General features: G+C 46.3%; 173 protein-coding genes, 1 tRNA gene and 2 pseudogenes (2 of these 176 cut by a window edge). 117 read left to right on the top strand and 59 right to left on the bottom strand.

All coding sequences use genetic code 11. The features are described from left to right. Both R3D00_31375 and R3D00_31370 read left to right on the top strand, forming a co-directional pair. A protein-coding gene (locus R3D00_31375) for a phospho-sugar mutase (protein ID MEZ4777717.1) crosses the window boundary here: on the top strand, positions 1-1,297 show its 3' portion. Its footprint begins 443 nt before the window's first position; 1,297 of the gene's 1,740 nt are visible here — the last part of the coding sequence; its start codon lies off the left edge, out of view; it ends in the stop codon at positions 1,295-1,297. 105 nt (positions 1,298-1,402) lie between these two features. Next, positions 1,403-2,605: a putative DNA binding domain-containing protein gene (locus tag R3D00_31370; GenBank protein ID MEZ4777716.1), complete on the top strand. Its 1,203-nt coding sequence runs from the start codon at positions 1,403-1,405 to the stop codon at positions 2,603-2,605. A gap of 254 nt (positions 2,606-2,859) precedes the next feature. On the opposite strand, the gene R3D00_31365 is transcribed toward R3D00_31370, so the two are convergent. Genes R3D00_31365 through R3D00_31350 form a run of 4 tightly spaced genes read right to left on the bottom strand, consistent with a single transcriptional unit; the run spans position 2,860 to position 5,806 of the window. Continuing rightward, positions 2,860-3,543: a LytTR family DNA-binding domain-containing protein gene (locus tag R3D00_31365; protein ID MEZ4777715.1), complete on the bottom strand. Its 684-nt coding sequence runs from the start codon at positions 3,541-3,543 to the stop codon at positions 2,860-2,862. 7 nt (positions 3,544-3,550) lie between these two features. Beyond that, positions 3,551-4,588, bottom strand: coding sequence for a histidine kinase (locus R3D00_31360; GenBank protein MEZ4777714.1), 1,038 nt, complete (start codon positions 4,586-4,588; stop codon positions 3,551-3,553). Continuing rightward, entirely contained in the window at positions 4,566-5,027 is a 462-nt protein-coding gene (locus R3D00_31355; GenBank protein ID MEZ4777713.1) for a hypothetical protein, read from the bottom strand. Before R3D00_31355 ends, R3D00_31360 begins: the two co-directional genes overlap by 23 nt. An 8-nt stretch (positions 5,028-5,035) precedes the next feature. After that, positions 5,036-5,806, bottom strand: a complete 771-nt coding sequence (locus tag R3D00_31350) for a hypothetical protein (GenBank protein ID MEZ4777712.1) — start codon at positions 5,804-5,806, stop codon at positions 5,036-5,038. Positions 5,807-6,091: 285 nt separating this feature from the next. On the opposite strand from R3D00_31350, the gene R3D00_31345 reads away from it, so the two are divergent. From R3D00_31345 to R3D00_31330, 4 genes are all read left to right on the top strand, one after another. After that, entirely contained in the window at positions 6,092-6,724 is a 633-nt protein-coding gene (locus R3D00_31345) for an NAD(P)H-binding protein (protein ID MEZ4777711.1), read from the top strand. 17 nt (positions 6,725-6,741) lie between these two features. Next, positions 6,742-7,602 carry a CPBP family intramembrane glutamic endopeptidase gene (locus tag R3D00_31340; GenBank protein ID MEZ4777710.1) on the top strand — a complete coding sequence of 287 codons (861 nt, stop codon included), beginning with the start codon at positions 6,742-6,744 and terminating at the stop codon, positions 7,600-7,602. A gap of 76 nt (positions 7,603-7,678) precedes the next feature. Then, positions 7,679-9,310: a serine hydrolase domain-containing protein gene (locus R3D00_31335; protein ID MEZ4777709.1), complete on the top strand. Its 1,632-nt coding sequence runs from the start codon at positions 7,679-7,681 to the stop codon at positions 9,308-9,310. A gap of 152 nt (positions 9,311-9,462) precedes the next feature. Continuing rightward, positions 9,463-9,933 (top strand): DUF4265 domain-containing protein, encoded by a 471-nt coding sequence (locus R3D00_31330; protein ID MEZ4777708.1) that lies wholly within the window; start codon positions 9,463-9,465, stop codon positions 9,931-9,933. A 131-nt stretch (positions 9,934-10,064) separates the two neighbouring features. Here R3D00_31330 and R3D00_31325 read toward each other — a convergent pair whose 3' ends face one another. Beyond that, on the bottom strand, positions 10,065-12,227 hold the full coding sequence (locus tag R3D00_31325) for an alpha-glucuronidase family glycosyl hydrolase (protein MEZ4777707.1): 2,163 nt from the start codon (positions 12,225-12,227) through the stop codon (positions 10,065-10,067). 86 nt (positions 12,228-12,313) lie between these two features. On the opposite strand from R3D00_31325, the gene R3D00_31320 reads away from it, so the two are divergent. The 6 genes from R3D00_31320 (at position 12,314) to R3D00_31295 (ending at position 23,743) form a co-directional block, all read left to right on the top strand. Then, positions 12,314-13,858 (top strand): ATP-binding protein, encoded by a 1,545-nt coding sequence (locus tag R3D00_31320; GenBank protein ID MEZ4777706.1) that lies wholly within the window; start codon positions 12,314-12,316, stop codon positions 13,856-13,858. A gap of 93 nt (positions 13,859-13,951) precedes the next feature. Further along, entirely contained in the window at positions 13,952-17,035 is a 3,084-nt protein-coding gene (locus R3D00_31315; GenBank protein MEZ4777705.1) for a type I restriction endonuclease, read from the top strand. A 249-nt stretch (positions 17,036-17,284) separates the two neighbouring features. Beyond that, positions 17,285-18,910, top strand: a complete 1,626-nt coding sequence (locus R3D00_31310; GenBank protein ID MEZ4777704.1) for a class I SAM-dependent DNA methyltransferase — start codon at positions 17,285-17,287, stop codon at positions 18,908-18,910. Further along, complete coding sequence (locus R3D00_31305; protein MEZ4777703.1) at positions 18,903-20,225, top strand: restriction endonuclease subunit S; 1,323 nt, start codon at positions 18,903-18,905, stop codon at positions 20,223-20,225. The genes R3D00_31310 and R3D00_31305 overlap by 8 nt, the downstream gene beginning before the upstream one ends. 85 nt (positions 20,226-20,310) lie before the next feature. Next, positions 20,311-22,734, top strand: a complete 2,424-nt coding sequence (locus tag R3D00_31300; protein MEZ4777702.1) for a dynamin family protein — start codon at positions 20,311-20,313, stop codon at positions 22,732-22,734. A gap of 40 nt (positions 22,735-22,774) precedes the next feature. Continuing rightward, positions 22,775-23,743: an ATP-binding protein gene (locus R3D00_31295; protein MEZ4777701.1), complete on the top strand. Its 969-nt coding sequence runs from the start codon at positions 22,775-22,777 to the stop codon at positions 23,741-23,743. A 229-nt stretch (positions 23,744-23,972) separates the two neighbouring features. Here R3D00_31295 and R3D00_31290 read toward each other — a convergent pair whose 3' ends face one another. After that, the gene (locus R3D00_31290; protein ID MEZ4777700.1) at positions 23,973-24,641 is read right to left on the bottom strand and encodes a PDDEXK nuclease domain-containing protein; all 669 of its coding nucleotides are present in this window, start codon (positions 24,639-24,641) and stop codon (positions 23,973-23,975) included. 593 nt (positions 24,642-25,234) lie between these two features. On the opposite strand from R3D00_31290, the pseudogene R3D00_31285 reads away from it, so the two are divergent. Then, positions 25,235-25,492 (top strand): annotated as a pseudogene (locus R3D00_31285) (hypothetical protein). A gap of 32 nt (positions 25,493-25,524) precedes the next feature. On the opposite strand, the gene R3D00_31280 reads toward R3D00_31285, so the two are convergent. After that, complete coding sequence (locus R3D00_31280; protein MEZ4777699.1) at positions 25,525-26,697, bottom strand: MFS transporter; 1,173 nt, start codon at positions 26,695-26,697, stop codon at positions 25,525-25,527. Between the two features lie 201 nt (positions 26,698-26,898). Between R3D00_31280 and R3D00_31275 the strand changes: the two genes are divergently transcribed. Continuing rightward, on the top strand, positions 26,899-29,049 hold the full coding sequence (locus R3D00_31275) for a sulfatase-like hydrolase/transferase (GenBank protein MEZ4777698.1): 2,151 nt from the start codon (positions 26,899-26,901) through the stop codon (positions 29,047-29,049). On the opposite strand, the gene R3D00_31270 is transcribed toward R3D00_31275, so the two are convergent. The 7 genes from R3D00_31270 to R3D00_31240 all read right to left on the bottom strand — a co-directional run bounded on the left by R3D00_31270 (position 29,046) and on the right by R3D00_31240 (position 37,839). Further along, positions 29,046-30,206, bottom strand: a complete 1,161-nt coding sequence (locus R3D00_31270; protein ID MEZ4777697.1) for a patatin-like phospholipase family protein — start codon at positions 30,204-30,206, stop codon at positions 29,046-29,048. The two genes, R3D00_31275 and R3D00_31270, sit on opposite strands and share 4 nt — an antisense overlap. Positions 30,207-30,317: 111 nt before the next feature. Continuing rightward, complete coding sequence (locus tag R3D00_31265; protein MEZ4777696.1) at positions 30,318-30,971, bottom strand: carbonic anhydrase; 654 nt, start codon at positions 30,969-30,971, stop codon at positions 30,318-30,320. Positions 30,972-31,037: 66 nt separating this feature from the next. Then, on the bottom strand, positions 31,038-32,957 hold the full coding sequence (locus R3D00_31260; protein ID MEZ4777695.1) for a hypothetical protein: 1,920 nt from the start codon (positions 32,955-32,957) through the stop codon (positions 31,038-31,040). Positions 32,958-33,238: 281 nt separating this feature from the next. Further along, positions 33,239-35,266, bottom strand: coding sequence for a ferrous iron transport protein B (gene feoB, locus R3D00_31255; protein ID MEZ4777694.1), 2,028 nt, complete (start codon positions 35,264-35,266; stop codon positions 33,239-33,241). Positions 35,267-35,276: 10 nt separating this feature from the next. Then, positions 35,277-35,510 carry a FeoA family protein gene (locus R3D00_31250; protein ID MEZ4777693.1) on the bottom strand — a complete coding sequence of 78 codons (234 nt, stop codon included), beginning with the start codon at positions 35,508-35,510 and terminating at the stop codon, positions 35,277-35,279. A 176-nt stretch (positions 35,511-35,686) separates the two neighbouring features. Further along, a complete protein-coding gene (locus tag R3D00_31245; protein ID MEZ4777692.1) occupies positions 35,687-36,592 on the bottom strand; it encodes a sugar phosphate isomerase/epimerase in 906 nt (301 codons plus the stop codon). 101 nt (positions 36,593-36,693) lie between these two features. Then, positions 36,694-37,839, bottom strand: a complete 1,146-nt coding sequence (locus R3D00_31240) for a DUF2911 domain-containing protein (GenBank protein MEZ4777691.1) — start codon at positions 37,837-37,839, stop codon at positions 36,694-36,696. A gap of 148 nt (positions 37,840-37,987) precedes the next feature. On the opposite strand from R3D00_31240, the gene R3D00_31235 reads away from it, so the two are divergent. The 4 genes from R3D00_31235 (at position 37,988) to R3D00_31220 (ending at position 42,237) form a co-directional block, all read left to right on the top strand. Further along, entirely contained in the window at positions 37,988-39,274 is a 1,287-nt protein-coding gene (locus tag R3D00_31235; protein MEZ4777690.1) for an exo-alpha-sialidase, read from the top strand. A 60-nt stretch (positions 39,275-39,334) separates the two neighbouring features. Beyond that, on the top strand, positions 39,335-39,895 hold the full coding sequence (locus tag R3D00_31230; GenBank protein MEZ4777689.1) for a GNAT family protein: 561 nt from the start codon (positions 39,335-39,337) through the stop codon (positions 39,893-39,895). A gap of 63 nt (positions 39,896-39,958) precedes the next feature. Next, a complete protein-coding gene (locus R3D00_31225) occupies positions 39,959-40,402 on the top strand; it encodes a CBS domain-containing protein (protein ID MEZ4777688.1) in 444 nt (147 codons plus the stop codon). Between the two features lie 89 nt (positions 40,403-40,491). Further along, the gene (locus R3D00_31220; protein ID MEZ4777687.1) at positions 40,492-42,237 is read left to right on the top strand and encodes a T9SS type A sorting domain-containing protein; all 1,746 of its coding nucleotides are present in this window, start codon (positions 40,492-40,494) and stop codon (positions 42,235-42,237) included. Between the two features lie 8 nt (positions 42,238-42,245). Here the strand turns inward: R3D00_31220 and R3D00_31215 are convergent, their stop codons facing one another. Then, positions 42,246-42,476, bottom strand: a complete 231-nt coding sequence (locus R3D00_31215; GenBank protein ID MEZ4777686.1) for a hypothetical protein — start codon at positions 42,474-42,476, stop codon at positions 42,246-42,248. 164 nt (positions 42,477-42,640) lie between these two features. Here R3D00_31215 and R3D00_31210 point away from each other — a divergent pair, with 164 nt between their 5' ends. The 3 genes from R3D00_31210 to R3D00_31200 all read left to right on the top strand — a co-directional run bounded on the left by R3D00_31210 (position 42,641) and on the right by R3D00_31200 (position 47,617). After that, positions 42,641-43,990, top strand: coding sequence for a hypothetical protein (locus tag R3D00_31210; protein MEZ4777685.1), 1,350 nt, complete (start codon positions 42,641-42,643; stop codon positions 43,988-43,990). 268 nt (positions 43,991-44,258) lie between these two features. Continuing rightward, positions 44,259-46,229 carry a DUF1592 domain-containing protein gene (locus R3D00_31205; GenBank protein ID MEZ4777684.1) on the top strand — a complete coding sequence of 657 codons (1,971 nt, stop codon included), beginning with the start codon at positions 44,259-44,261 and terminating at the stop codon, positions 46,227-46,229. A 2-nt stretch (positions 46,230-46,231) separates the two neighbouring features. Continuing rightward, complete coding sequence (locus tag R3D00_31200; GenBank protein MEZ4777683.1) at positions 46,232-47,617, top strand: DUF1552 domain-containing protein; 1,386 nt, start codon at positions 46,232-46,234, stop codon at positions 47,615-47,617. A 61-nt stretch (positions 47,618-47,678) separates the two neighbouring features. Here R3D00_31200 and R3D00_31195 read toward each other — a convergent pair whose 3' ends face one another. After that, positions 47,679-48,188, bottom strand: a complete 510-nt coding sequence (locus R3D00_31195) for a hypothetical protein (GenBank protein MEZ4777682.1) — start codon at positions 48,186-48,188, stop codon at positions 47,679-47,681. A gap of 107 nt (positions 48,189-48,295) precedes the next feature. Further along, entirely contained in the window at positions 48,296-50,728 is a 2,433-nt protein-coding gene (locus R3D00_31190) for an outer membrane beta-barrel protein (protein ID MEZ4777681.1), read from the bottom strand. Positions 50,729-50,920: 192 nt separating this feature from the next. Here R3D00_31190 and R3D00_31185 point away from each other — a divergent pair, with 192 nt between their 5' ends. Both R3D00_31185 and R3D00_31180 read left to right on the top strand, forming a co-directional pair. Further along, positions 50,921-51,985 (top strand): histidine kinase, encoded by a 1,065-nt coding sequence (locus R3D00_31185; GenBank protein ID MEZ4777680.1) that lies wholly within the window; start codon positions 50,921-50,923, stop codon positions 51,983-51,985. Further along, the gene (locus R3D00_31180; protein MEZ4777679.1) at positions 51,982-52,707 is read left to right on the top strand and encodes a LytTR family DNA-binding domain-containing protein; all 726 of its coding nucleotides are present in this window, start codon (positions 51,982-51,984) and stop codon (positions 52,705-52,707) included. The genes R3D00_31185 and R3D00_31180 overlap by 4 nt, the downstream gene beginning before the upstream one ends. A gap of 19 nt (positions 52,708-52,726) precedes the next feature. Here the strand turns inward: R3D00_31180 and R3D00_31175 are convergent, their stop codons facing one another. Beyond that, a complete protein-coding gene (locus tag R3D00_31175; GenBank protein MEZ4777678.1) occupies positions 52,727-54,658 on the bottom strand; it encodes a hypothetical protein in 1,932 nt (643 codons plus the stop codon). Between the two features lie 320 nt (positions 54,659-54,978). On the opposite strand from R3D00_31175, the gene R3D00_31170 reads away from it, so the two are divergent. Then, positions 54,979-55,362, top strand: coding sequence for a DoxX family protein (locus tag R3D00_31170; protein MEZ4777677.1), 384 nt, complete (start codon positions 54,979-54,981; stop codon positions 55,360-55,362). Positions 55,363-55,436: 74 nt separating this feature from the next. On the opposite strand, the gene R3D00_31165 is transcribed toward R3D00_31170, so the two are convergent. The 3 genes from R3D00_31165 to R3D00_31155 all read right to left on the bottom strand — a co-directional run bounded on the left by R3D00_31165 (position 55,437) and on the right by R3D00_31155 (position 62,733). Then, on the bottom strand, positions 55,437-56,099 hold the full coding sequence (locus R3D00_31165) for an outer membrane beta-barrel protein (protein MEZ4777676.1): 663 nt from the start codon (positions 56,097-56,099) through the stop codon (positions 55,437-55,439). Positions 56,100-56,247: 148 nt separating this feature from the next. Continuing rightward, on the bottom strand, positions 56,248-59,484 hold the full coding sequence (locus R3D00_31160) for a CHAT domain-containing tetratricopeptide repeat protein (protein MEZ4777675.1): 3,237 nt from the start codon (positions 59,482-59,484) through the stop codon (positions 56,248-56,250). A 21-nt stretch (positions 59,485-59,505) separates the two neighbouring features. Next, entirely contained in the window at positions 59,506-62,733 is a 3,228-nt protein-coding gene (locus R3D00_31155) for a CHAT domain-containing tetratricopeptide repeat protein (GenBank protein ID MEZ4777674.1), read from the bottom strand. Between the two features lie 82 nt (positions 62,734-62,815). On the opposite strand from R3D00_31155, the gene R3D00_31150 reads away from it, so the two are divergent. The 3 genes from R3D00_31150 (at position 62,816) to R3D00_31140 (ending at position 67,314) form a co-directional block, all read left to right on the top strand. Further along, positions 62,816-63,961, top strand: a complete 1,146-nt coding sequence (locus tag R3D00_31150) for a hypothetical protein (protein MEZ4777673.1) — start codon at positions 62,816-62,818, stop codon at positions 63,959-63,961. A 32-nt stretch (positions 63,962-63,993) separates the two neighbouring features. Continuing rightward, positions 63,994-65,874, top strand: coding sequence for a serine hydrolase (locus R3D00_31145; GenBank protein ID MEZ4777672.1), 1,881 nt, complete (start codon positions 63,994-63,996; stop codon positions 65,872-65,874). 132 nt (positions 65,875-66,006) lie between these two features. Further along, positions 66,007-67,314: an Ig-like domain-containing protein gene (locus R3D00_31140; GenBank protein MEZ4777671.1), complete on the top strand. Its 1,308-nt coding sequence runs from the start codon at positions 66,007-66,009 to the stop codon at positions 67,312-67,314. A 30-nt stretch (positions 67,315-67,344) separates the two neighbouring features. On the opposite strand, the gene R3D00_31135 is transcribed toward R3D00_31140, so the two are convergent. Together R3D00_31135 and R3D00_31130 are read right to left on the bottom strand one after the other, a co-directional pair. Continuing rightward, positions 67,345-67,704: a hypothetical protein gene (locus tag R3D00_31135; GenBank protein ID MEZ4777670.1), complete on the bottom strand. Its 360-nt coding sequence runs from the start codon at positions 67,702-67,704 to the stop codon at positions 67,345-67,347. Between the two features lie 73 nt (positions 67,705-67,777). Beyond that, positions 67,778-68,935 carry a T9SS type A sorting domain-containing protein gene (locus R3D00_31130; GenBank protein ID MEZ4777669.1) on the bottom strand — a complete coding sequence of 386 codons (1,158 nt, stop codon included), beginning with the start codon at positions 68,933-68,935 and terminating at the stop codon, positions 67,778-67,780. Between the two features lie 488 nt (positions 68,936-69,423). Here R3D00_31130 and R3D00_31125 point away from each other — a divergent pair, with 488 nt between their 5' ends. The 6 genes from R3D00_31125 (at position 69,424) to R3D00_31100 (ending at position 76,329) form a co-directional block, all read left to right on the top strand. Continuing rightward, the gene (locus tag R3D00_31125) at positions 69,424-70,980 is read left to right on the top strand and encodes a T9SS type A sorting domain-containing protein (GenBank protein MEZ4777668.1); all 1,557 of its coding nucleotides are present in this window, start codon (positions 69,424-69,426) and stop codon (positions 70,978-70,980) included. A 232-nt stretch (positions 70,981-71,212) separates the two neighbouring features. Continuing rightward, complete coding sequence (locus tag R3D00_31120) at positions 71,213-73,099, top strand: S8 family peptidase (protein MEZ4777667.1); 1,887 nt, start codon at positions 71,213-71,215, stop codon at positions 73,097-73,099. A 6-nt stretch (positions 73,100-73,105) separates the two neighbouring features. After that, positions 73,106-74,176: a hypothetical protein gene (locus tag R3D00_31115; GenBank protein MEZ4777666.1), complete on the top strand. Its 1,071-nt coding sequence runs from the start codon at positions 73,106-73,108 to the stop codon at positions 74,174-74,176. A 35-nt stretch (positions 74,177-74,211) separates the two neighbouring features. Next, positions 74,212-74,925: a hypothetical protein gene (locus R3D00_31110; protein MEZ4777665.1), complete on the top strand. Its 714-nt coding sequence runs from the start codon at positions 74,212-74,214 to the stop codon at positions 74,923-74,925. Between the two features lie 104 nt (positions 74,926-75,029). Further along, on the top strand, positions 75,030-75,620 hold the full coding sequence (locus tag R3D00_31105) for a sigma-70 family RNA polymerase sigma factor (protein MEZ4777664.1): 591 nt from the start codon (positions 75,030-75,032) through the stop codon (positions 75,618-75,620). After that, positions 75,595-76,329, top strand: a complete 735-nt coding sequence (locus tag R3D00_31100; protein ID MEZ4777663.1) for a tetratricopeptide repeat protein — start codon at positions 75,595-75,597, stop codon at positions 76,327-76,329. The genes R3D00_31105 and R3D00_31100 overlap by 26 nt, the downstream gene beginning before the upstream one ends. 408 nt (positions 76,330-76,737) lie before the next feature. On the opposite strand, the gene R3D00_31095 is transcribed toward R3D00_31100, so the two are convergent. Then, positions 76,738-77,568, bottom strand: a complete 831-nt coding sequence (locus R3D00_31095; protein MEZ4777662.1) for a hypothetical protein — start codon at positions 77,566-77,568, stop codon at positions 76,738-76,740. A gap of 162 nt (positions 77,569-77,730) precedes the next feature. On the opposite strand from R3D00_31095, the gene R3D00_31090 reads away from it, so the two are divergent. Next, complete coding sequence (locus R3D00_31090; protein ID MEZ4777661.1) at positions 77,731-78,285, top strand: DUF2911 domain-containing protein; 555 nt, start codon at positions 77,731-77,733, stop codon at positions 78,283-78,285. Between the two features lie 7 nt (positions 78,286-78,292). Here the strand turns inward: R3D00_31090 and R3D00_31085 are convergent, their stop codons facing one another. From R3D00_31085 to R3D00_31075, 3 genes are read right to left on the bottom strand one after another with little or no spacing between them, the layout of a single operon-like run. Further along, positions 78,293-79,612 carry a polysaccharide deacetylase family protein gene (locus tag R3D00_31085; GenBank protein ID MEZ4777660.1) on the bottom strand — a complete coding sequence of 440 codons (1,320 nt, stop codon included), beginning with the start codon at positions 79,610-79,612 and terminating at the stop codon, positions 78,293-78,295. A 20-nt stretch (positions 79,613-79,632) separates the two neighbouring features. Beyond that, positions 79,633-80,712 carry a hypothetical protein gene (locus tag R3D00_31080; GenBank protein MEZ4777659.1) on the bottom strand — a complete coding sequence of 360 codons (1,080 nt, stop codon included), beginning with the start codon at positions 80,710-80,712 and terminating at the stop codon, positions 79,633-79,635. Continuing rightward, the gene (locus R3D00_31075) at positions 80,712-81,824 is read right to left on the bottom strand and encodes a hypothetical protein (GenBank protein MEZ4777658.1); all 1,113 of its coding nucleotides are present in this window, start codon (positions 81,822-81,824) and stop codon (positions 80,712-80,714) included. The genes R3D00_31080 and R3D00_31075 overlap by 1 nt, the downstream gene beginning before the upstream one ends. 132 nt (positions 81,825-81,956) lie before the next feature. On the opposite strand from R3D00_31075, the gene R3D00_31070 reads away from it, so the two are divergent. Genes R3D00_31070 through R3D00_31060 form a run of 3 tightly spaced genes read left to right on the top strand, consistent with a single transcriptional unit; the run spans position 81,957 to position 86,775 of the window. Beyond that, a complete protein-coding gene (locus R3D00_31070) occupies positions 81,957-83,102 on the top strand; it encodes a hypothetical protein (protein ID MEZ4777657.1) in 1,146 nt (381 codons plus the stop codon). Positions 83,103-83,113: 11 nt separating this feature from the next. Beyond that, the gene (locus tag R3D00_31065) at positions 83,114-84,001 is read left to right on the top strand and encodes a PIG-L family deacetylase (GenBank protein MEZ4777656.1); all 888 of its coding nucleotides are present in this window, start codon (positions 83,114-83,116) and stop codon (positions 83,999-84,001) included. 14 nt (positions 84,002-84,015) lie between these two features. After that, on the top strand, positions 84,016-86,775 hold the full coding sequence (locus tag R3D00_31060; GenBank protein MEZ4777655.1) for a LamG-like jellyroll fold domain-containing protein: 2,760 nt from the start codon (positions 84,016-84,018) through the stop codon (positions 86,773-86,775). A gap of 8 nt (positions 86,776-86,783) precedes the next feature. On the opposite strand, the gene dnaE is transcribed toward R3D00_31060, so the two are convergent. Beyond that, on the bottom strand, positions 86,784-89,762 hold the full coding sequence (gene dnaE, locus R3D00_31055; GenBank protein MEZ4777654.1) for a DNA polymerase III subunit alpha: 2,979 nt from the start codon (positions 89,760-89,762) through the stop codon (positions 86,784-86,786). A 116-nt stretch (positions 89,763-89,878) separates the two neighbouring features. Here dnaE and dinB point away from each other — a divergent pair, with 116 nt between their 5' ends. From dinB to R3D00_31020, 7 genes and pseudogenes are all read left to right on the top strand, one after another. Continuing rightward, positions 89,879-91,024, top strand: a complete 1,146-nt coding sequence (dinB, locus tag R3D00_31050; protein ID MEZ4777653.1) for a DNA polymerase IV — start codon at positions 89,879-89,881, stop codon at positions 91,022-91,024. Between the two features lie 107 nt (positions 91,025-91,131). Beyond that, positions 91,132-93,186 (top strand): MMPL family transporter, encoded by a 2,055-nt coding sequence (locus R3D00_31045; GenBank protein ID MEZ4777652.1) that lies wholly within the window; start codon positions 91,132-91,134, stop codon positions 93,184-93,186. Between the two features lie 77 nt (positions 93,187-93,263). Then, entirely contained in the window at positions 93,264-95,582 is a 2,319-nt protein-coding gene (locus R3D00_31040) for a GH92 family glycosyl hydrolase (protein MEZ4777651.1), read from the top strand. Positions 95,583-95,742: 160 nt separating this feature from the next. Next, positions 95,743-97,716, top strand: coding sequence for an alkaline phosphatase D family protein (locus tag R3D00_31035; GenBank protein ID MEZ4777650.1), 1,974 nt, complete (start codon positions 95,743-95,745; stop codon positions 97,714-97,716). Between the two features lie 6 nt (positions 97,717-97,722). Next, entirely contained in the window at positions 97,723-102,792 is a 5,070-nt protein-coding gene (locus R3D00_31030; protein ID MEZ4777649.1) for a glycosyl hydrolase, read from the top strand. A gap of 84 nt (positions 102,793-102,876) precedes the next feature. Continuing rightward, a complete protein-coding gene (locus R3D00_31025) occupies positions 102,877-104,244 on the top strand; it encodes a tetratricopeptide repeat protein (GenBank protein MEZ4777648.1) in 1,368 nt (455 codons plus the stop codon). Positions 104,245-105,471: 1,227 nt separating this feature from the next. After that, positions 105,472-105,687 (top strand): annotated as a pseudogene (locus tag R3D00_31020) (transposase). 12 nt (positions 105,688-105,699) lie between these two features. Here the strand turns inward: R3D00_31020 and R3D00_31015 are convergent. Beyond that, a complete protein-coding gene (locus tag R3D00_31015) occupies positions 105,700-107,241 on the bottom strand; it encodes a YifB family Mg chelatase-like AAA ATPase (protein ID MEZ4777647.1) in 1,542 nt (513 codons plus the stop codon). Positions 107,242-107,426: 185 nt separating this feature from the next. On the opposite strand from R3D00_31015, the gene R3D00_31010 reads away from it, so the two are divergent. The 8 genes from R3D00_31010 to R3D00_30975 all read left to right on the top strand — a co-directional run bounded on the left by R3D00_31010 (position 107,427) and on the right by R3D00_30975 (position 115,625). After that, on the top strand, positions 107,427-108,008 hold the full coding sequence (locus R3D00_31010) for a zinc-ribbon domain containing protein (protein MEZ4777646.1): 582 nt from the start codon (positions 107,427-107,429) through the stop codon (positions 108,006-108,008). Positions 108,009-108,214: 206 nt separating this feature from the next. Further along, complete coding sequence (locus tag R3D00_31005; protein ID MEZ4777645.1) at positions 108,215-109,717, top strand: alpha-L-arabinofuranosidase C-terminal domain-containing protein; 1,503 nt, start codon at positions 108,215-108,217, stop codon at positions 109,715-109,717. Between the two features lie 51 nt (positions 109,718-109,768). Then, positions 109,769-110,677, top strand: coding sequence for a sugar phosphate isomerase/epimerase (locus tag R3D00_31000; protein MEZ4777644.1), 909 nt, complete (start codon positions 109,769-109,771; stop codon positions 110,675-110,677). 148 nt (positions 110,678-110,825) lie between these two features. Beyond that, the gene (locus tag R3D00_30995; GenBank protein ID MEZ4777643.1) at positions 110,826-112,160 is read left to right on the top strand and encodes an ATP-binding protein; all 1,335 of its coding nucleotides are present in this window, start codon (positions 110,826-110,828) and stop codon (positions 112,158-112,160) included. After that, positions 112,135-112,839: an RloB family protein gene (locus tag R3D00_30990; GenBank protein ID MEZ4777642.1), complete on the top strand. Its 705-nt coding sequence runs from the start codon at positions 112,135-112,137 to the stop codon at positions 112,837-112,839. Before R3D00_30995 ends, R3D00_30990 begins: the two co-directional genes overlap by 26 nt. Positions 112,840-112,877: 38 nt before the next feature. After that, positions 112,878-113,405 carry a GNAT family N-acetyltransferase gene (locus R3D00_30985; GenBank protein MEZ4777641.1) on the top strand — a complete coding sequence of 176 codons (528 nt, stop codon included), beginning with the start codon at positions 112,878-112,880 and terminating at the stop codon, positions 113,403-113,405. A gap of 85 nt (positions 113,406-113,490) precedes the next feature. Next, on the top strand, positions 113,491-114,510 hold the full coding sequence (locus R3D00_30980; protein MEZ4777640.1) for a PDDEXK nuclease domain-containing protein: 1,020 nt from the start codon (positions 113,491-113,493) through the stop codon (positions 114,508-114,510). Further along, positions 114,507-115,625: a sialidase family protein gene (locus R3D00_30975; protein MEZ4777639.1), complete on the top strand. Its 1,119-nt coding sequence runs from the start codon at positions 114,507-114,509 to the stop codon at positions 115,623-115,625. The genes R3D00_30980 and R3D00_30975 overlap by 4 nt, the downstream gene beginning before the upstream one ends. Positions 115,626-115,754: 129 nt before the next feature. Here R3D00_30975 and R3D00_30970 read toward each other — a convergent pair whose 3' ends face one another. The 5 genes from R3D00_30970 to R3D00_30950 are packed head-to-tail and all read right to left on the bottom strand — an operon-like array spanning position 115,755 to position 122,044. Next, positions 115,755-117,512 carry a glycosyl hydrolase 53 family protein gene (locus R3D00_30970; protein ID MEZ4777638.1) on the bottom strand — a complete coding sequence of 586 codons (1,758 nt, stop codon included), beginning with the start codon at positions 117,510-117,512 and terminating at the stop codon, positions 115,755-115,757. A 22-nt stretch (positions 117,513-117,534) separates the two neighbouring features. After that, a complete protein-coding gene (locus R3D00_30965; GenBank protein ID MEZ4777637.1) occupies positions 117,535-119,601 on the bottom strand; it encodes a prolyl oligopeptidase family serine peptidase in 2,067 nt (688 codons plus the stop codon). Positions 119,602-119,613: 12 nt separating this feature from the next. Next, complete coding sequence (locus tag R3D00_30960) at positions 119,614-120,018, bottom strand: cupin domain-containing protein (GenBank protein MEZ4777636.1); 405 nt, start codon at positions 120,016-120,018, stop codon at positions 119,614-119,616. Beyond that, entirely contained in the window at positions 120,015-120,848 is an 834-nt protein-coding gene (locus R3D00_30955; GenBank protein MEZ4777635.1) for a phosphoenolpyruvate hydrolase family protein, read from the bottom strand. The genes R3D00_30960 and R3D00_30955 overlap by 4 nt, the downstream gene beginning before the upstream one ends. Beyond that, the gene (locus R3D00_30950; protein MEZ4777634.1) at positions 120,845-122,044 is read right to left on the bottom strand and encodes a Tm-1-like ATP-binding domain-containing protein; all 1,200 of its coding nucleotides are present in this window, start codon (positions 122,042-122,044) and stop codon (positions 120,845-120,847) included. The genes R3D00_30955 and R3D00_30950 overlap by 4 nt, the downstream gene beginning before the upstream one ends. Positions 122,045-122,139: 95 nt before the next feature. Between R3D00_30950 and R3D00_30945 the strand changes: the two genes are divergently transcribed. The 7 genes from R3D00_30945 to R3D00_30915 all read left to right on the top strand — a co-directional run bounded on the left by R3D00_30945 (position 122,140) and on the right by R3D00_30915 (position 128,931). Beyond that, positions 122,140-122,730 carry a hypothetical protein gene (locus R3D00_30945; protein MEZ4777633.1) on the top strand — a complete coding sequence of 197 codons (591 nt, stop codon included), beginning with the start codon at positions 122,140-122,142 and terminating at the stop codon, positions 122,728-122,730. A gap of 34 nt (positions 122,731-122,764) precedes the next feature. Then, on the top strand, positions 122,765-123,184 hold the full coding sequence (locus tag R3D00_30940; GenBank protein ID MEZ4777632.1) for a DUF1801 domain-containing protein: 420 nt from the start codon (positions 122,765-122,767) through the stop codon (positions 123,182-123,184). Positions 123,185-123,277: 93 nt separating this feature from the next. After that, positions 123,278-124,558, top strand: a complete 1,281-nt coding sequence (locus R3D00_30935; GenBank protein MEZ4777631.1) for an AAA family ATPase — start codon at positions 123,278-123,280, stop codon at positions 124,556-124,558. Further along, entirely contained in the window at positions 124,545-125,177 is a 633-nt protein-coding gene (locus R3D00_30930) for a hypothetical protein (GenBank protein ID MEZ4777630.1), read from the top strand. Before R3D00_30935 ends, R3D00_30930 begins: the two co-directional genes overlap by 14 nt. Positions 125,178-125,216: 39 nt before the next feature. Next, on the top strand, positions 125,217-126,317 hold the full coding sequence (locus R3D00_30925; GenBank protein MEZ4777629.1) for a family 10 glycosylhydrolase: 1,101 nt from the start codon (positions 125,217-125,219) through the stop codon (positions 126,315-126,317). Between the two features lie 3 nt (positions 126,318-126,320). Then, positions 126,321-127,802, top strand: a complete 1,482-nt coding sequence (locus R3D00_30920) for a hypothetical protein (GenBank protein MEZ4777628.1) — start codon at positions 126,321-126,323, stop codon at positions 127,800-127,802. A gap of 85 nt (positions 127,803-127,887) precedes the next feature. Further along, positions 127,888-128,931, top strand: a complete 1,044-nt coding sequence (locus R3D00_30915; protein MEZ4777627.1) for a T9SS type A sorting domain-containing protein — start codon at positions 127,888-127,890, stop codon at positions 128,929-128,931. 98 nt (positions 128,932-129,029) lie between these two features. On the opposite strand, the gene R3D00_30910 is transcribed toward R3D00_30915, so the two are convergent. From R3D00_30910 to R3D00_30895, 4 genes are all read right to left on the bottom strand, one after another. After that, positions 129,030-129,881 (bottom strand): hypothetical protein, encoded by an 852-nt coding sequence (locus R3D00_30910; protein MEZ4777626.1) that lies wholly within the window; start codon positions 129,879-129,881, stop codon positions 129,030-129,032. A 214-nt stretch (positions 129,882-130,095) separates the two neighbouring features. Further along, the gene (locus R3D00_30905) at positions 130,096-133,401 is read right to left on the bottom strand and encodes a Piwi domain-containing protein (protein ID MEZ4777625.1); all 3,306 of its coding nucleotides are present in this window, start codon (positions 133,399-133,401) and stop codon (positions 130,096-130,098) included. Positions 133,402-133,550: 149 nt separating this feature from the next. Continuing rightward, the gene (locus R3D00_30900) at positions 133,551-134,003 is read right to left on the bottom strand and encodes a GNAT family N-acetyltransferase (GenBank protein ID MEZ4777624.1); all 453 of its coding nucleotides are present in this window, start codon (positions 134,001-134,003) and stop codon (positions 133,551-133,553) included. Then, complete coding sequence (locus R3D00_30895) at positions 134,000-134,794, bottom strand: polysaccharide deacetylase family protein (GenBank protein MEZ4777623.1); 795 nt, start codon at positions 134,792-134,794, stop codon at positions 134,000-134,002. The genes R3D00_30900 and R3D00_30895 overlap by 4 nt, the downstream gene beginning before the upstream one ends. Before the next feature lie 107 nt (positions 134,795-134,901). On the opposite strand from R3D00_30895, the gene R3D00_30890 reads away from it, so the two are divergent. The 13 genes from R3D00_30890 to R3D00_30830 all read left to right on the top strand — a co-directional run bounded on the left by R3D00_30890 (position 134,902) and on the right by R3D00_30830 (position 149,494). Further along, positions 134,902-135,360: a hypothetical protein gene (locus R3D00_30890; protein ID MEZ4777622.1), complete on the top strand. Its 459-nt coding sequence runs from the start codon at positions 134,902-134,904 to the stop codon at positions 135,358-135,360. 147 nt (positions 135,361-135,507) lie between these two features. Next, positions 135,508-136,797 (top strand): ATP-binding protein, encoded by a 1,290-nt coding sequence (locus R3D00_30885; GenBank protein MEZ4777621.1) that lies wholly within the window; start codon positions 135,508-135,510, stop codon positions 136,795-136,797. Between the two features lie 60 nt (positions 136,798-136,857). Next, positions 136,858-137,409, top strand: a complete 552-nt coding sequence (locus tag R3D00_30880) for a hypothetical protein (protein ID MEZ4777620.1) — start codon at positions 136,858-136,860, stop codon at positions 137,407-137,409. A gap of 53 nt (positions 137,410-137,462) precedes the next feature. Beyond that, on the top strand, positions 137,463-137,699 hold the full coding sequence (locus R3D00_30875) for a hypothetical protein (protein ID MEZ4777619.1): 237 nt from the start codon (positions 137,463-137,465) through the stop codon (positions 137,697-137,699). Next, positions 137,675-138,079, top strand: coding sequence for a type II toxin-antitoxin system VapC family toxin (locus R3D00_30870; GenBank protein MEZ4777618.1), 405 nt, complete (start codon positions 137,675-137,677; stop codon positions 138,077-138,079). The genes R3D00_30875 and R3D00_30870 overlap by 25 nt, the downstream gene beginning before the upstream one ends. 121 nt (positions 138,080-138,200) lie before the next feature. Further along, on the top strand, positions 138,201-138,935 hold the full coding sequence (locus tag R3D00_30865) for an SDR family oxidoreductase (protein ID MEZ4777617.1): 735 nt from the start codon (positions 138,201-138,203) through the stop codon (positions 138,933-138,935). Positions 138,936-139,044: 109 nt separating this feature from the next. Next, positions 139,045-139,665 (top strand): sigma-70 family RNA polymerase sigma factor, encoded by a 621-nt coding sequence (locus R3D00_30860; GenBank protein ID MEZ4777616.1) that lies wholly within the window; start codon positions 139,045-139,047, stop codon positions 139,663-139,665. Continuing rightward, on the top strand, positions 139,662-140,498 hold the full coding sequence (locus tag R3D00_30855) for a tetratricopeptide repeat protein (GenBank protein ID MEZ4777615.1): 837 nt from the start codon (positions 139,662-139,664) through the stop codon (positions 140,496-140,498). Before R3D00_30860 ends, R3D00_30855 begins: the two co-directional genes overlap by 4 nt. A 27-nt stretch (positions 140,499-140,525) precedes the next feature. Beyond that, positions 140,526-141,746 (top strand): ankyrin repeat domain-containing protein, encoded by a 1,221-nt coding sequence (locus R3D00_30850; protein ID MEZ4777614.1) that lies wholly within the window; start codon positions 140,526-140,528, stop codon positions 141,744-141,746. Next, entirely contained in the window at positions 141,743-142,285 is a 543-nt protein-coding gene (locus R3D00_30845) for a hypothetical protein (GenBank protein MEZ4777613.1), read from the top strand. The genes R3D00_30850 and R3D00_30845 overlap by 4 nt, the downstream gene beginning before the upstream one ends. Before the next feature lie 212 nt (positions 142,286-142,497). Continuing rightward, a complete protein-coding gene (locus R3D00_30840; protein ID MEZ4777612.1) occupies positions 142,498-145,383 on the top strand; it encodes a TonB-dependent receptor in 2,886 nt (961 codons plus the stop codon). Positions 145,384-145,634: 251 nt separating this feature from the next. After that, the gene (locus tag R3D00_30835) at positions 145,635-148,715 is read left to right on the top strand and encodes a T9SS type A sorting domain-containing protein (GenBank protein ID MEZ4777611.1); all 3,081 of its coding nucleotides are present in this window, start codon (positions 145,635-145,637) and stop codon (positions 148,713-148,715) included. 83 nt (positions 148,716-148,798) lie between these two features. Continuing rightward, entirely contained in the window at positions 148,799-149,494 is a 696-nt protein-coding gene (locus tag R3D00_30830; GenBank protein ID MEZ4777610.1) for a hypothetical protein, read from the top strand. Here the strand turns inward: R3D00_30830 and R3D00_30825 are convergent. Next, positions 149,484-150,221, bottom strand: a complete 738-nt coding sequence (locus R3D00_30825; GenBank protein MEZ4777609.1) for a thioesterase — start codon at positions 150,219-150,221, stop codon at positions 149,484-149,486. The genes R3D00_30830 and R3D00_30825 overlap by 11 nt on opposite strands. Before the next feature lie 229 nt (positions 150,222-150,450). Here R3D00_30825 and R3D00_30820 point away from each other — a divergent pair, with 229 nt between their 5' ends. From R3D00_30820 to R3D00_30760, 13 genes are all read left to right on the top strand, one after another. Then, positions 150,451-151,695 (top strand): caspase family protein, encoded by a 1,245-nt coding sequence (locus R3D00_30820; GenBank protein ID MEZ4777608.1) that lies wholly within the window; start codon positions 150,451-150,453, stop codon positions 151,693-151,695. 75 nt (positions 151,696-151,770) lie between these two features. After that, positions 151,771-152,019 (top strand): UPF0175 family protein, encoded by a 249-nt coding sequence (locus R3D00_30815; protein MEZ4777607.1) that lies wholly within the window; start codon positions 151,771-151,773, stop codon positions 152,017-152,019. Beyond that, entirely contained in the window at positions 151,991-152,497 is a 507-nt protein-coding gene (locus R3D00_30810; GenBank protein MEZ4777606.1) for a DUF3368 domain-containing protein, read from the top strand. The genes R3D00_30815 and R3D00_30810 overlap by 29 nt, the downstream gene beginning before the upstream one ends. 132 nt (positions 152,498-152,629) lie before the next feature. Then, positions 152,630-152,956, top strand: coding sequence for a PadR family transcriptional regulator (locus tag R3D00_30805; protein MEZ4777605.1), 327 nt, complete (start codon positions 152,630-152,632; stop codon positions 152,954-152,956). Positions 152,957-152,963: 7 nt separating this feature from the next. Next, complete coding sequence (locus R3D00_30800) at positions 152,964-155,591, top strand: FtsX-like permease family protein (GenBank protein MEZ4777604.1); 2,628 nt, start codon at positions 152,964-152,966, stop codon at positions 155,589-155,591. 208 nt (positions 155,592-155,799) lie between these two features. Next, a complete protein-coding gene (locus R3D00_30795) occupies positions 155,800-156,699 on the top strand; it encodes a hypothetical protein (protein ID MEZ4777603.1) in 900 nt (299 codons plus the stop codon). A gap of 106 nt (positions 156,700-156,805) precedes the next feature. Then, positions 156,806-158,677: an Nramp family divalent metal transporter gene (locus R3D00_30790; protein MEZ4777602.1), complete on the top strand. Its 1,872-nt coding sequence runs from the start codon at positions 156,806-156,808 to the stop codon at positions 158,675-158,677. A gap of 242 nt (positions 158,678-158,919) precedes the next feature. Continuing rightward, positions 158,920-159,609, top strand: coding sequence for a DUF998 domain-containing protein (locus tag R3D00_30785; protein MEZ4777601.1), 690 nt, complete (start codon positions 158,920-158,922; stop codon positions 159,607-159,609). Between the two features lie 73 nt (positions 159,610-159,682). Next, complete coding sequence (locus R3D00_30780) at positions 159,683-162,268, top strand: phosphatidylglycerol lysyltransferase domain-containing protein (protein MEZ4777600.1); 2,586 nt, start codon at positions 159,683-159,685, stop codon at positions 162,266-162,268. Positions 162,269-162,415: 147 nt separating this feature from the next. After that, complete coding sequence (locus R3D00_30775; GenBank protein ID MEZ4777599.1) at positions 162,416-163,156, top strand: hypothetical protein; 741 nt, start codon at positions 162,416-162,418, stop codon at positions 163,154-163,156. After that, entirely contained in the window at positions 163,149-165,914 is a 2,766-nt protein-coding gene (locus R3D00_30770; protein MEZ4777598.1) for a TonB-dependent receptor, read from the top strand. Before R3D00_30775 ends, R3D00_30770 begins: the two co-directional genes overlap by 8 nt. Before the next feature lies 1 nt (position 165,915). Beyond that, the gene (locus R3D00_30765) at positions 165,916-167,076 is read left to right on the top strand and encodes a DUF4249 domain-containing protein (protein MEZ4777597.1); all 1,161 of its coding nucleotides are present in this window, start codon (positions 165,916-165,918) and stop codon (positions 167,074-167,076) included. An 11-nt stretch (positions 167,077-167,087) separates the two neighbouring features. Then, complete coding sequence (locus R3D00_30760; GenBank protein MEZ4777596.1) at positions 167,088-169,403, top strand: hypothetical protein; 2,316 nt, start codon at positions 167,088-167,090, stop codon at positions 169,401-169,403. Between the two features lie 13 nt (positions 169,404-169,416). Here R3D00_30760 and R3D00_30755 read toward each other — a convergent pair whose 3' ends face one another. The 4 genes from R3D00_30755 to R3D00_30740 form a co-directional block, all read right to left on the bottom strand. After that, positions 169,417-170,175, bottom strand: a complete 759-nt coding sequence (locus tag R3D00_30755; GenBank protein MEZ4777595.1) for a DUF2321 domain-containing protein — start codon at positions 170,173-170,175, stop codon at positions 169,417-169,419. 50 nt (positions 170,176-170,225) lie between these two features. Then, complete coding sequence (locus R3D00_30750) at positions 170,226-171,281, bottom strand: bifunctional methionine sulfoxide reductase B/A protein (protein MEZ4777594.1); 1,056 nt, start codon at positions 171,279-171,281, stop codon at positions 170,226-170,228. 117 nt (positions 171,282-171,398) lie between these two features. Continuing rightward, positions 171,399-172,205 carry a cyclase family protein gene (locus tag R3D00_30745; GenBank protein MEZ4777593.1) on the bottom strand — a complete coding sequence of 269 codons (807 nt, stop codon included), beginning with the start codon at positions 172,203-172,205 and terminating at the stop codon, positions 171,399-171,401. A 42-nt stretch (positions 172,206-172,247) separates the two neighbouring features. Continuing rightward, entirely contained in the window at positions 172,248-173,084 is an 837-nt protein-coding gene (locus R3D00_30740) for an aldo/keto reductase (protein ID MEZ4777592.1), read from the bottom strand. Between the two features lie 256 nt (positions 173,085-173,340). Here R3D00_30740 and R3D00_30735 point away from each other — a divergent pair, with 256 nt between their 5' ends. Together R3D00_30735 and R3D00_30730 are read left to right on the top strand one after the other, a co-directional pair. Then, positions 173,341-173,805, top strand: coding sequence for a DUF4440 domain-containing protein (locus tag R3D00_30735; protein ID MEZ4777591.1), 465 nt, complete (start codon positions 173,341-173,343; stop codon positions 173,803-173,805). An 81-nt stretch (positions 173,806-173,886) separates the two neighbouring features. Next, complete coding sequence (locus R3D00_30730) at positions 173,887-176,151, top strand: DUF5916 domain-containing protein (GenBank protein ID MEZ4777590.1); 2,265 nt, start codon at positions 173,887-173,889, stop codon at positions 176,149-176,151. A gap of 12 nt (positions 176,152-176,163) precedes the next feature. On the opposite strand, the gene R3D00_30725 is transcribed toward R3D00_30730, so the two are convergent. Further along, positions 176,164-177,165 carry an aldo/keto reductase gene (locus tag R3D00_30725; GenBank protein MEZ4777589.1) on the bottom strand — a complete coding sequence of 334 codons (1,002 nt, stop codon included), beginning with the start codon at positions 177,163-177,165 and terminating at the stop codon, positions 176,164-176,166. 51 nt (positions 177,166-177,216) lie between these two features. Continuing rightward, positions 177,217-180,861, bottom strand: coding sequence for a phosphoribosylformylglycinamidine synthase (purL, locus tag R3D00_30720; protein ID MEZ4777588.1), 3,645 nt, complete (start codon positions 180,859-180,861; stop codon positions 177,217-177,219). A 355-nt stretch (positions 180,862-181,216) separates the two neighbouring features. On the opposite strand from purL, the gene R3D00_30715 reads away from it, so the two are divergent. Together R3D00_30715 and R3D00_30710 are read left to right on the top strand one after the other, a co-directional pair. Further along, complete coding sequence (locus R3D00_30715; protein MEZ4777587.1) at positions 181,217-183,625, top strand: glycoside hydrolase family 3 C-terminal domain-containing protein; 2,409 nt, start codon at positions 181,217-181,219, stop codon at positions 183,623-183,625. Between the two features lie 179 nt (positions 183,626-183,804). After that, positions 183,805-187,680 carry a PKD domain-containing protein gene (locus R3D00_30710; protein MEZ4777586.1) on the top strand — a complete coding sequence of 1,292 codons (3,876 nt, stop codon included), beginning with the start codon at positions 183,805-183,807 and terminating at the stop codon, positions 187,678-187,680. 321 nt (positions 187,681-188,001) lie between these two features. On the opposite strand, the gene R3D00_30705 is transcribed toward R3D00_30710, so the two are convergent. Next, positions 188,002-188,073, bottom strand: a tRNA-Glu gene (locus R3D00_30705). Positions 188,074-188,264: 191 nt separating this feature from the next. On the opposite strand from R3D00_30705, the gene gap reads away from it, so the two are divergent. The 4 genes from gap (at position 188,265) to R3D00_30685 (ending at position 191,925) form a co-directional block, all read left to right on the top strand. Then, complete coding sequence (gap, locus tag R3D00_30700) at positions 188,265-189,260, top strand: type I glyceraldehyde-3-phosphate dehydrogenase (protein ID MEZ4777585.1); 996 nt, start codon at positions 188,265-188,267, stop codon at positions 189,258-189,260. 149 nt (positions 189,261-189,409) lie between these two features. Further along, positions 189,410-190,171 carry a phosphosulfolactate synthase gene (locus tag R3D00_30695; GenBank protein ID MEZ4777584.1) on the top strand — a complete coding sequence of 254 codons (762 nt, stop codon included), beginning with the start codon at positions 189,410-189,412 and terminating at the stop codon, positions 190,169-190,171. Between the two features lie 9 nt (positions 190,172-190,180). Further along, complete coding sequence (locus R3D00_30690) at positions 190,181-190,921, top strand: CDP-alcohol phosphatidyltransferase family protein (GenBank protein MEZ4777583.1); 741 nt, start codon at positions 190,181-190,183, stop codon at positions 190,919-190,921. A 764-nt stretch (positions 190,922-191,685) separates the two neighbouring features. Beyond that, positions 191,686-191,925 carry a hypothetical protein gene (locus tag R3D00_30685; GenBank protein ID MEZ4777582.1) on the top strand — a complete coding sequence of 80 codons (240 nt, stop codon included), beginning with the start codon at positions 191,686-191,688 and terminating at the stop codon, positions 191,923-191,925. A 222-nt stretch (positions 191,926-192,147) separates the two neighbouring features. On the opposite strand, the gene R3D00_30680 is transcribed toward R3D00_30685, so the two are convergent. After that, positions 192,148-192,387 carry a hypothetical protein gene (locus R3D00_30680; GenBank protein ID MEZ4777581.1) on the bottom strand — a complete coding sequence of 80 codons (240 nt, stop codon included), beginning with the start codon at positions 192,385-192,387 and terminating at the stop codon, positions 192,148-192,150. Between the two features lie 5 nt (positions 192,388-192,392). On the opposite strand from R3D00_30680, the gene R3D00_30675 reads away from it, so the two are divergent. The 4 genes from R3D00_30675 to R3D00_30660 all read left to right on the top strand — a co-directional run bounded on the left by R3D00_30675 (position 192,393) and on the right by R3D00_30660 (position 195,753). Then, positions 192,393-193,538, top strand: a complete 1,146-nt coding sequence (locus R3D00_30675) for a hypothetical protein (GenBank protein ID MEZ4777580.1) — start codon at positions 192,393-192,395, stop codon at positions 193,536-193,538. A 217-nt stretch (positions 193,539-193,755) separates the two neighbouring features. Then, entirely contained in the window at positions 193,756-193,989 is a 234-nt protein-coding gene (locus R3D00_30670; protein ID MEZ4777579.1) for a GNAT family N-acetyltransferase, read from the top strand. A 302-nt stretch (positions 193,990-194,291) separates the two neighbouring features. Further along, positions 194,292-194,648 carry a VOC family protein gene (locus tag R3D00_30665; GenBank protein ID MEZ4777578.1) on the top strand — a complete coding sequence of 119 codons (357 nt, stop codon included), beginning with the start codon at positions 194,292-194,294 and terminating at the stop codon, positions 194,646-194,648. A 187-nt stretch (positions 194,649-194,835) separates the two neighbouring features. Next, positions 194,836-195,753 (top strand): hypothetical protein, encoded by a 918-nt coding sequence (locus tag R3D00_30660; GenBank protein MEZ4777577.1) that lies wholly within the window; start codon positions 194,836-194,838, stop codon positions 195,751-195,753. 86 nt (positions 195,754-195,839) lie between these two features. Here the strand turns inward: R3D00_30660 and R3D00_30655 are convergent, their stop codons facing one another. From R3D00_30655 to R3D00_30640, 4 genes are all read right to left on the bottom strand, one after another. After that, entirely contained in the window at positions 195,840-196,961 is a 1,122-nt protein-coding gene (locus R3D00_30655; protein MEZ4777576.1) for an HD domain-containing protein, read from the bottom strand. Between the two features lie 9 nt (positions 196,962-196,970). Beyond that, on the bottom strand, positions 196,971-199,247 hold the full coding sequence (locus R3D00_30650) for an OmpA family protein (GenBank protein MEZ4777575.1): 2,277 nt from the start codon (positions 199,245-199,247) through the stop codon (positions 196,971-196,973). 97 nt (positions 199,248-199,344) lie between these two features. After that, positions 199,345-199,878, bottom strand: coding sequence for a class IV adenylate cyclase (locus tag R3D00_30645; GenBank protein ID MEZ4777574.1), 534 nt, complete (start codon positions 199,876-199,878; stop codon positions 199,345-199,347). 126 nt (positions 199,879-200,004) lie between these two features. Continuing rightward, the gene (locus R3D00_30640) at positions 200,005-200,628 is read right to left on the bottom strand and encodes a hypothetical protein (GenBank protein MEZ4777573.1); all 624 of its coding nucleotides are present in this window, start codon (positions 200,626-200,628) and stop codon (positions 200,005-200,007) included. A gap of 354 nt (positions 200,629-200,982) precedes the next feature. Between R3D00_30640 and R3D00_30635 the strand changes: the two genes are divergently transcribed. Next, on the top strand, positions 200,983-201,423 hold the full coding sequence (locus R3D00_30635) for a DUF5004 domain-containing protein (protein MEZ4777572.1): 441 nt from the start codon (positions 200,983-200,985) through the stop codon (positions 201,421-201,423). A 103-nt stretch (positions 201,424-201,526) separates the two neighbouring features. Continuing rightward, positions 201,527-202,516 (top strand): aldo/keto reductase, encoded by a 990-nt coding sequence (locus R3D00_30630; protein MEZ4777571.1) that lies wholly within the window; start codon positions 201,527-201,529, stop codon positions 202,514-202,516. A 10-nt stretch (positions 202,517-202,526) separates the two neighbouring features. On the opposite strand, the gene R3D00_30625 is transcribed toward R3D00_30630, so the two are convergent. Together R3D00_30625 and R3D00_30620 are read right to left on the bottom strand one after the other, a co-directional pair. Further along, on the bottom strand, positions 202,527-203,204 hold the full coding sequence (locus R3D00_30625; protein ID MEZ4777570.1) for an alpha/beta family hydrolase: 678 nt from the start codon (positions 203,202-203,204) through the stop codon (positions 202,527-202,529). A gap of 1 nt (position 203,205) precedes the next feature. Continuing rightward, positions 203,206-204,114 carry a methyltransferase domain-containing protein gene (locus R3D00_30620; GenBank protein ID MEZ4777569.1) on the bottom strand — a complete coding sequence of 303 codons (909 nt, stop codon included), beginning with the start codon at positions 204,112-204,114 and terminating at the stop codon, positions 203,206-203,208. 63 nt (positions 204,115-204,177) lie between these two features. Here R3D00_30620 and R3D00_30615 point away from each other — a divergent pair, with 63 nt between their 5' ends. From R3D00_30615 to R3D00_30580, 8 genes are all read left to right on the top strand, one after another. Then, entirely contained in the window at positions 204,178-205,173 is a 996-nt protein-coding gene (locus R3D00_30615; GenBank protein MEZ4777568.1) for an aldo/keto reductase, read from the top strand. A 72-nt stretch (positions 205,174-205,245) separates the two neighbouring features. After that, the gene (locus tag R3D00_30610; GenBank protein MEZ4777567.1) at positions 205,246-206,523 is read left to right on the top strand and encodes a DUF2851 family protein; all 1,278 of its coding nucleotides are present in this window, start codon (positions 205,246-205,248) and stop codon (positions 206,521-206,523) included. 72 nt (positions 206,524-206,595) lie between these two features. Further along, the gene (locus tag R3D00_30605; GenBank protein MEZ4777566.1) at positions 206,596-207,363 is read left to right on the top strand and encodes a hypothetical protein; all 768 of its coding nucleotides are present in this window, start codon (positions 206,596-206,598) and stop codon (positions 207,361-207,363) included. Positions 207,364-207,368: 5 nt separating this feature from the next. Next, on the top strand, positions 207,369-208,067 hold the full coding sequence (locus R3D00_30600; protein ID MEZ4777565.1) for a hypothetical protein: 699 nt from the start codon (positions 207,369-207,371) through the stop codon (positions 208,065-208,067). Positions 208,068-208,189: 122 nt separating this feature from the next. Further along, entirely contained in the window at positions 208,190-209,062 is an 873-nt protein-coding gene (locus R3D00_30595; protein ID MEZ4777564.1) for a putative DNA binding domain-containing protein, read from the top strand. A 125-nt stretch (positions 209,063-209,187) separates the two neighbouring features. Then, positions 209,188-210,933, top strand: a complete 1,746-nt coding sequence (locus tag R3D00_30590; GenBank protein MEZ4777563.1) for an amidohydrolase family protein — start codon at positions 209,188-209,190, stop codon at positions 210,931-210,933. A 14-nt stretch (positions 210,934-210,947) separates the two neighbouring features. Beyond that, positions 210,948-212,300 carry an amidohydrolase family protein gene (locus tag R3D00_30585; protein MEZ4777562.1) on the top strand — a complete coding sequence of 451 codons (1,353 nt, stop codon included), beginning with the start codon at positions 210,948-210,950 and terminating at the stop codon, positions 212,298-212,300. A gap of 19 nt (positions 212,301-212,319) precedes the next feature. Then, on the top strand, positions 212,320-213,612 hold the full coding sequence (locus R3D00_30580; GenBank protein ID MEZ4777561.1) for an amidohydrolase family protein: 1,293 nt from the start codon (positions 212,320-212,322) through the stop codon (positions 213,610-213,612). Here R3D00_30580 and R3D00_30575 read toward each other — a convergent pair whose 3' ends face one another. Genes R3D00_30575 through R3D00_30565 form a run of 3 tightly spaced genes read right to left on the bottom strand, consistent with a single transcriptional unit; the run spans position 213,613 to position 216,293 of the window. Beyond that, positions 213,613-214,371: a glycosyltransferase family 2 protein gene (locus tag R3D00_30575; protein ID MEZ4777560.1), complete on the bottom strand. Its 759-nt coding sequence runs from the start codon at positions 214,369-214,371 to the stop codon at positions 213,613-213,615. Positions 214,372-214,374: 3 nt separating this feature from the next. After that, a complete protein-coding gene (gene pyk / locus R3D00_30570) occupies positions 214,375-215,829 on the bottom strand; it encodes a pyruvate kinase (GenBank protein MEZ4777559.1) in 1,455 nt (484 codons plus the stop codon). After that, positions 215,826-216,293: a hypothetical protein gene (locus tag R3D00_30565; protein ID MEZ4777558.1), complete on the bottom strand. Its 468-nt coding sequence runs from the start codon at positions 216,291-216,293 to the stop codon at positions 215,826-215,828. The genes pyk and R3D00_30565 overlap by 4 nt, the downstream gene beginning before the upstream one ends. A 132-nt stretch (positions 216,294-216,425) precedes the next feature. On the opposite strand from R3D00_30565, the gene R3D00_30560 reads away from it, so the two are divergent. The 5 genes from R3D00_30560 (at position 216,426) to R3D00_30540 (ending at position 221,193) form a co-directional block, all read left to right on the top strand. Next, a complete protein-coding gene (locus R3D00_30560) occupies positions 216,426-216,668 on the top strand; it encodes an acyl carrier protein (protein MEZ4777557.1) in 243 nt (80 codons plus the stop codon). A 3-nt stretch (positions 216,669-216,671) separates the two neighbouring features. Next, positions 216,672-217,919 carry a beta-ketoacyl-ACP synthase II gene (gene fabF, locus R3D00_30555; GenBank protein ID MEZ4777556.1) on the top strand — a complete coding sequence of 416 codons (1,248 nt, stop codon included), beginning with the start codon at positions 216,672-216,674 and terminating at the stop codon, positions 217,917-217,919. A 151-nt stretch (positions 217,920-218,070) separates the two neighbouring features. Beyond that, a complete protein-coding gene (gene rnc / locus R3D00_30550; GenBank protein MEZ4777555.1) occupies positions 218,071-218,832 on the top strand; it encodes a ribonuclease III in 762 nt (253 codons plus the stop codon). Positions 218,833-218,862: 30 nt separating this feature from the next. Then, positions 218,863-219,465 carry a thymidine kinase gene (locus R3D00_30545; protein MEZ4777554.1) on the top strand — a complete coding sequence of 201 codons (603 nt, stop codon included), beginning with the start codon at positions 218,863-218,865 and terminating at the stop codon, positions 219,463-219,465. Between the two features lie 156 nt (positions 219,466-219,621). Further along, complete coding sequence (locus R3D00_30540; GenBank protein ID MEZ4777553.1) at positions 219,622-221,193, top strand: putative DNA binding domain-containing protein; 1,572 nt, start codon at positions 219,622-219,624, stop codon at positions 221,191-221,193. Positions 221,194-221,196: 3 nt separating this feature from the next. Here R3D00_30540 and R3D00_30535 read toward each other — a convergent pair whose 3' ends face one another. Next, positions 221,197-222,690: a glycosyltransferase family 2 protein gene (locus R3D00_30535; protein MEZ4777552.1), complete on the bottom strand. Its 1,494-nt coding sequence runs from the start codon at positions 222,688-222,690 to the stop codon at positions 221,197-221,199. Continuing rightward, complete coding sequence (locus tag R3D00_30530) at positions 222,690-223,406, bottom strand: glycosyltransferase family 2 protein (protein MEZ4777551.1); 717 nt, start codon at positions 223,404-223,406, stop codon at positions 222,690-222,692. The genes R3D00_30535 and R3D00_30530 overlap by 1 nt, the downstream gene beginning before the upstream one ends. Positions 223,407-223,541: 135 nt before the next feature. On the opposite strand from R3D00_30530, the gene R3D00_30525 reads away from it, so the two are divergent. Both R3D00_30525 and R3D00_30520 read left to right on the top strand, forming a co-directional pair. Beyond that, positions 223,542-224,075, top strand: a complete 534-nt coding sequence (locus R3D00_30525; protein ID MEZ4777550.1) for a hypothetical protein — start codon at positions 223,542-223,544, stop codon at positions 224,073-224,075. A 9-nt stretch (positions 224,076-224,084) separates the two neighbouring features. Further along, the gene (locus tag R3D00_30520) at positions 224,085-225,581 is read left to right on the top strand and encodes a sodium:solute symporter (GenBank protein MEZ4777549.1); all 1,497 of its coding nucleotides are present in this window, start codon (positions 224,085-224,087) and stop codon (positions 225,579-225,581) included. Positions 225,582-225,612: 31 nt separating this feature from the next. On the opposite strand, the gene R3D00_30515 is transcribed toward R3D00_30520, so the two are convergent. After that, on the bottom strand, positions 225,613-226,524 hold the full coding sequence (locus tag R3D00_30515; protein MEZ4777548.1) for an AraC family transcriptional regulator: 912 nt from the start codon (positions 226,522-226,524) through the stop codon (positions 225,613-225,615). A 183-nt stretch (positions 226,525-226,707) separates the two neighbouring features. Between R3D00_30515 and R3D00_30510 the strand changes: the two genes are divergently transcribed. From R3D00_30510 to R3D00_30500, 3 genes are all read left to right on the top strand, one after another. Next, complete coding sequence (locus R3D00_30510) at positions 226,708-227,958, top strand: T9SS type A sorting domain-containing protein (protein MEZ4777547.1); 1,251 nt, start codon at positions 226,708-226,710, stop codon at positions 227,956-227,958. A gap of 10 nt (positions 227,959-227,968) precedes the next feature. Then, positions 227,969-230,011: a TonB-dependent receptor gene (locus R3D00_30505; GenBank protein MEZ4777546.1), complete on the top strand. Its 2,043-nt coding sequence runs from the start codon at positions 227,969-227,971 to the stop codon at positions 230,009-230,011. Between the two features lie 284 nt (positions 230,012-230,295). Beyond that, positions 230,296-230,686, top strand: partial view of an HmuY family protein gene (locus tag R3D00_30500; GenBank protein MEZ4777545.1) — the 5' end (the start) only. The gene runs 635 nt beyond the window's last position; the window shows 391 of its 1,026 coding nt (coding positions 1-391); its start codon is at positions 230,296-230,298; the stop codon falls past the right edge of the window.

Below are 230,686 nucleotides of genomic sequence, written 5' to 3'. Positions count from 1 at the left end.
CTCTCACAATCCTAAAGAATACAATGGCTACAAAGCTTACTGGGACGATGGCGGACAGGTAGTAGCGCCTCATGACAAAAACATCATCGCCGAAGTCAATAAAATTGCTGGTCCCGATGAAGTGAATTTTCAGGCAAATGACAGCCTCATCACCCGTATCAGCGAAGACCTCGACAAAAAATATCTGGATGCCGTTGCCGGTAATGTTGTAACTCCGGAAGCAATCGCCAATCAGAAAGATCTTAAAATTGTCTATTCCTCCATCCACGGAACCGGCATCACGATGGTTCCACGCATCCTCGAAAAACTGGGCTTTACAGATGTGCATGTGGTAAAAGAACAGGCTACGCCTGACGGTAATTTTTCCACTGTCGTTTACCCCAACCCGGAAGAAACCGAGGCGATGAGCATCGCGCTCAAACAAGCCAAAGAACTTGACGCCGACCTCGTCATGGCTACCGACCCCGACGCCGACCGCGTAGGCATTGGCGTAAAAAACCCCCATGGCGAATGGCAACTGCTCAATGGCAACCAGACCGGTTCGCTCATCATCTACTATCTCCTCAAACAGTGGAAAGCCAAAGGAAAACTCGATGGCAATCAGTACGTGTGTAAAACCATTGTAACCACCGACCTGATTGACCGAATGGCTGACCGTTTTGGTGTGGATTGTATCAATACGCTGACAGGTTTCAAATGGATTGCAGAAGTATTGAGGGAAAATGAGGGCAAACGCCAGTTTATCGGTGGTGGTGAAGAGAGTTACGGTTACCTTATCGGAGACTTTGTCCGCGACAAGGACGCCATTTCCTCCTGCGCGATGATCGCAGAGCTTGTGGCCTATGCCAAAGACAATGGGCTGACGTTGTTTGACCTGTTGACAGAGATTTACCTCACCTTTGGCATGTATCTGGAAAGATTATTTTCCATCAAAAAAGGCGGCAAAAAAGGCCAGGAAGAAATCGCCGAACTCATGGCCCATATGCGTACCAATCCGCCAAAAGAAATCGAAGGTTCACCCGTGGTGACCATGCTCGACTACCAGCGGCAGATACGCACCGACCTCACCTCCGGTGAGGAACTGCCTATCGACATGCCCAAATCCAATGTGCTGCAGTTCCTGACAGCCGACGGCACCAAAGTCTCTGCCCGCCCGTCTGGTACGGAGCCCAAGATCAAGTTTTACATGAGCGTAAATACACCCATGGCGCGCAAGGACGATTTTGACGCTACCCTGGCCAAACTCAATCAGAAGATTGATGGCATTCAGGTGCTGATCGATGGATATACGCGGTAGGGAACAAGAGCTTTAAGGGCAGTTTTGTCTGGCTTTTCGATATTTTGAAGGCCAATGCTGTGTTGCAGACGAGGGATTTAGAAGAGAAGACTAAGCCGAAATAAAATGACAGAGGAACAATTACAAAAACTGATAATTGATCTTGAGTCTGACAGAATACAAAGAACTATCTCTTTCAGAGAAGACAAGCTTGGACCGGCAGTTTGTGCGATGTCAAATGACTTTGCCAATCATCGTCAGCCAGGCTATATTCTTTTAGGTGTAAATGATGATGGGACACTAGGTGGTTTAAGTATTGGTGATGAAGAACTCCAAAAAATTGGTAATATAAAGGCAAATGGTAATGTATTGCCACAGCCCTCAATGACAGTCAGTCAGGTTTTTCATCTTGATGGGGGAGACGTCGTGGTGGTGGAGGTGCATCCTTCATCATTTCCACCAGTGCGCTATGATGGAAGGTGTTGGATACGTGTTGGTCCAAGAAAAGCAAAGGCAAGCATAGAAGATGAAAAAATCCTTTCTGAGCGCAGGAGTAGTTTATCTAAGTCATTTGATACAAGCCCGTGTTTCAGCGCCACATTGGAAGATCTAAATACCGACCTGTTTAAAACATTTTTTTTACCCAAAGCCATTGACAGAGAAACTTTAGAGCAAAACAACCGACCCATTAAACATCAGCTTGCATCCTTGAGATTTTATGATTTGAGGTATGACTGCCCGACCAATGCCGGTGTGTTAATGTTTGGTCAGAATCCCACACACTTTATTCCTGGCGCCTATATTCAATATGTTAAAGTTCCTGGTAAGGAAATTACGCCTGGAATTGAATTTGAAAAAGAATTTAAAAAGTGCCTTTGTCTTGATTTGCTCAATCTCGATGAATTTATTCAATCCGTGATTATTCGAAAAAGCCTGATACAAAAGACAAATTCCATGCAGGAAGAAATCATTTACAATTATCCTCTTTGGGCAATTCGTGAATTGGTTTTTAATGCCGTTATTCATCGGAATTATGAATCCAACGCACCTATACTTGTTTATGAATTTTCTGACAGGGTAGAAATAAAAAACCCCGGCTTTCTGTTTGGTCAGGTTAATACTTCCAATTTCCCCAATGTGAGTGATTACCGAAACTTTGAAATTGCCGAAGCCCTAAAGATTTTAGGTTATGTTAATAAATTTAACTTCGGGATTCAGACAGCAAAAAAATATTTAGCAGATAACAACAATCCGGAAGCAGTTTTTGATCTTTCTCTGGGTACCGCCTTCAAGGTAACCGTATCAATAAGTAAAAGCTGGAGGCAATGATATGAGAAGCTCAAAACCCTTAAAGCATGTTAGGAAATGTAAGTGGGTGTCCATCAGGTGATTAGATTTAAAATAATGGAAATATTCGCCCAAATCAGCCAATATTTGGCCGATCGTAGGGTATGTTCATGGTTTTTAACAATCCTCCGGAAGAAATTCGTCCAGGCAATGGTGCGCTCCACTACCCACCGTTTGGCAATCGGCACTTTGCCCTCTTTTTAAAATCCTACATGCACTAAAGGAAGTCATTTGATTTATCCCAGTATTAATCGTTGTAAATCTTCTTTGTATCTACTTGCGAGGGGAATCTGTTCCTTGCCCACGGTCAATTGATGCCTTTCAATCTTTCTGATCGCATGAACGGCTACAATGTATGACTTATGTACCTGGACAAAAGTTCCTTTGGGCAACATATCGAGTGCTTTTGAGATCGTCATCCGTGTACTAACTACTTTTTCTGTCTGATGGAAAAACAATAGGTTGGTGTCAGAACGGATATACAAAACCTTGTCTAAATCTACCTTTACCCAATCATAGCCATCCTTGATGAAAAAGTTGGGCGGTTGATTCATTCGTATTTGCTGACCTTGCAAGGCTCGGTTGCAGGCCTCGAGGAATCGTGGCAAGGAGACTGGTTTGAGCAAATAATCTAAGGCCCGAAGTTGAAATCCTTGTACAGCATATTCCGGAAAAGCTGTGACAAAGATCAATTGCACATTCACATCCCTGAGCAAGTCTGCCAGTTCCGTACCCATCAAATCTGGCATTTGGACATCTAAGAATACCAAATCAACGGGATGGTTTTGGAGGTAGGCCAGCCCCTCAGTTGGATGAAGAAAGCTTGCCTTTAGGTTAAGAAAAGGAATTTTTTCGGCATGAGTTTGAAGAACCTTGAGGGCAGAAGGCTCATCGTCTATGGCTATTGCTTGCAAGATCATGATTATTTTATATTGAATGGACAGAAATACGGTCTAGTTCCAGCCGCATATGCACGTTGAATTGTCCGGACTTTTGTTCTATGGACAATTGGTGGCGGTCAGGATAGAGCAAGGCAAGGCGTCTTTTTACATGCTCAATGCCATTGCCGGTCCCTTTTTGCTTCGTTGAATAAATGGGATTGACGGTAGTAAAAGTTAACTCACCTTCTTCTATGTACAAGGCAAGGCTCACCTGTGTTTCTTTTTGAGGAGAAATGCCATATTTGAAAAGGTTTTCTACAAATGGCAGCAAGAGAAGGGGAGGAATTCGTGCTTCACGTTGGTCCCATTGGATATCAATATGTACACGTTCAGGTTCAGCCATTCGGGCTTGTTGCAGCCCAATGTACCTGTTCAAAAAGGTCAGTTCTTCCTCAATGCTTACAAACTCTTTTTGTGCTTGCTGCAGGGTAAATCGCAAAATACCAGAAAGTTCCTCTATACGCTCAGCGAGGCTTTCATCCTCCAGGGGAACGGCATGGCTATAGATGGTATTTAGGGCATTGAAGAGAAAATGCGGATTGAGTTGGGAACGAAGGGCTTGTAGTTCTGCGGCTGTTTGTTGTTGCAAGAGTTTCGTCTGCTGATTTTTACTCCTGATCAATCCCGCCACAAAGGTAAAGCCCATGACAAAGGCAAAGGCCAGTATGGCCACCATGGTATTTTCTTCCACCAGATCCACTTGTAAACCTGTAGCCCATTGCAGAAAGAGATAGAGAAAAAAGAACAACAACAAGGCCCAGCTTCGGTAGATCCACTTTGTTTGTGGATGGATGCCCCACCATTGATTAGGGCCCTTGAAATTTAGCCAGCTCACCAGAACCAATCCCAGGAGAATGACGACAAAACCCATCAGCCAGCGTAGGAAGCCTCCCAGTTGATCCCATTCCCCGGCATATTGGAGGGTGAGGCTTTTGTGAAGCCTTACCCCCCAGAAGATCGATATGCCAATAACAAGGATCGAAAATCCCCATGGAGACCATTTATTCAAGTTTTTGAATGACATTGTTTTCCTGTTTCAATCGTTTCATTTCTGTTTCAGCTCGACTTTTCTCCCGCAAGACCAAATGCATGGTACTGGTCAAAAACTCATAATCTAAAACAGCTTCCAGATAATATAGGTTTCCTGCTTCTGTCTTCAAAGAATATGTTTTTCCTACATAGGTAGGATAGCCAAATTCTGGAACTGTCTCCAGGGTCAATGTGGCTACGGGAACCTTTACGTCTACCCAAGACCTGCCTTTCAAGCGTTTGACCACCATCTGATCATTGATTTTTACCCCAAAGCCTGAGCTGAAGCCTGCATAATAGCCTTTGTTGTAAATTCTCAATGTAGCATGCTCTGTTTGCTCCAAGGGTGAGCTGGCTCCCATTAATACGATTGTTGTCATGATAAACAGTGTGCCACAACACAATGCGATAGTTGGTTTTATTAGTCGTTTCATATCCTATCCTATTTAGATTTTGAAGGGAAGCTTCTCCCTAAATGAAAACTGAAATTGAAATAAATTTGGCCCATTCGATCCATGGGAGCATTGAGCGTGCTAGCATCGGTGGCTTCCCAGGCTGTCTCATTTATGCCCCTCCTATATCCGATCCTAATTGCTTCCCCAAAGCTTGTATGACTTTTGGCTCTACCTACCCACCATTCTGCACTAATGTCCAAAAATGTATTTTCGTGATCAATGAGCGTGGAAGAATTGCCTCCCCCGGTAAGTAGATCTTCAAAGTCCACTGGACTTATATTTTGCAATGAGCGAATATCGTATGAAGATACTACCTGACCAATGCCCAAACGTAACAATAGGGCCGAATTCCTGTTTTGCCAAACGGAATAACCAAGGTCCACCCACCACATCGAGAATGTGGAATTAACGGAAAAACGATCATTTGAAAATGCGGGGATATTAGAATTGCCGAATTCTTTTGCGCCCCCTATTTCCGCATAGAATCTCTTATACCTCACGCCTATATCATAGACATTCATCTGGCGAATTTGGGGCATATCAAGCCCGCCACCCTGGAAAATTTGATGGATGTTTTGATAGCCGTTTTCAATAGTAAATGATCCTATTGGTAGACCAATTTTCATGTACACCTCAAAAGGATACTTATCGGGATCAGTAAGACCTTTAGGTTCTGTGCTGATTTCTTGAAGGACTTGTCCCATGAACAAGGTCGGGAGCATCAGTAAAAAGCAGAAAAGAAATGTTTTATGTTGCATCGTAAATTTGTTTAATTCCCCGCAAGTAAAAATCTGGTTTTCACTTCATCAACCAGATGTGGGGAAAGGCCAGGAGTTTGTGGGGAAAGGGCGGGACTATGTGATTTGGGGGTCAATCGTTTTGGAAACACGACACGCCCACCAACCGTTAGCGACCATGAATAGTAAACGGAAACAAGACAAAATTGTGTTCTGGGAAAAGTGAATTGACTGATCAGCTAAATGAGCGGTGTGGTTGTGTTTATATGGATTTTACCTATACTTACACAAACAACAAATATTAAAATGAACATATCCATCATCGGAGCCTCTGCCGGCCTTGGGCTCGAAACCTTAAAAAGGGCCTTACAGCGCAAGCATGAGGTAACGACACTTTCCCGTTCAGAAATTCAGCTTTCGGAGAAAACGTCTTTTCATTCGGTCATCGGGAGCGCATTGAATAAGTCTGATTTACTGAAAGCGATTCAAAATGCCGATGCGGTAATCGTCACATTGGGGGCGAGTAAAAATATGAAGGCAACCACACTGTTTTCCGATTTTGCAAAACTTCTGGTGGAAGTTCAAAAAGAAAATAAGATCGATGTCCCTTTTATTTTTGTGACGGGTTTTGGTGCTGGCGAAAGCCGTAATTATGTCTCGTGGTTTGTCGGGCTGTTTTTGAAGTACTTCCTGAAGGACGTGTATGCCGACAAAACCAAAATGGAAGAAATTATCTCCGGATCGGAAATGAAATGGATATTTGTGCGGCCCGGAAGATTATTGGATGAGCCATTAACCGAAAAGTATCGTATAGAAACCAGGCTGTATAAAGGCATCAAGATTGGGGGAACGAACAGAGCAGATGTGGCAGATTTTTTAGTGAAACAAGCCGAAACCCCTTCACATCTAAGAGCATTTACGGCGATATCTGGTACGTAGACATTGGGGAAAAAGTAATGAATGAAACGATCAGGCGTGTGTTGCATTTTCCGGTTATAAAAATTATTGCAGGAATCGGGATTTGTTTTTCGGCGTTAGTTGTCGTTCAGAATTTTGTACTGAAACCGTTTTTTTACAGCATCTTTCAGGATAAAGAGATCGCCGATCCATTGATCCATGGTATATCTATGATCGTTTTACTCGCTGGGTATTACTTTCTGTTTCGGGTTTATGACAAACGGGAAATTACAGAGCTATCCCTGAAATTTTTGCCTAAAGAACTGGCAGGAGGTTTTTCATTAGGATTTTTAACGATTTCCCTATCCGTTTTTATCTTATACTTATTGGGAAATTATCAGGTCATTGGCATAACGACCGACCACTATTCCCTCCGGTTATTTACGCTGTTGATGGTTGCCGCATTAATTGAAGACCTGTTTTTACGAGGATTAGTCGTCAGGGAATTTGAAAACTGGCTGGGCACTAACCCGACACTGATAATCGCTATGTTACTGGAAACCGCCCATGTGTTTAATGAAAACGCAAACCTGTTTAGCCTTTTTACGGATTTGGTCTGGGGATTTACGATGGCCATGTTATTTGTGTATACAAAAAGAATATGGCTGCCCTTTTTCTTTCATGTGGGATGGAATTTTGCCCAACCTTTTTACGGATCCAGCCTCACCGGACTGAATGATATGGGAACCCTTATTCAATCTGAATTTTACGGCCATGAGCTAATTACCGGAGGCGCCGTAGGGATTGAGGGTTCGGTATTTACGGTGATTTTTTTGCTAAGTATTGGGCTGACGCTCTATTATCTTACGAAGAGAGAAGGGAAGATGATAATCGGCAGGCAAGCACCACTTCATTTGTAGTATAGAAGCTTTCGGATTCAGGAAGTATAGGATCTTGGGTACCATACTAAATCGACACTACCTAAAAATTGAAAAAATGAGAATAGTATTAATAAGTATTTTGACAATTCTTTCCTGCTCAGCAGTTTTAGGACAGGTTCAATTATCAAAAAAGCAAATCATCCTTCTTGACAGCATTGCAACCCAGGACGTACCAAAAAATTCTCCAGGTATTGCAACTGCTATTATTCAAGACGGAAAAGTGATTTATGAAAAGTATGCAGGTTACGCAGACTTAACAGACAGCTCTCTTATTCAAAATTCAACACGTTTCAACATTGCTTCAAATGGGAAACAATTCACCGCACTGGCAATACTGACCTTGGTTGACAAAAAGAAACTTAAACTCTCTGACGATATTAGAAAATGGTTTCCAGACTTGTACCCCAATATCAGCGATAAGATCACTATTCAAAGTTTGTTGAATCATACAAGCGGTATCAGAGACTGTTATGATTTATGGTCATTACAAGGGTACACTTGGTGGGAGAAATCCTTTACCAATAATGATGTATTAGCTTTAATTGAGAAGCAGACTGATTTGAATTTTCAACCAGATACGAAATATTTATACAGCAACTCGAACTACATACTGTTGGCCCTGATTATAGAAAAAGTCTCAAAGAAAACCTTCGTGGAATACACTAATGAAATGTTCAGGCAATTGAATATGCCAAACACCTCTTTTGAGAGTGACTATGCTAAAATACGAGGACAAATTGCCAGGGCTTATTTCAATTTTGGCACCTGGACTACTTATGATTGGATTTGGAATGTAGTTGGTGATGGTAATATTTTTTCGACCCTGGAAGATCAAATTCAATGGGAAAAATTAGTGCAGGGGAAAGGAAAGACAACCTTAAACAGAGAAGTCATTTTGCAAAGCCAACAAGGAATTGACAATTCAAAATTTAATAATTATGGTTTCGGTCTTGAATTTGGTGAGTATAAAGGGGTAGAATATAAATTTCACGAAGGAGCGACCGGTGCCTGGAAGGCAACTGTAATTAGGTTTCCTCAAAAAAATATTTCGATGTTAACCCTGACTAATACAGGCAAATCCATTCCTTATAATCAAACAAGGCAAATGGCTGATGTCGTTTTTGGCTTAAAGTCGCCAGAAACGTATCTTATAACTAAGCCAACAAGTATAGGTAAATATGTAAGTGAAGATGAAATCTTAGGAACATACCTGACGGATAGTGATTTTGCATTCACATTTGAAAAGAATGACAATAAAATATTTTTAAAAAGAGTAGGCAGGAATGATGTTGAATTAGAACGTGAAGCAGATAATATATTTCGGCAAAAGTTTGATACAGACTTTAAGCAAGAATTTACTACCAACTCAAATGGAGAAATGCAGGTAACAGCATATTATGTAAATCATTCACCCTATTCACTGACCAAAGTAGGTAAACCCGGAAATGAATTTGACTTCAATAAAATTAATGGAGATTATTTTAATTCGGAGACAAATACAAACATAACATTAAAATATCTGGATGCTGTAAATTACGAAGTAACATTTCGGGCAGATTATGTGACAAAAGGGTTACTTGTATCTGATAATAAAGTGCTTGTTGACTTTTTTAGTTTAGAGTTCCGGGACGGAGACTTATTACTTAACGGAGAAAGAATAAAACAGGTGAAATATAAACGAAAATGAAAAGTACCGCACCAACAGCGGCTTTGCAAAAGTGGGGAGTTGTGATTCGGGTGACAGGTTTTTCGTATAATTGAAGTAGGGTTTCTGGAACGAACGGTATTTCTTAAAAATTCCGCCTTCGCAAAGCCCGAAAACGTTATGCTCAACAAACCATGAACGAAGAAGGATTGGAAAAAATACATATAGATTTGCCTAACCACTGGGCTATTGGAGGTGAAGCATTTTGGGCAACACCACTGGGAAATGATTTGTATAAAATTGAAAATGTACCTTTTTACGCCTACGGTTTAAACTTTCATGATATCGTTAGGGCAACTTCTGAGTCCGAAAATACAAAACCGGAAATAAAGGAATTGATAGAACAAAGTGGGCATCGAACATTCAGGGTGTTTTTTAAAAAAAGTGTGGATAGAGACAAACAAATTGAGATTCTTGATTCAATGAAAGAACTAACAATCTCTTATGAAAGAGCAACTGGCATATTTCTTTCATTAGATGTTCAACCCGAAGGCAACTATCAGGCCGTATTCGATAGATTGGATGAGTTAGAGCAAAAGAATATTTTAAACTTTGAGACCTGTGAAGCGAGAATCGAAGGTAGCTTTGATGATTTACCAGAGTAAAAAATGAGCAGAACATCAACTAAAAGCCATGTGCTGAGCAAACACATCCAGGAATTTATAAAATTGAACAACGAATAAATTGCCAGAACCCCCACGCAAAAACTTTCTTTTGCGGCGGAAATAATCCCCCCTCACCACCTCGGCCGTATCCCCGGCGCATAGGGAAACCGCAGGTTCTCATAATACTCCAGCGTATGCTCCGGTTTGGGCAAACTGGCGGGTATCGGCTTTTGCGAAAAGGTCTGGAAATACAACACACATGCATCCCGCCAGAGTTTCGCTTCCTTCTCCTGTATTTTCAAAAACATCGTTACATGGGCAAACCGCTCCGCATCCACTTTCCCTTCCAGCGATGCCCATTCGGTCTGCATTTGGCTGACTTCCTCTACGCCCTGATAATACCGGTGGCAGATCTCGTCCCACAACGTGCGACCTGAAGCAACTTTTTCGTCCCAGCCCACGTGGTGAAACCACAACAAAAATTCCTCCGGACAATCGGTCCTTGAGGCAAACATTTTCGCCACTTCGGGCGCGTACTGCGAGGTGGCATTGCTGCCCGACGGCGTGCGGTCAAACCCAACGCCGAGGCTGTCGGCCCGGTGATAATACACCGAAGTCCAGTCTGCCCTGCCCCCCGTTACCCAGGGGCCGGGACCGTAATGATGGTTGCGACCCATAATATGATGGAGGCCCAGCGGCGTCATATAGTTGACGACCGTTTCCCTCGATCCTAGCATCATGCGCTTGATAGGGCTGAGGATGGCCATATCGTTGGAAAAGGTCATTCTCCCCCACTCCTCTGCAATCTGTGTGGGCGTCAGGGTATGATCCCAGGCCAGTCGCCCAAACGCATACCAGTTGGCCTGTCCGAAATGATGGCCGCACCAGTTGCGGTCTGTACCAATATTGGCGACACCGGCCATACCGGAAAGAGAATGTCCATCCAGGCTTCCATCAATGACCTTTGCGACGGTCGAACCTTTGTCTTTGGCCCATGTGTCTGCGTCGAGAGTTTCTTTAAATAATTCGCCGAGATAAGCGAGGTGGGTGGCAAAACCGAGGTATTCCTGTGTGATCTGAAACTCCATCATCAGCGGCGTCTGAGGCATGGCGCCAAACAGCGGGTGAAAAGGTTCTCTCGGCTGGAAGTCTATGGCCCCATTTTTTACCTGAACGATTACATTTTTCCTGAAAGTCCCGTCCAGCGGCTCAAATTCGTTATTGGCTTGTTTGGCTCTGTCGTCGGGTTCTTTGTCGTCATAGACAAATGCGCGCCACATGACCACACCGCCGTGTGGTTCAAGGGCTTCTGCGAGCATATTGGCGCCGTCGGCGTGGTTGCGCCCGTAGTTTTGCGGGCCGGGCTGTCCTTCCGAATTGGCCTTGACCAGAAATCCGCCGAAGTCGGGGACATATTGGTAGATCTCATCTATTTTTTCTGTCCACCACTGGCGCACGCTATCATTGAGCGGATCGGCGGTTTTGAGTTTGCCGATTTCTATAGGCGCGCTGAATCGCGCGGTAAGGTAAAGCCTGATTCCCCAGGGTCTGAAAATATCTGCAAGTGCGGCGACTTTTTCGAGATAAGCGGGAGTGAGGATCAGCGCATTGGCGTTGACATTGGTGACCACCGTGCCGTTGATGCCGATAGAGGCATTGGCGCGGGCGTAGTCGGTGTAGCGCGGGTCGCGAAAGTCGGGGAGTTTATGCCAGTCCCAGAGCGAAAAACCCGCGTATCCCCGCTCGACCGTGCGGTCGAGATTGTCCCAGTGATTGAGCAGGCGGTGGGTGACTTTGGGAGAACTTTTGACCGAAAGATTGCTGATATCCTGATGGGTCTGAAGGAGCCGGAGGAAATGAAATACACCGTATAACACTCCTTTTTCGGTATTCCCGGTAATTACAATGACGGGCTTTTTTCCTGCGGTTACGCTCACAATGACAAATCCTTCCGGGCCTATATCTTTCAGCATATCGGCATCAACCAGCGATTTTACTGTCGGTGAGCCGGTGGGTGTACCCGCGATGACGATATTGCCTTTGGTATAGGAATGGACATCGGGAATGGTCGCACCCAGCAGCCCGTTTAACCCCCGCTGCAACTCTTCGCGGGAAGAGCTGAATACCGGGGAGGATTCATCCACCATCCAGCCTGTGATCGTTTTCCGGTAATTTGTCAGAACAGATTCATCAGAAATCTTGTCATACCGGAGCCAGAGGCGATAGCCATCTTCGGCCATCAGGATACTGGCAGCTTGCAGCAAAATCAGTAGAAGTAGTAGGTGTTTTTTCATTTTTGAGGGAATGGATGAAGACATTTTCCAATAAAAGTAAATTTCTCCGGCTATCAAAAATAGCGGCATAATTGTATATTTGAAATATGAAACGACTCCCGATCGGCATCCAGACTTTTAGTGAAATTGTAAATGGCGGTTATCTGTACATCGATAAAACCGAGGGAATCGCACAGTTGCTCAATTCAGGGAAATACTATTTCCTCTCCCGTCCGCGGCGTTTTGGCAAGTCGCTGCTGCTTTCAACAATAAAATCCATTGTGCAGGGAAGCCGGGACTTGTTTGAAGGGCTATGGATTTACGATCAATGGGACTGGTCGAAAAAACATCCGGTGATTCATCTCGGGTTTGCGAGTCTGGGTTATAAGGAGGGCGGACTTTCGGAGGCAATTGTACAGGAATTGGACAGAATCGCAACCGGATTTGAGGTAAATCTGGAACCTAACGAACCCGGGCAGATGTTGCGAGAGTTGATTGGAAAACTAAAGGAGACTCGTGGGAAAGTCGTCATCCTGATAGACGAATACGACAAACCGATTATTGACTATCTGGGCAAGGACACTGCCCAGGCAAAAAAACATCAGGGTATCATGCGGAGTTTTTATTCGGTGATCAAAGACGCCGATCCGTACCTTGAGTTTTTGCTCATCACGGGCATTTCGAAGTTTAGTAAAGTGAGTCTGTTTTCGGATTTGAATAATCTCTACGACCTGACCTTAGAAGAGAACTACAGCACTTTGCTGGGTTATACACAGGAAGAATTAGAGACATATTTTTCTGCCTATTTTCCGAAAGTGATGCAACGGCGGAATATCGGGTCTCGTGAGGAGTTTCTACAAAAGGTACGGCTGTGGTATAATGGTTATAGCTGGGACGGACGAAATTTTGTTTACAACCCTTTTTCGATTCTTTCTTTTTTCCAGAATGGAGACTTTTACAACTTCTGGTTTGAATCAGGCACGCCCAGTTTTCTGCTGGAACTGATGAAGTCGCAGAATTTCTACAAAATAGAAGGACTGGAAGTGGACGCACTGACCTTTGCAGGCTACGACATCGAGCACATTCAGTCGCTTCCGGTATTGTTTCAGACCGGTTATCTGACCATCAAAAGCCGGACAGATATGGGGTTGTATATACTCGATTACCCCAATAAAGAAGTCCGCGACGCGATGTATGGGAATATCCTGGGTGATTTGCGGTATGATCAGGCGGGGTTCAGCGCGGTGTTTATGGTCGAACTGCGCAAAGCCTTTTACGCCAACGACGTAGAAACGGCAATAGACGTGATCAAAAGCCTTTTTGCCCGCATTCCCTACGAAATATTCATCGCCAATCAGGAGGCGTATTACCATTCGCTGCTATACATCGCCTTTCAGTTTTTGGGGAGTTATACCGTCGAGACAGAAGTGAGTACCAACCGTGGGCGGATAGATGTGGTGGTACACACCCCGACCGACATTTACGTCATCGAATTCAAACTCGACGAACCGGCGGAGGCAGCTTTGGCCCAGATTCGCCAGAAAAAATACTACGAAAAATACACCCACACCGGCAAAACCATCCACCTGCTCGGTATCGGCTTCAGCAGCGCCGAGAAAAGCGTCGCCGACTGGAAGGAAGAGGTGGTGTGAAAGGGGGAGAGTTTTTTTTTACAGACATATCTGTCAAAATTAAGTGTCAAAATTACGATATTGACGGTCTGTAAAATGTTTAGCAACTAGAACATGTCTTTTAATGAAAATACAAGGGTGAAAATCCCTGCAATTCTCCATCTTTGCCGCCTTGGTTATCAATACCTTTCGCTTTCAAAGAAAACCTGGAATAAAGACACCAATATATTTCCAGATATTTTTGAGGAGAGTATGCAAAAGATAAACCCTGATTTAGACAAAGACGGAATCAAGCGAATCCTGGAAGATATCTCACTGGTGCTTGAAAATGAGGACCTTGGAGCGGCTTTTTATCAAATGCTGACCGCCACTTCCGGGACAAAACTGATTGATTTTAACAATCTTAATAATAATTCCTTTCATGTAGTTACTGAACTTACCTGTAAAAATGGTGAAGATGAATTCCGGCCTGACATCACCCTGCTGATCAACGGAATGCCGCTGGCTTTTGTTGAAGTCAAAAAACCCAATAACCACGAGGGCATTTTGCAGGAAAGAGATCGCATTAATGTTCGGTTTAAGAATAAAAAGTTCCGCAGGTTTGCCAATATCTCACAGATACTTGTGTTCTCCAACAACATGGATTACGATATTGAGTCGATAGAACCTGTTCAGGGGGCTTTCTACGCAACTACTTCTTACAACTCCGCTATTTTTCATTGTTTCAGGGAAGAAGAAATATTTGATCTGAATACCTTACTTAGCCCGGAGAATGAACAAACAGAAAACTTTGTCCTGAAAGACAATAACTTATCCGCGATCAAACATTCTCCCGAATTTCTCACCAACAAAAATCCTGAAACGCCTACCAATCGGATACTCACTTCCTTATTTAGCAAAAACCGGCTGGCACTCCTGCTGAAATACAGTATCGCTTATGTAAAAGAAGAAAAAGGCCTGGAAAAACATATCATGCGATACCCGCAGTTGTTTGCTACCCTTGCAATTGAAAAAAAACTTGAAGCAGGAATCAAAAAGGGAATCATCTGGCATACACAAGGCAGCGGGAAAACAGCACTTGCTTACTATAATGTCAAATACCTCACAGATTACTTTCAGCGGAAAGATATCGTTCCCAAATTTTATTTTATCGTAGATCGTATTGACCTGATGAACCAGGCAAAAAGCGAATTTTCCAGCAGAGATTTGACCGTACATACTGTCAACTCCAAAGAAGAATTGCTTCGCAACTTTAAAACCCGGCAGGCCATTCACAATCTCTCCGGAAACAGGGAAATAACGGTAGTAAATATCCAGAAATTCAAAGAGGATACTACAATTCTTGAGGATAAAGATTACGATATCCGCACACAAAGAATCTATTTTCTCGATGAAGTACACCGCAGTTATGACCCCAAAGGGAGTTTCCTCGCCAATCTGATAAACTCTGATAGAAATGCAGTAATCATCGGCCTGACAGGTACACCATTGATCGGCAATGACAGGACTTCCCGCGCAACTTTTGGCGACTATATCCACAAATACTATTATAATGCCTCTATTGCCGATGGCTATACCTTAAAGCTCATTCGTGAAGACATTGAAACTACCTACAAGCTGACCCTGAAGGCTGCTCTGAAGGAAGTGGAAATCCTGAAGGGAACGGTGAAAAAAGGGCTCATTTATGCGCATCCGCGATTTGTGGAGCCGATGCTCGATTATATTATCAAAGATTTTGTGGATACCCGCAATCGCATGGGGGATCATACAATTGGTGCTATGGTCGTTTGCGATAGTTCTGCCCAAGCCCAAAAACTCTTCGAGATTTTTATCAGCAAATACAATCCTACACAAAAAACAGTCGAACCGGTCGAACCCTATAAAATAGCTGCCGAACCTCCTCTTGAATATGGTTATTATGTAAAAAAACAATCAGCCAGACTTACCGCCTCCCTCATCCTGCACGATACCGGTTCCAAAGACGACCGCAAAGAAGAAGTGGCGCAGTTTAAAGATGGAAATATTGACATCCTTTTTGTCTATCAAATGTTGCTTACCGGTTTTGATGCCAAGCGGTTAAAAAAACTTTATCTGGCAAGAGTCGTTCGGGATCACAATCTCCTGCAAACGCTCACCCGCGTAAACCGGCCCTACAAAAAATTCCGATACGGTTATGTCGTGGACTTCGCCGACATATCTCAAGAATTTGACGCTACCAACAAAGCTTATTTCGATGAATTGCAAGCTGATCTCGGAGACGAAATAAAATTTTACTCCAACCTCTTCAAATCTAAAGAAGAAATTGAAGCAGAACTCGCAGACATACGGGAAAAACTGTTTCTTTTTGACCTGAAAAACGCAGAAATATTCTCCCAGCAAGTCAGCGAAATCGAAGATCGCAAACAAGTGCTCGAAATCAAAAAAGCACTCGAAAACGCCCGCAATCTCTACAATATTATCCGACTTGAAGGCCATTTTGACCTGCTGGAAAATACCGATTTCCAAAAACTGAACTATCTCTACCAGGAAACTGCGCGACACCTTGATCTGCTAAACGTAAAATCAAATCTCGAAAATGATGCCGATACTTCTCATCTGCTCAACGTGGCGCTGGAAGATGTGCTCTTTATGTTTCGAAAGATTTCGGAAGAGGAAATGGTCATCGCAGACCAACTGAAAGACACCCTGCGAAAAACCCGAGAGGCTTTGGCCAGTAATTTTGACCAAACTGATCCTCAGTTCGTAAATCTTTATGAAGAACTCAGACGCCTGTTCAAAAACAAAAACCTCGACGAAATATCCCAGGAGGAAATGAAAAAAAATATCGCCTCTCTGCAAAATATCTACGATAAAGTAACCGAACTCAACCGCAAAAACAACCTCCTGAAAACAAAATACAACTACGACACCAAGTATGCCCGTACCCACAAACGTATCATGGAAAAAGGCGCTGTTTCCCAACGGGAAAGTGAAATCTATGACGCGCTTACAAAAATCAAAACACTCACAGATGATAAATTGCTGAATAATGCTAAAATTCTTGACAATGAAGGGTATTTTCAGGGATTGCTCATTAAATTTGTGGTAGAGGGTTTTGGGAATAATAAAATCCCCATTGACCCTGATTCTGCAAGATATATCAATACTTGCCTGGCAAAAGAATATATAAACGAATATCATGGGAGCCGGAGTTTGTAATGCAAGGCGCGCCGCGGCGTGTATCGTGCAAAGACAAAAGAGGGGGCACATTATGTGCTATAATCCTGTCACCCCTTCGGGGTTGGGCCTACGGCCAGAAAAAACCGATCGCAGATCGGAACCCCGAAGGGGTGACAGGATTATAGCCAACGTGGCTATTCTCCCCCATTATTCCAAATAGCGCGTTATCACACGCTACAGGCTTTTAAACCCTATCAGATAAAAACTCAAAAGAAGAAAAAATAAAGCATGCTTACTCAAGACTTCACAGCAAAAACCAAAGAACTCATCGACAACCTCAAAGGCGTATGTGCCTCCTACGGCTTGGGAAACGATGGAAACGAATTTAAAATCATTACCCAGGTTTTTCTCTACAAATTTATGAACGATAAGTTTGGCTATGAGGTAAAATCGCTCGATCCCAAACTGGCCCAGGCACAAAGCTGGGAACAGGAAATCGCCTCTTACAATGACGCTCAATACGAAATGCTCCTCCTCCGGATGAGCCCCGACAGCGCCAAACTCAAAAAAGAACATTTCCTCTCCTATCTCTACAACAAACAAGACTCCGAAGAATTTGCCAAACTTTTTGACGATACCCTTCGCGATATCGCCATTTTCAACAATGAAATATTCTCAGTCAAAACTGGCTCCGGTGCCAAAATCACCCTTTTCGACGAACTGAGCAACTATATCACCGACAGCAGCCAGCGCGACAATTTCTGCAAGGCACTGGTCAACCAACTTGTGGATTTCAGCTTCGAAAAAATATTCAGCCAGAAATTTGACTTCTTCTCCACCATCTTTGAGTACCTCATCAAAGATTACAACAAAGACGGCGGCGGCAAATATGCCGAATATTACACCCCCCACGCCGTAGCCAAAATCATGGCCGCTATCCTCGTGGACGCACCCGTAAGCAATGTGACATGCTATGACCCGTCGGCGGGTTCGGGTACTTTGCTGATGAGCCTGGCCCATGCCATCGGCGAAGACCGCTGCACCATATATTCGCAAGACATTTCGCAGAAATCGAGCGGTATGTTGCGGCTAAACCTGATCCTCAACAACCTCGTCCACTCTATCCAGAATGTCATTCAGGGCAATACCCTGCTCAGCCCCTATCACAGAGCGGGTGATAAGCTGATGACTTTTGACTACATCGTTTCCAATCCTCCCTTCAAACTTGATTTCAGCGACTATGTAGCAGACCTGGACGCCAAACAAAACAAGGAGCGCTTTTTTGCAGGTTTTCCCAATGTGCCCAAAAAAGATAAGGACAAAATGGCCATTTATCCCTTGTTTATCCAGCATATCATGTATTCACTCTCGGCGAAGGGCCGGGCGGCGGTAGTGGTTCCCACCGGATTTCTCACGGCGCAGAGCGGCATCGAAAAGAAAATACGCGAGCGACTCGTAGGGCAAAAAATGCTGCGCGGCGTGGTGAGCATGCCCAGCAATATATTTGCCACCACCGGCACCAACGTGTCTATCCTCTTTCTGGACAAAGCCAATACCAAAGGGGACATCGTACTGATGGACGCCAGCAAACTCGGCACTACTGTCAAAGACGGTAAAAACCAGAAAACCGTACTTTCTGCCGAAGAAGAAACCCGCATCATCACCACCTTCAACCGGCACGAAGCCGTGGAGGACTTTTCGGTGGTAGTGAGCTACGAACAGATTCAGGAAAAAAACTACAGCTTCAGCGCGGGCCAGTACTTTGAAGTAAAAATCGAATACGTGGACATCACGGCGGAGGAATTTGCCGCAAAGATGAATGGCTTTCAGACACGGCTGGCGGAGATGTTTGCCGAATCGCGGAAGTTGGAGGAGGAGATAGAGAAACAGTTGGGAGGGTTGAGATATGAGTAATTGGAAGCAAATTGGAGATATACTGAATTCAGTATCAGTAACTCACACGTTTGACAAGAATGCACTTGTATTCTTAAATACCTCTGATGTTTATGACGGTAAAATTTTGACCAATGAATATATGGATGTGTCTATTCTAAAAGGTCAAGCAAAAAAAACTATTAAAAATGATGATATTTTATACAGTGAGATTCGACCTAAAAATAGGCGATTTGCTTATGTTGATGTTGAAAACCCTGAGGACTATGTTGTTTCAACCAAATTAATGGTTCTGAGAAATAAGACAAGTGATGTTCTTACGAAGTACATATATTACTTTTTGACCTACTCTGACACCTTGGACTATCTTCAAATGCGTGCAGAGAATAGGATTGGCTCTTTTCCTCAGATTACATTTGAGATCGTAAAAGAACTAAGAATAAATATTCCCGAGAAAAAAAATCAGCAAAAGATTGTAGATATCCTCTCCACCCTTGACGCCAAAATCGCCCTCAACCAGCGGATCAACAGCGAGTTGGAGGCGATGGCGAAGGCGGTGTACGACTATTGGTTTGTGCAGTTTGACTTTCCGTATGACTTTGCGGCGGGGCGACCCGACCCGGCAGGCAAGCCCTACAAAAGCAGCGGCGGGCGTATGGTGTGGAGCGAAGTGTTGAAGCGGGAAGTGCCGGAGGGTTGGGAGGTGGGGAAGCTTTCCAACTGGATTGCAATCAACAAAAGCGGAGACTGGGGAAAAGATGAAGAAGAAGGAAACTTCACCCAAAAAGTAATCTGTTTTAGAGGTGCAGACATAAACGGGTTAAATGGAAATGGCGAGTTAAAGCCACCCATTAGATATATTCTTGAGAAAAATCATTTTAAATTTTTAGAACCTCATGACATGATTATTGAAATATCCGGAGGAAGCCCAACTCAGTCTACAGGGCGTTTAGCATTTATTACAGAGGCAACCATTGAAAGATTTGAACACCCACTCATCTGCTCAAATTTTTGTAAGCCCATTTCCCTTGTAAACAAAAAATACCTCTACAACTTCGTTTATTACTGGAATAGCCTTTATGAGGGCAGTGTTTTCTTTGGATATGAAGGTAAAACTAGTGGAATCAAAAACTTACTTTTTGACTCCTTTGTCAGCTCACATTATGCCATTCGGCCAAACGAACCAGTTGCAGAAATGTTCTATGACTTTATGGAACCCATCCAAAAACAAAAGCAAACAAAACTAGCTGAGAACCAGCACCTCACCGCCCTCCGTGACTGGTTGCTACCTATGTTGATGAATGGGCAGGTGAGGGTGGGGGGAGAAGCTCACTAAAAATAAGCACCTAATGTTCTTCGTTGAGAACAATTAATGGATTGGAAATGATTTCCCCAATGAAGCACTTCTGACAAAACCTAAAATGAACCGAGATAACGACAAATACGTTCCTAGTCTGCTTGAGTTAATTCAAAGAGACGAAATAAGACAGACAACAACTATTCTTCTCAATGAGCGTGGGAAAATAGGAGGAACCAATAACGACTGGAAGAATCAAATAACATTATTGTCAGCTCGATATGAAACCTTGCGCAAAAATCAACAGAATGGAACTATTTCGAATGAAAATGAGAACGTTGAGTTAAATAAAATCAGAGATTCGCTTATTCAAGTTATTACGGAAAACGACTTGGATGACTGGGGAAGTCTTGATCGAATCCGGAAGCGAGAACTTGAATACCTTGCAAACTTAGGTGAAGATGAATTATTTAAAGAGATCGAGTCTCGTTTCCAGACTCTTTTTCGCCAAATTGAAGACTTAGAAAAACAGCTACACTCTCCTACTCCTCCATATCACTGGGCAGCAGAATTCTCGGTGAAAATGGACACCATTCGAACAAAATGGAATACCAGGCGCTTTCAGATTGCAGTTATGGCCCTCGTAAAAGCTGGCAAGTCCACCTTTCTCAATTCTTTGATTGGTAATGAATTCCTGCCTTCTGCCTCAGTGGCAGAAACTATGCGGTTAATCCGTATCCGGCATAAGCCGGAAAGGTTAACAGGTGTCCTGTTAGAGAATGGTAAGGAGGTTGCCAGAGGCGTAGACGACATTCGCAAATATATCCGCCTCGAAAATCAGCGATCACGGAACATTACGAGAGAGGAAAGAGAATCAGAGCTTTTATTAGAGACAAATCTGACTACACTCAAGGACCGAGAGCTAAGCAGATACGAGTTTGATATTTTGGATACTCCCGGTGTCAATGAAGCTGGTATCGCAAGTTTGCAGGCCAAAGTCGAACAAATTGCAAAAACCTCAGATGTAATTATCTATTTGCTTGATTATACCAAGCTCAAAACAAAAGACGAAGAAGGGATGCTTTCATCTCTCAAGGGTTGGCGGAAAGAGCTATTCAAGCATTTGAGGCTCCGATTATTTTTTGTAGTAAACAAGGTTGATGCGGCAAACCGACATGACCGGGAAAAAAATATGACGCCAGGCGAAGTAAAGTCTTATGTCGTGAGAATTATTAAAGAAGCTACAGATATATCGGTTGAGGAGGAGGATATTATTTTAATATCTGCTGAACGTGCACTTTTGAGCCACTTAGTACGCAGTAATTCCATGTCAAAAGAGCAACTACAGGATTTTGATCGCATTGCATTTGGAGAAATGGGGCCTGAGAAAGATAACCAAGCGCAGTATGAAAGAGCAGTCTCCAAACTATTGGATAATTCGGGCTTCACAGAATTAGAAGAGAAAGTACTACGGGTCATTCACCGTAAGAGGTCAGAAATTCTGTTAAGTAGCACATTAGATGATTTGAATAATGCCTTTGAGCAGACAGAACGGGATTTAACGGTTACTCGGGGAACTTTACTGACCGATATCGACACAGTAAAGAAACTTCAGAAACGCATAGAAGAAATACAGGCGGAGATTCAACGATTAGCCCAAGACACGACCGCATTCAAAAAAAAAGCTGATGCAGTCGTAGATGGTCGATTTAAAGAATTTAGAAAAGAAGTAACAAACCAGATTATCCAGGCTTTTCGAGGCTCGCAAAAAGCCAAGGCGACTACTTATTCGTGGTTTCGGCCTGTAACCGATTTCTGGGACAGAACCCAATATGAAATACGCTCCCAGAATCCTGCGGAAACAAGAAGATGGATAAATGAACTTAATCGAGGTGTGGTAGAAGTGTTGGAGCAAAGGCTTAATCTAGTCTGGAATAATATAAGTGAGGATCTGTTCCTTGCTTACAGAGATGTTTGCCAGAAAGTTGAGCGCCAAACTCAACCAATCATAAGGAGGATTGAAGAGGCCATCAATGAAGCCCTGGATGTAGATTTGAAACCTGCGAATTTATCCATAGAAGCACTGTCTCTGGATCAATTTTACTACCAAACTACTGACAAATTAAATGAAATAATCAAACGAGAAAACCATTCCAGTCTTAATTGGTTCGAGCGAATTTTGAATCCAATACTTGCACTATTTGGGTTAGAAAAAGAAGAAGTTAAATGGAATGAATACTCCGTCCGTTCTAAAGACTACGCCAACTTCCTTGAAAAAGCTACAAACGATTTAATTGAGGAAGCTCAAGAGTTGGCTTATAGTTCTCTTACTGAGAGTTACCTAAAACAAGTCGAATTCCTACTACAAAAGCTTCACTTGTATGGTCAACGGTATATTGAAATTACTCAGGTCGAATTAAAGCAGAGAGCGGAAGTTGCAAAAGATACTCCTAACCGCCTTGCCCTGATAGAAGATCACCTTGAAAATGTCAAGACGCTAGAATTACAGCTATCCGGACTGCGTGAAGTGGTGAATCTAATTGTATGACTGAACGGACAGTTGATCAATACCTAAAAAATCAAAAACCATGGATCGCGCTCAGGTAAAAGCAAGAGTAGAAACTTATATCCGGCGAGCTCAAAATGGAGGAACCGCCGAGGATCCCAACTTCGACTTTAAAAGAGAGTGGATGAATCTTACCGAAGAAAAGGGGCTATACGAGTTTTTGAAAGACACTGCCGCCTTGGTCAATACACTGGGCGATGATGGGATTATCGTCTTTGGGTTTGATGACAATACTAAAGAATTTAAGCGGGCTGTATTCAGTGATTGTGGTCTGAGAGACGAAACTGATCTGAATAATAAAATCAGCAGCATGGTGGACCGGCCATTCCCGGTATATCTGTATGACGAAGAGATAGACGGAAACCCCGTGAGTATTATTCATATTCCTTATTCTGCCGACAAACCCCATGTGGTCAAAAAGTATAAAAAAATCAAAGAGCAAAGCCCTAAATCCCCGGAACTGGAAAATGTGATTTTTGTCAGACGAGGAACCGCAAGCCGCATCGCCAACAAATTTGAGCTTGACCAGATGTTTTTTGACCGGATGCATCTGCTGCCAGATTATCGGGTGTTTGTGTCGAGGTTGACAATAAAATTTTGTTCAGAAAATCCTGAAGGAGTGAAATGTGAGATAAGGCTTTCTATTGAAAATGCAGGCGCACGAGTGATTGGAATAAAAGCACTAAAAGTAGATTTTTCCATCCCCGGAATACCTGACACTCAGTGGAATGCTAGATATGTTCATACTCATGACCTGGCGACCCCAGGCCGTCAACCTATCGCAACTGCTCGAATACGAATTATGCCAAATACAATTGCAGATGGATTATATTTACTATTTCTTGCCCCAGATAGTAAACTACCCATTGATAATTCATTTCCCCTAAAAGAGCTTATCAAAACTCTGAACTCAGCGGACGAATCCTCTATTAACATCAACTACCAAATCAAACTCACCTCCGGAGAAACGCTGAGGGGTACAGTCGGTTGAGGTGGGGTTTGCGCCCGGTTTGCCTGTTGGTAGAACTGAGATCAACTACATTTTATGGCACTTTCCGGCGAAGCCGGGACTCCGGAGGAGTCGAATGTTTGTAGCCTCAATGGCCACCCCCTCTGTCTTTCCCAAGGTTTTACGCCGAAGGGCGCACAGGGGCCAAACGCAGTATGTACCGTTTCGGTAAGGAAGGGTATTCACGCTTGCGACAATTTGGTTTGCGCCCCTATTTTCCCGCGTCTTCTTTATTAAGTTCGAGGAGTACCATGGCTTCCAGTTCTTTGGTGGGCAACAATAATTTGTATTCGGCAACTCCGATAGGTTTGTGGACATCCTGAAGGGCAATTTCCACGTCGAGGTGATCTTTGTCTGCGCAAAGGATAATGCCAATAGAAGGGTTTTCGTCGGGTTGTTTTTCCAGTTTGTCCAGCAAACCCAGATAAAAATTCATCTTGCCCACATATTCGGGTTTGAATGCGCCGATTTTTAGCTCCAGCGCAACGAGACTGCGCAGGCCTCTGTGATAGAGAAGGATGTCAACAAAATATTCTTTTTCATTGTATTCAAGGCGGTGCTGGTTGCTGATAAAAGTGAATCCTCTGCCTAATTCCAGCACAAACTGTTTGATTTTATCTATCAGGCGCTGTTCCAGCTCTTTCTCTTTTACCGGTTGTGTAAGACCCAGAAATTCCAGTTTTAAATCAACCGATAGCCTGTTGATCACACCCGCGCCGTGCCCCTTTTCAATTTTTTTTTCGGAAAGTAGTCTGCCCAGGTTCCAATATACGCTGATTGAAGCAGCGTTTACTTGTCTTGCAATATTTGCCCTGGCAGTTTTTATTTCGGCTACCGCGGCGTGAAGCATGTCGGAATATTCTTTTTCCATTTCTGACATACGGGAAATGTTTTCTGTATGCTAATATAATTAAAAACCGGGTAACGCTGGAAACAAGTTTCGGGCGCAAACCAAAATGTCGCACTTAGGGGTCACACGAGTCTGGCTATTGTCTGTTAGCTGTTGGCGCTTTTCGTGCTCATGCGCCCTTCGGCGCAACTATTGTGAAAAATGGGGGGAGTGGGCTCACATGGCTACAAATCGAAGATGCCTCACGTACATTCGACCTCTCCGAGCCAAAAGGCCACTGAGGTGGGTCTTGCCCGTCGGCAAAACCCCGTATAGCTAACGTTTTGGGCACTTTCCGGCGAAGCCGGGACTCCGGAGGAGTCGAATGTTTGTAGCATCCCGGCGCCCCCTTTTTATTTCTCCCCTCGTGGCGCGCCGTAGCGCGCATCCCTGCTTCTCCACTGGAGAATGGGGAAAGTAGCTAACATTTTTGTTAAAATTTTTAGCAAAATTTGCGGATTGAAAATTTCATTAGTGATTTACTTATGAAGTTAAGCGCAGTGAGTGTGCTTGCTATTAAAACAAAACCCCTTAGCCCCAACAACCATTAACGTTTCCTGCCGAATATGGAAAAGAATAACTAAATTAACGTATTTGAAGACAAACATATCCGAAGCGTCTGGGATTCGGAGCAGGAAAAATGGTATGTGTCCATTGTGGATGTAGTCGCTGTGCTTACGGAAAGTCCGAATCCAAGAAAGTATTGGAGTGTCTTAAAAACAAGGCTAAAAGCAGAAGGCAGTCAGTTTGCTACAAATTGTAGTCAACTGAAAATGTTATCCTCCGATGGCAAATTTTACAAAACCGACGTAGCCGACACTGAACAACTTTTCCGGTTGATCTAATCCATCCCCTCCCCCAAAGCTTTTCGCATTCAGCTTCCCTTTTGCAATACCTGGCTTTTCTTCATCATCTGCAATACCACTACCAGTACCCCCACCAACAATACAAGACACACCAGAATTGCCACAGGCAAAATATGCAGCCCAATCTCGTGTGAAAGAATTCCCATCAGGTAATTGACTACCATATTGCCGCCAAGGGCAATCACGAGCGTAATGCTAAAGGCTGTGCCTGAAAGCTCTGACCATAGCTCGCCGATTTTGCCCATGATGATCGGGAAAACGCCCGCAAACCCTCCGCCTAATAAGACCAATGCCACAATCACTATCGGAAATGTCGTCGCTTGTATGAAAATCATGGCTCCTGCCAGCACGATTCCCATACTCCACATCAAAACGGTAAATGAGTGATATCGACGCAGAATGGCTCCCAGTATCAGTCTCCCCGCAGTCAATGCGGCAACGTGAAGCGTAAGCCCCAAAAGCGCTTTCTCTGTATCAAAAAGCAGATTTTTTTGCAGGTAGATATTCGCCCAGTTGATAACCAGTCCTTCCTGCCCGCTTTCAAAAAATAGTACCAACCCCATCAATAAAAGCAAAGGGGTGCGCATTAACCTGAGGCTCTCTGAAACAGGAAATTTCTCAGACTGCTTGGATGGCGGAAACTGAATGGAAAGCATAAAAGCGACCACGCCCAGAATCAGAAATCCGACACCCGCAAGTATTGCTTCGTTGGATAAATATTTTGAAAGCAGCGCAAAAAGCAGGGGCATCCCCAGCGCGCCAAATCCATAAAACGAGCCCAAAAAACTGAGTTTTGCGCTTTTTTCGCCTGTACTGATATCTGCTACCAAACCGTTGGAAGCGCCATTGAGTGCGCCGCCGCCAAGGCCTATGAGAAAAGCGGATACAACAACCCATGACCACGAAGGTGCGAAAGCAATCCCTTCAAGTCCTGCCATGACGATCAGGGCACATACTACCAGCAGTTTTTTATGGCCGTAGCGGTCAGTCATGGGGCCAAATCCCAACGAACCGCCGAGCACGCCCAAAGGCAATATACTGAGCAGAAGACCCGCATCGACTTCATTGACCTGAAACTTTGCGATGATTTCAGGTAGTGTAGATCCTATGGTGAGCATCACAACCCCAAACAGCAACATCGAGACACACGCAACGGCAAAAACGAGCCTGTAGTTGTACATAGTTATTGGTTAAAGTTTTCTCTGTGCAGCGAGCAAAAGTAGTGATGATCCGTTTTGGATTTTCGGGCGCAAGTTAGGTTTATTCCACAGAATTGCCATCCTTGATTCAGGCAATATTTGCCGCCAAGAAATCTTTTTTCCCCTATTGTATATATCTGACAAAAGCGCGAATTTTCTGCTCTCTCCGCAATTAAGGAGAGGATGCCCGTGAAATTGTACGTAAAACTGACGGGTTGTCTGCTGGTGTGGATGACCCATTTTGTTTACCCGGTTTTTTCGCAGTGTTTGCCCGGTTCCCGGCCCAATTTTATCGTATTTATCTCCGACGACCAAAGCTGGATTCATACCTCAGCCAGCGGTGATCCCGTAGTTCAAACGCCCAATTTTGACCGCCTGGCCAGGGAAGGTGTATTATTTAACCAGGCTTTTTGTGCGGCGTCTTCCTGTACCCCTTCCCGCTCGGCTTTGCTTACGGGTAAAAATATTTACGAACTGGAAAACGGAGCGATTCTCAATTCTTTTCTTCCCAGCCATTTTATCACGTATCAGGATATACTGGAAGATGCGGGGTATCTGGTCGGGTGTATTGGCAAAGGTACCAAACCCGGGCTTCAGTCGCTGGGCGGGCGTACCCGCGACCCGGCAGGTTGGGAATACAACGGTGCTGCCATTCAGGGTGCACCGGCAGGCATAAATCCTGTGGATTTTGCGGCAAATCTCGAAGAGGGGTTAAATGCCCGCCAGCAGGGACAGCCATTTTCTTTCTGGATTGGATCATATGAGCCTCACCGCCCTTACGGCAATGGGGTCGGCAGGCTGTCGGGGATGGATACTTCCCGTATGGTTATTCCCTCGTTTCTGCCCAATGTTTCTGCTTTTGCGCGGGAGGAAGTCGCAGATTATCTGTTTGAAATCCAATGGTTTGACAAACAACTTGGGGAAATTATCAAAGTGCTGGAAAAAGCAGGAGAACTGGAAAATACCGTGATTGTTGTTACTTCAGACAATGGTATGCCTTTTCCCCGCGCAAAACTCGAACTCTACGAATACGGCGTTCACATTCCGCTGGCTATCCGCTGGCCAAAAGCTGTGCCTGCCGGAAAAATCATCGATGATTATGTCAGTCTCAAAGATATTGCCCCCACTTTTTTAGAGGCTGCCGGACTGGAAATCCCCAAAGAAATGACGGCTCAAAGTTTTCTCAATGTCCTCACTTCTGAAAAAAGCGGGCGTGTTGATCCTTCCCGGGATCATTGTTTTGTGGCGCATGAACGCCATGGCGTAGATGGGAAAAGACCCCGTCGGGGTGTGTATACAGATGATTTTGCGTATATCTACAATTATACTTGCTGCCTGAAGCGCACTTTCTCCGATGATTCACTCTGGGCGGCCACGCTTTTTGAGTCCAGCAAAGACTATATGCCTTACAGCTCGTTGCTTTGGAAATTTCGCACACATCCGCTCATCCGGCAGTATTGGGAGTGGTACAGAGGTGACCGGAAAGAACATGAACTATTTGACCGGAAAAACGACCCCTATCAGCTCCATAACCTGGCTTACGAACCTGCCTATCAGGGGGTGGTTGACTCGCTTTTCCGCAAGGTGATGGACTATGGAGGTAAAACCGGTGATCCGCGAACGATCGATCCTGAAACGGATATTTTTGATACCTATCAGGAATATGGAAATGAATGGTTGTCTCAAAATCCTTCAGCGGCAAGTACTGATCGCCAGATAATGCTTGATAATGGTACAGGCCGGAGAAAAGGAGCGCCTGTATTGCCGCCGGGAGCAGGGGCTACGGATGTTCGTTTGTTGAACCTGGCTATAAACGGGCCGATGACACTTTCAGGAAGTTTAAGCTGGGCTTTCGCACATCCGGGAAAGGACATTACCCGGTACAGGGTTTATTTTTTTGATGAGAACGGACTAAAAATTCCCGATGTGATTGCTGATGTATGTGCAGATACCCGGAACTGGGAGATGAAGTCTGTGAAAATCCCGAAGTCGGCTGCTTTTATTGGCGTGGCAAGTGTAAATGATGGGGGCGAATATTATTCTCCGGAGAGCCTGGTGGCTTTACCTGCATTTTATCCCGATGTCATATTTCCACAGCCGGTAACAAATATTTTTACGCTGCAATTTTTCTGGCAACCGCAGAGCGATCTGACCTGGGAAGTGGTAGATGTGCAGGGCAGGCAAATGGAGGCTGTACAGACAGAATACGAATGTGCGGGCCAGAGTTGCACCATTTCGGGCGATATGACCGGCTATGCTTCAGGCCTTTATTTCCTTATTATCAGATCAGGCGGACAACAACAGACGTATCGCCTGATGAAGATAAATGATTAGGATTGTTCGTATTTACGGCGAAGCAGATCGACGACGAGATCCAGTTTTCGACGATTTTCTTCATTTTGAATAATCCGTTCGCCATAAGCAGCGAGCCGCGAGGTATTTTCATCAGCCGGGTTATCCATTTCCTCCTCACCGGCATCGATTGTAATGTCGAGGCGGATATATCGGGGCGTTTTTTCTGGATTTGCATAGGGCGGAAGGAGTTGTTGCATCTGATAATCGACCGTTTCAGAAACGCCCTGCATCAGGATATCAATCAATGGTTTTACCCACTCGACCAGTCCCCAGTCTTTTACATTTTCGTAGAGATAAGGCAATGCGGTCTGACCTGTGCCAATGGAAACCAAAAGAATGGGTAACTCAGCATTGGTTGCCGATGCATTTGCGTTCATGCCACGTGTGCCTTCCGAATGGGCAGACGGCGCGATGCCGCTAAGATCCCATCCTTTTTCGCGCAGCGCCTGCCGGGCTTCGATATAGGCAAGCATGGAAGGATTGTTGGCAAAAACGCCCCCGTCAACCAGAGAGAGATGGTTTAACTGCTGCTTTTTGACTTCATAATCTTTATTGTACATCGGCTGAATGCCGCTGTAGCTTACCTTTTTCGGAGGAAAGTAGGTGGGCGCTGCGGAAGTCGATCGGGCAACTTCCCAAAGGAGAAAGTTTTCTTCCGTAGGGTTTTTTCTATAATCAGAAGACTTAAAGTAAAATGGTTTTTTTACTTCTGTATTGTAGGAGGTAATCAGAAGATCGGAAATGGCGTCGGAGAGGCGCATTTCGCCAAAGTAGCTTTTCAGCACTTCTTCTATATTATCTGCGGGAAATTTGCTCCTGAAGATGCTGGTTACCGCACCCAGCCAGTTAGATGAAAATATTTTATGTGCAGTCTCTCCCCGGTAAAGATTTAATAGTTCTTTTGCGCGATATTTGGGACGGCCGTTTTCGCCTTTAATATTTAACCCACAAGCTAAAAGCCCACCCGTAGAGGTACCTGCAATCAGGTCAAATACCTCTGCAATTCCGGGGCCGTCCTGTTTAACATCATCATATAGACGGGCTTCTATATATTCCAATACTTTTCCGGGAATGATTCCGCGAATGCCGCCTCCGTCTAGAGACAAAATCGTATAGGCCGGGATAGGGTGATCCATATTCAGATTTCTTGATATTATCTGCTAATCTAATCAAACATAAGCCATTAGCTACAAAAAACTCAGTTTTTGATGGCAATTTCCTGACTATAAACCGAAAATGTCAGGGGGCTACTTCGCTTTGTCTTTTTTGGGTGTATATCTGTACACTTCATCCAGATGTGCAGTGGAATTGGTGGAAATATGGAGATCCCGGAGAATACCATCTTCCAGGCGATATACCCAGCCGTGGATATAAGGAAATTCCCCATTATCCCATTCTTCCTGAATAAAGGATACCATAGCCAGATTGTTGACCTGCTCAATGATATTCAGCTCCACAAACCGGTTTTCTCTTTCCTGATCGTCATGGATGGAATCGAGTTCTTCCTTATGAAGCCTGTACACATCTTTGATATGAACGAGCCAGTTGTCGAGAAATCCATACTTCTTGTTGCTCATCGCTGCCTTAATGCCTCCGCAGCCATAATGGCCACATACGATAATGTGTTTGACCCGGAGCTCCTTTACGGCATAATTCACAACACTCAGCAGGTTTGAATCTGTGTGGACTACCATATTGGCGATGTTGCGTTGCACAAATATGGAGCCCGGAAGCGCATTGGTGATTTCTGTGGCAGGCACCCGGCTGTCGGCACAACCAATCCATAAAAATTGAGGTGATTGGCCATGTGAAAGGTTTTCAAAAAAGTCTGGCGCCAGCTTCAACGTGTTTTTTACCCATGATTGATTACCATGGAGTAATTGCTCATAACTGTGTGGCATAATGTTAATCTTTCTTTGGAAGTTCTTTGGAAATTTAAATTTAAGTTATTTTTCCCACAGGACGAGCTAAAACCATAAAAATCTTATACCAAACGGGGGCATCTCAATGGCGTTACCATTTACCGGCTCAGAATGATCTTCATAGGGTAACTTTTCCAGAATATGTAGTATTTCATAATTGCCCGAATCCATACACCAGGTTTGTGCCCCAGGCGTAAGTCCTTCTATCACAACCGTTTGCACTTTTTCAGAATAATTGGCCAGAGCCAATAGTTTTTTCCCTTTCCCGCTCACACAGATAGACGCGATCTTTAGGGGAGTATTGCTTTTGGTTTGGATTATCTGGCTGTTTTTGATCGATAAAAGTTGTCGAAACAGCATATACACTGGAGAAATCTGGCCTTCCGTCAATCCCGCAGTTTTTTCCATCTCACTTATACGACTTCCTGCTATAATCCCATATATACCTGCGGTTTCGTAGTAAGTGATTTTTTTTGTACCTGCTTCCGCAAGATATTTAATACTGCCAAGTGTCCATCCTGCCCCGAAAAGGGAAAATTGTCTGGTGTCATATCTTACAGGTAATTCTCCTTGAGCCGGGGGTTTTTGAGGGCCTGTAGCATTGGGGTTAAAACGTGGTTTGAGCGAAACCGGGCCTACGAAAATGGGTTTGCCATCGGAAAAATGTCTGGCACTTTCTACCGTGGTGCCCTGCGTAAAAAGGGATTCCACCATCGAAGCGTTGTCAAATGCGTGAACCTGGGGATTGAGTGAATAGGTCAGAAAATCGGCCCGGTGCATGGTCGGATGCTCACGGTTGATCTCAGTAAAATAGTTATTGGTCCCTACGCCGATATCTATTCCCGGAAACAGTTTTCGCAATGCGGTAAACACTTCCCGGATCAATTTTTTAGGAGTCGTTTTTGACTCTGCGGAAAGTACGGTGATTGTTTTTACACGGGAAATAAATCGTGAAATGACTTTCTCCAGCATCAGGACTTCCTCTTCCGGCGCGTTGCCAAAGAAAACCGCAAGAAAAAGCCGGCATCCCATACTATGCGCTTCTCCCGAAGTGGTTAATAGCTTTTGTTGCCAATCCGGGTCTGTAAACCGCACTTCTGTATGACAATATTGAAATCCCACATTGCGCAATGTGAGAATATCAGATACGGGCAACTTTGGGTAAACGGAAGAGCGACCAATACCCAGTTCTGGAAATGGAAGGGGAGGCTGATCGGCCATAATGGTTACTGTCGGTTGTATTTCCGCAGCTTCCAGCCGGGCAGTACGGTTCTCCACAGAGAGCGAAATCCGCTGAAATACGGTATCTCCCTGTTTCATTTCCGCCGGAAAGGGTATTGCCAGCGGGGTGGAGTAAGTTTTGTAGGAAGCATCCGTCCAGTTGCGCTGGTCTTCAGTTTCAAATATATCTCCTTCAAACTTTAGGGTAGCTTTTCCTTCTCCGCCCGGTCCCCATATCATGCTGCTTATATTTTTGAATGGCTGATGTGGACTGATGGTTGCAGGGAAATGACTGTCGGTAAATCCTCCATCCGGATGTTCGATCCGACATGGAAAACCTGCGCAGGTTTCGGGTGGATGTAAAAGGCAAAAACCTGCCCGATTTTTTCGGAATGTACTGCGTGCAAGGCCATTGATTTCGAAAACGATCTGGCCATCTTCATTTCCGTCAATACGGCATTTCCATGTAAAATCGATCCCATTTTCTTCACAGATACTGTCATAGGAAATGGAGAAATGATTCTCATAAATCTCAACCTGCTCATTTTCAATCCGGGTGGGCATCGTGTCCCACTTGTGATCGCGAATGGCATGATAGATCATGCGGATAATTTCTGTATTTCCCTGGCTGATATACCGGAGAAATCCATTTTCATAGATCATAGTAAGATTGCCGGCTCGCAATGAGATCCGGTGGGGCAAGGGGGTTTTGCTACCGTAGTAACTGATGGGGGAATCTTTCATATTTGTCAGGTTCGTGCAGGATTTAGTTCCTTCACTTCATCCTTATCAAATATCCCTTTCCTTTCTACAGGAAACAACAGGGGTTTGACAACTTTTGTGGTTTTTTATAGAATGGGCAATTTCCGCATGAGATTAATTACCCTGATTCGTAGGCTGATACATTTTGGCTACGGCGCAGCCTTCGCATGGGGTCTTTTTTGCAAAAAAGCTGCGATAACCGATTCGTCCCACATAAAAGCAGGCTGCCAGAAAGAGCGCGATTACCAATAGTGTCTGTATCATCACGATAAAAATTGATAAGCGATGAATGCGGCTATATATGCCAGAGCGGTCATAAATACCATTTGTATTAACGGCCATTTCCAGCTTTTGGTTTCCCGGTAGACAATCGCGATTGTGCTCATACACTGCATGGCAAATGCGTAAAACAACATCAGCGAAATACCTGAAGCCAAAGTGTAAACAGCCTGCCCTGTCCGGGGATTTTGCTCTGCCCGCATGCGCTGGATCAGCGATTCGTCTTCTTCAAAATCTTCTCCTACACTGTAGATCGTAGCCATTGAACCTACAAACACTTCCCTTGCGGCAAAAGAGGTAATCAGGGCAATACCGATTTTCCAGTCGTAACCCAGCGGCGCAATCACGGGTTCTATCCCCTTACCCAACATACCGATCCATGAGTTTTCGAGTTTAATGGTATTTACCTGGCGCTCGTAGGTCTCTACAGCGAGTGAATCGGTTATTTCGGGCTGTGGAATTGCCTCAACCGCAGCCTGGATACGTTTGGGCGGGCCGTAAGATGCTAGTACCCACAGGATAATGGAAATAGCCATAATTACTTTTCCCGCATCCCATACAAATAATCTGATCTTTTCCCACAGGGTAATCCATACATTGTTCCAGCGGGGCATTTTATAATGAGGCAACTCCAATACAAGGAAACTTTTTTGTTTGGATTTGATGATGTAGCGGAAAATAATGGCCGCAACCAGCGCTGCGACAACTCCCACGAGGTATAACCCCAACAATACCAGCCCTTTCAGGTTTATGATCCCACCGATTCGCTGGTCGGGAACCACGAGTGCAATCAGCAAGGTATATACAGGCAGTCGGGCAGAACAACTCATCAGCGGCGTAACCATAATGGTGATCAGCCGGTCTTTCCAGTTGTCGATGTTGCGGGTCGCCATGATGGCCGGAATCGCGCAGGCAACGCCGGAAATCAGCGGTACCACACTTTTCCCATTCAGACCAAATGGGCGCATCAGTCTGTCCATAATAAATACCACCCGGGACATATAACCAGTTTCTTCCAGCAGGACAATAAACAGAAACAAAAGGGTGATCTGAGGCACAAAAATAACCACACCGCCCAGCCCCGGTACAATTCCTTCGGCAAGCAGATCGGTGAAAATACCTGCGGGCAGCACTTCTTTACACCATTGGCTGAGGACGAGAAATACCTCGTCGATGAGGTTCATGGGTATTTCTGCCAGTGAGTAGATCGCCTGAAACATTACAAATAATATCCCAAGAAATATGGCATAACCGGCAATCGGGTGGACGACAATCTGGTCAAGCCTGGAAGTGATTTTGCGGTTGAGGCCAACTTTAGATTGCGTTTTTACAATGTGCTGAAGCAGATCCCTGATTTTCAGATATCGCTCTTTGGTTTCCGCTACCTGCGCGGCATCATCTGTTGAGATAAGTAAATGCGGCTCAATGGCAACAGGGTCAAGCGTAGTAGCAACGTGCGCTACCGACTGAAGTGTCACAAAAGGCTGGTGGGGCACCGGTTTTTTGAAATCCGAAAGATGTTTTTTCAGTGCATCGATCCCCTCTCCTTTTCGCGCATTTACCGGAATAACCAGTGTGTCGGAAAATGCCTGGCTGAGCTTTTTGTGATCGATGACAATTCCGTTTTTGGTGGCAATGTCGATCATATTCAGCACCAGCATACAAGGAATGTTGAGATCGTATATCTGGGTGAATAAGAGTAGATTGCGTTCCAGATTCGTAGAATCAATCACAACAATGACCAGATCTGGAAAGTCAGGACTGGCGGGATTGCTCAGAAGGTCAAATACTACCCGTTCATCTTCAGACCGGGGATATAAACTGTAGGTTCCCGGCAAATCCAGCACAGATATCTTTCTTCCATCCGGAAGCCTGAGTGTCCCCGATTTTTTGTCAACGGTAATACCCGGGTAGTTACCTACCTGTTGATTCATCCCGGTCAGCTGGTTAAAAACCGATGTTTTCCCGGAATTGGGGTTGCCTACGAGTGCAATTTTTTCAATTTTATCCACGTGGGTTCATTCATTCAACCGGTGTAACCTGTATCATAGCAGCTTCATCCAGTCGTAACGAAAGAATATAACCCTCTACATCGACGGCGATCGGATCTCCCAACGGAGCACGGAATAGTACCTTGATTTTCTTACCGGAGAATAAACCCATATCGGTAAGTTTTGCAGTCAGACTATTTTGCACTACGGTGCTGATCTCGGCCATCTGATTGATCCTGTATTTGTCCAAACGCTGCGTAATCATATGATTAGACCAGTTAAGTATAGGGGTACAAATTTAGAAAGATTCTAAATAAGAAAACAGATGAATAAAAAAGAAGGTAATATTTTTTCTGATTTACCTACAATTCCGCCCAAAGCAAGTGAATACTGACTATAAAACAGATGACTTTCATCAGTTACTTTGTTCTTTCTTTTATCTTACACCCAGGCTTTTTTCATAAAATCGAGACTCACACCTATGCTGTTGATCGGGTCAGGAGACTGATCCTGTTCTACCATACAATAATCCACCCCATATTTTTCGGCTGCTGTGAGCACACCCTTGATATCCACTTCGCCGTTGCCGAGTTCTTTGAATGCGTCTTTGGGTACCTGTGATTCGTCGTATTGTACCGGCGTGCCTGCAAGTTTGTCTTTCAGATGGATAAGGGAAAGCCTGCTTCCAAGTTTTTCCATCAGTCCTACCGGCTCTACGCCGCCGAGGCTGGACCAAAATATATCGAGCTCAAATTTGACGAGATCTTTGTCAAATTTTTCCACCAGAATATCAAATCCGGTGGAACCTTCCATCGGCTCAAACTCAAAAGCGTGGTTGTGATAGCAGAGTTGTATTCCGGCCTGGCGGCACAGTTCGCCTGCTGCGTTGAGTTTGTCTGAAACCGAGCGATAATCGTCAAGTTTTGTGCGTTCTCCTTTCATCATATACCCAAACACGATGTGCGAAATGCCGTGTGTATGGGCTTCTTCCACGACACTTTCAAAGGTGATGCCGGGATCTTCTACCCCGCGCAGATCCCATCGGCCGGTAATGATGGGGCCGTCAACAAAAGAACTTTTGACTACCAGCCCGAGGTCATCAGCCAGGGGCTTGATTTTTGCCAGTTGAGTATTGCTGGTTTCAACCTGGTAGTAGCCAAGGTCGCGAATGGCTTTGAGTGTACCGGCTGCATCGGCAGCCATTTGGTCTCTCACCGTGTACAGTTGCAGGCCGATATTTTTTCTGTATGGGCTTTCTGCGGGAATCATACACGAAGGCGCCAGCAACTGGAGGGAAATCCCTGCGCCTGCTGCGGCTGAAAGCTGAAGAAAGTTTCTGCGTATCATAGGCATAGTAGTAGTTAGGGATAAATATAAATTTTCCCCGAGAGGATAAAAAAAATCCTCCTGCTTTTATGAAAGTACGCAGCTAAAAACGGATCTCAGTTCTACTGATTCAATAGCTTGCCGTCCTCCAGCGTTTTGATCATCGCTTCCAGCGAACTTTTGTTTAAGTCATCAGGGGCCTGAGTCAGCGCAATTTTTGCGTGTTTTAAGGCTTTTTTTGCATCACCGATAGCCGAATATCCCCGCGCCATGCCTACATGTGTGGGCCAGGTGTCGCCGTTTTTCTTAAAATTTTGCTCAAAAACGGCAAAGGCTTCTTCGTATTTTTTCTGGGCGATCAACTGACGGCCATAAACGTGCAACTCAAGTACCGTGGCATTTGTCAGCGCAGCCTGCATGGCAGCATCGGCTTCACTGGTATTGCCTTTTTGGCGCAATAGCCCCGCTTTCGTCGAAAGTGCTGCAAAAGAAGTAACGCCGCCCAGGCTGGGATTTGTTGCACTATTGATCCAAACCAGCGCTTGATCCAGATTTACATTGTTGGAAAGGCACCATTGTGCTGCAGCCTGGAGGCTTGGAGGGTCAAAACCCAGCGCACCACTCATCTGCCGCTCGATGGAAGCCAGGGTCGTCGCTTTCAGATCAACTTCTACGGTAAATGGTATCCGCCAGTGTTCCCATTCCAATGCAATCACAACAGAATGATCTGTCTGGTCAGAGAAAGTATATTCCAGCCATTCTCTGTTTTGGGGAATATCTTTTTGCTGTTTTACCGAAACACGCATCACGTCTTGTTCGGGTTTGTAAAAATAGCTGCCCCAGCCGGCTGTGTTTGACGAGAAGATGAGAGTGGAAGAGTCAGGACCCAGGGCAATAAAAAATCCATATTTTCCGGCTGCCAGTTTTTTGCCTTCGATGGTCACGTCAGTGGAAAAGGAAATCGTGGTGCTTTCATTGGCACCGGCGCGCCAGGGCGACTCTCCGTCAGAGCCAAAACCCAGGACCGAAAAACCGTAATAAGCCACAGGGGTTCCCCATATTTTTCCTTCTCTTCCTTTTACGCCGGGCGCATTCCAGTGGACTTCTATATCGGTAACACCCACGCGCCTTCCTGCATGGCTTTTATGGTTGACCCCGCCGTCGGGCAACGAAAGTGCCTGGCCGAAAGTGTCAGACAGCGGTAGTACCAATAAGCTGATACTGAGTATCAAAGCGCGAAATACAAAGGCTTTTATTTGAGTTGTCATAGAAATGAATTGTTTAGGCAATAGCATGACTGGAATATAGGAATTCCCGGAGTGATGTTGACTTTTTAAAACGAAATCAGCAATATGCACCGGTTTCATTGGGGTGATTTTGACTTATAATTTTGGATTTTGCCTAATATCCTGTTGTATGAAAAAGTTGGTTCTGCTCTGGTTTACGTGTATACATTGTCTTCTTATTTTTTCTCAGAGCAATATTTTTCCTCTTCAGCCGCAACATGTTCACGGTTCTACTCTGGCCGAACTTCCCAACGGAGATATACTTGTAGCGTGGTTTCAGGGATCAGGAGAAAGACAGGCAGATGATGTGGTAATTATGGGTGCCCGCCTGGAAAAGAATACGGGTAAGTGGTCTCCACCTTTTCTTATGGCAGATGTGTCCGGTTTTCCCGATATCAATCCTGTACTTTTTCTCGATCCGGAGCAGAGGTTGTGGCTGGTATGGTACACTGTGCTGTCCAATCAGTGGGAAACTTCTCTGTTGAAATATCGCCAGAGTGACAATTATCTCAACCCTGGCGCGCCTGTTTGGAAATGGCAGGATGTAATTCACATGAAACCCGGCGGTGAAACCGAGCAGGGAATCGGTCCTGATGATCCCTTTGTCGTTGCGGTCAGAACTAAGTTTGAGGAGTATGCGCAGCTATTGGAAAAAGTAGATTTTTTTTCCAAAATGGGCGAAACCGATGCCCATACTGCGCGGCAACGATTTGAGGCGCGGATAGCAACAATTAATGACCTGGCCATGGGTAAAGACTGGATGGCCAGGGGAAAAGGAACCGATAGCCTGGGCAATGTCGTGTCCAAAGAAATGGGGTATCCCCGTTTTCGCAGGCTTGGATGGCAAACGCGCAATAAGCCGATTTTTCTGGCCAACGGGCGAATGATATTGCCGCTTTATTCTGATGGGTTTGATTTTTCATTGATGGCTATTACGGACGATGGTGGACAAAACTGGAAATTTAGCGAACCACTGGTGGGGCTTGGACCTGTACAACCTACATTGTTGCAGCGCAAAGACGGTACGATTGTCGCGCTTATGCGGGACAATGGCCCTCCCCCGCAGCGGCTGATGGAGAGTCATTCGACTGACGGAGGATTTCACTGGTCAGTCGTGGTCGATAGTAAAATTCCGAATCCTGGTTCTGCGGCAGATGCCTTACAACTCACAGACGGGCCCTGGCTTTTGGTGCACAACGACACTGAGGATGGGCGGCATTCGCTTGCGGTATCCATGTCAAATGACGAAGGTAAAACCTGGCAATTGCTGAAGCATTTGGAAACGGATTCTGGTGCAAGGTCTCATTATCCGGCAATTATACAGAGTCGTGATGGAAGGGTACATGTGGTGTACAGTTTTCACAAAAAAAACAGTGAGGGGGAAGAGTTAAAAACTATTAGATATGTGACCTGGTGAATGAATATCAGCTAATTTATCTACCTTAGGTCGTGCAAAAATCATCACGAGAAAATTTGTATGGATCTCCCTTTTTCCCCCTTTCCCATCCTCGAAACGCCCCGCATGTTCCTCCGGCAGATTGTCGATGCAGATGTGCAGGAAATGTTTTTTCTCCGGTCCGACAAACGGGTAATGAAGTACATTGACCGGCCGCTTTGCCATAGCCCGGAAGATGCGCTGGCTCTTATCAGAAGCATTGAGGAAAACAGGGTAAAAAGCGAGGGAATCGCCTGGGGTATGTGTCTTCGCGACGATCCGCGACTGATTGGTACGATCGGTTACTGGCGTATGAAAATCCATAACTTTCGCGCCGAAATTGGCTATATGCTCCATCCTGACTTTCACAGAATGGGCCTGACCTCAGAGGCAATGAAATTTGTCATGGGTTTTGGATTCGAAAAAATGAATCTTCATTCGATCGAAGCGCATATCAATCCCGGCAATCATGCTTCGGCGCAACTGCTGGAAAAACTTGGGTTTGTGCGTGAGGCCTATTTCCGGGAAGATTATTACTTCAACGGAAAGTTCCTCGATACGGCTATTTACTCGCTGCTAAGATCTGATACAATCAAACTCTAGCAAAACCAACCGCTTGGTTTATTCCTCCGAATTTCGTAGATTCTCAAAAAAAGGAGGTTACCTATGGCTACTGTAAGACAACTTTTATCAAAAAAAGGATCAGCTGTATGGTCCGTTTCTCCCAACTCTACTGTCTTTGCTGCACTTGAGCTTATGGCCGAAAAAAATATCGGTGCCGTGCTCGTGACGCAAAATGATGAACTCGTTGGCATTTTTTCCGAAAGGGATTATGCCCGTAAAGTCATTCTCCACGGAAAGTCTTCGCACCATACAGCCATCAGCGATCTGATGACACATAAGGTGTATTTTGTCAAACCCAACAGATCCCTCTCTGCCTGCCTCAGGCTGATGACCGACCGAAGAATCAGACACCTACCCGTAATGGAAGATGGGAAAATCATGGGGATGATCACCATCGGAGATGTAGTTAAGGAAATGATTTCCGAACAAGCCAACACCATTCAGGAGTTGGAAAGCTATATCGCCGGCAATGGATACGGCGCCTGATTTTCTGGCAAAATACCTCATTTGAGCGATGGATTTAAAAGGTGTAACAGGTGAATTTTACCTCTGTTTACACTATAAATTCATTTGCCATGAATCATCGCCTTATTCTTCTCACAATTCTTATCCTTTCTTTTATTTCTCTCCGGTCTCAACATCAATGGGCAAGGCAAAGTGTGGGTCAGGGGGTGGAAACCCGCGATCTGTCTGTTGACCTTTGGGGAAACAGTTATGTATTTGGTGATTTTACCGGGACGGTTATGTGGGGAACTCACACCGTTGTGCAAAACAATACTGTCAATACCGAGGGGCCTGTTTTTCTCGCCAAATATGACACCGATGGAAATGCCATATGGGCCAGAGGAATAAAAGGAAAAAGCGCCAACAATGGCAATGCAGTCACCAATGATGCTGCCGGTAATGTGTATGTCTGCGGTGAATATGACCAGACCAATAGCTTTTCCATTCTGGATTTTGGAAATGGACTTACGCTAGAAGGGAATCCTTCGTATAGCGTATTTCTCGCAAAAGCTGACTCGGCAGGTACATTTCTATGGGCAGAGCGAATCCTGGCATCTGATGATGTCGGCGAACAGCGTATTACCGCAAAGGATATACTTGTGACAGGCGCAGATGTGTACATTACCGGTGAAGTTTTACAGCCTGTATCGGTCGGTGGCAATACCTATAATACCGCCAGCGGCGACAAAACACAGATGTTTATTGCCAAATATGACACTGCGGGCAATTTCCAGTGGTTTAAACACACCAACCGGGTGGGAGATTTTGGAACAGCAAGTGGTGCGTATCTGTATGCAGGTAAACACAATAATATCTATGTGATAGGTAGCCATAACAAGTTTTCCGTAACCTGGGACAGCGATACCTTTGGCGTTAATCCACAGACCTCCAACGCGCATTTGTTTATTGGCAGTTTTGATTCCAATGGAAATATGCTCTGGCACCAGTGGGTTGCTACTTCCAGCAATGGTGCACAACAACCACATCCTGTCGGGGTGGATGGCAATGGTAATATTACTACCACCATTCGGGTATTGGGTAATACATGGCTGTCAGATACCTCCTTTTTTGCTACAGGACCGGAGCGCTATTTGCTGAAACTTGATTCGCTGGGAAACAGAAAATATTTAAAACCTGCCTACACATTTTCCGGATTGGCCGGCCCGGTAACCAATGTTCACGCCTTATACGCTCAGGATAATGGGATTACTTATGCGGTAGGTACACATGGATTACATCCTGTCATATTTGGCAATGATACCCTGCCACATGACCCGGGAGGCATCAACCAGCGGAATTTTTTTGTTGCTTATGATCCAAACGGAAATGTGCTGGACGCAAAACTTTGGGCAGATGAATACCTCGAAATATTCTACGAATTTAACATGGCGACACTCACCGGAGATGCGCAGGGAAATCTGTTTGTAACCGGAAGAATGGAAGGTGCTGCGAAAGTCGGTAATGATACACTGGATCAGATGTTTAATATGTTTCTGGTGAAAACTGACCCAGACGGATTTTTTGACCTTAGCACAGATCTTGATGCCGAACTTAAATCCGGGCGATCCTTTCATCTTTATCCTAACCCCGCTTCAGAATCAGTCTGGATGGAGTACAAAACTGATAAGCCGGAACATATTGAGATTCAGATTGCGAATCTTCACGGACAGATTTTGTTGAAGGATGAGCGGCAATTTTCCCCTGGTTTAACCCAACAACAAATGTCGCTGCCCGAAATTCCCGCAGGAATATATACAGTGGTTTTTATTCGGGACAATGTGAAGGTCGGGGCGGAAAAACTTGTTATCAGCCGTTGAGAAGTGGTTTACCCAAAAATTCTGTTTACTGGCAGGTCTATTCCCCAATTATCAAGTAATTTGTTTAGTAATGTGGTTATTTTCCCCACATAAGCTGCGTGTTTACTTCCAATCGGGCTCTTGGTAACAATTTCCCCATTAAGCAGTTCAACCCGCTCATCCTCGGTGAGGATACCGGCGTCTATCATCAGATGATAGTCATTGACTGACAAAAGTCTTTTTTCCAGTTTGACTGCCATACAAATAAGTCTTTGGATAAAGATGCGAAATTCTGCTGCTTTCTTTTCCCGGTTTCAAGAATTTTTCCTGCCGGCAATAGTTTTTCCCGCAAATCTTCTTAAATTAAAAAAGCGAAGTTCTACACCGTCTGTCCGTCTTTAACCACCTTTAACCTCACCCCGAGATGTCAGACCATTATATTGCGATCTTCGGCGGCGCGGTCTCCGGATCAGAAGCTGCTTTTCAGTTTACGCAAAAAGGTATTCGCGTAGCTGTATTCGATCAAAATCCTCTCCCCTATGGCAAAATCGAAGATGGCTTGCCCAAATGGCATGTCAAACTCCGCGACAAGGAAGAGGAAAAAATCAACGAAAAACTTTCTCATCCCCTGGTACAGTTTATCCCCAACATACAGCTTGGGCATAATGTGGATTTTCAGGAAGTGGTCAACGAATGGGGGTTCAGCGCCGTGCTCCTCGCCAATGGTGCCTGGCGCGACCGGCCGCTGCCTATCGATGGTGTGGACGAATTTGAAGGAAAGGGCCTCTACTATCAAAATCCTTTTATCTACTGGTACAACCACTACCACGAACCCAATTTCTCCGGCCAGCATTTTGATACCCCTGATGGTGCCGTTATCATCGGTGGCGGATTGGCATCACTTGATGTGGCCAAGGTGCTGATGTTTGAAAATGTACAACGGGCCTTAAAAGCCAAAGGGTACGATGTAGATCTTTTTACGCTGGATCGCAGCATTGCCAAAGTGCTCGAAGAACTCAATCTCACGCTCGAAGACCTCGGCGTTAAGGGGTGTACCCTTTATTATCGTCGCAGGGCGATGGATATGCCGCTATCCTCCAACCCTACCGATACACCCGAGCAGATTGCCAAAGCACAGATCATCAACGAAAAAATATTCACCAACTACCAGTCCAAATATCTCTTCAACTTCGAACCACTGCATGCGCCGGTTGATAAAATCGTTGAAAACGGAAGGCTTGCGGGTATCGTTTTCCGCCGTACCGAGATGAAAGACGGAAGGCTAAAAGATGTGCCGGGAAGTGAGTATGAGGTGCGTGCGCCACTGGTGATTTCTTCGATAGGCAGTCTTCCATCGCCGATTCCGGGCGTACCGATGGATGGGACCATTTATGAGATCACCGAGCAGACCTGCTGCCGGGTGAAAGGATTTAATACTGTGTTTGCTTTGGGCAATGCCGTGACAGGAAGGGGAAATATCATAGAGTCTGCACGCCACGGGCGACAGGTTTCCCAGGCGATTATCGGACAAATGGAGCAGGATCGGGAGGACGAAATAAAAGAAGGATTCCGCAAGCGCGAAGGCGTGGTAGCCGGACAGGTAAATCAGATTCTGGACTTTCTCCCGGAACCACTGACCCCCGAAGCGATGAAAAGCGTCAATCAAAGGATCAGCCAGTTGCAGCAGGCTGCAGGTTATACAGGCAGTTTTAAGGAATGGGTAGAAAAACAGCTACCCGTCAGGCTGGAAGATATGATTGGGGTGAAACATTGATCATCCGCACAACCGAATTGTATATCGTAAATCGTCGTAGGGGCAGAAAATTTTCGGCCCCTACGGTTTCAAACCATTAAACCGCGTCCTCAATAATGGAAGCGCCGTATCTTTCCAGAAAGGCGTGGAAATCATTCCTCCCGACAACGGGTCAAGATAAAAATTTTCCGGAAGAAGGCCTGTACTAAAGGGTAAACGTTTGACCTGCTATACAATTTCTGGGGGCAAGCCGCAGGAAATCAGTATATTAGAGTCTCTTTTGTGAAATATGACTCCTTTCCCTCATATCCGCCTTTTGTTGGTGCTGCTTCTCAGCATATGGACGGTCTGCTTACAGGCCGACACGGAGGATGATTTTCGCTGGCGCAGGGATGTTCGTCCGATTATGCGCAAACATTGTTCCTCCTGCCACAATCTTTCGGAAAAAAAAGGAGGAATCAACCTCGACGATACCGACTTTGCGATTGGGGTAACAAGCCGGGGCGACCTGTATCAAAATGTCGTGCGCCAGATACTTGCCGGCACCATGCCTCCTATGGGCAAACCCCGCATGACACATGAGGAAGTCGAACAAACCGTCGCGGGTATCAACCGTCTGCTCGATAAAGCGCTGGCCGAACCCGATCCCGGCGATGCGATTTTGCGCCGTATGAGCCACCGCGAATACCGCTACGCGATTATCGACCTCACGGGAGTGGATTTCGATGCAAAAGAATTTTTTCCTTCCGACGGCTCCGGCGGAGAAGGTTTTGACAACCAGTCTAGGGTATTGTTTTTTACCCCACTGCTGATCGAACGCTACTACGAAGCGGCAGATTCTATTCTCCGGGCTGCCCGCCACGATGAGCTTAAGTGGCGAAAAATTGTCCCAACAACCTATCAACCCGGTTTTGGAGAAAAAATCAGTCTTTGGTGGAACCAACAGGTGCTCCGAAAAGAAATGTCCATGCAGGCACCCGTTGAAGCTGCGGGTAAAGTGCTGATTCCTTTTGCTACTACCGCTTACCGGCGTTTTCTGACACAAACGGAAATTGATCAGATGCTGGACTTTTTCCGGGATATGTACGCTACCCGCTGGCAGGAAAAAGACGGATTTGATCAGGCCATTTTCGAAACGCTGAAAACGGTGCTCATTTCCCCCAATTTCCTCTACCGGTCAGAAACCAATCTGACGCTCAGTAAACCCTATCTGATCAGCAATTTTGAACTAGCCACCCGCCTGTCTTTTTTGCTATGGGCTTCTATTCCTGACCAGGAACTGCTCAATGTCGCCTACCGTGAAAATCTGCATGATCCGGAGGTGATTCAACGGGAAGCATTGCGTATGATGGCTGACCCGCGGTTTATGCGTTTTACCGAGGCTTTCTCCAGCCAGTGGCTAGGCGTAGAACAGGCCATGAAGGAACCGAAAACTGATTCGAAGATATTCCCCGAATTTAACGAGGCCCTCCGAAAAGCTATGTATCAGGAAGTGGTGCAGTATTTTTACCATGTGTTTACCCGCAGTCGCAACCTCCTGGAACTCATAGACAGCGATTATACATTTCTCAATGAAACCCTTGCCCGTCACTACGGAATAGAAGGTGTGGAAGGTGAGGAAATGCGCGCCGTATTGCTCTCTGACAGAAGCAGAGGTGGCGTATTGGGAATGGGCGCTGTATTGACAGCGTCTTCTCTTCCTACCCGCACCAGCCCTGTGCTTCGCGGAAAATGGGTGCTCGAACAAATGCTGGGTACACCACCACCACCGCCGCCACCCGATGTCCCTGAACTCGAAGCCGCAAAAAAATCTGTTAAAAACGAACTGGATCTCCGCGCACTGTTGAGTGCACACCGCGCACCTTCCACCTGCGCAGGCTGCCATCAGAAAATGGATCCCATCGGACTTGGCCTCGAAAATTTTGATGCGATTGGTCGCTGGCGGGAAAAATATGGCGAAACGCCGATTGATGCTTCTGGCGTGCTGGTTACCGGGCAAGCCTTTAAAGGGCCATCAGCACTTAAAGAAATACTTTGTGAAGACAAGGAAAAATTTGCGAGAAACCTCTCCCGCAAACTCCTTTCTTATGCACTTGGCCGGGGTGTAGGGTTTACCGATTCCCCTACCCTCACCAACATGACCAATAGTTTGCTCGAAAACGATTTTGATAGTCAGAAACTTATGCTTTCGCTCGTTACTTCTTATCCCTTCCATTATAAAAGAAGTGATATGCCCGAGCGCTACAACAATGATAAATAGTTATGGAAAAAAGCTGGTATATCTCCCGCAGAAGAATGCTTAAAGGAATGGGTGCGTGTATTGCTCTTCCCCTGCTGGAAGCGATGATTCCGCCCGGGTTTTCTTCCTTCACCGGCGCCAATCTGCCTCCCCGCCGTATGGCCTGTATGTATATGGCCAATGGAGTAAACCCTTATAAATGGACACCTGAAGGATGGGGTTCCAATTTTACTCTTTCCCCGATTCTTCAGCCTTTGAAAAATGTGAAAAGCCAGCTGAATATCCTGGGGCAATTATATAACCGAAACTCCGATACGAGGCAGGAAGGTCATTTTACCAAAACTGCCAACTTCCTCACGTCCATGCGCATTACCAAAACGGTAGATAGTGGTCTGGACTGCGGAGGTGTATCTGTGGATCAGTTGGTTGCCAACCGAATTGGTAAAGAGACCATGTTTCCTTCCCTTCAGTACGGAGTGGACAGAATTGATACCGGTATTTGTAAATCTACGGGCTTTACGCGGTTGTATGGTAGCTCGATTTCCTGGCAGAGCCGCAATCAGCCGTGCGCGAAAGAGATCGATCCCAGGCTCGCATTTGACCGGATTTTCCGCAACTATATCCCCGGCAAACCACCGGTTGCACCTGATCCCAACAAAAAAAGTGTCCTCGACCTGGTTCAGGGTGATGCCCAAAAACTCAACCGGAATCTGGGTGTTTCCGACAGAAATAAACTTTCCGAATATATGGAGTCGATCCGCTCCGTGGAAAAGCGACTGGAAGATCAGCAAAACCTTAAAGACTTTGAGGCGAGAATTACGCCCGACGTAAGGCAAGAACTGGCGCGAATGGACACCCGGATTGATGAATGGGCAGAGTATTCCGAAGGAGTGGACATCACACCCAAAGTGCGCCTGTTGCTGGATATTATGGTGCTGGCATTCCAGAGTGATGCTACGCGTGTTACAACCTTTATGTTTGGCAACTCCGCCAACAACCGCAATTTCTCGTTTTTGGAAGGAGTATTTGATACGCACCATTCGATTTCGCACCATAAGGATGACCCGCGCAACCTCGACCAGTACGAGCGGATCAACCGCTGGCATATGGAGCAGTACGCCTATATGCTCGAAAAGATGGACGCCATCTGTGAAGGAGAGGGCACGTTGCTCGACAATTCGATGGTAATGATCGGTTCGGGCCTTCGCGACGGCAACCGCCATTCCTGCCACAATCTTCCGATTGTGGTAGCCGGCAAAGGCGGCGGGAGGTTGAAAACCGGGCAGAACCTTGAGTTTGCCAAAGATACGCCATTCGCCAACCTGCACCAGACCATGATGAAAGTCATGGGCGTGGACGATGTGAAGTTTGCAGACAGTACGGGAGACTTGTGTGAGATACTGGCGTAAGGTGCAAGGGCCAAAAAACAAACCCCGGCAGGTTCATTCCTCCGGGGTTATTTTTTAGTGGCTAACTTCTTCTTTTGGGAGCAAATCGCCTGGGTTGGGCGGGATTGGTGATGAAGGATAAAAATTTTCCTTCGGCAGGAGAGTTCTGATGATCGCTGATCAGAAAGGCATAGTCAGTCCCCGGAGGGGAATCAGGAAGCAGCGTGTCCTGCGACAAGGGCAGTCTGTCGGACTTAACATTTGAGATTTCCGCATCTGTCAGTTTTCTGGATAAAATCAGCATAGCGTTTTTCGATTCTGCGAAAGTTTTTACCGCTTCAGATTCAGATACGACACGCAGTTGCATGTCATAGTCGTTGCTTACTCCTGCATTGTAAGCATCAACAACTGTACGGGCAGCATCTTCATAAGCAGAAACCGTGACCAGGAGATTTTTGGGCGTATTCGGTTCGTCTTTTGGGAAAAACGAAGAAATACCCCAGTAAATACCAAAGATAATACAAGCGGCTTGTGTAAAAAACAGGTAAGCCAGTGCAGTGTTTTGGGCAGCCCATGCCCAGATCTTTTTCATAGGTATTGTTGTTAGTAGCCTTAGTGGCTTGCTACAATACGATACATGAAATAAAAAGTAAGCCTGTTATGAAAATATAGTTTCAGGGGAGAATTGCCCTGCAAAACTCAATTATTCACCCGCCTTAACTCCTCTTCCCGGGTTCGTTTTTGCTGCGTCACTTTGCCGCCAAAACTTCTCGAATAGCTCAACCTGAAAACCTGATACAAGGCGGTTTCGTCGCGCCAGTCAGATTCACTTTTAATATCGAAAATAAGATTTGTCATTCCTCCAATATAAGTATGCACTTTGAATGTTCTGAACAGATCGGGCAGGTTCAAAGCAATGGTTCCTTTGTCATTTTTGAGTTTCTTGGCCAGGCCAAGATTTACCACCCCAAAACCCGCGATGCGGTTACTTCCATCATAGGAACGCAGGTTTCTCCAACCGGACAATTCCAGTTCTATATCGCCCGGCACTGTAAAATTCTGACTAACATTAAAGGACTGAAACAAATAGGTTTTTGCCGCCACCACTGGTGTATAAGAAATCTGATAATTCCGGAGAGAGCTGGTGCTGCTTACAGACATTTTCCACCAGTGGGTGATCTGGAGAGGGGCATTTAGAAAGAGGGTTATACTTTTACTGTAATCAAGGTTTTGTGGGGAAGAAATGCCGATGTTCTGCTCCTTATTGGTAGTAATCTGGTACCTGAGAATGGGGTTTTTATCGTATTGAAAAATCAGACTGCTACTCAGCCCGGGGATATTATAGTCCAGTTTGATCTGGTCTGTCAGCGTTGGCTTCAAAGAGGGGTTGCCAGAGAAAACAAAGGTTGGATCGTTGTAAAACAGATTGGAAATCAGATCGGTGTAAAGCGGACGGGTAATTCGCCTGCTGTAACCCATGTTAAAGGATTGCCCTTCTTTTAGACCTCTGGTGAAAAGCACTGTGGGAAAGAGGCCAGAGATGCGAAATGGCTCTTTTTCGGTATTGATGTCCCTTCGCCAAAACTCATATCTCAGACCGGCATGCAAACTGTTTTTCTGGCCCAGATTAAACCTGAACTGGCTGTAAGCAGCCATGATCTTTTCTTTACTCAGGATAAGACTTTGGGATCGGGTGTCTGTTTGCCATTTTCCGTTTATCAGGCTTTCAATATTGCTGTCGTTTTTATTGTCAGAGAAACTGATTTTTCCGCCAAACTCTCCTTTTACTGATGAGCCAAAAGACCGCTCATAATCAATTTTGGCTACCCCCACGTGTATATCTGAAAGGCTCTTCCCACGGTTCCCGGTGGTAAATATTTCAGAAGGCGGGAGTAAGGGTTCTCCGTTTTCATCAAAGTAATCGGAATCTATATTGGCCGGATTATCATTGAAATAGCCCAGGGTACTCAGGTCAAGGCTGATTCGATTTCCCTTCCAGTTTTTGTCGAGAAAAATTGAACCTATCAGATTCGCCCTGCGGCTTTCCCCATCAGAGAGACCTTTCATGGCCAGATAACCAAATTCTTCGGTATCCCAGGCTACGTTATTGTTGGATAAATTGTGGTTTTGGGCGAAGGACAAAATCCAGTCTGTACCTAAAGTAACACCGGCTGCCGGCCTGTATTCTGCAGCCAGATTCAGATTATGCCCGTTTTGAAATGCACGACTGAAAGTGGAAAAATCAGCCGTACTGTTGCCACCGAGAATTGCCGGTTTGGAGGAGGTGCCAAAACCAGCAAAACCGGATCGCCGCACGTCTCTCAGATACCCGTAGGTGCCGGTTAAGCTGAATTTGTTCCAGTTTCTCTGGTAATTTATTGAAACAGAAGCCTTCTCCCTGAAGCCGTATCCGGCCATAGTGGTAAAGCCAAACCGACTTTTCTGAGCGGTGTTTTGCAACATGATGATATTGATGATACCGGCACCGCCATCCGCATCATAGCGGGAAGAGGGAGAGGTGATCAACTCCACTTTTTCGATATTATCTGCCAGCGTGTTTTCCAGCAGCGCCATGATTTCGGACTGGCTCATCATTACCCTTCGGCCATTTATCAGTACCGTAACTCCCTTCTGCCCGTTAAGGCTGAATTCATTATTACTTTTATCTGTAATAACGCCGGGTAGCCGCTCCAGTAACTGTAAGGCATTGCTTCCTTTGGTGAGAAGGCTGCTTTGTACATTGACTACTTTTCCCAGAGGCGTCTGCTGGATAATGTCTTTTCTGGCAGAAATTACGACTTCATCCAATGTGGCGGCCTCACTTTCCAGGGTAATCGTTTCCAGATCTGCCTGACCATTTTCACTAAGATTTACAGGTAAACAATTACTGGTTTTGTATCCAATCCTGCTGATCTGGATGTAATAATTTCCAGGAGACCTGTGATGGATCGTGAAATGTCCGGTTTCATTGGTATTCACACCGGTGAGGAAACTGCTGTCTGCAGATTGATACAATAGCACATTGGCAAACGGGATACCCTGTTGCAGATCATCGGCAACGACGCCGCTTATCTGGGCAAAACCGGGAAGACTTATCAAAGTGATAAAGGCTGATAACAGAGACTTGTTCATTTTGCTTTTTGAACAAAATAAAAGCGCTTATTTCCTCTGTGCAGAAAGCATTGACTATCCGCCTGAAAAACTTGACATGCAGCACTTAATTGGTATTTTTCCGTTTATCAATTATTTCAGGCCATTCGTCAATGTTGTGCGGGTTATCTGAAAGTAAACCTTACTTTGGCCGGAATCTCATGATTTCACTCAATGATCGCCTGGTTATACAAATACAAGATTTACCATATCCCGTTCTGGATCTGTTACCACCTCACCTGGCTGGTAATCAATACGGATAGTCTGGAAAATTCATGGGCCTATCTTTTTGGCGGAGAACTGCCTGTAAAATTTATCGGGTATATTATTTTTCAGGCTATGGGCGCCTATTTTAATCTGTATTATCTTATCCCGAAGTTTCTTTCCAGGGGAAAGTTTGGCGTTTATATCCTGCTGCTTTTACTGACCATTTTCGCCTGCTCAGCCCTCATAGCCTCAGGTTATTATTTAAACGCATACCTTTCGGATAAGACATTTGCCCAGCTTTTCGGAAGAGAGCCTTCAGACTTTATGTTTTTCTTCTCAAGGGCAGCCCTGCCTTCGACTTCGGCAAGCATGACGCTGGCCATGAGCGTAAAACTGGCCAAAAACTGGATTCATACCGAGCGGGAAAAAATCACCCTTCAAAAGGAAAATCTTGAATCAGAACTGAAATACCTGAAATCACAGATCAACCCGCATTTTTTGTTTAATACCATCAATTCTATTTATGTACTGATCCACAAAAATCCTGATCTTGCCGCTGAGGCACTGGCTTCATTTTCTGATATGTTGCGATACCAGCTGTATGAGTGCAATGACCCGTTTATTCCCCTTAGAAAGGAGCTTGATTTTATTGAGGGTTTTATCGAACTGGAAAGTCTCAGGCTGCGTGAAGATCAGACCGAACTGACCTTTGATATCAATCAACAGGTGGATCAGGCGGTAATGATTGCCCCTTTTATAATCCTTCCTTTTGTAGAAAATGCATTCAAACATGTCTCTAAAGCAAAAGGTAAAGCTAACTTCATACGGATGCAGCTTGCCTTATGTGAAGCAGAGACTATTTATCTGGAAATTGAAAACAGCAGAGGATCAGGCAGATCTGAAATATCTCCGGGCATCGGACTGTCCAATGTAAAACGAAGGCTGGAACTGCTATATGCCAATAAACATGAACTGATTATTGCTGAAAATCCTGAAGTATTTACTGTTAAACTGAAACTGGAGCTGGCGTGAAAATAAGGTGCATAATCGTAGATGACGAGCCGCTGGCATGTGAGGGACTGGCCCGTCATGTGGCGGTAGTCGATTACCTCGAACTGATAGGAATTGTTCAGAACCCGGTAGAACTTGATCAACTCATGGAGACGGAAAAGCCTGATCTTATTTTTCTGGATATTGAAATGCCCTTTATGACCGGTATTGATTTTCTTAATCTCAGGTCGTCTCTCCCCCCGGTTATTCTTACCACAGCTTATCCTCATTACGCCCTGGAAGCCTTTCAGTTTGATGTGGTAGATTACCTGCTGAAACCCATTACTTTCAACCGGTTTTTCAAGGCGGTAAAAAAAGCGAGGGAATTGTACCTGCTTAAAAAGCAGAAAAATATTGCTGAGTCGGTTCAGTCTGAGCCAGATTACTTTTTTATCAAATGTGACGGCAAATATGAGAAGATAAACACCGCAGAAATCCTGTTTATCCAGTCGCTGCAAAACTATGTGATGATCCACACGGAAAATGGAAAATATATGACGCTGATGCCACTCAAGGCTTTAGAAGAAAACCTGGATCACGATCAGTTTATTCGCGTGCATAAGTCCTTCATTGTTTCCGTATCGAGGATTAATAGTTTTGATAATTCTGAAATAACAATCGGGGAGGAACATATTCCCATAAGCCGGTCAAACAAAGACTGGGTTCATGAAAAGCTGTTGTCAAACAAGCGATTCTCCAAATAACTGCAATCAGGGCCAGGGGCTACTTCTTCAGCCTCACCCCATACACTGGCGGTGGTGTGCCATATTCCAATGCCCCAAGATCAGGCGATTTTCCGGTAAAACCGTCGGTGATATTGGGTAAAACACACCCCGTATCAATGGCATCGGCACCTTTTTTCAGGCGGAAATCGCTGTTCCCCACCGGATAAACAAATCCCTTCCGGGCAGGGTCGGGTTTTTGGACATTTTCGAAAATATCGTAGTCGAGTTCGACCGAATGTGTCTCCCAGCCCATAATATCCTCCACACCGGTCAGTCCGTACATCTCTGTCCAGGTGAGTTCTTTGTCTGCAGCGTGATTGTGTGCAGGGTCAATGGGATACCGCCACCGGTAAGAAATTTTAGCGTCCTTTTTATATCTGTATCCGTTGTAATCAGAAGAAGAATAATTTGTGTATGTAGTAGCACTCATCGCCGCACGGCTGTCTTCAGGGCCCATAAAGAGGTTGTTTCGAAAATGTCCGTTGGAAAATCCGCTGATACTGGTTTCCATACAAAAGGTATTGTTGTAAGTGAAAATTCCCGCCGGGCGAATGGTATATTTCAAAGCTGTACCGGGCACATGGTAGCAGATATTCCGGACAAAATACACCGGCCCGCCAAAAATCGGCTGTGCACTCAGCGCTGCGTGATAGGCATTAAATCCCCGGTTCTCAAATATGCGGATATTGTGTACCCCGCCGTCAGACTCGATAAAGTCATCGGAGGTGTTGAAAATATCATTCCGGTAAATGTCGATAGATACACATTTTTTGTCCTGTCCTTCTTCAGGTAGTCCGTGGGTATCGACGCAGATTCCATCGTGGAAGTACTTGATGCTATTGTGGCAGATCACATGGCTTTGGCCATAGACTTTTACTGCATAGTAGGAAGTCATTGGTGAGGGATTTTCAAATCCGTACCAGCCCATCAGCGTATCGGGGTCGTGGCGCCCGGTCATATAGTTGTCGGCGATGTAGAAGTCCTTCGAATTTTCGCTATGCGTCATTACTGCAATGCCCACGTCTTCGATTTTGCAGCTTTTGACCGTAAGACCACTGCAACCCATGACGTGTTTGAGTCCGGCGTAAAAGGCGATATCAGTATTGCGGATGGTAATTCCTTCGAATAAATGATAATCCGCAGCCATCACATCAAAGAGGCGATAAGCGCCATCTCCGTCAAAAATCACTTCCCCATCACCTGCGGCTTTGATAGTAATCGGCTTCTCTGCTGTTCCTTTCTGAGTCAGGACATATGTCCCGTGAAAATTGAGTGCGAGCGGATCTACATAATTCATCCGGTCGCCTTTGTAAAGGCCAGCGTGAACGAGAATCACATCGCCGGGTTTTACGCGGGGATCGGGCACCAGCCACCAGTCGCCGAGATTGCCTCCGTCATAGTAGGCTTCATTGAGACCAGTAAATGCCGGACTTTCCTTTGGGCCATCATAACCGACCGGATAGACGTGGTAGATATTTCCATGTGGATAGGGCTGCGGTTCTGTTTTGGTGCGAATGGTTACCATTTCTTCTGTTTTCCCTTCCGTACCATCGGGATCGGTTAGGGTAAATCTACATTCGTAGTAGCTGCCAGGTTCAAGATTAAAGATACTTCCGGCAAACATGTGGGGTGTGGTATAAACCCAGCGTTGGTCGTGGCCAAATATTTTTTCACCCCCAATGCGGAGCAAGGGAAGTGCCTCTTTCCAGACGGTTTCGCCCTTGAGGCGATAGGAAACAGCGACTGTGGCGTTTCGGTTTTCGTCGCCATAGACCGGCCACTCAAAGCCGGCACAGATCAATGTAGGCGGTTCCACGACAAAATCGCCCGGTCGGGACTGGTTTTTCAGCAGGGGCGTTTGTGCCCATAGGGTTGCGGGGAAAATGATTCCCGGCAAAATCATTCGGAAGAGGTAGGTGATGAAATTCATATTCCGGCAATTTTTGAGAGAGTAATCAATATAAACAGATCAGCACGAATTCCGGAAAATTTCATAAATAAAAATTGATGTTTAAACATAGAAATTACTATATTGTATCTGCTCATTGGCTATTAGCTTTTAGCCATTAGCCATTAGCCATTAGCCATTAGCCATTAGCTTTTAGCCATTAGCTTTTAGCCATTAGCTTTTAGCCATTAGCCATTAGCCATTAGCCATTAGCCATTAGCTTTTAGCCAATAGCCATTAGCCAATAGCCAATAGCCAATAACCAATAACCAATAACCAATAACCATTAACAACTAGCCCTTATGAACATTGCATCATGGATTGTACAAGGCCTTTTGGCATTGGCTTTTGCCGCCGCAGGGTTTACCAAAACTTTCACTCCGCTTGACCAGTTGGCGACCCAGATGCCCTGGGTGTCAGATGTCGGGTCGTGGGTACCCCGCCTTGCGGGCATTGCCGAACTGCTTGGCGCCATAGGTCTGATTGTGCCTTCGCTTACACGCATCCAGCCCAAAATGACGGTGTATGCCGCATACGGACTGATCGCTGTCATGGTATTGGCTGCTGGACTACATATTTCCAGAGGAGAATATGAAACCGTCCCGGCCAATATTGTTCTCGGTGCGCTGACCGGATTTGTTGCATGGGTGCGCACTTCCAAAGCGCCGATTGCTGCGAAGAGTTGATTTACAGGAAAATAAAAAAAACGCGTCGGGTATTATCACCTGGCGCGTTTTTTATTTGGGTAAATAATTATTTTCTACCGAAAACGAATACCTGCGGCTATACCGATATTTATTAATCTGCTATGGTTGATAAGCTCATCTGTAGACATTTTCTGAAAAATCGTATTAAATGAATAGGCCACATTGGGTTCGACATAAATTTTCCCTGAGCCCGCAAGTGTAGCCTCATAGCCAATGCCAAGGTTTCCGGTTACAAGTGCCGGGGAAAGGCTGTAGGATGAACTGATATCAACATCTGTTTTCGTGCCACACTCATAAAGGCTGAATGTGCCCGAATTATTTATTCTGATCAATGCCTCTGCACCTATCTGAAGATAAAACCGGTTGTCATTTTGGGAAAAAGCAATGCGGTTGGAGATCGGAATACTCATATAGGTAATCGTTTCTTGAATCTGGCCCCAGGAGTTTGTAGAATCAACTCCCTGTGTGCCAATATCACAAGGCAGAATAAAGGTGTAGTCCTTGTGATCAATTCGCTGAATGTTGAGTCCCAATCCTGTTTTTAGCGTGTAATTGGGCGTGATGTCGAAAAAAATATTTCCCGAGACAGCGCCTCCCAACAATGAAGAAGATTTCCCCAGATTGCTATTTGTAAAAATTTCTGATACAACTCTGGGCTGTATTTCCAGTCCAAAACCGACTGGGCGCGACTCCTGACCAAATAGATATGTAGTCATAATAACTAACATAATAGTGATCGTTGCCTTGAGTGAAATCATAATAAAAATATTAGTAATTGGAGTAGTGAAGCGGCAATTAGGGGGATACTCCCTAATAATACGATACTAAAAAAATTACCCTGGCAAAAAAATTTTATCAGACCCGCTATATTTTGCGTCTACGCCACATTTTTCGTACCCCAATCCCTATAAGTCCCAAAATAATGACACTCAAAATGCTGAGTCCAATGTTCCCAGGCATACCAGATTTTTCGATAGCCACCTCCCCACCCTCGCCAATCAACACATATCCCGCCCAGAAATAGGGGTGGCAATGATAATCGTCTGACCTCTGGAGCCATTCCTGGCGGGCTTTCCGGAGGGCTGTGGCTGACGCATCTTTTTGGGCAAGAAACCGGAAAAAATCGGTGGTCAGCGTCGCTCCTGCCTGGTCATCGGCAGGCCAGAGGGTGGAAAGAATATTGCTACTCCCGCTGTACTGAAATGCGCGGGCAAGGCTCATGATTCCCTCTCCCTTATGCAACGGTCCCCGACCGGTCTGGCAGGCGCTCAATACCGTCAGCGGACTATTGATCATCAGGCCGTATATTTCCCATATATGCAGAATTCCGTCTTCTCCTGAAAGGCTGTCATTTTCAAAAAATATCCCGGAATCCATCAGATCAGTCTCGTCGGCAATGGCATGTGTCGCAAAATGGAGAATAGCAGGCCGCGTATCCAACGCTTTCAGGGTGGCTTCCTTTGCTTCGGCACCGGTAAGTGCTTTTCCTTTCAAAAGCCGGGCAACTTGTTTTACCTCCTCCTGATTGTGTGTCAGTGGGCTGAAATTTCCCCGGGTTTCTGAGGGCAAACTCTGTGAAAAAGCAGGAGCAAAACCATAGTAGGTAGCCGAATGATGATCTTTCTCGCGATTTTGTTCAAGCCAGATGGATGCAGCATAAGCATACGATACCGTGTATTGTTTTGTGAGGAAATCCCAGTTGCGAAAGGTCGTATCTGCCGGATTTGTAAGCGGAAGACTCTCAAAAGGCAGATACCCCAGTTCGCCGTCAGGAATAATCAGCAGCCGCGAAAAATCATCTGACAGACCTGGCAGAAGAGTCTGTGCAAGGTGAAGAGAGACTGCTGCCATGGGGGCAACCGGCTCTTTTTCGGATGGCGGATGGCCGATAAAATCCAGCCAGTTTTTAAGTTCCTGCCGTAATTGTATCGTATTATCCACCCGAAAAAACTTCATATCATTTCCTTGGATGCGGAAAATAAATATATAATGCCCGCCACTGAAATAGCTGTATACCGCCTGCCCGGGGAGCAATTGTGCCATAACTTCTTTGGCTCCCGGTACATTTTCGGAAAATTTCAGTTTATAATATTCGGGGTACTGTTGTTCCATATCCAGAAGAAAGTTCCGGTAAGATTGATTGATCTCAAATCTCCGGTTTTTCAGGCCTTCTGCATAATCGGGGTCGTCTCCGGCGGTGTGGATCGCTCCATCGAGTGCAGCCAGGCGTTGCCTGAAATATTGTTCTTTTTCAATCAGCGAATCGGGTACTCCGGCAAAGTGAAGTGCACGGATTCCGCGGAGATGGTCGCGAAGAATGCCTGATTTGCTTTTTTCAGCGATCTGGAAGGCCCAATCAGCATATGTCTGGTCATCGGTAAGCTTACTAAGTTGCCATGCAGCATTGAGCGCCATTTCATATACCGGCAATTCGTCTCTCACCGCATATCTGCCCGAGCCGGGTGATTCGTAGTAATGCCGAAGGCTGTCGCCTATACTAAACAACACCTCGGCACTCGCAAGTGCGGCTTTAAGGCCATTTATATCCCCTGTTTTTTCGGCAAAAAAGACCTGCGTTTCCGACCGGGAGACCAACCATTCGCGGAGGGACTGATTTTGCCAGTGATTGCGCGCCCCTATGTCAGTAGATGATTGGAAGGGAAGTTCGGGAACAAGTACAGTCCAGGCAATCTGATGATATTTCAGGGCAGAATCTGGCTGATTTTCTTTTCGCCACAGATTCGCGATACAGACCAGTGTTTTGGCTTCATCAAAGGCATTCCCATTGGCTCTGTAAACCGCTACAGCCTGATGATATAGTTGTAATGCGCGGGATTTTTCCCCCATTTTTTCCCTGGTTTCTCCCATGAGGAAGAGTCCGTGGCCTTTTCTCAGGGCTTTTTCTCCTTCGTGTTTCCGGGCGAGATTATACACTTTTTCATAGGCATAAAGGGCCGAATCGTATTTTTCAGCCTGTGAATACAGATTTCCCTCCTGCATATAATCGGTAATCAGTTCGGGGTGATCTTTGCCAAAAATCGATTGATTGATCTGTATGGATTGTCTGATTGACCTGATCGCATTTTCACTCTGGTTGATTTCCCGGAAAATAAGGCTTCGGTTAAGCGCAATATAAGCGCGGCTTTCCGGAGCCATGCCGGGAAACCGGTTGAGCCAAATTTCGGCTTGTTCGAAATAACTCAGCGCGGCTTCATAATCACCTACTGCGATAAGTGTAGAACCCATGTTGAGGAGAGCATTGAGGTGGGGAGAAGGTTGGAGCCGGTCGATTCCCTCTAAAACCTCTCTGTGGTATTCCAGCGATTTCCAGAAAAGGCCCAGTTCGCTGTAAAGCACACCGATATTGGTTTTTACCTGAAGGACATCGGGGTGATCGGGGCCAAGTTTTTTGCTCAGGAGGTTGACAGCGGTCAGAAAGTTTTCCAGAGCGGGTTCGTATTCACTGAGGTACATCTGCATGATTGCCAGGGTATTGTGGCAAACTGCGACAGGCATCTGGTCCTTTTTTGAAGACTGATTATACAATCCCAGCGCTTTTTCAACAAAACCCAGTGCGTTCCTGTACTCGCCCAGGTAAAAATTGGCCTGACCAAGCCCCTCATATACTGTAGCGCGGATGGAGTCGCCTTTCGGGGGCAGCTTTTCACAATCTGCTGCGAGTTGCTGGTATCGGGTTGCGGCTCCGGAGATATCGCCTGTCGCCATGTCTAGGTAGGCGCGTTCTTTTCGGGCAAAAAGGATGAAGGGAGTAAGCGGGTCGAAAACACCTGAAAGGGCAATCACACTGTCAAGGGTGGCTGTTGCTGCCTCAACCTGCATTTGACGGGTGAGATACACGCCTGCAAACTGCATGGACTGTGCCCATAGCCGCTGGTTGTTTTCGATTTTTGCCTGGGACTGGGCTTTGCGAAAAAATGTATAGGCACTATCATACTGCCCTGCAATCCAGCGTTTTTGGCCTTGCTTATAAAAGATTTCAGCTTCTCCGCCCGAAGGTTTTTGCCCGGAAAGCAGAAGAAATACAACCATTCCCACGGAAAGAAGGATCAAATGAGCAGCACTGATTTTTCGGACTTCCATAAAAAATATGAAGACTTTGTTCTAACGACTGGTTGGGGGAAGCATCTTTTTCCTGAATATCAGGATTATAAATGTGGCAGACAACAGTATGCCCGCATAAACCAACCAATTCGCCCCAAACCCGCTGCTCTTTATGTTTACGTTTCCGCCATTTCCGATGAGCACATATCCCGCCCAGAAATAGGGGTGGCAGTGGTAGTTGTCTGATTTGTCCAGCCAATTCGTTTTTGCCTGCTTTAGTGCATATTCCAAAAATATACCTTTAGCGATCCCCTGAAAAAAGGAGGTGGTAATTTCTGCACCAGCCTGATCGTCGGTTTGCCAAAGGGTGGTGAGTACATTTCTGCTGCCGCTATATTGAAATGCCCGTGCCAGGCTCATGATTCCTTCTCCTCTTTGCAAAGGGCCGTCGCCTGTCTGGCAGGCACTGAGCACGGTAAGCGGGCTGTTGAGGTCTAATCCAAATATTTCCCAAACATAGAGGATATTGTCTTCTGCGCTGTCAACCGGCTGCCCGAAGAAGAGTTTTGAGGACATAGGGTTGTTGTCATCGGCCATGGCATGTGTGGCAAAGTGTAGAATATGCGGATCCGTGCCCAGATTTTTTACGGTTGATTCGTTTGCGTAGGTATCTGTCAGTGCCTGGCCATTTAGCAGGCTGGCTACCTGTGTTACTTCGGTCTGATTATATCGCAGTGCACCGGGCATACTCCTTGTACCGGCATAAAGGTCTTCACCAAAAGCAGGCGCAAACCCCAGATATGGAGCCGGATATTCGGAGGCTTCGGCATATTGAAGCCAGATTCCCGCATTGTTGATATACCGGAAAGTAAAAGTGCGGGCGAGAAAAGCCCATTCCCTGTATTCGTCATCATGTTTACTCCCGATGTTTTTCTGCAAGAGTGTTTCAAACGGAAGATAACCCAACTTCCCGTCGGGAATGATCAGGAGGTCTTTTATTTCTGAAGAGAGCCCGGGCAGAAGGATTTGGGTGAGAGATTGTCCTTTTTCAGCGATGGTCCCGGCATGGTCGGACGGAAGCGACCGGATAAAAGTGAGCCATTCCCGGAGCGTTTCGTCTATATTGGGGTCAGTATAAAGCGTCATATACCATTTACCTCCAAAAAACCGGAAGACAAACAGCTTTTTACCCTCCTGAAAATAACTGTAAGTGGCCTGAGTATCTGGGATATTTGCAGCGAATTCGTCAGGGGAAAGCGGCGATGGATATTTGAGGCGGTAGTAACCGGGGTGTTGTTTTTCCAATTTTCGGAGAAAATTGCGATACTCACGGCTGACGCGGTAATAGGCTTCACGGTTTTGGACAACCTGAAGGCTGGCGGTCTCCTCTTCCTCCTGAGAAATATTCATTGAAGCAAGCTGCTGCCGGTATTCCTGTTCCTGTTTCAAAAGGGAGTCTGGTACTCCCGAAAAACGCAGGGCCTGTCTGGTTTGGATATGCGCGCGTAGCTGATCCGATTTCCCCTGTTCTGCCAGTTGGAAAGCCTTCTTTATATAGACTTCCGCTCCCGTTTCCATGTACAGATCATTACAGACCGAAAGGGCCTTTTCCAAAATCCTGCGCTGGTCGGCGGCCTGGGTCAGCCGTGATTCAGACGATTCATAATAATAACGCTGGCTGTCGGTCACGGCAATCCGGGCTTCCAGACAGGCCAGTTGAGCGAGTTGGTAGTCAAACACACCAGATCGACGGTAAAGCGAATCATTCCAATCGGCCATTTCTTCAAACAGTGCTGGCAGAAGCGGATTCCTCCACATACTGTATGTCTGCGAATCGGGAGACAACTGAAAAGGCAGGTCGGGCATGGCGATGTTCCAGGCTCTTTCAAAGTATGAAATACTGGAATCTGCATTCCCTTTACAAAGCCAGGTTACGGCCATCTGCCGATAGGTGTCGACAAGATTCCACTGCGTTCCTCCGGAGATATAAATTTTTTCGGCAGTATGCAGGCTCAGTAGTGCGTCCTCATATTTTTTTGCATTCAACTGCGCCTCTCCCATCGACTCCCATGCCCAGGCTTTGCGCATGGAGAAGGGTTCGAGGTGAATGTCTGCAATGCGAATGGCTTTTTTTTGCGCAGTTATCGCTTCGGCGAAATTTCCCATCAGAAAATAGATCATACCCAGCCGGCTGTAATCCTGTACCAACTGGGAATTGTCCTGCCCAAATACTGCGACATCGGCTTCTATGGACAGGTGAATGTACCGCAGGGCTTCCTGATATCTGCTCAGCCCTTGTAATGCGGCACTACGTGCATAATAAATGCGGTTGAGCCCGTCGGGCTGAAGGTCGGGCCATTCTCGGATAATTGATTCCGCCTGGTCAAGATATTTCAGCGACTCATAGCAGTCGCCTACCGAATTTAATGCTCCTGCATAGTTAAACAGGGTGGCGTATTTAATGGCGGGTTTTACGCTATCGATATAGGGGAGATTTTTCTGAAATTGCTCTACCGCTTTCCAGGGTTGCCCCATCGATTGGTACTGAACGGCAGCATTGCTGCGTACCTGAAGCACATGTGGATGTCCCGGTCGCAACATCCGGGTAAGAATTTCCGCAGCACGCTGATAATGCTGCGCGGATTCATCCTGTCTGTCAATATTGGAGTAAATAATTCCCAATGCATTCTCCACATAGGCAATATCAAGCCGGTTGCCGGATGGGTAGAGCTTTTTTAGCAAATCCAGCGAAAGGTGGCAGTAATGCAGCGCAGAATCATACGCTTCAACATACGAATATGCCTGGCCTCCCCATTGAAATAGTATGGGGCGCAGGGTGTCATCAGGAGGAAGTGCCTTGCAGTCATTGAGAATAACCTGATATTGACTTATACAACTGTCAAATTCTCCGAGACGGGCTGCTATATCGGCGCGTTCGCCGCGCGCCAGGAAAATTTCGTGATGCAGAGGCCCGATCCAATTTGCGAAAGCAATCACACTGTCGAGCGTGGCGATGGCCTGCGTAGTGTACCCATTTCTCGCATAATATTTCCCGATCTGCCGCATGGCCACAATCAGCGAAAAGGTGTCAGCTTCTGTAGTTGCCTGTTTTTGTGCCTGTAAACTCAAAGAAAGTGCCTGGTCAAAATTGCCATCTGCCCAGCTTTTTTGCGAAGCGTGGAGCAGGCCTCTGGCAGTATTTGCACTTTGATCCGACACCTGCCCGGTAAGGAGTAATAAAACCGGAAGATAAAGCAGTGGCCATTTCCCTGAAAAAAAATTTCGCATCGGTGTTAACCTTTCGAAAACCATTTACATAACTGTTAAAAGGCCTCCATATTATCTGTTTCAATCATTAATCCCCCAATCTATGAAAATTCCTTCATTCCTCTCCGCCAGTCTGACTGCTCTGATGATTTTATCTTCATGCGGCATGGAACAGGCTTCTTCCACCTCCTATAACGACTCAATAGATATGAACGGAAATTACACATTTACCAGCGATAATGGCGGAGACGGGGATTTTGTTGCCCTCACCGACCCCAAAGAAAATGCATTTACAATCCTGATGCCCAAAGGCTGGAATTCTCAGGTGAGCATGGAAAGGCCACAGGGCCAAATCCGCAGTTGTGGCGTAGCTACCAGCCCCGACGGAAAAAGCCGGATATTCTTTGGCGACCCCAACCTGCCTCAGTTTATTATGCCCAATTCGCAGACAGCCCAGTTTCTCAGTGGTAATACCGGTTCGCCAATGATTGTGGTTTATAATTATATGCCAGCCGATCAGTTTGCTTCTGACTATGCACAGAGATGTTTTGGAAAAGCTCCCGGCTTCCGGATTCTCAGTGTAACACCCGACCAGGCTTACGCTCAAAAAGCAGCGGAAGAGGCACGGAAACTCGGAATCTCACAAATGCCTGCCATCACTGCCGCCGGTGTCACTTTTGAATTCAACGACAACGGAAAACCCGTCAAAGGGAAAATCAAAGCACTGACTTTCAGGCTGGAATCGGTATGGAATGCAGAAGTAAACGGATTTACTACCACCGGGGACTTCGCAGAGGTTGAAAAAATCCATGAATATGTAGTCAATTCCTATAAAACAAATCCCCAGTGGCGTCAGCAGCAGGATGCACGTCACCAGCAAATCATGCAACAACAGGCGATCAACAGCCAGCAGACCATGCAGCAGATGACCAATGCCCACAACCAGCGCATGCAGAATATGCAGCAAAATTTCAACGCTCACCAGCAGCGCATGCAGGGTATGCAGAGCACGTTTGATAGCCAAAATCAGGCCTGGATGAATAATCAGGCTTCACAAGATCGCAATCATGAACAATTTATTGACTACATTCGGGATGAAAATACTGTTACCAATGGAACACAATCCGGTAAGGTCGAAACGGGGTATAATTATTACTATGTAGATCCCAATACAGGCAATTACATAGGAACCAACGTTCAGGAAAATCCTAACCCGTCTGTGTATCAGGAGTGGAAAAAGAAAAATTAATAACCGATACATTTCTAACCAAAACACTTACTATGAAGTCCAGCCTTTCGCTTTTACTGATCGTTTTTCTGAGTGTCCGGATTTTTGCTCAGACAGGGATTGACGTTCCCGAAATGTCTAACTGCGACAATCTAGTCACTACGTTTCTCAACCAGTTCAACATTCCCGGCGCTACGTTTGCCATGGCAAAAAACGGCAAACTCGTTTATATGCGCGCATTCGGTGATGCCAATCTGGCCAAAACCGAAGACACCCAGCCGTACCACATGTTCCGCATCGCCAGCGTCTCAAAGCCTATTACTGCCATTGCAGTGATGAAGCTGGTACAGGAAGGAAAACTCGGTCTAAGTGATAAGGCGTTTGGAACAGGCGGGCGGCTCGCCAGCCATCCTTACCTCAGCACCGTAACCTACAGCGATGCCCGGATCAATGATATTACGATTAAACAATTACTGGAGCATACCGGAGGCTGGAACCGCGATGTTGACTGCGTGCCGTTTCCCAATCCGCCCTATTCCTGGTCGATCAATAATTGCGACCCGATTGGCTTTCCACTATATGTAACCCAGAAGTATGGCGAAACCAACCCAGTAAGAGAAGAAGTTCTTATACGCTTTCTGATGGAAAACGGGCTGGATTTTACCCCCGGAACCCAATACGCCTATTCCAATATCGGCTATCTTGTCCTCGGGGAAATTATCGAATCCGTAACCGGCAAGTCCTATGAAGACTATCTAAAAGATGAGATCCTCACCCCACTGGGCATTTACGATATGTACATCGGTCATAATCTGCTCAAAGACAAAAGAGAGCGCGAAGCCGAATATTTTGGAAATGGTTATACCGCCCCCAGTGTTTATAATACCGGGCAGAATGTGCCATGGGAATACGGAGGCTGGAATCTCGAAGCCATGGATGCCCACGGTGGCTGGATCGCAACCGCCCGCGACCTGGTGCGCCTTCTGGTTGCCATTGACGGATTTACTACCAAACCCGATATTCTGAATGCTGCCTCCATTAACACCATGACTACCCCATCCTCTGTAAACGCCAACTACGCCAAAGGCTGGCAGGTCAACACGTTCAACAACTGGTGGCATACAGGGGCGCTGGATGGAACAGCCAGTATCTGGGTACGGAGCAGTGGGGGGTATACGTGGGCGGTGATTCTTAACAAACGCATCATCGATGGCACTTCCAATGCATTCTGGTCGGGACTCGACAACCTGCCCTGGAGCTGTATCGGACAGACCACTACCTGGCCTATCCACGACCTGTTTGATTTCCCTTCACAGAACGGCAAAGACTTCGTTTTTACCAGCCTGGGTACGACATCCTTGAAAGTCAGCTGGACCAATGGAAACGGCAGCAAACGGATTCTGGTCGCAAGAGAAGAAGGCAGGGTAAATGCTTTCCCGCTTGACGGCGAAGACTATACCGCAAATGCAACTTTCGGGCAGGGAACCGACCTCGGTAATGGCTGTTTTGTGCTCTACAATGGTCCCGGGTCGGATGAAATCATTACCGGTCTGACCGAAGGCAAAAAATACCACTTCCGCCTGTTTGACTACAACAAAAGCCCTAACACCGGCAACCATGCCCTTTATCAACTGGCAAACTCACCACAGGACAGTGCTACCACAGCAACCAATACCAGCATCGAAGACCTCGCCGACCTGGGGATTCGCTTTTACCCCAATCCTTTCAGCGAAAACGTGCACATCAGCCTCCCATCAACCCAGGTTTGCACCCATATCGAACTCCACAATATGCAGGGACAACTCGTGAAGAGAGTCAAAATAACTGGTACAGAACAGGACATTTACACCGGCGATCTGCCTTCGCAGATTTACATGATTTCCTTCTTCGGAGAAGAAGGCTACCTCGGCAGCGAGCGGCTGCTAAAACAGTAATATTTGTCTCATAGTAACATCTCATCCGAGTAAATTGTAATTCCAGATTGCAATTTACTCGGATGAGTGTTTGTTATTGGCGTCCTTAGGCCCCATTTGTTTATCTTTACCGCCTCTTTCACCCAATTCCCTATGCGCCACTATTCAATTCTTCTCTCTCTTTTTGTCCTCCTGGGCTGTACCAGCCAGCCTTCTGCGCCGCAGACGGTTGTCTCCGATGATATCGAACGATTCTGGACGGCCTATGACAAAATCATTTCCACTCAGGATACCACCCAACAACTCGAATACCTCTCCCAACTCTACCTCGAACCTGGTTCGCCCGGGTTAAAAGCGCTTATGGAGCGCCGGGGTTATACCGCGCAGGACTATCTGGAAGCTATCAGAAATTATCCTTCCTTCTGGGCTTCTGTCAGGAAAAATACGCTCCGCTCAAAAGAATTTGCGGATGAAATCGAAGCCCAAATCGCCCAACTCAAAACCATTTACCCACAACTCAAACCTGCCAAAGTTTATTTTACAATGGGTGCACTTATGACGGGCGGAACCACCCTCGACAGCCTCGTTCTCATCGGCAGCGAAATCGCTATGGCCGATAGTTCTGTCGTAACCGACGAATTCCCCGACTGGCTGGGACAAAACCTCCGCCGGTATTTTGACACTAACCCCATCCATGACGTAGCGCTGCTCAATATCCATGAATACGTCCACACACAGCAGAATACCTACGGATATGACCTCCTTTCCCAGAGTTTGTTTGAAGGGGTAGCAGAATTTGTATCCACAAAAGCCATAGAAAAACCCTCTTCCGCCCCCGCTGTCAACTATGGCAAAAACCATGAAGAACGCGTCAAACAGCGGTTTGTAAAAGAGATGTTTAGCCCCAACTGGGATGACTGGCTGTACAACAATTTTGAAAACGAATTTAAGGTCAGAGATCTGGGGTATTTTGCCGGATACGCCATCTGCGAAAAGTACTATGAAGACGCGGCAGACAAACAGCAGGCGATCCGGGAAATGATTGAGCTGGACTTCGGGAATCAGGAAGCGGTGGAAAATTTTGTTCAGAAGACCGGTTATTTCTCCGAATCGCTGGGTAAGTTAAAGCAGGATTTCACCAGCAACCGCCCGGAAGTCGTAGGTATCCGACCAATTGCTAACGGTGCACAAAACGTTGACCCCACCATCACGGAGATCACCGTTGAATTTTCCGTCCCTATGAGCAAACGCTTCCGTGGATTTGAATACGGCCCACTCGGCGAAGACCATGTGCTGGGTGTACAGGCGTTTAACGGTTTTTCGGAAGACGGTAAAACCGCCACATTTACTGTAAAAATGGAGCCGGGCCAACACTACCAGCTGGAGTTATCGCCCCGGTTCCGGACAGAAGATGGAAGTCCGCTTGAGCCGTATCTGATAGATATTCAGACAAAAAAATAACATCCGGCCAAACCGCCGGGCCAGATCCCGCTATTTTTTATAGATATACCACGCCCACAAAATCAATACAAACTGAATGGGCAGCCGTATCAGGGCGGCTTCATGAGTGCCTACTGCCGGGACCTCTTTAAATACATCCCATATATGCAGGGGTAAAAAAGCCACCATCATCACCAGTATGGCGAGTGTTCCCCATTTCCGAAACCGGGGGATACATGCAGCAGCTCCTGCGGCTATTTCTGCAATTCCTGCCAGGATATTGATCAGTTTCTCCGGTAAAAAATCGGGGATAAAAGCCATGTATATATCCGGATTGACGAAGTGCATGATCCCTGCAAAGATCATAAATCCGCCAAATACAATCGTGAGAATAAGTTTGAGGTAGGCCATCTTTCCGCAATTAATGGTTGAGTAGTTGTCATCTTTTGCGGAAAGATAGTACCTGACCTCCGATACATTGACATTAATTCTTTACAATCTTTTTTGTGAATGTTTGGCCCTCATTATTCCGCATATCAATGAGGTAAATGCCGGCGGGTAAATCCGAAATATTCAGTTGTGATTGATTGTATGGGATTTCCCTTATGATCTTTCCATGAAGATTGAGTAAGCGACCAGACCATGACTGACCAGACGCGTTAATATCAATCATGCCATTTGTTGGATTAGGCGTAAATGAGATAGCCGGATTGGCAAGTATTTCTTCAACCTTGGAAAATGATTCTTTACCATCAATATCAACCTGTCTGATCCGATAGTGTAGAGAACCGGAAGGTACTAAATGATCAACAAATTGATATGATCTTATTTCATTGCTATTACCCGCTGCATCCAGTGTACCTATGCTAAGGAACGTATCATCGCCGGGAGCTTTCCTCTGAATATCGAAATAATCGGTATTGCTTTCCTGTTGCGTAGCCCAGGCTAAATGGATGGACGCATTATCCTGAGATGCCTCAAAATACGCCCATTCAACTGGAAGTCCTGTATCTAAATCGGTAAATGTAAAGGCATTGGTACCAAAAATTATGTTTGAAGCAGGAATAATTCTGATAGTATTAAAACCATAAAACCCACTTCCACTCAGGCTGACACTTGTTGCAACCCCACTCGGCACAGTTACGACTTTACTGCCCAAATCAGTTCCCCGGTAGGTGGAACCACCAGTAAAAGTGAACTCCATATCACTACCATGCTCATGGTAAATCTCCACGCTGGTTATATCCACAGGGTAAGTGGTATTATTTAACGACCTTATAATAAACTCAAGCATTGCCTCAGGGGTAGCACCGCCGGAGGCCGTGTATAACACATAATTTCCGGCAGTCATGGGATAAACCGTTGTACGACCGGTAAAGCTTGGGCTAACCCCCAGAAACATAATGTAGGAACTATTCATGTTAGAAGTAAACGCAGGCGAAACGACCTGCCCGCAGTAGTTATTGGATTTTACAATCCACCCTTCGGCAGTACAGTAAGTATAGCCGCCTGACTGCCCGAGTGCAGGGTTGTTAGAGGTAAACGTAACAGTAGAAGTCTGGCCGAAGGAGGTAAAATAAGAAAAAAGTACAAAGAGCAGGGATGCGAAGGTGCGTTGTTTAGTCAGTTTTACGAAGTGCATAGTGTATGATAATAGAAATTAAAGGAATTGTTTTATTACGATAAATGGTAATTTATTACACGAATACCAGATTATGATATCATTTAAGAACTTCATCTGAATTAACCCAAAATCAGAAATTGGATGAATGATAATCATATATCAAATTGACGCATATCGCGACAGAATAACCTGTGTAAAGGAGACATTTGCTTACAGATGTTTTGGGGCAGGGGCTTTTATACAAAAAAATCGGTTAAAGGTGAATATATTTCCATATGTAGGGATTTTTTTTCAAACAATATTCCCGATAACCGTTATAAATGGGATGTAAAGATCGGGTTATTGTATTTGATAGCTGGTTTTATTTGTAATGGGCTAAAATCCCAACATATTAGGATATCGTGTTTTGTTTTGTCTTCTGCTATGATTCAGCTAAAAACCTTCCCATTCTGTTAACCTTTCACATCTGAGTTACATACCTGTATAAAACCAACTACCACAGGTATATGAACCATATAGCTTCTTTTCTTTTTGCTGCATTGTGTTTGGTAAAACTCATTGTAGCCCAGCCCGGCAGTCTTGATCAGACTTTTGGAAACGCCGGTAGGTTGACAACCGATTTTTACGGCAGAAATGACATGGCAAATGCTCTGAAGATCCTGCCTGATGGACGCATACTGGCTGCAGGTTATACGAGCACTACCAATTTCTCTGATACTGATTTCGCTTTCGCCATGTATCTCCCCGATGGAAGTCTCGATCCTGGTTTTGGTACGGGCGGACTTAACCAGACCAGCATCGGAGGATTTGATGAAATCAAGGCACTTGCCGTACAACCTGATGGGAAAATCCTCGCTGCAGGTACGCGAAAAACCGGCGCTAATTTAGATTTTGCTATTGCACGATATATGCCCAATGCTTCACTTGATAATGAATTTGGGACGTTCTTCGGGGTAACAACCACTAATCTGGGAACCAATCAGGATAAACTGGCGGCAATCGCGCTTCAACCCGATGGAAAGATTTTAGCTGCGGGCGGAGTAGGATCTGGAGATGATGCCAATTTTGTTCTGGTGCGTTACACTTCTTCGGGCCTCCCGGATTCTACTTTTGGTACAAATGGAATTGCGATCACCGATTTTGACGATAAGTATGAAACTGCTTATGCTATGGCAATTCAGTCTGACCGGAAAATCGTTGTGGTTGGCCGTGGCTATCATCTTCTCCCTCCTTATGACGAAGCCTTTGCCGTGGCAAGATATATGCCCGACGGTACATTGGATGCAAGTTTTGGCACTGGCGGAAAACAGACCATCCGGTTTACAGGGTTTGTGGAATGGGCAAATGCAGTAGCTGTATTACCCAGCGGGAAAATCGTTGTTGCTGGACATGCTCATTATCTGGGGCTGCTAAGTTTTGCCATCGCCCGTATGAATCCCGACGGCAGTATGGATCCCACATTTGGAACTAATGGAAGGGCAATATTTAGTCTGGGAAGCTGGTCTCATAACGCGGGTCTTGTCGTGCTTCCCGATGGGAAATACATCATGGGTGGCTTTGGTGCGGCAGGTGAGTTTTCTCTTGTCAGGATTAACACGAATGGCCAACTCGACAGCACATTTACCGATGGCGTACCGAATAATGGAGGGATGGTACTCACATCTTTTGGTTCTGATTTTTCCCAGATCAATGCTCTGGCAGTGCAGGCAGATGGGAAAGTAGTAGCGGCAGGCGGAGCAGGAAATAACTTTGCACTTGCGCGGTATATCACCGACAGCAATGTGGGCATTGATCGCAATCAATTTGAGGTAGGCTCTGTAAAAGTATATCCCAACCCTGTGAAAGAGCAGGCTGTGCTTACTTTTTCGTTGCGTGAACCACAGAGGGTGGAGGTAAGTTTGTTTGATAGTCAGGGAAGGCGGATTTCCATTTATGAGAAACAATCATATCCGGCAGGAAAACACGAGATGAATCTTCATTTCCCGACAGAATTGACCGATGGGCTATATATCGTACAAATCATAACGGGATCGGGACAAACCTTTTTGAAAGTATGGAAATAACGCCATAAAGCCGGACAGGTGCTGAGAGGGCATTATTTTGTGCGGAAAATTCACAGTCGAAGCATTGATCTAAAAAAAATTGCAGATAAGCCCGCAAATCTGTTAACCTTTTACCCCATTAATACATTGCCGGATATAACCAAAGAAAGCCGCTACGATTTTTCGCGATTTTTTCCTGAGTAAAAACACCTAATCTTAGTGGAAATCTTCCATGAAATAAAAATCAGAATCTATGAAAAAGTTTTCTCTCTCTCTTCTTTTCTTTGGAATCTGCATAGTCGGTTTTTCCCAAACTCAGGGTGACAACCTTCGCGCTGAAACCCGCCTCGACCAGGTGTATCAGCAGTACAATCTTACCGGCGACGGTGCCATCGTCGCGATGATCGAAAGGGGAATTGACTACACCCACCCAGATTTTATCGATGAAAACGGCAAAACACGCATTGCCTATATCTACGATATGATCAATACCTCGGGCGCCAATGCACCCAATAATCCCTATGGCATAGGAACCATATTCACCCGTGCCCAGATTGACGCAGCCCTTACAGCCGGAACACCGCTGGGCTCGACCGACCGGTTTGGCCACGGAACAGCCTGCACAGGAATCGCCGCGGGAGACGGCAGTGCTATGCCGGGTGCACCTTACCGGGGCGCAGCACCCGGAGCGACAATCATTGCAGTCAAAGTAACCCATGATGCGTTCCCTGCGACCGGCAATATTGCCGGACAAGCCGGGTTTTACAACCCCGCGTATTTGCCAGTAGCGATACAGTTTGTCAAAGATAAAAGCATTGAACTGGGGCTACCCGTTGTTGCGCTCATGAATCTGGGTTCGATCGGCGGGCCTACTGACGGAAGCAGCGAAATCAGCCGCGCGATGGAAGACTTTGGCGGCCCGGGCCGGATTTTCGTTTGCGGTGTGGGCGATGATGGCGGCGGCGCCAACCGTGCAGCAGATACAGTAGCCCAGGACAGCACCTCCGAACTGATATTCCGGAAGGGCGTTGGCGGCAACCTGCGGATGGAGATTTGGTACAGTGGCGATGACCGGCTCGGCGTATTTATCGACCCACCGGTCGGACCCAGTTCGGGTAATCTGCCTACCCCAACTACCAATCAAAACGCTTCCAACTGGAGCGGAGCAGGCATCAATTACTATCACAGGGGAGGAGATGTGGATTTCTATGGATCCGATAACGGGCAGCGGCAGATTATGATCGATTTCTCCGGAGATACAGGTGTTTACCGTATTTTTCTGAAAGGCAATACTATTGTCAACGGAAAATACTTCGCCAGCCTGAATCCATCAAACTTTCACAGTAATAACTATTTTCAGAACCATGTTTTCCCCGGAGGAAGTATCAACGATTTTGCCGCAGCGTTTAATATCATTGTTCCGACCGACTATGTCTTTGATTCTACCTATGTCGATCTCGACAACATACCCCGAAACCGCGGCGGGCAGGGCGCCGTCGGCGACCTCTGGTTGGGTAGCAGCGCCGGGCCGACACTTGACGGGCGACTCGGTGTGGATATCGCAGTGCCCGGCGAACTGAGTATAGGCGCTTACAGCCCCAATACCTATTATTCACAGTTTCGGTTTAATATGATACAGGGAAGTGGCGGAATGTATGGCCTTCAGAACGCCGTCAGCGGAGCCGCGCCAACACTCACAGGGGTGATCGCCCTTATGCTCGAAGTCAATCCCAATCTCACTGTGGATCAGGTACGCGACATCCTGCACCAGAGCGCCCGGTCAGACGCTTTTACAGGCACTACTCCGAACCCGGAATGGGGTTATGGAAAACTCGACGCCTACGCAGCAATACAGGCGACCTACAATACCCTCGGTCTGGAGCAGACAAGCCTGGCAGAAATGGGCATTCGGTTTTTCCCCAATCCGACAACAGGAGAGGTGAACTACGAATGGGAAACATTTACTTCCCGCGAACCTGCCCAAATCGACCTGCTCGACACGCAAGGAAGACGGATTTCTTCATTTAATATAAATCAATCATCCGGACAAATGATTTTCCCCAATGTTGCACCCGGTCTGTATATGCTTTCGGTGAAGGCAGGCAGCCGGGTGAGTTTTTTCAAAATTCTTAAAAATTAACGGATTATGAGACGATTACTGTTTGGCATTTTTCTTCTTGCAGCACATCCGCTTTCAGCGCAATACAGTTACTTTTTCCAGCAGGAGTACTTTTTTGGTAACCTGCCCAACGCCCGGGTAGAAGCGATGGGACGGGCCAATGTTGCTGTCGGCGGTAGCGTTGCCTCCCAGTTTTTCAACCCTGCTGGCATAGGTATTATCGAAGATCAGGAAGTTGCACTTTCGACTTCGGCACCTTTTTATTTGCTCAGCAATTCCGACTACTATTATGCCGGATATGCCCGCCGGATTCGCCCGAATCTGGTAGCGGCCATAAGCGTAAATCAAATGGCTGTGGGGCCTACTACATTTAAAGTTGATATCAACAATGTAGATTATCCTTTGGACAAACCTAAAAGCACCAATATTGCCCTTACAGCGGCAATGGAGCCGGTGAAAGGACTTCATGTCGGCATTAACGCCAACTTGTACCGCATGAAGTTTTTCGATGACGTCTCTACGTTTAATGCACTGCATATCGATGCCGGAGCACTATATCGTCTGGAGATAAACCCAAAACAACACCTTCAGTTTGGCGCCAGTGTCAACAATGCAGCGAAGTCATCCATAACATTTGCCAGTCCCCTGGGCGATGAGGCTACCAGCGAATTTCCCGTAGTAGCCCGTATCGGCGCTGCTTATATCGCAGAAACGGAAATTACCCTGCCCGGAGCGGGAACCGGTCCGCTTGAACTTACTTTTACCGCCGAATTTCAGGACGTATTGAATAATGCCTATCGTACAGGAATTCTTATGGGAGCGGAAGCGAGGGTGTGGAATGTATTTTCTCTGAGACTGGGTTATCTCAGTCTCAATAGCGACGATGGAGGGCTTTCTACCAACAAACCGCGTCTGTCCAATTTTACCTATGGGTTTGGTTTTCAGATACCACTGCAAACACTTACAGATGGCACGGTGCCCTTCGACGTGCATCTCGACTACGTGAGCCTCGAACCCCCCTCCTATACCTTTGGAGGTACACGCCTGTCCAATATGCGGACTTTCGGATTGCGGCTGGTATGGCCGGTGGGTGCATAGTTTTCTGTCAAACCAACCACTAATTATCGATCATTATGAATAAATCACAGTTTTTTAGATACGGATTCTGCCTTTTTCTGTTAGGCTTTAGCCTCCTCAATAGTCCTTCCCTGCACGCACAATCTTTTTTTGGTTATCAGACCATTGGAACCCATACGTTTTTCTTTTCTATTGCCTGGCAGGATAAAAAACCCTTTTTGGGTGGAGGTTATACCTACCGCGACTTTGGTAAAACATTTACCGACCTGTCTGCAGAGATCAGGTTTCCGCTCGCCGAGATGTATAAATTTGACAACTACCAGATTATCGCAGGTATGTACAAACCCGTCACCATTAAGCGCGCTTTTATGGGCACAGGGGCACATCTTCGGGTAAAAACCCAGACTTCGGGCGAACAAAAAACCACACGAGTACAGCTTGCGCTGACGGTTTTGCCTACATACACCTATGCAGCCAGTCTGACAGACGGGCTCTACGGCACAACCGCCCTGCGAATCACCTATGCCCCCGTCATTTGGGCTTCTGTAAAAGAGGGTGCCAATACTCCCTCCACACAGGCACTTGCCGATCATGTGCTGGAGTTGGGCGGGCACCTCGACGTACATTCAGAGCGAACACTGGGCCTGGGATTAAATGGATACTTGACACGCAGTTTCGTACCCCAGAAAAGCATTCTACCACAAAACAACCAATGGCAGGGCGTCGGCGATTTTTACTGGGGAATGACGTACCGAATCAGGCGTTCCTGAACCAATTATATGCAGGTTTGCACGGGATATGTCGCACGTGCCGGAGAATTTGTTAATTTCGGAAATGCTTTTCCGAACTGGCGGAAAAGCTTTTCTCCGATACTATGAACCAAGAATTATTTGAGCGACTGGTCAGACAGATACGAAGCGGAGAGGACAGCGGGCTGCGGCTTGTTTTTCAGGAGACCAACCGCTATTGTGTCAGGACCTTAATCAAGAAGACCAGTTGTGAAATGGCTGATGCTGAAGATATTTTTATGGATGCAATGTTGATCTTTCGGGAAAATATTCTGTCGGGGAAACTGGTGCAACTGACGAATATAAAAACATATATGTTTGGTATATGCTGGAACCTCTGGCGAGACCTCAACCGGGCAAAAAACCGGTGGGGGAATCCGGAAAGTGAGATTGAACGCCAGTTTTTCCTTCTCTCCGCTCATGACCCACAAAAGGAAGAAGAGGATAAAGAATGGATAAAAGAACAGGTAAGCCGGGTAAAATCAGCCCTTATGAGCCTGGGAGAAAAGTGCAGACAACTCCTCACGTATGTTTATATAGAAGAAAGGCCTCAGAAAGAAATCGCCCAAATGATGAATTTTGCCAGTCCGGAAGTGGTCAAAGTTACCCGCCACCGCTGCTATCAGCAATGGGTAAAACTAATCGAACAAAATGAACCCCGCCCTTATGGAAAATGACCTTTTGATTATATCGGACTACCTGGCTGGCGACCTTTCGGAGGCAGATAAATCAGTAGTTGAAACAAGGATTCAGACGGATGCTGATTTTGCAACCCTGTTTCGTGAGCAACAGTTGCGGGTCAATATTTTTCGCGCTTCGGCCAGAGCCGAAGAAAAGATCCGGATGAAAGATGTGCTTCGCACAGATACCAGGGTGCGAACGATTTCCCGTCCGATGTGGATTGCCAGTGCAGTAGCTGCTGCTATCGCCCTGCTGATTCTTGTCTGGGTTTCTCCCTGGAAAAAAGAAGTTACCGCAGAGCAACTGGCGATGAACTACCTGGACTCCTATCCGCTTTCTGTTCCCCGTGGTGCGGGAGCCGACTCGGTGCTGAAAGATTCTGCCTACCGGTATTATCAGGCAGGAGAATATGCACTGGCCACTCCCCTGCTTCAGGATATGTATGCCGATAGTGCCGAACCCCAGACCGGCCTCCTTCTGGGCGAATGCCTGAGCCAGACCGGGCGATACAAAGAAGCGACAGAGATATTTACCATCCTGGCCCAGGATTCACCTTTCAGAGATGCCGCGCAGTGGCGGCTGGCCCTCAACCAGTTGCTCGGCGGGGAGACAGAGGCCGCACGCCAGACCCTGACGGAGATCAGCGGCAGCTCGCATTACCGCTCAGCCCAGGCAGACAGTTTGTTGAATCTGATGGGGGAGTAGGCAGGAAGTAATCGCATCTGCACGGGCAGACGCAAAGGCATCTGCGTTACTCTGCGTGGTACTCTGCGTAATCTGCGTTCCAAAACAGGGGGTGATCTCCGATCAACATCGTGATGGTTCACGCAGAGTACGCAAAGGAATCGCATCTGCACGGGCAGACGCAAAGGCATCTGCGTTACTCTGCGTGGTACTCTGCGTAATCTGCGTTCAAAGGCAGGGAGATGATCTCCGATCAACATCGTGATGGTTCACGCAGAGTACGCAAAGGAATCGCATCTGCACGGGCAGACGCAAAGGAAGGCAAGGTACTCTCTGCGTTAATCAGCGTGATCAGCGTAATCTGCGTTCAAAGTAATGGAACTGATCTCCGATCACTGATTATCCGGTTCACGCAGAGGAAAAGGATTTTTACTCCCGTACAACGGTGAGTACAGCATTCGTTGTAACCGATTCAAATCTGCCAAAATCATTGAAGAATAGTCCTGTAACAGAAAACACTATTTCTTTTTCTTTTTGCCCGACCGGAAGTAATCCCTTTGTAGGAATAACAATTCTGACCGGATCATTTTCAGCGGAAGTAACCCGCCCCAGTGTAGTCTTCCAGGCATTATGTGATGAAACCTGCTTTAACTGGGCATAAATATTTCCTTCGAAAATTTCGCCTTCTTTTACTTTGAAACCACCAGGAGTTTCCGGAAGAATCGCAATATTATCAATATATCTATGCGAAAAGTACCTAACCACACCTAACCGCCAATTCAACAATTCAATCACTTCCGATTCCCACTCCAAAACCCGTAACCGACCCTGAACAGGAAGGATGCTTTCATCAGTCAGTTCTGCAAAGGTAAGCGTATCTTCATATGGGGATGGCATGCGAAACTGAGCACAATAGATTTTTTTTAACTCAGCTCCCCATTCCAGAAAATCTTCCAGACGGGTTGTCTCTGCCTGAGTCAGTATTTCCGAAGTGCGTGATTCGATATACCGGAGTGTATCTTTGAGGCCTGAATTTGTATATTTCCCCATATTCAATTCCTCATCCCGGATTTCCTGAAACATAAAATCATGTAGTGCCAGATTATGATTTCTCCGGAAAGTGATCTGCTTTTCTATCTCATCTTCCAGAGTGCTTATCTGCTGCTCAAAAGATTTTCTTTCCAGCCACCAGCCCAGGCCGGTCAGGACAATCATCAGAAGCAGGGCAGAAATAAGGATAGCAGATATTCTGGTTTTCATATGGGGATTTTGGTGTTGAGGAAGTTTCGGTTTCAACACCTTAATGTCCGTTTGTCAGATCGGTTACATATCCTGATATAAAAAGGTCGCTATTTGCATTTAATACAGAATTATGCGCTTTTCTCGCGTATATTTCCCAACAAACCCATAACCTCCTTTCCGATGAAAAAACTCCTCCTTCTGTTTGTCATTTCTTCGCTTCTGCCGCTTGCTATGGTGGCGCAGTCGCTCCGCGGTCTCGATAAAAGTCCGCTCGACATCGCCTATTTCCCCGACAACTTCGCGCACGACCGCAAAGCCGGCGAAAAAGCCATTATCAAAGTAACCTATAGCCGCCCTGCCAAAAATGGGCGTGATGTATTCGGACAGCTTGTTCCCTACGGCAAAGTATGGCGCACCGGAGCCAATGAAGCTACGGAAATCAAAGTCTATCAAACCATTACCCTCGGCGACCAAAAGCTGAAACGGGGTACCTACTCGCTCTTCACCCTTCCGGGCGAAACGGAATGGGAAATCATCATTAGTAAAGACCTTGACTACTGGGGCGCATACAGCTACGAACAAAGCCATGATGTATTCCGCACCAAAGTTCCCGCCGGGAAATCCGACCAGACGGTCGAAAATTTTACCATTCAGTTTAAACTTCTCGGTACTGGTAAAGCAGTGATGACTCTGGCCTGGGATAAAACAATCGTCGAAGTCCCGGTTTCTTTCTGATCTGTATTTATTTGCTTTCAGCAATCACAACATCTCCTCCGGAGGGATTTGCCTGATACATCACAAAATTTCCCGTATCATCTTTCTCCGGGGTAACGGATTGCCGGGTTTCTCCCTGCGCTATAGTGATCTTTTCCCAACCTGAAGGCACATAGGTTTTCAGGGTCAGGGGAATATTGTACATCGACGGGTCGAGATCGCTTTTCAGAGTGATTCGGATATTGTTATCTTTATTTGCGGTCTCTATCGCTGTGTTCATTTTTTCGCGCATATATTTGGTTACGTCCCGGAAAGTCGCAATCCACAAGTCGCTTTCCTTCTCTTTCATATAGCCAAAATATTCTTCAAATTCTGCAATGGGTTTTGCCTGCCAACCGATGCCATCGACGCCATGAAAAACCAGTACCAGCCAGTTGTTGTCATGTGTCAGAATCGTATCCACCCACGATTTCATCATTTCCATCGGTGTGTCAGTGTGTGGGCCGCGCTGCCACTGTACATAGGCTTTATCTGAAGTGCCGGGTGTGGCTTTCGAATCGCGGTTGAACTCTTCCAAAAAGGGTTCGGGCATACGGTTTCGGAGCGAAGGGTAAATGTTGAGTGCGTACTCCATCACCCGCTCGTTTTCAGTTCCGTAAGGGCATTCGGCAGAAAATGTATGTTCGGGGCCAATTTGTTTGATAATTTCTTCCTTACTTTTTTCCAACTCGTACAGCATATTGGTTTCATCGAGCACCGCCAGCCGTGGATGGGTAACGGTATGGCTGCCAAACTCATGGCCATTTGCCGCAACCTGCCTGACTTCCTCCCACGTGAGCCGGTCGCGGGTGGGGTCGTCTTTGCCTGCTACGGCTGGTTCGAAGGCTTTGGTCCGCACTTTCTGATAAGCTTCGTCGATGACTTTACAGGCTTCTTCTATTTTTCCCTGATCTACCAGTTCGCCCGCCTGGGTATGGTAGGCAAGTGATCCTTTCAGTCCCAGAAAGCCAATGGCGGAGGCCCGTTCGAAGAGATTGGTTGGGTCAGTCGGAATGGTGGCGGTTTCCTTTATAATTTCCTCCGTCGGCCTTCCGATAAATGTACCGTTGTAAGTTGCTTCGGGAATATTGCCGGTGATAATGTAAAAAGTAGCGGGAAAGCCAAGCTTGTCCATCAGCGGCAGCGCTTTGCGAAACTGATTGATCGTGCCATCGTCATAGGTAAGGGAAACGGCTGCCTTTTTGCCGTACTGCCATTGGGTTATTTCAGTCTGGCCTACGTATTCCTCCTTTGCGCAGGAGAAAAGCAGGAAAAGCGAAAGCACAAGAGCAGGTAGTAATTTTTTCATAAAGGTGGTGTAGGTTAGCGTTAGTTTTTAATGGTAAACTCCAGAGTAAACCAGGGTTTGTCGGTCTGTGATTCGTGATTGGCAGTAAGGTCGCGGTCAAACGGGCGGTTCAGATTGTTGCCGGCAAGATCCTCCAGCCGGGCTTCCACCTGGATCTTGTATGTACCTGGTTCCCACGGAAGGTCAGGAATAAATTTCCAGACGGACTCATTTTCTCCGAGCATTATTTTCCCTGCGACGGGTTTATCCTCTGCTGTGCGTACCCGCATGGCGTGTGTCAGCAGCGCATGATCCATACATTCTCCCAGATCGATCTGCAGCGGGTGAAATGTTTTTGCCTCCGGTGAAGTTATTTTCCACAAACGGACATCTGGTTGTTGCCTGTCAGGTGTGGTTGCCTGAATTTTTTTCCGGAAGTCATCGGTAAGCGTATGCCCGTGAATATCCGGCCAATCTTTGGAAATAAGGATTGTATAACTTTTGTCCGGACTTAAGGGCGTCCCCAGCAACTGGTTGGGTATAAGGTCTCGTTTGACTCTGCCCGGATCAAACCACATCGTCAGCCTTTGCCCCGAATGATCCCATAATTCGGGCTGTAAGTCGAGGAAAACGCCGGGGAGTGTATCGCCGGTTTCGTCCAGTAAAAAAAGATAGTTCATCGCGACGCCTTCCCGCATCGGCATTGAAAAATGCAGATAAATCTTCAGCAAATTGGCGGGAACGGTAGCTGAAGACGGGTAAATGGCGGTTACCTCCGGTTGCGGATATTTTTCAACAGCCGGGATAAAAAAGCTGAATAAAAACCTGTCTCCCCACGCAGCTGTATAGGTCATTTCACTGCGAAAAGGGAAGGTGGGAATAAATTCCAGAGAATCACTCTCCTCCACAATTTTGCCCAACATCGGCGGAATGCCCGCCGAAGGATCGGGAATCGTGTCTCCGGCAAAGATTTTTAACTCGCCCGGCAGGGATGGTTTGGCAACCCGAAGGGTTTGATTATTTTCCGTCAGCCGGTAATCTGTCTGGGCATAAATGGAAGTGGAAAAAAGGAAACCGGCGACCATTCCGATGATCGCCGGGTATAAAATACATCGTTTCACTACAGTCTTTTCTTGTCGAGGGTCATCAGCGCGAGATCGCCGTTGGCTTTGCGCTGGATGATGGCGATATACTGATCGTTGAAATCGTCCATTTGCTGAACATTGACATAAGGCATGGCGACAAAAGGCACACCTGCGGTTCCGAAGTTTTCTTCTACAGGTTCTGTGAGGTAGTCTCTGTAAGCAGAAACATTTTCCATGTCGATTTTCATCAGCGCTCTGCTGGAATTGGCCATGAGAAGATACGATTTTTCTCCTGATGTAAAGGTGATAATATCAAGCGGGGTGTTCCAGCTACCGAGTTCTGCGACGGTTTTGCCTTTGGTGTGTTCGCCCTGTTTGATTTCACTTAACGGAAAAACCACCAGCGGTGTGCAGGTATAACTGGCAATCAGATGTGGGGTTCCGTTGAGTTCGTAGGGGAGGAATGTTTTGATCGGCGAATAGGTCTCATACCGGCCATGTGCAGCGTGGTAGATTTCCAGCGAAGCGTAAGTCTGCTCATTCCCAAAAGGAAACGGAATGCTGCGGAAGGTGGAGCTGAATTCCTCATTGGAAAGCCCCGAAACCATTACTTTGTCTTTGTAAAAAGCCAGATCGGAAATGGCCCACTGGCGCATACTTCTTCCCCGGTTATCTTTGGCATCTTCGGTCACTGCATTAGTAAGCAACATTTTGGAATAGCTCACTTTGTCCAGCGGCACATTTTCAAACGTTTGGCCCGTGGTTCTGAGAAGAACCGGCTTCCCGTCTTCCATATGTATGGCGAGGTAAACCGATTTTGAGAGCGGGTGAACGGCCATATCCTGAATAGAAATTTTGTCAGCAGTTGTACCCAGAAGACCAGCGATGGTCTGATCTATCTTGTTCATATCAATAGCTTCAGCGGCAGAACGGGAAGCCTGATCCTCTGTTGCAATGGCAAAAACACTGGCATGTTTGGAGTCGCCGATAAACAGAATACCTTCGGGCCCAAAAGCCATGGCGTTGATAGACTGAATGTCAGGGTTGCCGGAGGTAAAACCTTCCATCCAGTTTTTACCCGAATCAGCCCGCATCTGGCTGATCAGAAAAGGAGTTAGTAACAACAGAATCTGGATTGTCTTTTTCATTGTGAATTAAATTTGAGTGAGAAAAGGGTTTCCTCAATATACCTTTTTCTAACTGATTTTTCAAATAGCGGTACAACTGCCTTGTATTCAGATTATTTTAGTATTTTGGAATATTCCTTTAACCCCTGTATCATGAATCCTACCAGACTCTTTCCTCAAAAAGCTGTTTTTATTTGTTGTATCCTGTTTTGTGTTGCTGGTCTTTGGACAAGTTGCGAGCCTGCGGCGAAGGAAGAAAATAACCAGCGATTTTTATATGCGGCCTCCCCCGGCATCCGCAATTACCTCGAATTTGGCGGGCACGGTGTGCTGGTGTACGATATCGATCATGCGTATCGTTTTGTCAAACGCATTTCTCTCGATGGGTATGGGCTGAATGAAAATGGCGAACCACTCAACATCAAAGGTATCTGTGCCCATGCCGGTACCGGCAAATTGTATGTAACCACCATTCGCCACCTGATATGTCTGGATCTGAATACCGACCAGGTGCTCTGGCAAAAAGAATATCCCGACGGCTGCGACCGCATGTCTATTTCCCCCGATGGAAGTGTGATTTATGTTCCTTCCTTCGAAAAAGACCGATGGTATGTGGTGAAAGGCGAAGATGGTTCTGTCATCACCGAAATCGTCCCCGAAAGCCGCGCACACAATACCGTCTATGGTATTGACGGGAAATATGTTTATCTCGCCGGACTGGGCAGCCCTTATCTGACGGTCGCCGAGACCCAAAACCATACCGCAGAGCGAACGATCGGACCTTTCAGCCATTCGATACGGCCATTTACCGTAAATGGCAGCCAGACCCTTTGTTTTGTAAATGTCAACGAACTGCTCGGATTTGAGGTCGGCGATATGGTGACCGGGAAAATGATCCATCGGGTGGAGGTGGAAGGATTTGAGCAAGGCCCAGTGAAACGCCACGGTTGCCCCAGCCACGGCATCGGCCTTACGCCCGATGAAAAAGAACTGTGGGTAGTGGACGGCGCCAACAGCATGGTGCATTTTTTTGATGCGACAGTCATGCCACCCAAACAAATGGGCAGCGTAGCCCTCCGCGAACAGCCGGGATGGGTTACTTTCAGCATAGATGGAAATACAGCCTGGCTTTCGACGGGAGAAGTATTTGATGTAAAAACCCACACCATTGTCGCCGCGCTGAGCGATGAAGAAGGGCGGATGGTGCAGAGCGAAAAAGTAATCGAAATTGACTTTAAAAATGGTAAACCTTTCCAGGCTGGAGACCAGTTTGGCCGTGGGTATGTAACCACAAGGTAAAATAGATATCTATGAAAAAATTGCTGTTACCCTTCGTATTTCTTCTGGCCGCTGTATCCCTTTGTGGCCAAAACGCAGAACCCGATAAGCCCCTTCGCATTATTTGCTTCGGTGCACATCCCGATGATGCCGAACTCAAAGCCAGCGGCGTCGCCGCCATGTGGGCGGCCCAGGGGCACAAAGTCAAATTTGTAGCCATGACCAATGGCGATGTCGGCCATTTCGAAATGGCCGGTGGACCCCTTGCCGTCCGCAGAAAAGCCGAAGTGATGGAGTGTGCCCGCCTGCTGGGAATAGAGACAGAAGTCCTCGATATCCACGACGGAGAACTGATGCCTACGCTGGAGAACCGCAAAACCGTGGCGCGGCTCATCCGTGAATGGCAGGCTGACATTGTCATGTGCCACCGCCCCTACGACTATCACCCCGATCACCGCTATACGGGTGAACTCGTGCAGGATGCTGCTGTAGTAGTAGTAGCGCCTTTTTTTGTTCCCGATACCCCGCCGGTAAAAAGAAATCCTGTGTTTATGTTTTACTCCGACGGATTTCAAAAGCCCTACCCTTTCGACCCTGCGATTGTGATTGGAATAGACAAGGTCGTACAACAAAAATGGGACTGCATTTCGGCTATGCCCTCGCAGTTTGGCGATGAACATTCCTGGCATGCAAGTACCAGACCCGACGTACCCAAAGGCGACGCAGAACGCAAAGCCTATCTGCTTGATCTCGTCAAAAAACGCGACGAAGGGATTGCCAATACCTACCGCAACCGCCTGATCGAACTATACGGTGAGAAAAAAGGACGGCAGGTAAAATACGCTGAAGCGTTTGAAATTTGTCAGTACGGCCGGCAACCTACCATTGAAGAACTGAAAAAACTATTCCCTGACTTCTAACCATATCATATCTTATGAAATCTGCCTTACTCTTTACTACTTTCTTTCTGTACTGCCTGCTGGGCTTTTCTCAGGTTCCGGGCTCTGGTTCCGCTGTCTCTCTGGATGGGGTAAATGACTACGTAAACATTCCAAACACCCCCGCACTGAATCCTACTACGGCCATTACGGTTGAGGCATGGATCAAAGCTGATACCTGGGGCGTCAATCCCTGGAGCAACTCCATTGTCAACAAAGAAGGCTGGGCGGCGGGATCGCAGGGCTATACGCTCCGATGCGGGCAAAATGGAAAACTTTCCTTTAATATCGGTTCTGCCGGTGCATGGCACGAAGCGGTTTCTGCTTCCCTGATGACTACCGGGAAATGGTATCACGTGGCAGGAACCTATGATGGCAGCACCATCCGGATTTTTATCAATGGCGAGCAGGTGGCTACGCAGTTGCATTTTGGGACACTGGCCGTGGGAAGCTATGATGTGCGTATCGGCGAACTCGCCTACACCCCGGGCGGGAGCCGCCCGTTTGACGGGCAAATCGACGAAGTCCGCATCTGGAATCAGAGTCTTCCCGTCGCAACCTTGCGTCAGTGGATGTGTAAAAAAATAACCAACAGCCACCCCAACTTTGCCGGACTGGTCGGTTACTGGCAGATGGATAATGGTACCGGCACCATTGTTTCCGGCAGTGGTGGCACCACAATCAATGGCACCATGACCAATGGCCCGCTCTGGGTTACTTCTGGTGCGCCCATTGGCAACCAAAGCAAATATCAGTACAATTCTACTGCCTTTGGGCTCATTCACCCCGACGGGGACAGCCTGAGTGTGGAAAATATTACCGGTAGCCCGGCCGGAATTCATATCTACCGGGTAGATCAGGCGCCTAATGTGACAACCCCTCCCGCCGGAACTACTCAGCTAGACAATCAGCGGTATTGGGGGGTATTTGTTGTAGGAGGTACCAGCCCGACCTTTAATGTTCGGTATCACTATGCCGGAAATCCGCTGGCGGCTGGTGCGTGTGGGCTTTCATTGGCAAAAAGAGCCAGTAATGCCACAACTTCATGGACAGCGTTGAGTGCGCAGAATCTCACTTCGGTAAGCCAACTGCTGTTTACAGGTACTACGGCGGGCGAATTTATCATGGCTACCCAGTCGCCTTCGGTGACCATTACTCCTCAAAGTGCGCTTTCCTTTTGCCAGGGCGACAGCGTAGTGCTGGAAGGGTCCACTGTGCCCGGGGCAACCTATCAGTGGCTGTTCAACGGGGACAGCATTGCCGGGGCTACGGATACAGTACTTACCGCTTCTGCTTCGGGTTCTTACAATCTTCAGCTTGATGTGCTGGGTTGTATTGCCAATGCTACTCCGGTAAATATTGTCGTGAATCCACTGCCATCGGTCCAGTTTAATCCGCTGGGTACGATTTGTCTGAATGGCACGCCGATCGCGCTGAATACCGGTTTGCCGTCAGGCGGAACCTATGCGGGTATCGGGGTAAATGCCGGGATATTTAATCCTGTGGCAGCAGACACGGGGGTGCATGTACTGAATTATTTTTATACCGATACCAATGGTTGTTCGGATTCTGCTTCACAAAATATAACGGTTTTGCCGCTGCCGGATGTGTCTCAGACGCCTTTTGATCCGCTTTGTGCGCTTTCTTCGCCCGTGACTTTGGTCGGAGGAATGCCTGCAGGAGGGGTTTACAGTGGTTCGGGCGTGAGCGGACAGACCTTTGACCCTGCGTCTGTAGGCCCGGGGCAGTATCTGATTAATTATACCGTTACGGGCGCCAACGGCTGCACCAACCTCGCCAATCAGATGATGGTCGTGTATGCCAATCCGCCCGTAAGTGCCGGCAATGATCAGACAATTTGCAATGGAAGTTCTGCCACACTTACCGCCGCAGGTGGTGTTTCTTTTGTGTGGGATACCGGCGATACACTTCAGACTATCATTGTGGCACCTGCGCAGACTACCAGTTATCACGTTACGGTAACCGACCAGAATGGCTGCCAGAACAGCGACAGCGTGGTTGTAGCCATACAGCCTGATCCCGTCGCCGATGCCGGCGAGGACCAGACCATCTGCGAAGGCGAAACAGCCACACTGAATGCGGCTGGTGGTATTTCCTATAGCTGGAATAATGGCCAAAATGGTAGTTCTATTCAGGTTCAGCCTGTTGCCGAAACTACTTATATCGTAACCGCTTCAGATAACCTCGGCTGCACAGGGACAGATTCCGTGGTGGTATTTGTCGATCCGCTGCCCTCAGTGGATTTTACCTACATTCAGTACGGCGCGCAGATTACCTTTCAGAATCTTTCTGCAAATGGTACACAGTATCTATGGGATTTTGGCGATGGTACATCGGGCGACAGCAGTGCGAGTCCGGTGCATATCTATGAGTTTAACGGCTTGTACCAGGTTACATTGACGGCGAGCAACAATTGTGGAGAAACCGATACCACATTTTTTATCGACATCACTACTGCAAGTCTGGACGATCATATGTATTCCCCTCAGCTGATCCTGTTCCCCAATCCTGCAAACCACTCGGTTTCTATTTCGCTGGAAGGACTGGCGAATCAGGCATTTCAGTTGCAACTGATGGATCTGCAGGGAAAAGTCTTATGGCAAAACCGGGAAAACCCCGGTCGTGAAAATTTTGCCCTGGAACTGAATCTGGACAAATACGCTTCAGGTTTATATCTGCTGGAAGTTAGGGGAAATGACTTTTTGGTCACAAAAAAACTGGTGGTGGGGAAATAACGAATCCCCTACTCCTGCCGCGGATCGGGCAGATACAGGTATTTTTTGATGCGGGTGATTTCCAGGGAATAGTGCCCAAACTCTTCGACAACTTTTCCGCTCATCATATACAATCCCCTGCCGATCAGGGTATTTCTTTTGGCGACTTCGGGAAACAGGGTTACATCAAAAAACTGTCCCTCTGCATCCAGAAAGTTGGCGAATATCATAGGCTCGCCGTTGATGGTTTTGGTTGTTTTTGCACAGATATAATAACCCATTATCTCCACTTCCCGGTGAATGCGGCGGGGAAATTCGCTGCTAAGCATTCTCTCTTCAGGCGATTGGGCAATCAGCTCAAAAGGTGAGGAAAGCGGAAAACCCAGCAGTTCCATTTCATCATACGCATCCTCAAGCTTACTTACCGGCAGGTCAGGTATGGCGAATGTGTCCCCTGACGGAACAAACAATACATCCGGCTGCCTGATCTTCTGATGTTTGAGCTGATAATCCATTTCCCATAGCAGGGTGTATTTGGATTTGCCGGTGAATCGGAAAGCCCCCGTCCGGATCAGAATTTCCATTTGCTCCTGGCTGACCGGAATCCGCCTGACAAAATCTGCCATATCCCGGAAAGTGCCTCTGCGTTTTCTTTCTGCGGGAATTTCTTCGGCTGTTTTATGCTGAAGTTCTTTGATATGAATAAATCCCAGATAAATATCTTTCCCAATGATGTGTGTGTGATAATGGCTGTGGTTGACGCAGGGTGGATGAATGACAGCTCCCCACATTCGCGCTTCGTGGAGGTAGATTTCTGTATCGTAAAAACCGCCAAAATTGTTGATCACGCCTACCATAAACTCCAGCGGAAAATGCGCCTTCAGATACAAACTCTGAAAGCTCTCCACAGCAAAACTCGCTGAATGTGCCTTGGAAAAGGAGTATCCCGCAAAACTTTCGATTTGCCGCCAGAGTTCCCCGGAGATGTTTTCTGCGTAGCCTTTGGCCTGGCATGCTGCAAAAAAGTTTTCCTTCACAATGGCAAACTCCTCATTTGTCCGTGATTTTCCTGTCATGGCTCTTCGCAACAGGTCTGCATCCGCCAGGCTTAATCCGGCGAACCCATGCACCACTTTGAGCACATCTTCCTGATAGACCATTACCCCGTAGGTTTCCCGCAGCAGCTGCGCCAGTATGGGGTGAAGATATTCGAAGGCCAGACCATTGTGCCGGGAAATGTATGTACGCATCATACCTGACCGCGCCACACCAGGACGAATAATGGAACTGGCAGCTACCAGCCCCAGATAATCGGTGCAGCCCAGTTTTTTCAACAGTTGCCGCATGGCGGGCGATTCCACATAAAAGCAACCCATCGTCTGCCCTTCAGCCAACAAAGATTGGATAGCCGGGTCTTGCTTAAACGCTTCAATCTGGTGAATATCAATGCTTTTCTGTTGATTTTTTCTGACAATATCAACGGTTTCCCTGATATGCCCCAATCCGCGCTGGCTGAGGACGTCAAATTTGTGCAGGCCGATATCTTCGGCGACATACATATCAAAATGGCTGATCTGAAAACCCTTGGGCGGCAGGTCTAGGGCGGTATAATGGGTAATCGGCGCTTCGGAAATCAATATTCCTCCCGCATGAATGGAGAGGTGGTTGGGCATACCGGTAAGCAGGTTTGCATAGGTGAGGATTTGCTGCTGCAATTTTCCCAGGTCTTGCGGGAGCTTTCCATAGTGCGCCATACGCACCAGTTCGTCAAATTCGCTTTTGGGCAACCCAAAAACTTTTCCCAGTTCGCGGATGGCAGATTTGTCCTGAAACGTATTGTAAGTTGCCAGCAGGGCGGTATGCGAATGGCGGTAACGGCGAAAAATATAATCAATCACTTCATCACGGTCTTTCCAGGAATAATCAATATCAAAATCAGGCGGAGATTTGCGTTTGGGGTTGAGAAAACGCTCAAAGTAGAGATCCAGTTCCATCGGATCTACATCCGTAATCCCCAGGCAATAAGCAGCTACGCTATTGGCACCACTTCCTCTGCCGACATGAAAAAAGCCCTGCGATTTGCCATAACTCACAAAATCCCAGGTGATGAGGAAATAAGCGTTAAAATCGAGCTGGTCGATAATGTTTAATTCTTTTTCGACCCGCTTTTTTGCTTCGGGGTGATGTTTGCCGTATCGTTTTTCCAGCCCGTTGAAAACCAGTTTTTCCAGCAGCAGCATATCTTCATACTTTCCTCCGGTAAATGTGCTGCGGGTGCGGTTTTGCCTGAAGTCCATATCAAAATCACACTGACTCAGGAGTTTTTCTGTATTCAGAAGAATCTGCGGATAGTCGGCAAAGATATGGGAAAGCTGGTCAGGCGGAATGAAAGCCTGGCTTAATGACTCATGTGAAGATGCGGGAAGTTTACTGAGAATCACATTCTGATTAATCGCACTGAGGAGGCGGTGGAGGTTGTGCCCGCGTTTGTCGGTAAAAGTAAGCGGTTGCAGAATTACCAGCCGGTCCTGCCGGTGGCGGTAGCGCGAACGCATCAGTTCCTGCACCTGGTCGGCCCTGATACCCAAAAACTCATGTTCTCCCGACCCGGACCGATCTTGCCGCGACCAGGGATAAATGACAAATACATTTGACCAGGCAGGAGCCAGTTCGGGGAAATCCTGATGCCGGGTGGCGTAGTCAGAATAGAACTGACAGATTTCGTGGAAGCCAAGGTTGTTTTTTGCGATCGCGACGAACAGCAATTCCCCTGCTTTTCGGAACTCCATGCCTATGGCAGGTCGGATATTTGCCTTCCGGCAGGCTTTTACGAAGTCAAAACAGGCCGAAGTAGTGTGAATGTCGGTAAGAGTCAGACATTCGATCTGATGTTTTTGCGCCAACTCCACGAGTTCTTCTACCGTGAGCGTGCCATAACGCAGGCTAAAAGTTGAGTGACAGTTGAGGTACAGGTTTTTGTACAGACTGCTGGTCTGGTAGTTAAACATATCCGATATACATCCGCGTTTGATAGTACAAATGTAAAAATACTAATATAATTAGAATATTTACTAAAAATATTATCAAAGTATTGGCGTTATGCAATACAAACCTGGACAAACAAATGGAAACGACGCGTTCGATTGTGCATATGGATCTTGATGCATTTTTTGTATCTGTGGAGCGGAGGCAGGATTCCCGGTTACAAAATACTCCCCTGATTATTGGCGGCACGAGCGACCGGGGCGTGGTAAGCTCGTGCAGTTATGAGGCCCGCAGGTTTGGGGTAAGGGCCGGCATGCCGGTTCATATGGCCAAAAAACTGTGCCCGTATGCCGTTGTGCTCAAAGGCGATTATGATGCGTATGAAAAATGTTCGCGCGAAATAACGGAGCTGATCCAGGAAGAAAGTCCGCTGTTTGAGAAAGCTTCTATCGACGAATTTTACATCGATCTGACGGGAATGGAGCGTTTTTACGGCTGCTTTAAATGGGCCCATGCCTTGCGTATGCGCATTATGAAAGAGACTCACCTGCCCTTGTCGATGGGGCTTTCGGTGAATAAGCTCGTATCCAAAATTGTAACCAACCACGCCAAACCCAATGGAGAGCAGTATCTGCTTTCCAAACAGGTAGAGCCTTTTCTGTCGCCCTTACACGTCGGGAAAATTCCGCAGATCGGAGAAAAAACCAGTCATAGGCTGTGTTACAGAGGCGTTCGGGACATTGCCACTTTGCGACTGATTCCACAAAATATTCTTACGGGCGTATTTGGCAAACAGGGACATTTTCTCTACGAAAGCGCGAGAGGGCACGATGACCGCCCGGTGATTCCCTGGCGGGAGCGGAAATCGATATCCACCGAATCCACCTTTCCTGAAGACACGATGGACGTCGCATTTTTGAGAAAAACGCTGGTGCAGATGACGGAAAAGCTGGCGTTTCAACTGAGAGAGGCGCGACTGCTTACCACATGTATTACGGTGCGGTTGCGTTATGCAAATTTTGAGACCGTCACCAAACAGGCAACCATTTCCCACGCATATACCGACGATCTTTTGATCCCGAAAGCGTTGGCACTGTTGGATCAATTGTATCAGAAGCGGTTGCGGGTGCGATTGGTGGGGGTAAAACTCAGCCATCTGGCCCCGGGCGGGCAGCAGATCCAGTTGTTTCAGGATATTCCGCGGCAAAGCGATTTGTACACAGCGCTGGATCATATTCGGAGAAAATACGGAACAAAAAGCATTCAGCTCGGTATCGGGGTGTAGAATCTCCTTCTTGTAAAGCCCTGATTTACTTGAACTTCTACGGAAAGATTTCTACTTTACATGGGTTGTGGTTTTTAGGCAGGTACAGATATAACAGCGGGCAAGATATGGTCGAAATAATACTGAAACATAGCCGTTGGATTCTCGCTGTATTGGTGGTTGCCAGCCTGGCATGTGCAGGAGGTATGACCCGGCTGAAGGTCTCACACAAAATGGATGACTATTTCTCCGCCAATGGAGAAGATCTGGAGATATACAATCATTACCGGGAAATATTTGGCGATGATGATCAGTTCCTTCTGCTGGCGATTGCGTCGGACTCAGGTATTTACTACAGAAATTTTCAGGTTAAACTTAAAGCCGTAAAGGAAAAACTCAAAGAACAGCCCGGGGTTGAAAAAGTCCTTTGGATCGATGACTGGTTGCCCAAAACGCTTCGGCTTACCAAAAGCCTGACCGAATCGATTCCTGAAAGTCATTTGTTTATCAGCAATGACCATTCTGCGGTTTCACTGATTATCCAGCATGAAAATATCGATGACAAGGAGGCGATGGCTTCCCTGATCACAAATGTCAAAAATTGTGTAGAACCCTTTGGGTTGCAAAATATTCACATCGTAGGGAAAACCTATTTTACCATCATTCTGGAAAAATTTATGAAAGAAGATTCGGGCTGGTTGTTTGCCTCAACCGGTTGCCTGGTCATTTTACTTCTCTTTCTGATATTAGGGTCGGTCAGACTCTTATTGATTGCACTGGTTGTGCCGTTGCTTTCGATCGCATTTACATTGGGCATCATGGGATACCTCGGGCTGCATATCAACATGTTTACCACCATGGTGCCCACACTGATACTGGTCATTTCAACCTCAGATATCATTCATATCGTCAAGGGTACGGGGCCGGTCGAAGGAAGCCAACGGGTCGCTTATCACTTTGCCGCGCTGTTGCTTACTTCTGTCACGACGGCAATTGGTTTTGCCAGTCTGCTTACCACCCGGATACAGGCGATTGTAGAGTTTGGTGGTTTTGTAGCCATAGGGGTTATGTACACTTTTTTGCTTACCATTACCCTGTTTTCGCTCCTGCCGTTGGGAAAATATCAAACGATATCGATACTGGATAAAGTGCTGGATTGGGTGATTGTCAATTGGGTAGCGAGAGGGTACAGAAACCGGATTGTACAGTTTGTTACCATTGCAGGTTTTGCAGTCTTTATTATTATGGGTATCAGGGGAGTACGGACAAATTCGTATCTCCTGTCGGGTATTCCGGGCGACTCTGAGATCCCACAGAACACCCAATATTTTGATCATGCATTTTCCGGTACGCGGCCATTATCCATTTTTGTTGAGAAAAAAGACCGGAGTCTCCTTGTCCCGGATAATGTTTTTCCCAGACTGGACAGCCTTATAAGACACCATTTTCATTCACGGTTTCTTGTTGGCCCGCAAAAAGATCTTCCGTATGAAGGTGCACAATTCAAGGTAGCTACTGAAGACAGGAAGTATTTCAGGTTTTACGGTCTGATGAATGATGAAGGAAGTCAGGTTGCTACCCGCAGGTATGACAGCCTTACGCAAGCCGTGGCAGCAGATCATGACTTTGACCAGCTGAAGATCAGTTATACCGGTATTTCAAGAATGGCGGATAAAAATACGATTGATATTTCCCGGAGTATCATGCGCGGACTTTTTACAGCGTTGCTGATCACTTTTATCATGTTGTCGATATATTTCAAAGGCATTGTGGAGGCGGTTATTTCGCTTGTCGTCAATATTATTCCCTTGTTGGCGCTGGCTTCTTTATATGGTTTTTTGGATATAGAATTGCGTGCAGGGACCAGTGTGGCATTTTCTATTGCTTTTGGTATTGCGATTGATGACACGATGCATATTCTTGCGACATATAAAAAGCAGAAGTCTTCGAATGTACATTTTGACAAGGTGATTCTCGACTCAGGCCGGCCCGTATTGATGACCACGCTGGTACTGGGCATCAGTTTTTCCGTGTTGGCATTTTCCGGTTTGGAGGCAGTAAGCGTGTTAGGGCTTTCAATGGTAACCGGCTGTATTGCGGCGCTTATTTCAGATTTGGTCATTTTACCGGCTCTGATAGAGGCGACTATCGGGCGAAAAGCTAACGGGGCCCGGGCTTTTTGATAATCTCCCCCAAAATTTCCTATCTTTCTGCCGCCCCGGCAGAAGCCCGGGCCTGCACCATTATTCATCCATATTCTATGTTTCGATATTTCCTTTTCCTCTTCCCGGCCATTTTCTTCGCCTGCAGCCATTCATCCCAAACTGCTTCTACCCCTTCAGCGCCCGTAGACCTCGTCAATCCGCTCGTCGATGCGGCCAACTCCAGGTGGTTTTTTTTCACCTCAGCGAGTCGTCCGTTTGGTATGGTAAACCTCAGCCCAGACAACCTCGTCGAAGGCGCATGGGGCAGCGGATACCGGTATGATGTGGATACCATTCGCGGATTTAGCCATATCCACGCCTGGCAACTCGCCGGTGTATCGGTCATGCCTGTCAACGGCGAAGTCGATTATTTGCAGGGAGCAGAAGGTTTTGCCTCTCCCTTTAGCCACAAAACTGAAGTCGTCAGACCCGGCTATCACAAAGTGCAGCTTGACCGCTATAACATCACGGCAGAACTTACCTCTACAACCCGGGTCGGTTTTCACAGATATACATTTCCCGAAAAAGGAGCAGGGGAAATCGTTTTTAACCTCGGTGGGATGCTCGGCCCTTCCGAAATGACAGACGGACTCCTTCGCAAAGTGAGCGATACCGAAATCGAAGGATACACTACCAATGCCCCTACCCGCCGTCGTCCGAAGCCTTACCGCGTATATTTTGTGGCGCGGTTTGATCGCCCTTTTCAGTCCCTTGATGGATGGGCAGGCGAAAATCTTCAAAAAAATATCTCCCAAATCGCAGATGCCCGATGCGGAGGAATTGTCAGATTTGACCAACCCGGATCGAAACCTGTCATGATGAAAGTCGGTATTTCCTACGTCAGCGAAAACCAGGCCCGACTGAATCTTGACACAGAACTCAGCCACTGGGATTTTGATAAAGTATCCGCCGAGTCCCGCGATACCTGGAATAATTGGCTGAGCAAAATACAAGTCGAAGGCGGGACCCACGACCAGCAGGTGCGGTTTTATACAGACCTGTGGCATGCGTTGCAAGGGCGCCGTATCATCAGCGATGTCAATGGCCAATACACAGACATGACGGGCCCTGCACCGAGAATCGGGCAAATACCGCTGAATGCCGAAGGGAAACCCGCATTTAACCATTACAACTCCGACTCCTTCTGGGGTGCCCAATGGACGATCAACACCCTTTGGGGAATGGCATATCCGCAGGTGGTGGATGAGTTTTGTCAGTCGATGCTGATGATGTACCGCGATGGCGGACTGATTCCCAGAGGCCCTTCCGGCGGAAATTATACCTATGTGATGACCGGCGCTTCGGCCACCCCTTTTTTTGTGAGCGCATTCATGAAGGGTATCGGCAGATTTGACAATGAAGAACTGTGGACAGCCTTGAAAAAAAATCATATGGAAGGCGGCATCATGGCCAAAGCTGGTTATGAACACGAAACCGCTATCGGCGGCGGACTGAGCCACTATATGCAAAACGGCTATGTGCCTTTCCCGATTCCCGAAGGGAAGTTTGGCTTTCATCAGGACGGAGCGAGTCTTACACTCGAATACGGCTATCAGGACTGGACGCTGGCACAGTTGGCAAAAAAGATGGGAAAAGAGGAAGACTACGCATACTTTATGGCCCGCAGCCAGGGGTATAAAAAAATCTATGACCCCTCTTCGGGGTGGATTCGTCCAAAAGATATAGAAGGTAAATGGCTGGAGCCATTTGATCCTTACAACTATGAACACGGATTCAACGAATCGAATGGTGCGCAGTCGAGCTGGTTTGTGCCCCACGACCTTCCCGGGCTGGCAGAATTAATGGGGGGAAAAGAAGCCGCCGCAAAAAAACTGAATCAGTCATTTGAAGCCGCCGCCAAACAAGGATTTACCTCCGGTAAAGCGCATGATGCCGAGTTGCAGGAAGAACTGCGCCGCATACCGATCAACTACGGCAACCAGCCTTCGATGCAGACCGGGTATATTTTTAACTATTTTGACCGGCCAGACCTGACACAGTACTGGATTCGGGAGGTGATTGATTCGGTCTATAGCGGCGTCGATCACAGCAGCGGGTATAGCGGAGATGAAGATCAGGGGCTGATGGGGTCACTGGCTGTATTGATGAAAATCGGGCTGTTTTCTATGCAGGGCGGGGCAAATGAAGAACCCATTTACGAGTTGTCCAGCCCTATATTTGACAAAGTGACCATACATCTGGATCAGCGATATTATTCGGGCGAAAAGTTTACCATCAATGTAAAAAACAATTCTGCCCGGAACCGCTATATAAAAGCAGCCAGCCTGAATGGAAAGCCATTGGATAGCTGGTGGTTTTACCATCGGGATTTTGCGAGTGGCGGGGAATTGGAGTTGGAGATGGGGAGGGAGTGATGGGTTCGACCTGTTAGGTTGATAAGCGGCGACCTAACAGGTCGATAGTATTAGTGACGATTGTAAGTGTCAGGTAGTCATTCAATTACCTATTTCAACCTAACAGGTCGAAGCCTTCTAAACCATATATTTTGTTACCCCCAAAAACACCTCAACCCTGATGAAAAATATTCCTTTCCTCCTGCTTTTTCTGATTACTGGTAATCTGTTCTCCCAAAATTACCACCTCCTGCTTAGTGGCGATTTCTCTACGGCACATCTCACCGGTAATGGCGGGCGTTTTCTCCATACCTGGCACAACCGGGAAGCGGGTGAATGGAAATTCGCCGAAATCTCCCCCGAAGGTAATCTCCAGGTTGTAACAAAGTCCGGCGAATGGCTCTCCCTGGACTGGCATTCACAGGTGATAAAAAGAAAAAAGGCGTCTGCCAGTCTGCTCAAAAAAGCTCAAACCGCCAACTATGGCCGCCCTAAAGGCGAATTCGAAGAAGTGACATTCATTGTGCCTCTTCCCGAAACCCAAATAGCGGCCCTGCTTTCTCAATTTCGCACGCCTCCGCCCTACACTCCTACCGAAATCAAGCAGGAAAAACGCGAGATTACCCTCGACGGGCAGTACAAAAAACTCAACCGGGAGACCATCTCCGAAATCGAAGCCGGTTACTGGCACAATGCAGATAATTATCTGAACGATTTTCTCGCGCTTAACCCCAATGACCCCGAAGGCTTATACGCCCGCACACTGCTGCTTACGCGAAGGGGAAATCTGTCCGGCGCAACAAATATTGCCCGTGAGGCAGTGGAAAAAGGGCTGCTGCCCGAACGTTTTCTCAGCAACCTCAACGGAATGTTTGACCCGCTGCTTCAGTATGAAGATTTCCGGAAGTTTGTCGATTCTCTGGGCGTCTCCCGTGTCCTTCATGGCCCTACACTTGGTAACAAAACCGCCGATGGCATCTCTGTCTGGCTCCGCACCCATGGCCCGGCAGAAGTATTTGCCAAAGTGTTTAACCCTGCGACCACGGAGGAAATTGCCCGTTCCGAAACTGTTTGGACAAATGCGGAGCATGAATTTACCGCCAAACTGAGCGTACAGGGACTTCAGACTTCAAAAGCTTATGGTTATCAGATCTTTGTGGATGGCAAACAGGCGGGCGGAAATTATTCATTTACTACCGCGCCGGAAAAAGGAGAAAAATCTGCTTTTCGTATCGGCTTTGCCGGTGGGGCGGGTTATACTCCCTGGTTTGAAAGAATGTGGGATACCCTCAATACACACAATCTCAGTGCCTTTCTGTTGATGGGTGATAATGTGTATATCGATCATCCCGAACGCCCCGCGACTCAGCAATACTGTTATTACCGCCGCCAGTCCCGCCCCGAATTCCGAAGATTTGCCTCATCTACTCCCCTGTATGCCATCTGGGATGACCACGATTTTACCTATGATGATGAAAGAGGCGGACCGGATAAAGATAGCCCATACTGGAAACGCGAAGTCTGGCATCTCTTCCAAAATCAGTGGATGAATCCTTCCTTTGGCGGAGGTGAAACTGATCCCGGCTGTTATTTTGATTTTTCCATGGGCGATGTGGATTTTATTATGCTCGATTGCCGCTACTACCGCGAAGACCCTGAACAGGAAAATCCTTCCATGCTGGGAGACCTGCAGAAAGAATGGCTCAAAGAAAAACTGAAGTCCTCCCAGGGCACTTTTAAAATTCTTGCATCTTCTGTGCCTTGGGCAAAGGGTACCAAACCGGGCAGCCTCGATACCTGGGATGGTTATTCGGGTGAAAGGGAAGAAATTTTTTCGTTTATTGAGTCTGAAAAAATTGATGGAGTGATTCTGATCTCAGCAGATCGCCATCGCTCAGATGCCTGGCATATTGAGCGGCCTGACGGCTACGATTTTTACGAATTTATGAGCTCCAAGCTGACCAATGTCCATACACATAAGGTCATGCCTAAGGCCCTGTTTGGATATAACAAAACCTGTTCGTTTGGTCAGTTGGACTTTGACACCAGGCGGGACGACCCGCAGGTAACGTACAGGATTTTTAATATTGAAAATGAAGAGATTCACCGTATGACCTTGTACTTGAGTCAGTTACAAATCGCTAACCCAAAATAAATCAGGATGTCTTCCCTCATTGCCCCTTTCCTCCGTAGTGTGTTTTTTCTGTTGGTAACGGTTTCCTCTCTGACCGCGCAGCCCGTACTTTTCGAATGGCCGGAATCCTCCCGGGAATCCAAACCCTGGACCCGCTGGTGGTGGCCCGGCAGCGCGGTTGACAGTGCGAATATCACCTGGAATCTGGCGCAAATCTCCGCCGCCGGTTTTGGCGGGGTGGAAATCACGCCGATCTACGGCGCAAAAGGACAGGAAGCCCGATTCCTTCCTTACCTCTCACCCGGCTGGGTGAGTATGCTGGACTTCACCCTTGAAGAAGCCCGACGACTCGGCCTTTCCGTGGATATTCCGCCCGGCTCGGGTTGGCGCACTGGTGGCCCCTGGGTAAAGCTGGAGGACGCCGACTCGCGAATGGAAATTTCTTCCCTTTCCCTGCTTCCCGGCGCAAAATGGAAAGCGGATTTTAAGGGAAGGCGAATATTGTCTGTCATGGCTTACGGCCCCGGACAAACGCTCGATCTTTCCGGACGAATCAGAAAAGATTCTACCCTTCGCTGGAAAGTGCCGGAAGGAGAATGGACAATCTGGACAGCCGAAATGGTATTTCGCGGGGGGAATGTCAAACGCCCCGCCCCCGGCGGGGAGGGGTATAGCATTACGCCCTATTCTTCCGGTGCTTTGTCCCGGTTTCTCGAAGCGTATGACCAGCGGGTCGGCACACTGCCGCACGGCCCGCTGCATAGCTATTTCCACGATTCTTTTGAATACACCGGCGACGTTTCCCGCGAAATATTTGACCGTTTCGCAGAAATCAAGGGTTACGATTTGCGCGAGCACTTGCCCGCTCTCAGTGGAAAAGGCTGGCATATGGAAGTAGAATCCATTCAGGCGGACTACCGCGAAGTGCTGGGCATCATGTTGCGGGATGACTTTTTTACGAGTTTCAGAGATTGGGCGCATGCCAAAGGCAGCCTTTTCCGCAACCAGGCGCATGGTTCGCCCGGCAACCTGCTCGACCTTTATGCGCTCGCAGATGTGCCTGAAACCGAAATCTTCGGTCCGCTCTCTGGTCCCGATGCCAACCGGCTGATCAATCGGTTTGCGTCCTCCGCTGCCCACGTAGCCGGAAGGTTATACTCATCTTCTGAAAGCTGTACCTGGCTGGGCGAACATTTTACCGTCGGGCTGGACAGCATGAAGGCAGCGATTGACCACCTCTGGCTGGGGGGAATCAATCATGTGTTTTTTCACGGGACGGTCTATTCCCCGCAGGATGTGCCCTGGCCGGGTTGGTTGTTTTACGCCTCAGTGCAGATGAATCCCCAAAATCCGCTGTGGAAGGAAGTGCCTGCACTTTCGGATTATATCTCACGGGGGCAGGCTGTGCTTCAGGATGGGAAACCAGACAATGATATTTTGCTTTACTGGCCCTATCACGATGTCATTGAGCGGGAAGGTGATTTGAAGCAGCAGTTTGTCGTACACAAACCCGAGTGGTTTATCAACAGCGAATTTGGTCGCATGGCCGAAAAGCTGGAATCGATGGGTTATTCGTTTGATTATATTTCCGACCAGCAATTGCAGAATTGCTCATTTCAGGATGGGAAAATAGTCACACCCGGAGGCAGTGCTTATCGGTTGGTGCTGATTCCCGGCTGTGATTATATGCCCATTGAAACAGCGCTGGCAGTAGAAAATCTGGCCAAAACGGGTGGAGAAATCATAATGGAAAAACATATTCCCCGATTCGCCCCCGGCTGGAAAAATAAAACCGTCAATAGCCAGATTCTCGTGGAGACATGGCAGCGGATTCTCACCCAGACACCGGTCAAACTTGTCGTGGATGTAACCCGCGAAATGGCAGACAGGGGCGTTCGGCGTGAAGTCTTGAGTAAAAATGGCGAACTGGGGTTTATTCGCAGGAAAAATGCTTTGGGAACGTACTACCTGGTTGTCAATGAAGGCAATCAGCCTTTTTCCGGATATGTTACCCTCGCTGCGGAAGGTAGTTCTGTGATCATCATGGATCCGATGACCGGTAAAACCGGATTGGGCGATATACGTCCGCCCGAAAAAAACAAAACACAGGTATTTGTCCAGCTTCCTGCAAAAGCGTCCCTCATTTTGCGCGCCCTCACCGAAACAATCAAAGGTCCCCGCTGGGTGTACGAGTATCCGGCAGGCCAAGATATCCCATTGACCGGCGAATGGAAGGTGGAATTCCTCTCCGGCGGTCCGGCCATTCCCCCGAAAAAAAATCTCACCACACTTACCAGCTGGGCAGAATGGGGAAAGTCGGAAGAATCCTTTGCCGGAACGGCCCGATACAGCCTGACCTTTGATGATCCGGGTACAGGGAAAAACTATCTGCTCGACCTCGGAAAAGTCGCAGAAACGGCCACTATTTACCTCAATGGCGAAAAAATTATAACCCGACTGATTGCACCCTATACCTGCCATTTAACCAAACTAAAACCTACAGGCAACCTCCTTCAGGTAGAAGTAACCAATCTGGCCGCCAACCGCATCCGCGAACTCGACCGGCAGGGCGTAAACTGGAAAAATTTCTACGACATCAACTTTGTCAACCGCGACTACAAAAAATTTGATGCTTCCGAATGGCCAACCTATGAGTCCGGGTTAATAGGCCCTGTTACCCTTCAGCCAATTTCGGATAAGGCCTATATATTTTCCTATTTCACCGGAAATGGCGAAGACGGACTGCACTTTGCCTTGAGCCGCGATGGCGTAAAATGGGAGGCGCTGAACAATGGCAATTCTTTTCTTTCCCCTCTCATCGGCGAGTCAAAACTCATGCGCGACCCCTGCATCACCCGCGGGCCCGACGGCGAATACCACATGGTATGGACAACCTCCTGGAGCGGCGTCACGATTGGCTATGCCCATTCGAAAGACCTCATCCACTGGTCAGAACAAAAAGCCATTCCCGTCATGGCGCATGAACCCAAAGTGCAAAACTGCTGGGCGCCGGAGGTTCTCTATGATGAGGAACAAGGGCAATTTATGATATTCTGGTCGTCAACCATTCCCGGCCGATTTCCCAAAACAGACAAAAGCGAACGCAAAGGCCAGAACCACCGGATGTATTTTACCACAACCAAAGATTTTGAGACCTTTAGCCCGACCCGGCTATTTTTCGATCAGGGATTTAATGTCATTGACGGTAGCATCGTGAAGGCAGACGGGAAATACGCCATGTTTGTCAAAAACGAATCGCTTATTCCCACCCCCGAGAAAAATATTCGCCTGACCTATGCAGACAACCTTCCCGGTCCATGGACCCGTGCATCAGAACCCATTACCGGAGATTACTGGGCGGAGGGGCCAACCGCGACACAGATCAACGGCAAATGGTTTCTCTATTTTGACAAATACACCCAGCATCAGTACGGCTTGCTGACTTCCAAAGACTTCAAAACCTGGGAAGACCGTTCGGCAGAATTGCAAATGCCCAAAGGAATCCGGCACGGAACTGTATTTGAGATAACAGGGGAAGAAGCAACTGTTCTGCAGCGGGCAGAAGTGAATATTTCCCCATGGGAGAAAACCAGCGGATCGCGCACCAAACGCCCCAATATCCTGATTGCCATTGCTGACGATCAGTCCTTTCCCCATAATGGCGCCTACGGTTTCCCGTCATTTGCCACACCGGCATTTGACCGGATCGCCAAAGAGGGGATTTTATTCACCCAGGCATTTGTCGCCTCGCCCGGCTGTAGTCCGTCGAGAGCCGCGCTCCTCACCGGCCGCAACTGCTGGCAACTGGAGGAAGCCGGAACCCATGCCAGCAGTTTCCCCACAAAATATGTAACGTTTCCCGACCTGCTCGATGCCGCAGGATATCAGACCGGTTTTACCGGCAAAGGCTGGGGTCCTGGCAACTGGCAAGTATCGGGTCGCACCCAAAATCCCGCTGGTCCGGAATGGAATAACTATAAAATGGAAAGTCCGGCAGGCATATCTGCGACAGATTACGCCGCCAATTTTGCCCAATTTTTACAATCAAAACCTGCCGACGAACCCTTTTACTTCTGGTATGGCGGTCACGAACCCCATAGGGCGTATCTGGAGGGGATTGGCGCAGAAAACGGAATAGATCCCGCCAAAATCAAAGTGCCTGCCTTCCTGCCCGCCGTGCCCGTGGTGCGTAGCGATATGGCCGACTATGGCTATGAAATCCAATGGTTTGACAGCCACCTTGCCCGGATGCTGGCCATGCTCGAAGAAGCCGGCGAACTCGAAAATACCATCGTCATCGTAACCGCAGACAACGGGATGCCCTTTCCCCGCGCGAAAGCCAATACTTACGAGTACGGCATTCATGTGCCGTTGGCCGTGCGTTGGGGAGCCGAAATCAAAGGCGGGCATGTGGTGGACGATCTGGTCAGTTTTACGGATATTGCCCCGACCCTGCTGGAAGCGGCGGGAGTAGTTCATCCCGGCGAGTACCCGATGGCAGGCAAGAGCCTGATGAGTATTTGGCTTTCGGGCAAAAGCGGGAAAGTAGATCCGACGCGAACGGCGGTATATGCGGCGCGGGAGCGGCATTCGTCCTCGCGGTACAGGTCGCTGGGATATCCGCAGCGGTGTGTGCGTACGGAGGAGTATCTGTACATTCGCAACTTCAAGCCCGAGCGGTGGCCGGCGGGGCCGGGCGAAAAATTTGGCGGACTGATGGACATCTCTACCCGTCAGCGGGACCAGGGATATCACGATATCGATGATGGTCCGACGTTACAATTTTTGATCAAGGAAGCCGACAGCCCCGAATACAGCAAATACCTCACCTTGGCGGTGGACCTTCGTCCGGCGGAGGAGTTGTATAGTATCAAAAGCGATCCTGACTGTCTGCACAATCTGGCAGAAAAACCCGAACACGCGGCAGTAAGATCCCGCCTGGCGGAGCAGTTGATGCGTTATCTGAAAGAAACGGGCGATCCACGGGTAACCGGCAGCGGCGATGTGTGGGAGACGTACAAGCGATATTCGCCGTTGCGGCAGTTTCCCGAGCCCGACTGGGCGAAGCAGCACCCGGAGTGGGTACCGGGGGAGTGAGGGGAACCCCGGACGGGGACATATTTAGGCAAACACTTTGATATTTAGCAGAAAATCAACAAATTTTAGACACAATACAAAAATATGAAGCGCAAGATTTTTGCCCTTATCTTACTCATGTCAAATTTCTTTGCAGTTTTTGCCTGTATGTGGGATTATGACACGATTGAAATGGAGCGACAACAGTTTCCTGGTGTCATTGAATTGATTTCAGGTAAATTTCTCCGGCATTCTCCAGAATTTCATTATTGGCGGATAAAAGACAGAGAGGCAAAACTTAAAATATTTCCCGACAGTTTGGCTCTGTATGATGACCTTTCTGTATCGTATTCAAAGATTGGGAATGATAAAAAAGCAATTGGTATTATGTTGAATAAAGACAGCATAAAATCAGGAATATATGAAACATACGCCAATCTGGGGACATTTTACCTACATGATGGGTCGTATGAAACAGGAATCAGATATATTGATAGGGCTATAGAAATTAATCCTAATGCACATTTTGGAAGAGAAATTTATCAGCGTTATCTGGCCGAATATGTTTTGAGTAAAATGCATGATGGAAAAATCCCGATGCCTTTAAATTCGACTTTTACACATGGCGGCCCGGATTATTGGATGTATTTTCCTCCGAGTGAATGGGGGAATTTTTACTCATTCCTGTTAAATAAATACAAATTGGATTTTGATAGTGCTGCAAGGAGTAAAATTGATCATCTTCCTGAAGATGAGTTGGATAAAGCATTATCAGGAGTTATGGGGATGATGAAATTCGGTAATTATAACTCCCCGATCCTGCTTGAAGCACTGGGTGATTTGTTGTTGAATGCAGCTTATATTAGTGGTGCAAGGCAGCTGGCTGCTCGTGCATACTTTAAAGCATCTTATGCTGTTGAGGATACGTCGGCAAAAGAGATTTACAATAAAAGAATTGCCTTTATTTTATTCCATCAATATACACAAAAAAAAGGAAATAGATTTACTTTATATCAATTGGAAGAACTCCTAAAAGAAGAGATGGAAGATGGGGATAATTTTTACCTGCAAATTCGGAATGATGAAATAGGGTGGATAAATTCAGGCAAAAACCCCGAAAAGGAATTTAACCTAAAATATTATCAAATGCCCGAAATATCAGTAAGGATTCAGCATGGGAGTGGGGAGGATACAGATGGTAAATATATTTGGAGAACAGCTACTGGATACTATTGGGATACAACTATTGGAAAAAATGTTGAATACAGAAATATCCTCAACCCACAGGTATTGATGGATAGTAACCAGTTAAAGGTGATTGACAGTCTGTTTGATGTCCCTTCTCTATCTGGTGAAAATGGCAAAGAAAAAAACAGCACAGGCTATAAATGGTTTTATTCTATCATCGCGTTCATCTTGAGCGTATTCATCCTTAGCGGATTGCGATTTTGGCGAAGACGCAGTAGCGACTAACGGCGTTCACCTCTTTTGACCATCATCATTATCGAGATTGAAAAAGGAAGGATACAGTGATCCCGATTTTATTGTTAAGCTAAAGCGTTGGTTTTCTTAGCATGATTTTTTCGCACAACCCATAAACCCAAGATGAAAAAAAATTCATCCTACAACCCCGAAATTCACCATCGCAGGTCTATCCGTTTGAAAGGGTACGATTATTCGAAGGCAGGTTTGTATTTTATTACGATATGTGTGCAGAATAGGGCATGTTTGTTTGGGGAAATAGTTGCGCACGAAAGGGGCAACCACGAGGGATTGCCCCAACCGGACAACCACGAGGGATTGCCCGCACAAGGCGAAATGATTTTAAATGATGCAGGCAAAATGGTGGAAACCCAATGGTTGAAATTGCCAGCACGGTTTAAAAATATTGTATTGCACGAATACATCGTAATGCCCAACCATTTCCACGCCATTTTGGAAATCGTTGGGGCGACCATTGAGGTCGCCCCAAATAACGAAAATACGGTCGCGGTAGGGGTATCCCTTGTGGATACCCCCGATGAAACCGTGGATATTTTTGGTGCAAACGTGGATACCCCCGATGAAACCGGGGATAACCCACAAAATATGGGGCAACCATTGGTTAATGGTGATATGGGGCAACCATTGATTAATGGTGATGCGGGGCAACCACAAGGGATTGCCCCTACCAAAATGGTGGATACCCCCGATAAAACCGTGGATATCCCACAAAATATGGGGCAATCATTGGTTAATGGTGATATGGGGCAACCACAAGGGATTGCCCCTACCAAAACCGTGGATACCCCCGATGAAACCGGGGATAACCCACAAAATATGGGGCAACCATTGGTTAATGGTGATACGGGGCAATCATTGGTTAATGGTGATATGGGGCAACCATTGATTAATGGTGATGCGGGGCAACCACAAGGGATTGCCCCTACCAAAATGGTGGATATCCCCGATGAAACCGTGGATACCCCACAAAATATGGGGCAACCATTGGTTAATGGTGATACGGGGCAACCACAAGGGATTGCCCCTGCCAAAATGGTGGATACCCCCGATGAAACCGTGGATATCCCACAAAATATGGGGCAACCATTGGTTAATGGTGATACGGGGCAATCATTGGTTAATGGTGATACGGGGCAATCATTGGTTAATGGTGATATGGGGCAACCACAAGGGATTGCCCCTACCGGAAATGGAAAAACGGTTGGTGATGTGATGGATGCATTCAAATCAATAACAACCGTTGAATATATTCGGGGTGTGAAAACATTGGGGTGGTGGCCCTTTAACCGAAAATTATGGCAACGCAATTATTACGAACACATTATACGTAACGAGAAGGCCTATATCAGAATCTCGGAATACATTAAAAACAATCCGGCAAAATGGCTGGATGATAAATTTTATAAAAAATAACAAGTCGTCATTTCAACTCCCCCAACTATCGCGATCCAAACTGCGGTACTGAATCGCCTCCGCGATATGCTCCGGCCGTATGGCCTCCGCTGCTGCCAGATCGGCAATCGTGCGCGATACCTTCAGTATCCGGTCAAAGGCCCGGGCACTCAGATCCAGCTTTTTCATCGCGGTTTTGAGCAGTCCTTCTCCCAGCTTGTCGATCTGACAAATCTTCCTCACCATATTGGCGGGCATCATGGCGTTGCAATACACGCCTTCCAATGTCTTAAACCGTTCCAGTTGTATCTGCCGCGCGGCGATTACCCGCTCGCGAATGATTTGGCTACTTTCGCCATTTTCCCGTGAGGTAAGTTCGTCAAACGGCACGGGCGTTACCTCAACGTGCAGATCGATCCGATCCATCAGCGGTCCGCTGATTTTGGCCATGTAACGCTGAATCTGCTGCTGCCCGCACACACAGCTTTTTTCCGGGTGGTTAAAATAGCCGCAGGGGCAGGGATTCATGCTCGAAATGAGCATAAAATTGGCGGGGTAGTCCACCGTAACTTTGGCGCGGGAAACGGTTACCCGCCGCTCTTCGAGCGGCTGACGCAGCACCTCCAGCACGGTGCGTTTAAACTCGGGCAACTCGTCGAGAAAGAGGATGCCGTTGTGGGCAAGGCTGATTTCGCCGGGCTGTGGCACGCCGCCACCTCCCACCAGAGCCACGTCGCTGATGGTATGGTGCGGCGAACGAAAAGGGCGCTGCGCCACCAGGGAGGTGTTTTCTCCCAATAACCCCGAAACGGAGTGTATTTTGGTGGTTTCGAGCGCTTCCTGCAAAGACAGCGGCGGCAGAATGGCGGGCATTCGTTTGGCGAGCATGGTTTTGCCCGCGCCGGGCGGACCGATGAGTATGGCGTTGTGCCCGCCGGCGGCGGCTACTTCGAGGGCGCGTTTTACGTTTTCCTGGCCTTTCACATCGGAAAAGTCAAAAGGAAAATCGCGCTGCGCGTCGAAAAATATCTCGCGGGTATCGCGCACTACGGGAGGGATCTCGCGCCGGTCGTCGAGAAAATCGACGGCATCGATCAGATGTTCGATGGGAATGACGTCGATATTGTTGACAATGGCGGCTTCGGCAGCATTTTTTTTCGGCACAAGCATGCCCTTTAGTCCGTGTTTGCGCACTTCTACGGCGATGGGTAAAACGCCTTTGATTGGCCGGAGGGTTCCGTCGAGAGAAAGTTCGCCCATGATGAGATACTCGCTCACCTTGTCGGGGCGTATGTCCCCTGCAGCGGCCAGGATGCCCATCGCAATGGTGAGGTCGTAAGCCGAACCCGCCTTGTGAATGTCGGCAGGGGCCATATTGACGGTCGTGCGGGCGCGGGGAAACTTGATTTCGTTGTTGAGAAAGGCGGTACGGATGCGTTGGTATCCTTCGCGAACGGCATTGTCTGCAAGGCCTACCATGGTATAACCAAATTCGCCCTGGGCGACATTTACTTCCACCGTGATCATGGTTGCGTGAATGCCTTCCACCGCGCTTCCATAAGTTCTGACAAGCATATTTTTATAGGTATTGTGTTTTAAAGCGGGTAGTTAGGGTTTTTTATGCGGGTGTCAATGGAAAAAAAATGCAAAAGGTAAATTTGATTTTCTATTTTCACGGGGGGAATACACCACTACATAAAACATTTGCGTATATTTTAGACTGCACCCAATCCGCGCAAGAAAGTAATTCCCTGCCTCCTATGTCCCCCAAAATCAACTTAACCTGCCCCTGCTGCCATGGAAAGGTAAAAGAAAAGCAGCTCACAAAAATGCTGTCGCTTTTCCCGTTTAATGGGCTTACTCTCCCCACCGGCCTCCCGCGGTCGAAGGGATTGATGGAAACCTTGTCCCGGAACCCTTCAATATGGGCCTGTGACGACTGCTTTGCCAGCGGAAAGGCCCTTTTGGGGAATCCTGATAAGCAATATTATACTTTTCAGTCGCCCTGGGATTTCGGATTTCCCTATCTGATGTACATCAATAAATCACTTACCTGCGAAACCTGTCGGGAGCATTTCACTTTTTCGAAGGAAGAACAGCTGTACTGGTATGAAGAACTGCAATTTGTCGTGTACTCGAAGCCTAAGAACTGCATAAACTGCCGGAAACAACTCCGGTACCAGAAAAGCCTGAATACGGAGCTGTCTGCTGCCTTGCAAAATGGCGAACCCACTGACCCTGAAATCTTGCTGAGAATTGCGGAAATCTATCAGGAAATGGGAAACACGGAAAAAATGAAAGCATATCTTACTGCCGCGAAGAAAGCAAAAAATCGTCATTAAGATACATACCCCCAATTACGAGGCGATCATTAAAATTGTGTTTCAAAGCGGGTAGTCAGGGTTTTTTGTGCGGGTGTCAATGGAAAAAAAATGCAAAAGGTAAATATGATTTTCTATTTTCACAGGGTAAAACAATTAATCCTTTTCTTATGAAAATAAACAGCCTATTACTACTAACACTTTTTTTTGCCTGTTTTTCATTCAATATGTATGGGCAGAGTTCTCCCGCCAGCCGTGTAATCGTCAATGCCGATCAGGGCAAATACACCATCAATAAACATATTTACGGTCATTTTGCCGAACACCTGGGGCGGTGTATTTATGGTGGTTTTTTTGTGGGGGAAAATAATACCCAGATTCCCAATACCGCCGGTGTGCGCAACGATGTGGTCGCTGCACTCAAAGATCTGAAAATCCCCAATCTGCGCTGGCCCGGTGGCTGTTTTGCCGATACATACCATTGGAAAGACGGTATTGGCCCCAAAGACCAACGCCCTTCCATCGTCAATCAGTGGTGGGGAGGCGTAACCGAAGACAATAGCTTCGGAACCCACGACTTCCTCAATATGTGTGAACTTCTGGGCACCGAACCCTATCTCTCCGCCAATGTGGGCAGCGGTACGGTACAGGAAGTCGCCGAATGGCTTCAGTACGTCAATCACGGCGGAAAAAGCCCGATGGCCGATCTGCGCAGAGAAAATGGTCGCGACAATCCCTGGCATGTAAAATACTGGGGTGTAGGCAACGAGGCCTGGGGCTGCGGGGGAAATATGACCGCCGAATATTATGCCAATATTTACCGCCAGTATACCACTTTTATGGGGGACTGGGGCAATAGCTCGGGCGTATTTCGCATTGCTTCGGGTGCAAGTTCGGATGACTACCATTGGACGGAAGTGCTGATGAAAAATATCCCGAGAAACCTGCTCGAAGGCGTGGCGCTTCACCATTATTCGGTGATAGACTGGCGCGCTAAGGGTTCTGCTACCGAATTTTCGCAGGATCAGTATTTTACCACCATGCAGCGGGCACTTCAGATGGAGGAACTCGTCACCCGCCATACGGCGATTATGGATCAGTATGATCCCAACAAGCGCGTAGCGCTTGTCGTGGACGAATGGGGCGGATGGTATGACGTTGAACCCGGCACCAATCCCGGTTTTCTCTACCAGCAAAATACCATGCGCGATGCCATGATCGCCGGTACTACCCTTAATACCTTCAACAACCACGCTGACCGGGTAAGAATGGCCAATCTGGCGCAGACGATCAACGTGCTTCAGGCGGTGATTTTGACCAATGAAAACAAAATCATCCTCACCCCGACTTACCACGTGATGAAAATGTACAACGTACATCAGGACGCACAAATGCTGCCAATTAACCTCACCAATGTTGATTTTATGCATGGAAAGGAATCTCTGCCGGCGATTTCGGCTTCGGCTTCGAAAGACTCTGCCGGGGTGGTTCATATTTCGCTGGTAAATATCGACGCCGCCAAGACCAACACCGTTGACCTCGAAGTCAGAGGGGTTGAGTTCAAAAAGGTAAGCGGTACAATCCTTTCGTCCGGCAAAATCAATGACTACAATTCCTTCGAAAAGCCGGATGCAGTTGCTCCCAAAAGCTTTGACGGATTCAGCAAAAAAGGAGAAACGCTGAAGGTTACACTTCCTCCGTTTTCCGTAGTCGTGCTGGAAATAAAGTAATGTTTATTATATTTAGAGGTCATATCACCTACTCACAAAATATTCAAAAAAATGAAGTATAATCGACGCAAATTTGTTCAGGTTGCTGGCGCAGTAGCTGCCGGAACGCTGGTATTGCCCCAGTGGGCATGTAAAAGTGGCGGCAGCCAGACGGCAGTGACAGAAGGTACTGAAGCTGCTATGGGGGGTACATTGAAAGAATTTGGCTTGCAGCTATATACACTGAGAGACGATCTGCCCGCTGACCCTAAAGGAATTTTGAAGCAGGTGGCTTCTTTTGGCTACAAGCAGCTTGAGGGTTATGAAGGCCCGCAGGGTTTATTCTGGAATATGCCTCATATGGAGTTTAAAGCCTATCTCGACGAACTGGGCATGACAATGATTTCGAGCCATTGTAATTTCAGAGAAAACTTCGAAACCAAAGCTGCACAGGCTGCAGAGATTGGGATGAAATACCTCCTCGCACCCTGGGTCGGGCCACAAAAAACCCTTGATGACTTTAAAAAAATCGCCGACACTTTTAACGAGTGTGGAGAAATCTGCAGGCAAAATGGCATTCGTTTTGGCTATCACAACCACGGCTATTCATTCCAGGAGTTAGAGGGACAATTTCCTCAGGATTATATGATGGAAAATACCGATCCGGCTACTGTCGATTTTGAAATGGACATTTACTGGGTTGTGACAGGTGGTGCAGATCCGATTGCATATCTGGAAAAGTACCCCAACCGTTTCCGCCTTTGCCATGTCAAAGACCGCACGAAAGGAGCGCCTGAAGGAGAGGCGGATGCTTCCTGCGATCTGGGTACAGGCTCTATCGACTATGCAAAAATACTGAAGGTAGCCGCCGAAAATGGTATGGAATACTACATTGTAGAGCAGGAAAAATATGAAAACTCCACGCCGCTGAAAAGCGCAGAGGTGGATGCTCAATACCTGAAGAACCTGGTATTTGCATAAGGGAATCTTACCTGCAAATCACATAGGAGACAAGCCAGCTTTATCGCAAGATGAGGCTGGCTTTGTTGATTGAATGGGGTATGTATTTTGTATGTTTTGGTAAAATAAAACGTATATTTGCACATATATCGCAAAAAATACAATTATTATGCTTATCCAATTCTCAATTAAGAACTTTCGCACGTTTAAAGATAGAGCTGCGTTAAGCCTTGTTGCCTCAAACTATGATAAAGACACCCGTGAGTCTGACAACATTGGTTATGATGCTAAGTTCAACCTGAGAATTTTAAAAAGTGCTGTGATTTACGGTGCCAATGCCAGTGGGAAAAGTAAATTTATGGAAGCACTGATGTTTATGAGACACTTTGTCATTACCAGCTCAAAATATGGACAAAAAGGAGACGAGATTAATGTTGAGCCATTTAAGCTAAATACTGAAACAGAGAATGCACCAAGTGAGTTTGAAGTAATTTTCACATTTAAAAATATCATGTATCGCTATGGTTTTGAAGCAGACCGGAGACAAGTAGTTTCTGAGTGGTTATACTATAAACCCAAGACTAAAGAGATTGAGCTTTTCTATAGAGAGGCGAATAAATTTGAGACCCATCAAAGAAATTTTACAAAAGGCAATACAGTAATCAAAGAGGGATTAGTGAGGGATAATGCTTTGTTGGTTTCTGTAGCAGCACAGTTTAATGATACCATATCTATTGCGGTTATAGATTGGTTTAAAAGCCTGAAAACAATTTCCGGCTTAAACGAGTCAGGGTATCAGGGGTTTACAATGGGTAGAACCGAAGAACCTTTTCACAAAGCCAAAATTTTAGAATTATTAAAAGCGGCCGATTTAGGAATACAGGATATTAAACTTCAAAAGTTGGATATTGATAAAATTCCTAAAGATATCCCAATGGAGTTAAGAGATAAAATCATTAAAGAGGTAAATGAAGAAAATGCTGAATTTATTTCAGACGTTCTGGTAATACATAAAAGGTATGATTTAAATAAAAAGGCAATTGGAAGTGTAAGCCTCTCTTTGGATGATGACGAGTCTTCAGGAACCCGGAAGTTTTTTGCGTTGACCGGCCCTATTTTAGATGTTATCGAAAATGGATATATGCTGGTTGTTGATGAACTTGATTCAAAGTTGCATCCCAATTTGGTTTCTAAAATTGTGTCTTTATTTAATTCCAAAGAGTTGAATAAAAAGAATGCGCAATTAATTTTTAATACTCACGATACCAATCTCTTAAGCTCCGAACTTTTTAGACGAGATCAGGTCTGGTTTACAGAAAAAAATAAATATGGGGAAGCAAAGCTGTATTCTTTAGCCGATTTTAAGTCAGAAGCGGTTAGGCGGACAGAATCTTTTGAGGAAAATTATATCAGAGGTAAATATGGGGCAGTTCCATTTTTAGGCTTTTTTGACAACCTTAATAATCGCTTGTTTCGGTATGAAAATGAAGGACAAAAAGGCTGAACAGATTGCTGCCAAACAACGACATAGAGAACAACTGAAAACCCGCAGGAGATCTGAGCCAAATGTAGAAAGGCCTGCGGCAATGTTGCGTGAAAAGCCAACTATTTTGATTGTTTGTGAAGGGGAAAATACTGAGCCTTCATACTTCAGACAATTTCGGCTTTCCTCTGCTACGATTAAACCCGTTGGCGAAGGTTACAATACGGTATCTTTGGTCAATAGGGCAATGCAATTAGCGCTGGAGGGAACCTATGATCAGGTTTGGTGTGTTTTTGACAAAGACGACTTCATCAACATTGACTTCAATAATGCAATTGCCATTGCTGAAGGATATAACTTCGGTGTCGCATATTCCAATCAGGCTTTTGAATACTGGATAATTCTTCATTTTGATGATCACCAGGGTGGTGGAATGCATCGTAATGATTATAATAGGAAAATCAATGATTTATTAAAGCCGTTTAAATTGAAATATGAAGGTAAAGGAAGTAAGGTAATTTCCGAAGATCTGTTCGAATTACTTGATGGTATTGACGAAAAAACTCAAAAGGAAAGAAAATCATTAGCTATTGAAAGGGCAAGAAGGAACTATAATCAATTTGACCATAATGATCCAGCCTCTGAAGAATCATCTACCACAGTATTTAGACTTGTAGAGGAGTTGATAAAATATGTTTAAAAAATCTGACCACTTTTGAGATGATATAACCCCCAATAATGACCCCTATAATCGAAACCCCAAGGCTAATACTGCGAGAGTTTTCTCTCTCTGATGCCACAAATATGTATGAACTGAATGCGGATCCGGAAGTAGTCCGGTATACCGGCGATAAACCTTTCGCTTCAATCATGGAAGCCGCTACATTTTTGGAAAATTATGATTCGTACAAAAAATATGGATATGGCCGCTGGGCGGTTGTGGATAAGGTCTCGGAAGCGTTTTTAGGTTGGTGCGGACTGAAATTCAATGAGGAGAAATTTGTGGATATTGGGTTTCGGTTTTTCCGGAAGGAATGGAACAAAGGGTACGCAACCGAATCTGCCAGGGCATCACTGGACTATGGTTTTAATCACCTGAACCTGGATGAGATTATTGGACGTGCTTCTACAGAAAACAACCCTTCCATAAGAGTACTGGAAAAGCTGAATATGCACTTTTGGAAATTTGACGATTGTAAGGGAATCGCCAACTCCGCTTATTATCGCATCAGTAAGGAGGAGTATGGTAGTAAAGGACATATATAAGTGACAGTATTCCTTTTAAGATAAGATGATGAAGGGTTTCTGAAAATAAAACAACAGACAAGAGAACCCGAGTAAATAGGTAATAATGGCAAAAAAGAAAGACCTAATACAAGCAGAGTTAGCTCTGTTTAATGAGCTTAACAGCTTGATTGAGCAAAACCATGCACTGGTAATTTCGCAGGCTAATAGCGTGTTGACTCAGCTTTTCTGGAAAGTCGGTAAACGAATCAATGAATTTGTTTTGGAACATAAGCGAGCTGAGTATGGTAAGCAAATTGTCGTTACACTGTCACGACAATTTACAGAGCGATATGGGCGAAACTTTGAGGAGAAAAATTTAAGGCGGATGTTACAATTTGCAGCTGCTTTTCCAGATTCTGGGAAAGTTGTTGTCCTTACACAACATTTAAGCTGGTCACATTTTCTGGCAATATTACCTCTCAAAACAGAAGAACAACGACTGTTTTATGCACAACAGGCCATTCAGGAACATATGGGGGTAAGAGGACTACGAAAATATATTGCAAAAAAAGTGTACGAACGTACAGCTATTGCTAATTTTCAATTGCCAGATACTACACATCATTTGTCCGATAACTTCAAAGATCCGTACCTACTGGACTTCCTTAATTTGCCTGTAGGCTATCTTGAATTTGAGCTTGAAACTGCTATTCTGAAAGAATTAGAAAAATTCATAATGGAGGTTGGTAAAGGTTTTGCCTTTGTAGAACGACAAAAACGAATGATCATTGACGGAGAAGATCATTATTTAGACTTGCTGTTTTATCACCGCAAGCTCAAGCGTTTAGTAGCTATTGAATTGAAAATTGGTAAGTTTCATGCCAAACACAAAGGGCAAATGGAGTTATATCTAAAATGGCTAAATAAACACGAAAGGCAGCCTGGCGAAGAAACTCCAGTAGGGTTGATTCTATGTGCAGAAACAAGCCGGGAGCAAGTAGAATTACTTGAAATGCACAAAGACGGTATTATCGTTGCCGAGTACTGGACAGAGTTACCCTCCCGGAAAGATTTGGAAAAACGATTGCACCAGGCATATCTTGAAGCAAAAGAGGTTATCGAAGGAAGAAAACTACTAAAATGAGAATAGCAATTACCCTTTTATTTGCTCTGGCCCTTTTCGCCCGGACAAATGCCTCCGATTCACTTTCAAAAAGTAGAAATATCCCAGTATTTGTAAATGGCGAAAGTGGTTACGCCTGCTTTCGGATTCCTGCGATTATCTGCACCGAAAAAGGCCTGCTTGTCGCCATTGCTGAAGGCCGGAAAGGCGGATGCAGCGATACCGGAGATATTGATCTGGTATCCAAACGGTCAAAAGACGGTGGTAAAACCTGGAGTGCCCTTCAGGTAATATGGGATGATCACGACAATACCTGCGGCAATCCTGCACCGGTTTTGGATCGTGTGACAGGCACCATTCATCTGCTATCTACCTGGAACCTTGGCAAAGACCGCGAACCTCAGATCATTGACCAAACCAGCACGGATACCCGTAGGGTTTTTGTCATGCACTCTGATGATGACGGGGCAAACTGGTCATCACCTGTAGAAATCACCGCCTCTGTAAAACTTCCCGAATGGACCTGGTACGCCACGGGGCCCGGTTCCGGTATTCAACTGCAATATGGCTCTCATCAGGGAAGGCTTATGGTTGCCTGCGATCATATAGAAGCGCAGACTAAAAAGTATTTTTCACATGTGATTTTTTCTGATGACCACGGACAGACATGGCAGCTGGGCGGAACTACTCCGATGGATATGGTAAATGAATGCGAAGTGGCAGAACTGGAAAATGGCGAGATCTTGCTGAATATGCGCAACTATGACCGCAGCCAGCGAAAAAGGCAGGTAGCCTCAAGCAAAGACGGCGGACTTACCTGGACTGACCAGCGATTCCAGGATGAACTGATTGAGCCCATCTGCCAGGGAAGCCTGCTGGTGTATCGCAACAAAAATCAATCAGTCTTACTCTTTTCCAATCCCGCCAGTACCGAAAAGCGGGAAAATATGTGTCTGAAAATTAGTCGGGACAGTGGACTTACATGGCCCCAAACGATTGTTTTATTCCCAGGCCCTTCTGCTTATTCTGATCTGGTGATCGATAAAAAAGGTCGCGTGGGCTGTTTGTTTGAATCGGGCGTACAGAGTCCTTACGAACAGATTATTTACACAAACAGGAAAATCAGACGGGATTAATGCAGGGATTGGATCTGTATAATTTTCAAAATAGTTATTCATCAAACAAAGACGGTGTCCGCACAAAATTTTTATTTACAACAAAACGGGGAGATTTGCCGTCTGCTCGTTCAATAAAGCCTTTTTTCTCTAAAGCTGTACCTTCCACACCGCGGTATTTTCCCCGTCAAAAATCCTCAACAGATATACCCCGGTGGATAGAACGGGTAGGGTCAGATCATGATCTGACCCTACTGTCCCTGCCTTTTTCCACGTTTTTAAGGTCTTACCTTGTATATCGGAGAGCGTGATGTCTAGGGATGTCGGGACAAAGCCCTCACTGAATGACAAATATATTTTATCACTGGCGGGGTTGGGGTAAAGCGAAATCTGCCGGGCAAGCAGGTTATCCCTGATCCCTGCGACAAACGTCTCGCAACTTTCCCACTTAACTGCAAAGGTGGTGTCATGCGCGGGTATCACATATCCCCTGTCGCTATTCCACCACTCTGCACAGGCAGTGGGAACGGTTTCCCTGAAGTCGAGGTAGTTGGTCCAGCTGCTGGTTGTGAGGTAGTAGTATGCACCCGAACTTCCTGCCGGGATTTGGGTCGAATACTTGTATATCTTCCCTGAATGCAGACTCATCGGCACAATCAGCCAGTTGGCTCCGGTAAAGGTGCCCGTAATATATACGCCGTTTGACACGTCCTGCCCGGTCATGTCTACCATAAAAGTTATGGTAGGCGTCGTGAGGTTTTGGTAGAACTGAGGTTCTGTCCATTTTCCTCCGCCATTGTCGATGAAGTTGTTGTTGATGGGGTCAAAAAATACCACATGGTCGTGGGAAGATCCCTGCCCCCATGGGGTGCGGCAAGGGGTCGAAACCCATGCAGGTTCCCAGAAAATCATACCACTACCCCCCGAAACCATGATCTCCCGCGCCAGATCTACCAGGTAGGAGAGTTGTTTTTCGGGCGAAAGGGGGGAATACATCGGGTCTGCCCCGGTGATGATATTGGGCATCGAATCAAAATTCTGTGCGGTCCATGGATAACCGGTTTCGAGGGCGATCATTTCATATCCGGGGAAACTTGCGACAAGATCTTCTACAAAGGTTCCCACCTGTGAAATGCTCGCGCCGTGCCAGCCATAGTAATAGGAAAAACCCATGATGTCAAAATCTGTAACACCCAGGGTGATCAGGTTCTGGAAAAACCATTTGGTGTTGATCCCCGAAAAATGCACGGCGATTTTGGGATCAACAGAGGCTGTATCGCCTACGGCTCTAATGGCCTGGATCGCTGTATTGTACAGCTGGGCATCGCGGCTCCAGTCGTTGCCGACACTTCCCCCGGCAACATAGTTGCTGTCCATCGTTGTGTGCCGCAGGAGGCCGCCGTTGTTTTCATTGCCTACACTTACAATTTCTGGCATCAAACCATCTTTCTCCAGATCGCTTAGCACCTTTACTGTATAGTTGTAGAGAGAGTCTTTCAGCGCCGGAAGGTTATTGGCGACCGGTATCCACCGGGCGGGAATAAGCTGGCGGCCCGGATCTGCCCAAAAGTCAGAGTAGTGAAAATCGAGAATTACCTGCATGCCCGCAGCTTTCGCCCGGGAAATGGTCTCTTTTACATCTTCAAAATCGCTGTACTGAGGTTTTACACCTGCCGGCTGTACGAGCAAATTTTGCCACTCAGGATCTACCCAAAGCCGCACTCGCACCAGGTTTGTACCGTGATCGGCAAATATTTGATATACGTCTTTGGAGATGCCATTTTCCTTAAAGTCCGCCCCGCAGTCTTCCATTTGGTTGACATAGGAGAGGTCGTTGCCGAAGTAGAAGCTTTGGGGAAAAGCTGCAAATGGAAGCAGGTAAAAGAAGAAAAGGATATGTGATTTCATAGCATTGTTTGACGGATGTTATTTAATCCTCAACATGCAATTTCAACAATTGTTCTTTTCCTGCAAGTTTTTCCAGCGGCTTCCAGATTTTCTTTTCTGGGGAATGGATGACCACTTCCTGTTGTTGGGAGGCCATTAATATCGCGGCGGGAATGTCCATATATTTCATCACGTTGAGGTAGCATGGGCCTTCGCGATGGCTTGCCGGAGGCTGATAAATGTGAATGGACAGGTAGGGAAACTGGTGTTTCGCAAAAAGCGAAGCGTAGATCATTTGCACACCGGCTACCCCTTCAGCATGGATTTCTGTATCTGAATAGCGGAATTTCATCACAGCATTCATCGCCTGAATCAAATCCAGTGTCTGCATACTTTCGAGTGTTTGCCCCAACAGATAATACCTGCGGCGTATTTGGGCAAAATCCTTTTCGTTTGCTGAAAAAGCTGCCGGGCCTGTTCCTCGCATAGGGACCAGAATAATTTCTCCTGCCGTACTGAGCCGTTGTTGTAACTCTGCGGCAAGTGTCTCATTTCCGGTTGCTTCCGGCCAGAATTCTCCCCCGGCAAATGACGCGCCCAGTCTTTCTTTCCACCAGAGCCAGTTGTTGTTGTCCAGGGGAATGATCTGCACGGGTTTGCCATTCTCAGTCAACGGCTTGATACTAAACAATGGTAAATGGGTATTTGCGTCTGTTTGCAGATTGTGGAGAGAAATTTCTGCGAATGAATTTTTTTGCTCACTGACAGGGGTAAGGGCAGGTGAAATCATTTCTTCCGGCCACCCGGCAAAGACTTTCTCTTTCAGGTTTTTCTCCCATTGTTTTGCTGCCTCTTTCCAGGATGTATTTTTTAATACTTTTTCCACTTCCTCCGCTACGGGTACAAAGGTCTCGTCAATTTGTGTATTGATCTGATCTTCGGGCAGTTTGTCAAATACTTTCAGTTGTTCGGGTTCAAAATACTTTACCGCTGCGTCTTCGATTAATTCATCTTTTTCTTTAAGGTAATGGTTCATCCACCGGAAGGCGTGGATTTGCAATTCCTGTATGTCCATATGAGGGCCCGCAACCGTATTCAGTGCGAGCAAATCTCCTTTCTCCATTTTTTCATAAACCCCTCTTACTGTCTGATAAGTTCTGAATACCCCGTTAATTGGGAATATCGGGTCTCGGTCAGAATTGGAAATGAGCAGTGGTTTGGGGGCAAAAAGTGTCGCTACTTTGGGATAATCCCATTGGTACGTATTGACCATAAACATACAATCGCAGTGGCCGGTGACACATCCATCGACTACATAATTGCGCAGATCTGTAACGCCTGCCACCGGAATAGCGACTTTAATCCTTTCATCGATTCCCGCCGCCCACCAGCTGTAAATACCTCCCCCGCTACGACCGGTGATACCGATTTTTTCTGCATCCACTTCCGGGCGGCTGACAAGGTAATCCACTGCCCGGATGCCGTTCCACGCTTCCACACCAGCAGGTGTATATCCGCGCGAAATCCACCACCAGCGTTCCAGGTGGTGTGTGCCGCGATGAATGCCTTCAATTTCACCCAGCTGCATGGTATCGATGATCAGGCAGACATATCCATGTCGGGCAAACCATGCAGGGTGATGCTGATAATGAACCTTACTGCCATAAGCGATACCGTCTTTGATCACCTGCCCGTGTCCGCAGACATAAAGAATGGCCGGAGCCTTTTCCGTAAGGTTTTTGGGGCGGTACAAATTGCCAGTGACATACAGGCCCGGACTGGACTGAAAGTATAGTTTTTCGACGATAAAATCTCCGTGGTCGATGGTGCCAGTGATAACGGGGTTTAATGGAGTGTGCTCAGGCATCGGTGACAATCCCAGCATCTCCAGCAATTGCTCGCGGGATTGTTTCTGAAAAGCAGGCCAGTCTGTAATATGGCTAAGTTCTGATTGGGTGTTGAGCTCCAGTTTGCGGGTTTGCGCTTCAAAATAAGCAGATAGCTGCCCGTCAAAATCCCACTTTGGAGAAGGGTTGTCGGCTAATTTACCGGCAGGATGAAACAGAGGCAGGATACAAATAAGAGAAAACAGCCCAATGGATTTAAACATAACCTTGAAAAATTATTTTACCAGTCCCTTCCATTCTTCCTGATCATAGACATTCACAACTTCATACCCGTTTTCGCCCCGGCAGGGTGAGAGCACAGCCATAAAGCGAGCCGGTTTGTCATACACATTAAAGGTTGCATGAACCATACCTGCGGGGATAAATGCGGATTCTCCTTCGGCCAGTTCGATAGAGGTTTTTTCCAGCCATTGCTGGATTTTTCCTTCTACCACGTAGATGATTTCTTCCTGATGGGGGTGAAAATGGAAACTATGCCCTTTTCCGGGTTCGACGACGACTTCGATCATGACCAGCTGGCGGGCACCCGTTTGCTCAGGACCGCTATGCCAGAAGTCGCTTCCTAAAGCGCCGGGCTTCCACTGTTGGCCGTCGGTTTTAAAAAATTTGCCATCTGTCATAAGCGGATATCTTTAAAGGCTTTAATCTGTTCGGTAATCGCGATTTCCGTAGGAAGGCGTTCCATGCTGCTGGCTCCATAAAACCCGTGGATTCCCGGACATCTTTTTAGTACATATTCTGCATCTTCGGGCATGGCGATAGGGCCACCGTGGCAAAGCAATAATACATCTTCGCGAATACTTTTCGCAATTTCCGCCCACTCATTGATCAACTCTACGCTTTGGTCAAGGGTTTTGGCAGTTGCCGCGCCGATACTTCCTTTGGTTGTAAGGCCCATGTGGCAGACGATGATATCGGCGCCAGCCTTTACCATATCTTCGGTTTCAGAGGCAGAAAAGACGTAGGGCGTAGTGAGCAAATCCATTTGGCTGGCAATATGAATCATTTCCACTTCGAGCTGATAACTCATGCCGGTCTCCTCGAGGTTTTGGCGCATGAGTCCGTCAAAAAGGCCAATGGTCGGGAAATTCTGAACGCCGGCAAAACCGGTTTCTTTGATTTTTTTGAGAAAGCGAGGCATCACTACAAAAGGATCGGTGCCATTGACTCCGGCGAGTACGGGCGTTTTTTTGACGACAGGCAGGACTTCTTTGGCCATGTCGAGCACCACATCGTTGGCGTTGCCGTAGGCCATCAGCCCGGCGAGAGAGCCGCGGCCTGCCATCCGGTAGCGACCGGAGTTGTAGATGATGATCAGGTCAATGTCGCCGGCCTCTTCGCATTTTGCGGATATGCCGGTTCCGGCTCCGCCGCCGATGATGGGCTCGCCTTTGGCGACTTTTGCTCTGAATCCTGCCAGGATTTCCTCCCGTTTCCATTCAAGTATCATATTGTCGGATGAAGTTGGTTAAATGATTCTATAAGTGCTTCGGCAAATGCCGGATCGTTGATTTCGTAGGGCAGACGAATAATCTGCCGGTTTTCAGTCTGAATTACGTGTTTTTCCAAAGTTTCAAACAAAGCCTGGTTTGCTTCCGGATCGTAAAACGGTTTGCCCGGACTGTCGATCAGCGAAACGCCTTTTTCCGGCAAAAGGAATCTTACCGGGCCTTCCATCCGGTTGAGTTTGGCGGCAATCCATTCTCCCATCAGGACATTTTCTTCGGGTGTGGTGCGCATCAAGGTTACGGCAGCATTGTGTTTGTAGAGGTTGCGGTGGCTGTATTGCTCCGGCACAGAGTCCAGCGGGCCAAAATTTACCATGTCAAGGGCACCGACCGAACCTATATAAGGGATTTTTGTATGAATGATGGCATCGAGACGGGACTCTCCCGCACTCAGCACACCTCCCATCAGATGATCGCAGATTTCGGTCAGGGTAACGTCAATCACATAACGCATCATTCCGGAGGAAATCAGCTTTTCAAATGACTGGCCGCCGATACCCGTGGCGTGGAAAATCACACAGTCAAACTGATCTTCAAAATGCGATCGAATGTGCTGGACACACGGAGTGGTAACACCAAACATCGTCATGCCAAGGGCTGGTTTTACATCTGCAATCACCTGCGGTTTTCCATTGAGCATGCCTGCCAGTGCCTGTGCAGCATTGGCCAGGATAGTGCGGGAGATCGAATTCAGTCCGGCAAGGTCAGTGACAGAGTACACCATCATGATATCCGTCGCTTCTACAAATGGCCGTGTATTGCCGGATGCCATGGTGGAAACCATAATTTTGGGAAGCCCGACCGGAAGTGCTTTGAATGCATGCGTAATAAGTGCGGTTCCCCCCGAACCACCAATGCCGATGACACCCGACAGTCCGCTGGTATTCAGCAGAAAAGATTGTAGTGCCTCACCCATTGCCGTGATCGCTTCGCCCCTGTCAGGAAGATCAAGTAGGGCCTCACCCATAGGGTGATGTACTGCCAGACTCAGATTGGAAATATCTGCGGAGATTGGATGCCTTTTTGTACTTACATCGACAATTTTTGCCTCAATTCCTTCCTTTTCCAGCACGGTGCGGAGGAATATCAGTTCGGAGGATTTGGTATCGCAGGTACCGATGATGAAAATGGCGGACATGGGGCTGTAATTTTCGGGGGTACAGAACAAAACTCAATTTATTGAAAAACATCAGAATCACAAGATATTCCTTTGTTGGTTATTTATATTTGCATATGGATATTGGACATACAGAAACCATCGTAAATCCGCACACCAGAAAGTTTATTCTTCTGAATGATGGAAAACCGCTTTCATGGAGCGAGGTTGTTTCTCTGTGGGCAAATGACGAAGTATTCCGGACCTATTTCCTCCGGTTACTTGCAGACTCTTCCTTCAGCGCTTTTTTCTGGGAAACACTTCCTGTAACTGCCGATACCTTTGATCAGGACTTTGAATTTGTGCTGGTAGATAGTCCGGCATTGGCAAAAGTAACACCTGAAAGACAGGCATTTGGCGATTATTTTGGCAGACCTTCGGCCTATCCGGGTGTGGCTGCATTTCCCAATCTGGGTGGAGATGCTTTTCTGGTAGTACCTGCACCGGAAATAGCAGAAATTGCAGCCTATTCGCATATTGCAAATTTTGTGCGAAACGCACCCTTTGCGCAGCAGCAGGCCCTCTTACAGTGCCTTTCAGCAGAAATCAGCCGAAAACTCAGCAACCATAAACTATGGGTGAGTACATCAGGGTTGGGCGTATACTGGCTGCATATACGGCTCGATTCCCGGCCCAAATATTACCAGTATTCGCCTTATAAAACCTGAAAAATGTATATTCAAAAGCCTTAATCGTAAAGCTATGGCTGAAAACAAAACTAAAAAAACCTCACAAAGCGTCACCGAATTTCTCAATGGGGTAGAACCTGACCACCGGAAAGCGGACTGTTTCACCGTATTGAAAATGATGGAAACCCTCACGGGTGAGGCTCCCAAAATGTGGGGCCCAAGCATTGTCGGGTTTGGTGATTATCACTACAAGTATGAGAGTGGCCGGGAAGGAGATTTCTTTCGGATTGGTTTTTCTCCCCGCAAACAAAACCTTACGCTCTACATCATGGCCGGGTTTGATCGGTATGAAGAAATCATGACCCGCCTCGGCAAATACAAAACCGGCAAATCCTGCCTTTACGTCAATAAGCTCAGCGATATCGATATGGATGTGTTGAAAGAGCTGAGCCAGGCTTCGCTGGACTATATGGCGGAGAAGTATCCAAAATAAAGGGCGTATGTTATAATATCCAGTTTTTTGATAAATTTCCGATGAGAAGACGTACATATTTAATTTTGAGAGTAAACAATCATCACTAGTAGAATGAAGGAAATCGAATTATTTAACTACCGTTGCTTCAGTTATCTACACCTAGATTTTTCCGATAGAGTCAATTTGTTGATTGGGGATAATGCAAGTGGTAAGACGACCTTAATTCGGGCTATTAGTTCGGTGCTAAACTCATTTTTTATCGGTTTCAGTGATGAAAACACCCGGTTCACTGGTCTTTCCAAAGATGATTTCCGAAAAGAAGAATCCGAAACAGGTCTAGCAAACGAAAAGGAGATTAAGGTAGCATTCGAATTTTTAGGACAATCTGCATCCCTTGAACTTCACTCAAAAAAGGGAAGGACACTTCAAAAGCCGCTGACGCCCATAAATGTTTTAGGGGCTAGTATGTATAAAAATCTCTTTAGAGATGGAAAACAAATAAATGCCTTGCCTTTATTTGCAAAGTTTTCGACATCTGATATCCATTCATCCCGAAAAATCTCTTCTACTCCGTTTAAAAGATATGAACATAAACCCTCATTTGGATACTACGAATGTCTCCAGGGAGATGGCTTTCTCGATTATTGGACAACCCGCCTATTGGTCTTAAAAGAGGGGAATATAGGCGAAATGGAAGTACAGGGGGTTATAAATGCACTTATAAATGCTTTAGGTGAAAACGGATGTGATATTCTTCGTGATGTACACATAAGACCGATTCAGGGCCATGTCTTTTACTACCTGAATGACGGTCGTGTTACAGATACTGCAAACCTCTCTGACGGGCTAAGGCGACTGGTAAATATTATACTTGATCTCAGTTTTCGCTGTATGCTTTTAAACAAAGGAATATTTGGTTTAAATGCCTGTATAAAGACTGAGGGGACAGTACTGATTGATGAAATTGATCTGCATCTTCATCCTACACTTCAATCTAAAGTGGTAAAGGGCCTTCAAAACGCATTCCCGAAACTACAGTTTGTTATTACCTCACACGCACCTATGATCATGACCGGGATTCCGCAGGATGAAGGAAATAAAATTATCAAACTGGAATATTCTTCTAAAGAGGGATACAGCGCAAAAAAAATTCAAACCTATGGACTTGATGCCTCTACAATCATTCAGGCTGTACTTGGCGTTACACCACGTTATCAGGAAGTCGAAGATCGCCTCACAACGCTTTTTGGCTTCATTGATAATGATGAATATATTCAGGCGTTTGATAAACTCACCGAAATGCAAAGAGAGTTTGGGGGTAACCTTCCTGAATTAGCAAAAGCTGAGGCCATGTTAAACTTTTTAACCGAACAGGACGGTGATACGGATTAAGAAGGAGGTTGAGCCTCTTGAGTGGAAAGCTAAAAGAATGACTCCGGGTTTTAATCATTATGAACCAATACCGGAGTTGAGAAATGCCTTATTGAAAGAGCAGGGGTATATTTGCGCTTATTGTATGAGAGAGATACCAGTTTCTAAAAAAGATCTGGGAGAATCAGAAACATCTAAAATTGAGCATATAAAGAGCCGGGAAAATCATCCTCATAAACAGTTGGATTATACCAATATGGTGATATGTTGTCCCGGAAGCATCAATGGTAATACCCATTGTGACAAGTCAAAGGAATCTGCTGAAATAACTTTTTCGCCTTTCGATATTTCTTTGCAGGAAAGCATAAGCTATGGAAGTTATGATGGTAAAATAAAATCTGGAAATGGCCAGTGGAATGATGAAATCGACAAAATCATCTGCCTCAATAATGCGATGCTGATGTATAACCGAAAACAGACATTGGATGCCATTGTGGCTGTGTTGAAAAAACAAAAATGGAAGAAAGCAAAAATAAAGGAATTAATAGATGAATGGTCTAATCCCGACCACAGCGGCAAGCTCAAACAATATTGCGGAATTGTGATTTGGTATCTTAAGAAAAAACTCCGACAGATGTGACTTTATGATTATTGGTTATTCTTAATCTGCTGTTCCAACATGCGCATTTACCTTACAATCATTCTTTTAACGATCCTCCTCTCCTGCCAACCTCCGGCTGAAAATCGCCCCGCCCCTACCCGTGGCGTATGGCTCACCAATGTGGACAGCGAGGCGATGTTTTCCCGTCAGGGTCTCGAAGATGCTGTCGATCTCTGCGTAAAAAACGGTTTTAATACCATTTTCGCCGTCACCTGGAATCGCTCTCATACGCTCTACCCCAGCAAAATTATGGAAGAGCGGTTTGGCGTGGCGATTGACCCAAAACTGACTGGGCGCGACCCCTTGCAGGAACTGATCGAAATTGCCCACGCAAAAGGGATAAAGGTTTTTGCATGGTTTGAATTTGGCTTTTCCAGTTCGTATCAGGAAGATGATGGCGGAATGATTATCCGCAAATATCCCCATTGGGCGGCGATCGATACCAGCGGAAATATCGTCAGTAAAAATGGTTTTCAGTGGATGAATGGCTTTGATCCCAAAGTGCAGGACTTTTTGCTTTCGCTGCTGAAAGAAGTGGTGGAAAACTACGAAGTAGACGGGATACAGGGCGACGACCGTCTGCCAGCCTTGCCTTCTGAGGCGGGGTATGATTCGCTTACGGTGTCCATGTATCAGGCGGCTCACGGGGGAAATCTTCCACCCCGGAATACGCTCGATACGGCATGGGTTTCCTGGCGGGCAGATAAGATGAATGACTTTATGCAGCGCATTCACGCCGAACTGAAAGCTGCAGATCCGGAAGTGATCATTTCCATGTCGCCCAGCATTTTTCCCTGGAGTAAAGAACAATACCTTCAGGACTGGCCCAAATGGGTGCGGGAAGGATGGATAGATATGGTATGCCCGCAGGTGTATCGTTATGATATCGAAAAATACCGGGGCGAACTCCGGAAAATTGTGGAAGAACAAGTTCCTCCGGAAAAAAGGAGTATGGTTGTTCCAGGCATATTGCTGAAAGTCGGAGATTATTATGCTTCAGAAGAGTTTTTACAGGAAATGATCGAAGAAAACCGCAAGTACGGGCTAGAGGGCGAGGTATTCTTTTTTTATGAAGGGCTAAAACGCCATCCAGCGTATTTTGAAGGACTTTATCAGTAATCTATGTTTCGCAAAGTTGTACTTCTGTTTGTGTGTTTGGGGTTCGTGAGAATAGCGGCACAGCCTGGCAATTCGTGTGGAAATGATGACCTTTCGCAGCGGGAATGGATGCCCCGCTACCTTGACAATATCCGCCAATCGCAAATGGCGAACAGTCCGCGCAACACAACGCAATATATTCCGGTTGCCTTTCAGCTGGTTGCCCGCACAAACGGTGTAGGCCGCGCCGCCACCTGGCGGGCTTTGGAGGTTCTCTGCGAGATGAATGAAATCTTTGCACCCACGGGTCTTCAGTTTTACCTCCGCAAGGGAGGCATTTTTTTCATCGACCACGATGGTATATTTAATGACCATGAGCTCGCGACAAACCAGCAGGCGATGCGGGGGAAAAGTGTTGATTCCGCGGTGAATATTTTTGTGGTAAACCAGATTGCCAGCGGTGCCGTGGGTTATTACGACAGCGGCGACGACTGGATTGTGGTCAGGCGCGATGTATTTAAATCGGGAAATAAAACAACCACTCATGAAATCGGCCATTTTTTCAGCCTGTTTCACCCGCATTTTGGCTGGGATGCCGTAGCCTGGAATGCCCAGATTCACGGCAATCCTGCACCGGCAGTCGCCTCTGATGGAATTACCCCCACCGAACGTGCAGATGGCAGCAACTGCAGCACGGCGGGAGACATGCTCTGCGACACGCCACCTGATTACAACTTCGGACTGAGCTGGCAGCAGTCCTGCGATTACGGCGGTGGAGCAATGGATCCTTTGGGTACTCTTGTGGATCCCGACGAAAGCCTGATCATGTCATACTTCCAGGATAGCTGCCGCAATCGTTTTTCTGCCGAACAAATAGCGCTCATGCAGGCAGATTTTCTTAGCCCGGCGCGACTTAACCTTCACCCTGCTTATTCTCCCCAGTCCGATACGATTTTGGCGACATCGCTGCTTATAAGCCCCACAGGAGGCGTTTCAACTGCCGGAAATGATCTGGCTTTCACATGGACAAAAGTGGAGGGGGCAAAATATTATTATGTAGAGTTTGACCGCTCCGCGGCATTCAGTCTTGAGCCGATAGGAATGATTACAACTGACACAGCCATTCTCTTTACCCAAAACTGGTTGGAGGATAAAACTTATTACTGGCGGGTATGGGCTTACAACGACAGTTATTCATGTGCCGGACCATCGTCGTCCGTTTCTTTTCAGGTGAGTGTGGTTTCCGGGTTAAATGAATGGACTGAATCATGGTTTCGTGTAGGGCAAGCAGCAGGTTCGAGGGAGATAACGTTATACTTTTCGAACACAAAACCCATCACCATGCCTGTGAAAATCATCAATACCAGTGGATTCACCTGTTTTGAGACCACATTTTCCCTTCCTCCGGGAGAGCAAAGACAAACTTTATCTTTGGATTTTTTGCCTGCCGGTATATATTTGCTGGCCTCCGCAGGTTTTCCCGGAAAGATCATTTGTCTTTACTGACAAAAAGATTAAAAAAAATTCTATTACTACTGCTTCCCGTGCACTGCTCGCAATGAATTTTTTAACCTTAACCAAAACCAATTCTATGAAAACCTTAACTTTCTTTTTTGTATTGATCACGCTGGCAATCGCACCCATGCGCGGCCAGATTTCCATTCTGTTTGTGGATGATGATAGTGATACTTTTGGGAATGCCGAGCTTTTGGCTTCAGCATTGGACTCGCTGGGGTATGCTTACACGTATTTTAATGCAGTAGACAGTGCAGCCAGTCCCACAGATACTTATATGGCGGCCTTTGACCTGGTGATCTGGCATGCAGCTTCTGATGGAGATGGACTGCTTTTCTGGAATGGCATTGATGAAGACAATACTGCGCTCAAAGCCTATCTCGAAGGAGGTGGAAAACTCTGGTTGAGTGGAACGGATATTCTGTTTGATCGTTATGGAGGTGCTCCTGATACTTTTGGTGTTGGTTCTTTTCCATATGATTATCTGGGTGTCAGCCAGTATGATCTGCAATCGTATGTGGATGATGGGTCTATCGGCCTTCCTGCAGCTTTTCCAGATACTGCGCAGCCCATTGCCGGGCTTGATACCCTTACCTGGACCTTTACCACACTCTGGTATGTGGATGGGGTGAGCATTCGTCCCGAGGCGGTTCCCATTTACCGTATGGGAGATGCAACTTATCAGTTTGCCGACAGTATCACAGGAGTATGGTATGATGCAGATTCTTTCCAGACGCTTTCGTTTTTCTTTGATATGGCGTTGGCTGCCAATTTTACGATGCTGAAAAACACGACAAAGTCGGTGGTCGAACTATTTGAATCGCTGACAACGGCAGTTGACAAAAATCAATTTGCAGCCACAAATGTCAGCATTTACCCCAACCCTACCTCGGGCGCGTTTAACCTGACTTTTACGCTTGATAAAAACACCTCTGTAGCCGCTTCGCTTTGGAATATTCAGGGCCAGAAGATCGCCTCTCTGTTTTCAGCCCGGCAGTTTACCGCAGGCACTCACCAGCTAAACTGGAGCGATTTTCAGGCATTACCTGCGGGCACGTATATCATCCGGCTGGAAGCCGATGGCGTGCAGATGGTGCGGCCGCTGATTTTCCAGCGGTAGGATGTATTAAAATACAAAAAAAACCCTGCTTTGATTAGCAGGGTTTTTTTTGTGACTAAAGTTTTAGTTTTTATTAGCGGACGGGTACAAGATTGATATTAAGAAGTAGTTGGATCATTGGCAGAAATATTTGCTCGTCCACGAAATATTTTGAGCTGGTATCTTAAAGTTGACAACTTTATATTGTAATCAGCCAGCATTATTTGAAAATTTACTCCGCTTAGGTCGAAGATCAGATAAGCCTTTCTGTATTGTCCATATCCTTTCATTTTTGCAGTTTCGTTGGAAATGTACTTCCATTCAATTAACTCTCCATTGGTGGTAATTCCCTGATTACTAAGTATAAGAGAAAGTTGGCTATTTGAAAATTCTTTGTATGTCCTTCTTAAAAAGATAATACCAATGATAATACTAAAAACCCCTAAAGTATTAACGCCAGGTATGGACACAAGATAAATGCCGCAACCAATTATTGAGCTATATAAAAGAATTCCGACTATCAAGCCACTTTTGGAGTATTTATATTCGACTTTATCCGGAATGGAAAGATCATCGACAAATTTTCGGTAGATTTTTGAATCTTCAAATCGTTGTTCCAGTTCATCGATTATGTTGCGTTGTCTTGTTGTTCTTATTTCTGTTCGTTCGAAGAAACTACCATCTTTCCAGATTAACATTCCGTCGATGGCCTGGTCTTTAAGTTCCCTATGATCTTCAATTCTGCTAAAAGCCCAAATCCGCCAGTGAGTTATCATGAAACTCCAGAAAACCCACGCTATAAGTGGTCCGATTAAAAAGCTAATTAAACCCCAATACCAGAGAAGAGATTTGAATATCACTAAGTACCAGCCCCCTACAATTATCCCAAACATGATCAAAATAACTGGGACATTTACAATGATTTGTCCCCTCATAATTGCTTTTTGGGGTGTGATTTTCTGTTCCGTCATACTGAAATAAAAGTAGGTTCATTTATCCCGCAATTTATCCCGCAATTTATCCCGCAATTTATCCCGCAATTTATCCCGCAATTTATCCCGCAATTTATCCCGCAATTTATCCCGCAATTTATCCCGCAATTTATCCCGCAATTTAGTTCATTTAAATTTTCATAAAATTGAAATGAGGAAGAATTTTTCTGTCTAAACCTCCTCCCTTTAACTTTTATATAAACCATGGTGTCCGTTCCAGTACTGGATGTAGTTTAAAGGTTCCAGTTCGTTGATAAAACACAGAAGTGAGTCGGGCGATTTCGTGTGCATATTTGAGTGTTACGGGCAAAGCATTGATAGACTGAGTGCTGGACCAATTGAGTTTGGTAAGTGCCAGAATGTGCTGTGCAATGCTGCGATAAGGCATGATATGTTGCGGGTTGTAAGGTTCTGTTAGGGTATTGACTTCGAGTAATACTGGCGTTCCGAGGGTCTTTTTTAGTGTAGAGTAGCCAGTAGTGGAGAGGTAAATCTGGTGTTTTCCTGTTACCACATAACTGCCACGACTAAGGCTGCCATTTCCTTCGATGCGGTTGTCAAACATGCGTATATTATGGAAAAGATTAATCCAGACAAATGATACTGTAGCCTTTGGACGAACAGACTTTACGGCTGCAAGAATATGCTCACGGTCAAGTCTGGAAAATTTATTGGTATAATGAATATGAATGGAAGCGGAGTCAGACAGGTCTTTTCGTTGCAAGAGACTCTCTTTTACCAGTTTTGCCAGGTGAATATGTTTTTCCTCAAAGTCAAAGCTCAGGCTGTTACCTTTATAAAACATCCACTGTCCGTAGCGGTCAAAAACATTGGCATATCCCATGGTTCGGCGAAAATGGTTGTCTTCCCGGTATTGTGCATAAGACAGACCTATAAAACAGTCTGCTTCAGGTAGTGCGTTAGGCAGTACCCATGGGGTGCCGCCGGTTTTTGCATTTATATTCAGGGCAAGATTCAGGTCTTTGAACTTGGGATTTAGCAGGGTATTCGTATCGACCATTTGTACGGGAATACCTTTTTCGAGCAGATATTCTTTTAATATAAAGTATGGAGAATGAATATCAGTAGCAGGATACCGGTCTTCAGGAATGTGAATGAGAAAGATACGTGTGAGATCGGGGTTACCGATCCAATGGGGGTGCTGGGTCAGCAAACGTTGAATTTCTGGGAGAAAATCATGTGCATCTGACTTGGAAATCACAGAAGTAAAGGTAAGGGAAGTCCCAAAGGTGCGTTCCATACCTTTGAAGTTCATCTGCCCTCTTTGCAGGGTTTCTATTAATTGTTGGCATGAGTTTTCAAAGCCAGTAAGGCAGAAAGGAACAATTTCGATATCGCGTGGTGTGGTGATTAGTGCGCCAAACCTTGTAAGGCCGGAGAGGATATTAGCCTCTGTGTGATTTTCCTGAAACTTTGCCTCAGGTTCCTTAAGATTTCGGAATAAGGTAAAAAACAGATTCTCATCCACATCTGGAAGCTGTAGAGTAAGTGGCCTGTCAGATAAATGTGCGGTAAATCCATTATAACCCATAGGAAAAACCTGAGTAGCCAAAAACTTCGCGACGTCGAGTATTTTCGTAGCCCGGTCTTTGGATGCATTGGCCAGTGAAGCCATGCTAAACTCCTTGATTTTTGCTTCAAGGTCAAATTTCAGGGTGGAAGCAATGGCTGAAAGCTCTGTTTTTGACAGATTTGGGATGATATTTTCGCAGGCGACTTCTTCTGTCGTTTCATATTCAGGAAGTCTGACTTTGGCTGTGAATGTTGTATAGGATTCGATAAGGCCGGCTGTCCATGTTCCCCCATACTTTACCTGCGAAAAACGCTCCTGAAAATTAATCTTTTTTTGAAGTAGCTTGTCGAGGCTAGATATATTTCTGACCTGAATTGTATAATCAACCGAAAGATAGAACTTTCCATCAAAAACATAAACCTGTAAATCATAGGCAGGATATACATGTAGTACGGCATCTATCAACGCATTGATTTTGAGGTTTTTCCCTCTTTGATGAACTGTGATACGCGATTTTTTCTCCTTATCAATATACCATCCCAGATTTCTAAGTTTATCCCTTATAAGATGAAGAAGCTGTATTTGAATGGAATAGCTTAATGGATCCGGTTCCTGTAGTGTATGGTATTGAAATTCGATGGGAAAGAGGTTAGTGAACTCATCACTTAATGGCTGTTGCAATTGTCTGATTCTGGCTTCCCGATTTACGGAGTCGTTAAAAAGTTTTACAGTTGTAAATCCATTGGTACTATACCTGGGAGCAGGCAGCTTAAGCTCTTTCATTGCTTTCAACATGGTACGATGGCCTTCACTGAGCGATTTTACAAATCGCTGCCCACTTTCATCGACCATGGTTTTTGCCCACTGAGATATTTTTGGATTTCGTGGATAATGAGAAAGCTGTTGGTCATCCAGGCTAAAGTTTGCAGGAATAACCCCATCCTGAAGGATTCTGCCAGGGCTTCTGACCGCAAAAGCGTCTTTATAAAGAATGCACTCAATAGGAAGGGGAGAATGGTAATCTCTGTGTATAAGTGCGTTGACGATAGATTCCTCAACGGCGTTGGGCGGAAGCTCCGGCTCTTCAACGATACCACTTTCATAGGGGTTTCGGTAGGTGTATTTTTTGAAAAAAGCCCCTTCGTTGACAAAAGTCCGCACTTTTCGAAGCAACTCGGGCAAACATCCGTCGAAGGTTTTGTCAAAAGTTGGATTTCCCGCCTGTTTGTATTGTTCAATTGGCGATTCGTATTTGAGGAAACGGATTTGTGCTCCTGGGATATGGGCAGAAGGGTTATTTGCAAAAAATAGAAAACCAGCGTACGTAAAAAAAAATCTGCTATTCTCTGGTTTGGCAGCTCCTATATTAAGCAGGAATTCGGTGTCTTCATAACTAAACGCTGCGCCTTGTTCTTCCAGATACCTTTTTTTAAATATTTCGAGAACCCCTTTGTTTATGAGCACCGGAGATACTTCACAAACAGAAAGTTGTTCCCATTTTTTATTTCTTTCCAGCAATAAAGCTTCTTCCTGTTGTGGAGATAGTGGCTGATTTTGTGCTGCTTCGCGAATCCATGCTTTGGGATGTGATTCATTGGTTTTACAGACTCCGGAAAGACCCTCAGGTGCATATACAGCCAAGAGTCTTTTCTCTTCGATATAAAACTCTTTTGATTGAGCCTGATGATTAATTAAATGAATCTTTTCCTGAACCAGTGCATTGAGTTCGTTCTCTGTCAAATGGTTAAGCCCAACAATATTCCCATCATCAGATATACCCAAAATGAGAATACCACCACGTGAATTTGTAAATGCAGATATAGTTTTTTTGAGATTCTCCTTCCCCTTTTTGATATCATCTCTAACTTCTTTTCGATCAAAATACTGCCCTTCCGGACTTTTTGTGATAAAGTCCAGGTAGTTTTCGGGGTTTTGAAAAATAAGATGCGGATCTAATACTAACATTTGGTTTGGTCATCAGGTTGTATTACAAATATAGGCTTAGAACGCTAAAACTCCTTCTGCTTTTCGGATAATTTGTTCCAACTCATGTTGACCAATAAAATTAACCTAACTTCAAAGGACTTTTAAGTTTCTCCCCAAAAAACCACACCTCACCCCACCCGCTTCTCAAAACACACACTATTCTCCACGCCGGCGTACTGCCCGTAGTTGGGGATGCGGCGGTAGCCGCTTTTTTCGTAGAGGCGAATGGCTTCGGGTTGTTTGAGTCCGGTTTCGAGGACGCATTTTGGGTAGCCCATCTCTGAAGCCCAGTTTTCGAGCTCTGCGAGGATTTGGGCGGCAATCCCTTTTCCTCTGCTCTCCGGGAAAACATACATTCTTTTTACTTCCATCGTGTCGGGGGCAAATTCTTTGATCGCACCGCACCCGATGGGTTTACCGGCTTCATAAGCAACTACGGCGTATTTGATATTTGTGATTTTGTTGTACTGCGCATAAAAGGAATGGTCTTCGCCATCCCTTCTGGCAAGATCGCTGTCAAGATGCCTGACAAGCTCGGCAAAATCGCTGTTTTCAGCGTTTGTTCTGCTAATGGTTATCATTTGGTGAGTTCTTTTATTACTTCTCCTGTCGGTAATATATCGAGATAATCAATTTTGACCAGCCGCCGCAACAAATGGTCGAGATACCAGGTGCTCACCGGCCCCCACCCTTCGCCATCAAGGCCATGCAGGTTGAGGATCAGCCATCCGCCCGGCCCGGCGAGAAATTCGTTTACCTCCGCTTCTACATAGTCATCGGAATTGTCGGGGCCATGCGACCAACAACCCAGCCGCAGTCGCTCTGCACTGCCGGGAATACGATTGGTCTTTGTGTTTGTGAGGGTAAGCCAGGCACCCGTACGCACGGCTGCAACCCGCTGAAGTGCAAAGTGGTCAAGCGCTTCCGTAGATGCGTTAAACGCAAAATTGTACACGGCTTTTTCCTTGTCATACCCTTCCAGATTTGCCTCAAAATAATCCAAACACCGGGTCATATTGGCTGTAGCCTGTTCGAAGGGAATCTGTGTGAGGTTGAGATGTGCCCACGAATGAGGCATGACCTCGTGGCCGCGGCTTTTCAGCGTATTCCAGTCTTCAAAATTTCCCATCTGATCCGGGCGGACCCAGAACCCAACGCCTTTAAATTCGGGTAAATGACCGGAGGCGATGACGTTCAGGCATGCCTTCAGGCCGTAGTTTTCGTGAATTTCGGCCGTGCGGTAAAAAGATTTTTTAAACCCGTCGTCAAAGCTCAGGGTGAGAATATGGGTTTTTCCCTTTGTCGTAAATGACTCAAAACCCATTGCCAGTGCGCTGAGCGCGGTTGTTTTGACAAATGATCTCCGGTTCATAAAGGAAATTTAATTTTTTTTTCAATATCCATGTTACGTTTATTCAAAGCCGCTGAACCAATAGGTATAAATCAAAACTTTTAACAACATTTAAACATCGCTAGATTATGAAATCATCCAACGCTATCGCCCGTCTTTTTCTATCCGCGGTTTTTGCCATGCTGATTGCCTTTCTGCCTGCAAATACGGCTTCTGCTCACGTTCCTGTAATGAAAACTGACGGAATTCAGTCTTCTTTCGGCGAACAAAAAATCATCATCAAAATCATCATCATCATCAAACGGAAAGCCGCAGGGGTGGCCGAAATTACGGGTCTTCGTATGGCCGGAAAATCTCAAAGCCTTGAAAACAATGAAATACTGGCTGAAGCCTACACCGAAAATGGTCAATTGTACCTCCGCGCATTGCAGGGAGAAGCGCTTTCCGCCAAGATTTTGATGCCCGATGGTTTTCTGATAAATCAGGCGATTGGTCTGAAACTCGGAGAAAAAGGTGCATTTAAAGTTAAGGGTGGAAGGTTTGAACCTATAGTCAATAAAATGGGTAACTTCGAAATTCAGGACTAATCGGAATATCAATGTTAAAGGGTGTTAAGACCCGGTTTAGATAAGATTAAATATGAATGTCCGGCAGAGATGTCGGACATTTTTTATAAATAGTTTCTTTGAACGGAAGAAACTATTTACTATTTTTATCCTCCTACGAAGGAAACTATGGATAAAAAAGCAGTTTTCCAGGAACTGATCGCAGACTTCATACGAAGGCCTGACAGGTTAGTAAAAACACGCGATCAGGTCATACCTCATGACATACCTAAAATTATTTCACTTCTTGGCCCCCGAAGAGCCGGCAAAACCTATATTCTGTTTTCCCTCATTGAAAAGCTAAAGGAAACGATACCTTCAGCTCGGCTAGTGTATGTAAATTTTGAAGACGACCGGCTCTTTCCATTAAAACTGGAAGACATGGACGGTTTGGTCAAAGGGTACTACGAAATGTACCCGGAAAATAAAGACCACACGGTATATTTCTTTTTTGACGAGATACAGGAAGTGGATCAATGGGAAAAGTTTATCAGGCGAATTCACGATCAGGAAAACTGCCGGATATTTATTACAGGATCTTCTTCCCGTCTGCTGAGCCGGGAACTGGCTACCAGTCTGCGGGGGCGAACCCTTCCGTTTGAGGTATTTCCGCTGAGCTTTAAGGAATTTCTTTCTTTCCGGAACGTCTCCTATGACCTTTTTAGTTCCAAAGGGCAAGCTGTTCTGGCAAGCGAATTAAACAAATATATGACGCAGGGCGGATTTCCGGAACTGATCTTTCTACCGGAAGAATTACATAAGGATGTAATCAATGAGTATATCAATCTGATGCTCTATCGGGATCTTACAGAACGTTTTTCCCTCAAACACCCACATCTGATCAAATACCTTCTCAAATTCCTGTTGACCAACATGGGTCGAACCCTCAGTGTAAATAAAATATACCTTGATCTTAAATCGCAGGGATATGCAGTTGGAAAAAATACTGTGTATGACTATATATCCTATCTGGAAGAAGCTTTTATTATTTTCAGGGTTGACCTTTTTAGTCGCTCTATCCGCCGTCAGGCAGTAAATCCAAGCAAAATTTATGGAATTGACCCGGCTTTCAAATATGCGATGAGTATAGGTGAAGATAAAGGCCAGGTATTTGAAAATACAGTTTTCATGGAGCTGAGACGCAGAAAAAAACAACCCTTCTACCTGCTGGAAAAGCAGGAAACCGATTTTTATACCGAAGAAGGTCTGCTCATCAATGCTTGTATGGATATTTCTCATCCCGAAACACGTAAGCGGGAAATTAACAGTCTCGCAGAGGCAATGGATCTTCTGGGTTTATCTGAAAGTCAGCTGATTACGCGTGATAAAAAAGAGGAAATTCAACTGCCGGGGAAAATGATCAGGGTGCGGCCTTTGTGGGAGTTTTTGCTGGAGGGCAGGGATTATGAAGATGTTTAGGGGGGGGATTTGTGCAGTATTTCCTTTACATAGATGTTTAATATTAAAAGACAAGAAAATATGAGTATAAAGAAGAATAGATTTGAGGTTTTGATAAATCCAACAGAGGAGCAAGTGTTTGAGCGGGAACCACTTATGAAGTTTTCGTTTTATCTTAATAGTAGACATATGGTACTTATCAGCACCTTGGATGAGATTACTGAAAATTTAGACAATGGTTTTTCAGGATTTCCATCAGGTGTGATAGATGGTAGCTCAATTGGCCATGCGTCAAGTCTGATGTGGTATTGGACATTAAGGGCATATGAAGTAATCAGAACTATTAGTCAGGCAAAAGACTGTTTTTCGAGTAAATTTATTGAAGATGTAAACGACCTCAAGAGAGACCTAAGCAAAGCCAGAATGCCAAGCGCAAAAATGGAAAAAAGAGGAAAAAGAGAGCCCGTAATTTCTACAAGAAGCCCTGATGGCTGGGACTATGAAAACAAAGATTTGTTGATTGGCGACCCTTATGACTATATTTCTGCAAGAAAGTTACTTCAAAAATACGATGAAATAATGACCAATCTGAAACCATCTGATGTACTTAAACGTCATGAAGAGTCATATTGAGAAAAGGTTTTAAAAATTCATATATATCCGTATTTTGTACTAAAATTATTCGCATGACTATCACAATAGAAACCTTTGATATTCAGGAGTTAGAGCAACTACTTCAGGTACTCAAATCTCTGAATATCAAAAATGTAAATATCAAGGAGGGGGCGAAGAAACGGCAACCTGCCATCACCAAAGGCGACAAAAAGTTAGATCCAAGAGAACTTTTTGGCATTTGGCGGGACAACCCGCGTACACTTGAACAGATTCGTTCTACGGCGTGGAAACGCAGTTGGGAGATCTGAGCATGGTACTTTGCGACACAAATATCTTTATCAGTGCTTTCAATGGCCGACAAGATACAATTGACCAGTTAGGCAAAATTGGATTGGATGAGGTCGTTTTGTCTGCTGTAACCGTGATGGAATTGTTTCAGGGTATGGGCAATAAAGAAGAATTGGCACGAATGAAGAAAAAGATCAGGTATTATGACGTGGTGCAGATTGACGAGGCTGTTTCTATAAAAGCTCTTGAGTTTATTGAATCTTACAAACTAAGTCATGGTTTGAGTATTCCAGATGCCATAATCGGAGCAACAGCAGTAATTCACCAAATACCACTTTACACGTACAACATTCGGGATTTTGACTTTTTGACTGGCATTATTTTGTATCAACCTGTATAAAACACAGCGAAGAATTGACCTCTTCTCCAAAGCCATAAACAGCCTCCCGGATTTTCAGGGGAAAATTGTTTCCCATTCCCCGAAAAACTACTTTTGCGCAGCCCGTTTTGAAAATTTCTGCATGAAACAAACCATCCTTATTCTCGGCGCTACCTCTGACATCGCGCGCGCCATCGCACATCGCTACGCCCGCGAAGGGTTTGATATCCTGCTCGCAGGTCGTCAAACCAAACCGCTGGAAAGCGACGCTTCGGATCTGAATATACGCTATGGTGTGTCAGTAAAAACATTGGAATTTGATGCGGAAAACTACCTTTCTCATGAAAATTTCTGCAAAGACCTGCCGGTTTTGCCTGAAATCGTATTCTGTGTTTTTGGTTATCTCGGCGACCAGAAAGCAGCAGAAACCAACTGGGAAATGGCGCACCGCATCACCAGCGTCAACTATACCGGCGCCGTTTCTGTCCTCTCTCATCTCGCCAATATTATGGAATCAAAAGGCAGCGGTACCATCGTCGGAATCAGCTCGGTTGCCGGTGACCGGGGAAGAGCCAGCAACTATTTTTACGGAAGTGCCAAGGCTGGTTTTTCCTCCTTTTTGTCGGGGCTGAGAAACCGCCTGGCAAAAAAAGGCGTCCATGTGCTTACGGTAAAACCCGGCTACGTCAATACCGCCATGACCGCAGGAATGACACTCCCCGGCCCGTTGACCTCGCAGCCCGAAGCCGTTGCCCAGGCCATTTTCGTTGCTGTGAAAAAGAAAAAAAATATCCTGTATGTAAGCGGCGTATGGCGTATTATCATGCTGATAATCATGCATATACCGGAGTTTGTTTTCAAGAAGATGAGTTTGTAAAAGAAAAGAATCGTATCTTGACTTGATATTGGATATATAAAATCCGTCTGTAAAAATAGCTGGTACATTTTCGTTCTTCCATGGATTGTTTCAACTAAAGCACCTGCCTATGCCCGTGTTTAGACTACTACGCGCCAAACGCGCCGCAGCAATGGAAAAAATGGACGATCTTCAACTGATCGGTCTGTACCATGCTGGCAATCAGGAAGCCATAGCGGTTATTTTTAAGCGCTACTACGACGAGTTGTTTCACCTCGGATATTCCATTCTGATTGATAAAATCAGTATTGACGAAATCATCTCCAAGGTTTTGGAAGGATACCTCAACACGCCCCGCAAACAGCGGAAGGTCAGGTATAATATCACTTCGAATGTGAGGGGGTTTCTCCGTCGCACAATTGTCCGACGCTGCATCGATTTTAACCGCAAAAAATCCAACCAGATCCGCAAATCGCAGCTTGAAGTAGCTCACCCTGATGTATACCCTGATGTGCAGCCATGGACAGAGCCTGAAGCAACGTATTCCGAACTCACCGGCTACGAAGTAGATCAGTTGCTGGAAAAAATCCTTGACCGGCTTGGCGGAAAAGAACGGGAGGTATTTGACCTGCATGTTCAGGGATATTCACATGAGGAAATCTGTGAACTGCTGAATATCACCACTACCCGCAACGTAAGCAGTACATTATACAACGCCAGACAAAAAGCTAAAACTGTTTTTACAAAATGAACCCAGGCTACGAAGACTACCCGCCAGACGCACGAGGAGATATGGATCACCTTCTGGCTTATATCTACGGAGATTTGCCCGAAACGGAGGCCTCTGCAATTTCGCGGGAGATCGACCGAAATATTGGCCTGCGAATGATGGTAAGCGGGATGATTCATGTAAAAGAAATCAAAGGTTTTGCTTCATGGCCCGAACATCGCGAGTGGCTTGACCATCGCAAAAACACAATAGACGGTGTGCTCCGGCAGTATCGGCGAAGCCAGCGAAACCAACGGTTGAAGATGTCCATGGCATTTGCCTCCGTGGTTTTATTTATCGTGTACCTGATAAATCTCCCATTATTTTCCAGCCCAAAGCTCTATAAAAAGTACCAGACCAAGCCTGAAATTGCCGTAACAACGGTAGGCCAGTGGCCTCTGCAAAATCCTGCAACATTTACAAACTACTACACTGCCAACCAATATCTGCAGGTGCTGGAAGAATGCAACCGTATGTTGCGGATTGACTCTACCCTACTGGATGTCAGGCTCTATGCGGGGTTCTGTTATTTAGAATTAAATGACCCGGACAAGGCGATGGAGCAGTTCTCCCGGATCATCGTATCGGGAAGTGATGACGAGCATCTTTGCAGTCAGGCAATCTGGCAGTCTGGCCTTGCCTATATCAAAGCACAGGACTTTGAACGAGCCATTCAGGTTTTTGACACATTGGCGACCACTCCGACGATCAAGCGCGAAGACGGCCGGCTGGCCCAAAAAGCCAGGAAAATACTCTGGCGTGCCAAAGTGCGCAATTTTGTGCTGCAAAATATCGTACACAGAGGCCAGGCGTAAGCAATTAAAAAAAGTGTAAATTGCAGTATGCTCCGCAGTATCCGGATATATTTTCGCAGACGTAAAGTCATTCGAATGGTCGGCTCTTTCGATGAAGCCGGCCTCCTGGCTGCTGTGGAAGAAACCAATCGACAGGCACTCGAAATTCTCCTGAAAGATCGTATTTCCCCCGATGCCCGCACGCCTAAAGGTCTGCCGGCACTTTCCCTCGCTATCCGGAAAGGCGATCTTCACGTGGTCTCTATGCTCATTGATGCCAAAGCGAATATCGACGCGCAGGACAAAGATGGTCGCACCCCGCTGATGAAAGCCATTGAAAGTGGAAACCGGCATATTTTTTCCCTTCTCATAGAGCAGGATCCGGAGTTGGATATGGTAGATCGGGACGGTGAAACTGCGCTGTTTAAGGCGGTAAGAGAAGGAAATACAACATTTTGCCGAAAAATCATCGATATGGGGGCGAATGTAGATGTTGTTAATCAAAACGGCCTTACCCCCCTTATGCTCGCTGTGGACCAGGCCCGCATTGGTATCGTCAAATCCCTGTTGCAGGCAGGCGCCGATCCGATGGTAAAAGACGATTCCGGGCAGACCGTGCTAGACCGTTATCACGGCAACTCCCGTATCTCTCAAATGCTGAAAGACGCCCTGGCGCGCAGAGGCATAAAAGACAAATCCAGTGGGACAGCCAATATTTCCCTGCCGGGACTTTCCCTTTCCGGACTGGTATTGCCCTTTCTTTCCATGAATGAAGGAATCATCGGGCAGTTGCCACAGTTGGGTTCGCTGTTGATCGGCCTGGCGGAAGGCATACTGGAATCGATCGGTGCCACGACCAACCTGCAGCAGGTAGAGCAGAAGAGCAAAGCCATGATTGAACAGATCAATCTTGATTTTCTCCGCACAGAGAATGCCACGAGCCCAGCCAATGAGAAGGCGATTCTGTGGTTGCAGGAACAAATCCGCCGTACGCTACAGTTGATGATCGAACTTCGGACCGCCGGCAACCGCGTCACTGCATTACTTGCGCGAAAGCCTGAAGAAACTCCCGGGGAGACCGCCGGAGAAATTACCGGTTATCTCAACCAGGCACTGCTGGAAGCAGCGGCCACAGGTCATCGCGAACTGGTCGCTTTACTTGTCTCCGCAGGTGCAGATCCTTCGGCCACCAATGAAAACGGCGAAACAGCCAGCGACCTGGCACTGGCCAAGGAGTTTTATGAAATTGTTCAACTTCTGAAAGGATGAGCATAGATAATATTATCCGGTATTTCCTTTGGCTGATTTTGACAGTCTGGTTTGGCGGAATGGTTGCCCAGGACACGCTAATGGCTGATTTTCCCGAAAAATGGACAGGCAAATGGTCGGGCGAACTGGAGATCTCCACCGCTAAAGGAAAAGTGCAAACCCTGCCAATGGAATTACATATTTTACCAGCAGACAGTGCCGGAATCTGGAAGTGGACCATCATCTATCAGGTTGAAAAACCAGATGTGCGGGAATATGAATTGTCCGTCGTCGAAAGAGAAAAGGGCCATTTTTTGATTGACGAAAAAAACTCAATCAAGCTGGATGCCTGGTTGCTGGGCAATGTGCTGAGTTGTCGTTTTTCGGTAGACAACACCCTGTTGCTGGTCAATTATATATTCGAATCAGATCATATCAGGTTTGAGATTTTTGCCGGGAGCAAAGCCAGTCCCCGGCTTACCGGTGAAGAAGCAGAGGAGGTGGACGAAATCCTCAATTACCCGGTTACTACTATGCAGCGGGCGATCCTCAGGAGGTAAGTCGGGTTTCTCTAAAAAAAGCAAATGTTAATCAAATGTTAGGTGTTTGTAAATCACTCCAATTTGTATTGGAAAAAATCGCAGATGCCTCATATTTCGTTCACAATCTCTTAACATACGCTTATTCTGCTTAACCAATACTTAACATTGCGGTCAACTTCAGGTTATCGCCTGCAACGAAATTTGTAGCCGATAATCGAAATAATATCTACATGAATTTCAAATTTATTCTATCTCTGGTTTTTTGCAGCGTACTTTCACTCCACTCACTTGTGGCAGCTCCGGGTACGATTCGTGGAAAAGTAACGAATGGACAGACCGGGGAGGTTCTTCTCGGTGCTACAGTACGTCTGATTCAGGCGGATCAGGTGAAAGGTGGTGCTTACACTGATATAGAAGGTAGCTATACGATAAAAGCAGAAGCAGGTACCTATTCGATGATTATCTCTTATGTATCATTTGTGAATGATACGCTGGAGGTAACGGTTGAAGAGGGTGCAGTTATCTATAATGAAACCCTCCTTTTTGAAAGCCTTGCTACCCGCGAGGATCTGAAAGTGGAAATCACTGCCAAACGCAACCAGGCAAGTACGGTTACACTATACAATGTGAAACGCACTTCGCTGAATACCATGGACGGTATCTCCAATGACCTGATCAAACGTACCGGCGACAACGATGCCGCTTCTGCTATGTCAAGGGTGACAGGTGTAACCGTCGAAGGCGGAAAGTATGTGTATATCCGCGGACTTGGAGACCGCTATTCCAATACCCTGTTAAATGGAGCGGCTATCCCCAGCCTTGACCCCAACCGCAACGCGGTTCAGTTGGATATTTTTCCTTCCCAGCTGATCGACAATATCGTGGTTTATAAAACATTTACCCCTGACCTGCCTGCCAACTTCTCCGGAGGCCTGGTAAATGTAATCACCAAAGATTTTCCCGATCGCCTTCGGATCAACTTTTCTGCTTCGGCAACCTACAACCCACAGGCCAACCTGATCGACAACTTCCTGACCTACGAAACCGGAAAGAAAGACTGGCAGGGACGCGACGACGGTACCCGGGCACTGCCTTCCGAAATCGCTGGCCTTTCCGGAAGTATTCCTGAAAAAACATTTAACGTAAGTAACCTTGAAGATATCAATACCATCAACCGGGTAAGCAATTCTTTTAAAACCGGGATGATCCCTTCTACCAGAAAGTCTCCACTGGGGCAAAACTATCAGTTTTCCCTCGGCAACCAGAACCTGCTTTTTGGCAGACCGTTTGGTTATATCGCTAGCCTTTCTTACCGCACCGAATACAATGCCTATGACGACGGAAAAGTAGCACGCTGGAAAAACACAAGTTCGGCGAGAGATGGTGTCATCTCCGACCGGTTGACCAACGAAAGAGAGCATGGTGTGGTTAGCGGTACGGAAGAAGTATTGTGGGGCGGTCTTGTAAAACTTTCCTACAAACCTTTCGACAAACATAAAATAGGTGTAAACCTGATGCACAACCAAAGCGGTACTTCAGGCGCCAAAACACTGGAAGGCCCTATTCCGCTGGATGCTGTAGGGCTTATTTTCCAAACCCGTGTGCTTAGCTATCTCCAGCGTTCGATAGATATTTATCAGGTACAGGGCGACCATGCCTTCGGCAAACTCAATGCTTACTGGATTCTTTCCACTTCGCATTCTCTGCAGAGTGAACCAGATCTTCGGTTTTTCAGCAACGATTATACGATAAACGGAGAAACCAGAACCTACGATCTTCAGGCTAACCTTTATCCGGAGCCTACGCGCTTTTTCCGCGATCTCGATGAAACCAACAACGATGCAAAGCTAAACTTTGAACTTCCGGTTGACATCTGGAAAGAACTTCAGGCAAAAATCAAGTTTGGCGGCGCTTACACGACTAAAGACCGCACTTTCTCTGAAAACCGCTATCTGGTCAGCCAGGGAAATAAGAGTGCAAATTACGGAGGTGATCCTGATGCCTTTTTTGGCCCGGCAAATACCGGCGTATTCATCGATACCATCACTTTCCGCGGCAATACCTATTATCAGGTAAATTACAGAAATACCGTAGAAGATGTATCTGAGCTTCGCAACAGATATAGCGGTTTAGAGCGTGTGCAGGCCGCTTATGCAATGATCGAACTGCCAGTAAGCGAGAGACTTAAATTTGTGGGTGGCGCACGATATGAAGGAACCAGAATTGAAACCCTTTCTCAGGATGCTAGGGTCGATTCAGGTAATATTAATCTGAATGATATTTTACCTGCCATCAGCTCACTGTATAAAGTCAGAGAGGATCTGAACCTTCGCGGTAGTTTTGCCAGAACCATTGCAAGGCCTACCTTCCGCGAGTTTGCGCCTTTTGTTTCTTTTGACTTCGTCGGAGATTACAACCTGGTGGGTAACCCCAACCTTACCCGTACGCTGATTGACAATTACGACCTGCGTCTGGAGTGGTACCCTACCCCCGGAGAATTGATCTCGGTGAGTGGTTTTTACAAACATTTTAATAACCCCATCGAAAAAGTACTGGTTCCCCAGGCGGCCAACACTGAACTTACATACCGCAACGTTGCTGAAGGAATGGCTTATGGTGTAGAGTTTGAACTTCGTAAAAACTTAGGCTTTATTGCCCCTAACTCCTTGCTGAAAAACCTCCAGGTAGGTGGCAACTTCTCGCTGATTTACTCAGAAGTAGATATTGCCAATGATGAATATCAAAAAATGATTGACGTCGATCCTACCCGCTCAAGAACCCGTCCTGTATTTGGTCAGTCTCCTTACGCAGTGAATGGCGAGGTAGCCTATCTCAACGATTCACTGGGGTTAAAAGCAAGTCTGAACTACAATGTGTTTGGCCAGCGCCTGGTGCTGGTGGGCGGTGTTAACCCTGATGTATATGAGCAGCCCCGTGGCCTGTTGAACTTCTCTCTATCCAAAACGATCAAGTACGGACTTTCGGTTACCGTTCGCGCCAATAACCTCCTGAATCCTGACTACAAACAAACCCAGGTTTACAAAGAGACAGAATACATTTTCCAGAACTATCGTTTAGGCAGATCATTTTCTCTGGGAGTATCGTACAGCCTGTAAGGCGACATAAAATGAGCATTTATGCGACCCCCGGAAATTTTCGGGGGTTTTTTATTAATGTAATTTGGGTATGAAATAACGGATGCTCTTAACCTGTGGTTAATATAAAACTCACACCTGCTTAACGGTTTGGTAATCAAAACTTCAACCGGTCATTAAGTTACCTTAACTTCCAATGGGTTGCTTTGCGATGTGAATGAATTAAACCATCTCACCTGATTTTTATTATTATCCTTATCAAACCTGGCAAAATGAAAAACCTCTATGCTTTAGTTATTGCCTTTCTGTTTGTGGGTATGGTACATGGTCAAACAACCAAAACCATCACTGACAATGGAAACGGAACAGGCACAGTTACCTGGTCAAATGACACAACCTACATCCTTGATGGGTTCGTATTCGTCAACTCTGGTCAAATACTGACCATCGAAGCCGGGACCGTCGTAAAAGGCAAACCTGGTCAGACTACCGATGCTTCTGCCCTGATTGTTGCCCGCGGGGGTAAAATTATGGCTCAGGGTACTGCTGCAGAACCCATCATTTTCACAGCAGAAGCTGATGATGTAACCAACCCGTTTGACATTCCCGAAAACACTACCGGTCTATGGGGCGGTGTGATCATCCTCGGAAACGCACAACTCAACTCCTCTCCCGGTGAGTCGGCTATCGAAGGTATTCCTACCACAGAGACCCGTGGTCTTTACGGAGCTATCGACACCAATGGCGATACCATTCCCGATTCATGGAATGATCTGGATAACTCTGGTGTATTTACCTATTGCTCCATTCGTTACGGCGGTACCGATATTGGTGCCGGAAACGAAATCAACGGTCTTTCACTTGGCGGTGTAGGTGCCGGTACAAAAATTGACCACGTAGAAGTTATCTTCAACGCAGATGACGGATTTGAATTTTTTGGTGGAACCGTTCAGGCAAGCCATTTGATTGCAGCTTTCTGTGGCGATGATGCGTTTGACTATGACGAAGGTTTCCGCGGAAGAGGTCAGTTCTGGTTTGCTGTTCAGTCTGACTCTGCTGGTTCTGACCGCGGTGGTGAGCATGACGGTGGCACTGACCCCGAGCTTGGGCAGCCTTTTGCAACCCCTACCATTTACAATGTTACGTATATCGGACGCGGTGGAGCAGGGAGTGGCCGTGCGATTACCTTCCGCGACAATGCCGGCGGTATCTATCGCAACTCTATCTTCACCGAGTATGGCAGAGGTATTGATATCGAAATCCTGGGAGGCAGCGACGACAGCTACAAAATGTATCAGGATGGTCTGCTGAAACTGGAAAACAACCTCTTCTGGAATGTTGCCGGCAATGACCCCTCCAAAGGATTTACTATCACTGCTGCCAGCTTTGGCGGGATCAGCATTCCTGACTCTACTGCTATTGTAGATGCCGCGAAATCAGATCTTCAGTCATATTTTGTAAGCGGTGGAAACGATGTGGCTAACCCACGTTTTCGCTCTATCTCCCGTGAATCCCAGTCTGGTCTGCTCGATCCAAGACCACTTCCGGGCAGTGCCGCTTACGATAACCTTGCTTCTTATCCGAATAATAAATTTTTCACACCAGTTAACTATAAAGGTGCCTTCAGCTCTTCTTCAGATAGCTGGGCGTTGGGTTGGACCCTGCTCGACGAAATGGGTTATTTCCCCGATTTTACCGAAGGTACTGTTACCATAACAGACAACGGTTCCGGTACAGGCACCACCACATGGACCAGCAATAATACCTACCTTCTCGATGGGTTTGTATTTGTCAATAGCGGTGATACCCTCAACATCGAAGCTGGAACCGTAATCAAAGGCAAACCTGGTCAGGCATCTGATGCATCTGCCCTGATCGTTGCCCGTGGTGGATATATCAATGCTATCGGTACCTGTGAAGATCCCATCATCTTTACTGGCGAGGCAGACGACGTTACTAATCCTTTTGATATTCCTTTGAACACTACCGGTCTTTGGGGTGGGGTGATCCTTCTGGGAAATGCCCAGATCAACTCCTCTCCCGGTCAATCTGCTATCGAAGGTATTCCTACCACTGAACCACGCGGTCTTTACGGTGCGATCGACACCAATGGCGACACCATTCCCGATTCATGGAATGACGAAGATAACTCTGGTCACCTGAGCTATATCTCTGTTCGCCATGGCGGTACTGATATTGGTGCAGGTAATGAAATCAACGGTATGACTTTTGGCGGTGTAGGTTCCGGAACCATTGTAGATCACATCGAAGTTATTTTCAATGCAGATGACGGATATGAGTTTTTCGGCGGAACTGTTCAGACCAAATACCTGATCGCTGCTTATTGTGGTGATGACTCTTATGACTACGATGAAGGATTCCGCGGAAAAGGCCAGTTCTGGGTTGCTTTCCAGTCTGACTCCGCAGGTTCTGACCGCGGTGGTGAGCATGATGGGGGTACTGATCCTGAGCTAGGTCAGCCATTTGCAACGCCTACTATCTACAACGCTACTTATATAGGTCGTAGTGGTACAGGCAGCGGTCGTGCGGTTACTTTCCGCGACAATGCCGGTGGTATCTACCGCAACTCCATCTTCACTGAATTTGGCCGGGGCGTGGATATCGAAATCCTTGGAAACAGCGACGACAGCTACAAAATGTATCAGGACGGCTTGCTCAAACTGGAAAACAATATCTTCTGGAATGTTGCCGGCAATGATGCTTCCAAAGGATTTACAATCTCAGCTTTGAGCTTTGGGGGTATCTCTGTGGGAGATTCTACAACAACGGTTGACAATGCAAAAGCTGATATTACTGCTTACTTTGGCACCGCAAACAACGTAATGGCTGACCCGCTCTTCCCCTCTCTTAGCTGGACCAACGACGAAATGCTCGACCCTCGTCCTTCCAACCAGGGACCTGCTTACCAGAACCTGGCTGCACTGCCTGCTGGCGATAACTTCTTCACAGCGGTTCCTTTTAAAGGTGCTTTCAGCAATGATACAGACTTCTGGGCTTCCTGCTGGACTCTGATGGACGAACTGGGCTATTTCCCACTGGGTAGTTCACTGACAGCTATCGAAAAAGACCTCGAAATTCTGACCGCCATTACCGTTTACCCCAACCCCAACAACGGTATGTTCAACATCAGAATTCAGGATGCCAAACCAGAGACAGTCGGTATTGTGATCTTCGACATGATGGGTAAAGTAGTATTCGATCAGCAGGTTCGCCCGGTTGACGGAACGATTGAAACGGAAGTTGATCTTTCCATGCTGCCTGCCGGTATGTACATCATGCGTGCAACTCAAGTACAAAATGTGATTGGCGTTAGCAGAATTATCAAACAATAACGCCTGCTTAAAGATAGGTTAAGGTGACGGACTGCCCGAAAAGGCAGTCCGTTTTTTTTATATATTTGGCCAAAGCTTTTGTTATGAGATCTGGTCATACTGTTTGTATTAATCTCCCCATATTTTCCAGAAGAAAAACGCCCCTGCTTTTCAGTAAACTTGGTTTTGTGCCCTTAGGCAAAGACCTGCTCGGGCAGACGCTGGTCACAGACGGCACGGTAATAGTTCGGCTGGATGAGGAATCTGAATACGGCGCAGGCCTTTTATACTTTGCGGAAACGGTTTTGCCCCTGCCTGTGGGCGATAGTATATCTGATGAAGTTGAAAGCGAATGGGCGATGGAGTGGCAATCTCCGGAAGGTGTGTCCCTCACAATTCTTCAGACTCCCCATGTCGAAATGCCCAATGCGCCGAAAGGTACCCCCACCCCTTTGGGGACATTTTATGAAGTCAGCCTGATGACAACAGACTTTGATGTTTCTGTAGCCTGGTGGCAAAAAGCGGGTTTTTCCATTACCTATGGAAATCCTGCCACCGATAACTTTATCACACTTTCCGACGATATGATTCGGGTAGGATTATATCGCCCCGGTTCGTGCCCCCATATTTTCAACAACCCGGCAGTTACGTATTTTGATAGTGATATGGCTGGAAAAATAACAGCGGCAAGGGAGTTGGGAATACTCTATGCCCAGGAAATTTCCAACAAAGACGGGGTTGTCTCCGATGCGATCGTCGAGACTGAAGAGGGTTGGCATGTGTTTTTGTTTAGCGCATAACCGTACGAGCCTGGGCAAGGATTCGGCCTTCACTTTCCTGGACGATTTCATGAACAAATACTTTTTCCGATTCGCGCCCGATTCTCGATAAGATGGTATCGCCGTGTCCGCATTCTGAGCGGATGATCATGTCCATTTCCGCAACCTGGCCCTGTCGGGACCATATTTCGGGAAGTGCTTCCAGTGCCCATTGGAAGTAAAGCATATTATTGACATGGCCGTTGGGGTCGAGGTCGTGCCAGCGTACGGAAAAGCGTTTTTCAGGTAACGTTGTCTCCGGCATCACGATGCGGTCGGTTGCCCTTGGCAGAGGAGTACACCCTTCCGGCACCCGGGTGCGGGGAGTCATTTCGTCGGGCAGACGAGAGATATTGCGGTTGACGAAGTCCAGCACGATCCAGGTGCTGGTAGCCTCGGCCAGTAAGGACTTTTGTTCGCTGTACACACGGTAATCGCGATATACAAATGCCCGTGCTGTGCCCGAAGGCCAGGTTTCGACATAGACTTTTTCCCGGTGGAGCGGCAGGTCGTAAATCGTTATTTTTAGTCGCGTAACTACCCAGGTAATGCCCAGCTCCTGAAGGTGATAAACCGAGGCATCCAGATCTTCTGTATTGCTCCATGCCGTCTCCTGCATCAGGTTGATCATAGCCGGAAGGGTGAGCCTGCGGTTGATGTCAACCTCATTTGCCCGGATAATATGCAGTTCTGTTGTGGCGAGTGACATAGTTCAGCCTGATTAAGTGCGTGTTATCCATATTGTCCACAGATGTATGGATATTATCCACAGGGTTATCCACAAGGTTATCCACATGAGTTGATCTGGATGGTGTAAAAATAGGAAAACCTGTCGTTGGCTATACCAATGGGGCTTTATTTTTTGCAGAAAAAGTAAAACTATCTATAATAAACGCGGAAATTATTTAGTTTGTAATTCTATAAAATCCGGACTATTTATGAACATTTTGCAAAAACTTCTGTTTTTCTGCCTGCTTTCGATGAACCTTTTCCCGGTAAAAGCAGCTCCGGCACTCGCGCCCGAACTGATGTACAACGGTATGTATCAGTCTTCAAAAATCGGGTTTGTCGGAAATCTGCATTGTTACCTGAAGTTTTATGCCAATGGCACCGTCATTCGCACTTTTTCCAATCTGGATCAGGAGTCGCCCAAAGTGGTTGCGTCGCGCATGAATCTGCTGGAAGCATTAAAATTTGAATCCAATGTCAGCTCCGGGAAATATGTCATGATTGGCAACCTCGTTACTGCAACATTCACCAACTCCAGCTCAAGCGAAACCTATACCCTCAATATTATCGATTTTGGGTTGATGGGAAAATATAAGGGCGTACTGGCCACCCGCGATGAACGTTATACCTTCCTTCCTGAACTGACAGATCCGCAGACATTGTTTAATAACCAGCCAGTAACAACCACCCCTGCGACCACTCCTGCGCCTACTTTAAGCGGACTTTCACTTCGCGCACCCAAGGTGTATGCGGTAGTGGTGGGCGTCGCCAATTATGCCCATATCAACAGTCTCAATTATACCGATGACGATGCCTTCCGCTTTTATGCCTGGCTGAAAAGTCCCGAAGGCGGAGCCTTGCCTGACGAACAAATCTCCCTGTACATTGACGAAGCGGCCCGCCGCGATGAAATTCTTTCAGGGCTGAGGAAACAGTTTGGCAAAGCCGGACCCAACGACCTTGTATTGTTTTATTTTTCCGGACACGGTGCCCAGGGGGCGTTTATTCCTGCCGATTTTGATGGCACTTCTCATGAGCTTACTCATGCCAGCGTCAGACAAATTTTTGATCAGAGTAAAGCCCGTTACAAAATATGTATCGCCGATGCGTGTCATTCGGGAAGTCTCGACAAAGGGGTAAAATCGGCATGGAATGGCGTTTATGATAGCTATTACACCGCATTATCCAATTCAGGTGGAGGAATGGCCTTGTTTATGTCCTCCAAAGCAGAGGAAACCTCGCTGGAAATCGGCGGTTTGCGTCAAAGTGTATTTACCTACTATTTGCTCGAAGGATTGAAGGGCAATGCAGATGTCAACCGGAATAAAGTCGTGACTATTCAGGAGTTGTACAATTACGTGGCAGCGAATGTGAAAAGCTATACCGCCAACCGCCAGAGCCCGGTGATCAATGGCAATTACGACAAGGATATGCCTGTAGGGGTGCTGAGGTGAGGTAGGGAGGTAATGGAGATATAATGAGCCTTTTTCAATTTCTTCCGTATATTTAGGATAGAAATCATTGGTATTATGATCATCGAAATTCCAGACAGATTGCTTCAGGGAGTGAGTGAGGCTGACTTAAAGCTGAAAATTGCAATAAGTCTTTTTCAGGATGAAATATTCACTTTGGCTCAGGCCAGCCGTTTTGCTGGAATGCCGCGAAGGGATTTTCAGAAGGAATTGGGGAAACGTAAAATCCCAGTTCATTATGGAATTGAGGAATTGGATCAGGATATGAAAAACTTAGATGAGTTATTCGGTGATCGTCGTAAGTGATACTTCTCCTATAAGTAATTTGATTGATTTAGGACAGTTAACTCTGTTAAGGGCACTCTTCAATCAGGTAGTCATACCTACTGCGGTAGAAAGTGAATTATTGCAAGTTGAAGACCCCCAATTCCGTCACTCTTACTTACAATCCCGAGAATCGGGTTGGTTAATCGTAAAATCCCCTGTTAACTTATCAGAAGTTAATCGCTTAAAACAAATACTTGACCCAGGAGAAGCTGAAGCTATTTCACTTGCATTGGAATTGAATGCCCAAACATTGCTTATTGATGAAAGAATGGGGTATAAGGTCGCACATCAAAGCCATTTGCGCGCAGTAGGTGTTTTAGGTATCCTGATTGAGGCCAAAAGAAAGGGCTTGATTCCTGATGTTCGTTCATACCTTGACAAGCTAAAATACGAGATTGGCTTTTGGGTTTCAGATAATGTATATAGGCATGTATTGAATCTTGCAGATGAGCGCTAATACCTGCCAGTTATAAATAAAATTTCCCGAACCACCAGCCAAAATTGCAGAAAACAGTCCCATCTGACAGCACTTGTTGGATGGGATTTTTTTATACTATATATTTATTCTTCTTTCCGGAAAGAAATAGAAATGCATAATTATCTCGGCCAATTTGAAGAACTCGTTTTACTCACTGTAGCTATGCTCGGGGAGGATGCCTATGGTGTGGCGATCAAAGACCAGTTGGAAGCCCACACGGGAAACAGTGCCAGCATCGGCGCACTCCACGCTGCGCTTGACCGCATGGAACGAAAAGGGTTTCTGGTTTCGACCACCGGCGGCACGACAGCCGAGCGCGGGGGCAGGCGAAAACGCTATTTTTCTGTCACCAATCTTGGCAAAGATGCGCTCCGGGAAGCCCGGACTATGCGCGAATCTCTCTGGGAAAATCTTCCGCCTCATTTTGCGATTGACTAGCTGTGCGATGAAAAAGTCTCCTTCTCCTCCCCTGTGGATTCAGCGGTTTTTCCGCTGGTATTGCAATCAAAGTCATCAGGAACACCTGGAGGGGGACTTGTTTGAACTTTTCGAGCGAAACGTCAAAACTCACGGGTTGCGCCGCGCAAAGTGGTACTACTTCCGCCATGTGATTGATCTTATTCGCCCGTTTACGCTCCGCCGTAAATCCTCATCCTCTACCCCTTTTATCTATTCCGATATGTTTTTCCACCAGCTCAAAACTGTGCTTCGCAATCTGCGGAGAAATACGACCTTCACGCTTATCAATGTCTCCGGGCTCACTCTGGGGATGCTCGTGGCATTGATTATCTTTCTGAAGATTGGTCATGACCTCAACTTTGACCGCCAGTTGAAAGACGCCAACCTGATCTTCCGTATCGTATCTGATGCTGAAAATAGCTATCATTCGGGCATTCCAGGCCCCATTCCGGCTCTCTTACAAACGCATTTCCCCGAAATCGAAGCCATGACGGTCATTGACTGCAATTTTCAACTAATGGTACTCACCATCACCGACGAAAAAGGGCAGAAAAAACAATTTAAGGAAGACCTGGCTGCAATGGTATGGCCTGAGTATTTTGATGTATTTTCCTACAACTGGATTTCCGGAAACCCCGCGACTGCGCTGACCGAACCGCATACTGCTGTCATTGCCCGCAGCCTGGCCAATAAATTTTATGGAACAGAAGACGTAGTTGGAAAATCATTTACATTCAATAACGAAACAGAAATCCGAATCACCGGGGTATATGACGACCCGCCTTTGTCCACCAATTTTCCCTACCTCCTTCTTCTCTCTAAAGCTGACGACCGCATTCCAGACTGGTTGTTGCCACAGTGGCATGCCTTCGCAGAGAATTTCCAGTTGTTTGTAAAAATAAATGCCCATACGGATATCGACAGCCTGAATACCCGTATGGGCGGAATCCTGCAAGAATTTGCCCCCAAAGAAGAGGACGTGAAGTATTCGCTGCGCCTTCAGCCTGTACAGCAAATGCATCTTGATACGCGATACTATGCCTCCGGCAAATCCGCTATTTCGAAAACTACCTTAGGGGCTTTGCTGCTGATTGCCGTATTTCTGCTTGTATCAGCCTGTATCAATTTTGTCAATCTCAATACTTCTCTGATTTTTAAACGAGCGAAGGAGGTGGGATTGCGAAAGGTACTGGGCAGCAGAGACGGCCATATCTTTAGATTTTTTATGCTGGAAACAGGGGTTTTGGTTTTAATAGCTTTTTTCATTTCGATTGCACTTACCCCCATTGTGTTGAAAGAAGGAAGTTTTATTATCGGTGAAACGCTTTCCATTTCATTGATCCAGGAACTAAACCTGTTTCCCTGGCTTTTTGGTTTTTTTGTCATGGTTTGCCTTTTGGCCGGGCTTTACCCTGCCTTGCTCATGTCGGGAATAAATCCTGTACTGGCTCTGAAAAATAAAGTGGAAAAGAGCTATGGCCGGGGAATGTCGCTACGCAAGGGGCTGATGGTACTGCAGTTTTCCATCAGTCAGATACTGATCATCTGTATGCTCGTAGCAATGCAGCAAATGCGGTTTTTCCATAATGCACCATTAGGATTTGATCAGACTGCGCTGGTTGAAGTCGATATGCCCGCAGAAGGTATTGAACAGCTTCGACGAATAAAAACGGTGCTGGCGCAACATGCTTCGATCCAATCTGTTTGTTTTTCCAACAATGGCGCTGCTTCTGATGGTTACTGGCAGTACAACTATGCCTATTTTCCTCCTGACACACTACAGGCCGCAACCAGGGGAAATGCGAATATCAAAATGGTGGACAATGACTATATCCGTACCTATGGGATTGAATTGCTGGCGGGGGAATCATTTGCCGTTTGGGATAGTTTGCCTGCCGTGATCATCAATGAAATGCTTTTACGTCAGATCGGAATGGTTACTGTTTCAGAAGCGTTGGGGCAAAGTTTAACGGTAGGCGACAAAAAGTATCAGATTCAGGGAGTGGTAAAGGATTTTCATACACAATCCCTTCATTCTGCGATAAAGCCTACCGTGCTGATTCCTGATGTTTTGAATACAACATTAGGGGGAATCAAAATTCAGGGAGGAAACCTGACGGAAACCATTGCCTACATTCAGTCAACATGGGAAGCCGAGTTTCCCGACAATATATTTGAATATCACTTTCTGGATGAAAAAATCGCGGCCTTTTATGAAAGCGAAAAACGCGTTATACGTTTGTTTCAGATTTCTTCAATGATTGCAATCTGCATAGGTGCTTTAGGATTATTTGGGTTGATATCGATGATTGCGGCACAGCGGAGCAAAGAGATCGGAATCCGCAAAGTACTGGGTGCGGGTATCGGAAATATTCTGGCCATTTTTACGAAGGATTTTGGTTGGCTGCTTCTGATTGGGTTTGTGATTGCAGCACCATTGGCAGCGTGGGCCATGCAAAGCTGGTTGGCAGATTTTGCCTATCGCATACCTTTACAGACAGGAGTTTTTGTTCTTGCCCTTATAACTTCCGTAGTTGTGATGCTTGTCAGCATCGGTTGGAAGATATTTCGGGTTGCATCTATGAACCCCGTCGATGCGATCAGAGATGAGTAAAACCGACAAATAATGGTAAGCTATTGCAAAAATTGCCAGACAGGGCGCGGGCATTTGGGAAAAAATGCAAAGTTTTCCCCCTTAAGCTTGATTCGGTATGAGAAATGGCGGTAATCGATTTTTATTTTCCGAAAGTTGGTAGTAAGCGGTTTGTTCATGGGTATGTGAATGGATAGCTTTGAATATGTTTCATTCTAAAACCAGGAAAATGAAAAATTTAGGATTACTCCCCGGTTTTATGGCACTGCTAATGGTAATCACTTTTTCCGTTGTAAGTGCTCAGATTAATGACCCCATTACCCCTTCGGAGGACAAAAAAGGAGGCATTGTGATTAAACACGATGGCACTGAATTTATCGGATATATTCTCTCCTCAGATGAAAGGGAGCTGCTTATTGAAACCAAAGAACTTGGTAAAGTAGTTATTCCCAAACATGAGATTAAGTCTATAAAATATATGGATGTGAATGAAAAAATGCTTGTCAATTACACTGGCAGGAACCGGTTTTCTACCCGATATTTCCTTACAACCAATGGCCTGCCTATAGAAAAGGGAGAGGATTACGCGATGTTTAGTCTGTATGGCCCGGAAGTTCACTTTGTAGTGGGGAAAAATGTGTCCGTAGGAATTATGACCACCTGGATGGCTGCCCCTTTAGTGGGAGCCATTAAGTACTCTATCCCTTTGGGCAAGGATATCAATCTTGGTCTCGGGATTCTGGCCGGAGGTATATTTTATAGTTTTGCTCCCGGCGTAGGTGCTCTGGGGTATGGCTCGCTGACGATCGGGGACAGAACCTCAAACTTTACGTTTTCAGCCGGATATGCAGGCCTTACAGAAGTGGGTTATGGAGAACATAATTCAAGTGGATCAGCGCCTCTGATGTCCGTGGCATTTATGTCTAAAATTGGAAAAAATGTGTCTTTGGTTGGGGATTCCTTTATTTACATGGAAAAAGGCAACAGATTTGCTCTGATAATGCCGGGATTAAGGTTTTCGGATAACCCCAAGCGCGCATTCCAGATAGGAGTAGGTATGATTGCAATAGATAATGAAGTTATCCCTGCTCCGATACCAGTAGTCAGCTGGTTCCGGGCGATAAACTAGGAAACGATATAGAACGGGCAGAATATTCTTATACCCAAAGGGAAAAAGTATTAACTTCAACGGTAAAGTATTCTGCCCATTTTTATAAAAGCAAATGCCTGCGCCTATACCTAAATCGCTAGAAGAAGTCCATTCCAGTGTCGATACACAAAAGAAAGGTTTCTTTCGGAAACTGTTAGCTTTTATGGGGCCCGCTTACCTGATCAGTGTGGGCTATATGGATCCCGGCAACTGGGCTACTGATATAGCCGGAGGTAGTCGTTTTGGGTATGCGCTTATCTGGGTATTGCTGATGTCCAACCTCATGGCTTTGCTTTTGCAAAGTCTCAGCACCCGACTGGGTATCGTCAGCAGGCGCGACCTTGCCCAGGCATCAAAGGAAACCTACAGCCCATTTGTCAACTTTATCCTCTACCTGCTGGCCGAAATAGCCATTGCCGCTACCGACCTGGCGGAAGTATTGGGTATGGCTATCGGGCTTCAGCTACTTTTTGGTTTGCCTTTGCTCTGGGGCGTACTGCTTACTTTTCTCGATACATTTGTATTGTTGTTTTTTATTCACCGGGGAATGAAGGTCATGGAAGCTTTTATTCTGGCCCTCATCAGCATTATTGGTATTGCATTCTTATTAGAAATGTTTTTTGCAAAACCAGACATGAGCGAGCTGGTAACCGGTTTTATTCCCTCTCTTCCCGATAAGTCGGCATTATACATTGCGATTGGTATTATCGGTGCGACCGTCATGCCACACAACCTGTATCTTCACTCTTCACTGGTGCAGTCCCGCAAATTTTCCAATGGACTGGCAGAAACAAAAGCCGCACTCCGGTTCAATTTTATTGACTCTGCCATTGCGCTTAATCTGGCCTTTTTTGTCAATGCTGCGATTTTGGTTCTGGCGGCAGCTACCTTTTACAAAGCCGGGATGTATGATGTGTCAGAGATTCAGGATGCACACCGGTTTCTGCAACCGATTCTGGGGACAAAAGCTGCCCCCATTTTTTTTGCGATTGCTTTGATCGCGGCAGGACAAAGTTCGACGCTTACGGGCACACTTGCCGGACAGGTAGTCATGGAAGGGTACCTCAACCTGCGTATTCAGCCCTGGCTTCGCCGGCTGATCACCCGAACGCTCGCTATCGGACCGGCAGTACTGGCCATTGTGATTTTTGGTGAAGCGGTCACCGGGGAAATGCTGATACTCAGTCAGGTAGTACTTAGTTTACAGCTCGGATTTGCGATTATCCCGCTGATTCATTTTGTCAGTGACCGCCGTCGTATGGGCAAACTGGCAATCGGGCCGGTAGTGAAAATACTGTCGTGGCTTGTCGCACTGATCATCGTATCGCTCAATGTCAAACTGGTTTTGGACGAAATAACCACGTGGATATCCGAGGCTGAATCGCCATTTATTCTGTGGATTACTGTAGTGCCCCTTGCTATCAGTACAGGGGTTTTGTTGTTGTATGTCATGTTGGTGCCGTTCGTGAAATCCATCCTTCAGGAACCCAAATTGTTGTTACACTCACAACCGGGAAATCTGTCGATTTTCGATAAGAAGCAATTTTTGAAAATTGCGGTTGCCATTGACTTTAGTGATATTGATGGAGAAACCCTGCGTTATGCCGTTTCTCTTGGAACCAAAGATTCTGAATATTTACTCATTCACGTGGTGGAATCTGCCGGTGCGATTCTTCTTGGGGACGAAATACGCGATATGGAAACCGGAAAAGATGCGGAGCGGCTGGAGCGGTACGCGAGTGAGATGATTTCACAGGGCTTTAAAACACAGATACACCTGGGCTTTGGCAATCCCAAAACCAGCATCCCACATGCCGTAAATGACTTTGGCGCAGATCTGCTGGTACTCGGTGCTCATGGACACAAGCTGTTTAAAGATCTTATTTTCGGTACAACCGTAGACTCTGTACGGCATAATGTGAAAGTTCCTGTATTTATTGTCCGGGAGGAGGATTGAGGGGAACGGAGCTACCTGCTCGTTGCTACCGTTGCCCGCTCTATCTATTCCTGACCACTCCTGAAAAAGTCTGCTTTCAGCATACCTGATATAGTCTTTTCCTGAATTTCGATTGGCAGTACTTATTGGGGCTATGGAGATAGTAAAAGCACGTCAGACTTTGCTTACTAAAATTTCAGACACCCCGGAAAATAATGCCAAAAACCAAACCCCTGTTTCTTCAAATGCTTAACAACGCTTAAATGAATAAAAAAATCGCTCCGGTTTCCTCCCTGATACTTATGGGATCAATCGCATTTTGGATTGTCTTTGGGATGGAGTTTGTGTTGGATTTCTGGTTTGGTGTCAGATTTCCGGGATATGACTGGCTGCAGCAGTCGATCAGTTATCTGGGGCAGGAAGGAAGCCCGGTGGAAGCGGAGGTCCGAATATGGGGGTTTATTTTCTTCGGACTATTTACGCTTTTTGCTATTGCCCTTTACCTGGGTTTTCGCCCCAACAAATGGGCGGTGGCAGCAGCGGGAATGATCTTTATTTATGGTTTGGGGGAAGGTATCGGATCAGGGTATTTTCCTATTAACCCACCTGGTACCCCTGTCACAATATCTTCACAACTCCATAATATTTTTAGTGGAATCGGAGATGCCGGATTGATTTTGTTCCCTTTCGTTATTATGCGTATTTATTTGAAGAAAGATCATCTGAATTTCCACAGGTATATCTGGATAATGATCTTTATGGGGGTACTCCTGGCTGCTTTATTCCTTATCGCAAAATACTTTCAGCCTGATAATATAATTCTGTACTTTAAGGGCCTTTGGCAACGGCTGTACTTATTAAACTATTATGTATTCTTGTTTGTCATAAGCATAAAAAACCTGCGCAATGGAAGACCCTCTGGTTCTTCCGACGACTCACAGACTCTCCTTTGATAAACTCAGTATTATAGTTTTTATGACAAAAGAATAAGGCTTTTCAACATAGATAACTACTAAATCCAGGTTGATGCAAAACTTACTTTCTTCCATCAGGAATTATTCAAAAACGATATTACAAGTGGCTTTTGGCTTGTTGTGTGTCGTGCTGGGAATATATTTTATCAGACACGAACAATCTGAACTGCATAAGGTCTCTACCTCCATACAGGCGGCAGATCCTGTTTGGGTTGTAACCGGGTTATTGTTGCTGGCCGCTTTTGTGGTAGTTCAGGGAATGATGTATAAAGTGAGCTTTGCCGCCATTCGTCAAAATATAAAACTTTCCACGGGCATCTCTCTTTACCTTAAACGCAATCTGGTGAGTGTATTCCTTCCTGCCGGAATGCTTACCAATATGCTTTTTTTTAATGAGGAAGTAGAAAAGAAAGAAGGGGTAAGCAAAACGCAGACTTACTTTGCGTCTTCGATATTTTCCATTTGTTCGATTCTTTCGAGTGTGATTATTGGTATCCCGGCCTTAGGCTGGCTATTGATAAAGAGTAGTGTTTCCGGGAATTTAATTTGGGGAATGCTGCTAACCGTACTTATGCTGGCCGGGGTTTTTTTGATCGTAATAAATCTGGTTCAAAAAGGAAGGCTCTATCAGTTTCTCGCCAGAAAAGTGCCCGGGGTTGTTGAAAGAATTGATGAGCTGACTTCGGGCACAATGGATTTTCAAAAATTCTGGCAGGTTGTTGCGCTTTCTCTGGTTATAGAACTTATCGGCATTGCCCACCTCTATGTTGCGATAATCGCACTGGGTGGTACGCCTACAGGGGAAATGGCGATCATTGGCTATGCAATCGTTCTGCTATTGTTGATGAGTTCCCCCTTTTTAAGGGGTATTGGTGCTATTGAGGTGGCGCTAACTTATGCACTGACACTTTTTGGCCTTTCAACGGTCATGGCATTGTCTGTAGCTTTCCTGTTTCGATTTTTTGAATTTTGGTCAGTATTAGTACTGGGCGTATTTGCATTGGTAGCGCAAAGAGATAATCTGCTTGTGCGGATTTTGCCCGCTGTACTGATATTTTTTCTGGGGTTGGTAAATATTTTTTCTTCGCTCTCTCCTGCCGTGCCTGAAAGATTGAAACTCTTGTCAGAAGTGATTCCCCTCGATGCGATCCACGCTTCTACATGGCTGGTGTTGCTGGCGGGCCTCATGATGCTGGCAATTTCGATTTACTTGCTTCGCGGTTTGCGCAATGCATGGATACTTGCGCTGGTTTTGAGCGGATCGTCTCTTATCGCACACCTGACCAAGGGCATAGACTGGGAAGAAGCGACGTTGGCGCTGATTACCTTTGCCTCTCTTATCTATCAGCATAAACACTATTTTATTAAGCCAGACCTTAAGCTGGCAAAACGCAGCCTCATCCCCGGGCTAATCGCTGCGGTCACGGTCATACTGTTTGGAACCATTGGTTTTTATTTTCTGAACCCCAGGCACTTTAATGTCGAGTTTACTTTATGGGAAAGCTTTAAAGAGGCGGTAACAACCTTTTTCCTGCTGAATATTGATTTGTATCCCCGTACAGTGTTTGGTAAAGAGTTTCTCTATGGAATGCATATTCTGGGAGGAACAACAATGATATTTGTGATTTTCCTTTTATTGCGCCCGCTAGTCAGGCATCCCAGGAACACAGTCGAAGAAGAAAGGCAACGCGCACTCACACTGGTGGAAAAATACGGAAAAAGCAGCCTGGATTATTTCAAAACTTATCAGGATAAAAAATACTGGTTTAGCCCGGAAGTAGACGGGTTTATCTCGTTCAAAACTTCACGAAATTACGCCATCGTGCTCGAAAACCCGGTATGTGCAGATGATGCAGCCTTATCCGCGCTTGTTTTAGGATTTGATATCTGGTGTCGTCAGAACGGACTTCGCACTGCGTACTACCGCATTCCCGAAAGCAGTAAATCTGTGTATGAAAAATTGGGAAAAAAACTCATGCCCATCGGCGATGAGGCAGTAGTAAACCTGGAAACTTTCACTATACAGGGGAAAGATAAATCCGCAATTAGAAACGCAATCAACAAACTGAGTAAACAAGGTTATACCTTTCACGTCAATGAACCCCCGCAAAGTGGCGCATTTCTTCAACAACTCAGAGCCGTAAGTGATGGCTGGCTGAAGGATATGAAACGCACGGAAATTGTATTCTCTCAGGGGTTATTTGATGAAAATGAACTCAAACAACAGCAGATCCTCAGTCTGCAAAACCCCGAAGGAAAGATAGCGGGTTTTATCAATCTTATTCCTGATTATACATTGGGTGAAGCAAATTTTGACCTCATGCGGAAAACAGAAGACGCACCTAATGGAACCATGGATTTTCTTTTTGTAAGGATGTTTGAGCATCTCAGGGATATTGGATTTAAAAGTTGTAATATGGGCATGGTTCCCATGTCAGGTATTGATGAGCCCAAAAACTTACAGGAGCGGGTAATCAAGTTGGCGTATGAGCGAATTCACCAGTTCGGTCATTATAAAAACCTCCGTTCATTTAAAGAAAAGTTTGAACCTGAATGGAACATGATGTACCTGGTTTATAGTGCGCCATTTGATTTGATCTATTTGCCAGGAGCCATGGAACTTGTCATCCTGCCTTAACAAGCCATTTGTGTTCAGGATCATATCACGACGGCAGAACACCTAACACTCTGCTATAATATTTTCGCCGCATGAAATCGTGCAGCAGTATCCAGATTTTATAGGTTTAATTTGATGTATCAGGAATGGCGTTTACCTTGCACCGGTATGCTATACAGGCCTGTAAATATCCTTTCCCTCCTGCTGGCTTTTGGCCTGGCAAATTATGCTGTATGTCAGGATTCGGATATACATATTTCTTCCCCGGCTTTTCAGCAAGCGGTGGATCTTTATGAGGAGTCCATGCACAGTCAGGCTCTCCTTCTCAGCGGGAGTCAGTATGCGCCTATGGCCGGTAATCTCAGAGGACATCCATATTACCTTCAGGATAATGTGGACGGATGTACGGTTGTCTATGAAGGGGTTTCATTTAGCCCTGTGCGGATGCGTTATGATATCTTCCATGACGAAGTGATCATCGATTATATATCCTCTGACGGCTACCCCGAATTGGTGCAATTGCATAAAGCAAAAATTGACCGCTTTATTATCCAAAACCAGCTATTTGTCCACTACCTGCCTGATACCTGGGCAAATCTGAAGGAGGGTTTTTACCAACCTGTGTATCAGGGTAAAACAGTACTTCTGAAAAAAATAACCAAAGAAGCGCAACAGGAATTTGACATCACCAAAGCGATCACCTTCTTTGAAGAAAAACATCGCTATTTTCTTATAAAAAACGAAATCGCTTATCCGGTAAATAATAAGAAATCCCTGCTCAAATTATTCCCGGAAGAAAAAAAGCGCCTGATGAAACATGCAAGGGCTGAGGAATCGCGGTTCAACGACAACAAAGAGGCTGGGATGATCCAACTTATTCAATACTATGACCAGGCAGAGAATGAATAACTGTTTTCGCGCCTGGCTTTTTTTCGTAGCCATCCTGCTTACCGGAACATTACAGGCTCAGGAAAATCCGCTTGTCTCCGGCAGGTTTGAAGGTGTGCTTTTTAGCGAATTTGTCAACGCGATCGAACAACAAACACACTTCCATTTTTATTATGATGAATCTGTCCCTGATAGTTTTCGGGTTTCCGGTGATTTTAAGGAGACGCCATTGACGGAAGTGCTTACCTATGTTTTTCAATCTACTCCATTGAAATATGCCCTGTATCACGGCGATGTGTTTATTACGCCCAATGCGGCTATTCATACGTCTATCTCTTCCTCGTACCTGGGGGCTGAGCCGGTTCCAAACAACGAGGAAGAAACAGACCTGTCCATTCTGGAATTTATCCAGTCCCTTGATGATCTCAGCAACCAGCAACAAAAGCAGGTACTGACCATCGGAAAATCTTCACAGGTAACTGCGGGAGGCAAGGCAACCCTATCTGGGAAAATCAAAAATGTTTTTACCGGCGAGTCTATTATCGGGGCAACAATTCTCCATGAAGCTTCCAGAACAGGGGCGATGAGTGATGCGCTGGGCAACTATGAAATCACAATTCCGACAGGGCGGGTACAGTTGACCGTGTCCAGTATGGGGATGTTGCCAGCAGTTCGGGAATTGCTCATCTACGGAGATGGAGAACTGGATATTGAATTGAAGGAAGAGGTTACCACGCTAAAAGAAGTGGTCATTGAAGCCGAAAGAGGCGGCAATGTCACCAAAACGCAAATGGGTCAGGAAAAAATGGACATCAAATCCATCAAACAACTGCCATCTCTGCTGGGAGAAGTCGATGTGTTAAAGGCGATCCTGACTTTGCCGGGTGTTCAGTCTTCGGGAGAAAATGCCACCGGTTTAAACGTTAGAGGAGGCTCTACCGGCCAAAACCTGATCTTGTTCAATCAGGCACCTATATATAACTCTGCGCACTTATTTGGGGTGTTTTCGGTTTTTAACCCTGAAGTGATCAAAGAAGTCGAATTGTATAAAAGCGGTGTTCCTGCGAAATATGGCGGCAGAATATCTTCTGTGCTGGAGGTCAACTCCAAAGACGGAAACAAAAAGCAAATGACCGGTTCGGGGGGCATTGGCCTGGTGTCGGGCAGGTTACTGCTGGAAGGGCCCATCGTAAAAGAAAAATTGTCTTTTCTGGTCAGTGGCCGCTCAACATACTCAGACTGGCTTTTGTCGCGAATCCCCAATGAAGAGATCAATAGCAGCCGTGCCTCATTTTACGACATCCATACCCGGTTTACCTACGAAAAAGATAAAAAAAACAGCTTCTCTGTTTCTTCTTATTTCAGCGAAGACCAATTCAGCTTCCGCAATGATACCGCCTATCAGTACAGTAATTTTAATACAATGGCGAAGTGGAAGCGCATCTTCAGCGAAAAACTTTTTGGTGAATTTACCGGTGGGTTTTCGCAATACAAGTACAGAATCAGCTACGACGGAGTGCCTGTCAATGCCTTTGAATCGCGATACAAAATCAATCAATCGATCGGAAAAGCAGACTTCCATTATTACCTGAAAAATCATACTTTTTCCTTTGGGCTGAATGGAGATTTTTACCGTCTGAGCCCTGTAAGCGTTTCTCCTTTGGGACCGGCTTCTCTGGTGGCAGAAAATGCGATTGCAGATGAACAGGCATTGGAAACGGCGGTTTATCTGGGGGATCAGATTAAGCTGGGCAACCGGCTATCGCTGTATGGGGCCATAAGATATTCTTTTTTCCACAATCTGGGCCCGGGTTTGGTCAACCAATATGCCCCCAATCTGCCCATGACCCAGGACAATATTACTGGCACTCAAAGTTATGGGAAAAATGAGTTGATTAAATTTTACCACGGCCCCGAATTTCGCGCTTCAGGGCGATTTTTGCTAAACGGGAGCACGTCGGTAAAGCTGAGTTATCAGCGGATGCGGCAATATATTCACATGTTGTCCAATACCATAAGTATCTCTCCCACAGATATCTGGAAGCTGAGTGACTATCATATTTTGCCCGAGGTTGGCGATCAGTTTTCCTTCGGGTTATTCCGAAACCTGAAATCCAATACCATTGAAACTTCTGCCGAAGTTTATTATAAAACCACTGATAATTTTCTGGATTACCGGGATGGGGCGCAATTGTTTCTCAACCGCAATATAGAAACGGATATTATCGCGACTTCAGGTACCGCTTACGGAGTCGAGCTCATGATCCGGAAGGTAACGGGTAAATTTAACGGCTGGCTGGCCTATACCTATTCCCGGTCTTTACTTCAGACTGAGGCGGTTTCAGGCCGGGAGTCCATTAATTTTGGGCGAAAATATCCCAGTAGTTTTGACAAACCGCATGATATCACGCTGGTAAGTAATTATAAATTTAGCAGAAGGTTTAGTTTCTCCTTCAACTTTACCTACAGTACGGGCCGCCCGGTTACCTTGCCATTGGGTAAATACGACCTCTACGAAGCCGAAAGATTGTTTTTCTCCGGACGAAACCAATACCGGATTCCCGACTACTACCGGGCGGATGTTTCGCTCAATTTCGAAGGCAATCACAAGGTCAAAAAAATCCTTCACAGCTCCTGGTCAGTGGCGGTTTATAATATTACCGGAAGGGATAATGCGTATTCCGTTTTTTACCGCACAGAGGGCGGGTATGTCAGGGGATATCAACTTTCCATTTTTGGGGAACCTATTCCCACGATCACTTATAACTTTAGATTTTGAAATGAAAGTGGGCAAAGGAATCATATCGGTATTCATTTTCTTCTGTTTTTCGGGCTGCCTGAAGCCTTTTGATCCGGAAATTAAGGGAGAAGTGGAAGGCTATCTCGTTGTGGAAGGTGGGGTTGACACCCGCGATGGGAAGGCCCGGATTGTACTGTCTCAAACCAAATCTCTGGATGTCATCAATCAGCGAATCTTTGAAACCGGTGCAGAAGTCTGGGTGGAGGCAGAAAATGGCGGCCAGGTATTTTTTGAAGAAAAAGACAAAGGGGTTTATCAGTCAGATGTTCAAAATTATGAGCCGGGGTTGTTGTATCGCTTAAACATAGTTACCGCTGCAAAAGAGACGTACCAGTCTGATTATGTCCCCTTTAAAACCGGCCCGGAGATTGACAGCCTCACTTGGGCGTATGGCGATGAAGGCGTTTCGATTTTTCTTAATACGCATGACAGCAGTAACAAAACCCGCTACTACCGCTGGGCGTTTATAGAAACCGCCGAATACAATTCATTTTTTGCATGTACTGCAATTTATGATGAAAATAAAAAAGAGGTAGTCCCAAGAAATCAGGAAACACAAAATATTTACGTCTGCTGGAATGAAGAGTCTTCCAAATCCATCCTGCTTAGCAATACTTCCGGTTTGTCCGAAGATGTCGTAACCCATAAAAAAATACAGACTTTATCACCTGATTCGTGGAAACATCAGTTTAAATACAGCATTCTGGTTAAACAATATGCCCTTACTGCGGCTGAATATGCGTATTGGGAGGTAGTCAAACAGAGCAATGAAAATGTGGGTTCCATTTTCGACGCTCAGCCTTCCAATATCGGGGGGAATATCCGGTCACTTACCCATCCGGATTCTCCGGTGTTTGGTTACTTCAGCATAGGCGCTTCTTCTGTAAAAAGGATATTTATCTCGCAGTCCGAGTTGCCTCATCTTGACCGGGCACGCAACGTTCCGAGTACCTGCCTCGATCTCGATGAAGTGTTTGTGGATATAACTGATTATTATGCAGATCCTTCTTCCTACCCTCTCATCAAGATTGTGTACAATATGTCTGGCGGAATTATCGGAATCACTACCGGCCCGATAGAATGTATTGATTGCTCCCTGGATAATCGTGGATTCACCGTCAAGCCCGACTACTGGGAATAAAGTACACGTATATGCAGAAATTTATTTTTATATGGATGCTGTTATTTTTTTTGTTGATGCAGGTTGCGACGGCGCAGATCATTCCGTCCGTGTATCAGGAAAAGGTGTTTCTGCATACCGATAAGTCATTTTATCTCACGGGCGAAGATCTGTATTTTAAAGCTTACCTCGTAAACGCTGCCGACCACCGTCCATCAGATTTGAGCAAAGTGATTTACGTAGAACTGGTGAGTGATAAGGTGTATTTGCAAACCAGAATCTCAGCAGTGGAGGGTAGCAATGGTTCATTTTTCCTGCCGGCAGATCTTCATTCAGGAAAATATGTCGTCAGAGCCTATACCCGCTGGATGCGGAACTTTGACGAAGCATTTTTTTTTCAAAAAACCATTGCCATTTTCAATCCTTTCGAACCTGCTTCTGTGACCACGCCGGCGGCGGAACATTATGATATACAGTTTTTTCCCGAAGGCGGCCAATTTGTATCATCGATTGAGAGCAAGACAGGTTTTCGGGTGGTGAATGAAGATGGGCAAGGAATAGATTTCCGGGGTATCGTGGTAAATGCGGTAAATGATACCCTGGCCACATTCCAGCCGCTTAAGTTTGGCATCGGACATTTTTACTTTACCCCTGTAAGCAGTAATACATACTTCGCGCAGATCTACGATTTGAACGGAAAGCTGATAGCGAAACAAACTCTTCCCCCAGCTGCCGGGAAAGGTTATGCGCTAAAATTGTCTGACACGGGAAATGGCAGGTTGTCCGTGCGAGCGAATAGTAACACTCCGGATTATGAAGGGCAGGATATTGTATGTCTGGTGCATAGCCGGGGTAAAATGATATTCAGGGAAAATAGAAAAATCATTAGCCAGCAAGCAGAATTTGTGTTTCCCGTAAGTCAGTTGGAAGATGGGATCAATCATATCACCCTGTTTGACAACAGCGGCAATCCTGTGGCAGAGCGGCTGTACTTTAAGCGACCGGAAGCCAGTCAGGAAATAAAAATCAGGCCGGATCAGGAAATGTATCCTCAGCGGAGCAAAATCCAGCTTGACTTACAGGTACCAGATCGACAGGGACTGAATATATCGATGGCTGTGTATCATGCAGACGATTTGCAGTCTCCCGAAAAGCTGAATATCGCGAATTACCTGTTACTTACTTCCGATCTGAAAGGTTATGTCGAGTCGCCCTGGTATTATTTTGAAAAAGACTCCCAGGTAAATGCGGCAACAGACAACCTGATGCTGACCCATGGCTGGCGGCGTTTTGAATGGAAAAAGGTGCAGGAAGGGTCGCAGGAAAAAATATCCCTATTTCCCGAATATGTAGCTCCCCTGGTGGAAGCTGAGATCATCAGCAGGGAAACCCAAAAACCTGCTGCCGGGATTACGGCCTATCTTTCGATGGCTGGGAAAAATTTTGTTTTTAAAGGCTCGCAGAGCGATTCTTTGGGCAAAGTGTATTTTGAAATGCATCGGGTCTATCAGAAAGGCGAGTTGATCGTCAGGCTAACTCCCCGGGACGACAGCCTGTATCAGATCCGTATATTGGATCCCTTTTCGCCGGTCGTGTACCCCGGGGTGAATACGCCGCTGGGACTTTCTCTTGCCCATAAGGCACAGTTGGAAGACCGAAGTGTATATATGCAGGCGAGGCGGGTCTATCAGAAAGAATCGAAAACAAAGCCGCAGGCCGATAGCCTGCATTTTTATGGTATCCCTGACGAAAAGTATTATTTGGATGATTACACCCGTTTTCCCGTGATGGAAGAGGTCATGCGGGAATACATACGGGGCGTAATGGTCAGGAAGGCGGAAGGTAAGTTTCAGTACCGCATTTTTGACTTAAATACGGGCGAATTGTTTGAGGAAGAACCACTTGTCTTACTGGACGGAGTTCCTGTTTTTGATATAAATAAAATCATGGCGTTGGACCCATTTCTGATCAAAAGCATTGAAGTGAAAAGGCGAAAGGAGTTTCTTGGGCGGTTGGGCTTTTCTGGCGTAGTGAGTTATCTTTCCTATGAGGGAAATGCCATCAGCAATGTGTTGGGAGATAAGGAGGCATGGCCTGAATACCAGGGACTTCAGGTACAACGGGTTTATTTTACACCACAATATGAAGCAGGGGCAGATTTGAACAACAGATTGCCTGACTTCAGGGACTTGTTGTATTGGAATCCCAATATAGAAATTCCCTCCTCTGGGGCTTTTTCCATCAGTTTTTACAGCAGCAGCCTTAGCGGGAAATATAATGTGTATATCAATGGGTTGTCTGAAGACGGGAAACTATTTCACGGAAGCCAGATGATAGAGGTGAAATAGCTGCAAGCCGGCACTACCACAAGCTTTGAGAAAAAATATAGACAGTCAGCCGGAGGTTGCCATTGGCAATGGCTTCCATCTGATCTTTTAATTCCAGAGGGTTGGTCAACAGGTTTTCGGGGTCGTAAACAAAATATACCATCGAATCGCAGTCTGCGCGCTGTGAATAGGTTTCAAAGTCAGATTTTATATGCCCTATCAGCTTTTCGTTTTTAAGCATGCTCCCTGTCATTTTAATAACGAGCACAATTCGCTGATCCTTGAGAAATAAATCGAATTGATTGCCGGCATAATTGTGCATTGCCCGGTTTTCCAGGGGTTCTACATGATCAAAAAACAGCGTAAGCAGTACCTGCACAAAATCCTGTACATCATGTTCATCCTTTATGGCCAGCGTTTCCCTGCCGTCATAACGGGTAGATAGTTGACGTACCAGTATTGGAAAACGGGAAAATATATAGCGTAACGTTGAAGCCGGAGTATCTAAAGAATTGTCAGGCAAAAATGCCACAGTCTTATGCCAGGGATAAGGTTTACCGCACTGATAACAAAATTCTGCTGCTTTTACCGTAAGTGAGCGCGTAGAAAATACGCCGGGTATTTTGCGAATGCCCCGGATCGGGGCATTGCAATGAGGGCATGCAGTAATGGTTTTACTGCCACAAATGTGGCAGTATTCTTCGTGGATATCTTCCAGTCGTTCGAGTCTGTCGTTGCTGATGTGCCCGTTAAGACAGATCAACATAATCGTATACTGGTGTTCGCTGTCCATATGGGCTTTTGTTTATGTGTGCCCAAAACGCAGGGTACAACGTTTAAAGGTTAATGTACACCTTCTTTTAATAATTCCGGGAATTTCTTTTTGAACCGGTTGAGCCGGGGAATAGAAACCTGCTGGATATAACCGCTTTCGGGGTGGAGTCTTTCATAGTTTTGATGATAAGCCTCCGCGATCCAGAATTTTTCAAAAGGCATAACTTCCGCCGCGATTTTTGCATTCAGTTCCTTAGCCAGCAGGGCTTTCTTTTCCTCTATAATTTTTTTCTCTTCGTCATTTTTATAGAAGATAATGGAGCGGTATTGAGAGCCGCGGTCCGGGCCCTGCCCGTTGACCTGGGTGGGATCCTGGGAACCAAAATATACATCTACCAATGAGGCAAAACTCACTACCGAAGGATCGTAAATCACTGCTACAGCTTCTGCATGGCCGGTTTTTCCGGTATTGCTGTCTTCGTAGGTAGGGTTTTTTGTATGGCCGCCGGAATAGCCAGAAATGGCTTCTTTAACTCCTCTTACACTTTCATATACCGCCTCCACACACCAGAAACATCCGCTGGCAAAATAGGCTGTATCGGTATTGGCTGAAGCAGCGGTTTCCAGAACAGTTCCTTCTTCGACAAACTTCAACGCAGCAGAGTTGATACAATAGCGAAGACGGGTAGGCGCAGGACCATCATTGAAGACATGTCCCAGATGGAGGCCGGTTGCCTGTTCGACAACTTCATCTCTGACCATTCCATGGCTGTTGTCTTTGACCCAGAGTACTACGCCTTCTTTGATGGGTTTGGTGAAACTTGGCCAGCCGGTGCCGGAGTCAAATTTGTCTTCAGAACTGAAAAGCGGTTCGCCGGTTGCTGCGCTTACATAGATGCCCTTTTTGTGGTTGTCGTAATAAGCATTCCGGAAGGGAGGTTCTGTTCCCTTTTTTACCATAATATAAAAGGCATCGGGGCTCAATATCTGACTCCACTCACTTTCTGACTTTGCAGCCTCGAATTGCGAGGGCTCGTTTGAAACGGTTTTCTGTGCATTGCTATGTGTGTTATTGCATGCAGAGAGAAACAGGATGTTGGCTGCGACTGCGATCAGTACTTTCATTGAGTTATTTCTCATAATGACGGATTTTGTAGGATATTTAAGCAAAGGTAAACAGAGTTGTTACGCGTATATGTACGTTATACGACGTTTCTCCGGATTTAGTCCTTGAAAAAAAAACTACAATTTTTCCGGAACCAATGCTACAATTCGCAAAGGCCCGCCACTTCCTGCTTTTATTTTCATGGGGAGGGCAATGATCCAGGTTCCTTTTGCGGGTAATAAATCAAGGTTAGCCACATTTTCAAAGCCCAGTATATTCTCTTTGTATAAAATCTGATGGCTTTCAAATAAGGTAGACTGGCCATAATCCACACTGGGCGTATCAAGCCCCACGGCTTTGATTTTACGATTGTTGACCAGCCAGGTAGCGAGCGCGGGGTCTATACCGGGAAAATGAAGTTTGGCGACTGCTTCCGGGCCACGTTCGTCTGTACCCATATAAGAAACCCTGTCTGGCCAGAATTTTCCATAACCCGTCCGGAACAATACAATGGCGTCCTCCGGCATGGGGCCATTTTCTTTTTCCCACTTCTCAATGTCTGCAATGGAAATCAGGTAGTCGGGATTGCCACTGGCACCTTCAGATACATCCACTACAATCGCTTCACCTATTCCCCTTTCAAGCGGGATTTCATTTACCGCCCAATGACCTTCTGCAAAGTGAACGGGTGCATCCAGATGGGTGCCGCCGTGCTCGGCAAGGCAAAACTGAAAAGCCGAATAATAATATCCGCCTTCGGTCATTCCTGCAAATACCGTGTCCAGCTTGAAGGATTCGGCCGTGGGCCAGAAGACCGTATTTTCATCAAAATCATGTGTCAGATCTATCCATTTGCCCTGAGGGAAGGGCGTACTGGGTTCATTCTTAACAGGGGTGCAGGCAATCCCCAAGACAATTACCGGGAGAATAAATGTGTTTTTCATAAACCTGATTGATTTAGTTTTAATGGGAATAAATGCTCGAATTTACCCTATCCCCTCCAGGCTACGCAAATCCTCCTCATCGAGGATGAGTTCCGCCGCAGCCATATTTTCCTGCAAATGGGAAACCGATGAGGTACCCGGAATCGGCAACATGACGGGGGAATGCGCCAGCAGCCAGGCAATGGCAATCTGGTAAACCGTCGTTTTATGTTTTTGAGCGGTTGTTTGTAACACTTTATTTTCGAGGTCTCCCGCATCCAGTGGGTACCAGGGAATAAATGCCACATTATTTTTCTCACACCACTTAAGCGCTGATTCCCAGTTGCGGTAACGCAGGGAGTAGCGATTCTGGACACTGACGACGTCAATGTGTTTGACAGATTCGTTGAGCTCTTTTTCATTTACCTCCGACAGCCCCAGGTGGCGGATCAGTCCGGCCTGCTGAAGTTCGCGGAGTTTGCCGAGGGTTTCTGCCATAGGCACCTTCGGATCAAACCGGTGGAGCTGGTACAGGTCTATGCGTTCCAGCTTCAGCCGTTTGAGGCTGCCTTTGAGTGCATTTTCGATATATTCGGGATCGGCTTTTGGCGTCCAGCGGTTGGGGCCCTGACGGGTAAGCCCGCCTTTGGTCGCGATCACAAGCCCTTCCGGGTAAGGGTACAATGCTTCGGCGATAAGATTTTCAGAAACTTCGGGGCCATATGCGTCGGCGGTATCGATAAAGTTTACCCCCAGATTCACACAGGTTTTGAGCACATTGAGTGCACCAGCTTTGTCGGCGGGAGGCCCCCAAATACCTGGCCCGGTGATGCGCATGGCACCAAAACCCATACGGTTGACAGGCATATCGCCTCCGATAGTAAATGTATGATTGGTCATAGTGATGATAAAATCAGAGAAAGGGCTTTATGATCTTTGATCATAGAGCAGGGTTCGTAATATTTCAACAGGTCGAAAGTACTGAAAATATAGCACAATGATAAGAATCAATGCGAAATTATTGGCCGCCTGACTCCGAATCAGATCTCTTGAAAAACAGGTGATATCAGCGGGAATACGCTAAAAATCTGTATCTTTTACGAAAATACAGCGTGGGATTTAACTACCCGGATGGTCGCCGAAAATTCAAAACCATATGAAAAGTCCGAATTTTATACCATTGTTTTTATTCATTTTGTCTATATCCTCCCTGACAGGATACGCCCAAAAATCTGACGATTTGAACCCGGCAGATAAGCAGAATATCACTGATTTAATCGGTAAATATTCTCAAGCCAGAGAACAGAGTGATACGGTATTGCTCAAAAGTATATTAATGCCTGAGGTGGATCAATTGGTTTCTTCCGGTGAATGGAGGTACGGGATAAGCGGATCCATGAAGGGTATGATGCGAAGTTCGGCAGGCAACCCGGGTACAAGGAGCCTCCGAATAGAAACCATACGGTTTATTAACCCTGAGAGCGCCATCGTAGATGCCCGTTATGAAATACAAAACCCGAATGGCACGGCAAGAAAGATGTGGAGTACTTTTATTGTTGTATATGATAAAGATACATGGAAGATCACAGCTATTCGGAATATGTTGCCTGCCGGGGGATGATGCCAGCCATCCGATATTTACTATGATGAATTCCCTCCAAATCATTCTTCAAGGTGCATAGTCTTTTCTTATCTTTGCGGGATGAAATCACTACTATCGCTACTACTGGGTTTTCCTATCCTCTTATTTGCCCAAAATGCCCCTGGCACTGCCCTTCATATCAAAAAGGCCAAAGGCGAAATTGTTCTGGATGGTGTGCTGGACGAGCCCGACTGGCAACAGGCTCAGGCTGCCGATAACTGGTATCTCAATTATCCTGTGGATACGCTTCCTGTAGAATTTCAAAATGCGGCAAAACTGACATTCAATGATGAGTTTCTGTATGTTGCATTTGTCTGCAGCGATGACAGCATGCCGGATATGATCAATTCTCTCCGAAGGGATTTTGACTATGACCTTAATGACAATGTAGGTATGGTAATTAGTCCCTACAATGACCGTCTGAATGGATTCTTTTTTGCCATTACACCCAAAGGGGTACAAATGGAGGGAACGGTTTCTTCGGGCGGTAGCAACGACGGGTCATGGGGAGTGAACTGGGATAATAAATGGTACTCAAAAGTGGTTCGGTATCCCGACAAATGGGTAGTTGAAATGGCAATTCCATTTAAGAGTTTCCGTTACAAAAGCGATATATCAGAGTGGAATATCGCCCTCACCCGCCAGGATAGAAAACACAATCAGAAATCCGGCTGGATTCATACGCCTATTCAGTTTACTCCGGGTGCCCTGGCTTTTTCCGGCCAGTTGGTCTGGGACGATCCGATTCCGCCCGCCCATACCAATATCTCGCTGATTCCCTATGTGGCCGGAGGAATTTCTGACCTTCCCGCAGTACCCGGTGCCAAACCCGAGGCGAATATTAATGCAGGTTTTGATGCGAAAATTGGCATTGGCCCTTCCGTGAATCTCGACCTGACTGTGAACCCCGATTTTTCGCAGGTGGAAGTAGATCAGCAGGTGATCAACCTGACCCGGTTTGAGGTGCAGTTTCCCGAGCGGAGGCAGTTTTTTCTGGAAAACAGCGACCTGCTCGATCAGATGGGATTCCCTTCTGCAAGGCCATTCTTTTCCCGGCGTATAGGGCTGGCTCCGGATACTACCGGCTTGTTTAAAAAAATCCCCATCCTGTATGGTGCGCGGGTGAGCGGCTCCTTCAATGAAAAATGGCGGGTAAGCATGCTCAATATGCAGACAAAAGAAGACCTGTCCATCGGACTGCCGGGACAAAACTACACCGTTGCCTCCGTCCAGCGCAATTTTTGGGCACAATCCAATTTTACCCTTTCACTGGTCAATAAACAAAGCCTGGGCGTTGCAGACGAAGATACCGCCAGATTTTTCCATCAGAGCATTTTCCAGGAAATTCAGACCGGTGGACAAATCCGCAGGATCAAAAACACCTACAACCGCGTAGTCAGTGCAGATCTGGAAATGCTGAGCAAAAACAACAAGTGGTATCACAGTTCCTTTATCGGCAAATCTTTGGACGCGATATATGACAATCACACGCTGTCTGGAGCGACATTTTTCAGCTATTCCAGCCGCAACCTGAATGCGCATATCGGCAATACATTTGTGCAGGAAAACTTTAATGCGGAGGCTGGTTTTGTGCCCAGCGAGAATATCTATCCGGGGTATTTTAGCTATTTCAGCAATGTGTATTATGCTATGTACCCGCGTCAGGAAGCGATCGTTTCGATGGGGCCTGTTTTCGAAGCCAATGTTGCCCATATTCCGGACGGGACATTTACGGACAGATCGTACTCACTGGGGTATAAATTTGATTTTATCAATACCTCGCAGTTTGAGGTAAACTACAGCAACGTGTTTCAGGAGCTCACCTTCGAGTTTAACCCGATCGGTCAATCGCAATACACAACTTTTAAGGTTGGCGAACGCTACCAGTGGTCCTCGGTATCGGCAGAATTTCAAAGCAATACCCGGCGGTTGTTTAACTTCAACCTCTCCTCTACCTACGGCGGTTTCTACAACGGGCAAAACTTCAATCTGAGCGGTCAGATGAATATGCGCTATCAGCCGTATCTAAACATTGCGCTGCGGTTTGATTACAATGACCTCAGGTTGCCGGAAAGTTATGGGCAGGAAAAACTATTCCTCATCGGCCCCCGGATTGACCTGACACTGAGCCGTGCGGTATTCCTGACCACATTTTTTCAGTACAACAGCCTGCTCAACAACATCAACCTCAATGCTCGTTTCCAATGGCGCTACAGCCCTGCTTCAGACTTTTTTATCGTTTATACAGAAAACTATCTGCCGCAGACATTTGCCAGCAAAAACCGGGCGCTGGTGTTTAAGCTGACGTACTGGCTGAATGTGTGATGGAATAAGGCATTAAACCTTTTTATAGTACTCAATGGCATTGCCTGATTTCTCAAACACTTTGTCGATCAGCGCAAATCTGTCTTCTTCGTCAGATTTTGAGAAATCTTTGGCTAAATCAATTTTTTCCTGAATCAGCGTTTTGTTTTCTGCTCCGGTGATCAGTACACTTACCGGTAGAGACCAGACAAAATACAGCGCGTCCCTGACAGACAGGTAGTTGGGCACCAGCGGATCATCGGATTTCCACTGAATATTTCCAGCCTGCATTTTTTGTTTGAAAAAACGCCCGTCAGAAAGGGTCTTCATGGCCAGTACACCAAAATTACGCTCAACGGCCAGAGGCAGTACATTTTTGATAAAGCTGTGGAAATGCGAATCAATGACATTGACAGGCATTTGTACCGTTTCAAAAAGATCGTTTTCTGCGGTTTTTTCCAGCATGTGCTTGTGGGCAAATGGATTTTGGTGCCCCGTAAAACCAATATGTTTCACCTTTCCGTCGGCTTTTGCTTTTTCAAAAACTTCCAATACCTTGTCCTTTATCCGGTTATCTACATCCTCCGGCGTTTGTAAAGCATGCACCTGCCATAAATCGAGGTAATCACATTTCAGCCTGCTCAAAGTGCCTTCCAGATGTTTCATAGCCGTGGCTCCATCGGCGGCAGTCGTTTTACTCATGATAAATACCTCATCGCGATATTTGGGCACAAGGTATTTGCCATAACGGGTTTCGCTTCCGCCATCGTCATAGGATTCTGCTGTGTCAAAAAAACGGATGCCTCCTTCCAGAGCGGTTTCAATCACTTCGCGGGCATCTTTTTCCGTTGTCCACCCCACATGGTATCCGCCCAGCCCCAGCATGGTTACTTTTTTTCCTGTTTTTCCGAGGGTTCGCAGGGGAAGAATATCCCCCCATTTATCCCTGTGATAATCGGCAAAACCAGACACAGGAAGCATCAGGCTCCCGGTAATCATGGCGAGTTGTTTGAGAAAATCGCGTCTTTCGGGCATGGCAAATAGGATTTGGCTTATGACTAAGAAACGAAAAATACCTGAATATCTCTACATCCAGTCTCTTGCATTCACAAAAGCTTCTATCCAGGGCGAAACCTCATCCTTCCGGTCTTTGGGGTAATGCGCCCAGTTCCACGGGAAAGCAGAGCGCTCCAGGTGTGGCATCGTCGCCAGGTGACGACCATCGGCACTGGCGAGCATAGCTGTGTTGAAAGCACTGCCATTAGGGTTGGCAGGGTATGCCTCGTAGCCAAATTTGGCTACGATATGATACGCCGCCTCCGGCTCCGGCAGGTAAAATTTCCCCTCTCCGTGGGAAACCCAGATTCCCAGCCGGGCTCCTGCCAGATCTTTCATCATGACCGCATGATTGGGCAGTACCTCCACCGAGGTGAAAATGCTCTCGTGTTTGTGAGAGTCGTTGAAGTGCATAAAACCCTGCCTGCTATGCTCCGGATTGATCAGATTGAGCTCCATGAAAAGCTGACAACCGTTGCAGATGCCGATAGAGAGCACATCTTCGCGGGCAAAAAACCGATCGAGTGCAGTTTTTGCTTTTTCGTTGTACAAAAATGCCCCGGCCCAGCCTTTGGCTGACCCCAATACGTCGGAGTTGGAGAATCCCCCTACAGCGCCCAGGAACCGGATGTCTTCCAGCGTTTCCCGACCCGAAATCAGATCGGTCATGTGTACATCCTTTACATCAAAACCGGCCAGATACAGGGCATTGGCCAGTTCTCGCTCAGAGTTGCTGCCTTTTTCGCGCAGCACGGCGGCTTTGGGGCGCCTGGCCGGGCGAACAGGCTTTTTGCCGGAAAAGGATTGGGGGAAAGTGTAGTGAAGCGGCTGATTCATGTATTCCTGATACCTTTCATCTGCCAGAGAAGGTGTGGTCTGCCTCCGATCCAGCAGCCAGGAGGTTTCGTACCAATCCTGACGGTATCTGGCGACATCAAAGTTTTGGGTTTCGCCTTTATAGGTCAGCGATATATGTCCGGGCGTAGCGGGTTGTCCGATGCGGTGGGCGACCAGCCCCAGATCTTTCATTCGCCCTTCGGCCTGCCCATCTCTTACCTGAATCAACAAGCCTGCATTTTCTGCAAAGAGCAAGGTCACAAGATCGTCGCTTGCGAGGGTATTCAGGTCGAGATCCAGACCTGCTGCCGGATCTGCAAAACACATCTCCAGCAGGGCAGTGATCAACCCACCGGCTGATATGTCGTGTCCGGCCAGTACCAGATCTTCGCGAATAAGAGCCTGTACAGCGTCAAAAGCCCGGGCGAAGTAAGTTGTGTCTTTTATGGTGGGGGTTTGGTCTCCGATGGTATTGCGCACCTGCGCAAAGGAACTGCCACCCAGCTTGAACGCATCTCCGCTCAGCGGCAGGTAATACAGCGCCCCGCCATCTGCTTGTAACACGGGTTCTACAACACGGGAGATATCATCACAATGTCCGGAAGCAGAAACTATCACTGTACCCGGAGCGAGCACTTCGCCATCGGGGTATTTTTGTTTCATCGACAGGGAGTCTTTGCCCGTCGGCACATTGATACCCAATGCAATCACAAATTCTGAAAGACTCTGTACGGCCTCATACAGGCGGGCATCTTCGCCTGCATTGCGGCAGGGCCACATCCAGTTGGCAGAAAGAGACACGGAGCGAAGCCCTTCTTTTAAGGGCGCCCAGATGAGGTTGGTAAGTGCCTCCGCTACAGAGTTGCGTGAACCTGCTATGGGGTCAATCAGGCCGCTGACAGGCGCATGGCCGATAGCGGTAGCGATTCCCTGTCCGCTTTCGTAATCGAGGGCCATGACCCCACAGTTATTGAGCGGAAGTTGGAGTGGCCCGGCACATTGCTGCTTGGCTACCAGTCCGCCCACACAGCGATCTACTTTATTGGTAAGCCAGTCTTTGCATGCGACGGCTTCCAGTTTGAGAACCTGCGAGAGATAAGTGGGCAACTCATGGGTGTTGTATTGCACTGGCTCATAGTGCCGTGTCACATGGCGGTCTTCCATGATCGTTTTGGGCGAACTGCCAAACATATCTGACAGTGCGAGATCCATCGGCTTTTCTCCTGTTTCCTCTGAAACAAAAGCAAAACGCATGTCGCCGGTCACTTCTCCGACGACGTAGAGTGGTGCGCGCTCCCGTGCAGCAATGGCTGTTAAGGTTGGCAGATCTTCGGGGGAAATGATCAGCCCCATCCGCTCCTGCGATTCATTGCCAATGATTTCTTTGGCTGAAAGGGTGGGATCACCGACAGGAAGGCGATTGAGGTAAATGACTCCGCCGGTTTCTTCGACGAGTTCTGACAGGCTGTTGAGGTGTCCGCCTGCTCCGTGGTCGTGAATGGAAATGATGGAGTTGGTGGAGGATTCTACCATACCCCGGATGGCATTAGCCACCCGTTTTTGCATTTCGGGGTTGGATCGTTGTACGGCGTTGAGTTCAAGCCCGGTACCAAATTCCCCCGTATCGGAAGAGGAAACCGACGCCCCACCCATGCCGATGCGGTAGTTGTCTCCCCCCATGACCACAATCTTGTCACCGGGTTTTGGGGTATGTTTTTGTGCTTGTTCTTCCCTTCCATATCCGATGCCACCAGCCATCATGATGACCTTGTCATAGCCCATTTTGCGATCGCCCATATCCTGTTCGAAGGTAAGGACTGAGCCATTGATGAGGGGTTGGCCAAATTTGTTGCCGAAGTCAGAGGCTCCGTTGGAAGCTTTGATGAGGATGTCAACCGGAGTCTGATACAGCCATTTCCTCTCAGGAAAAGCCTGTTCCCAGGGGCGGTCGTCCTGCAGACGGGAGTATGCAGTCATATATACTGCTGTGCCTGCGAGAGGGAGAGAACCCTGCCCGCCTGCCAGGCGGTCGCGGATTTCGCCACCCGAGCCGGTTGCCGCTCCGTTGAAAGGTTCTACGGTAGTGGGGAAGTTGTGGGTTTCGGCTTTGAGAGAGAGCACGGTGTGGATGGGGGTGCGCTGATACCAGTCAGGCAGATCGGCTTTTGCCGGGGCAAACTGGATAATTTGCGGGCCTTTGACAAAGGCTACGTTGTCGCGGTAAGCCGAAACAATGCTGTTTGGATGGGCCTGCGAAGTCGCTTTGATAAGTTTGAAAAGTGATTGTGGTTTTTCCTGGCCATCAATCACAAAGGTGCCGTTAAAAATCTTGTGGCGGCAATGTTCGCTGTTGACTTGAGAGAATCCAAACACTTCGGAGTCAGTCAGTGGGCGTCCCAGGCGTTGGGCCAAAGCTTCGAGATAGACAATTTCCTCCGGGTTTAGCGCAAGCCCTTCTGCCTGATTGTAAGCGGCAATATCTTTAACTGGCTGTATGGATGCAGGCGTAATATTAATGGTGAAAATCTGTTGATCGAGTTGCGCGTAGCGCTGGAACAACATAGGGTCAAAAGCTTCATGCTTTTGTGCGGGCACAAATCGCTCGATCCGGCTGATTCCGACGATCGTCATGTTTTGAGTAATTTCTACAGCATTGGTACTCCATGGAGTGATCATCGCAGCCCTGGGGCCGATGAAGGTGCTGGAGACCGTCTGTTGGTCAAGCAGGGGTTGGTTGCCAAAGAGCCAGACGAGTTTGTCCCGTTCAGATGTGCTCAGTGGGTGAGCAACTTCTACTGCGAAAATGAGATCGGAAGGAGAACCAAAAAAAAGGATCATTGCGACAATGTTTGAGCTTTTTAAAGCTGCGAAGTTCGGGCTTTTTGGGTTTTATCGCTAACGCGGGCAGGAAAAAATAGAAAGATTGTGGACTTTCATAAACATCATTTTGAAAATCCCGGGCAGGCTTTTTTCTCAAACACGGTTTGGGTGTTCTTAATTCAAAAGAATGCTTATAATTGTCTGTAAGTTGTTTTTCTTCCAACACTGATTTTGCTGCGAGGAAAGCTTTCCCCTCCAAACGGCCAGCAAAAGCGATGCAGAACCGGTAGCAAAACCCCGCATTAAGCTGAAAGGCCCGCAGATGTGCTGGAAAGAAGAATGGATAAATCGCGCAGATCAACATTACACAAATATGAAAAAGGGACTAAAAATAACTTTGATCGCTGTGGGCGCATTACTGCTGCTGCTGGTACTGGCCGGACTGGGAGGATGGATGTATCTCAAATCCACTTTTCTCAATTTTGAAAAGGATTATGCTGAGAATGTCGCCATCAAAGAAATTACCGTCGATGGTTACACCTTCATGGATCGCAACGCAAATGGTGAGCTGGATGTATATGAGGACGACAGAAAATCAACAGAAGAACGGGTGGAAGACCTGCTCTCTCAAATGACCATTGAAGAGAAAATTCACATTCTCAAAGGCTCCGGACTGGCATCTGCGATCGGCCGTGCTGAAACCGGGGGCATTCCGGGGGCTGCAGGTACGATTGTTCCCACACCCCGTCTGGGATTACCGGTAGTATATCTTTCAGATGGCCCGGCAGGACTGAGAATCGAGCCCAGGCGCAAAGGCGAAGACAGAACCTACTACTGTACGGCATTTCCGATAGGCACTTTGCTGGCGTCCACATGGAATTCAGCTATGGTCGAAGAAGTAGGAAATGCTATGGGAAATGAAGCGCGCGAATATGGGCTGGATGTGATCCTGGGCCCCGGCGCCAATATTCACCGGCATCCGCTCTGTGGCCGTAATTTTGAATATTATTCCGAAGATCCTGTACTGACCGGACTAACCGGTGCGGCGATGGTGAATGGCATAGAGTCCAACGGGGTTGGGACCTCGGTCAAACATTTTGTGGCCAATAACCAGGAAACAAACCGAAACGCTAACGATGTGATCGTATCGGAAAGAGCCCTAAGGGAGATCTACCTCAAAGGGTTTGAAATCATCGTAAAAAAATCCCGGCCCTGGACGGTCATGTCTTCTTACAACAAGCTGAATGGTACTTACACTTCGGAAAGCAGATCCCTGCTCACGGACGTGCTGAGAGGCGAATGGGGGTTTGAGGGTGTGGTCATGTCAGATTGGTTTGGCGGGAATGACGCGCCAGCGATGATCCGCGCAGGAAATGACCTGCTGGAGCCGGGCACAAAAATGCAGTGGGATGCTTTAACGAAAGCCTATGAAAAAGGAGAATTGTCAATGGAAGACATTGATAACTCTGCCAGAAGAATTCTCTCATTAGTGCTGCAATCCAGAAAAATGCAGAACGATAAGCCTGGCAACAACCCGGATCTGGAATCTCACGCTGCACTTGCCAGAAAGGCGGCATCAGAAGGCATGGTTTTGCTCAAAAATGAACACACACTGCCCATTCAGCAGGCAAAAAAAGTGGCGCTGCTGGGGGTTACTTCTTATGATTTTATTGCAGGAGGAACCGGCTCGGGAGATGTAAATGAAGCCTACACGGTTTCCCTCGAAGAAGGATTGACCGGTGCGGGATTTGAAATCAACGCCTTAGCCAAAGAAATTTATGAATCACATAAGGCGGCAAACAAGGACTTGTTTGTTAAGCCTGAGGGAATGAGTGCCATGTTCAATCCGTATGATCCGCCTGAAATAGTTTATGCTGCCGGACAACTGGAACAAATCGCTTCCGCCGCAGATGCAGGAATCATTACCATTGGAAGGAATAGCGGTGAAGGAGGCGACAGGATCGAAAAGGATGACTTTTTGTTGTCAAAAGACGAGCAGGAAATGATCTCTGCCGCCTGCAAGGCATTTCATCAGGCAGGGAAAAAAGTAATTGTCGTCCTGAATATTGGCGGTGTCATCGAAACTGCTTCATGGAAAGACCAGCCTGATGCGATTCTGCTTGCGTGGCAGGGCGGACAGGAAGGCGGCAACTCGGTGGCCGACATTATCAGCGGTAAAGTGAGTCCGGGAGGAAGACTCCCCATGACCTTTCCCGTTCACCTGGGCGATCACGCCTCCAATAGCAACTTCCCGCAGGACGGTGAACCAATAAGTTTGTCTGCAATGCTATTTTCCGGTAAAGAAAAAGCAGATGAGAAAAAGATCAGGAACAAAGATTATACAAATTACGAGGAAGGAATTTATGTAGGCTACCGGCATTTTGATAAAGCGAACCTGGAGGTGTCCTATCCTTTCGGCTATGGACTCTCTTATACCAGTTTTGAATTCAAAAATATGGCAGTCAGTATGGAAAATGATACCATACGTATTTCCCTGTCAGTACAGAACAAAGGCGACAGGGCCGGGAAAGAAGTAGTGCAGATATATGTTTCGAAATCCGGCTCAGCTATTGATCGCCCTGTCTGCGAGCTGAAAGCATTTGCCAAAACCCGTAATCTTGAAGCCGGAGAAACGGAGGAAATTGCCATTAGCCTGCCAGTTTCCGAATTGCGATACTGGGATGAGGAAAAGGCCGGATGGGTATTGGAAAAAGGCATCTATCGGATCCAATCAGGCGCTTCTTCCAGAGAGATCAGGTTGTCAGTGGAGATCGAGATATGAGGAACCTGCAAAACAACCGGTGATTTCCCCGATTCTGATAAAGCTAAAGTACCAACCGGAAAGGGCCGGAATTGCAAAATGACTTGAGAGTCACTATCTTGCGGATCACTTCTATTTCATACATAGAAGATGATTTTGTAAGTCTAACCTAAACGCTTATTACAACTTACCCTAACTCTATGAGGAAAATTTTTACCCTTCTACTGATTTGTCTGGTAGGAACAGTGGGACTGTTTGCACAGACAACCTACTTTTATTCTTTCCATCCGAATGCCGGAAACCCGGGTGGGTTGAACACCCAAACGGATGCGACGACCACGGGATGGGTCAACGAAATTATTGGCCCCCAGTCCGCAAACGTCTGGAGTGCGCCAATTACGATTCCCTTTGCTTTTGATTTTTACGGGACACCGGTTACGCAACTGATTGCCAGCCAGAACGGTGTGGTCTCCTTTGACCCTGCGGCTGTAATTCCCGGTGGAAACGGTCCTCTGCCCAGTGCCAACCTGCCCGATATGTCGGTAGCGGTATACTGGGATGATTTTACCTCTCTTCCGCCTACTGGTTCCGGCGATAATATCCAGAGTCAGACCTTCGGTACGGCGCCTAACCGTCAGTTGTGGATCAGATGGTTCTCTTTTGAAATTGGTAACCCCTCCATTTCCTTTGCCTATTTTGCGATGGTACTGGAAGAAACCACCAACAAAATCTATATGGTGGATCTTTACTCCACCACCGGAATCACTTCCACCAACACAGTTGGTGTTCAGATGAATAGCACAACAGCCGTGGAAGCTGGCAGCAACCTCGTACTGGCCGGAAATGGAACATCCGTTGCTGACAACGACTACTGGGAATTTGAGCCGATCATTCAGGTGCCACTTGATGTGACTGCAACCGGAGGTAGTGTGGACTTTGATTGTGGAAATTCAGCGACAGCAACCGTTACGATTAATCTGGTCAATCAGGGAACGCTTCCTTTGACCGGTATCACTGCATCATTTATTGTAGATGGTGGATCACCCACTACCCCTGAGGTCGTGCCTGGCACACTGGCGCCAGGAGCTGCCACTACTTATACCTTTACAGCAACAGCGGATGTCTCTGCCTCAGGGCCTCATACCGTAGAAGTTGCCGCTGCAGTACTGGGTGAAAATGATTTGACGGACAATACCTTTTCTGTAAACATCAATAATAATCTGGTTTATTTAGCCGCACCATTTTTGGAAGATTTTGAAACGGCTGTAGCGGGATCTCCCGGAACATTCCCCACCGGCTGGACTTTCACCAATCAGACCACCTATCAGTGGTATGTGGAAACAGATGGTGTGGCAAACTCATCCTCTACCGGGCCACTGGATGACCACACCCCCGGCGGACAAACATACGTGTATACCGAGGCGTCAAATGGTTCTACCGGTAATATTGCAGAACTCCTTACCCCTTGTATTGATCTGGGGACACTTTCTGCGCCTAAACTGAAATTCTGGTACCATATGTATGGGGTCAATATGAGTAAGCTGTACGTGGACGTTATCACTAACGGCACACGCGTTACCATTGACTCTATCATTGGTCAGCAACAAACCGGTGAAAATGAGCCCTGGTTGATGGAAATTGCTGATCTGAGTTCCTTTGCCGGGCAGATTGTACAGGTTGTTTTTGTAGGCGTAAAGGGAGCCAGCTTCGAAGGAGACCTTTCACTGGATGATATTGAAGTATTCGAACCGGTAGCTTATGACCTGCAACTGCTTGCGATCGAGCAGGCCGGTAGCGGTTGTGGTCTGGATTCATTTGAGGTGATTTCTATTACCGTTGCCAACGTAGGAACTGACACCGTGATGAGTGGATCTGCACAGTTTGCTGTAGATGGCGGCGTATATTCTGCTCCAGAGGCCATTGGTATGCTTTTACCGGGTGATACCATCAGCTTCACATTTGCTGCTACAGCCGACCTCTCTGTCGCCGGCCTTCACAGCATTGCCGCGGTAGCGACTGCAGCTACGCCTGCTGACCTGAATACAGCCAATGACTCTGCATCTGCAACAATAGACAATATTCCTGCCATTGCACCGGCTTTCCCCTATCAGGAAAACTTTGACAATGGCCCCGCTGACTGGACTTCAGGAGGGACAAACTCCAGCTGGGTACTGACCACTCCGGCAAAAATTGTGATCAACAGTGCTGCTTCTGGTCCAAACTCATGGGTTACCAATGCTACCGGATTGTATAATGCCAGTGAAAACTCCTGGGTGGCCAGTCCATGTATTGATATGACCAATGCTCCTGCCAACAGCTGGGTTTCTCTGAAAATCTGGGTTGAATCAGAATTTTCATGGGATGGTGCGGTACTCCAGAGTTCAACCGATGGCGGAACTTCATGGGTAAATGTTGGAGGATTGGGCGATCCCAATAACTGGTACAACGATAATACCATTAATGGTGCTCCGGGTGGATCTCAGATAGGATGGACCGGCCGTGATGGAAGTGGTACCAATGGCTGGGTTCTGGCAGCTCATGTCCTGAATTCTTCGTTAATCGGCCAGCCTAATGTGCGTTTTCGGATCGCTTTTGGATCTGATCCTTCTGTACAAGATGATGGATTTGCGTTTGATGATTTTACCATATCTGAGCCTCCGGTAGTGACCCTGGGTGATACTGTCGTATTGTGTAATGGCGGAACGCTGGATGCCGGAAACCCTGGCTCTACCTACACCTGGTCCACGGGCGATACTACCCAGACCATTTCCCTTACAAATACCACCGGTGTCGATATCATCGACAGTGTTATTTTTGTAAATGTAGTCGATATCTACGGCCTGGAAGGTGTGGATACCGTAGTAGTTACCATCCCTGCTGTAGCACTGAGTCTTCCTACCCTTACTGCACAAGTAGTAGTGTGTGAAGGTGATTCTACGGGTTATGCCACGGCATCCGTTGCAGGTGGATTGGCGCCTTATACTTACTCCTGGAGCAATGGCGTAGTTGCTGATACGATCTTTAACGTTCCTGCCGGTATGTATGGGCTGACTGTTACGGATGCACTGGGTTGTACCGTATCCGATAGCGTACCTGTCAGCGAAATTGCAGGAATGAACGCAGCTTTCTCCGACTCTGACGCACTTTGCGCAGGTGATGCCAGTGGTATGGCTTCGGTGAGCATCAGTGGTGGTACTGCACCTTATGCATACAGCTGGAGCAATGGCGCTACTACAGATAGTATTATGGGACTGGCTGCGGGAATGTATTCCGTACAGGTTTCAGATGTCTTTGGATGTCTGCTTTCTGATTCTCTGGAGATTGGCCAGCCTGATTCGCTCAGTGTTTCGCTCGACAATCTTGTCAATGTTGATTGTCCTTCTGACGCAAGTGGAGAAATCCAGATTACTGTGGCAGGTGGTACGGCTCCTTACTTCTTCTCATGGAGCAATGGAGATACGACAGAAGATGTTACTGGTCTGATGACTGGCGACTACACAGGTATCATTACCGACGCCAATGGTTGTCAACTGACTTCCCCTACACTTACTGTGATCGCATTGGATACATTGCCAATTGCAGAATTTAGTGTAGCTTCTGTCAGCGGTGCAAACGTAACCTTTGTAAATAGCTCTGTGGGTGCAGACAGTGTGTCATGGGACTTTGGAGATACGAATACCAGTACCGATTTAAATCCTGTACATACCTACAGTGTCAATGGAATATATACCGTTACCCTGACTGCATATAATGGTTGCGGAAATACTGTTTATTCTGATTCAGTCATGGTTACTACTGTCGGGATTAAGGATGATCTGCTCGGCCAGCGCATCCAGGTATATCCAAACCCCAACAGCGGATCATTTGATGTTCGTTTTGAAGAAGTCAGCCTGAGTGATGTCAGCCTGAGCATCTTTGGAATGGACGGCAAACAGATCTACAGCCGTACGATTGATCAGATCAGCGGAGTATTTGTGCAGGAAGTGAGCCTGACCAATAATATCGCAAAAGGCGTTTATCTGCTCGAAATCAGAAGCAGCGATGCCATCGTTCACAAGCGTATTATGATCGAATAATCCCTTCGGGATACAATAAAAAAGGCGGACCTTCGGGTTCGCCTTTTTTTATTTATTGACGGTTTGTCAGCTTTCGGGAGAGAAAATATTCAGGTGTTTCCAACCCGATAAACCTGCCACCATCACTTGACCTGTTTGCTACTGGCAGGAAACGAATAAGAGAAGATACACCCGTCAATCATGCCCACTTTTTCACATTAAAGCTAGCGAAGGTCAGACTTTTAAGGCTGTTTTTGATTAGCAGGTTGTGAGCAAATGTGTGGTAGTATTAAAATAAAAGCCCCAAGAATTTGATTCTTAGGGCTTTGTGTTTAAAGTATGTATCCCGTAGGGGAGTCGAACCCCTGTTGCCAGAATGAAAATCTGAAGTCCTAACCACTAGACGAACGGGACAAACTTCGGCTGCTTTTTTCAACAGCGAGTGCAAAGGTACTATACGATAGCTAACGAGTCAAGGATTCAGTAAAAAAAATTTTTAGGGTATCACCAGGCAATCCGCCGGATTAGTTGTTTTTCAAAAATGACCTGTGTAATTTTGCATCGCATTATAGAAAGACCATCATTATTTAATAAAACATAATCACATGGCTATTAAAGTAGGTATCAATGGTTTCGGGCGGATTGGCCGCCTTGTTTTCCGCGTACTCGCGAGCAATCCTAATGTTGAAATCGTTAAAATCAATGACCTTACCGACAATGCAACGCTTGCGGCGCTGCTGAAGTATGACTCCGTTCACGGTAAATTCAACGGTACAGTCGATGGTTACGATGATGAATCCATCACGGTAAATGGCAAAAAAATCATCGCCAGTGCAGAACGCAACCCTGAAGCGCTAGGCTGGGGTGATCTGGGCGTTGACATCGTAGTAGAATCTACCGGTGTATTTACCTCCCGCGACAAAGCTGGTCTTCACCTGAAGGCTGGTGCTAAAAAAGTTGTGATCTCTGCTCCTGCAAAAGGTGCTGTGGACGCTACCGTTGTAATCGGTGTCAATGACGATGTCATCACTTCCGACATGCAGGTGCTCTCCAATGCTTCATGTACGACCAACTGCCTCGCTCCGATGGCAAAAGTATTGCAGGACAACTTCGGTATTGAGTCTGGCTTCATGACTACCATCCACGCTTATACCGCAGACCAAAACCTTCAGGATGCCCCTCACCGCGACCTTCGCCGTGCCCGTGCAGCTGCGGTTAATATCGTACCTACTACTACCGGTGCTGCTACCGCTGTAGGTCTCGTACTTCCAGCTCTGAAAGGTAAACTCGACGGTATCGCTACCCGTGTGCCGGTTGCCGATGGCTCTATGACCGATCTTACAGTTGTCCTTAGCCGTAATGTTACTGCTGAAGAGATCAACGCTGCAATGAAAGCTGCTGCTGCCGGACCGCTTAAAGGGATTCTTGAATATTCTGAAGACGAACTGGTTTCCACTGATATCCTCGGAAACTCACATTCATGTATCTTCGACAGCAAACTGACCTCCACCATGGGTAATATTGCCAAAGTGATCGGTTGGTATGACAACGAATGGGGTTACTCCTGCCGTGTTGCTGACCTGATTATGAAACTGGTTTAATCGCTTCCATGCGGTAAATATGATATCGGCGGATTTGTTCCGCCACACAAAGCATCCCCTTACCGGGATGCTTTGTTTTTTCTACCGGACAAATTTATTTAGCTTGCACGCAGATTTTTTTTTCCCTCGACAGATAATATCTCTATATGTTGAATTACCCGATTTCCCAACTCCCTGAACGCGCTCAGAAGCCCCGCGAGGCTGGCTATACCATGATCATGGATAAAGGCATGAGCGTGCGTGAAGCCGAAGATATGCTCGAAACCGCCATCGAATATATCGATGTGGTAAAACTCGGCTGGGCAACCTCTGCTGTTACACACAATCTGGACAAAAAAATCGCTGTATATAAAAAATACGGGGTTCCCATTTACCTCGGGGGTACACTCCTCGAAGCTTTTTATATCCGTGGTCAGATTGATGACTACCGTCGTATTCTGGAGAAATACGAAATCACGCATGTAGAAGTCTCTGACGGTTCCATTGATATTGACGAAAAAGATAAATGCGATCTGATCACTTCTTTTGCCAAAGACTATACAGTACTTTCCGAAGTGGGCAGCAAAAGCACCAATAAGATTATCGCTCCCTATCAATGGGTAGCTATGATGCAACGCGAACTGGACGCCGGAGCCTGGAAGGTCATTGCCGAAGCCCGCGAGAGCGGTACGGTAGGTATGTTCCGCGCCGATGGTGAAGTGCGTAGCGACCTGATTGAAGAAATTCTGGTGGATATTCCTTCCGAAAAAATCATTTGGGAAGCTCCGCTGAAAAGTCAGCAGGTATGGTTTATCAAACTTCTCGGTACCAATGTCAACCTCGGCAACATCGCTCCCAATGAGGCAATTCCACTGGAAACCCTTCGACTGGGCTTGCGAGGTGATACTTTCCATACATTTTTGAGCAAATAGTACAATACCGTGAGACAGCACATTCCCAATTTCCTTACAGGAGCCAATCTCTTTTCGGGAATGGTTGCCCTCGTATTTGTACTTACTGATAATGTCTCCGGTGCAGCCCTGGCTGTTGTGCTGGCGCTGATTTTCGATTTTTTCGACGGGTTTGTTGCCCGTCTGCTGAAAGTCAATAGTCCGGTTGGAAAAGAACTGGACTCTCTGGCTGATATGGTCACATTTGGCGCTGTACCTGGAATGGTAATGGCGAAGCTGATTAGTGAATCTTCGGGGAATGTATTTCCGCCTGAGTCATTGGGCGGAACTTTCCCCTGGTTTTTGGCGGGGTTTCTGGTTTCTGTTTTTTCTGCTGTAAGGCTGGCAAAGTTTAACCTCGATGAAACGCAGTCGGACTCATTTGTAGGCCTTCCGACTCCTGCCAACACGATTCTCATCATGTCTTACTGGTTGGTGCTATCATTTAATCCAGACTCTTTCCTGGCCCTTACGCTCAATCATCTTTGGGTATGGGTTGCGCTGAGCCTGCTCAGCAGTTATCTCCTCATCGCGAAAGTCAGGCTTCTGGCACTGAAATTTAAAAACTTCTCCCTGAAAGATAATCTCTACCGGTACATTCTGATGGGGTCGTCGATTCTGCTGGTGAGCGTATTTCAGTTTCAGGGCGTTCCTGTTGCCATATTTCTTTATTTTATACTCTCTCTGGTCGCCAACCGCGCAGGTATGGCCAGACGTAAAAACATCGCGTAACCTAAGCCTCCGCGCGTCACACAGCGCCCGGCAAAACAAACCCTTCCCGCCACCCGGCAGCCTGTACATATCCCTGCCAGATAATTGTAAGTCTGAGGAAAAGGGCGGATATTCGTAAGAGGCGATAAGGAAATAAAGGGCGCAAACCAAAATGTCGCATTTGGGGTCGCACGAGTCTGGCTATTGGCTGTTAGCTGTTGGCTGTTAGCTGTTGGCTGTTAGCTGTTGGCTGTTGGCGCTTTTTGTGCTCACGCGCGCTGCGGCGCAACTCCTACAAAAAAGGGGGGGCGGGTCTCATGGCTACAAATCGAAGATGCCTCAGGTACATTCGACTCCTCCGGCCGATAGGTCCACTCCGGGAAGTCCCGGCCTGGCCGGAAAAGTGCCTCGAACGCAATCTATGCAGGGTTTTGCCGACAGGCAAGACCCACGTAGGTGGCCTAAGGGCTCGGAGAGGTCCAATGTTTGTAGCCTCGACGGCTACCCCCTCTGGCTTGTTCAAGGTTTTGCGCAGTAACGCGCTGCCAGCTTTCTCCAACGGAGAAACATTGGTTTCCCTCATGAGGAGTAAACCCTTCGGAGAAGCAACTGGCAGATATCACCGACAGTTTGATTTGCGCCCGAAAATAAACACAATGGGGGCCGATATAGAGAGATTGACGGCTACCAAATAAAAATACCAGTATATGTAGAACGTCTAAGCGAAAAGCTTGTTTTGGAGCTACGAAGTCTATAAATTGGATTCATCTATAAATTAAGGTCTAATGGAAAATTTATTGATCTCCAGGTATTTAAGATTGTTTGAACCGCTAAGCACTGAGCTAAAGCTTGAGCTATTGGCAGCTCTATCCGAAAATATTAAAAATAGCTTGAAAAAATCAAGAGTGGATAAAAGACGACTTTTTAATGACTTAAAAGGATCTTGGAGTGATGTAAGCGATGATCTGGAAGCGGATATTTACCACAGCAGAACAATATCAGATAAAGAAATTAGCCTGGATTGAAATGAGATATTTGCTAGATACTGACATGCTAAGATCGATATTTTCGCACGAGAGAAAGTAAGACTGAGAAAAGAAGGAAACCTTATTCCTGACTTTGATTTAATTATCGGATGTTCCGCAGTTGCTAACAATATGACAATGGTAACAAATAATGTAAAGCATCTGGAGAGAGTAAAAGGAATAAAAATAGAAAATTGGAGAGATGCTAAATTCAATGAATTCTTAAAATAAAATTACAGCCACCACAACAACTAAGCCTCCGCCCAGCGCCCAACATAAAAACCAGGTTGCGGCTTCGCTCAGCACAAGCATAGCCCCACAAAACAAACCATTCCCGCCACCCGGCAGCCTGTACATATCCCTGCCAGATAATTGTAAGTCTGAGGAAAAGGGAGGATATTCGTAAGAGGCGATAAGGAAATAAACGCTACGCGTAGGGTATATGCGGGTGTTGTGCATCATATAAAATGAACTTAAAAAAGAAAATATCATTAATTATTTGTGTTGTGGGACTGTGTATTCAAGTCTTTGCCCAAGATTTGAGGTTGGCTACAATTAAGCACTATACAACAGAGCATTACCCATTTAACAATGAAGTAATTTCTAATGATGGAATACAGTTAATGACAAAAATCAACACTTATTATCTTTCTGACTCGACATTTAAAGAGGTTATGGTAGAAAAATATGAGTTTGATTCCGCAGGATACCCAACGTATGTTTACAAGAAAGAAATTGGATCTGAAAAAAAGGAAATCTATTTTATTTATGATTCTTTGGGTAATCTAATTAGCAAAAAGGTATTTGGAATCTCTCCAGAACTACAGTATAAAAACATTGAGACCTACGAATGGAGTTATGATAATCTTGTTTTTTTAACTAGACAAAGAAGGTACCTGATAATCAATTCTATACCCACTGAACATGGGGCATCTGGTTTTAAGGAAAAATATATGCTGTTCTCTAATGATAGCATAAGTTATAACCACAAAGATACTGCTGTAATCATCTATAAAAATAATGTTGAAAATTGTAAAGATGTTTTCTATACGTTAGGAGGAATTTATCTTTACCCTCCAAATTTTAAGTCAGTTATTCTTGCTAAATTAAAATTCCATCCTGATAACAGCTTATATGCTAAGGTTTTATACAAAGAGTCAAAAATGATTCAAAGCGTTTTTTATGACAAGTGTAGCAATCCTAACAATGCAGAGAAACCTGGAAAAATTGAATGGCTAGAAAAAATTACCTCAAAAGAGATAGAGTGCTTGAGCGCTGAAAAGTTAAATATTCTAAACCGAGTTGACACTATATCTGTTGAGGGTCGGATACTGCTTTATGAAAATATTTTTACCAGCAATGTAATTCACCAAAGTACGGCACCATTGTTTATTAGAAATGAAGGATTAAATTATTATGATTTAGATCTGAATTTAATTTACAGCGAAGTTGGCAGATCTTCTTCAAGTGCAGGTGAGCCGACTTCTCCCAGTCTATTTAGAAAATATTTTTACGAATATTTTGAAAATGGCTTGTTAAAGAAAGTCACAACCAAAGATGAAAACGATAAAATAGTCGAAATTACCGAGTTTAAAATCAACCATCTTGATTAGATAAATACGAAAGCACAACATTGTATATAAAAAATCGGAATTATCAACTTATTGGGATAAACCACAACGGACACAATGAAGCCACGAGGGACACAAAGCACAGTTTCCTTGTGCCCTTTGAGAGGCCTTTGTGAGTCTGCCTATGCAGATGGTTTCTGCCTCGCTTCGGAAAGATTACTTTCACCCAATTACTTTATAATTCCGTAATTTATTAGCAATTGGCGTTTCCCAAGACACACAAAGAAAAGGAATAGCAAGTCAAATGATGAATTATATTGAACAACAACTCAAACAAAAAGACGGAAGATTACTAATTGTAGAAACTTCAAGTGACGATGCTCAAATTGGAGCAAGAAATTTTTATAAAAAAATTGGTTACACACAGGCCGCAGTAATCAAAGACTTTTGGAAAGACGGAGAGGACAAAATAGTTTTTTTGAAAAAGTTGTAATGCAGACGATTAACATGACAACTACAAAAAAACAGCCGCAAACCATCAAACCTCCGCGCGTCACACAGCGCCCCACAAAACAAACCCTTCCCGCCACCCGGCAGCCTGTACATATCCCTGCCAGATAATTGTAAGTCTGAGGAAAAGGGAGGATATTCGTAAGAGGCGATCACAAAATAAAAGATACTTTACATTAAGTTATGTAAAGCAAATGAGTATCAGGGCTCCCAGGATGAAGCAATATTTACTAAAGAGAATTTAGTGTTTCCTGAATACTCATTATTGAAATAAAAATAAAGACTATGAAATTTGATAAAGCAATTCCGATTTTATACTCAACAGATGTTTCAAAAAGTATTGCCTACTTCACAGATCAATTGAAGTTTGACAACAAATGGGAATGGGACAGCCCACCGTCATTTGGTGGCGTTTCCAGAGACAACGTTGAAATATTTTTTTGCAAACAGGACCAGGGAAATCCGTCCACCTGGCTTAGCCTGGTCGTTGATAATGTTGACGAATATTACGAGCTAATAAAAGGAAGCGGTGCAAAAATTCTTTCTAAACCTGACAGTAAAGAATGGAACATGAGAGAAATGTTAGTGGAGTGTCCGGACGGACATATTATCAGAATTGGACATAATACTTCTTACGACTGATTTTTCTAAAAACTTCCTATGATAATTCTCACCACATCATGCTTTGTTTCAACACTGCAAACTTTGAAATATCTATTTTATTCTATAAATAAGCCTGCATTTGAAGTCTTGTAAACTGAACGTCGGCTGCAAGTGTAGAAAATGGTATCCGGGAAAAAAATAGTTATCAATATTTAATATTTCAATTATGAAGAAATTAAGTAAATTATTATTTCATTTTGCAACTATTTTGTTTTTGGGATTAAATAGTTCTTTTTCTTGTGCATCAGATAAAACTGTGTTTGTTGGTTGTACACCAGGTGATCATTTAATTAAATCTCAACTGGGTATACCCAATGGGATGATAATAGATTTCATCAAATGGGATTTAACGTTTGACAATTTGAACCATAATACTTTTATGTTAAATATAGTCTATGGAGAATCTCAGCCAAATACGCTTGGTTTTAAGGAGGGTGGACAAAAGAAATCGTATCGGGGTAAATATCATATTTTGAAAGAAAATGACACAGAAATTTTCAAATTAGAGAATAGTGATTTTCAAACTGAAATATTAATGATCAAACTTAATGCGAATATTTTTCACTTATTAACGCCGCAAAAGAAACTGATGATTGGAAATGGTGGTTGGAGTTACACACTCAACAACAAAACCCCTAACAAAAATATTTACCCGTTGGCAAAACTGGCAAATTCCTCAAATATTTTAAAAGATACATCATTACAAATTATTTATGACGGACGGACACCGTGCGAGGACTTTGCTGCCGAAAATAATTTGACGGTAAACTCATCTTGTTTCAAACTAAAATGGAAGCTTATATTAAATAGAGATCCAAAAACATTACAACCCACAACGTACACCTTGAAAAGAACAAACAGCCGAGAAACTGATATTACTGGCAATTGGACAATTTCAGAAGGGACAGCAACAAATCCAGAGGCTATTATTCTACAACTTGACCCTGACCAGCCAAGTAAATCTATTTCACTATTTGTAGGCGATGAAAATGTTTTGTTTTTTTTACATAAGGACGGAAACCTGTTTACAGGAAATGACAATTTTAGTTTTACGCTCAATAAAAGACATAACTCGACAAAATAAAACCTGCCCCCAACAGCAGTCCACCTCAATGGCGGATGTCGTGCTTCTGTGAGCGTTTTGCACAGCAACACCTATACGCAATGACCCTAAACAACCGTAAGCGTATGCGCCTCCCACGGATGGGGATAACGCAGCCGGTTGTAGTTTTCCTGTATCAGCGCTTCTTCCCCGGGATCAGTCGCTGTTAGCAGAAGTTTGTCGAGCGGCTGGTCAAAAAACAGGTAATTGATCTGGCCTCCCAGCAGACGTACAAACTCCGTAATATTCTGCCGGATGGTTTCATCTGTATTGGTGCCAATAATGCCCACTTTCCGGCCCTCTCTGCCATTGACCGAAAGGAAATGTTTGGCCTGACGCAGTTGTTTTTCCCGCTCGTGTTGGGAAAGGTTTTTAGAAGAAAGCGAGGGCACCGGGTATGAGGGGATTTCGGGAAAATGGCTGGCAAAATATTCTGCCTGGCCTTTGATATCAGCTCCAACCGTAATATAACATTGAAAAACGGCCTGCTTGTTGTCTTTCCGCTCTACATTCAGCAGTTTTTCCATCAATTGCACGTCCTCAAACTTCAGCGATTGCCAAAGTGCATTTTTTTGCTGAACGCCCGCTTCGAAATAGGTCTGCTGGATCTCCTCAAATGTCCCTGTATCGTATTTTACCTTCGGAATAATCACCTCATTGAGATAGGCCAGCAGTTCGTGAATCCGCTCATAATCTTCACAGATTCTCCCCATCAGGTCGAAGTAAGCAAAAATACCCAGAAGGCGTAAATCTGTTTTGGTTGCAAGTTTTTTATAGTCAGAAATATCTTTTTTCGCGAGTCCCCAGCGCAGCGGTATCTGGTGAAAATTGACCAGGTCGAGAATTTTTCTTCGCTGAATATCTGAAATTTCAGGATTTTGGAGCAGGAGGTTTCGTGCTATGGGTACGCCGGCCTCTTCGTGCCCGGTCGCACGCCAGCGGCCTTCCCGCCAGTGGGTCACTGAGGGTTTGCCGATATCGTGGAGAATGGCAGCCCAATACAGGATCTGCCGGTCGTCCTGGCTCAGATCAAATTTTTCTACACCTTTTTCAAATTGCTGAAGAACAAGCAACGTGTGGTTATACACATTTCCCTCTGCGTGATAGCGAGGGTTTTGCTCAGTGGTTTTCAGTTGGTCGATGTAGTGAACAGGCAGGGGGAGGGTCTGTTCAGATGCAGGCAGAATCATTCGTTATTATTATTTTCCATCATCTCCTTCCAAAGTCTCTATGATATCTTCTTCCAGTTCTTTATCCAGGTCAAGGTCGTCATCCAGTTCGAGTTCTTTGTCCCAACCTTCCCGCTCTTCTTCCCATTTTTTCATATCCTCCTCACTCCACTCAAACTCGCTGTCAAAGGCAGGATCTTCTTCCATTTCGAGGTCCTCGTCAAAATAAAGTTCTTCCTTGGTCGGCAACCATAGATCACCGTCGTAATCCTGGTCGAGTACCAGCTTGAACTCTACCCGCCGGTTTTTGGCTTTGTTTTCTTCTGTATCGTTGGGCACCAGCGGTCGGGTTTCTCCATAACCAATGGCCTTGGCGCGAATTTCCTCAAACTCCCCCTTTCTGATAATATAACTCGCTATGGCCTGAGCGCGCTCCTGTGAAAGGCGGAGATTGCTCTCATCTCTTCCATCTGAGTCTGTATGCCCTTCCACTTCGAGGCGAAACATCGGGTAGTTTTGCAAAAAGCGCACAATATAGTCCAGTTGGGGTTTCACCTCCGCTCGCAGCTTGGCACTATTGGTACCAAACTCCATCGATTCGAAGACAATCGGCTTGTTTTGCTCAAAACTTTGTGTAAGAACCTGAAAGGTGGTATCACCATTCAATTGAAAATCGTTTTTTATGGTGAGAAAGTTGTCTCCCAACACATAAAGTCTGTAGCGATTGTTGTTTACGAGGTCAAATTCGAAGAATCCGTACTCATTTATTTTTTTTGGCGCTACTTCTACCCCATTGTCCAGGTCAATAATCATCACGGTTCCCTGCAGGGTATAACCGGAAATGGAGTCTATCAAATACCCCCGCAATGAGGCGATAGCATCCGGTCGTGCTTCCATCGGCATGAGGAAAGAATACAGGTCAAAATTTTGTTTTACGTGGTCTTTCTCCGGGTCGCGGGAGTTTGCGTAGAAAATGGTTTTCCCAGCGCCATCGATAGAAAAATAATATTCATTGCCCCAGGTATTTACCAGTGGACCTACATTCTTGGGTTGTTCCCACTGGTCTCCGGTCCACCGGGCTTTAAATATGTCGTAGCCACCAAAATTTTTCAACTGGCCGGTAGAACTGAAATACAGGCTCTGGTTGATCTTATGGAAAAAGGGCGTTACTTCATTTTGAGGGGTATTGATGATGGGGCCGAGATTTTTTGCAGTGGACCATGAACTATCAGCCTGAAGGGTAGAATAATAGAGATCCACTCCGCCAAATCCGCCTTTGCGGTTGGACGAAAAAAATAGTGTCTGCCCGTCGGCAGAAATATTGGGCTGTGAATCCCAGGAGTCGGAGTTGATGCGTCCGCCAAGATTTTGTACATGGGTCCAACTGTCTTCCACAGGGTCATAAGTTGCGCGGTAGATGTCGCAGTCGCCAAATCCCACACCTGTGCGGCAGCGGGTAAAGTAGAGCGTTTTCCCGTCAGGCGCAAGGCAGGCCGAGCCTTCATTAAATATGCTGTTGATCGTGTCGGGAAGGCGTTTGGCAAAACTCCACTCTCCTGTGATGAAATTGACTTCGGCGTAATAGAGATCTTCGTTCCACAGTCTGTAAGGATCGACTACCTCGTCGGCTTTCATACCCGAAGTATCGCGCCGGGAAGTAAACAGCATGATGGAGTCCGATGGATGCATAAACGGCGCGTAGTCCGGATCTTGAGAATTGATCCTTGGACCCATATTTTCCAACACTTTTTTGGCGGGAATCAGCGGGTCAATTTTTTTCCGGACCTCCAGAAGTTCGTAGTATTTATCTACCGGGAGCCATTCGGAGGTAGTTTCCCGTATCAGCGAGTCATAAGTGAGTTTGGGTACAGGCATACCCCGGTTGTGGGTCTGGGCAAGTTCGTAATAATATACCGCCTGTAAGGTGTCTTTCAGGATTTGTTTGACCCGGCCGGCCAGCCACAGCAAGGCGAGATCTTTCTGGAAATTTTCAACGCCAAACTTTTCTATATAGGGAATGAGCACCCTGTCCAACTGCTCTACATCTGCCTGAGACTCATACTTTTTGATTTCGGCGTAGATTTTTTTATCAAAATAATAGGGAGTCGTGTGAATGTTGGGATACTGTGGACTCTGGTCATAGACAGAAAGCATAATATCATCTCCTGTACGGAGGAGTACAGACTTTTCTTTCAGCACATTCGCTTCTTTATATGCCTTGTCAGGTTCGGTAGGCTGTGCATAAGACGGGAGGATAAGTGCCATCCATCCCGGAAGGCAAAAAGCCAAAATTCGGAATAGTCTCATTGTCTTATCGTCGTTTGATTTCCCAATGCAGAGTTAATCAAAAAATCATGGATTACAAAAGCAGAATGTCCCTATTTACTAATCGTGTCTGATCTGACTATACCTCCACTTTATAATGTTGCACCAGATCGTAGGTACTCCAGCTGTGGCAGTCTTCGGGCTTAAATCCCAGTTGCCGCACAACCTCATACAACTGCGTCTCATCCGGTGCTTCAATCTCGAGAAAAGCAGGAATGCCTGCAAGGTCTCCCTGATATTCGTCGATCACAACATGAACACTCCCAAGGTTGTATTGGGTTCGGATTTTATGGTTATGGTTGAAGGGTAACAGGCCTGTTTTTTTAAATATGACCATTAGCTTTTCCGGATCGCCAATGGAAGTCTCCGTTTCTTCCATGACTTTTGCCGAAGATTTTTCTCCTTCCACCGGGTTTTTGTAGGTAAGCATGGAGATATCTCCCTCGGTTCGCAAACGAAGAATCCCTCCTTTTTTCTGGATACTTCGGTTGGGATAATCAAAAAATGTTGCAGCCATAATTCCTTCGAATGACTTTATGGCTCCCAGTTGCTGTAAAGTTTCTTCTACCTGTTGGCGGTTGATTTCCAGTATTTTAACTTCTATTTCTTTCATGTATGGTTATAGATTCTCTATAAATTTACGAAATCTTCCGCAGCATTGATACATCCTATGTAAGCAAAATCCCCCATTCCGGGAGGAATGAGGGATTGCAAAAGAAGGAACAAGTTTACGTATTGCCTAGAAAGCTACACCTACGGTGAATGCTGTATTATGATTGATACCTTTTACAGGTACGAAGGAAAGTTCGTTTACACTGCTGCGCACGCCGGTAGAGAAATCGTCGTAAGTGGCGTCAAACTCTACCCCTACACGGAAGATCTTCAATACGCGCAGGTTGGCTCCCAGTACAACGCCCAGGCCAGACCGTATACCGCCGTTGGTAATATTGTCGAGGTTGGCACTTAGCTTATCGTCGCCCACGACGACTACAGGAATATAAGCACCGGGGTAAATATCGAGTGATTTGCCTATCATGAAGTGCTTTTCGATACCGAAAATACCTTTCAGGTCATTTCTGCGGGCCTCATAATTGGTATTCACGCCGTCTCCAACCGTGTAATCCAAATGGTCTACGCCTGCACCAAAACGATAGGCCCATTTATTTTTTGTAAAATAACGGAAGTTGGCACTGACAGAACTGCTACCCTGATAATTGATCTGGGTATTGGGTGCAGATACTTCGTCAATATTAAAGGAACTGAAGTTCATGGTGGCGCTGACACGCTGAGCCTGCACTTTAGAAATTCCGAAGATGATAAGGAGGCTGAAAGTAGTGGCGATAAGTTTCTTAAAATTTTTCATTGGTAGAATTCATTTACGGTTATTGGTTATTACGGTCATATCCTCGCTCAGGTCACACATTTTCCCGCTTTTTGACAGGCTTCCTTTCCAGCGTGCACGTTTTCCAAAAAAGCGTGTCAATGATAGATGGAGGCTGCTGTGGGCGATACGCTACTGCGATGATGAATGAACGTTTTCGGGATAATGACCATACATGAAATTTGAGGGTTGCATCGGGGGGTTATAGAAAAATTCCGGAAAATTCATTCATAAAGGAAACTATCCGGAAAATAAATTTTCCTCTCCATGCATCCAATACATCCCGGCAGTTGTCGTTGTGATAACAAACGCTAAAATTTTTCAATCTTTATTCTTATGAAAGCAAACAGAGGATACTTGTTCGTAATCGCAGCGCTCTTTTTTTCCCTTACCAGCTGCAGCACCTATCCCGACGGACCAACCATTAGCCTTAAATCTAAAGAAGCTCGTATCGCCGGCACATGGAAAGTTACCCAGGCAACTGACGAAGATGGTCAGGACGCAACTGACAGCTTTTCCAACTGGCGTTATACTTTTTCAGAAGATGGAACCGCTGTACTGAATATTACAGAAGGTTCTGTTGGCTACGAAATGACGGGTGATTGGGCGCTGTCTGATGATCAGCTCACGTTCCGGGTTTCTGTTCAGGGACAGATTTTTGGAACCGTTACCTTTACTCAGGACGCCGAATATGAGATTCTCCGACTCTCTGATAAGGAATTCTGGCTGAAGGATGTTGATGATGCAGATATCACGGTCTCACTCTCTCCCTTCTAAGAAGTTACTAATCTGATGATTTCGGGCTTAAGCCCATAGATCGCTCCCGGAGTACCCCTCCGGGAGTTTTTGTTTTTTGCTATGGGAAAACGATATTCGAACCATGAATTACAGAACCTTAGGCAAAACCGGCTGGAAAATCTCTGAAGTTTCCCTCGGCACCTGGCAAGTCGGTGGCGGTTGGGGTAACCCCGACTTCAATGACTCACTCGCAGACCGTATCATTCACACGGCCATCGACAATGGAATCAATTTTATCGATACCGCAGATGTGTACAGCAACGGTCTAAGCGAAAAGGCGGTAGCACGTGTTGTGAAATCTCGCCCGGAAGAAGTCTTTATTGCCACCAAATGCGGACGGCGGCTCAAACCTAATCATACAGCCGAAGGATACAACCGTGCCAATATCACCGGTTTTGTTAATGATAGTCTGAAAAATATGGGGCTGGATACCATCGACCTGATCCAGCTACACTGCCCGCCTTCGTCGGTTTATGAAAGTGACGAAGTGTTTGGGATTCTCGACGACCTGAAACAACAGGGCAAAATCCGCCACTACGGGGTAAGTGTTGAAAAAGTCTCCGAAGCCCTGCGTGCCATCCAACGCCCGGGAGTAGCTACCGTCCAGATTATATTTAACCTCATGCGGCTCAAGCCTGCGGAAGAATTTTTCCCCGCTGCGCAAAAAGCCAATGTGGGCATTCTCGCCCGTGTACCGCTCGCCAGTGGATTGCTTACCGGTAAGATTAACCGCACAACGACTTTCAGCCAACACGACCACCGGTTTTTCAATCGCCTGGGAGAAGCCTTTGATAAAGGAGAGACCTTTTCAGGGGTGAATCTCGATATCGCCTTTCAGGCCCTCGATAGATATAAACGCATATTTGGCGACCAGCAACTTGCAGAATATGCCCTGCGCTGGATCCTGATGTTTGATGCCGTTTCGTGTGTAATACCGGGCGCAAGTTCGGAAGCGCAGGTGCTTTCCAATGTCAGGGCTGCCCAATCTCCGCTGCTTCCCGAAGAAATAATGGATCAGGCGGAAGCCGTGTATAACGACCTGCTGAGGGAGATCATCCATCCGCAGTGGTAACCGGGTGTACTCAGATCGTTTTGTCCACCCACTCTCCCGCCACACGCGCCATTTCGGCGAATACATCCTCGGGGTTCTGCCGGGTTTTCTTCAGCGTTTTGTACCCGTGGTCGGCAGTTTCCAACGAGTGAAGCGTAGCTTTTTCGCCCAGACTTTCTATCAGTGGAAGGAAAAAGTCGGGAGAAATAAAGGTGTCTCTTGTTCCGGAGAGAAATAACATCGGCTGTTTGATTTTTCCCATATGCGTAGCCCGGTCTGCACTGGCTTTGCCCGGTGCGTGAAGGGGAAAAGAACAAAATATCAGCCCTTTTACCTCATCAATCATTCCCTCCGCTGCTGCCAGAGAAGTCATTCGCCCGCCAAAGGAATGTCCCCCCGCCAAAACAGGCAATTTCCCCGCATATTTTTTTGCTTCATGAACCGCAGCCTGTACAGTTGCCAGGCTGACGGCATTTGTATCTCTGCCGCCGCCGCGTTCCATGTAGGGAAAGTTGTACCGGAAAGTCGCAATCTGCGAATGGGCCATATTTTGTGCGATATTTTCCATCGTCTGATGATCCATCCCGGCACCTGCGCCGTGGCCAAATACCAATAGCGCTTTTGCTTGAGGCGGAAGCATCAGGAGGGAAGAAACTTCACCTTTTTCAGGCGTCGCCAGAAATTTTCCTCTTTGGGCGGTAAGATTCATCTTAAGATTTTTTTTCAAAAACACCGATAAAACGGAGATAACACGAAGGGTCAACTTCCCGAAAATTTTGCACGTGATAGACGGTCAGATTCAGGTCGGGTACTTTGGAAAGAATTCGCTCCTGAAGGGCTTGCGGGTCGTAGTGGCGGGAAAAAAACTGGTACCAGTTACAGTATCGGAGTTTTGCCCTGGGGTCTATTTTGGGGCGATGAAATTTGAGCAGGTTATAGGCCGGGTCCACATGAATCGTATATTCTCCCGCAAGGTAAAAAGGCAAAATTACAGCCCTTCCCCCCGGGCGAAGCACACGTGAAAGCTCCTGAAAAAACTCGGTGTCAGAGTTTCCTTCAAAGTGCTCCAGAGAGCAGTGAAGCGTTACCGCATCCACGCTGCCATCGGGCAGGTAAAGTTCGGAGGCGTAGCCACCGATCTTGTCGCCATTCAGGCCTTTGGGATAGACCAGATCTTGCTGGTAAGTTTCCCGGCAACCGTAAAGCCGCCGCACAATGGTATAAAAAGGTGACGTGCAAGCTGCTACATCGATAAATACTGTATCCTCATCAAAAGGAATGAAAGAGGTAGAGACGTAATGTTCGAGGGTTTTTTCGGTAAAATTTTTCCCCGGTATTTTTCCCCCGCCATAGTACGTGTCTGGGTAATCCACTTTTTTGAGGTAGTCTTTATATCCAGGGACATCTATTTCAAAGGGTTTTACCCCAATGCCCGCCTCCTTTAGCTTTTCGACCAGCTGGTCATCCAGCCGGGGGTCGGCGAGGTGATCTGCCGAAATATGGCCTTTGGTTACAGGTTTGCCGCCATAGGTTTTCCGAAACAGCGGATTCCACTGGCTGGTGCTAAATAGCAGTTGGTGAGAAAACCGGTAAACGGGTCGAACCAGTTGTTTTAGCATAAAATTTTCTTCTGGCAACAAAGTTAGCAATTTTGTTTTAGTTTTGGTGGGAAACAATGATTCATGTTATACAAAACCCTCGGTGACTCCGCTCTGAAAGTAAGCCGCATCGGACTGGGTATGGCTGCGCTGGGCCGCCCTGGCTATATTACCCTTGGCCACGGCAAAGATCTTTTTTTTAACTATACCGAAACCCGCATGGAACAACAGGCACATCAGCTCCTCGATCTGGCCTGGGCTTCCGGTATCCGCTACTTCGACGCAGCCCGCTCTTATGGCAAAGGAGAGGATTTTCTGGGGAACTGGCTCCTCCATCATGACCGCGCTTCGGGCGACGCTGTTGTCGGATCAAAATGGGGCTATACCTACACTGCCAACTGGCAGGTGGAGGCCGAAAATCACGAAATCAAAGATCACTCACTTCCTGTACTTCAACGGCAGTGGAAAGAGTCTGTCGCCTGCCTTCACCAATATCCGGATCTGTATCAGATTCATTCTGCTACGCTGGAAAGTGGTGTGCTGGCCAATACGTCTGTTCTCAACGAACTTGCCCGCATGAAGTCGGGAGGTATCCTCATCGGTCTTTCTCTCAGCGGCCCCAATCAGGCCGAGGTGTTGCGAAAAGCCTTCCGGGTAGTCATCGACCGGCAGCCACTGTTTGATGCTGTACAGGCTACCTGGAACCTCCTGGAACGATCCGCAGGCACTGCCCTCGAAGAAGCCCACGACAGGGGCATGGGCGTTATTGTCAAAGAAGCCGTGGCCAATGGACGGCTGACAGAAAGAAATGCCATTCCGCGATTTGCGGATCGGATAGATATTCTGCGCGCTGAAGCTCAAAGGCTGGAAACTTCTCCCGATGCGCTGGCCATTGCCGGTGTATTGGCCCAACCCTGGGCAGATGTCGTACTGAGTGGTGCTGCGCTACCCGAACAACTGCGATCCAATCTTCAGGCGCTTTCCGTGAAGTGGGACAAACAGGCAGAAGAAATACTTGGCGCAATTACCCAGCCTGCATCGGAGTATTGGGACGATAGAAAAAATCTCGCCTGGAACTGACACAGGTGGTTACATTTTGTGGAATTTGGGTATATACAGGCAGCAGTCTTATTTACCTGAATACACACAACCATGATACCTGAATCTTTTCTGCACTACGTATGGCGTACCCGTAATTTTGACGCAAAAAATCTGCAAACATCTGATGGGCTGCCGGTGGTCATTCTCCAACCCGGTACATGGAACCACAACCAGGGGCCTGATTTTTTTCAGTCGCTGGTAAGAATCGGCGAAATCGAATGGTCGGGACAAGTGGAAATCCATGTGAATGCGAAAGAATGGTACCTTCACGGACATGACCGGGACCCGCTGTACAACAATACCGTTCTTCACGTTGTGCTCTATTCTCAGGGTGAACCTGTGATGCGCGAAGATGGGACGGTGATTCCGGAGTTGGTTTTGGATGGGCGAATTGCAGGAAACCTCCTGCAGCGATATGATCGTTTTTCCGAATCATCAGGGCAGATTCCCTGTGCTGCGCTGATTGGCGGGGTTGACGAGATTCATACTACCATTTGGGTTGAACGACTGGGCGTGGAGCGTGTGGAGGAAAAAGCGATAAAAATTACCGCCGGATTTCCTTCTCAAAATATGGACTGGACGCAGGCCTTGTGGGAAGAAATTATGGCCATCATGGGCGGGCCGGTGAATAAAGAACCTTTTCGAAGAATCGCTCAGCTTATTCCCTGGAAAATCATGCAAAATTATACCGGCAATATTCTGCAAATGGAAGCCTTGATATTGGGTGTGTCGGGCTTGTGCAGGCCGGAAGAAATCATTGACACATACCACCAGAAACTTTGGGATGAATGGATTTTTCTTTCAGCTAAACACAAAATCGAAACACCTGAGAATCTGCAAATTCGCTTTATGCGTATGCGACCGGCAGGTTTTCCGACGATTCGCATTACGCAAACCGCCTGTATGCTCAACATTTTTCCCCATCTGATACGCTTGCTCGAACCTGAAAACCTCGACCGGTTTCTGGGGATACCTATTGGTGTTTCCCATTATTGGGAGACACATTACCGGTTTTCACAAGCTTCTGCCCAAAGCAAAAAGCTCATGGGCCATTTGCAAAAAGAATTGCTCCTGATCAATGCCATCCTGCCGGTAGCCTGGTTGTATCACCGTGCACATGGGCGCAACAACCTCAGCGAAATGATTACCGATATATTTTCCCGACTTTCTCCCGAAGACAATCGCATCACCCGCACATTTACCTCATTGGGACTGAAAAACCCCAACGCACTCCATTCACAGGGAATGATCCAGCTAAAGAAAAACTACTGCGACGAAAAACGATGCCTCGAATGTGGGATCGGCCATCAGGTGTTGAAGCAGGGTTGAGGGAATAAAATACAGAATGCATATATTGCAGTAGCATTTATTCCTTGCGATGATTTTATAACCCCGTCTCACATGAAGTCCCGCACAATACTTCTGCTGATTTCTGTCGTTCTTCTGTCCCGCAATGCTTTTGGGCAGCGGGAATCCACCTTTCCCATCCTGATCGCAAAAACCGATTTGCTCAGTTGGGCTGCAATAGAAAGACCTGCTTTTTTCGCAGGGCTGGAGTACCGGCCTATACCTGTTCTGGCGGTTGAAGCAGAATATGGGTTTGAGCTTCCCCTTTACCCGTGGGGGAATCCGCCGGAGACCATCGGGAGATTTGACTACGATTACGGCAAATTGCGGATGGGCTTAAACGTTCATCCGGGTTATCGCTTCCGGTATGTACAGTCCTCAATAGGGTTTCAGTTTTTTTACCATCCGGAGTCCTATACCCGTTTTGGCAGCTGGTATTGGCGCGATGGCGAACAGTGGTCATACGAGCGGGCAGATATCGTCGTGAAGTCGGTGGGATGGAATATTAATGGCGGGTTGCATTGCCGATTGGGCGAAAAAGTAGTGATGCAGTTTTTTGCAGGTATGGGGCCCAAGCGCGTTTCAGCTACCCATCAGACGTTAAATGAGCAGCCCTTTACCCCCAATGCCGGGCCTTTGGATTTTAATTTTGACTTTGGCAGGAGGGATCAGGTAAAAGGAGTTGAAAGGCGGGTACATATTTACTGGGCGGTAAAACTGGGTTTTGTGATATTGAATTCTGATAAAACCTATCAGAATTGGGAAAGACCCTCCGGCCAAAGAATCTACAACCGCTACCGAAAACCCATCCGTAAAATCTGAGTATAATGGCTTCATTCATCACCGTAAACAGCCGGTTTTGCGGCCCGCCCGACTCCGCCAACGGCGGGTATATCTCCGGGCGCGTCGGCGCGTATTTTGACGGCCCCGCCGAAGTAACGCTTCGGATTCCTCCTCCGCTGGATTTGCCTATGGAGGTAGTGCGGGAAAGCAACGACTACCTTCGCGTACTTTGGGGCGACATCCTCGTAGCGGAGGCAAAACCTGCGGATATTTCGCTGGACATTCCCAACCCTCCCGGTTTTGAAGAGGCAAAAGATGCGGTTCCTTTTTATACAGGATTTCAGCATCATGCTTTTCCTCGCTGTTTTGTCTGTGGCCCCGACCGGAAAGCTGGCGATGGACTGAATATTTTTCCCGGCAGGGTGAAAGACCGCGAGATGGTCGCTTCCCCCTGGGTTCCCGATGTTTCTTTAGACGACGGACAGGGATTCGCGAAGCGCGAATTTGTCTGGTCGGCATTGGACTGTCCCGGCGCTTTTGCGGCTGTGGATTCATACGGGCCGATTTTGCTGGGCCGCTTTACCGCAGAACTGGTTGCTCCCGTAGTTATTGGCCAACCTCACATAGTCATCGGCTGGAAGGAAGGCCAGGAAGGGCGCAAGCTTCACTCCGGCACAGCCGTCTTCACAGCGGAGGGAAAACTCTGCGGCGCGGCGAAGGCGATATGGTTTTTGCCAAAATAAACCTGCTAAGAAACGCGCCGCCTTTGCCGGAAGTAAAGTTTAAGTTGGATTGGCCAGCGAAAGAAAGGTAATTGTTTATTTGAGTGGTAATTTTTTCCCATCTTTACCCAAACCACTCAGGTATGATCGACAAACAGGAATTTTTCAAAATACTCAGCCAGAATACGCTTTTTCAGGAATTGGAAGATTCGGAAAAGGAACAGCTGCTGATTATTACTGAGCGAAAGAAATTTCATAAAAACCAGGAAGTTTTTTCCATGAGCCAGAAAGGGCAAAACTTTTATCTGGTGGAAGAAGGCGAACTGCTCCTTACGCTTCGCGACGGAGAAAAGAAAATCTATGAGCGCGGTGAAATTTTTGGCGAGGTGGCCATTTTTACCCAAAGCCTCAGAATGGGCACGATACGGGCGCTACAGGATACCCGGCTTCTCGCTTTCGACAGTGAAAAACTATTTTCAGGAGAATATATCGACCCGATGTTAAGCCTGAAGATCGTGCGGGGACTTACGGTGCGAATTGTTCAATACTTACACCGGGATCTGCCTTTTACTACTGAAAAGCTTATTGAGGACGGCGAAAGTGAAAACCTCGAATTCAAAGAAGCGGCCAGCAAGTCTGTCAAACCCGCCATGCTGAAAACCCTTTCTGCCTTTATGAACACCAGTGGAGGAACCTTGCTGGTAGGAGTCAAAGACAACAGCGAAATCTGCGGGGTGGAATTTGAAAATGAAAAGGAGATTGAAAACTTTAACCTGAGCATCATCGGCATGATCAAAGACCGGATCGGCGGATTTTTTGCCAGCCTGGTTTCTTATGATGTAGATGAGGTCGATGGGAAAGTCGTACTCCGCTATGATTGTGCTGCTTCCAATAAACCCGCATTTCTCAAGGAAGGCCCTCAGAAAGAATTATTTTTTATTCGTTCCGGCCCGTCAAATATTACACCTGTGATGAGCGATATGCTGGCTTATATACGCGCCAGGTTTAAGGATTGAGGTCGGCAAACAGAATAAAGCCAAGGGTAAAATATACTCTCTGTCACAAATTAGTGGTGGGGTTTATCCGGTATTCGGCCTATTTTGGTAGATTTGAGTTTCATCAAAAGCTTTAACCATTCAGTATGAAAAATTATCTGTGTTATGTGGGGACTATTTTCTGTCTGGTCTTTCTGATAATAGTATCTCCCGGGTTGCTTTGGAGCCAAAATAAGGCCTCAGAACTCTCACCCGTAACCAATACTTTCGCTATCACACACGTGAATGTCATTCAATCTCCCGGTGTGGTGCTGGAAGATGTTACGGTCATTGTAAAAAACGGACTGATTGTATCTGTCGGTAAAGATGTGGCGATTCCGGGCGAAGCCGAAGTCATGGCCGCAGATTCTATGTACCTCTACGCGGGTTTTGTAGGCGGGCTTTCTCATCTGGGCATTCCCCGTACAGAAACTGCCAGAAACTCAGGCGAAGAGCGGACCCGTCCCGAAAATCCGGTCAATCCTCCTGCCGACGTAGCCGGCATTCAGACCGACCGCAAAGCGGTGGACTTATTTGATCCTTCGGACAAATCAATTGCCGCCATGCGGGAGGCGGGCTTTACCTCTGCCCACGTCGTACCCAGAGGGAAAATGCTCCCCGGATCAGGGATGATCGTCCTCCTCGGGGAAGGCAAGGCAAACCAGCTGGTATTGCGTGAAAACACCTCTCAGTTTAGTCAGTTTACAGGCGCTCCGGGCGTTTATCCGGCTACTCTGCTGGGGGTCATGGCTAAATGGAAAGAACTTTACAGCCAGACAAAATATGCCATGGAACACGAAGCGGCATATGCCAAAAATCCTGCCGGCGTCAGACATCCCGAATACGACCCTACGCTCCAGGCACTTTATCCGGTTGTCAGAAAAGAGCTGCCTGTGGTGTTTAAAACTGAAAATGTGCTGGACATTCAGCGGGCAATCAGTATGCAAAAGGAGATGGGCTTTTCGCTTATGCTGGCAGAATGCAAACAGGGCTGGGAACTGACCGATAAAATCAAATCCCAAAATATTCCGGTTTTTCTTTCTCTCGACTTACCAAAAGAAGTCGAAGAAAAACCTGTCAGAACCGGAAAGGCTGAAGAAACCGCAACAAAAGAAGAAACACCTGCCGAAAAAGAAAAGGCAGAACTGGAAAAGAGGCGACTCGAAGCATATAAGCTATACGCTTCTCAGGCTTCAGCATTTGAAAAAGCCGGAATAACCTTTGGCTTCTCCATGCTCGAAGCAAAGCCGAAAGACATCCTTTCTCAAATCCGGATCATGATCAAATATGGTCTTTCTGAAAATGCTGCCCTGGCTGCACTCACCACAAATCCCGCTTCCCTTCTCGGTCTTTCCAATGTGATGGGTACAGTGGAAAAAGGAAAAATGGCTAATCTCGTCATTACAGACAAACCTGTTTTTGCCGAAAAATCTGCCATCAAATACGTTTTTGTCGATGGAAAAAAGTATGTGATGAGCACCAAACCTGCTGGCAGTAAATCTGCCACAAACCCCGATGCGGTAAAGGCAGTAGTGGGAAAATGGAATATCGTAACCCGCTCTCAAATGGGGGAAAGACCGGGTGTACTGGTCATCAAAAACGAAGGTGGTGCACTTTCCGGTACGATTTCTTTTGAGGGTTCCAACGGCCAGATGAGCAATGACCTGGACGTGGTGGAATTTGACGGAAAAGAACTGACCTTCTCCTATACGTTTGATATGCGGGGACAATCGGCAGAAATAGAAGCGACAGCTGCGATCGAGGGAAACAAACTGTCAGGAACGATGACTTTTGGCGAATTTGGCTCATTCCCGATTGAAGGTGAAAAAGAATCCTCCCCAGAAAACAACTAACAAACCTTACACCAATGAAATTTCCATTTATATTTTTATTCCTTGCCGTAATTGTGCAAAGCCTTACGGCGCAGATTCCAAAGGGAAGCCTTCTGATAAAAAATGGTACGGTGATCACCATCACCAATGGTACGCTCGAAAATACAGATGTACTGATCGTCGATGGTAAAATCAGCAAAATCGGCAAAGGACTGAAAGCACCCAAAGACGTCAGGGAAATAGATGCCACGGGCCTGCATGTGATGCCGGGCATTATTGACGCACACTCTCACCTCGGGCTTCTCGCTATCAACGAATCAACCAGCCCGGTTACGGCCGAAGTCTGGACCGGCGATGTACTCGATCCACTGGATATTTCTATCTATCGGGCACTTGCCGGTGGAGTTACAACGACTCATGCCATGCATGGCTCTGCAAACGCCATCGGCGGTCAGTGTGAAACCATCAAAATGCGATGGGGGCTTACAGACCCCGACCAGATACGTATGGAAGGTGCGCCCCGAACCATCAAATTTGCCCTTGGCGAAAACCCCATGCGTTCTTACGGTGTAAGCCGCAATATCAGTCCCCGCACCCGTATGGGTATGGAAGCCGTGTTCAGAGATTCTTTTTCCAAAGCCCGCCAGTATGAAAAAAGCTGGGCAAAATACAACGAGGAAAAGAAAACCAACCCTTCCGCCACACCTCCCGAATACAGCCTCCGGATGGAAACGCTGGTAGATGTGCTCAACAACAAAGTCATCATTCACTGCCACTCCTACCGGGCCGATGAAATTGTGATGCTGATGAATGTATGTAAAGACTTTGGTATTAAGCGCATTACTTTCCAGCACGTCAATGAAGGATTTAAAGTTGCCCCCGAACTGGCAAAGTTTGGTGCGATGGCCTCGGTGTTTGCAGACTGGTGGAGCTATAAATTTGAAGTCTATTACTCCACCGCCTACAATGCCGCGATCCTTACCCGAAATGGTGTCGTTACCTCTATCAATTCTGACTCTGAAGAGCTGATCCGCCATCTCTACCATGAAGCTGCAAAAACACAAAAATACGGCGGGCTTACTGACGACGAAGCGCTGACGCTCATTACGTTGAATCCGGCCAGACAATTGGGCATAGAAGATCGTGTCGGCTCCATCGAAAAGGGAAAAGAAGGGGATATAGCCATATTTAAAGGACATCCGCTTTCTATTTATGCAGTGCCTCAGATGACCATTGTGGACGGGATCGTCAGGTTTGATGTCAATCAGGATGCCAATGATATGCGGCTGTATATTAATCCCGACGAAAAAATCATGCCTGTACTGTATAGTCATTCCGATGTCGATAACTGCATGGAAGATGCATTTGAATTTTTATTTGGCGAATAACCTTTTGATGAATTATCCGATGAAACGAATATATATATTTCTGGCTGCTGTTTTATTTACAGTATCAGTTCATTCTCAGATGGTGCAAAAATCACGCACCGGAACTTTTGCCCTTACAAACGCAAAAATCGAGACGGTAACCCAGGGCGAAAAAACCGGTACCCTGCTCATTCGCGATGGGAAAATTGCTGCGATCGGAGAATCCGTCACTATACCTCAGGGGGCAGAAGTGATTGACTGTAAGGGACTGACTATATATCCCGGAATGATTGATGGCGGAACCAAACTCGGCCTTCAGGAAATTCAGTCCATAGACCTTACGCAGGACTTCAACGAGTTGGGCGAGGTAAATCCTCAGGTACAGGCACTTACGGGTGTAAACCCCAACTCAGTGCTGATCCCTGTTACGAGGGTAAACGGTATTACCACGGTACTCACTACTCCTGACGGAGGTCTTTTTTCAGGTACAGCGGCCCTGATCAATCTGCATGGTTATACACCTGACCAGATGTATGCAGGGTTTAAGGCTGTGTTGCTCAACTTCCCTGCTGCGGGCAGAACCGGGCGCCGGGACAACCGCACCGAAGAAGAGATGGAAGAAGATAAAAAGAAACGATTGAAAAATCTGGATGGTGTCTGGGAAAAGGCGATTGCCTATGCGAAAATAGACTCGGTGTGGCGTACTGGAAAGGGCGAAGAACCTGTCTATTATCCGGAAATGGCTGCCCTGGTTCCGGTTGTCAGAGGCGAAGCCAAGCTGTTGATCGAAGTGAATACCGCTTCAGATATTCAGACAGCAATAGCCTGGGTACAGGAGCGAAAAATAGATGCCGTCTTTACGGGGGTGATGGAAGGCTGGCGGGTAGCAGATGAGCTAGCCAAAGCAAAAATTCCGGTCATCACAGGTCCGGTGCTAGACTCTCCCCGCCGCACCTCCGACCGTTATGATCGCCCATATGCCAATGCGGGCATTATGCTGAAGGCGGGCGTAAAAGTGGCTATCCGCACCAACGATACAGAGAATGTGCGCAACCTGCCATACCATGCAGGGTTTGCTGCAACCTATGGAATGGGTCGCGAAGAAGCGTTGAAGGCAGTTACGATTGTCCCCGCAGAAATATTTGGTGTAGCTGACCGTATGGGTTCATTAGAGGTCGGTAAAGAGGCCAATCTGTTTGTGGCAGACGGTGATCCGTTTGAGACCAAAACGCAAATCAAATCCTTGTTTATCCAGGGTTGGTGGGTGCCATTGGAGAGCCGTCAGACCTTGCTTTACGACGAATTTCTGAACCGCACACCGGGGGTAAAATAGTCACCCTGCGGCAGCAGCATTTAACTGTTGGAGTTTTTTATAGCGTAGATAATTGGCGTTGGCGGAGAAGTAACAGATCCGCCAACCCGCCTTTCCGTCTAGGAATCCGAGGCGGATGAAGTACATAATCAAAAACTTAATTACCGGACTGAGCATACGTTTCCACCAGTAGGCCTTTTTCCCCCGGCTGTGGAGCTGATTGGCAGCAAGGGATGCATAGGTATCCATTCGGGAGAGAAAGTCTTCCAGCGAGTCGTAGGAGTAGTGCAGGAGGTCTCCGGGGAGGTGCCGGATGGCGAGAGAAGGATCGGTGTGGAGGGTTTCGTGAACAAACTCCCCTTCCCAGTGTGCCCGGTTTTTAGGAAATATACGCACTTTGCGGTCGGGGTACCAGCCACAGAAGCGAACCCAATGTCCGCAAAAATTGGTTCGCCGGTTGAAACTATAAACACCAGAGAGACGATTTTTTTCGGGAAGAATGGCCTGGCGAAGGGGCTCCGACAACACCTCGTCGGCATCGATAGAAAGAATATAATCCCCTGTCGCAAGATCATTGGCCAGATTTTTTGTTCTGCTATAACCCAGCCATTCAACCCGAAAAAAACGCACACCCCATGCGAGGCAAATCGTTTCAGTATCATCCTTACTGCCCGAATCAGCTACGATAATCTCATCTGCGACGCCTTTTAGGGAAGCGAGGCATCTGCCGATATTTGCAGCTTCATCGCGGGTAATGATGACAGCAGAAATCGACGGCATGGATCAGGGTCTGAGATCACCTTTGGCACGTACACGGCTGATTTTTACCATATTGGTAAGACCTCTGTCGTGAAGTGGCATACTACCCGTGTTGATAATAATATCACCGGCGCTCAACAAACCTTTTTCTTTCAGAATCTCGTGCACATCCTGGATGGTATCATCCGTACTGACAAATCCGTCGTAGAAAAACGCCCTTACCCCCCAGATGAGGTTGAGCATATTCAGCACGGGGCGATTATTGGTGAAAGCATAGATTTGCGCCTGCGGCCGGCAGCGGGCGAGTTGAAGCGCTGTATAACCTGACCGGGTCATCCCTACGATGGCTTTCGCCTTGGTATGGCGGGCAAGGGTACATGCCGTCGTAATCACAGAAGTACTGAGAAACTCGCTGCCTTCGGGGAAGGTATCCATATTTCGGTAGTAGATGCTGGTATCTTCTTTTTCGACACTCATAAGAATCCTGTGCATACTTGAAACTACTTCTACCGGATACTTACCTACCGAGGTTTCTGCACTGAGCATGACTGCATCTGCACCATCGACAAGGGCATTGGCAACGTCATTGGCTTCAGCACGGGTCGGACGGCGGTTTTGGATCATGGATTCCATGACCTGAGTCGCAACGATGACCGGTTTGCCCTGGATATTACATTTTTTGATAATCCGTTTCTGCCATGCAGGAACTTCCTCCATCGGAATTTCCACACCCATATCACCACGTGCGACCATAATACCATCAGAGACGGCAATGATTTCGTCAATGTTGCGGAGGGCTTCAGGTTTTTCGATCTTGGCGATGATTCTGCTGGTTCCGTTTTTCAGGCGGATAAGTTCTTTCAGGAGTTTGATGTCATCGGCGGAGCGCACAAAGGAAAGGGCTACCCATTCTACATTGTGTTCAATGGCAAAATCAATATCGCGGAAATCTTTTTCAGTAATGGTAGGCTCCGAAATATTCGTGAGCGGAAGATTTACCCCTTTACGGCTTTGAATAAGATCACCGGATACGATCTTGATTTTTACCTGGTTGACATTGTTGGTCTCCTCCACTACTGCCTCGACTTTTCCGTCATCAATGAGGATAATATCCCCGATTTTAACGTCCTGGGCAAAAGTGTTGTACACAATCGGCAATACTTTGTCTTTCTGCTCTTTGATATCCGAGCGGATGGTTACGACCTGACCTTCTTTGATTTTAAAGGGTTCAGGCAAATCACCCATACGGATTTTTGGCCCCTGCAAATCCTGAAGAATGGCGATATTGGTATTATACTTTTGGTTAATATCCCGTATCAGCTTCAGAGATTTAGCATGGGTTTCATGATCTGAGTGCGAAAAGTTAAGCCTGGCCACATCCAGACCTGCTTCAACCATAGAAAGCAGGACTTTAGGATTATCGCAGGCAGGGCCCATAGTGGCCACAATTTTTGTTCTTCTTAAATGAAATAGCTTCAAAGGACTAGTTGTTTAATGTTTTTAATATGAGAAATATCTACTGCGGAAAGAATAGCTGAAGACTTGTTCAGGCGTTCGATCAGATCAGCAGACTCAGGGAGAGGGCTGTCATGGGCACGTATCAAAAAGAAAAAACGAAAAGGCCTGGCATCTTTGGGCAGGTGGTTTGGATCGGGTTTGCGAAGAATAAACTCAAATCTGGGGTCCGAGTGTAAGTCCTCGTAATAGGCCAGAGGCCGGTCATCCGGTATAAAATCAGACGCTTCAAAAAGACTGTTGGCGGAGGTGTTTTCCTCGGATTCCTCACCCTCGGTTTTTCCCTCTTCCAGCTCCTTTTCGGTCAGATTTAGCCCCAGTTGGCGGTTGACCTCATAACATAGTTTCCAGATGCGTTCATTGGAGGCAAGACCAATCACAACACACTGATAATCAAAGATATCCTGTATATCTATTCGCTTCGTCAAAGCCTTGGTTTCTGATACATGTTAAAAAATTAGTTCGCGAATAACGTTGGATGATTCCAAAAAGTATTATATTTGCACAAATTTTTTACTGCGAGACCAATAAACAATTAACAATTTAAAAAGCAAAGAAAAATGTCAAGCATTGCCGAAAGAGTAAAAGAGATTATCGTTGAGAAGCTGGGAGTAGAACCTTCAGAAGTTACTCCCGAGGCTAGTTTTGCCAACGACCTGGGAGCTGATTCGCTCGATACGGTTGAACTGATCATGGAGTTCGAAAAAGAATTCAATATCAGTATCCCTGACGAAGCTGCCGAAAAAATTGTAACTGTTGGTGATTCTACCAGATACCTCGAAGCAAATATCAAAACCGAATAATACATGCAGGGAAGAAGGGTCGTTGTCACCGGTTTGGGTGCACTAACGCCGATTGGAAATAATGTCTCTGCGTATTGGCAGGGACTTTCTCAGGGAGTGAGTGGTTCTGACTGGATCACTCACTTTGACACTGAGAAGTTCAAAACCAAGTTTGCCTGCGAAGTTAAAGGGTTTGATCCAAATGATTATTTTGACCGTAAAGAGGTTCGCAAAATGGATCGCTTCGTGCACTACCTGATGGTTGCTGCTGATGAAGCTATACAGGATGCATCTTTTAATATGGACAAAGTTGATCGGAACCGCTTTGGCGTCGTAGTGGGCTCTGGTATCGGCGGAATCAATATCTTTTTTGAAGAAGTAATGAATTTTGCCCGGGGAGATGGTACTCCCAGGATAAATCCATTCTTTATTCCTAAAATGATTATTGATATTGGTGCAGGCCATATATCCATCAAGTACGGTCTGAAAGGACCCAACTATTCCAGTGTTTCTGCTTGCGCAACCTCGTCTAATTGCATCATCGATGCGCATATGCTTATCAAATATGGCTATGCAGATGTCATGGTTGCCGGAGGAACTGAGGCTGCTGTAAGTGAAGTTGGAATGGGTGGATTCAATGCTATGAAGGCATTGTCTGAGAATAATGAAGAATATAAAACTGCCAGTCGCCCCTTTGACAAACGCCGCGATGGCTTCGTCATGGGTGAAGGCGCTGGTTGTATCGTTCTTGAAGAATATCAGCATGCAATTAATCGCGGGGCAAAGATATATGCTGAACTTGGGGGTATCGGTATGTCGGCAGATGCGCATCACATTACTGCGCCTCATCCCGAAGGGGAAGGTGCTCAAAGGGTAATGGAAAATCTGCTCAAAGATGCCGGCCTGACAGTTACTGATGTTGATTATATCAACGTTCATGGTACTTCTACCCCGTTGGGTGATGTGAGTGAAAGCCAGGCTATTAAAAAAATATTTGGCGAACATGCTTACAAACTCAATATCAGCTCTACCAAATCTATGACCGGACACCTGCTCGGTGCTGCCGGTGCCATTGAAGCTATTGCCGCTATCCTCGCTATGCAACATAGTCTGATCCCGCCTACCATCAACTTTGTAGAAGGTGACCCGGACTGTGATCTGAATTATACTTTCAATGTTGCACAGCCTCGCGAAGTAAACGTCGCCATTAGCAATACCTTTGGTTTTGGTGGACATAATGCCTCCATTCTGCTGAAAAAGATCGAAGGCTAATCACCCTCTTCATGTAAACATGATGTCCCTCAGGACATTTTATACCTGATTACCCAACATTTCCAAAGGAAATGTTGGGTAATTGTGATTTCAGAATTGATTTTTGTAATTTAACAGCCGATTTTTGGGAATAGTGATCTGGTTTTATTTTATGATTTCACCCAGGCAGTTCTATAATCTATATCTCTCTAAGGAAAAAGACTTCGTTCGGGAGATTCTTGAAATTTCCGGATTCGTTCCGAAGGAAATTTTCCTCTATCGGCTTGCTGTTACGCATAGCTCGTCTCTTAATAACTCCTATAAAAAAGACGAAAAGAATGCCGCTGTCGCCAAAGGCTGTAATGAACGCCTGGAGTTCCTCGGTGATTCTATTCTCGATGCCGTCATTGCTGAATATTTGTTTAAAATCTATCCGCTGAAAGATGAGGGGTTTCTGACCGAAATGCGCTCCAAAATTGTAAACCGCAAATCCCTCAATATCATCTCCAAACAACTCCATATCGATAATATCATTCAACACCGCCAGTCTGGAATTGTCAACGAATCTATGTACGGCGATGCGCTGGAAGCTTTTATCGGTGCTATTTACCTCGACCTCGGCTATAATAAAACCATACGGTTTATCTACAACCGGATCATTGACCCCTATATCCATCTCCAAAAAGTGGAAAGCCAGGTTATCAGCTACAAAAATAAGCTGATCGAACATGTGCAAAAGGCCAAAATGGGGCTGCTCCTGTTTGAAGTAATCGGTGAAAACGGAGATGGCCGCAACAAAACTTTCCGTATCCAGGCGAAAGTCGGTCAAAAAGTGCTGGGAGTCGGTGAGGGGAAAAATAAAAAATCTGCAGAACAACGTGCCTCTGAAGATGCCCTCAACAAACTCCATGTAACGGAAAATCACAGCAATTGATCTATTGCTTTTTTTACTTAGTTTAGCCGCATGTTTATCGAAGTGAATTCTGCAAACAGAAAGACCGGCTGGGTCGAAGTTGTATGCGGCAGTATGTTTTCCGGTAAAACCGAAGAGCTGATACGCCGGCTTCGCCGCGCGCAAATTGCCAACCAAAAGGTGGAAATATTTAAGCCTGTACTGGACTCCCGGTATGCAGCTGATAAAATCGTCTCCCACGACCGAAATTCTATTCACTCGACTCCCGTGGCGCATTCCTCCGAAATCCTCCCCCTTGCTGTCAACGTCGAAGTAGTAGGCATTGATGAAGCGCAGTTTTTTGATGAAGAACTGCCGATGGCTGTCAGAGCCCTCGCCAACCGCGGTGTAAGAGTCATCGTCGCAGGCCTCGATATGGACTTCCGGGGGAAACCCTTCGGCCCTATGCCCTATCTCCTCGCTATGGCGGAGTTTGTAACCAAAGTCCACGCCATCTGCCAGGTTTGCGGAAGCCTTGCCAATTACTCCTACCGCCTTGCTGACAACGATGCCACCGTATTGCTCGGAGAAAAAGATGCCTATGAACCCCGGTGCAGAAAGTGTTATTTTCTGGGTGATCATGCTACGGATGAAAACCCGGCAGCTCATCCCTGACCCACAATCCAGAGTAAATACTGTGTATGGTTCTCCGCCAAAGTGATGAATAATCCTCGCGTAATTTTTTAGCTTTCAGATTTGGCATGCGGGCGAAATTATCTAAATTCATTCCTTGAAATAGTTTACCTACAGCACAACATAACACTACCATTCATGGCATTGGCAATAAACATAAATGAATTAATTCACGGAGGCGTGATCGAATGGGAAAGGCTGGAGTTTAAGCAGGGCTGGAATCCTAAAGATGTACTTCATACGCTTTGCGCTTTTGCCAACGATCTGAACAACTGGGGGGGCGGATATATCATTGTTGGTATTGCCGAAAACAATGGCAGGCCGGTTCTGCCGGTTGAAGGTCTTAACCCCGCACAAATAGACCGTATTCAGGGTGAAATTATCGGACTAGGACACAGAATTACTCCCCAATATCTGCCCCTCATACAGCCTTACGTTTTCCATGGTAAACATATCCTGGTTCTTTATGCCCCGGCAGGAGATACGCGGCCTTATTCCGCCCCGGAAGACCTAAGTGAGCGGGGACTGCAAAACAGATTTTTTTATATCAGAAGTGGTTCGCGCACGATCAAAGCACAGGGAGATAACCTCCGTCGGCTTCAGGAACTGACTGCCCGAATCCCGTTTGATGACAGGGTTAGCCAGACAGCCAATCGCAATGACCTCAGCCTTGGTCTGATTCGCGATTTTTTGCATGAAGTAAAAAGCGATCTGGCCGAAGAAAGCACCCAAATGCCATTTGCAGATCTTTGTAAACAGATGAATATTGTCAGGGGACCAGAAGAACTGCTAAGGCCGGTAAATGCTGGGTTGATGTTTTTTTCCCCGGAGCCGCATCGTTTTTTCGAAAGAGCATGGATTGAAGTAGTAGTTCGTAAGGATGAAGCAGGCAAGGATTTTGACGAAAAATATTTCAAAGGGCCCCTCCATATCCAACTTCGCAATGCTTTAGATTATATCAGAACTAATATTATTACAGAAAGAATCAAAAAAGTTACAGGAAAGGCAGAAGCACAACGAGTCTATAATTTTCCTTATGATGCTGTAGAAGAGGCGTTATCCAATGCGGTATTCCATAAGAGTTATGAAACCGGCCAGCCAATCGAAGTGCAGATATGGGCAGATAAAATTGAAATTCTGAGTTTTCCCGGGCCGGTTCCACCCGTAAATGCTAAAATACTCGCAGAAAACAGACGAATTGTGGCACGAGATTATCGCAACCGCAGGGTAGGCGATTTCCTGAAAGAACTTCATCTTACGGAAGGCAGGGGAACCGGGATTCCTGCAATTTATCAGGCGATGCATAACAATACCTCTCCTACGCCCGTATTTGAAACCGATGCAGACTGTACCTATTTTTTGACAGTGATTCCCGTTCACCCGCTATTTATCCCAACGGGTTACGACCAGGATAACGACTATGTCAACGACCAGGATAACGACTATGTGAATGAAGGCGGGCAGGATTACAATATTACGTACACCCGAAGGGTGCTGACTTTTGCCCTGACTCCCAAATCAAAGGCCGAAATACTTGCCAGGCTGGGGTATAAAAACCATTTTGACAACTATCGACGCTACATTGCACCGCTGATTGAAAACCACTGGCTGGAAATGACCATTCCCGACAAACCCTCCAGCCGCAATCAGAAATATCTAACTACAGACGAGGGGCGGGAAATTCTCCAAAACGAACGTCAATCTCGCTGATATTCACCTCCCCGCATGCCTGAAGCTAAATACACTTACCGCTGCAAAACCTGCAGCCTGCATCAGGAAAAAGGGTAAAACCGCAAAGTCGTTGAAGTAAAAAGACATCCATATTCCCAGCCCGAAATACGCTGCCATCAAAAACTCGCCCCACACTTCGGGTTTGACTTTCCGCGTTTTGTATTTCACGTTTCTCCAGGTATCTGCGCGGTTGATCAGGTTAAACTTGGGGGTGCGGATAAATGGCGTCTTTTTTCCGCGATACCCTTGAATGACTGCGAGCGAATTGTGAAGTGCCAGCCCCATCGAAAATGAAAGGAAAGGAATATAGTGAATGGCAAACCGTTTTAGCCCGGCCTTTATCCCCCCCTCTCTTCGGGTGAATGTCACCACATACATAAACCCAAGTACCACAAAACAAAACATTAACCCTGCAATGGGTAACATCAGCAGCCCAATGCTTCCGTTTAGCAATTCGTGTTTGATGTAAAGCATCGGTACGCTGGTTATTCCCATAATCAGCACAAGAATAAATACCGAACTGCTAAGCAAATGAAGGGTTCCGTGAAGTTTGCGCACGACCGATGCCTCTGAAGCCCAGAGCCTCCCCAACATCTTGCGGGCGACCTCAGCTCCCCCCTTCATCCACCGGTATTGCTGTGATTTGATCGCGCCCATTTCTGCCGGTAGCTCTGCGGGTGTACCGATTTCATCGACATAACAAAACTTCCAGCCGCGAATCTGCGCCCGGTAACTCAGATCAAGATCTTCGGTCAGGGTATCGGCTTCCCAACCCCCTGCGTCGATGATACATGTTTTCCGCCATATCCCGGCAGTACCGTTGAAGTTTATGTAAAATCCTCCCTTGTCCCGGCTAAACTGTTCAATCGTAAAATGTGCATCGAGGTGGAAAGCCTGCGCCTCGGTAAACATTGAATAACTGCGGTTGATATGTTCCCAGCGCGCCTGAACAACACCGATATTGGGATCGGTAAAATTGGCAAGTGCGGCGCGGAGGTAGCTGGGGCGAGGCAGAAAATCGGCATCAAAGATAGCGATAAACTCGCCTTTGGCGAATTCCATCCCGTACGCAAGCGCGCCGGCCTTAAACCCTGTCCGGGTTGGGCGGCGGATATGTTCGATCTGCAGGCCTCTGGCTTTCATCCCGGCGACCTTCCTGGCCGCAACTTCAAATGACTCGTCGTCAGAATCATCCAGCAACTGGATTTCAAATCGATCCGCCGGATAATCAAAGGCCGCAATGGCTTCCAGCAGTCGCTCGACGACGTACAATTCATTGTAAACAGGAAGCTGAACGGTTACAAAAGGAAGGTTGTCATTGCCCGTAAGCGGCAATTCTGGCTGATATTTTTTCCTGTTACGAATAAAAGTTACCACCAGGTGAAACTGACCAAGACTATACGCCACAATCAGCATCATGGATAGCCCGTAAAGACCAAGTACGATATATTCAAAGATTTGCTCCAACACAGTCATTAAATCAATTTGAAAATTGTCCAGAGTATTTTGTATCCGGCCATAATCGTGCCTTTAATGGTTCCTGTAACCTTCGAAACGCCGATGCGACGGCGATATTTTACCGGGACATCGAGGCATTTCATCTTGAGTTTGGCGGCCTTTACCTGCATCTCTACCGTCCATCCAAAAGTCTGATCCTGCATATTGATTTTCTGCAAGGCATCCCACGTGATCGCCCGGAAAGGCCCCAGGTCGGAAAAATTTACCCGGTAGAGCAGCCTGATCAGCGTCGTCGCCAGCCAGTTGCCAAAAACCTGCTGCGGCATCATGGAGCCTTTTTCCCGGTTCCCCAATTCCCGTGAGCCAATTACCATATCATACCCTTCATCTACGATCGGACCTGTCAACATAGGCATTTCCTCCGGATAATCAGAATAATCTCCATCCAGAAAAACGACAATTTCTGGTTTTTCTTCTCCGCGTTTTTCCGCAAGATAGGCCAATCCTTTCAAACATGCATAACCATACCCCTTGCGTTCTTCTCTTAGCACGGTAGCACCTGCAAGCGCAGCATTTGTTTCTGTAGCATCCGTCGAACCATTGCTGACAACCACTACTTCGCGCACAAGCGCGGCCGGAATATCACGGACTACCCTGGATATGGACTCCTCCTCATTATAAGCGGGAATAATAACATAAACAGCAGGCAAAGTGTAATCTTGTTCTTTATCCATTTAATTCGGAAATAGCTGCATAGTTAATAATTATCCTGATAATCGCCTGTCACTCAAAAGACATTCGGCGATGATTTTCTTCCATATTTCCTTTGGAGGCCGAAATAAATTTTTACAAATTGAAAATAAAAATCAATGAACCCACTATCTATCGGTACCAGAGTCCGCCATCCGCAATATGGAGACGGGATTATCCTTGACAATACGAAGTCTTTCTACAATGTCGCTTTTCCCAACTTCGGTGAAAAAGCCATAGATAAAAATTTTGCCGACCTGCAAGTGATCGAGCTGGCTCCCATTCCGGAAGAACGATTGAGTCTGGGAGATGTTGAAAAAGTACTGGTGCAGATTCTACGCAAATGGCATGACACTGGAGAAACGGTTCATCTGGGCTCAAAATGGAAAGGAGGAACGATGATTCTCAAACCCGGTGATAATAGCATGAAACCGAAAGAAATTCCTATCGAAACTTTCTTCCATAAAATCGTTATGATCCGCGACCGTATGCGGGTATTAGAGCAAAACGTCAACAAAAGTCCGAACCTCAGCGACGAAGAAAAGGTGAATATTCAGCAATACATCACCCGTGTATATGGAAGCCTGACGTCATTTAACGTTTTATTTGCCCATAGAGACGATTATTTTGTCGGAGATAGTAAATCGGACTAAATTCACAAAATGAATCCAACACTTACGCTGGCTGTTATCGGGGCCTATTTTGGCTTATTGTTTCTGATTTCCTGGTTTACAGGAAAAAATGCAAGCGAAAAAACCTTCTTTACTGCCGACCGCAATTCGCCCTGGTATCTCGTTGCTTTTGGTATGATTGGGGCCTCTCTGTCGGGTGTGACTTTTATTTCTGTCCCGGGGGCTGTCGGCACGGGGCAATGGGCATATATGCAGATGGTGATTGGTTATCTGCTGGGGTATTTTGTCATCGCAACGGTACTTCTCCCGCTCTACTACCGGCTTAACCTCACTTCCATTTATGGGTATCTGGATGAGCGGTTTGGAATGAGTTCGTATAAATCGGGGGCCGTATTGTTTATCGTGTCGCGTATCGTAGGCTCCAGCCTCCGGCTTTATCTGGTAGTCATTGTATTGCAACTGGCGGTATTCGACTATTTTGGGATTCCATTTGGCATCACCACTTTTCTCTCCATTGCGCTGATCTATATTTATACTTTTCGGGGAGGCATAAAAACGATCGTCTGGACAGATACGCTTCAGACTTTTTTCCTGCTTGCTGGTGCCGGGCTGGCAGTGTATTTTATCGCAGACGATCTGAACCTGGGCTTCCTTTCACTTGTGGAAAAGGTTTCTGAGAATCCACATTCGAAGATATTTTTCTGGGAATGGGGCCCTGCCAATAATTTTTTTAAACAGTTTTTCAGCGGTGCATTTATCGCCATTGTAATGACGGGCCTGGACCAGGATATGATGCAAAAAAACCTGACTTGCCGATCTTTGCCCGATGCACAAAAAAATATGTTCTGGTTTTCTATTACGCTTGTACTCGCCAATCTGCTTTTTATGAGCCTTGGTGTACTGCTGTACATTTACGGAAATGAGACGGGAATTGTACACGAGGTATTTGATGGAAATTGTCTCATTCAGGTAAAAGATGCAGTTTCGGGGGAAATGATCTGCCGCAAAACGGATCAGTTATTTCCACTGCTTTCGCTCAACTATCTGGGGCCTGTGGCCGGAATTGTTTTTATCCTTGGGATTATTGCGGCGGCCTATTCGAGTGCCGACTCGACACTTACCGCGCTTACAACTTCTTTTTGTGTCGATATTCTCAACTTTGAAAAACGGGAAGACGGTGAATGGAAAAAACGTACCCGTCAGTATGTACACATCGGTTTTTCATTTGTAATGTTTCTCGCCATTCTGATATTTAAGGCGATGAGCGACGATGCGGTCATCAATGAGATATTTAAACTTGCTGGCTACACCTATGGCCCGCTGCTGGGGCTGTTTGCGTTTGGTCTGTTTACCGAATGGAAGGTTCGCGACCGTTGGGTGCCATTGATTTGTATTGCCGCTCCTGTGCTGAGCTATGCGATTCAGGCGATAAGCCCGTCACTGGGCTACAGTTTTGGTTTTGAGATTCTCCTGCTCAATGGGGCATTGACTTTCGCCGGACTGATGGCGTTGAGAGAGAATGTGTGAGGTGGAAAATAACACGTCGAACCACCTTATTTTACTTCCCGATAAACTGTAAATACTTCTTGGGCGTGATCCCAAACTTTTTCCTGAAGGCTGCAATAAAGTGGCTGGGGTTGGCAAAGCCGATGTTTGAACTTACCTCATTGACCCGAAAACCACCAGTGTCAAGCATTTTTTTTGATTGGTCCATGCGGTAATCGGTAAGAAATTTATACACCGTGTTTCCATAGATATTCTTAAATCCTACCTTCAACTGATACTCATTTAACCCCACCTCCCGGGCAAGTTCAGGTAACGCTGGCGGCTCGCTCATTCGCTCCAGCAGGATCTTCTTTGCCAGGCGAATTTTCTCCACATTTTGCTCATCCAGTAGAAACGGACAGTTGTCAGCAACTTTTTCGTCTTCCCTGCTAAAGTACATGCTCAATATCTCAAACACTTTTCCCCGGTAGTACAGATTTTTGGCTGCCTCTGAAATCTGGAAATGATAGAGCGGCTCAATGACCATGGAAAGTGCCGTGGAAATAGGGCGCGAACCGTAAAACTTTTTGGTGATATTTTCATTGTTGAGGAAAGACAATTCGTCCGAATCCCTCACAAACAGCTGATGTAGTTTTTTGACACTCACAAATAAAGCCAGAAGCCTTGTATTTGGTCCGATATTAAGATCATGTGGCAACGGGCTGGTGGGATTGTAAAACAGAAAGGCATTTTCCGCTTCAAGATTTCTTACGTAAGCACCATGGTGAAAGGAAAATTCGGCCCCGCCCGCTGTACAGAAATAAAACTGAATAAGATTGGGATCGAGCTCACCGCGAATCTTTACCATATCGCCAGATGTATTATTCACCTTTACGAGGGCAATGTCTTCATCCAATCTGATAAAATCTACTCGATTTTTTTCGTTATTTTTTTGATCTACAGGGACAAAAAATGATACATTCATGGTAGATACGCACTTTGTTGAATTTCCAAAAACGCCTCAAATATAGTGTATAACTTGCCCTTTGGCAATTTTGTTGCCTTTTTGAGCGCTTCTTCTTATTTGTTATTTTTTATTCCTTTTGGGGTATTTTGAATGAACGGCTACGGGTAGTTTTGCCGTACCAATCATTCAATAATTTAACAAATGAAACGCATTTATATTCTGTTTAACCTGATTCTCCTGTTTTTTATTCAGTTTGCCTTTGCTCAGGAAACGGTTTCTGTTAGTCCTGGCTATACTCAGGAAAGTTTTTACAGTCTGGCAAATGGGGTGGTGAAATCTTCGCCCGGCGATAACTGGGATCTCGCTTTTCAGATTAGCGGGTTTGCCGCAGCCATTCGTGTCAATACCGCCAAAGGCCTGAAATTGAAAAAAGTACCCAATGCAGATGCTACCGTATGGGCTACGCTTGATACTGCAGGCTATGCTTCATGGCCCTTTCAGTATGACTCAGATCAGTCCTGGGAAGCTGGTGCATTTAACCTCGGGGTAGAACCCGGCAATGACTTTGACCTGGGCTGGGGTGTTTACAATCCGATCAATCACCATGTCATTGGCGATTCGTTGTACCTTCTCGCCTTTGCCGATGGCTCAGTGAAGAAAATAAAGATTGATAATCTTATTTCGGGTATTTATACATTTACCCACGCCAACCTCGACGGCTCTGCCGAAACGACTTCCACACTCAAAAAATCGGACTTTACTGACCGGCTTTTTGGATATTATTCATTTGCCGGAGACAGTACCCTCGACCGCGAACCGGCTGCTACAGACTGGGATCTGCGTTTTGCCAAATACCTGGGGCTGCTTGCGCCTGGTGTTTATTATCCGGTTTCTGGTGTCCTCTCCAACAACGGAGTAGAAATCGCCGAACTTCATCAGGTGGATCTGAATACTGTCAGTATTGCTGATACAGCCGGTCTGACTTTCTCTGCCGCTATCTCAACCATTGGCTATGACTGGAAGTCGTATAATATGACTGCCAATGTATGGGTGATTGAGGATTCTCTTACCTATTTCGTAAAAGCGCTGGACGGGGAAATTTACGAACTGACTTTTACCGGGTTTGGCGGCGCTCAGACCGGTGATTTTACATTTACCAAAACCAACCTCACTACGGCACTTGACCCGCAGGAAGGGTTATTCTACTCAGTAGGGCTGTTTCCCAACCCGGCTTCTGACCAATTTACGCTGGTATTTGAGCCCAAAAACAATACCCGTATCGGTATTTCCCTGACTGATCTTTCCGGAAAAAATATTTATCAGACCCCATCTCAAAACTACTATGGCCTTCAGCAGATAACATTCAACACTCAGGGACTGCCTGCCGGTATTTATCTGGTCAGAATGGAATCCTCGGCCGGTTCAGTTGTCCGCAAGGTGGTTATCCGGTAAAGAAAATGCCATGTATCTGAAGTTTTTCATTTGCCTTATTTGCGTTTTTACAGTTGCGCTGCCCGGTGTGAATGGCCAGTCTGAAAAGGTTGATACCGCAAAGTATCTCCTCAACGATGTGGTCATCACCGGGCAACACGCGCCTTTGCGGGCCAGTCGTTCTACATTTCGTATTCAGGTGATCGACCGCAGGCGAATAGAGGCGCAGGCCGCCAATACCCTTGATGACCTCATGCGCTCGGAACTCAATACGTTGATGTCCAACGACCCGGTTATGGGTTCGGTCATGCAGCTTCAGGGTGTCTCGGGGGAAAATGTAAAAATTCTCATCGATGGGGTACCTGTTGTAGGAAGACTGGGGGGCGAACTCGACCTCAGCCAGCTTCCGCTCAATCAGGTGGAGCGAATAGAAGTGGTGGAAGGCCCTATGTCAGTCGAATATGGCACAAATGCCCTCGCAGGGGTGATCAACCTCATTACCCGGAAATCCAATGAAGCTGCCTGGTCAGCAAATCTTACCGCGTATGAAGCAACTGCCGGACCGGGAATTTCTCCATCCGAAGGTTTCCACAATTACAGCGGCGATGTATTTCTCAAAAAAGGCAGCCATCAGCTTTCATTAGGCGGCGGGAGAAATTTTTTCGGAGGTAGTGTAGCCGATGCAGGCGAAAGGCCTCCCTTGTGGAATCCCAAAAGGCAGTTGTTTGGTTCGGGAAGCTACGGATGGGAAAATAAAGATTTACGCATGCGGCTTACGGGAGACTACTTTGATGAACTGCTGATCCTCAAAGGTGCAGTTGCCGGAATCTACCGTCCCTACGCCCTGGATGAAAATTATCAGACCCTTCGTGCCAATATCAAAATTCACGGTGACTGGAAGATTTCGGAAAAAAGCAGCTTTTCCGCTTTGGCGGCATTTTCGGATTACAACCGTTTCAAAACGGTGATCCGAAAAGATCTGGTCAGCCTGGACACAACCGAACTCCCCGCACAGGCCGGACACGACGGCTTTCAGGCGATCATGAGCCGGGGCACATTTTCACATCGGTTTGCGGGTGCAAATTTGTCTCTGCAAACCGGTTATGATGTCAACGCCGAAACCGCTACTGGTGGGAAAATTTTGGCAGGAAGACGAAATATCGAGGATTACGCGATCTTTTCCAGTGCAGAATATCAGCCTGTTACCCGGCTCGTTTTGCGCCCAGGTGTGCGTTTTTCTCATAACTCGCTGTATCCCGCACCTGTGGCTCCTTCGCTCCATGTCAAATATTCTCTGAACCCTCAGTGGACATTGCGTACCTCTTATGCCAGGGGATTTCGCGCTCCCTCGCTGCGGGAGCTGTACTTCGAATTTATCGATGTAAACCACAACATCACCGGTAATCCCGGCCTGCAAGCGGAGTATTCACACAATTTTCAGCTGTCCGCCAATTGGCAGAAACTATCAGGTGAAACCCTGTGGAAAGCAGAAGTCGCTGCGTTTTATAATGCCATACGCGATAAAATCGAACTGGCATTTACCGGCGTAAGCGATATTTCCCTCACTTATTTTAATCTGGAAAAGCTCAATACTGCCGGCGGACAAGTATTATTGTCCTGGCAAAAAAGCGGGCTTAAACTTGAAGTCGGAACGGCACTGTTGGGGCGTCAGACATTTATTGCAAACTTTTCTCTTCAGCCACCGGTAAACGTTTCCTCCAATTCCACCTTCCGGTTCAGTTGGCAGATTCCTCGCTCGCAAATGACGATCGCAGGTTTCTACAAATACAATGGCCCTGTTCAGGGATTCCGAAATCAGGGAAATGAGGAAAGCCCGGAGCTTGTCACCACACGAATTTCAGGTTATCATATGGCAGATGTAACCGTGGAGAGAAGCTGGTGGAATCAGCGGATTTCGACCAGTGCAGGCGTCAAAAACCTGTTTAATGTGACGAATGTAAACGCCACTGGTTCGGGCGGTGCACATAGCGGAGGAAACGGCGCAGCGATAGCTTTGGGTCGCAGTTTTTTCATCAGACTCAATCTCAAACTGGAAAAAGATGAAACGGACTAACCACCACCACCCCACCGCGAAAATCAGCACAATCTGCGCCATCTGCGTTCCATCTATCCGCGAAAATCAGCACAATCTGCACCATCTGCGTTCCATCTATCCGCGAAAATCAGCACAATCTGCGCCATCTGCGTTCCATCCATCCGCGAAAATCAGCACAATCTGCGCCATCTGCGTTCCATCCATCCGCGAAAATCAGCAAAGCGAAGTTATACGCAGAGCCTCGCAAAGGCAGCAGGTATAGATAAAATGTTATGAAATAAGTTCCTCAATTTTCACACTTAATGAAAAACATACTGTTAATCATTTTCTTTGGTTTCTTTCTTTCCGGATGTTTTCGGGAGGATACGCCATTGGCTCCCTATATTCCTTCTGAAGAGTTGAAGACCGTCACAATTCCGATGTCAGCATACGACGAAAAACTAGGTGCTGTCACCTCCAAAAACCAGGTGTTTTTCCAACTCAGCACCGGGCTGGAGCACATTGTTGCCAGGGAATCCTGGGATCTCGGTTTTGAAGCATCTGCTGACGGCTGGCATATTATCCTCAACAGCGCCAACTATATGCAGGTCGCCGATGCCGGAGTTACCGATTTTGATCGCGTATGGACAGTGGCCGAAATGAAAAATTATACATTCGCCTTTGACAGCGCCGTCGGCGACCTGAACTTCACCG

This window comes from Bacteroidia bacterium, assembly GCA_041391665.1.
Lineage (GTDB): Bacteria > Bacteroidota > Bacteroidia > J057 > J057 > JAGQVA01.
This window is presented reverse-complemented; position numbering and strand designations above follow the sequence as displayed.

Coding starts and splice junctions, on each gene's coding strand:
- R3D00_31370 (MEZ4777716.1), top strand. CDS start 1,403: ATGACAGAGGAACAATTACAAAAACTGATAATTGATCTTGAGTCTGAC.
- R3D00_31365 (MEZ4777715.1), bottom strand. CDS start 3,543: ATGATCTTGCAAGCAATAGCCATAGACGATGAGCCTTCTGCCCTCAAG.
- R3D00_31360 (MEZ4777714.1), bottom strand. CDS start 4,588: ATGTCATTCAAAAACTTGAATAAATGGTCTCCATGGGGATTTTCGATC.
- R3D00_31355 (MEZ4777713.1), bottom strand. CDS start 5,027: ATGAAACGACTAATAAAACCAACTATCGCATTGTGTTGTGGCACACTG.
- R3D00_31350 (MEZ4777712.1), bottom strand. CDS start 5,806: ATGCAACATAAAACATTTCTTTTCTGCTTTTTACTGATGCTCCCGACC.
- R3D00_31345 (MEZ4777711.1), top strand. CDS start 6,092: ATGAACATATCCATCATCGGAGCCTCTGCCGGCCTTGGGCTCGAAACC.
- R3D00_31340 (MEZ4777710.1), top strand. CDS start 6,742: ATGAATGAAACGATCAGGCGTGTGTTGCATTTTCCGGTTATAAAAATT.
- R3D00_31335 (MEZ4777709.1), top strand. CDS start 7,679: ATGAGAATAGTATTAATAAGTATTTTGACAATTCTTTCCTGCTCAGCA.
- R3D00_31330 (MEZ4777708.1), top strand. CDS start 9,463: ATGAACGAAGAAGGATTGGAAAAAATACATATAGATTTGCCTAACCAC.
- R3D00_31325 (MEZ4777707.1), bottom strand. CDS start 12,227: ATGAAAAAACACCTACTACTTCTACTGATTTTGCTGCAAGCTGCCAGT.
- R3D00_31320 (MEZ4777706.1), top strand. CDS start 12,314: ATGAAACGACTCCCGATCGGCATCCAGACTTTTAGTGAAATTGTAAAT.
- R3D00_31315 (MEZ4777705.1), top strand. CDS start 13,952: ATGTCTTTTAATGAAAATACAAGGGTGAAAATCCCTGCAATTCTCCAT.
- R3D00_31310 (MEZ4777704.1), top strand. CDS start 17,285: ATGCTTACTCAAGACTTCACAGCAAAAACCAAAGAACTCATCGACAAC.
- R3D00_31305 (MEZ4777703.1), top strand. CDS start 18,903: ATGAGTAATTGGAAGCAAATTGGAGATATACTGAATTCAGTATCAGTA.
- R3D00_31300 (MEZ4777702.1), top strand. CDS start 20,311: ATGAACCGAGATAACGACAAATACGTTCCTAGTCTGCTTGAGTTAATT.
- R3D00_31295 (MEZ4777701.1), top strand. CDS start 22,775: ATGGATCGCGCTCAGGTAAAAGCAAGAGTAGAAACTTATATCCGGCGA.
- R3D00_31290 (MEZ4777700.1), bottom strand. CDS start 24,641: ATGTCAGAAATGGAAAAAGAATATTCCGACATGCTTCACGCCGCGGTA.
- R3D00_31280 (MEZ4777699.1), bottom strand. CDS start 26,697: ATGTACAACTACAGGCTCGTTTTTGCCGTTGCGTGTGTCTCGATGTTG.
- R3D00_31275 (MEZ4777698.1), top strand. CDS start 26,899: ATGCCCGTGAAATTGTACGTAAAACTGACGGGTTGTCTGCTGGTGTGG.
- R3D00_31270 (MEZ4777697.1), bottom strand. CDS start 30,206: ATGGATCACCCTATCCCGGCCTATACGATTTTGTCTCTAGACGGAGGC.
- R3D00_31265 (MEZ4777696.1), bottom strand. CDS start 30,971: ATGCCACACAGTTATGAGCAATTACTCCATGGTAATCAATCATGGGTA.
- R3D00_31260 (MEZ4777695.1), bottom strand. CDS start 32,957: ATGAAAGATTCCCCCATCAGTTACTACGGTAGCAAAACCCCCTTGCCC.
- R3D00_31250 (MEZ4777693.1), bottom strand. CDS start 35,510: ATGATTACGCAGCGTTTGGACAAATACAGGATCAATCAGATGGCCGAG.
- R3D00_31245 (MEZ4777692.1), bottom strand. CDS start 36,592: ATGATACGCAGAAACTTTCTTCAGCTTTCAGCCGCAGCAGGCGCAGGG.
- R3D00_31240 (MEZ4777691.1), bottom strand. CDS start 37,839: ATGACAACTCAAATAAAAGCCTTTGTATTTCGCGCTTTGATACTCAGT.
- R3D00_31235 (MEZ4777690.1), top strand. CDS start 37,988: ATGAAAAAGTTGGTTCTGCTCTGGTTTACGTGTATACATTGTCTTCTT.
- R3D00_31230 (MEZ4777689.1), top strand. CDS start 39,335: ATGGATCTCCCTTTTTCCCCCTTTCCCATCCTCGAAACGCCCCGCATG.
- R3D00_31225 (MEZ4777688.1), top strand. CDS start 39,959: ATGGCTACTGTAAGACAACTTTTATCAAAAAAAGGATCAGCTGTATGG.
- R3D00_31220 (MEZ4777687.1), top strand. CDS start 40,492: ATGAATCATCGCCTTATTCTTCTCACAATTCTTATCCTTTCTTTTATT.
- R3D00_31215 (MEZ4777686.1), bottom strand. CDS start 42,476: ATGGCAGTCAAACTGGAAAAAAGACTTTTGTCAGTCAATGACTATCAT.
- R3D00_31210 (MEZ4777685.1), top strand. CDS start 42,641: ATGTCAGACCATTATATTGCGATCTTCGGCGGCGCGGTCTCCGGATCA.
- R3D00_31205 (MEZ4777684.1), top strand. CDS start 44,259: ATGACTCCTTTCCCTCATATCCGCCTTTTGTTGGTGCTGCTTCTCAGC.
- R3D00_31200 (MEZ4777683.1), top strand. CDS start 46,232: ATGGAAAAAAGCTGGTATATCTCCCGCAGAAGAATGCTTAAAGGAATG.
- R3D00_31195 (MEZ4777682.1), bottom strand. CDS start 48,188: ATGAAAAAGATCTGGGCATGGGCTGCCCAAAACACTGCACTGGCTTAC.
- R3D00_31190 (MEZ4777681.1), bottom strand. CDS start 50,728: ATGAACAAGTCTCTGTTATCAGCCTTTATCACTTTGATAAGTCTTCCC.
- R3D00_31185 (MEZ4777680.1), top strand. CDS start 50,921: ATGATCGCCTGGTTATACAAATACAAGATTTACCATATCCCGTTCTGG.
- R3D00_31175 (MEZ4777678.1), bottom strand. CDS start 54,658: ATGAATTTCATCACCTACCTCTTCCGAATGATTTTGCCGGGAATCATT.
- R3D00_31170 (MEZ4777677.1), top strand. CDS start 54,979: ATGAACATTGCATCATGGATTGTACAAGGCCTTTTGGCATTGGCTTTT.
- R3D00_31165 (MEZ4777676.1), bottom strand. CDS start 56,099: ATGACTACATATCTATTTGGTCAGGAGTCGCGCCCAGTCGGTTTTGGA.
- R3D00_31160 (MEZ4777675.1), bottom strand. CDS start 59,484: ATGGAAGTCCGAAAAATCAGTGCTGCTCATTTGATCCTTCTTTCCGTG.
- R3D00_31155 (MEZ4777674.1), bottom strand. CDS start 62,733: ATGCGAAATTTTTTTTCAGGGAAATGGCCACTGCTTTATCTTCCGGTT.
- R3D00_31150 (MEZ4777673.1), top strand. CDS start 62,816: ATGAAAATTCCTTCATTCCTCTCCGCCAGTCTGACTGCTCTGATGATT.
- R3D00_31145 (MEZ4777672.1), top strand. CDS start 63,994: ATGAAGTCCAGCCTTTCGCTTTTACTGATCGTTTTTCTGAGTGTCCGG.
- R3D00_31140 (MEZ4777671.1), top strand. CDS start 66,007: ATGCGCCACTATTCAATTCTTCTCTCTCTTTTTGTCCTCCTGGGCTGT.
- R3D00_31135 (MEZ4777670.1), bottom strand. CDS start 67,704: ATGGCCTACCTCAAACTTATTCTCACGATTGTATTTGGCGGATTTATG.
- R3D00_31130 (MEZ4777669.1), bottom strand. CDS start 68,935: ATGCACTTCGTAAAACTGACTAAACAACGCACCTTCGCATCCCTGCTC.
- R3D00_31125 (MEZ4777668.1), top strand. CDS start 69,424: ATGAACCATATAGCTTCTTTTCTTTTTGCTGCATTGTGTTTGGTAAAA.
- R3D00_31120 (MEZ4777667.1), top strand. CDS start 71,213: ATGAAAAAGTTTTCTCTCTCTCTTCTTTTCTTTGGAATCTGCATAGTC.
- R3D00_31115 (MEZ4777666.1), top strand. CDS start 73,106: ATGAGACGATTACTGTTTGGCATTTTTCTTCTTGCAGCACATCCGCTT.
- R3D00_31110 (MEZ4777665.1), top strand. CDS start 74,212: ATGAATAAATCACAGTTTTTTAGATACGGATTCTGCCTTTTTCTGTTA.
- R3D00_31105 (MEZ4777664.1), top strand. CDS start 75,030: ATGAACCAAGAATTATTTGAGCGACTGGTCAGACAGATACGAAGCGGA.
- R3D00_31100 (MEZ4777663.1), top strand. CDS start 75,595: ATGAACCCCGCCCTTATGGAAAATGACCTTTTGATTATATCGGACTAC.
- R3D00_31095 (MEZ4777662.1), bottom strand. CDS start 77,568: ATGAAAACCAGAATATCTGCTATCCTTATTTCTGCCCTGCTTCTGATG.
- R3D00_31090 (MEZ4777661.1), top strand. CDS start 77,731: ATGAAAAAACTCCTCCTTCTGTTTGTCATTTCTTCGCTTCTGCCGCTT.
- R3D00_31085 (MEZ4777660.1), bottom strand. CDS start 79,612: ATGAAAAAATTACTACCTGCTCTTGTGCTTTCGCTTTTCCTGCTTTTC.
- R3D00_31075 (MEZ4777658.1), bottom strand. CDS start 81,824: ATGAAAAAGACAATCCAGATTCTGTTGTTACTAACTCCTTTTCTGATC.
- R3D00_31070 (MEZ4777657.1), top strand. CDS start 81,957: ATGAATCCTACCAGACTCTTTCCTCAAAAAGCTGTTTTTATTTGTTGT.
- R3D00_31065 (MEZ4777656.1), top strand. CDS start 83,114: ATGAAAAAATTGCTGTTACCCTTCGTATTTCTTCTGGCCGCTGTATCC.
- R3D00_31060 (MEZ4777655.1), top strand. CDS start 84,016: ATGAAATCTGCCTTACTCTTTACTACTTTCTTTCTGTACTGCCTGCTG.
- dnaE (MEZ4777654.1), bottom strand. CDS start 89,762: ATGTTTAACTACCAGACCAGCAGTCTGTACAAAAACCTGTACCTCAAC.
- dinB (MEZ4777653.1), top strand. CDS start 89,879: ATGGAAACGACGCGTTCGATTGTGCATATGGATCTTGATGCATTTTTT.
- R3D00_31045 (MEZ4777652.1), top strand. CDS start 91,132: ATGGTCGAAATAATACTGAAACATAGCCGTTGGATTCTCGCTGTATTG.
- R3D00_31040 (MEZ4777651.1), top strand. CDS start 93,264: ATGTTTCGATATTTCCTTTTCCTCTTCCCGGCCATTTTCTTCGCCTGC.
- R3D00_31035 (MEZ4777650.1), top strand. CDS start 95,743: ATGAAAAATATTCCTTTCCTCCTGCTTTTTCTGATTACTGGTAATCTG.
- R3D00_31030 (MEZ4777649.1), top strand. CDS start 97,723: ATGTCTTCCCTCATTGCCCCTTTCCTCCGTAGTGTGTTTTTTCTGTTG.
- R3D00_31025 (MEZ4777648.1), top strand. CDS start 102,877: ATGAAGCGCAAGATTTTTGCCCTTATCTTACTCATGTCAAATTTCTTT.
- R3D00_31015 (MEZ4777647.1), bottom strand. CDS start 107,241: ATGCTTGTCAGAACTTATGGAAGCGCGGTGGAAGGCATTCACGCAACC.
- R3D00_31010 (MEZ4777646.1), top strand. CDS start 107,427: ATGTCCCCCAAAATCAACTTAACCTGCCCCTGCTGCCATGGAAAGGTA.
- R3D00_31005 (MEZ4777645.1), top strand. CDS start 108,215: ATGTATGGGCAGAGTTCTCCCGCCAGCCGTGTAATCGTCAATGCCGAT.
- R3D00_31000 (MEZ4777644.1), top strand. CDS start 109,769: ATGAAGTATAATCGACGCAAATTTGTTCAGGTTGCTGGCGCAGTAGCT.
- R3D00_30995 (MEZ4777643.1), top strand. CDS start 110,826: ATGCTTATCCAATTCTCAATTAAGAACTTTCGCACGTTTAAAGATAGA.
- R3D00_30990 (MEZ4777642.1), top strand. CDS start 112,135: ATGAAAATGAAGGACAAAAAGGCTGAACAGATTGCTGCCAAACAACGA.
- R3D00_30985 (MEZ4777641.1), top strand. CDS start 112,878: ATGACCCCTATAATCGAAACCCCAAGGCTAATACTGCGAGAGTTTTCT.
- R3D00_30980 (MEZ4777640.1), top strand. CDS start 113,491: ATGGCAAAAAAGAAAGACCTAATACAAGCAGAGTTAGCTCTGTTTAAT.
- R3D00_30975 (MEZ4777639.1), top strand. CDS start 114,507: ATGAGAATAGCAATTACCCTTTTATTTGCTCTGGCCCTTTTCGCCCGG.
- R3D00_30970 (MEZ4777638.1), bottom strand. CDS start 117,512: ATGAAATCACATATCCTTTTCTTCTTTTACCTGCTTCCATTTGCAGCT.
- R3D00_30965 (MEZ4777637.1), bottom strand. CDS start 119,601: ATGTTTAAATCCATTGGGCTGTTTTCTCTTATTTGTATCCTGCCTCTG.
- R3D00_30960 (MEZ4777636.1), bottom strand. CDS start 120,018: ATGACAGATGGCAAATTTTTTAAAACCGACGGCCAACAGTGGAAGCCC.
- R3D00_30955 (MEZ4777635.1), bottom strand. CDS start 120,848: ATGATACTTGAATGGAAACGGGAGGAAATCCTGGCAGGATTCAGAGCA.
- R3D00_30950 (MEZ4777634.1), bottom strand. CDS start 122,044: ATGTCCGCCATTTTCATCATCGGTACCTGCGATACCAAATCCTCCGAA.
- R3D00_30945 (MEZ4777633.1), top strand. CDS start 122,140: ATGGATATTGGACATACAGAAACCATCGTAAATCCGCACACCAGAAAG.
- R3D00_30940 (MEZ4777632.1), top strand. CDS start 122,765: ATGGCTGAAAACAAAACTAAAAAAACCTCACAAAGCGTCACCGAATTT.
- R3D00_30935 (MEZ4777631.1), top strand. CDS start 123,278: ATGAAGGAAATCGAATTATTTAACTACCGTTGCTTCAGTTATCTACAC.
- R3D00_30925 (MEZ4777629.1), top strand. CDS start 125,217: ATGCGCATTTACCTTACAATCATTCTTTTAACGATCCTCCTCTCCTGC.
- R3D00_30920 (MEZ4777628.1), top strand. CDS start 126,321: ATGTTTCGCAAAGTTGTACTTCTGTTTGTGTGTTTGGGGTTCGTGAGA.
- R3D00_30915 (MEZ4777627.1), top strand. CDS start 127,888: ATGAAAACCTTAACTTTCTTTTTTGTATTGATCACGCTGGCAATCGCA.
- R3D00_30910 (MEZ4777626.1), bottom strand. CDS start 129,881: ATGACGGAACAGAAAATCACACCCCAAAAAGCAATTATGAGGGGACAA.
- R3D00_30905 (MEZ4777625.1), bottom strand. CDS start 133,401: ATGTTAGTATTAGATCCGCATCTTATTTTTCAAAACCCCGAAAACTAC.
- R3D00_30900 (MEZ4777624.1), bottom strand. CDS start 134,003: ATGATAACCATTAGCAGAACAAACGCTGAAAACAGCGATTTTGCCGAG.
- R3D00_30895 (MEZ4777623.1), bottom strand. CDS start 134,794: ATGAACCGGAGATCATTTGTCAAAACAACCGCGCTCAGCGCACTGGCA.
- R3D00_30890 (MEZ4777622.1), top strand. CDS start 134,902: ATGAAATCATCCAACGCTATCGCCCGTCTTTTTCTATCCGCGGTTTTT.
- R3D00_30885 (MEZ4777621.1), top strand. CDS start 135,508: ATGGATAAAAAAGCAGTTTTCCAGGAACTGATCGCAGACTTCATACGA.
- R3D00_30880 (MEZ4777620.1), top strand. CDS start 136,858: ATGAGTATAAAGAAGAATAGATTTGAGGTTTTGATAAATCCAACAGAG.
- R3D00_30875 (MEZ4777619.1), top strand. CDS start 137,463: ATGACTATCACAATAGAAACCTTTGATATTCAGGAGTTAGAGCAACTA.
- R3D00_30865 (MEZ4777617.1), top strand. CDS start 138,201: ATGAAACAAACCATCCTTATTCTCGGCGCTACCTCTGACATCGCGCGC.
- R3D00_30860 (MEZ4777616.1), top strand. CDS start 139,045: ATGCCCGTGTTTAGACTACTACGCGCCAAACGCGCCGCAGCAATGGAA.
- R3D00_30855 (MEZ4777615.1), top strand. CDS start 139,662: ATGAACCCAGGCTACGAAGACTACCCGCCAGACGCACGAGGAGATATG.
- R3D00_30850 (MEZ4777614.1), top strand. CDS start 140,526: ATGCTCCGCAGTATCCGGATATATTTTCGCAGACGTAAAGTCATTCGA.
- R3D00_30845 (MEZ4777613.1), top strand. CDS start 141,743: ATGAGCATAGATAATATTATCCGGTATTTCCTTTGGCTGATTTTGACA.
- R3D00_30840 (MEZ4777612.1), top strand. CDS start 142,498: ATGAATTTCAAATTTATTCTATCTCTGGTTTTTTGCAGCGTACTTTCA.
- R3D00_30835 (MEZ4777611.1), top strand. CDS start 145,635: ATGAAAAACCTCTATGCTTTAGTTATTGCCTTTCTGTTTGTGGGTATG.
- R3D00_30830 (MEZ4777610.1), top strand. CDS start 148,799: ATGAGATCTGGTCATACTGTTTGTATTAATCTCCCCATATTTTCCAGA.
- R3D00_30825 (MEZ4777609.1), bottom strand. CDS start 150,221: ATGTCACTCGCCACAACAGAACTGCATATTATCCGGGCAAATGAGGTT.
- R3D00_30820 (MEZ4777608.1), top strand. CDS start 150,451: ATGAACATTTTGCAAAAACTTCTGTTTTTCTGCCTGCTTTCGATGAAC.
- R3D00_30815 (MEZ4777607.1), top strand. CDS start 151,771: ATGATCATCGAAATTCCAGACAGATTGCTTCAGGGAGTGAGTGAGGCT.
- R3D00_30810 (MEZ4777606.1), top strand. CDS start 151,991: ATGAGTTATTCGGTGATCGTCGTAAGTGATACTTCTCCTATAAGTAAT.
- R3D00_30805 (MEZ4777605.1), top strand. CDS start 152,630: ATGCATAATTATCTCGGCCAATTTGAAGAACTCGTTTTACTCACTGTA.
- R3D00_30800 (MEZ4777604.1), top strand. CDS start 152,964: ATGAAAAAGTCTCCTTCTCCTCCCCTGTGGATTCAGCGGTTTTTCCGC.
- R3D00_30795 (MEZ4777603.1), top strand. CDS start 155,800: ATGAAAAATTTAGGATTACTCCCCGGTTTTATGGCACTGCTAATGGTA.
- R3D00_30785 (MEZ4777601.1), top strand. CDS start 158,920: ATGAATAAAAAAATCGCTCCGGTTTCCTCCCTGATACTTATGGGATCA.
- R3D00_30780 (MEZ4777600.1), top strand. CDS start 159,683: ATGCAAAACTTACTTTCTTCCATCAGGAATTATTCAAAAACGATATTA.
- R3D00_30775 (MEZ4777599.1), top strand. CDS start 162,416: ATGCTATACAGGCCTGTAAATATCCTTTCCCTCCTGCTGGCTTTTGGC.
- R3D00_30770 (MEZ4777598.1), top strand. CDS start 163,149: ATGAATAACTGTTTTCGCGCCTGGCTTTTTTTCGTAGCCATCCTGCTT.
- R3D00_30765 (MEZ4777597.1), top strand. CDS start 165,916: ATGAAAGTGGGCAAAGGAATCATATCGGTATTCATTTTCTTCTGTTTT.
- R3D00_30760 (MEZ4777596.1), top strand. CDS start 167,088: ATGCAGAAATTTATTTTTATATGGATGCTGTTATTTTTTTTGTTGATG.
- R3D00_30755 (MEZ4777595.1), bottom strand. CDS start 170,175: ATGGACAGCGAACACCAGTATACGATTATGTTGATCTGTCTTAACGGG.
- R3D00_30750 (MEZ4777594.1), bottom strand. CDS start 171,281: ATGAAAGTACTGATCGCAGTCGCAGCCAACATCCTGTTTCTCTCTGCA.
- R3D00_30745 (MEZ4777593.1), bottom strand. CDS start 172,205: ATGAAAAACACATTTATTCTCCCGGTAATTGTCTTGGGGATTGCCTGC.
- R3D00_30740 (MEZ4777592.1), bottom strand. CDS start 173,084: ATGACCAATCATACATTTACTATCGGAGGCGATATGCCTGTCAACCGT.
- R3D00_30735 (MEZ4777591.1), top strand. CDS start 173,341: ATGAAAAGTCCGAATTTTATACCATTGTTTTTATTCATTTTGTCTATA.
- R3D00_30730 (MEZ4777590.1), top strand. CDS start 173,887: ATGAAATCACTACTATCGCTACTACTGGGTTTTCCTATCCTCTTATTT.
- R3D00_30725 (MEZ4777589.1), bottom strand. CDS start 177,165: ATGCCCGAAAGACGCGATTTTCTCAAACAACTCGCCATGATTACCGGG.
- purL (MEZ4777588.1), bottom strand. CDS start 180,861: ATGATCCTTTTTTTTGGTTCTCCTTCCGATCTCATTTTCGCAGTAGAA.
- R3D00_30715 (MEZ4777587.1), top strand. CDS start 181,217: ATGAAAAAGGGACTAAAAATAACTTTGATCGCTGTGGGCGCATTACTG.
- R3D00_30710 (MEZ4777586.1), top strand. CDS start 183,805: ATGAGGAAAATTTTTACCCTTCTACTGATTTGTCTGGTAGGAACAGTG.
- gap (MEZ4777585.1), top strand. CDS start 188,265: ATGGCTATTAAAGTAGGTATCAATGGTTTCGGGCGGATTGGCCGCCTT.
- R3D00_30685 (MEZ4777582.1), top strand. CDS start 191,686: ATGGAAAATTTATTGATCTCCAGGTATTTAAGATTGTTTGAACCGCTA.
- R3D00_30680 (MEZ4777581.1), bottom strand. CDS start 192,387: ATGATGCACAACACCCGCATATACCCTACGCGTAGCGTTTATTTCCTT.
- R3D00_30675 (MEZ4777580.1), top strand. CDS start 192,393: ATGAACTTAAAAAAGAAAATATCATTAATTATTTGTGTTGTGGGACTG.
- R3D00_30665 (MEZ4777578.1), top strand. CDS start 194,292: ATGAAATTTGATAAAGCAATTCCGATTTTATACTCAACAGATGTTTCA.
- R3D00_30660 (MEZ4777577.1), top strand. CDS start 194,836: ATGAAGAAATTAAGTAAATTATTATTTCATTTTGCAACTATTTTGTTT.
- R3D00_30655 (MEZ4777576.1), bottom strand. CDS start 196,961: ATGATTCTGCCTGCATCTGAACAGACCCTCCCCCTGCCTGTTCACTAC.
- R3D00_30650 (MEZ4777575.1), bottom strand. CDS start 199,247: ATGAGACTATTCCGAATTTTGGCTTTTTGCCTTCCGGGATGGATGGCA.
- R3D00_30645 (MEZ4777574.1), bottom strand. CDS start 199,878: ATGAAAGAAATAGAAGTTAAAATACTGGAAATCAACCGCCAACAGGTA.
- R3D00_30640 (MEZ4777573.1), bottom strand. CDS start 200,628: ATGAAAAATTTTAAGAAACTTATCGCCACTACTTTCAGCCTCCTTATC.
- R3D00_30635 (MEZ4777572.1), top strand. CDS start 200,983: ATGAAAGCAAACAGAGGATACTTGTTCGTAATCGCAGCGCTCTTTTTT.
- R3D00_30630 (MEZ4777571.1), top strand. CDS start 201,527: ATGAATTACAGAACCTTAGGCAAAACCGGCTGGAAAATCTCTGAAGTT.
- R3D00_30625 (MEZ4777570.1), bottom strand. CDS start 203,204: ATGAATCTTACCGCCCAAAGAGGAAAATTTCTGGCGACGCCTGAAAAA.
- R3D00_30620 (MEZ4777569.1), bottom strand. CDS start 204,114: ATGCTAAAACAACTGGTTCGACCCGTTTACCGGTTTTCTCACCAACTG.
- R3D00_30615 (MEZ4777568.1), top strand. CDS start 204,178: ATGTTATACAAAACCCTCGGTGACTCCGCTCTGAAAGTAAGCCGCATC.
- R3D00_30610 (MEZ4777567.1), top strand. CDS start 205,246: ATGATACCTGAATCTTTTCTGCACTACGTATGGCGTACCCGTAATTTT.
- R3D00_30605 (MEZ4777566.1), top strand. CDS start 206,596: ATGAAGTCCCGCACAATACTTCTGCTGATTTCTGTCGTTCTTCTGTCC.
- R3D00_30600 (MEZ4777565.1), top strand. CDS start 207,369: ATGGCTTCATTCATCACCGTAAACAGCCGGTTTTGCGGCCCGCCCGAC.
- R3D00_30595 (MEZ4777564.1), top strand. CDS start 208,190: ATGATCGACAAACAGGAATTTTTCAAAATACTCAGCCAGAATACGCTT.
- R3D00_30590 (MEZ4777563.1), top strand. CDS start 209,188: ATGAAAAATTATCTGTGTTATGTGGGGACTATTTTCTGTCTGGTCTTT.
- R3D00_30585 (MEZ4777562.1), top strand. CDS start 210,948: ATGAAATTTCCATTTATATTTTTATTCCTTGCCGTAATTGTGCAAAGC.
- R3D00_30580 (MEZ4777561.1), top strand. CDS start 212,320: ATGAAACGAATATATATATTTCTGGCTGCTGTTTTATTTACAGTATCA.
- R3D00_30575 (MEZ4777560.1), bottom strand. CDS start 214,371: ATGCCGTCGATTTCTGCTGTCATCATTACCCGCGATGAAGCTGCAAAT.
- R3D00_30560 (MEZ4777557.1), top strand. CDS start 216,426: ATGTCAAGCATTGCCGAAAGAGTAAAAGAGATTATCGTTGAGAAGCTG.
- fabF (MEZ4777556.1), top strand. CDS start 216,672: ATGCAGGGAAGAAGGGTCGTTGTCACCGGTTTGGGTGCACTAACGCCG.
- rnc (MEZ4777555.1), top strand. CDS start 218,071: ATGATTTCACCCAGGCAGTTCTATAATCTATATCTCTCTAAGGAAAAA.
- R3D00_30545 (MEZ4777554.1), top strand. CDS start 218,863: ATGTTTATCGAAGTGAATTCTGCAAACAGAAAGACCGGCTGGGTCGAA.
- R3D00_30540 (MEZ4777553.1), top strand. CDS start 219,622: ATGGCATTGGCAATAAACATAAATGAATTAATTCACGGAGGCGTGATC.
- R3D00_30535 (MEZ4777552.1), bottom strand. CDS start 222,690: ATGACTGTGTTGGAGCAAATCTTTGAATATATCGTACTTGGTCTTTAC.
- R3D00_30530 (MEZ4777551.1), bottom strand. CDS start 223,406: ATGGATAAAGAACAAGATTACACTTTGCCTGCTGTTTATGTTATTATT.
- R3D00_30525 (MEZ4777550.1), top strand. CDS start 223,542: ATGAACCCACTATCTATCGGTACCAGAGTCCGCCATCCGCAATATGGA.
- R3D00_30520 (MEZ4777549.1), top strand. CDS start 224,085: ATGAATCCAACACTTACGCTGGCTGTTATCGGGGCCTATTTTGGCTTA.
- R3D00_30515 (MEZ4777548.1), bottom strand. CDS start 226,524: ATGAATGTATCATTTTTTGTCCCTGTAGATCAAAAAAATAACGAAAAA.
- R3D00_30510 (MEZ4777547.1), top strand. CDS start 226,708: ATGAAACGCATTTATATTCTGTTTAACCTGATTCTCCTGTTTTTTATT.
- R3D00_30505 (MEZ4777546.1), top strand. CDS start 227,969: ATGTATCTGAAGTTTTTCATTTGCCTTATTTGCGTTTTTACAGTTGCG.